The sequence below is a fragment of the Meridianimarinicoccus marinus genome (assembly GCF_040689105.1).
GTDB lineage: Bacteria > Pseudomonadota > Alphaproteobacteria > Rhodobacterales > Rhodobacteraceae > Meridianimarinicoccus > Meridianimarinicoccus marinus.
Genome location: NZ_JBFBVU010000001.1, coordinates 1 through 222675 on the forward strand (window position 1 = coordinate 1; position 222675 = coordinate 222675).

The 222675-nt window shown below is 65.5% G+C and carries 227 protein-coding genes and 1 riboswitch (1 of these 228 only partly in view); of the genes, 142 read left to right on the forward strand and 85 right to left on the reverse strand.

Annotated features, from left to right (window positions below; translation table 11 throughout):
- Positions 1-187 (forward strand): integrase core domain-containing protein (locus tag AB0T83_RS00005; RefSeq protein ID WP_366190462.1); only part of this gene is annotated, 187 nt, incomplete at its 5' end.
- 425 nt (positions 188-612) lie between these two features.
- Positions 613-1524, forward strand: coding sequence for a hypothetical protein (locus AB0T83_RS00010; protein WP_366190464.1), 912 nt, complete (start codon positions 613-615; stop codon positions 1522-1524).
- A gap of 315 nt (positions 1525-1839) precedes the next feature.
- On the opposite strand, the gene AB0T83_RS00015 is transcribed toward AB0T83_RS00010, so the two are convergent.
- Positions 1840-2706, reverse strand: coding sequence for an SMP-30/gluconolactonase/LRE family protein (locus AB0T83_RS00015; RefSeq protein WP_366190466.1), 867 nt, complete (start codon positions 2704-2706; stop codon positions 1840-1842).
- 376 nt (positions 2707-3082) lie between these two features.
- Here AB0T83_RS00015 and AB0T83_RS00020 point away from each other — a divergent pair, with 376 nt between their 5' ends.
- From AB0T83_RS00020 to AB0T83_RS00050, 7 genes are all read left to right on the forward strand, one after another.
- Positions 3083-4114 (forward strand): LacI family DNA-binding transcriptional regulator, encoded by a 1032-nt coding sequence (locus tag AB0T83_RS00020; RefSeq protein ID WP_366190468.1) that lies wholly within the window; start codon positions 3083-3085, stop codon positions 4112-4114.
- A 94-nt stretch (positions 4115-4208) separates the two neighbouring features.
- A complete protein-coding gene (locus tag AB0T83_RS00025) occupies positions 4209-5510 on the forward strand; it encodes an ABC transporter substrate-binding protein (RefSeq protein ID WP_366190470.1) in 1302 nt (433 codons plus the stop codon).
- Positions 5511-5623: 113 nt separating this feature from the next.
- Complete coding sequence (locus AB0T83_RS00030; protein ID WP_366190472.1) at positions 5624-6490, forward strand: carbohydrate ABC transporter permease; 867 nt, start codon at positions 5624-5626, stop codon at positions 6488-6490.
- Positions 6491-6502: 12 nt separating this feature from the next.
- The gene (locus AB0T83_RS00035; RefSeq protein WP_366190474.1) at positions 6503-7333 is read left to right on the forward strand and encodes a carbohydrate ABC transporter permease; all 831 of its coding nucleotides are present in this window, start codon (positions 6503-6505) and stop codon (positions 7331-7333) included.
- An 11-nt stretch (positions 7334-7344) separates the two neighbouring features.
- Positions 7345-8349 carry an ABC transporter ATP-binding protein gene (locus AB0T83_RS00040; RefSeq protein ID WP_366190475.1) on the forward strand — a complete coding sequence of 335 codons (1005 nt, stop codon included), beginning with the start codon at positions 7345-7347 and terminating at the stop codon, positions 8347-8349.
- The gene (locus AB0T83_RS00045; RefSeq protein WP_366190477.1) at positions 8346-9119 is read left to right on the forward strand and encodes an L-iditol 2-dehydrogenase; all 774 of its coding nucleotides are present in this window, start codon (positions 8346-8348) and stop codon (positions 9117-9119) included. The genes AB0T83_RS00040 and AB0T83_RS00045 overlap by 4 nt, the downstream gene beginning before the upstream one ends.
- Positions 9107-10594, forward strand: coding sequence for a mannitol dehydrogenase family protein (locus tag AB0T83_RS00050; RefSeq protein WP_366190479.1), 1488 nt, complete (start codon positions 9107-9109; stop codon positions 10592-10594). Before AB0T83_RS00045 ends, AB0T83_RS00050 begins: the two co-directional genes overlap by 13 nt.
- Before the next feature lie 175 nt (positions 10595-10769).
- Here the strand turns inward: AB0T83_RS00050 and AB0T83_RS00055 are convergent, their stop codons facing one another.
- The 6 genes from AB0T83_RS00055 to regB form a co-directional block, all read right to left on the reverse strand.
- Positions 10770-11903: a BamA/TamA family outer membrane protein gene (locus AB0T83_RS00055; RefSeq protein ID WP_366190481.1), complete on the reverse strand. Its 1134-nt coding sequence runs from the start codon at positions 11901-11903 to the stop codon at positions 10770-10772.
- Between the two features lie 140 nt (positions 11904-12043).
- Positions 12044-13867 (reverse strand): glutamine--fructose-6-phosphate transaminase (isomerizing), encoded by a 1824-nt coding sequence (gene glmS / locus AB0T83_RS00060; protein ID WP_366190483.1) that lies wholly within the window; start codon positions 13865-13867, stop codon positions 12044-12046.
- Between the two features lie 5 nt (positions 13868-13872).
- Positions 13873-15243: a bifunctional UDP-N-acetylglucosamine diphosphorylase/glucosamine-1-phosphate N-acetyltransferase GlmU gene (glmU, locus tag AB0T83_RS00065; RefSeq protein WP_366190484.1), complete on the reverse strand. Its 1371-nt coding sequence runs from the start codon at positions 15241-15243 to the stop codon at positions 13873-13875.
- Positions 15244-15333: 90 nt separating this feature from the next.
- Positions 15334-16269 carry a YihY/virulence factor BrkB family protein gene (locus tag AB0T83_RS00070; protein WP_366190485.1) on the reverse strand — a complete coding sequence of 312 codons (936 nt, stop codon included), beginning with the start codon at positions 16267-16269 and terminating at the stop codon, positions 15334-15336.
- A 78-nt stretch (positions 16270-16347) separates the two neighbouring features.
- Entirely contained in the window at positions 16348-17949 is a 1602-nt protein-coding gene (locus AB0T83_RS00075; protein WP_366190486.1) for a PAS-domain containing protein, read from the reverse strand.
- Between the two features lie 108 nt (positions 17950-18057).
- Positions 18058-19455: a sensor histidine kinase RegB gene (gene regB, locus AB0T83_RS00080; protein ID WP_366190487.1), complete on the reverse strand. Its 1398-nt coding sequence runs from the start codon at positions 19453-19455 to the stop codon at positions 18058-18060.
- A gap of 92 nt (positions 19456-19547) precedes the next feature.
- On the opposite strand from regB, the gene AB0T83_RS00085 reads away from it, so the two are divergent.
- On the forward strand, positions 19548-20177 hold the full coding sequence (locus AB0T83_RS00085) for an SCO family protein (protein ID WP_366190489.1): 630 nt from the start codon (positions 19548-19550) through the stop codon (positions 20175-20177).
- Between the two features lie 62 nt (positions 20178-20239).
- Positions 20240-20794, forward strand: coding sequence for an ActR/PrrA/RegA family redox response regulator transcription factor (locus AB0T83_RS00090; protein ID WP_366190491.1), 555 nt, complete (start codon positions 20240-20242; stop codon positions 20792-20794).
- Here the strand turns inward: AB0T83_RS00090 and AB0T83_RS00095 are convergent.
- The 3 genes from AB0T83_RS00095 to AB0T83_RS00105 form a co-directional block, all read right to left on the reverse strand.
- Positions 20791-21672 (reverse strand): LysR family transcriptional regulator, encoded by an 882-nt coding sequence (locus AB0T83_RS00095; protein ID WP_366190493.1) that lies wholly within the window; start codon positions 21670-21672, stop codon positions 20791-20793. The two genes, AB0T83_RS00090 and AB0T83_RS00095, sit on opposite strands and share 4 nt — an antisense overlap.
- 265 nt (positions 21673-21937) lie before the next feature.
- Positions 21938-22534: an HD domain-containing protein gene (locus tag AB0T83_RS00100; protein WP_366190494.1), complete on the reverse strand. Its 597-nt coding sequence runs from the start codon at positions 22532-22534 to the stop codon at positions 21938-21940.
- A 294-nt stretch (positions 22535-22828) separates the two neighbouring features.
- Positions 22829-24049 (reverse strand): argininosuccinate synthase, encoded by a 1221-nt coding sequence (locus tag AB0T83_RS00105; RefSeq protein ID WP_366190496.1) that lies wholly within the window; start codon positions 24047-24049, stop codon positions 22829-22831.
- Positions 24050-24271: 222 nt separating this feature from the next.
- On the opposite strand from AB0T83_RS00105, the gene AB0T83_RS00110 reads away from it, so the two are divergent.
- Positions 24272-24697: an acyl-CoA thioesterase gene (locus AB0T83_RS00110; protein ID WP_366190498.1), complete on the forward strand. Its 426-nt coding sequence runs from the start codon at positions 24272-24274 to the stop codon at positions 24695-24697.
- Here AB0T83_RS00110 and AB0T83_RS00115 read toward each other — a convergent pair.
- On the reverse strand, positions 24694-25218 hold the full coding sequence (locus AB0T83_RS00115; RefSeq protein ID WP_366190500.1) for a PhnA domain-containing protein: 525 nt from the start codon (positions 25216-25218) through the stop codon (positions 24694-24696). The two genes, AB0T83_RS00110 and AB0T83_RS00115, sit on opposite strands and share 4 nt — an antisense overlap.
- A 169-nt stretch (positions 25219-25387) precedes the next feature.
- On the opposite strand from AB0T83_RS00115, the gene AB0T83_RS00120 reads away from it, so the two are divergent.
- Complete coding sequence (locus AB0T83_RS00120) at positions 25388-25657, forward strand: hypothetical protein (RefSeq protein ID WP_366190501.1); 270 nt, start codon at positions 25388-25390, stop codon at positions 25655-25657.
- Positions 25658-25917: 260 nt separating this feature from the next.
- Here AB0T83_RS00120 and AB0T83_RS00125 read toward each other — a convergent pair whose 3' ends face one another.
- From AB0T83_RS00125 to lepA, 3 genes are all read right to left on the reverse strand, one after another.
- Entirely contained in the window at positions 25918-26094 is a 177-nt protein-coding gene (locus tag AB0T83_RS00125; protein ID WP_366190502.1) for a CTP synthetase, read from the reverse strand.
- A gap of 72 nt (positions 26095-26166) precedes the next feature.
- Positions 26167-27057, reverse strand: coding sequence for a hypothetical protein (locus tag AB0T83_RS00130; protein ID WP_366190504.1), 891 nt, complete (start codon positions 27055-27057; stop codon positions 26167-26169).
- Between the two features lie 18 nt (positions 27058-27075).
- On the reverse strand, positions 27076-28875 hold the full coding sequence (gene lepA / locus AB0T83_RS00135; RefSeq protein ID WP_366190506.1) for a translation elongation factor 4: 1800 nt from the start codon (positions 28873-28875) through the stop codon (positions 27076-27078).
- A gap of 370 nt (positions 28876-29245) precedes the next feature.
- Here lepA and AB0T83_RS00140 point away from each other — a divergent pair, with 370 nt between their 5' ends.
- Complete coding sequence (locus tag AB0T83_RS00140; RefSeq protein ID WP_366190508.1) at positions 29246-30880, forward strand: ORC-CDC6 family AAA ATPase; 1635 nt, start codon at positions 29246-29248, stop codon at positions 30878-30880.
- A 425-nt stretch (positions 30881-31305) separates the two neighbouring features.
- On the opposite strand, the gene AB0T83_RS00145 is transcribed toward AB0T83_RS00140, so the two are convergent.
- Positions 31306-32466, reverse strand: a complete 1161-nt coding sequence (locus AB0T83_RS00145; protein ID WP_366190510.1) for an amidohydrolase family protein — start codon at positions 32464-32466, stop codon at positions 31306-31308.
- Between the two features lie 195 nt (positions 32467-32661).
- Here AB0T83_RS00145 and parA point away from each other — a divergent pair, with 195 nt between their 5' ends.
- The gene (parA, locus tag AB0T83_RS00150) at positions 32662-33300 is read left to right on the forward strand and encodes a ParA family partition ATPase (protein WP_366190512.1); all 639 of its coding nucleotides are present in this window, start codon (positions 32662-32664) and stop codon (positions 33298-33300) included.
- Here the strand turns inward: parA and AB0T83_RS00155 are convergent.
- Positions 33258-33524 (reverse strand): DUF2061 domain-containing protein, encoded by a 267-nt coding sequence (locus tag AB0T83_RS00155; protein ID WP_366190514.1) that lies wholly within the window; start codon positions 33522-33524, stop codon positions 33258-33260. The genes parA and AB0T83_RS00155 overlap by 43 nt on opposite strands.
- A 119-nt stretch (positions 33525-33643) precedes the next feature.
- Here AB0T83_RS00155 and AB0T83_RS00160 point away from each other — a divergent pair, with 119 nt between their 5' ends.
- The 6 genes from AB0T83_RS00160 to AB0T83_RS00185 all read left to right on the forward strand — a co-directional run bounded on the left by AB0T83_RS00160 (position 33644) and on the right by AB0T83_RS00185 (position 38263).
- Positions 33644-34489, forward strand: a complete 846-nt coding sequence (locus tag AB0T83_RS00160) for a transcriptional regulator (RefSeq protein WP_366190516.1) — start codon at positions 33644-33646, stop codon at positions 34487-34489.
- Between the two features lie 68 nt (positions 34490-34557).
- Positions 34558-35166 (forward strand): DNA-3-methyladenine glycosylase I, encoded by a 609-nt coding sequence (locus AB0T83_RS00165; RefSeq protein WP_366190518.1) that lies wholly within the window; start codon positions 34558-34560, stop codon positions 35164-35166.
- 139 nt (positions 35167-35305) lie between these two features.
- Positions 35306-35737 carry a thioredoxin family protein gene (locus AB0T83_RS00170; protein ID WP_366190520.1) on the forward strand — a complete coding sequence of 144 codons (432 nt, stop codon included), beginning with the start codon at positions 35306-35308 and terminating at the stop codon, positions 35735-35737.
- 96 nt (positions 35738-35833) lie between these two features.
- The gene (locus AB0T83_RS00175) at positions 35834-36688 is read left to right on the forward strand and encodes a D-amino-acid transaminase (protein WP_366190522.1); all 855 of its coding nucleotides are present in this window, start codon (positions 35834-35836) and stop codon (positions 36686-36688) included.
- A gap of 49 nt (positions 36689-36737) precedes the next feature.
- Positions 36738-37517, forward strand: a complete 780-nt coding sequence (gene cobM / locus AB0T83_RS00180; protein WP_366190524.1) for a precorrin-4 C(11)-methyltransferase — start codon at positions 36738-36740, stop codon at positions 37515-37517.
- Entirely contained in the window at positions 37517-38263 is a 747-nt protein-coding gene (locus AB0T83_RS00185; protein ID WP_366190526.1) for a DUF4344 domain-containing metallopeptidase, read from the forward strand. The genes cobM and AB0T83_RS00185 overlap by 1 nt, the downstream gene beginning before the upstream one ends.
- A 15-nt stretch (positions 38264-38278) precedes the next feature.
- On the opposite strand, the gene AB0T83_RS00190 is transcribed toward AB0T83_RS00185, so the two are convergent.
- The gene (locus AB0T83_RS00190; protein ID WP_366190528.1) at positions 38279-39475 is read right to left on the reverse strand and encodes a MalY/PatB family protein; all 1197 of its coding nucleotides are present in this window, start codon (positions 39473-39475) and stop codon (positions 38279-38281) included.
- Positions 39476-39573: 98 nt separating this feature from the next.
- Between AB0T83_RS00190 and def (AB0T83_RS00195) the strand changes: the two genes are divergently transcribed.
- The 3 genes from def (AB0T83_RS00195) to fmt all read left to right on the forward strand — a co-directional run bounded on the left by def (AB0T83_RS00195) (position 39574) and on the right by fmt (position 41565).
- Positions 39574-40095, forward strand: a complete 522-nt coding sequence (gene def / locus AB0T83_RS00195) for a peptide deformylase (RefSeq protein WP_366190530.1) — start codon at positions 39574-39576, stop codon at positions 40093-40095.
- A gap of 63 nt (positions 40096-40158) precedes the next feature.
- Positions 40159-40656, forward strand: a complete 498-nt coding sequence (def, locus tag AB0T83_RS00200) for a peptide deformylase (RefSeq protein WP_366190532.1) — start codon at positions 40159-40161, stop codon at positions 40654-40656.
- Between the two features lie 9 nt (positions 40657-40665).
- Entirely contained in the window at positions 40666-41565 is a 900-nt protein-coding gene (gene fmt / locus AB0T83_RS00205) for a methionyl-tRNA formyltransferase (protein WP_366190534.1), read from the forward strand.
- On the opposite strand, the gene AB0T83_RS00210 is transcribed toward fmt, so the two are convergent.
- The 5 genes from AB0T83_RS00210 to ispH are packed head-to-tail and all read right to left on the reverse strand — an operon-like array spanning position 41562 to position 44640.
- On the reverse strand, positions 41562-42188 hold the full coding sequence (locus tag AB0T83_RS00210) for a trimeric intracellular cation channel family protein (protein ID WP_366190536.1): 627 nt from the start codon (positions 42186-42188) through the stop codon (positions 41562-41564). The two genes, fmt and AB0T83_RS00210, sit on opposite strands and share 4 nt — an antisense overlap.
- Positions 42185-42655, reverse strand: a complete 471-nt coding sequence (gene rnhA, locus AB0T83_RS00215; RefSeq protein ID WP_366190538.1) for a ribonuclease HI — start codon at positions 42653-42655, stop codon at positions 42185-42187. Before rnhA ends, AB0T83_RS00210 begins: the two co-directional genes overlap by 4 nt.
- Positions 42648-43244: a class I SAM-dependent DNA methyltransferase gene (locus tag AB0T83_RS00220; protein ID WP_366190540.1), complete on the reverse strand. Its 597-nt coding sequence runs from the start codon at positions 43242-43244 to the stop codon at positions 42648-42650. The genes rnhA and AB0T83_RS00220 overlap by 8 nt, the downstream gene beginning before the upstream one ends.
- Positions 43241-43693, reverse strand: a complete 453-nt coding sequence (locus AB0T83_RS00225; RefSeq protein ID WP_366190541.1) for a DUF3429 domain-containing protein — start codon at positions 43691-43693, stop codon at positions 43241-43243. Before AB0T83_RS00225 ends, AB0T83_RS00220 begins: the two co-directional genes overlap by 4 nt.
- Complete coding sequence (ispH, locus tag AB0T83_RS00230; protein WP_366190543.1) at positions 43690-44640, reverse strand: 4-hydroxy-3-methylbut-2-enyl diphosphate reductase; 951 nt, start codon at positions 44638-44640, stop codon at positions 43690-43692. Before ispH ends, AB0T83_RS00225 begins: the two co-directional genes overlap by 4 nt.
- A gap of 171 nt (positions 44641-44811) precedes the next feature.
- On the opposite strand from ispH, the gene AB0T83_RS00235 reads away from it, so the two are divergent.
- A complete protein-coding gene (locus AB0T83_RS00235) occupies positions 44812-45408 on the forward strand; it encodes a cytochrome P460 family protein (RefSeq protein ID WP_366190545.1) in 597 nt (198 codons plus the stop codon).
- A gap of 67 nt (positions 45409-45475) precedes the next feature.
- Here the strand turns inward: AB0T83_RS00235 and AB0T83_RS00240 are convergent, their stop codons facing one another.
- Positions 45476-46063 (reverse strand): LabA-like NYN domain-containing protein, encoded by a 588-nt coding sequence (locus tag AB0T83_RS00240; RefSeq protein WP_366190547.1) that lies wholly within the window; start codon positions 46061-46063, stop codon positions 45476-45478.
- Between the two features lie 119 nt (positions 46064-46182).
- Between AB0T83_RS00240 and folK the strand changes: the two genes are divergently transcribed.
- The 5 genes from folK to AB0T83_RS00265 all read left to right on the forward strand — a co-directional run bounded on the left by folK (position 46183) and on the right by AB0T83_RS00265 (position 50816).
- Positions 46183-46785 carry a 2-amino-4-hydroxy-6-hydroxymethyldihydropteridine diphosphokinase gene (gene folK / locus AB0T83_RS00245; protein WP_366190549.1) on the forward strand — a complete coding sequence of 201 codons (603 nt, stop codon included), beginning with the start codon at positions 46183-46185 and terminating at the stop codon, positions 46783-46785.
- Positions 46786-46862: 77 nt separating this feature from the next.
- The gene (rpoZ, locus tag AB0T83_RS00250; protein ID WP_193141848.1) at positions 46863-47216 is read left to right on the forward strand and encodes a DNA-directed RNA polymerase subunit omega; all 354 of its coding nucleotides are present in this window, start codon (positions 46863-46865) and stop codon (positions 47214-47216) included.
- Positions 47217-47253: 37 nt separating this feature from the next.
- Positions 47254-49374 (forward strand): RelA/SpoT family protein, encoded by a 2121-nt coding sequence (locus AB0T83_RS00255; RefSeq protein ID WP_366191075.1) that lies wholly within the window; start codon positions 47254-47256, stop codon positions 49372-49374.
- Between the two features lie 33 nt (positions 49375-49407).
- Entirely contained in the window at positions 49408-50016 is a 609-nt protein-coding gene (locus AB0T83_RS00260) for a DUF2062 domain-containing protein (RefSeq protein ID WP_366190551.1), read from the forward strand.
- Between the two features lie 56 nt (positions 50017-50072).
- The gene (locus AB0T83_RS00265; RefSeq protein WP_366190552.1) at positions 50073-50816 is read left to right on the forward strand and encodes a pyridoxine 5'-phosphate synthase; all 744 of its coding nucleotides are present in this window, start codon (positions 50073-50075) and stop codon (positions 50814-50816) included.
- Positions 50817-50862: 46 nt separating this feature from the next.
- Here AB0T83_RS00265 and AB0T83_RS00270 read toward each other — a convergent pair whose 3' ends face one another.
- Positions 50863-51783, reverse strand: coding sequence for a tyrosine recombinase XerC (locus tag AB0T83_RS00270; RefSeq protein WP_366190554.1), 921 nt, complete (start codon positions 51781-51783; stop codon positions 50863-50865).
- Positions 51780-52493, reverse strand: coding sequence for a DUF484 family protein (locus AB0T83_RS00275; protein ID WP_366190556.1), 714 nt, complete (start codon positions 52491-52493; stop codon positions 51780-51782). The genes AB0T83_RS00270 and AB0T83_RS00275 overlap by 4 nt, the downstream gene beginning before the upstream one ends.
- Positions 52494-52647: 154 nt before the next feature.
- Here AB0T83_RS00275 and AB0T83_RS00280 point away from each other — a divergent pair, with 154 nt between their 5' ends.
- The 5 genes from AB0T83_RS00280 to AB0T83_RS00300 all read left to right on the forward strand — a co-directional run bounded on the left by AB0T83_RS00280 (position 52648) and on the right by AB0T83_RS00300 (position 58386).
- The gene (locus AB0T83_RS00280; protein ID WP_366190558.1) at positions 52648-54843 is read left to right on the forward strand and encodes a primosomal protein N'; all 2196 of its coding nucleotides are present in this window, start codon (positions 52648-52650) and stop codon (positions 54841-54843) included.
- Between the two features lie 119 nt (positions 54844-54962).
- Positions 54963-56204 carry an MFS transporter gene (locus tag AB0T83_RS00285; RefSeq protein ID WP_366190559.1) on the forward strand — a complete coding sequence of 414 codons (1242 nt, stop codon included), beginning with the start codon at positions 54963-54965 and terminating at the stop codon, positions 56202-56204.
- An 83-nt stretch (positions 56205-56287) separates the two neighbouring features.
- Entirely contained in the window at positions 56288-56938 is a 651-nt protein-coding gene (gene msrA / locus AB0T83_RS00290) for a peptide-methionine (S)-S-oxide reductase MsrA (RefSeq protein WP_366190560.1), read from the forward strand.
- Entirely contained in the window at positions 56931-57482 is a 552-nt protein-coding gene (locus AB0T83_RS00295; RefSeq protein WP_366190562.1) for a sugar O-acetyltransferase, read from the forward strand. The genes msrA and AB0T83_RS00295 overlap by 8 nt, the downstream gene beginning before the upstream one ends.
- A 31-nt stretch (positions 57483-57513) precedes the next feature.
- A complete protein-coding gene (locus AB0T83_RS00300) occupies positions 57514-58386 on the forward strand; it encodes a 50S ribosomal protein L11 methyltransferase (RefSeq protein ID WP_366190563.1) in 873 nt (290 codons plus the stop codon).
- A 67-nt stretch (positions 58387-58453) separates the two neighbouring features.
- Here AB0T83_RS00300 and AB0T83_RS00305 read toward each other — a convergent pair whose 3' ends face one another.
- On the reverse strand, positions 58454-58660 hold the full coding sequence (locus AB0T83_RS00305; RefSeq protein ID WP_366190565.1) for a DUF1127 domain-containing protein: 207 nt from the start codon (positions 58658-58660) through the stop codon (positions 58454-58456).
- 329 nt (positions 58661-58989) lie between these two features.
- Here AB0T83_RS00305 and ruvC point away from each other — a divergent pair, with 329 nt between their 5' ends.
- The 18 genes from ruvC (at position 58990) to folD (ending at position 76839) form a co-directional block, all read left to right on the forward strand.
- The gene (ruvC, locus tag AB0T83_RS00310; RefSeq protein ID WP_366190566.1) at positions 58990-59496 is read left to right on the forward strand and encodes a crossover junction endodeoxyribonuclease RuvC; all 507 of its coding nucleotides are present in this window, start codon (positions 58990-58992) and stop codon (positions 59494-59496) included.
- Positions 59493-60161: a Holliday junction branch migration protein RuvA gene (gene ruvA, locus AB0T83_RS00315; RefSeq protein WP_366190567.1), complete on the forward strand. Its 669-nt coding sequence runs from the start codon at positions 59493-59495 to the stop codon at positions 60159-60161. The genes ruvC and ruvA overlap by 4 nt, the downstream gene beginning before the upstream one ends.
- A 4-nt stretch (positions 60162-60165) precedes the next feature.
- Positions 60166-61194, forward strand: coding sequence for a Holliday junction branch migration DNA helicase RuvB (ruvB, locus tag AB0T83_RS00320; protein WP_366190569.1), 1029 nt, complete (start codon positions 60166-60168; stop codon positions 61192-61194).
- A 106-nt stretch (positions 61195-61300) separates the two neighbouring features.
- Entirely contained in the window at positions 61301-61927 is a 627-nt protein-coding gene (locus AB0T83_RS00325; RefSeq protein WP_366190571.1) for a hypothetical protein, read from the forward strand.
- Positions 61924-63918 carry a hypothetical protein gene (locus AB0T83_RS00330; RefSeq protein WP_366190573.1) on the forward strand — a complete coding sequence of 665 codons (1995 nt, stop codon included), beginning with the start codon at positions 61924-61926 and terminating at the stop codon, positions 63916-63918. Before AB0T83_RS00325 ends, AB0T83_RS00330 begins: the two co-directional genes overlap by 4 nt.
- Positions 63919-63984: 66 nt before the next feature.
- Complete coding sequence (locus AB0T83_RS00335; RefSeq protein ID WP_366190575.1) at positions 63985-64959, forward strand: cation efflux transmembrane domain-containing protein; 975 nt, start codon at positions 63985-63987, stop codon at positions 64957-64959.
- Positions 64956-65366 (forward strand): tol-pal system-associated acyl-CoA thioesterase, encoded by a 411-nt coding sequence (gene ybgC / locus AB0T83_RS00340; RefSeq protein ID WP_366190577.1) that lies wholly within the window; start codon positions 64956-64958, stop codon positions 65364-65366. The genes AB0T83_RS00335 and ybgC overlap by 4 nt, the downstream gene beginning before the upstream one ends.
- 87 nt (positions 65367-65453) lie before the next feature.
- Complete coding sequence (gene tolQ / locus AB0T83_RS00345; protein WP_193141832.1) at positions 65454-66122, forward strand: protein TolQ; 669 nt, start codon at positions 65454-65456, stop codon at positions 66120-66122.
- 2 nt (positions 66123-66124) lie between these two features.
- Complete coding sequence (tolR, locus tag AB0T83_RS00350; protein WP_366190579.1) at positions 66125-66613, forward strand: protein TolR; 489 nt, start codon at positions 66125-66127, stop codon at positions 66611-66613.
- A 5-nt stretch (positions 66614-66618) separates the two neighbouring features.
- Positions 66619-67638: a cell envelope integrity protein TolA gene (gene tolA / locus AB0T83_RS00355; RefSeq protein ID WP_366190581.1), complete on the forward strand. Its 1020-nt coding sequence runs from the start codon at positions 66619-66621 to the stop codon at positions 67636-67638.
- Positions 67635-68969, forward strand: a complete 1335-nt coding sequence (gene tolB / locus AB0T83_RS00360) for a Tol-Pal system beta propeller repeat protein TolB (RefSeq protein WP_366190583.1) — start codon at positions 67635-67637, stop codon at positions 68967-68969. Before tolA ends, tolB begins: the two co-directional genes overlap by 4 nt.
- A 76-nt stretch (positions 68970-69045) precedes the next feature.
- Positions 69046-69534, forward strand: coding sequence for a peptidoglycan-associated lipoprotein Pal (gene pal / locus AB0T83_RS00365; protein WP_366190585.1), 489 nt, complete (start codon positions 69046-69048; stop codon positions 69532-69534).
- Entirely contained in the window at positions 69531-70343 is an 813-nt protein-coding gene (locus AB0T83_RS00370) for a tetratricopeptide repeat protein (protein ID WP_366190587.1), read from the forward strand. Before pal ends, AB0T83_RS00370 begins: the two co-directional genes overlap by 4 nt.
- Positions 70340-71605: a tRNA lysidine(34) synthetase TilS gene (gene tilS / locus AB0T83_RS00375; RefSeq protein ID WP_366190589.1), complete on the forward strand. Its 1266-nt coding sequence runs from the start codon at positions 70340-70342 to the stop codon at positions 71603-71605. Before AB0T83_RS00370 ends, tilS begins: the two co-directional genes overlap by 4 nt.
- 70 nt (positions 71606-71675) lie before the next feature.
- On the forward strand, positions 71676-73595 hold the full coding sequence (gene ftsH, locus AB0T83_RS00380) for an ATP-dependent zinc metalloprotease FtsH (RefSeq protein ID WP_366190591.1): 1920 nt from the start codon (positions 71676-71678) through the stop codon (positions 73593-73595).
- 206 nt (positions 73596-73801) lie between these two features.
- Complete coding sequence (locus tag AB0T83_RS00385; protein WP_366190593.1) at positions 73802-75478, forward strand: formate--tetrahydrofolate ligase; 1677 nt, start codon at positions 73802-73804, stop codon at positions 75476-75478.
- A 74-nt stretch (positions 75479-75552) separates the two neighbouring features.
- Positions 75553-75855, forward strand: coding sequence for a chorismate mutase (locus tag AB0T83_RS00390; RefSeq protein WP_366190595.1), 303 nt, complete (start codon positions 75553-75555; stop codon positions 75853-75855).
- A gap of 81 nt (positions 75856-75936) precedes the next feature.
- The gene (gene folD, locus AB0T83_RS00395) at positions 75937-76839 is read left to right on the forward strand and encodes a bifunctional methylenetetrahydrofolate dehydrogenase/methenyltetrahydrofolate cyclohydrolase FolD (RefSeq protein ID WP_366190597.1); all 903 of its coding nucleotides are present in this window, start codon (positions 75937-75939) and stop codon (positions 76837-76839) included.
- Positions 76840-76945: 106 nt separating this feature from the next.
- Here the strand turns inward: folD and AB0T83_RS00400 are convergent, their stop codons facing one another.
- Genes AB0T83_RS00400 through AB0T83_RS00410 form a run of 3 tightly spaced genes read right to left on the reverse strand, consistent with a single transcriptional unit; the run spans position 76946 to position 80512 of the window.
- Entirely contained in the window at positions 76946-77383 is a 438-nt protein-coding gene (locus AB0T83_RS00400) for a PaaI family thioesterase (protein ID WP_366190599.1), read from the reverse strand.
- Complete coding sequence (gene pdeM / locus AB0T83_RS00405) at positions 77380-78063, reverse strand: ligase-associated DNA damage response endonuclease PdeM (protein WP_366190600.1); 684 nt, start codon at positions 78061-78063, stop codon at positions 77380-77382. The genes AB0T83_RS00400 and pdeM overlap by 4 nt, the downstream gene beginning before the upstream one ends.
- Positions 78064-78112: 49 nt before the next feature.
- Positions 78113-80512 carry a ligase-associated DNA damage response DEXH box helicase gene (locus AB0T83_RS00410; RefSeq protein ID WP_366190602.1) on the reverse strand — a complete coding sequence of 800 codons (2400 nt, stop codon included), beginning with the start codon at positions 80510-80512 and terminating at the stop codon, positions 78113-78115.
- Between the two features lie 103 nt (positions 80513-80615).
- On the opposite strand from AB0T83_RS00410, the gene AB0T83_RS00415 reads away from it, so the two are divergent.
- Positions 80616-81359: a hypothetical protein gene (locus AB0T83_RS00415; protein WP_366190604.1), complete on the forward strand. Its 744-nt coding sequence runs from the start codon at positions 80616-80618 to the stop codon at positions 81357-81359.
- A gap of 2 nt (positions 81360-81361) precedes the next feature.
- Here AB0T83_RS00415 and AB0T83_RS00420 read toward each other — a convergent pair whose 3' ends face one another.
- From AB0T83_RS00420 to AB0T83_RS00440, 5 genes are all read right to left on the reverse strand, one after another.
- The gene (locus AB0T83_RS00420) at positions 81362-81988 is read right to left on the reverse strand and encodes a 3-oxoacid CoA-transferase subunit B (RefSeq protein WP_366190605.1); all 627 of its coding nucleotides are present in this window, start codon (positions 81986-81988) and stop codon (positions 81362-81364) included.
- On the reverse strand, positions 81988-82692 hold the full coding sequence (locus tag AB0T83_RS00425; RefSeq protein ID WP_366190607.1) for a CoA transferase subunit A: 705 nt from the start codon (positions 82690-82692) through the stop codon (positions 81988-81990). The genes AB0T83_RS00420 and AB0T83_RS00425 overlap by 1 nt, the downstream gene beginning before the upstream one ends.
- 243 nt (positions 82693-82935) lie before the next feature.
- Positions 82936-85662: a type I DNA topoisomerase gene (gene topA, locus AB0T83_RS00430; RefSeq protein WP_366190609.1), complete on the reverse strand. Its 2727-nt coding sequence runs from the start codon at positions 85660-85662 to the stop codon at positions 82936-82938.
- 107 nt (positions 85663-85769) lie between these two features.
- Positions 85770-86927 (reverse strand): DNA-processing protein DprA, encoded by a 1158-nt coding sequence (gene dprA, locus AB0T83_RS00435; RefSeq protein WP_366190611.1) that lies wholly within the window; start codon positions 86925-86927, stop codon positions 85770-85772.
- A gap of 152 nt (positions 86928-87079) precedes the next feature.
- The gene (locus tag AB0T83_RS00440; protein ID WP_366190613.1) at positions 87080-88501 is read right to left on the reverse strand and encodes a TldD/PmbA family protein; all 1422 of its coding nucleotides are present in this window, start codon (positions 88499-88501) and stop codon (positions 87080-87082) included.
- A 176-nt stretch (positions 88502-88677) separates the two neighbouring features.
- Here AB0T83_RS00440 and coxB point away from each other — a divergent pair, with 176 nt between their 5' ends.
- From coxB to AB0T83_RS00505, 13 genes are all read left to right on the forward strand, one after another.
- Positions 88678-89538 (forward strand): cytochrome c oxidase subunit II, encoded by an 861-nt coding sequence (gene coxB, locus AB0T83_RS00445; protein ID WP_366190615.1) that lies wholly within the window; start codon positions 88678-88680, stop codon positions 89536-89538.
- 61 nt (positions 89539-89599) lie between these two features.
- Positions 89600-90541, forward strand: a complete 942-nt coding sequence (gene cyoE / locus AB0T83_RS00450) for a heme o synthase (RefSeq protein ID WP_366190617.1) — start codon at positions 89600-89602, stop codon at positions 90539-90541.
- Positions 90541-90729 (forward strand): cytochrome c oxidase system small membrane protein, encoded by a 189-nt coding sequence (locus tag AB0T83_RS00455; protein ID WP_366190618.1) that lies wholly within the window; start codon positions 90541-90543, stop codon positions 90727-90729. Before cyoE ends, AB0T83_RS00455 begins: the two co-directional genes overlap by 1 nt.
- Positions 90726-91304, forward strand: a complete 579-nt coding sequence (locus AB0T83_RS00460) for a cytochrome c oxidase assembly protein (protein ID WP_366190620.1) — start codon at positions 90726-90728, stop codon at positions 91302-91304. Before AB0T83_RS00455 ends, AB0T83_RS00460 begins: the two co-directional genes overlap by 4 nt.
- 29 nt (positions 91305-91333) lie before the next feature.
- Positions 91334-92134, forward strand: a complete 801-nt coding sequence (locus AB0T83_RS00465) for a cytochrome c oxidase subunit 3 (protein ID WP_366190622.1) — start codon at positions 91334-91336, stop codon at positions 92132-92134.
- A gap of 84 nt (positions 92135-92218) precedes the next feature.
- Positions 92219-92896, forward strand: a complete 678-nt coding sequence (locus AB0T83_RS00470; RefSeq protein ID WP_366190624.1) for an SURF1 family protein — start codon at positions 92219-92221, stop codon at positions 92894-92896.
- Between the two features lie 3 nt (positions 92897-92899).
- A complete protein-coding gene (gene thrC / locus AB0T83_RS00475; protein WP_366190626.1) occupies positions 92900-94291 on the forward strand; it encodes a threonine synthase in 1392 nt (463 codons plus the stop codon).
- Positions 94288-95550 carry a M16 family metallopeptidase gene (locus AB0T83_RS00480; protein WP_366190628.1) on the forward strand — a complete coding sequence of 421 codons (1263 nt, stop codon included), beginning with the start codon at positions 94288-94290 and terminating at the stop codon, positions 95548-95550. Before thrC ends, AB0T83_RS00480 begins: the two co-directional genes overlap by 4 nt.
- Positions 95547-96134 carry a GNAT family N-acetyltransferase gene (locus tag AB0T83_RS00485; RefSeq protein WP_435891127.1) on the forward strand — a complete coding sequence of 196 codons (588 nt, stop codon included), beginning with the start codon at positions 95547-95549 and terminating at the stop codon, positions 96132-96134. Before AB0T83_RS00480 ends, AB0T83_RS00485 begins: the two co-directional genes overlap by 4 nt.
- Positions 96135-96186: 52 nt before the next feature.
- On the forward strand, positions 96187-97020 hold the full coding sequence (locus tag AB0T83_RS00490; protein ID WP_366190629.1) for an MBL fold metallo-hydrolase: 834 nt from the start codon (positions 96187-96189) through the stop codon (positions 97018-97020).
- Complete coding sequence (locus AB0T83_RS00495; RefSeq protein WP_366190631.1) at positions 97013-98434, forward strand: FAD-binding oxidoreductase; 1422 nt, start codon at positions 97013-97015, stop codon at positions 98432-98434. Before AB0T83_RS00490 ends, AB0T83_RS00495 begins: the two co-directional genes overlap by 8 nt.
- A gap of 122 nt (positions 98435-98556) precedes the next feature.
- A complete protein-coding gene (locus AB0T83_RS00500) occupies positions 98557-98682 on the forward strand; it encodes a hypothetical protein (protein ID WP_366190633.1) in 126 nt (41 codons plus the stop codon).
- A gap of 15 nt (positions 98683-98697) precedes the next feature.
- A complete protein-coding gene (locus AB0T83_RS00505; RefSeq protein WP_366190635.1) occupies positions 98698-99423 on the forward strand; it encodes a hypothetical protein in 726 nt (241 codons plus the stop codon).
- 18 nt (positions 99424-99441) lie between these two features.
- On the opposite strand, the gene AB0T83_RS00510 is transcribed toward AB0T83_RS00505, so the two are convergent.
- From AB0T83_RS00510 to AB0T83_RS00580, 15 genes are all read right to left on the reverse strand, one after another.
- Positions 99442-99975, reverse strand: a complete 534-nt coding sequence (locus AB0T83_RS00510; protein ID WP_366190637.1) for an adenine phosphoribosyltransferase — start codon at positions 99973-99975, stop codon at positions 99442-99444.
- 97 nt (positions 99976-100072) lie between these two features.
- On the reverse strand, positions 100073-100951 hold the full coding sequence (locus tag AB0T83_RS00515; protein WP_366190639.1) for an S-methyl-5'-thioadenosine phosphorylase: 879 nt from the start codon (positions 100949-100951) through the stop codon (positions 100073-100075).
- Between the two features lie 71 nt (positions 100952-101022).
- A complete protein-coding gene (locus AB0T83_RS00520; protein ID WP_366190641.1) occupies positions 101023-101628 on the reverse strand; it encodes a flavin reductase family protein in 606 nt (201 codons plus the stop codon).
- A 20-nt stretch (positions 101629-101648) separates the two neighbouring features.
- Complete coding sequence (locus tag AB0T83_RS00525; RefSeq protein WP_366190643.1) at positions 101649-102146, reverse strand: ureidoglycolate lyase; 498 nt, start codon at positions 102144-102146, stop codon at positions 101649-101651.
- Positions 102147-102350: 204 nt separating this feature from the next.
- Positions 102351-103367, reverse strand: a complete 1017-nt coding sequence (locus AB0T83_RS00530; RefSeq protein ID WP_366190645.1) for an aldose epimerase family protein — start codon at positions 103365-103367, stop codon at positions 102351-102353.
- Between the two features lie 27 nt (positions 103368-103394).
- Positions 103395-104003 (reverse strand): 2-dehydro-3-deoxy-6-phosphogalactonate aldolase, encoded by a 609-nt coding sequence (locus tag AB0T83_RS00535; RefSeq protein WP_366190646.1) that lies wholly within the window; start codon positions 104001-104003, stop codon positions 103395-103397.
- Positions 104000-104902 (reverse strand): 2-dehydro-3-deoxygalactonokinase, encoded by a 903-nt coding sequence (locus AB0T83_RS00540; protein ID WP_366190647.1) that lies wholly within the window; start codon positions 104900-104902, stop codon positions 104000-104002. The genes AB0T83_RS00535 and AB0T83_RS00540 overlap by 4 nt, the downstream gene beginning before the upstream one ends.
- Positions 104899-105663, reverse strand: a complete 765-nt coding sequence (locus AB0T83_RS00545) for an SDR family NAD(P)-dependent oxidoreductase (RefSeq protein ID WP_366190649.1) — start codon at positions 105661-105663, stop codon at positions 104899-104901. Before AB0T83_RS00545 ends, AB0T83_RS00540 begins: the two co-directional genes overlap by 4 nt.
- Before the next feature lie 198 nt (positions 105664-105861).
- Positions 105862-106224, reverse strand: a complete 363-nt coding sequence (locus AB0T83_RS00550; protein WP_366190650.1) for an MmcQ/YjbR family DNA-binding protein — start codon at positions 106222-106224, stop codon at positions 105862-105864.
- Positions 106225-106295: 71 nt separating this feature from the next.
- Entirely contained in the window at positions 106296-107300 is a 1005-nt protein-coding gene (locus tag AB0T83_RS00555) for an ester cyclase (protein ID WP_366190652.1), read from the reverse strand.
- A gap of 92 nt (positions 107301-107392) precedes the next feature.
- Positions 107393-107950, reverse strand: a complete 558-nt coding sequence (locus AB0T83_RS00560) for a pyridoxamine 5'-phosphate oxidase family protein (protein ID WP_366190654.1) — start codon at positions 107948-107950, stop codon at positions 107393-107395.
- On the reverse strand, positions 107943-108929 hold the full coding sequence (locus AB0T83_RS00565; protein ID WP_366190656.1) for a lipocalin-like domain-containing protein: 987 nt from the start codon (positions 108927-108929) through the stop codon (positions 107943-107945). Before AB0T83_RS00565 ends, AB0T83_RS00560 begins: the two co-directional genes overlap by 8 nt.
- Positions 108930-109131: 202 nt before the next feature.
- Positions 109132-111549, reverse strand: coding sequence for an FtsX-like permease family protein (locus AB0T83_RS00570; protein ID WP_366190658.1), 2418 nt, complete (start codon positions 111547-111549; stop codon positions 109132-109134).
- The gene (locus AB0T83_RS00575; protein ID WP_366190660.1) at positions 111546-112202 is read right to left on the reverse strand and encodes an ABC transporter ATP-binding protein; all 657 of its coding nucleotides are present in this window, start codon (positions 112200-112202) and stop codon (positions 111546-111548) included. Before AB0T83_RS00575 ends, AB0T83_RS00570 begins: the two co-directional genes overlap by 4 nt.
- A gap of 86 nt (positions 112203-112288) precedes the next feature.
- Positions 112289-112984 (reverse strand): arylesterase, encoded by a 696-nt coding sequence (locus AB0T83_RS00580; protein WP_435891128.1) that lies wholly within the window; start codon positions 112982-112984, stop codon positions 112289-112291.
- On the opposite strand from AB0T83_RS00580, the gene AB0T83_RS00585 reads away from it, so the two are divergent.
- The 3 genes from AB0T83_RS00585 to mnmH all read left to right on the forward strand — a co-directional run bounded on the left by AB0T83_RS00585 (position 112983) and on the right by mnmH (position 117490).
- Positions 112983-113678, forward strand: a complete 696-nt coding sequence (locus AB0T83_RS00585; protein WP_366190664.1) for an ABC transporter ATP-binding protein — start codon at positions 112983-112985, stop codon at positions 113676-113678. The two genes, AB0T83_RS00580 and AB0T83_RS00585, sit on opposite strands and share 2 nt — an antisense overlap.
- Positions 113675-116209: an ABC transporter permease gene (locus AB0T83_RS00590; protein WP_366190666.1), complete on the forward strand. Its 2535-nt coding sequence runs from the start codon at positions 113675-113677 to the stop codon at positions 116207-116209. Before AB0T83_RS00585 ends, AB0T83_RS00590 begins: the two co-directional genes overlap by 4 nt.
- A 210-nt stretch (positions 116210-116419) precedes the next feature.
- Entirely contained in the window at positions 116420-117490 is a 1071-nt protein-coding gene (gene mnmH, locus AB0T83_RS00595) for a tRNA 2-selenouridine(34) synthase MnmH (RefSeq protein WP_366190668.1), read from the forward strand.
- Here the strand turns inward: mnmH and selD are convergent.
- Positions 117471-119678, reverse strand: a complete 2208-nt coding sequence (gene selD, locus AB0T83_RS00600; protein WP_366190670.1) for a selenide, water dikinase SelD — start codon at positions 119676-119678, stop codon at positions 117471-117473. The genes mnmH and selD overlap by 20 nt on opposite strands.
- A 211-nt stretch (positions 119679-119889) precedes the next feature.
- Between selD and AB0T83_RS00605 the strand changes: the two genes are divergently transcribed.
- From AB0T83_RS00605 to AB0T83_RS00620, 4 genes are all read left to right on the forward strand, one after another.
- A complete protein-coding gene (locus AB0T83_RS00605) occupies positions 119890-120348 on the forward strand; it encodes a phasin family protein (protein ID WP_366191078.1) in 459 nt (152 codons plus the stop codon).
- A gap of 64 nt (positions 120349-120412) precedes the next feature.
- The gene (locus AB0T83_RS00610; protein WP_366190671.1) at positions 120413-121684 is read left to right on the forward strand and encodes a DUF3422 family protein; all 1272 of its coding nucleotides are present in this window, start codon (positions 120413-120415) and stop codon (positions 121682-121684) included.
- A gap of 74 nt (positions 121685-121758) precedes the next feature.
- Positions 121759-122922, forward strand: a complete 1164-nt coding sequence (locus AB0T83_RS00615; protein WP_366190673.1) for a M20 aminoacylase family protein — start codon at positions 121759-121761, stop codon at positions 122920-122922.
- Positions 122923-122935: 13 nt separating this feature from the next.
- Positions 122936-123862, forward strand: coding sequence for a sulfotransferase domain-containing protein (locus tag AB0T83_RS00620; RefSeq protein WP_366190675.1), 927 nt, complete (start codon positions 122936-122938; stop codon positions 123860-123862).
- An 8-nt stretch (positions 123863-123870) separates the two neighbouring features.
- Here AB0T83_RS00620 and moaA read toward each other — a convergent pair whose 3' ends face one another.
- Positions 123871-124878, reverse strand: a complete 1008-nt coding sequence (gene moaA / locus AB0T83_RS00625; protein ID WP_366190676.1) for a GTP 3',8-cyclase MoaA — start codon at positions 124876-124878, stop codon at positions 123871-123873.
- Positions 124879-125006: 128 nt separating this feature from the next.
- On the opposite strand from moaA, the gene AB0T83_RS00630 reads away from it, so the two are divergent.
- From AB0T83_RS00630 to AB0T83_RS00640, 3 genes are read left to right on the forward strand one after another with little or no spacing between them, the layout of a single operon-like run.
- Entirely contained in the window at positions 125007-125681 is a 675-nt protein-coding gene (locus AB0T83_RS00630) for an HAD-IA family hydrolase (RefSeq protein ID WP_366190678.1), read from the forward strand.
- 48 nt (positions 125682-125729) lie between these two features.
- Complete coding sequence (locus AB0T83_RS00635) at positions 125730-126950, forward strand: DegT/DnrJ/EryC1/StrS family aminotransferase (RefSeq protein WP_366190680.1); 1221 nt, start codon at positions 125730-125732, stop codon at positions 126948-126950.
- Between the two features lie 8 nt (positions 126951-126958).
- Positions 126959-127444 carry a lysozyme inhibitor LprI family protein gene (locus tag AB0T83_RS00640; RefSeq protein ID WP_366190682.1) on the forward strand — a complete coding sequence of 162 codons (486 nt, stop codon included), beginning with the start codon at positions 126959-126961 and terminating at the stop codon, positions 127442-127444.
- Between the two features lie 6 nt (positions 127445-127450).
- Here the strand turns inward: AB0T83_RS00640 and AB0T83_RS00645 are convergent, their stop codons facing one another.
- Complete coding sequence (locus AB0T83_RS00645; protein WP_366190684.1) at positions 127451-128767, reverse strand: glycoside hydrolase family 108 protein; 1317 nt, start codon at positions 128765-128767, stop codon at positions 127451-127453.
- A 284-nt stretch (positions 128768-129051) separates the two neighbouring features.
- Between AB0T83_RS00645 and AB0T83_RS00650 the strand changes: the two genes are divergently transcribed.
- From AB0T83_RS00650 to AB0T83_RS00755, 22 genes are all read left to right on the forward strand, one after another.
- On the forward strand, positions 129052-129417 hold the full coding sequence (locus AB0T83_RS00650; RefSeq protein ID WP_366190686.1) for an NADH-quinone oxidoreductase subunit A: 366 nt from the start codon (positions 129052-129054) through the stop codon (positions 129415-129417).
- On the forward strand, positions 129408-129941 hold the full coding sequence (locus AB0T83_RS00655; RefSeq protein WP_366190688.1) for a NuoB/complex I 20 kDa subunit family protein: 534 nt from the start codon (positions 129408-129410) through the stop codon (positions 129939-129941). The genes AB0T83_RS00650 and AB0T83_RS00655 overlap by 10 nt, the downstream gene beginning before the upstream one ends.
- Positions 129942-129968: 27 nt before the next feature.
- Complete coding sequence (locus tag AB0T83_RS00660; RefSeq protein ID WP_366190689.1) at positions 129969-130571, forward strand: NADH-quinone oxidoreductase subunit C; 603 nt, start codon at positions 129969-129971, stop codon at positions 130569-130571.
- Positions 130571-130996 (forward strand): thioesterase family protein, encoded by a 426-nt coding sequence (locus tag AB0T83_RS00665; RefSeq protein ID WP_366190691.1) that lies wholly within the window; start codon positions 130571-130573, stop codon positions 130994-130996. The genes AB0T83_RS00660 and AB0T83_RS00665 overlap by 1 nt, the downstream gene beginning before the upstream one ends.
- Positions 130996-131157 (forward strand): hypothetical protein, encoded by a 162-nt coding sequence (locus AB0T83_RS00670; RefSeq protein ID WP_193141770.1) that lies wholly within the window; start codon positions 130996-130998, stop codon positions 131155-131157. The genes AB0T83_RS00665 and AB0T83_RS00670 overlap by 1 nt, the downstream gene beginning before the upstream one ends.
- A 14-nt stretch (positions 131158-131171) precedes the next feature.
- Entirely contained in the window at positions 131172-132383 is a 1212-nt protein-coding gene (locus AB0T83_RS00675) for an NADH-quinone oxidoreductase subunit D (protein ID WP_193141769.1), read from the forward strand.
- A 102-nt stretch (positions 132384-132485) separates the two neighbouring features.
- The gene (gene nuoE / locus AB0T83_RS00680; protein WP_366190693.1) at positions 132486-133505 is read left to right on the forward strand and encodes an NADH-quinone oxidoreductase subunit NuoE; all 1020 of its coding nucleotides are present in this window, start codon (positions 132486-132488) and stop codon (positions 133503-133505) included.
- Entirely contained in the window at positions 133498-133740 is a 243-nt protein-coding gene (locus AB0T83_RS00685) for a DUF5337 domain-containing protein (RefSeq protein ID WP_366190695.1), read from the forward strand. Before nuoE ends, AB0T83_RS00685 begins: the two co-directional genes overlap by 8 nt.
- 10 nt (positions 133741-133750) lie before the next feature.
- Positions 133751-135046, forward strand: a complete 1296-nt coding sequence (nuoF, locus tag AB0T83_RS00690; RefSeq protein ID WP_366190696.1) for an NADH-quinone oxidoreductase subunit NuoF — start codon at positions 133751-133753, stop codon at positions 135044-135046.
- An 88-nt stretch (positions 135047-135134) separates the two neighbouring features.
- A complete protein-coding gene (locus AB0T83_RS00695; RefSeq protein ID WP_366190698.1) occupies positions 135135-135629 on the forward strand; it encodes a DUF3291 domain-containing protein in 495 nt (164 codons plus the stop codon).
- Positions 135630-135633: 4 nt separating this feature from the next.
- Entirely contained in the window at positions 135634-137652 is a 2019-nt protein-coding gene (nuoG, locus tag AB0T83_RS00700; protein ID WP_366190699.1) for an NADH-quinone oxidoreductase subunit NuoG, read from the forward strand.
- A gap of 138 nt (positions 137653-137790) precedes the next feature.
- Positions 137791-138828, forward strand: coding sequence for an NADH-quinone oxidoreductase subunit NuoH (gene nuoH, locus AB0T83_RS00705; protein ID WP_366190701.1), 1038 nt, complete (start codon positions 137791-137793; stop codon positions 138826-138828).
- Between the two features lies 1 nt (position 138829).
- Positions 138830-139324, forward strand: a complete 495-nt coding sequence (nuoI, locus tag AB0T83_RS00710) for an NADH-quinone oxidoreductase subunit NuoI (RefSeq protein ID WP_193141762.1) — start codon at positions 138830-138832, stop codon at positions 139322-139324.
- 20 nt (positions 139325-139344) lie between these two features.
- A complete protein-coding gene (locus AB0T83_RS00715) occupies positions 139345-139959 on the forward strand; it encodes an NADH-quinone oxidoreductase subunit J (protein ID WP_366190703.1) in 615 nt (204 codons plus the stop codon).
- 105 nt (positions 139960-140064) lie between these two features.
- Positions 140065-140370, forward strand: coding sequence for an NADH-quinone oxidoreductase subunit NuoK (gene nuoK, locus AB0T83_RS00720; protein WP_193141760.1), 306 nt, complete (start codon positions 140065-140067; stop codon positions 140368-140370).
- Between the two features lie 4 nt (positions 140371-140374).
- The gene (nuoL, locus tag AB0T83_RS00725) at positions 140375-142522 is read left to right on the forward strand and encodes an NADH-quinone oxidoreductase subunit L (RefSeq protein WP_366190705.1); all 2148 of its coding nucleotides are present in this window, start codon (positions 140375-140377) and stop codon (positions 142520-142522) included.
- A complete protein-coding gene (locus AB0T83_RS00730; protein ID WP_366190706.1) occupies positions 142522-144066 on the forward strand; it encodes an NADH-quinone oxidoreductase subunit M in 1545 nt (514 codons plus the stop codon). The genes nuoL and AB0T83_RS00730 overlap by 1 nt, the downstream gene beginning before the upstream one ends.
- A gap of 9 nt (positions 144067-144075) precedes the next feature.
- On the forward strand, positions 144076-145515 hold the full coding sequence (gene nuoN, locus AB0T83_RS00735) for an NADH-quinone oxidoreductase subunit NuoN (protein WP_366190708.1): 1440 nt from the start codon (positions 144076-144078) through the stop codon (positions 145513-145515).
- A gap of 1 nt (position 145516) precedes the next feature.
- The gene (locus AB0T83_RS00740; RefSeq protein ID WP_366190709.1) at positions 145517-146266 is read left to right on the forward strand and encodes a biotin--[acetyl-CoA-carboxylase] ligase; all 750 of its coding nucleotides are present in this window, start codon (positions 145517-145519) and stop codon (positions 146264-146266) included.
- Between the two features lie 19 nt (positions 146267-146285).
- Positions 146286-147065 carry a type III pantothenate kinase gene (locus AB0T83_RS00745; protein ID WP_366190711.1) on the forward strand — a complete coding sequence of 260 codons (780 nt, stop codon included), beginning with the start codon at positions 146286-146288 and terminating at the stop codon, positions 147063-147065.
- Positions 147062-148732 (forward strand): ribonuclease J, encoded by a 1671-nt coding sequence (locus AB0T83_RS00750; protein WP_366190712.1) that lies wholly within the window; start codon positions 147062-147064, stop codon positions 148730-148732. The genes AB0T83_RS00745 and AB0T83_RS00750 overlap by 4 nt, the downstream gene beginning before the upstream one ends.
- A gap of 46 nt (positions 148733-148778) precedes the next feature.
- On the forward strand, positions 148779-149192 hold the full coding sequence (locus AB0T83_RS00755; RefSeq protein ID WP_366190713.1) for a VOC family protein: 414 nt from the start codon (positions 148779-148781) through the stop codon (positions 149190-149192).
- 101 nt (positions 149193-149293) lie between these two features.
- On the opposite strand, the gene AB0T83_RS00760 is transcribed toward AB0T83_RS00755, so the two are convergent.
- Complete coding sequence (locus AB0T83_RS00760) at positions 149294-150697, reverse strand: DEAD/DEAH box helicase (RefSeq protein WP_366191080.1); 1404 nt, start codon at positions 150695-150697, stop codon at positions 149294-149296.
- 277 nt (positions 150698-150974) lie between these two features.
- On the opposite strand from AB0T83_RS00760, the gene AB0T83_RS00765 reads away from it, so the two are divergent.
- Entirely contained in the window at positions 150975-152090 is a 1116-nt protein-coding gene (locus tag AB0T83_RS00765) for a rhamnan synthesis F family protein (RefSeq protein WP_366190715.1), read from the forward strand.
- A 13-nt stretch (positions 152091-152103) separates the two neighbouring features.
- Here the strand turns inward: AB0T83_RS00765 and AB0T83_RS00770 are convergent, their stop codons facing one another.
- Positions 152104-153711 carry a peptide chain release factor 3 gene (locus AB0T83_RS00770; RefSeq protein WP_366190716.1) on the reverse strand — a complete coding sequence of 536 codons (1608 nt, stop codon included), beginning with the start codon at positions 153709-153711 and terminating at the stop codon, positions 152104-152106.
- 300 nt (positions 153712-154011) lie between these two features.
- On the opposite strand from AB0T83_RS00770, the gene AB0T83_RS00775 reads away from it, so the two are divergent.
- Positions 154012-154635 carry a ParA family protein gene (locus AB0T83_RS00775; RefSeq protein ID WP_366190717.1) on the forward strand — a complete coding sequence of 208 codons (624 nt, stop codon included), beginning with the start codon at positions 154012-154014 and terminating at the stop codon, positions 154633-154635.
- Positions 154636-154739: 104 nt separating this feature from the next.
- Complete coding sequence (locus tag AB0T83_RS00780) at positions 154740-155105, forward strand: SnoaL-like domain-containing protein (protein WP_366190719.1); 366 nt, start codon at positions 154740-154742, stop codon at positions 155103-155105.
- Positions 155106-155157: 52 nt separating this feature from the next.
- Here AB0T83_RS00780 and AB0T83_RS00785 read toward each other — a convergent pair whose 3' ends face one another.
- Together AB0T83_RS00785 and AB0T83_RS00790 are read right to left on the reverse strand one after the other, a co-directional pair.
- Entirely contained in the window at positions 155158-156267 is a 1110-nt protein-coding gene (locus tag AB0T83_RS00785) for a hypothetical protein (protein WP_366190720.1), read from the reverse strand.
- Complete coding sequence (locus AB0T83_RS00790; RefSeq protein WP_366190722.1) at positions 156264-157271, reverse strand: sulfotransferase family protein; 1008 nt, start codon at positions 157269-157271, stop codon at positions 156264-156266. Before AB0T83_RS00790 ends, AB0T83_RS00785 begins: the two co-directional genes overlap by 4 nt.
- A 175-nt stretch (positions 157272-157446) precedes the next feature.
- Here AB0T83_RS00790 and AB0T83_RS00795 point away from each other — a divergent pair, with 175 nt between their 5' ends.
- The 8 genes from AB0T83_RS00795 to AB0T83_RS00830 all read left to right on the forward strand — a co-directional run bounded on the left by AB0T83_RS00795 (position 157447) and on the right by AB0T83_RS00830 (position 166919).
- Positions 157447-159588: a class I SAM-dependent methyltransferase gene (locus tag AB0T83_RS00795; RefSeq protein ID WP_366190723.1), complete on the forward strand. Its 2142-nt coding sequence runs from the start codon at positions 157447-157449 to the stop codon at positions 159586-159588.
- Positions 159585-161807, forward strand: coding sequence for a glycosyltransferase (locus AB0T83_RS00800; protein WP_366190724.1), 2223 nt, complete (start codon positions 159585-159587; stop codon positions 161805-161807). The genes AB0T83_RS00795 and AB0T83_RS00800 overlap by 4 nt, the downstream gene beginning before the upstream one ends.
- A 332-nt stretch (positions 161808-162139) precedes the next feature.
- Positions 162140-162919, forward strand: a complete 780-nt coding sequence (locus AB0T83_RS00805; RefSeq protein ID WP_366190726.1) for an SDR family oxidoreductase — start codon at positions 162140-162142, stop codon at positions 162917-162919.
- 108 nt (positions 162920-163027) lie between these two features.
- Positions 163028-164119: an ABC transporter ATP-binding protein gene (locus AB0T83_RS00810; RefSeq protein WP_366190728.1), complete on the forward strand. Its 1092-nt coding sequence runs from the start codon at positions 163028-163030 to the stop codon at positions 164117-164119.
- A 395-nt stretch (positions 164120-164514) separates the two neighbouring features.
- The gene (locus AB0T83_RS00815; protein ID WP_366190730.1) at positions 164515-164730 is read left to right on the forward strand and encodes a twin-arginine translocase TatA/TatE family subunit; all 216 of its coding nucleotides are present in this window, start codon (positions 164515-164517) and stop codon (positions 164728-164730) included.
- A 31-nt stretch (positions 164731-164761) separates the two neighbouring features.
- Positions 164762-165193, forward strand: coding sequence for a Sec-independent protein translocase protein TatB (tatB, locus tag AB0T83_RS00820; RefSeq protein ID WP_366190732.1), 432 nt, complete (start codon positions 164762-164764; stop codon positions 165191-165193).
- Positions 165190-166080: a twin-arginine translocase subunit TatC gene (gene tatC / locus AB0T83_RS00825; protein WP_366190733.1), complete on the forward strand. Its 891-nt coding sequence runs from the start codon at positions 165190-165192 to the stop codon at positions 166078-166080. Before tatB ends, tatC begins: the two co-directional genes overlap by 4 nt.
- Positions 166077-166919 carry an ATP-binding protein gene (locus AB0T83_RS00830; RefSeq protein WP_366190734.1) on the forward strand — a complete coding sequence of 281 codons (843 nt, stop codon included), beginning with the start codon at positions 166077-166079 and terminating at the stop codon, positions 166917-166919. Before tatC ends, AB0T83_RS00830 begins: the two co-directional genes overlap by 4 nt.
- Before the next feature lie 15 nt (positions 166920-166934).
- Here AB0T83_RS00830 and AB0T83_RS00835 read toward each other — a convergent pair whose 3' ends face one another.
- The 8 genes from AB0T83_RS00835 to radA all read right to left on the reverse strand — a co-directional run bounded on the left by AB0T83_RS00835 (position 166935) and on the right by radA (position 175083).
- Positions 166935-167495, reverse strand: a complete 561-nt coding sequence (locus AB0T83_RS00835) for a manganese efflux pump MntP (RefSeq protein WP_366190735.1) — start codon at positions 167493-167495, stop codon at positions 166935-166937.
- Positions 167496-167500: 5 nt separating this feature from the next.
- A riboswitch (yybP-ykoY riboswitch) is annotated at positions 167501-167663 on the reverse strand.
- Between the two features lie 124 nt (positions 167664-167787).
- Positions 167788-168936 (reverse strand): LysM peptidoglycan-binding domain-containing protein, encoded by a 1149-nt coding sequence (locus AB0T83_RS00840; protein WP_366190736.1) that lies wholly within the window; start codon positions 168934-168936, stop codon positions 167788-167790.
- Between the two features lie 42 nt (positions 168937-168978).
- Positions 168979-169620, reverse strand: coding sequence for a protein-L-isoaspartate(D-aspartate) O-methyltransferase (locus tag AB0T83_RS00845; protein ID WP_366190737.1), 642 nt, complete (start codon positions 169618-169620; stop codon positions 168979-168981).
- Entirely contained in the window at positions 169617-170402 is a 786-nt protein-coding gene (surE, locus tag AB0T83_RS00850; RefSeq protein ID WP_366190738.1) for a 5'/3'-nucleotidase SurE, read from the reverse strand. The genes AB0T83_RS00845 and surE overlap by 4 nt, the downstream gene beginning before the upstream one ends.
- Positions 170403-170525: 123 nt before the next feature.
- Complete coding sequence (locus tag AB0T83_RS00855) at positions 170526-171179, reverse strand: SDR family NAD(P)-dependent oxidoreductase (RefSeq protein ID WP_366190739.1); 654 nt, start codon at positions 171177-171179, stop codon at positions 170526-170528.
- Positions 171180-171512: 333 nt separating this feature from the next.
- Entirely contained in the window at positions 171513-173033 is a 1521-nt protein-coding gene (purF, locus tag AB0T83_RS00860; protein WP_366190740.1) for an amidophosphoribosyltransferase, read from the reverse strand.
- A 107-nt stretch (positions 173034-173140) separates the two neighbouring features.
- The gene (locus AB0T83_RS00865) at positions 173141-173701 is read right to left on the reverse strand and encodes a CvpA family protein (RefSeq protein ID WP_366190741.1); all 561 of its coding nucleotides are present in this window, start codon (positions 173699-173701) and stop codon (positions 173141-173143) included.
- Between the two features lie 20 nt (positions 173702-173721).
- On the reverse strand, positions 173722-175083 hold the full coding sequence (gene radA, locus AB0T83_RS00870) for a DNA repair protein RadA (RefSeq protein WP_366190743.1): 1362 nt from the start codon (positions 175081-175083) through the stop codon (positions 173722-173724).
- Between the two features lie 118 nt (positions 175084-175201).
- Here radA and AB0T83_RS00875 point away from each other — a divergent pair, with 118 nt between their 5' ends.
- On the forward strand, positions 175202-176155 hold the full coding sequence (locus tag AB0T83_RS00875; RefSeq protein ID WP_366190745.1) for a homocysteine S-methyltransferase family protein: 954 nt from the start codon (positions 175202-175204) through the stop codon (positions 176153-176155).
- On the opposite strand, the gene AB0T83_RS00880 is transcribed toward AB0T83_RS00875, so the two are convergent.
- The 4 genes from AB0T83_RS00880 to alr all read right to left on the reverse strand — a co-directional run bounded on the left by AB0T83_RS00880 (position 176152) and on the right by alr (position 179252).
- Entirely contained in the window at positions 176152-176595 is a 444-nt protein-coding gene (locus tag AB0T83_RS00880; protein WP_366190746.1) for a paraquat-inducible protein A, read from the reverse strand. The two genes, AB0T83_RS00875 and AB0T83_RS00880, sit on opposite strands and share 4 nt — an antisense overlap.
- 6 nt (positions 176596-176601) lie before the next feature.
- The gene (locus AB0T83_RS00885) at positions 176602-177348 is read right to left on the reverse strand and encodes an ABC transporter ATP-binding protein (protein WP_366190747.1); all 747 of its coding nucleotides are present in this window, start codon (positions 177346-177348) and stop codon (positions 176602-176604) included.
- Positions 177345-178127, reverse strand: coding sequence for an MlaE family ABC transporter permease (locus tag AB0T83_RS00890; RefSeq protein WP_366190748.1), 783 nt, complete (start codon positions 178125-178127; stop codon positions 177345-177347). The genes AB0T83_RS00885 and AB0T83_RS00890 overlap by 4 nt, the downstream gene beginning before the upstream one ends.
- An 81-nt stretch (positions 178128-178208) precedes the next feature.
- Positions 178209-179252 (reverse strand): alanine racemase, encoded by a 1044-nt coding sequence (alr, locus tag AB0T83_RS00895; RefSeq protein WP_366190749.1) that lies wholly within the window; start codon positions 179250-179252, stop codon positions 178209-178211.
- Between the two features lie 123 nt (positions 179253-179375).
- Between alr and cysS the strand changes: the two genes are divergently transcribed.
- The 3 genes from cysS to AB0T83_RS00910 are packed head-to-tail and all read left to right on the forward strand — an operon-like array spanning position 179376 to position 183391.
- Positions 179376-180920, forward strand: a complete 1545-nt coding sequence (gene cysS / locus AB0T83_RS00900; RefSeq protein ID WP_366190751.1) for a cysteine--tRNA ligase — start codon at positions 179376-179378, stop codon at positions 180918-180920.
- Positions 180917-182605: a citramalate synthase gene (cimA, locus tag AB0T83_RS00905; RefSeq protein WP_366190753.1), complete on the forward strand. Its 1689-nt coding sequence runs from the start codon at positions 180917-180919 to the stop codon at positions 182603-182605. The genes cysS and cimA overlap by 4 nt, the downstream gene beginning before the upstream one ends.
- Before the next feature lie 15 nt (positions 182606-182620).
- Positions 182621-183391: a squalene/phytoene synthase family protein gene (locus AB0T83_RS00910; protein ID WP_366190754.1), complete on the forward strand. Its 771-nt coding sequence runs from the start codon at positions 182621-182623 to the stop codon at positions 183389-183391.
- Positions 183392-183446: 55 nt separating this feature from the next.
- On the opposite strand, the gene AB0T83_RS00915 is transcribed toward AB0T83_RS00910, so the two are convergent.
- Genes AB0T83_RS00915 through cobA form a run of 3 tightly spaced genes read right to left on the reverse strand, consistent with a single transcriptional unit; the run spans position 183447 to position 186831 of the window.
- Complete coding sequence (locus AB0T83_RS00915; protein WP_366190755.1) at positions 183447-184670, reverse strand: MFS transporter; 1224 nt, start codon at positions 184668-184670, stop codon at positions 183447-183449.
- On the reverse strand, positions 184667-185980 hold the full coding sequence (locus tag AB0T83_RS00920; protein WP_366190757.1) for a cobyrinic acid a,c-diamide synthase CobB: 1314 nt from the start codon (positions 185978-185980) through the stop codon (positions 184667-184669). The genes AB0T83_RS00915 and AB0T83_RS00920 overlap by 4 nt, the downstream gene beginning before the upstream one ends.
- Entirely contained in the window at positions 185977-186831 is an 855-nt protein-coding gene (gene cobA / locus AB0T83_RS00925) for a uroporphyrinogen-III C-methyltransferase (protein ID WP_366190759.1), read from the reverse strand. Before cobA ends, AB0T83_RS00920 begins: the two co-directional genes overlap by 4 nt.
- A gap of 108 nt (positions 186832-186939) precedes the next feature.
- Here cobA and AB0T83_RS00930 point away from each other — a divergent pair, with 108 nt between their 5' ends.
- The 5 genes from AB0T83_RS00930 (at position 186940) to AB0T83_RS00950 (ending at position 190789) form a co-directional block, all read left to right on the forward strand.
- Positions 186940-188007, forward strand: a complete 1068-nt coding sequence (locus AB0T83_RS00930; protein ID WP_366190760.1) for a cobalt-precorrin-5B (C(1))-methyltransferase — start codon at positions 186940-186942, stop codon at positions 188005-188007.
- Positions 188004-188762 carry a cobalt-precorrin-6A reductase gene (locus AB0T83_RS00935; RefSeq protein WP_366190761.1) on the forward strand — a complete coding sequence of 253 codons (759 nt, stop codon included), beginning with the start codon at positions 188004-188006 and terminating at the stop codon, positions 188760-188762. Before AB0T83_RS00930 ends, AB0T83_RS00935 begins: the two co-directional genes overlap by 4 nt.
- A complete protein-coding gene (locus AB0T83_RS00940; protein WP_366190762.1) occupies positions 188741-189370 on the forward strand; it encodes a DNA-3-methyladenine glycosylase family protein in 630 nt (209 codons plus the stop codon). The genes AB0T83_RS00935 and AB0T83_RS00940 overlap by 22 nt, the downstream gene beginning before the upstream one ends.
- Entirely contained in the window at positions 189367-190041 is a 675-nt protein-coding gene (locus AB0T83_RS00945) for an alpha/beta hydrolase (RefSeq protein WP_366190764.1), read from the forward strand. Before AB0T83_RS00940 ends, AB0T83_RS00945 begins: the two co-directional genes overlap by 4 nt.
- A 151-nt stretch (positions 190042-190192) precedes the next feature.
- Positions 190193-190789: an HNH endonuclease gene (locus tag AB0T83_RS00950; protein ID WP_366190766.1), complete on the forward strand. Its 597-nt coding sequence runs from the start codon at positions 190193-190195 to the stop codon at positions 190787-190789.
- A 16-nt stretch (positions 190790-190805) separates the two neighbouring features.
- Here AB0T83_RS00950 and AB0T83_RS00955 read toward each other — a convergent pair whose 3' ends face one another.
- Positions 190806-191897: an ABC transporter ATP-binding protein gene (locus AB0T83_RS00955; protein ID WP_366190768.1), complete on the reverse strand. Its 1092-nt coding sequence runs from the start codon at positions 191895-191897 to the stop codon at positions 190806-190808.
- A gap of 118 nt (positions 191898-192015) precedes the next feature.
- On the opposite strand from AB0T83_RS00955, the gene AB0T83_RS00960 reads away from it, so the two are divergent.
- The 7 genes from AB0T83_RS00960 (at position 192016) to AB0T83_RS00990 (ending at position 198590) form a co-directional block, all read left to right on the forward strand.
- On the forward strand, positions 192016-192717 hold the full coding sequence (locus tag AB0T83_RS00960) for a GntR family transcriptional regulator (protein ID WP_366190770.1): 702 nt from the start codon (positions 192016-192018) through the stop codon (positions 192715-192717).
- The gene (locus AB0T83_RS00965; RefSeq protein ID WP_366190771.1) at positions 192714-193622 is read left to right on the forward strand and encodes an alpha/beta hydrolase; all 909 of its coding nucleotides are present in this window, start codon (positions 192714-192716) and stop codon (positions 193620-193622) included. The genes AB0T83_RS00960 and AB0T83_RS00965 overlap by 4 nt, the downstream gene beginning before the upstream one ends.
- A 30-nt stretch (positions 193623-193652) precedes the next feature.
- The gene (locus AB0T83_RS00970; protein ID WP_366190773.1) at positions 193653-194867 is read left to right on the forward strand and encodes an ABC transporter substrate-binding protein; all 1215 of its coding nucleotides are present in this window, start codon (positions 193653-193655) and stop codon (positions 194865-194867) included.
- Between the two features lie 69 nt (positions 194868-194936).
- Complete coding sequence (locus AB0T83_RS00975; RefSeq protein ID WP_366190775.1) at positions 194937-195863, forward strand: carbohydrate ABC transporter permease; 927 nt, start codon at positions 194937-194939, stop codon at positions 195861-195863.
- Positions 195863-196696 carry a carbohydrate ABC transporter permease gene (locus AB0T83_RS00980; protein WP_366190777.1) on the forward strand — a complete coding sequence of 278 codons (834 nt, stop codon included), beginning with the start codon at positions 195863-195865 and terminating at the stop codon, positions 196694-196696. Before AB0T83_RS00975 ends, AB0T83_RS00980 begins: the two co-directional genes overlap by 1 nt.
- A gap of 14 nt (positions 196697-196710) precedes the next feature.
- Entirely contained in the window at positions 196711-197598 is an 888-nt protein-coding gene (locus AB0T83_RS00985; RefSeq protein ID WP_366190779.1) for a sugar phosphate isomerase/epimerase family protein, read from the forward strand.
- The gene (locus tag AB0T83_RS00990) at positions 197595-198590 is read left to right on the forward strand and encodes a Gfo/Idh/MocA family protein (RefSeq protein ID WP_366190781.1); all 996 of its coding nucleotides are present in this window, start codon (positions 197595-197597) and stop codon (positions 198588-198590) included. The genes AB0T83_RS00985 and AB0T83_RS00990 overlap by 4 nt, the downstream gene beginning before the upstream one ends.
- Positions 198591-198634: 44 nt before the next feature.
- Here the strand turns inward: AB0T83_RS00990 and AB0T83_RS00995 are convergent, their stop codons facing one another.
- A complete protein-coding gene (locus tag AB0T83_RS00995) occupies positions 198635-199582 on the reverse strand; it encodes a radical SAM protein (RefSeq protein WP_366190782.1) in 948 nt (315 codons plus the stop codon).
- A gap of 196 nt (positions 199583-199778) precedes the next feature.
- Here AB0T83_RS00995 and zwf point away from each other — a divergent pair, with 196 nt between their 5' ends.
- Genes zwf through pgi form a run of 3 tightly spaced genes read left to right on the forward strand, consistent with a single transcriptional unit; the run spans position 199779 to position 203530 of the window.
- Positions 199779-201233, forward strand: a complete 1455-nt coding sequence (zwf, locus tag AB0T83_RS01000) for a glucose-6-phosphate dehydrogenase (protein ID WP_366190784.1) — start codon at positions 199779-199781, stop codon at positions 201231-201233.
- Entirely contained in the window at positions 201230-201904 is a 675-nt protein-coding gene (gene pgl / locus AB0T83_RS01005; RefSeq protein ID WP_366190786.1) for a 6-phosphogluconolactonase, read from the forward strand. Before zwf ends, pgl begins: the two co-directional genes overlap by 4 nt.
- Positions 201905-201910: 6 nt before the next feature.
- Positions 201911-203530, forward strand: a complete 1620-nt coding sequence (pgi, locus tag AB0T83_RS01010) for a glucose-6-phosphate isomerase (protein ID WP_366190787.1) — start codon at positions 201911-201913, stop codon at positions 203528-203530.
- On the opposite strand, the gene AB0T83_RS01015 is transcribed toward pgi, so the two are convergent.
- Entirely contained in the window at positions 203519-204070 is a 552-nt protein-coding gene (locus AB0T83_RS01015) for a GNAT family N-acetyltransferase (protein WP_366190789.1), read from the reverse strand. The two genes, pgi and AB0T83_RS01015, sit on opposite strands and share 12 nt — an antisense overlap.
- On the reverse strand, positions 204060-204503 hold the full coding sequence (locus tag AB0T83_RS01020; RefSeq protein ID WP_366191082.1) for a cupin domain-containing protein: 444 nt from the start codon (positions 204501-204503) through the stop codon (positions 204060-204062). The genes AB0T83_RS01015 and AB0T83_RS01020 overlap by 11 nt, the downstream gene beginning before the upstream one ends.
- A gap of 201 nt (positions 204504-204704) precedes the next feature.
- On the opposite strand from AB0T83_RS01020, the gene AB0T83_RS01025 reads away from it, so the two are divergent.
- The gene (locus AB0T83_RS01025) at positions 204705-205136 is read left to right on the forward strand and encodes a PRC-barrel domain-containing protein (RefSeq protein WP_366190790.1); all 432 of its coding nucleotides are present in this window, start codon (positions 204705-204707) and stop codon (positions 205134-205136) included.
- A gap of 93 nt (positions 205137-205229) precedes the next feature.
- Here the strand turns inward: AB0T83_RS01025 and eno are convergent, their stop codons facing one another.
- From eno to AB0T83_RS01045, 4 genes are all read right to left on the reverse strand, one after another.
- The gene (eno, locus tag AB0T83_RS01030; protein ID WP_366190791.1) at positions 205230-206504 is read right to left on the reverse strand and encodes a phosphopyruvate hydratase; all 1275 of its coding nucleotides are present in this window, start codon (positions 206502-206504) and stop codon (positions 205230-205232) included.
- 97 nt (positions 206505-206601) lie between these two features.
- Positions 206602-207495, reverse strand: a complete 894-nt coding sequence (locus tag AB0T83_RS01035) for a DMT family transporter (RefSeq protein WP_366190793.1) — start codon at positions 207493-207495, stop codon at positions 206602-206604.
- Between the two features lie 128 nt (positions 207496-207623).
- Positions 207624-208040 (reverse strand): Fur family transcriptional regulator, encoded by a 417-nt coding sequence (locus tag AB0T83_RS01040; RefSeq protein WP_193141703.1) that lies wholly within the window; start codon positions 208038-208040, stop codon positions 207624-207626.
- A 98-nt stretch (positions 208041-208138) separates the two neighbouring features.
- Positions 208139-209584 (reverse strand): protein adenylyltransferase SelO, encoded by a 1446-nt coding sequence (locus tag AB0T83_RS01045; protein WP_366190795.1) that lies wholly within the window; start codon positions 209582-209584, stop codon positions 208139-208141.
- Positions 209585-209753: 169 nt separating this feature from the next.
- On the opposite strand from AB0T83_RS01045, the gene AB0T83_RS01050 reads away from it, so the two are divergent.
- The 8 genes from AB0T83_RS01050 to AB0T83_RS01085 all read left to right on the forward strand — a co-directional run bounded on the left by AB0T83_RS01050 (position 209754) and on the right by AB0T83_RS01085 (position 212885).
- On the forward strand, positions 209754-209882 hold the full coding sequence (locus AB0T83_RS01050; protein WP_366190797.1) for a hypothetical protein: 129 nt from the start codon (positions 209754-209756) through the stop codon (positions 209880-209882).
- A gap of 63 nt (positions 209883-209945) precedes the next feature.
- Positions 209946-210158, forward strand: coding sequence for a hypothetical protein (locus tag AB0T83_RS01055; RefSeq protein ID WP_366190799.1), 213 nt, complete (start codon positions 209946-209948; stop codon positions 210156-210158).
- Positions 210159-210261: 103 nt separating this feature from the next.
- Complete coding sequence (locus AB0T83_RS01060) at positions 210262-210795, forward strand: tripartite tricarboxylate transporter permease (protein WP_366190801.1); 534 nt, start codon at positions 210262-210264, stop codon at positions 210793-210795.
- A gap of 49 nt (positions 210796-210844) precedes the next feature.
- Positions 210845-211018 carry a tripartite tricarboxylate transporter permease gene (locus AB0T83_RS01065; RefSeq protein ID WP_366190803.1) on the forward strand — a complete coding sequence of 58 codons (174 nt, stop codon included), beginning with the start codon at positions 210845-210847 and terminating at the stop codon, positions 211016-211018.
- 313 nt (positions 211019-211331) lie between these two features.
- Complete coding sequence (locus AB0T83_RS01070; protein WP_366190804.1) at positions 211332-211850, forward strand: tripartite tricarboxylate transporter permease; 519 nt, start codon at positions 211332-211334, stop codon at positions 211848-211850.
- A complete protein-coding gene (locus AB0T83_RS01075; RefSeq protein WP_366190805.1) occupies positions 211820-211990 on the forward strand; it encodes a hypothetical protein in 171 nt (56 codons plus the stop codon). Before AB0T83_RS01070 ends, AB0T83_RS01075 begins: the two co-directional genes overlap by 31 nt.
- Positions 211991-212037: 47 nt before the next feature.
- Complete coding sequence (locus tag AB0T83_RS01080) at positions 212038-212370, forward strand: hypothetical protein (protein ID WP_366190807.1); 333 nt, start codon at positions 212038-212040, stop codon at positions 212368-212370.
- A 77-nt stretch (positions 212371-212447) separates the two neighbouring features.
- Positions 212448-212885, forward strand: a complete 438-nt coding sequence (locus AB0T83_RS01085; RefSeq protein WP_366190808.1) for an FCD domain-containing protein — start codon at positions 212448-212450, stop codon at positions 212883-212885.
- 288 nt (positions 212886-213173) lie between these two features.
- Here AB0T83_RS01085 and AB0T83_RS01090 read toward each other — a convergent pair whose 3' ends face one another.
- From AB0T83_RS01090 to mazG, 3 genes are all read right to left on the reverse strand, one after another.
- Positions 213174-214133: a nucleoside hydrolase gene (locus AB0T83_RS01090; RefSeq protein ID WP_366190810.1), complete on the reverse strand. Its 960-nt coding sequence runs from the start codon at positions 214131-214133 to the stop codon at positions 213174-213176.
- An 82-nt stretch (positions 214134-214215) separates the two neighbouring features.
- Positions 214216-215229 (reverse strand): Fe(3+) ABC transporter substrate-binding protein, encoded by a 1014-nt coding sequence (locus AB0T83_RS01095; protein ID WP_366190811.1) that lies wholly within the window; start codon positions 215227-215229, stop codon positions 214216-214218.
- A gap of 151 nt (positions 215230-215380) precedes the next feature.
- Entirely contained in the window at positions 215381-216205 is an 825-nt protein-coding gene (gene mazG / locus AB0T83_RS01100; protein ID WP_366190812.1) for a nucleoside triphosphate pyrophosphohydrolase, read from the reverse strand.
- A 144-nt stretch (positions 216206-216349) separates the two neighbouring features.
- Here mazG and AB0T83_RS01105 point away from each other — a divergent pair, with 144 nt between their 5' ends.
- From AB0T83_RS01105 to AB0T83_RS01120, 4 genes are all read left to right on the forward strand, one after another.
- Positions 216350-216823, forward strand: a complete 474-nt coding sequence (locus tag AB0T83_RS01105; protein WP_366190814.1) for a DUF1499 domain-containing protein — start codon at positions 216350-216352, stop codon at positions 216821-216823.
- Positions 216824-216856: 33 nt separating this feature from the next.
- Positions 216857-217912, forward strand: coding sequence for a peptide chain release factor 1 (prfA, locus tag AB0T83_RS01110; protein WP_366190816.1), 1056 nt, complete (start codon positions 216857-216859; stop codon positions 217910-217912).
- Positions 217909-218739, forward strand: a complete 831-nt coding sequence (prmC, locus tag AB0T83_RS01115) for a peptide chain release factor N(5)-glutamine methyltransferase (RefSeq protein WP_366190818.1) — start codon at positions 217909-217911, stop codon at positions 218737-218739. The genes prfA and prmC overlap by 4 nt, the downstream gene beginning before the upstream one ends.
- A gap of 202 nt (positions 218740-218941) precedes the next feature.
- The gene (locus tag AB0T83_RS01120; RefSeq protein WP_366190820.1) at positions 218942-219661 is read left to right on the forward strand and encodes a DUF4167 domain-containing protein; all 720 of its coding nucleotides are present in this window, start codon (positions 218942-218944) and stop codon (positions 219659-219661) included.
- A 90-nt stretch (positions 219662-219751) separates the two neighbouring features.
- On the opposite strand, the gene rsmA is transcribed toward AB0T83_RS01120, so the two are convergent.
- The 3 genes in view from rsmA to AB0T83_RS01135 are tightly spaced (each overlapping or abutting the next) and all read right to left on the reverse strand, a layout consistent with a single transcriptional unit that may run on beyond the window.
- The gene (gene rsmA / locus AB0T83_RS01125) at positions 219752-220594 is read right to left on the reverse strand and encodes a 16S rRNA (adenine(1518)-N(6)/adenine(1519)-N(6))-dimethyltransferase RsmA (protein ID WP_366190821.1); all 843 of its coding nucleotides are present in this window, start codon (positions 220592-220594) and stop codon (positions 219752-219754) included.
- Positions 220591-221571, reverse strand: coding sequence for a 4-hydroxythreonine-4-phosphate dehydrogenase PdxA (pdxA, locus tag AB0T83_RS01130; protein ID WP_366191084.1), 981 nt, complete (start codon positions 221569-221571; stop codon positions 220591-220593). Before pdxA ends, rsmA begins: the two co-directional genes overlap by 4 nt.
- Positions 221568-222675, reverse strand: the 3' portion of a protein-coding gene (locus AB0T83_RS01135) for a peptidylprolyl isomerase (RefSeq protein ID WP_366190822.1). 89 nt of this gene lie beyond the right edge of the window; 1108 of the gene's 1197 nt are visible here — the last part of the coding sequence; its start codon lies off the right edge, out of view; its stop codon occupies positions 221568-221570. The genes pdxA and AB0T83_RS01135 overlap by 4 nt, the downstream gene beginning before the upstream one ends.

Here is a 222675-nt window from a genome sequence, read left to right on the forward strand (position 1 = left end):
GCTCCCGGGGACTGAGCCCCGACCATGCCATCTCAACGAAACCCTGTTCTCAACGCTGGCCGAAGCCCGCGAGAAGATCGGCGCATGGAAAGAGGACGACGACCGCAACAGACCTCACGCATCCCTCGGCAACCTCACGCCGAAGGCGATTGCAATGAAATCGAGACTGGAAACCAAGGCCGCATGAAGCCAGCAATCAACCGACGGATCCTCCCGAAAGCTGGAGGAAAGTCGGGGCTCAGGTCACCGGGCCTTCTCCTCGCTCGTCGGTCCGGACAACACGCCTGCAGCACGCGCGGCGCACCGACACCGGTCCCGCAGGCTGAAAGACGAACAGACCGGCTTCGTGGCAATTGCCCGGCAGGCAGCACTGTCGCTGCGCTAACCCGAACGATATTCGCGGAAAAGCCGAACGCCGCGTGCGCGGAACTCGGCCGTGTAGCTCGGCGTGTGTGTCTCGTCTGTCATGAGGCGCATCTTTTGAGAGTCTTTCCCTCCGGTAGACCCGGGGCGGTTTGCAACATGTTCCGAACGCAAGTTGCACTATCATTGCTGAGCGCGTGTGGGGCGGGTACGTTGATGGCACAAGGACGGCACGAGTGAGAGGTTAGAATGGAGATGATTCACCACAACCCGAGCATTGCGGAACCACCAGCGCGGCGGTCGCACGAGATGGGCAGCTTTTGGCTTGCCATGGCGCTTGGCCTGGCGCTGCTCTGCGTCGCGCCACCATCACGCGCTCAGGACGGGTCGAACCTGCCACAGGTCCAGCAGGATTTCGAGGAGATCAACAACGGCACCAACCCCACGCTTCTGACGACGCAGGCGGGCATCCAGTACCAGTTCAACAAGATCAACCCGAATCTGGACACCGGGTTGTTCGAGTTCTTCTATACGCAGCCAATCGGCGATGGGAGCAAGGCGCTCAGGTTCACATTCCCCTGGTCCGACAGTGAGTTCAATTCACGTCCGAGGCTGGGCGATGCTGCCAAGGCCTATGCCGAGAACCCCGACATCGGGGCCGAATTCGCTCTGGGCGACATCAGCCTGACCTATATCGATGTCTTCTACCTCACCGAGCGCAATGGCGCGGCGTACACGCTTGAATTCTTTCTCGACACCGCCACGACCGATTTCGCCGGTTACGGGCAGTACGCCATGGAAACCTCAGTCTTCTACGCCTGGTTTCTGAACAACGGCGCGATTTTCGCCCCGGCATGGGTCCAAACCTTCGGCCTGGAAGGTGGCAACGACAACGGCGACAACCTCAATGTCACGACAGTCGACTTCTATTATGTCCCGAAGCTGGCGAACCCGAAGTACTACCTCACCTTCGACCCCGCCGTGATCCACAATTGGGAGACTGATGACACATTCGGGAGCCTGCAGGTGACCGCGGGCATGTTGACGGGGCGCTTCCTGGGCGGGGACAGCCAGATCTTCATCAAGCCCGGGGTGCTTTTCGGCGGCGACGCCCCGGCGGACTGGTCTGTTCAGGTTGGCTTCAAGGTGCTTAACTTTTGACGCTGCCAACCCATTGAATCAGCGCCACCGTGAACCTCGGATGTTCCTTAAGATTGACTTGATCTGAAAGAGAAGCACGGCGCGACGTAACATGGTTCGCAACACCCTGATTGCCTCTGCCTTTGTCCTCGCGGTCTCGGTCGCGGGGGCACCTGCCGACCCTGCCGGGCCCATCGTCGTCACTTATGTCAACATCTTCGACGGGGTTTCCGTACCACCATTGCGTCGCCACCCCGTCAGATGACACGGTCGGGCCCGTGAGTGTGGGGCACCTCGCCACCATTCGGCGCGGTGGCGAGGCGCCTTCCAGCCGTCTTATTCCACGCGATACGCCAGCAGGGTGTTGCTCAGCATCATCGGCACCACCAGAAGCGCGCGATCAGGGATAAACTCCAGATCGGCGCTGCCGCCGTCGAGATCTATAATCTGCTCGGAACTGCCATCCACGCCTACCCGCAGGACCGATCCCGCGATCCAGTCCGATACGATCCAGTTGCCTTTGCCGTCCGGTTCCAGCCCGTCGAGGTTGCCGATCGGCGCGCCGGAGCCAAGGGTTTCCACGGCACCTGTATCAAGATCGACGGTCAACAGATGCCCGCCAATCTCGGTCGTGAAGTCGTTCTGCAGCCCTTGTCCCCAGGCGGCGACAAGAAGCTTTCCGTCATGCATGTTGAGTCCGTTGGGGTTCTGCAGCACGTCGCCTTCGGCCAGGACACTCATTTCACCATCGGCCAGAACATAGATCTTCTGACCGATCATGTCAGAGACGTAGACATTGCCGTTCTCGGCGACCGCGGTGTCGTTCAGAAACTGCGCGTCAGCCGCGGCCCAGGTTCCCGAGACCTGCGAAGATTCGATGTCGATGGCCACCAGGCGATCGATGTCGCTGACCCAAAGCGTGCTGCCATCGCTCACCAGCCCCTTGGGCGCATCCAGCCCGGTGACCCACTGCGCGTCCAGAACCTCGCCCTCGGGGCTGATCCGCGAAATATAGCCCTTGCCGTTCTTTTCGGTCGCGCCGCCCGCGATATTCGACACGTAGAGCACATCCCGGGCGTCATCGTAAAAGGCGCTTTCGGGCGCATCCAATCCCTCCACGGTCCAGACAAGCTCCTGCGCCGATGCCATGGACCCGATCAGGATGCCTGTCGCCGCAACGACCGATGTTGAAAATCTTTGCATTTAGCTTCTCCCTGAATATCGATGGAATTCATTAGCCGCCCCAAATCCTGGCAGGTCAAATCTTTCCCGTTCTTTTCGCCAGATCTGTTCAATCCAGAGCAATCATCGGGCGCTCTGGTTGTGGAATTCTGTAAAATCTTGCGTCAAACGCGCCGCGACGCGCGGATCGTGCGCGCCATGCCGCTTAAATTTCTCAAGCTTTTGAGGAGGGTAGGGGCATGGCTTGACCTTTTGTGCGAAAGCCTTGACCAAGGTGCTTGGGCGAACCTAGTGTCGTATGATAGTTTGCGCGAGATAAGTTTATGTGGCTTGTATACTGCCAGGCCCATCGTGCGATGGGCATTGTTCCTGCGAGCGTAGGTCGAGGGGGAGTCCGGTGAGTGGTCGCAAGATCAAGAACATGGAGGAGTTTGCCGCGGTAAGCGGGATCTCCAGGCCCACGGTGTCGAAATACTTCAACGATCCCGACAGCGTCCGGGTGACGACACGGGCGCGGATCGAGGCAGCGCTGGATCAGTACGACTACCGCCCGAACGTGTTTGCGGTGAATCAGAACCGGCGGCTGACAAAGATCGTGGGCATTGTCGTGCCCTATCTGGCTGACCCGTTCTTCGGCGAGATTGCGCGGAATGTCGAACAATCCTGCATCGCCGCCGGCCTGTCGCCCATCCTGTTCAGTTCCCACGGCGATGCGTCCTACGAAGCGGATATCCTGGACAACCTGCGCGGGCTCAGGCCTGCGGGTGTGTTGCTGGCTCCGTTGGGGCGATCGTCGACCCGGTCCGTTGTCGAAAGCTTCTGCAAGGAAGTTCCCACGGTTCTGTTTGACAGCTATATCGATGAAATTGGGGAAGATTTCGTCGGATCCAACAACGACCAGAGCATTGCGTTGATCGTGGAATACCTGTGCCGCACGGGGGAGCCGCCCTGTCTGTTCGAGATGGCGACCCCGTCCAATCCCAACTCGAACAAGCGCCGCGCGGCCTACATCAAGGCCATGGAAAGCCACGGCCATCCTGTGAATGTGGTCAAGGCGGCCGGTGTGGGATGGGACTTCGAGGCGATCGGGTGCCGCGAAGGGGGGCGGGCCATTGCCGAAGGGCTGTTTTCGACGAACACCATCCTGTGCAGCAACGATCGCCTTGCCATCGGCCTGCTCGCGGCGGCCTACCAGCGCGGGCTGCGCGTTGGTCGCGGGTCCGGGCACGCCCTGAGAATCGCAGGTCACGACGACCATCCGTTCGCGCGCTACACCTGCCCGCCGCTCACCACGGTATCCCAGGACTATAAGGCAATTTCGAGGAAAAGCGTCGCGGCGCTGCTTGAGCGGATCGAGGGCGGAGGAGACGCCGGAGACCGCCGGTCGATCCTGGTGGAGGGCAAGCTGGTCATGCGGGATTCCGCGTGACTCGCCAAAAAAGTTTCCGCGCGTAAAGTTTTTGTTTGACCCGGCGGCGCGATTCGACTTAGGTTGACCTTGCATCCGATCAAGGGAGGACACGATGTATTCCAAGGGTAAACTTGGCACGGCAACCGCCGTCGCCGCCATCATGGCAAGCGGCGCAATCGCTGACACAATCACCATCGCCACGGTCAACAACGGCGACATGATCCGCATGCAGGGTCTGACCGACGACTTCACCGCGAAAACCGGCCACGAGGTCGAATGGGTGACCCTGGACGAAAACACGCTGCGTACCCGTGTTACCCAGGACATCGCCACCAAGGGTGGTCAGTTCGACATCATGACCATCGGCATGTACGAAACGCCGATCTGGGCCGCCAATGGCTGGCTGGTCGCGCTGGACGGGCTGTCGGACGCATATGACGCCGACGACATCCTGCCGGCCATGGCCAACGGCCTGAGCCACGACGGCACGCTTTACGCCGCGCCGTTCTATGGCGAAAGCTCGATGATCATGTACCGCACCGACCTGATGGAAAAAGCGGGTCTGGAAATGCCGGACGCACCGACCTGGGACTTCATCCGGGAAGCCGCGCTGGCCATGACTGACAAGGACAACGAGATCTACGGCGTCTGCATGCGCGGCAAGGCCGGCTGGGGCGAGAACATGGCGTTCCTCACCGCGATGTCGAACGCCTTCGGCGCTCGCTTCGTCGACGAGGACTGGCGTCCCCAGTACGACAGCGAAGCATGGTCCAACACGCTCAACTTCTACATCGACCTGATGACCGAAGCGGGCCCTCCGGGCGCTTCGTCCAACGGGTTCAACGAAAACCTGTCGCTGTTCCAGCAGGGCAAATGCGGCATGTGGATCGACGCCACAGTTGCGGCGTCCTTCGTGACCAATCCTGACGATTCGACCGTGGCCGACAAGGTGGGCTTCGCGCTGGCACCGAACGCCGGCATGGGCAAGAACTCCAACTGGCTCTGGGCCTGGGCGCTTGCCATTCCGGCCGGCACCCAGAACGAAGAGGCCGCGATGGCGTTCATCGAATGGTCGACCTCGAAAGACTACCTGGCACTGGTGGCCGAGAACGAAGGTTGGGCAAACGTGCCTCCGGGCACCCGCGCCTCGCTGTACGAGACCCCCGAGTACCAGGAAGTCCCCTTTGCCAAGATGACCCTGGAATCGATCCTGACGGCTGACCCGAACAACCCGACCATCGACCCGGTTCCCTATGTTGGTGTGCAGTTTGCCGCCATCCCGGAATGGGCAGGTCTGGCAGGTCAGATCGGCCAGGAATTCTCGGCAGCCCTCGCCGGTCAGCAGACCGCCGAAGAAGCCCTTGAGAAGGCACAGGCCATCGCAACCGAAGAGCTGGAAGCCGCAGGCTACTAAGGCGCTTCGGACAAGATCGGGGGGCGGCCTGTCCGCCCCTCAACCCCTTGTACCCGTCCCAGTTTTCATCCGCGTTCAACATGCACCTTGCGTGAGTAGAGAGGTTTTGCGTCATGGCGACCCAGCACTCCCGATCCGCAGCGCGCATGATGTTGGCACCAGCCGTCGTCCTTCTTCTTGGATGGATGCTCGTCCCCCTCATCATGACGCTCTATTTTTCCTTCAAAAACTACCTGCCACTACGCGGAGGCGACCTTGGTTGGGCCGGATTCGACAACTACGTCCGGTTCGTGACCTCGTCAGCCTTCTGGCCCAGTGTCCAGGCAACCCTCATCATCGTCGGCGGCACCCTGCTGATCACCGTGGTTTTCGGTGTGCTGCTGGGAATTCTGCTGAACCAGCCCATGTGGGGCCAGGGTGTCGTGCGCATCCTTGTCATCGCGCCTTTCTTCGTGATGCCCACCGTATCCGCGCTGGTCTGGAAGAACATGTTCATGGATCCGGTCAACGGTCTGTTCGCGCATCTGTGGAAGTTCTTTGGTGCCGAGCCTGTCGTCTGGCTAAGTGACGCTTCCCTGTTCTCGATCATCACCATTGTCAGTTGGCAGTGGCTGCCCTTTGCGACCCTGATCCTTCTGACGGCGATCCAGTCGCTCGACGGCGAACAGCTCGAAGCCTCCGAAATGGACGGGGCCCCGGTTCTCAAGCGCTTCTACTATATCGTGCTGCCGCACCTTGGCCGGGCCATCACCATCGTGATCCTGATCGAAACGATCTTCCTGCTGTCGATCTTCGCCGAGATCTTCGTGACCACCGGCGGTGCCTTCGGCTCCCGGACGCTGACCTACCTGATCTTCCAGCGCGTGCTGGAAAGCCAGAACGTCGGGCTCGGATCCGCAGGGGGTGTCTATGCAATCATTCTGGCCAACATCGTTGCCATCTTCCTGATGCGCATCGTCGGCAAGAACCTGGACACGTGAGGAGATAACATCATGGCACGTGCCGTTACCCAACAACGAAAGCTCATCAATACCACCGCCGCCTGGGCCGTGGGCCTGCTGATCTTCTTCCCGATCCTCTGGACGATCCTGACCAGCTTCAAGACCGAAGCCACGGCCATTGCGGATCCGCCCGTCTTCCTCGCCTTCGACTGGACCCTTGAGAACTACGGGGTGGTGATGGAGCGCTCCAACTACGCGCGCTTCCTGTGGAACTCGATCATCATCGCGGGCGGCTCAACCGTCCTCGGTCTGATCGTCGCCGTCCCGGCGGCCTGGTCGATGGCCTTCGTGCCGTCGCGCAAGACCAAGGACATCTTGCTGTGGATGCTCTCGACCAAGATGCTTCCGGCAGTCGGCGTGCTGTACCCGATCTACCTCATCTTCATCAAGATGGGGCTGCTGGACACCCGGACCGGTCTGATCATCGTGCTGATGCTGATGAACCTGCCGATCATCGTCTGGATGCTCTACACCTACTTCAAGGAGATCCCCGGCGAGATCCTGGAAGCCGGGCGCATGGACGGGGCCGGTCTGAAGGATGAGATCCTGTTCATCCTGACACCGATGGCCATTCCCGGCATCGCCTCGACCATGCTGCTGAACTTCATCCTGGCCTGGAACGAAGCCTTCTGGACGCTGAACCTGACCGCGGCAAAAGCAGCGCCGCTGACAGCCTTCATCGCCAGCTATTCCAGCCCGGAAGGCCTGTTCTTCGCAAAACTCAGCGCGGCCTCGACCATGGCCATCGCGCCGATCCTCATCCTCGGCTGGTTCAGCCAGAAACAACTCGTCAGCGGCCTGACCTTCGGCGCCGTCAAGTAAGGAACTGACCAATGGGACAAATTCAACTGAACCAGGTGACCAAGAGCTTCGGCGACGTACAGGTCATCCCGCCCCTTGACCTGACCATCGAAGACGGCGAGTTCACGGTCTTCGTCGGGCCTTCGGGCTGCGGCAAGTCCACCCTGCTGCGGCTGATCGCGGGGCTGGAGGACATCACCTCGGGCCACATCGCGATCGACGGTGCGGACGCCACCAACCTGCCACCCGCCAAGCGCGGCCTGGCAATGGTCTTCCAATCCTACGCGCTGTATCCGCACATGAGCGTGCGCAAGAACATCGCCTTCCCGATGCGGATGGCGAAGATGCCCGAGGACGAACAGAAACGCCGGATCGAGGCGGCCGCCAAGGCGCTCAACCTGACCGACTATCTGGACCGGCGTCCGGGACAGCTTTCGGGCGGTCAGCGTCAGCGGGTCGCCATCGGCCGGGCCATCGTGCGCGAACCTTCGGCCTTCCTGTTCGACGAACCGCTGTCCAACCTCGATGCGGCCCTGCGGGTCGGTATGCGGCTGGAAATCAGCGAGATGCACGAGCGTCTGAAAGCGACGATGATCTATGTGACCCACGACCAGGTGGAAGCCATGACCATGGCCGACAAGATCGTGGTGCTGCGTGCCGGGTTCATCGAGCAGGTCGGCAGCCCGCTGGAGCTGTACCACAAGCCGCGCAACACCTTCGTTGCAGGCTTCATCGGCTCGCCCAAGATGAACCTCATCGAGGGGCCGGAGGCACAGAAGCACGGCGTGCACACCATCGGCATCCGTCCCGAGCATGTTCAGGTCAGCAAGACCGAAGGCACCTGGAAGGGCACCGTCGGTGTGGCCGAACACCTCGGCTCGGACACCTATATCCACGTCCACGAGACCGGGTTGGGCGATCTGTTCACGGTCCGGATCACCGGCGATATTCCGGTCCGGCACGGCGACACCATCTTCCTGACGCCCGACATGGAGCAACTGCACAAGTTCGACGAGAATGGGCTGCGGTTGCCGTGACACGGCTCGGGGGAAAAAACGCGCTGATCACTGGCGCCGCCCGCGGCATAGGTCTGGCTTTCGCCAAGGCCTATGTCCGCGAGGGCGCCAGGGTCGCCATTGCCGATATCGACATTGACCGTGCACGCACGGCGGCGGAGGAGATCGGCCCGGCAGCCATCGCGGTCGAAATGGACGTGACCCGACAAGACAGCATCGATGCCGCGGTGGCTGCAACCATCGACACGCTGGGCAGTATTGACGTGTTGATCAACAACGCGGCGATCTTCACAGCAGCGCCGATAGTCGACATCACCCGCGAGGACTATGCGCGCGTGTTCGACATCAACGTCTCTGGCGCGCTGTTCACCTTGCAGGCCGTGGCACGCCACATGATCGACCGCGGAAAAGGCGGCAAGATCATCAACATGGCCAGCCAGGCCGGGCGCCGGGGCGAGCCGCTGGTTGCGGTCTATTGCGCCAGCAAGGCGGCGATCATCAGCCTGACCCAATCGGCCGGGCTGAACCTGATCCGCCACGGTATCAACGTCAATGCCATCGCGCCCGGCGTTGTCGATGGCGAACACTGGGACGGGGTGGACGCGTTTTTCGTCAAACACGAAAACAAGGCGCCGGGACAGAAGAAGAAAGAAGTCGGAGACGCGGTTCCCTTCGGGCGCATGGGCACTGCTGACGATCTGACGGGAATGGCGATTTTCCTGGCCAGCGACGAGTCCGACTACATCGTATCGCAATGCTACAACGTGGATGGTGGACAATGGATGAGCTGATCAAACTCTCGAATGAAACGCTGTCCCGGCTGCCGGCCGCGATCTTGCGCCCGCAATATGACCGCAAAAAACTGACGGCGGGCATCGTGCACATCGGCGTTGGCAACTTTCATCGGGCGCATCAGGCCTGGTACCTGCATCGGCTGATGCAGGCGGGCGCCGCCCTGGACTGGGCCATCGTCGGCGCCGGGGTGCGTCCCTATGATGCCGTGATGCGCGAGAAGTTTCTCGCGCAGGATTGCCTGACCACCTTGATCGAACTGGATCCTTCGGGGTCGTCGGCCGAGGTGATCGGCTCGATGATCGATTACCTGCCGATCAGCGAAGGCAACGCGCCGCTGATCGCCCGCATGGTCGACCCAGCGATCCGGATCGTCGCCCTGACCGTGACAGAAGGCGGCTATTACGTCGATCCGGCCACCAGTGCCTTTGACGGTGCGCATCCGGACATGCAGCATGATGCTGCAAATCCCCGGACACCGCACACCGCGTTCGGTGCCGTGATCGAAGCCCTGCGCCAGCGGCGGGACACTGGCATCGGTCCGTTCACCGGGTTGAGCTGCGACAACCTGCTGGCCAATGGCCGCGTCATGCGCCAGACTGTGGTATCGCTGGCCCGCATGTCCGATCCGGCGCTTGCCGATTGGATCGACGCCAATTGCACCTTCCCGAACTCCATGGTCGATTGCATCGTTCCCGCCACCGGCGAGAAAGAGATTGCCCAGGCGCATCGCTTCGGGATCGACGATGCGGTCCCGGTGACCCATGAGAACTTCCGCCAATGGGTGATTGAGGATGATTTCTGCGCGGGCCGTCCCGATTGGGATCAGGCCGGGGCGACGTTCTCCAGCCAGGTTCATGACTATGAAACCATGAAGCTGCGGATCCTGAACGCCGGGCACCAGATCATCGCCAACCCCGGCGAGATCCTGTCGGTGCCGACGATCTCGGGCTGCATGTCGCACCCTTCCATCGCGGCCTATTTCAGGAAGGTTCAGCGCGAGGAAATCGCGCCCCATGTGGCCCCGGTTCCGGGCATGACGCCCGAAGCCTATGTGGACCTGATCGAACGCCGCTTCGGCAACCCCGCCATCGTCGACACGACACGGCGGGTGGCCTTCGACGGCTCGTCGCGCCACACCGGTTTCGTGCTGCCCCTGGTGCGCAAGGGGCTGGCCATCGAAAACTCGATCGAAGGTCTGGCCCTGGTCGAAGCGCTCTGGGCGCGCATGTGCTACGGCACGCGCGAAGATGGCAGTGTGATCGAGCCCAACGATCCCTTCTGGGAGGATCTGGTCCGGGCCGCGCGGGCCGCCAGAGAACATCCGCAGGCCTGGTTGACCCAGCATCATCTCTACGGTGACCTTGCCGCGCAGCTTCCCTTTGCACAGGCCTTCGACCGCTGGCTGCGCCTTATCTGGTCCGACGGCTGCGAAGCGGCTTTGAAAGCCTATTGCGCGGACGGCAAAGACTAGCCCCGAAGCATTCCGTGTCCTCGGCGCAAGGGGCAAACCGGACCGCTCACCCTAAAGCGGGTGAGCGGGGTCAGACATGAGCAGCAGTTACGGCATGCGCGGTGCGCGGTTCCAGGAATTGATCCTGAGGCCGCATTGATCGCGACCGGTGGCTGGACGGAAGCCGCTTGAAGGCTCAGAATGCCTGTCCGACGTAGAAATAGATGTTCTTCTCGTCCAGATCGTTGATCGCGACATCCAGCGAGAGATCCACCGGGAAATCCTTCGACACGCGAAAACGCAACCCCAGACCGCCGGCATAGCGCCGGCCACTGTCGCGGGTCAGGGTCTTTTGGCTGAACTCAAGCGAACTCAGGGTTTCGCCGACGCCTGCGAAGGCCACCCCGCCGAAGCGTTTGGTGAAGTTCTGGCGCAACTCGGCCTGCGCCGTGACCATCTGGTCGCCGTAGTACTGGAACAGCGAAAACCCGCGGATCTGGCTGCCCAGAAGGCAGGAATCGAAGAACGGCGCCTCGTCTTCCACAAGGCAACCGGCGGCGTTGGCGGCCAGAACGGTTTGCGGGCCAAGCGACCAGTAGTGATCCAGCGCCAGCGTAGTTTTCAGATAACTGAAACTGGCGCCGCCGGAGACCTGATTGGTCAGGAAATTGAACTCCGCCAGCCCGCCTTTTGTCGGATACAGGCTGTCGTTGCGGGTGTCCCATTGCGCCACCAGCCCCAGCGAGGCCAGCGTGATGTCGGTCAACTCCTGGATGCCCGGTGGCAGGGTGGCGTCGCCGACCGCATTCACGCGGCTTTCCAGATACTGGAAGCCCAGACCCGCCAACAGTTGCGGCGTGAAGCCATAGCGGTACTCGGCGTTCAAGGCGACGCCGTCCTGATTTACCTCCAGCGGGTCCCCGGCGACGTACAGGTCATAGGTCACATCGGCCGCAGCCAGGTACAGCACGCCGTTGTGCCGCTTTTCATCCAGCGACAGGCTGGCGCCGATGGCGCCCGCGCGGCTGCCGTTGTTCGTGGCCAGGGCCCCGGCGCCGATGAACGAATTGTCCGACTTTTCGTCTTCCTGAAACACGTACCCCGCGCCAAGGATCAGCCCTGTGCCAAAGGTCGGGCTGTTGAGCGGGATCGGCACCACCAGCATCGAGCCCGCACCGAATCCATAGTCCTTTGATGCCGTCGCGGTGTCGGGCGAAGGGGCAGGGGGTTCGGGGAGCGTCGGTTGCTGGGCGTCTTGTGCAAGGGTCGGCACGGCGGCCAGCAAGGCCAGCAGTGCGGTTGCGCACACCAGAGAAAATGGTCTTTTCATCTCACATCCGGTCCCGCGCTGCCCCATGGCCCTTGGCGGCGAACATGCCATGCCACGAGGTCAGCCGCACAATAGTCGCACAGCCACGCCGCGTCACCCCGCCAGTTTGGCAAGCCATCTGAAAGTTTCGACAAACGCGCCTATTCGACGGTGACGGATTTGGCCAGGTTGCGCGGCTGATCCACGTCGGTGCCCTTGGCCACGGCAGTGTGATAGGCCAGCTGCTGCACCGGCAGCGCATAGAGGATGGGCGAGAATACCGGATCGATCTCGGGCATGCGGATCCACTTCCAGACGCCCTCGCGGGCGCTGTCCAGCCCGGCGCTGTCGGACACCAGGATGACCTTGCCCTGGCGCGCCATCACCTCCTGCATGTTCGACACGGTCTTTTCGAAAAGCGCATCGCGCGGCGCCAGAACCACCACCGGCACATTGGGGTCGATCAGGGCGATGGGGCCGTGTTTCAACTCGCCGCTGGCATAGCCCTCGGCGTGGATATAGCTGATTTCCTTCAGCTTCAGCGCGCCTTCCAGCGCGGTGGGATACATCACCCCCCGGCCCAGAAACAGCACATCGCGGGCATCGGCCAGTTCGTTGGCCAGCGCCGCGATCTCGGGCGCCAGGGCCAGCGCCTGGTTCATGGCACCGGGCAGGGCGCGCAGGTTGGCGGCGTGCTGGCGCAATTCCTCGTCTGTCAGGGTGCCGCGTTGCTGCGCGGCTTTCAGCGCCAGCAGGGCCAGCACGGTCAACTGGCAGGTGAAGGCCTTGGTCGATGCGACGCCGATCTCGACCCCGGCCTGGGTCGGCAACACCACGTTGCTTTCGCGGGCAATGGAGCTTTCGGGCACATTGACCACCGAGGCGATCTTGCCGCCGGTGCCCGCGACATAGCGCAGGGCCGCCAGCGTGTCGGCGGTTTCGCCCGATTGCGACACGAAGATCGCCAGAGACTTCTGCGGCAGCGGCGGCTCGCGATAGCGGAACTCGGACGCGATATCGACCTCGACGGGCAGGCGGGCCAGTTTTTCGAACCAGTATTTCGCGGTCAGCCCGGCATAGTAGGCGGTACCGCAGGCCACGATGGTCACCCGGTCCAGGTCCGTGAAATCCAGTTCGCCGGGCAGGGTGATGCCCGCGTCTCCGTCGCCCATGTAGAACCGCAGGGTGTCGCCGATGACCGAGGGCTGCTCGGACATTTCCTTGGCCATATAGTATTTGTGGCCGCCCTTTTCGATCCAGGTGCTGTCCAGTTGAAGGATGCGGGTGTCGCGATGGGCGGGCGCGCCGTCCTGATCGAAGATCTCGGCCCCCTGCCGGGTCATCACTGCCAGATCGCCCTCTTCCAGATAGGTGATCCGGTTGGTCAGCGGCGATAGCGCGATGGCGTCCGAGCCGACGAACATCTCGCCATCCCCGTGCCCCAGTGCCAGCGGAGATCCCCGGCGCGCCGCGATCAGCAGATCCTCTTCGCCCGCGAACAACAGGCACAGGGCAAAGGCGCCCTCCAGTTCGGCGATGGCCCGCTTGGCGGCCTCGATCGGCGGCACTTGTTGGTCCAGCAGCCGCTGTACAACAAGGGCGATGGTTTCGGTGTCGGTGTCGGTGGAAAAGGCATAGCCGTCGCGGGCCAGATCGACGCGCAGCTCGCGAAAGTTCTCGATGATGCCGTTGTGCACCACGGCCACCGGGCCCGCCTGATGCGGATGGGCATTGCCGACGGTAGGCGCGCCATGGGTGGCCCAGCGGGTGTGACCGATGCCCGATTTGCCGGGCAGCGGATCATGCACCAGCAGGTCGGACAATTCGATCAGCTTGCCAGTGGCGCGGCGCCGGTCCAGCGTGCCTCCGGTGCGCACCGTGGCGATCCCGGCGCTGTCATAGCCGCGATATTCCAGCCGTTTCAGGGCCTCGACAAGGATCGGCGCGACTTCATGCTGTCCGAGAACTCCGACAATACCGCACATGATGTTTACTCCGGTTTCGCAGCCGTGAGGGCTGCTTTCTTCTGGCGCAACAGGTCGCGCAGACGGGTGGCAAGGCCGGGTTTGTTGTCCTGCCGGGCGCGGGCGATGGCCAGAGCGCCCTCGGGCACGTCACGAGTGATGACCGACCCCGACCCGGTGTTGGCGCCGTCTCCGATGGTGACCGGCGCCACCAGCATGGTGTTGGAGCCAATGAAAGCCCCGGACCCGATGGTGGTCTTGTGCTTCAGGAAACCGTCATAGTTGCAGGTGATGGTGCCCGCGCCGATGTTGCTGGCCGGCCCGATCTCGGCATCGCCGATATAGGACAGGTGGTTGACCTTCACACCGCGTGCCAGCTCGGCATTCTTGACCTCGACGAAATTACCGACGCGCGCGTCTTCGGCCAGATGTGCGCCGGGACGCAGCCGGGCATAGGGGCCGACAACGGCGCCCGAGGCCACCGTCGCGCCCTCCAGATGCGAAAACGCCCGGATGGTCACGCCCGACGCCAGCGTCACACCGGGGCCGAAGACCACATGGGGTTCGATCACGCAGTCCTGCCCGATCTCGGTGTCTGCCGACAGGAATACTGTCTCGGGCGCGGTCAGGGTCGCGCCCGCGGCCATCACTTCGGCCCGCCGCGCGGCCTGGAATACAGCCTCGGCCCCGGCCAGTTCGGCGCGGGTGTTGATGCCCAGTGTCTCGGCAGGATCGCAGGTGACCGCCCGGCAGGTCAGGCCCCGGTCGTTGGCCAGCCCGACGATGTCGGTCAGATAGTATTCCCCCGAGGCATTGTCGTTGCCCACCTGCGCGATCAGATCGAACAGCAGGGCGGCAGGGGCCATGACAACGCCGGAATTGCACAGGGTCACCGCGCGTTCCTCGGGCGAGGCGTCCTTGAATTCGACGATGCGGCGCACCCGGTCGCCCTCGGTGATCAGGCGGCCATAGCGGCCGGGATCGGGGGTGTCGAAGCCCAGGATCACCACGTCGGCGCCGCTTTGCCGCGCCGCACGCATCCGTTCCAGCGTTTCAGTGCGGATGAAAGGCGTGTCGCCATAGAGCACCGTCACATCGCCATCGAAATCCGCCAGCAGCGGGCGCGCCTGATCGACCGCATGGGCGGTGCCCAACTGTTCGGTCTGGCGCACGGTCCGGGCGGCGGGGGCCAGACGGGCAGTTGCCTCTTCGACCGCCTCGGCACCGTGTCCGGCGACAACGATCAGGCGGGCCGGGTTCAGCGGCGCGGTGCTGCGCAGCGCGTGGCCCAGCAACGGCAGCGATCCCACCTGGTGCAACACCTTGGGCCGGTCCGACAGCATTCTGGAGCCTTTGCCCGCAGCGAGGATCACGAAGGCATGGGAGGACTGGGTCATGGGGCGCTCGTTAACTTGTTCCGGCAAACCTTGTACGTTGCGTCACGATCCGCGCAAGTGGCGGCGCTGTCACGTCTGACTACGAACATTTCAGGTTTGCGGGCTTTCTTGCGGTTCGGGAAGTGCCGTGGGGCTGGGGGACGAGGGAGCGGAAGGATCTTTCTGCGGTGCAGAAACAAGCGATTCCTGCGTTTTCTTCTTTTGCCATGCCGCCAGTTCGGCATTCAGCGCCGCGCCCAGAAGAACGGTCAAAATCGTGATATACAGAAACATGAGCAGCGCGATAACCGCGCCGATGGAGCCATAGACTTCGTTGTAGTTTCCGAAATTTCGCAGGAAATACGAAAAGGCGAGGGTTGCTGTTGCCCAGACCAGCACCGACAGAACCGCGCCGCCGTTGAGCCACTTGACCCGTGCCGCCTGGCTGGTCGGGGCGAAGCGGTACAGCACCCAGATGCCCGAAAAGACCACCGCCAGTGCCACCGCCCATCGCGCGGCATCCAGGGCCAGTCCGGCGAAAGGCCCCAGCGGCAGGAAGGCCAGGACCAGCGGCAGAACCACCATGGCCAGGATCGCAACGATGACCACAAGGATCAGGACCAATGTGATGGTCAGCGCCACGGCATAGGTTCGCAGCCCGCTTCGCATCGGTGTGCCGTACACCGCGTTCAGCGCCTTGATGATGGCGTCGGTGCCCAGCCGTGCCGACCACAGGGCGGTCAGGACAGAGGCCAGCGTGGCCCATCCCAGGGTTGACGATCCCGATGCCGACAGCCGGAGGACCTGGTCCTTGATCAGGTCGAAGGCCGCGCCGGGAATGAAATCCGCCACGATAGAAAGCTGCTGTTCGACAATGGCGGGATTGGCAACCAGACCCAGCAGGGTGACCACGGCGGCGATCCCGGGAAACAGCGAGAGCATCGAAAAGAACGCGCTGCCCGCCGCCACGAGGGTCAGGTTGGCGGCCACGATCCGCTTCTGCATGCCCCTGAGGATCGCCCAGGTCGTTTTCAGTCGCGCAAACATCACGTCACTCCACCAGCACCAATGCGGCAAGCCTAACGGGTTGCACGGGCAAGTGCGAGGTAGCGGCGCGGCTTGTGCTCAGACGGCGGCCTGTCCCGGCGGGCCGGGTTCGCTTTCTGTGGGAACGGCGGGAAGTCTGGCCATGTCCTGAGTGCGGTCGAAGGTCACCAAGGTGGAGCCGCCGGTGATGGGCTGGGCACGACAGGTCAAAGGGGTGCCGTCGCGCAAGATCAACGGGCGCGCGATCTGGCTGCGGTCCCCCGACTGCAGCACCAGTCCACGGATCGCTTCCAGCCCCGCGCCCGAGAGGGATCGGGCGGCCCAGTCGCGGATGGCCTCGCCGATGCCGATTTCCGAAGATGCCGGCGCCAGGCCGTTGTTCCACAGGTCGTCATAGGCCTGGTTGGTCAGTTTCAGCACTCCGGCGGACGAGAAGACCGCCACTGCCGCTTCCAGATGATCCAGCACCGCATGGCTCAGCGCGATCTCGGACCGGTAGCTGCGCGTCATGGACACTTCCGAGGACACATCCTCGAACAGATAAGCAACCGCCCCGTCGGGATGGGGGCGGCCCGACACGCGGTAGGTCTGGCCGCTGGGCAGATGCCAGGTTTCCTCGAAGGTGCCGTCAGCGGCGTCGGCCTCAAGCTGGGCGATCTTCATGCGCCAGCTTTTATAGTCCTTGGGTTCGGGAATGCGCTGACGGTCGCGCAGCGCATCCAGAAATCCATGCAGCGAGGGCTGGCTGGACAGCTGGTCCGGCGGCAAACCGGTCAGATCCACCAGCGCCGGGTTGAACAGCGCCAGCTTGCGCTTCTTGTCGAAGATCGCCAGCCCGATGGGCAGATGCGCGAAGGTCTTGGTCAGGGTCTGGACGAATTCGGTCAGGGCGTTCTCGGCGCGCACCAGCTTGTCGATGGGCAGGGCGAAGAACAGGGTTTCGATCTCGCCGGGCAGCACGATCACGTCGAACCAGGCTTCGGTGTCGGTGGCTGTTGCCAGCGAAATACGGGCAGGCGACAGGTCAACGGTTTCAAGATCCGGGATTGGCACCGAGTCGAAAACATCGGGCGGCGGCCATGCCGACAGTTCCTCGTCACCGGCAACCGCCTGCGCCAGCGTCATGTAACTGCTGTTGGCCCAGATGATCAGCCCGTCGTCGCGCTTCTTCCATGTCGGGATTGGCGAGCGTTCGGCAATGGTGCGCAGGGTGAACAATTCGGCGCGCATGGCAGCCATGCTGTAATGCGCCAACGTCTCCGAGCGGCTGTCGCGCAGCGGGTCATCCAGACGAATGCGCAGGCAATCGTCCACAACCTCGCCGACAAGGCGCAGGCTGTCGGGGTCGTCGGGCACCTCTGCCAACTGGAAGCCGTCGGTCTCGGTCGCCTCGCGCAGGGCGGTTTCAATGCCTTCGAAGCGATGCGAAAACGTCAGAACGAAGCGTCCAAGGTCGTCGGTTTCGACGGGGGTCGAGCGCAGTTGCGTGCGCGCCGCGTCGGTGGCATCCACCAGCAGGCGCCCGCGAAACAGGAACACCACGTCATCGGCCCGCGTGTCCGACAGGAACGGCCGCGGCGGCACCTGCGCGCCGCCGGGCTTGCGCGCCAGCACATAGACAGCGATGCCCGTGACCACGCAGCTTACCGTGCTGGCCAGAAGAGTCGTCAGATTAAGCATTCCGATCCCGCGAGGCGCGTAAATAAGCCTCTCTTTCAGAAAAAGACTGACCACAGCCCATTAACGGAAAGTTAAGCCGTCAATTCAGGTAAGGAAATCACTAAGAAATCACGTTTCTATTCGTTGATTGTGTCCTAAAGCACCCAGTTTCTCGTCCTCGGCCGTCGAGACCTGCTCGCGCGGCCAGCTGACTTCGACAATCGCGCCCGAACGTTCGGGGCGCTCGTTGGACAGCAGGAACGGGTCCGAGCCGTTGTAGAAATCCAGATGTGCGCCGGTGCGTTCCAGAAGCGTCTTGGCGATGAACAGCCCCAGCCCCATGCCTTCGTATTCCGGGCGTTTTGCCTGTTCGGCCTCGGACCGGCGGCGGCGCAGGAACGGATCGCCCAGCCGGCCGATGACATGGGCGGGATAGCCGTCGCCGTCGTCGCTGATCTTCACGCGGATGGTGCGGGCATTCCAGCGGGCGTCGATCCAGACATTGCCATGGGCAAAATCCACCGCGTTCTGGGTCAGGTTGCGCAACCCGTGAATGATCTCGGGCTGGCGCGTGATCGTCGGCTGCTGGCTGTCGCCATCCACATCCGGCGAGGCGGTGAAATGGATCTCTTTGCCGCGCGCCATATGGGGGTCGGCGGCCTCGCGGATGACGGTGTCGATGGGCGCGTATTGCAGGTGCTTGTCATCCTTCCCGGCGCGCCCCATCGACCGCAGGATGTCCCGGCAGCGGTCGGCCTGATCCCGGATCAGTTCGGCGTCGGACTTCAGATCAGGGTCTTCCAGTTCCGACAGCAGTTCCGAGCTGACCAGCTTGATCGTGGCCAGCGGCGTGCCCAGTTCATGCGCCGCCGCCGCGACCACCCCGCCCAGATCGGTCAGCTTCTGTTCCCGCGACAGTGCCATCTGGGTGGCCAGCAGCGCCTCGGACATGGAATGGATCTCTATGCTGATGCGGCGGGCGTAGCCGGCGATGAAGCTCAGCCCGGTGACGATGGCGATCCAGAAACCGAACAGGAAATAGCCCGGCATCTCCATGATCTCGCCCTGCCGCGTTTGCAGTGGCACATGGAACAGCGCCACCAGCGTGATCAGCACCAGCGCCGATCCGCCCAGGATGACCGTCGATTGCAGCCGCAGCACCGAGGCCGAGATCGTCACCGGCGCCAGCACCAGCAGGGCAAACGGGTTGTTCAGTCCGCCGGTCAGATACAGCAGGAAACACAGTTGCGAGATGTCGAACAGCAGCATCGACACCACTTCGCCCTCGGTCAGCCGCTTGTTCTGCGGATAGGCGAACATGGCGACGAAATTGGACAGGACCGAGGCGCTGACCGCCAGGTAGCACAGGCCCAGCGGGATATCGATATCCACCAGGATCTGGGCGAAGGTGATGGTTGCCAGCTGTCCGCAAATGGCGATCCAGCGCAGCACGATCAGGGTGCGCAGACGGATCCAATGGCTGCGAGCCTCGGACTTGAAGGGGTTGAGCGTGCTTTCTGAAGTCATATCTGTTCCGAAGCTGGCCTTGCGCGTTGCCAGAGGTTACGAGGCCGCACCGGCAATGCAAACCGGATTCCGAATGTGAAAGGACCATAGTCATGACCCGGCTCTTCGCCATCCTCGCCTCTGTCCTCGTGGTCGTTCTTCTGGGGGTGGGCGTGGCCTATGTCCTGCTGCCGCGCGCCGATCAGGATCTGTTCGCGCAATGCCGCGAAGGGCAGGTTGCCGGCGGCGATATCGGCGGTCCCTTCGAGCTGCTGGACAAGGACGGCCAGACCGTGACCGACGCCGATGTCATCACCGGGCCGTCGCTTCTGTACTTCGGCTATACCTTCTGCCCGGACGTCTGCCCGCTGGACAATTCCCGCAATGTCGAGGCCGTGGACATCCTGGACGAACGCGGCATCGCGGTGACGCCGATCTTCATTTCGATTGATCCGGAGCGCGACACCCCCGAAGTGGTCGGCGAATTCGCTTTCAACCTGCACGACCGGATGATTGGCCTGACCGGCAGCCCGGAACAGGTCAAGGCGGCCAGCCAAGCGTACAAGACTTACTACAAGGCGCACAGTGACAAGGATGATCCGTATTACCTGGTCGATCACACCACCATGACCTACCTGGTGTTCCCCGAACACGGTTTTGTCGATTTCTTCCGCCGCGATGTCTCGCCACAGCAGATGGCGGACCGCGTCGCCTGCTTCGTGGATGCAACAGGCGGCATGTGAGTAAATTGACGTTCCGAAACCAAGGCGCTAGACCAAATTGACCTACAGATCGGGAGAGGCTCATGTCGGAAACGCAGCTGCGTGAAATCGGTGAAGACAATTCGCTGTTGTTGGTGGATGATGACGAGCCGTTTCTGCGGCGCCTGTTGCGGGCCATGGAAAAGCGCGGATTCACCGCCGAAGGTGCCAGTTCGGTCGCCGCCGGCAAGGCCATCGCCACCGCCCGCCCGCCCGCCTATGCAGTGGTCGATCTGCGGCTGGAAGACGGCAACGGTCTGGATGTGGTCGAGGTGCTGCGCGAAAAGCGTCCCGATTGCCGGGTCGTGGTTCTGACCGGCTATGGCGCCATCGCCACGGCGGTGGCCGCGGTCAAGATCGGCGCCACCGACTATCTGTCGAAACCGGCCGATGCCAATGACATCATGAACGCGCTACTGGCGCCGCAGGATGAACTGCCGCCGCCGCCGGAAAACCCGATGTCAGCGGACCGCGTGCGCTGGGAACATATCCAGCGGGTCTATGAGCTGTGCGACCGCAACGTGTCGGAAACCGCGCGGCGCCTGAACATGCACCGCCGCACCTTGCAGCGGATTCTTGCCAAGCGCAGCCCGCGCTAGAACCCCTTGGCCTGGCGCCTGAGCCAGGCCATCACCTGCTGCACCTTGGGCGGCACCGGCCCGTTGCGGGTCACCAGGTAATACCCAAGACCGGCGCTGTCGCCCTGTTCCAGCGCCACCAGCTTGCCGCTCTCGATTTCCCGCTCGACCAGGCTTTGCGCCTGGATCGACAGGCCATAGCCTTCGCGCACGGCGGCATGAACCAGGGCGGTGCTTTGCAGGTCGCGATAGGGGATCTCGTCGAAATCCAGACCCAGCGCCAGCCCCCAGACCTGAAGTTCCGGCGCCACCGAGGGGAAGAACCAACTGTGCTGCCGCGGGTCGCCCAGATCGACCAGCGTCTGCGCGCCTTGCGTATAGGCCGGGCTGGCCACCACCACGAAGGGTGATTCCAGCAGGCGCGAGGTGACCAGCCCCGGCCAGTCGCCCCGTCCAAAGCGGACCGCAAGGTCGATCTCGTCCCGCCGCAGATCGCTGACCTGGGCGCTGGGATGCAGGATCAGGTCGATCTCGGGATAGGCGGACCAGAAGCCGCCCAGCCGCGGCATGAGCCAGCTTTCCGCAAACGACGGCGTCAGGGTCACATGGACCGGGCGGTCGCCTTCGGCCCGCCGCAGCCGCGTGACGGCACTTGCCAGGGTGCCGAAGGCTTCGGACAGATCCCCGGCCAGATCCTGCCCCGCCGAGGTCAGCGCCATGCCCTGGCCCTGACGCAGCACAAGCTGGGTCCGGAATTCGGCCTCCAGCGCGCGCACATGCTGGGCGATGGCGGCATGGGTCACGTTCAATTCGCGCGCGGCGCCCGAGAAACTGCCGTGGCGGGCCGTGGCCTCGAAGGCGCGCAGGGCCGACAGCGACGGGATGTCTTTCCAGTTCATGCCGTTTGTTAGCTCAACTTACATCTGAAAAACAATTGAGATTTCAGGAATCGCGCAGATGAGGGCATAGAGGGCCCATACACAAGGAACGGAGATGTTCGATGTTAGGCATACTCGCACACAGCCTGCGCACGGCAACGCGCAATCCCGGCGCACAGGATCCGGACGAACTGCGCCGCAGGGCGCATAGCGACGAAGCCCGTCGGCTCGATTTTGAGATCCTCTGGTACAGCCGCCCGCTGGGCCGGAACCCGGCGCAGAACGCTCAGAGACGCGACAGAAGCGCCGAGTGACGGGCGGTATAGGCCGCACGGGTCTCGATCGGCGGGCGCAGGCAGACCTCCAGCCCGTCGATCAGATCGGGTGGAGGCGGACGGAAAAATTTCGCCGCCTCGGCCTCGGAAAACCCGGCGATCCGCGTGGCCTCCAGCCAGGCTGAAACCCGGTCCGCGCGCTTGATTTGCTTCTTCACCGAGATCGGCAAGTCCGCTGGCAGGCCAAAGCGGGTGTGAATGGCGGCGGTCAGCCGCGCCTCCATCGCGCCGTAACCGGGTCCGACGGCGGATTTCACCGGCGAGATCATATCCCCGATCACGTATTCCGAAGCGTCGTGCAACAACGCCGCCAACCGCCACTTCACCGGCGCCTTGGGCGCGATGCGGCCAAAAATCTCCTCAACCAGCAGCGAATGCTCGGCCACCGAATAGGGGTAGTCGCCGACCGTCTGGCCATTCCAGCGCGCCACGAAGGCCAGCCCGTGGGCGATGTCCTCGACCTCGATATCGATCGGGGTCGGGTCGAGCAGATCCAGACGGCGGCCGGAGAGCATGCGTTGCCAGGCACGGGGCGGAGCTTTGGGCATCGGGTGATCCTGTGTTGCCCGTCTGTTCTCGCCGGTTCCGCGGCGCGGCGCAAGGCGCGCGCCTGAAATTCCGGGCAGAATCCGGCAATGCTCTTGAAAGACGGCTGTGGCTCCGCCCGTTCGCGACTGAAACGCTCCCCGTTTGGCGGGAAAACGCGCCACTGGCGCCTTTTCTGATCCGCCTCACCGTTTGCGGGACGGCGCTCACTTTTTCTTGTCGAAAATACTCCCGCCGGAGGCATCCGGTGCTGACCAGAGGCGCCCCGGCGGGAATGGGGGCACGGCCCCCGGCAATCAGCCTTTGCGGTTGCGCGTGGCCAGCAGGCGCAGGCGCAGAGCGTTGAGCTTGATGAAGCCCGCCGCGTCCTTCTGATCGTAGGCACCGGCATCGTCCTCGAAGGTCACATGCGCCTCGGAATAGAGCGACTGATCCGACCAGCGACCCACGCAGGTGGCGGAGCCCTTGTAGAGCTTCAGACGTACGGTGCCCGACACATGCTCCTGGCTCTTGTCGATGGCGGCTTGCAGCATCTCGCGCTCGGGCGCGAACCAGAAGCCGTTGTAGATCAGCTCGGCATAGCGCGGCATCAATTCGTCTTTCAGATGCGCAGCACCTCGGTCGAGGGTAATCTGTTCGATGCCGCGATGGGCTTCCAGCAGCAGCGTGCCGCCCGGGGTCTCGTAGATGCCGCGCGACTTCATGCCGACGAAGCGGCCTTCTACAAGATCAAGGCGTCCACAGCCGTGCTTGCCGCCCAGCTCGTTCAGTTTGGTCAGCACCGTGGCGGGCGACATCGCGGTGCCGTCGATGGCCACCGCGTCGCCCTTTTCGAACGTGATTTCAACGTATTCCGGGGTGTCAGGCGCATCCTCCGGGCTGGTGGTGCGCTGGTAGACATAGTCGGGCGCCTCGACGGCGGGATCTTCCAGAACCTTGCCCTCCGACGACGTGTGCAGCAGGTTGGCATCGACCGAGAAGGGCGCCTCGCCCCGCTTGTCCTTGGCCACCGGGATCTGATGTGCCTCGGCGAATTCCAGCAGCTTGGTGCGCGACGACAGATCCCATTCCCGCCAGGGGGCGATGACCTTGATGTCGGGGTTCAGGGCGTAGGCGGACAGCTCGAACCGGACCTGATCGTTGCCCTTGCCGGTGGCGCCGTGGGCGACGGCATCGGCGCCGGTGGCCTCGGCGATCTCGATCAGGCGCTTGGAAATCAGCGGCCGCGCGATCGAGGTGCCCAGCAGATACAGCCCTTCGTAGACCGCGTTGGCGCGGAACATCGGGAAGACGAAATCGCGGACGAATTCCTCGCGCAGGTCTTCGATATAGATGTTTTCGGGTTTGATCCCAAGCAGTTCGGCCTTCTTGCGGGCCGGGTCCAGTTCCTCGCCCTGTCCGAGATCGGCGGTGAAGGTGACCACCTCGCAGCCGTATTCGGTTTGCAGCCATTTGAGGATGATCGAGGTGTCGAGGCCGCCGGAATAGGCCAGAACAACTTTCTTGGGCGCGGACATGGGGGAGACTCCGAAATGACGAATTCGGCGCGGTTTACTCTGGTTTAGGGGGCGGGGCAAGGCGGCGCTACGGCGGCCAAGAGGCGGGGTCTGGAAAGCGTCTGGAAAAGGTATGGCAGCTGTATGGCTGGGCGCGGGGTTGGCGCGGGGCCGCCGCTGCCGCTAGGCTGGGTCGGGGCGTCCGGGATCCGGGGCGCACGATTGGCAAGGACAGGGGGGCCGATGGCACGGCTGGAGCTTTTTCGCGGCGTGGTGCATCCGTGGCATCACGATCATTTCGGACATATGAACGTGCGCCACTATGCGCCGTTCTTCGACGATGCCACCTATCACATCTGGACCTGCATGGGGCTGTCCTATGCCGAGATGATGGCCGAGCACGGGGTGCATTGCGTCACCGCCCAGGCCACCACCGGCTTCGTCAAGGAGCTGGTGGCCGGCGATCTGATCCTGATCGACGGGGCGGTGTCGCGGCTGGGCACGCGCAGTTGCGGGTTTCACCTGCGGATGTTGCATGCCGAAACCGGGGTGTTGCACGCCACCTATGATCTGGTCGAGGTGTTTTTCGACCCCGTGACGCGCGCCTCGGCGCCGATGCCCGAGGCGGTGCGCGACCGGCTGGAGCAATTCCTGCAAGACGCCGATTAACGTTTCTTCACGAATTGGGTCAGGATCACGATGCGCTGGCCGTCGACCCGGCCCTCGATGTGGTCGGGATTGTCCTGAACCAGCGAGATCCGGGGCACGGCGGTGCCGCGCTTGGCGGTGAAGCCCGCGCCCTTGACCGGCAGATCCTTGATCAGCACCACGGTGTCGCCGGTGGCCAGCGGCACGCCGTTGCTGTCGCGATGCTGCGGCACGTCGATGTGGCGGCCGGCCTCGGCCCAGGCGCGGGTGTCGTCGTCGAGCCAGAGCTGGTTCAGCGCGTCCTGCGCCCAGGGTTCGGCCTTGAGCCGGTCCAGCATCCGCCAGGCCAGCACCTGGACCGCCGGGTCGTCGGACCACATGGCGGTGGGCAGGGCGCGCCAATGGGCCGGGTCCGGCGCGTCGGTGCCGGTGATCTGGGCAAGGCAGGGGGCGCAGAGGGCGACCGCCTGGAACGGCGTGCCCTCGGGGCCGGGCACATGCGGGGTCAGATCGGTGTCGGCGGAACAAAGCGGGCAGGGCATGGGCGGGTCCTTTCGGGGCCGGGGATACCGGGGCCGTGCCGCGCTGGGCCGGGAAAGGCAAGGGCGCTGTGTCGGGCCGGGACAATTGGACCGGCGCCGGTTTGACCGGCATCAACGCGGGCCGGGCGCCAGGCTGGTACACTGGGAGACGGAGGAAGAGGAGGCTGCCATGATTTCCCTCGACGACATCGAAGACATGACCTGTTTGACCCGCGACGAGATCGACGCGCTGGCCGAGCACGATCACACCGACATCCTGACCGCCGCGCTGGAGGGCGAATACGCCATGCACCACCACGGCGGGCCGCAGGGGGTGAAGCAGAAGATCACCGAGGATGTGCAGGCCGCGCTGAAGGCGGGCGACACGGATCACGCACGGGCGCTGATGGCGACCCTGCGGCATTTCCTGTACCACCACCCGGACGCGGCGGAGGCTTAAGCGATCCCGCCGGGGCGCATCTGGCAGAGGCCGGGTGCCTCCGGCGGGAGTATTTTCGACAAGAGTGAGCGCCGTCCCGCAAACGCTCCGGGGGAGCGTTTGAGGCGCGAACGGGCGGAGCCCCAGACGTCTTGCAGACTGTGGTGCGAGGCGTGTGCCGGTTGCGTGCATACCCGCTGAACGGCCCTGTTGCAGGCCGCAACGGACGGGTGCCGGGCGGGATTGCCGCCGTACCAGGGGCGACCGCATTCCAGGGGGTCTCAGGACAGGGCGCGGGCCACGACGATACTGGCGGGGATGGCGGCAAGAAAGCCGAGTCCGGCGGCGATCAGGATCGGGGTCAGCGTGTCATAGCCCAGCACAAGGGCAACGACGATGACCGTGCCCGCAAGGGTGGCGCCGATGACGATGTGCAGAAGCAGGGCGAGGCGGAACATGGGGGGTCCCCGGGTTTGAGTCGTCTGCAAGCATATGGATGTTTGAATGGTGTGGGGTTGATGTGGATCAAACTATTCTTCGTTGTTTTTCCTTGAAAATGTGGGTGAAAACGATGTGCCGAACGTACTGATAGGAAGGAAGTACGGACTTTCGCGCGTATCAAGGCGTGTTCTCTGGTTTCCCCCGCGGTTGCTTGGGGCATCAAAGTCAAATACAAACCGGTACTCTTGTTCTGCCTCGAACTTTCTATCTTTAACAAATTCGGCGTTGCGTAGAAGGCTAACTATCATTTCGCGGTTTAAATCTGTCCTATTCTTAACCTCAATTTTTCGATCTCTATATTCGACAGGGTTGTTGGAGCAAGTAACCCTAATAGCGGATGATTGTCCGAGCGACAAAAGGTTGAGTGACCTTTCGTCAAATTGCAAGAGACTCATGTGTTGGTTGATGTGCCTACACATCCAGCCTGCAAATTCGTCGCGCTTTTTCAATTCAATGGACCAACTTGAGTTATAGTCTTCGAAGAGATGAGCACTTGGATCGTCTACCCAGCTCATGCAGAGAATCATAGAATTGTGCCTGCTGAAGTGGAATTTCAGCAAGCCCGTTGCCGTGAAATCGTTGCCATTTTCTTCGGAAATATGTAGTTGATCAATGTAAACGGACAACGTTCCCCTAATCCCATAGTCACCAAGGTCAACGGTGATGGTGGTTCCTACGATTGCTTGTGTGCTTAGTTGGCCGAAGGGTGGAGAGTTGATTGCACCAAGGGAAATTTCACTCAGCCATTTGATGTCCGCCCGAACGCCCGTATGAAAGTCTATAACCCACTCATGTGTTCCTTCCTTTGGGTCACGGAGTTCAGGCCGCTCGATTTTTCGATACTCGTGTAACGTACCAAGTCGAAGCTTGCCGGAAATCGAAGGAAGGTGATCAGCGTCACAAAATTTCTTTAGCCACATGCTTTTACCCAAAAGTGCTCACTCATCCATCTTCAACGCCGAAATGAACGCCTGCTGCGGGATCTCCACTTTCCCGAACTGGCGCATCTTCTTCTTGCCCGCCTTCTGCTTGTCCAGCAGCTTGCGCTTCCGCGTCGCGTCGCCGCCGTAGCATTTGGCGGTCACGTCCTTGCGCATGGCGGACAGGGTCTCGCGGGCGATGACGCGGCCGCCGATGGCGGCCTGGATCGGGATCTTGAACATGTGGCGGGGGATCAGCTCTTTGAGCTTTTCGCACATGGCGCGGCCCCGGGTCTCGGCGCGGTCGCGGTGGACCATCATCGACAGGGCGTCGACGGGCTCGTCGTTCACCAGCACTTGCATCTTGACGAGGGTGTCCTGGCGGTAGCCTTCCAGCTGGTAGTCGAAGGAGGCATAGCCCTTGGTCACCGATTTCAGGCGGTCGTAGAAGTCGAAGACCACCTCGTTCAGGGGCAGGTCATAGACCGCCATGGCGCGGGAGCCGGCATAGGTCAGGTCCAGCTGGATGCCGCGCCGGTCCTGGCACAGCTTCAGCACATCGCCGAGGTATTCGTCGGGCACCAGGATGGTGGCCTTGATGCGCGGCTCCTCGATGTGGTCGATGGTGGCCGGGTCGGGCATGTCGGCGGGGTTGTGCAACTCGCTCATCGCGCCGTCGCGGGTGTAGATGTGGTAGACCACCGAGGGCGCGGTGGTGATCAGCTCGATGTCATATTCACGCTCGATCCGGTCGCGGATGACCTCGAGGTGCAACAGGCCGAGGAAGCCGCAGCGGAAGCCGAAGCCGAGGGCGGCGGAGGTCTCCATCTCGTAGCTGAAGGAGGCGTCGTTCAGGGCCAGTTTCTCGATCGCGGTGCGCAGGTCCTCGAATTCCGAGCTGTCCACCGGGAACAGGCCGCAGAAGACCACCGGTTGCGCCGGTTTGAAGCCGGGCAGCGGGGTGGCGCATTGCTTCTTCTCGTGGGTGATGGTGTCGCCGACGCGGGTGTCGCGCACCTGCTTGATCGAGGCGGTCAGGAAGCCGATCTCGCCCGGACCCAGTTCGGCGATGTTCTGCATGGCCGGCTTGAAGACGCCCAGCCGGTCAATGCCATAGGTGCCCCCGGTGCGCATCATGCGGATGCGGTCGCCCTTCCTGATCACGCCGTCGATGACCCGGATGATGACAACAACGCCGAGGTAGGCGTCGTAATAGCTGTCCACCAGCATCGCCTTCAGCGGCGCGTCGCGGTCGCCCTTGGGGGCGGGCAGGCGCTGGACGATGGCCTCCAGAACGTCGGGGATGCCGAGGCCGGTCTTGGCCGAGATTTCCACCGCGTCATGGGCCTCGATCCCGATGACATCCTCGATCTGCTCGCGCACGCGGTCGGGTTCGGCCGCCGGCAGGTCGACCTTGTTGAGCACCGGCACGATCTCGTGATCCGCCTCGATCGCCTGATAGACATTGGCCAGCGTCTGCGCCTCGACCCCTTGCGAGGCATCCACCACCAGCAGCGAGCCTTCGACGGCCCGCATCGAGCGGCTGACCTCATAGCCGAAATCCACATGGCCCGGCGTGTCGATCAGGTTCAGAACATAGGTCTGGCCGTCCTGTGCGGGGTATTCGATGCGCACGGTGTTGGCCTTGATGGTGATGCCGCGCTCGCGCTCGATATCCATGCTGTCGAGAAGCTGCTCCTGCATGTCGCGTTCGGCCACCGTGCCGGTCATCTGGATGAGCCGGTCGGCAAGGGTCGATTTGCCGTGGTCGATATGGGCCACGATGGAGAAGTTGCGGATCTTTGAAAGCTCGGTCATCGGCGTCGGGTCAGTCCTGAGAGGGGGTGCGGAGGCTGCAGCCGCAAATCTGCCCTGACATAGCCGATCTGGCGGGAGATTCCAGAGGGAACAGGTTGTGGGGCGTGAGGGGGGGGTGGGGGCGTCCGGCTCGAAGCCGACCATGATTCCAGGCACAGTGAACGACCGCTTGCAGCCCTTTGCTGTCCTGTGTGCGTGCCGCAGCGAATGCTGGTAGGCGAGTCAACCACATATCGGGCACCTCAGTCGCCAACTCAAACGGTATTTGTGTCCGCAATGGCAGATGCGCAGAGCACAGGAGATTGCCCTGCCAGAAGGACTTGTTCATAGTGCAGAAATCATAGGGTCAATATAATATTGGAGTACGTCCTTGAAACAGGATTTCGATTCAGACATCGCTTTGAGAACGCTTATTAGGCTCAAGGGGCGTGCGGAACGTCTAGCCCCAGACCAAGTTGTAGAATCTTTTTCTTCAGTTGGCCCACTGCAAGATTTGCTTGCGACAGAGGATCATCAGGTGATCTTCGGCAGACGTGGCACCGGGAAAACGCATGCGTTGCGTTTCCTATACTCTACTCAGCTTGATGAAGGAGATTGTGCGCTTTTTGTTGATATGAGAAGCCTCGGGTCTGACGGATCAATGTATTCCGACCCTTCCTTGCCCGTCACGGATAGAACAACCCGCCTTCTCTTGGATACTCTGGCGTTTATACAAGATGGAATTCTGGATTATTTGCTTTCTACGCCCGAAGTCAATCTTACGCTAGTTGACAGCAAACTAGAGGCATTCAACAACGCGTGTGCCCAGGTTCGTGTTACTGGCGAAACAACTGCGACCTATGAGGATAAGTCGGAGAACACGACATCATCCTCGATCAATCTAGCTGCCAAACTCAAAGGCCTGATGCCCGGCGGCGATGCTTCAGTAAATAGATCTTCAGGCGGAATGAAGACTGACTCCGTGAAACTTCAGAAAACTGGAGTAGAAAGGCTTGCAGTCAGATTTCCTAATCTAAGTAGTGCGTTGCGTGATCTATGCAATGCAATTCCAGCGAACAGAATCTGGGTGATCTTAGACGAGTGGAGTTCCCTTCCTCAAGAAGTTCAACCTTTTCTTGCGGACATGCTTCGACGGGCATTTTTCACAATACCTAACATCACAGTGAAGATCGGCGCGATAGAACATCGCACGAAGTTCCTTCTAGAATCGGGCGCCGACAATTCCATCGGCTTGGAGCCGACGGCTGACGTTCGCAATAACGTGCGGCTCGATGAGTTTTTGCTCTTTGACAACGACAAGGACCGAAGCGTCGCCTTTTTTAAGGAGTTTCTTTTCAAACACGTCCTTAGCTACTGCCGGGAAAAGGGTTGGGCGGAACCCAAAGATTCAAATGAATTATATCGCGCGGCATTCAATCAAAAAACCTCATTTGAGGAATTTGTAAAATCCTGCGAGGGTGTGCCGCGCGACGCTCTGCACATTGTCTCTTCGTGTGCCCAGATGGCATATGGGAAAAGGATAGATATCCCCATTGTTCGAACCGCTGGCCATAAATACTATCAAGATGACAAAAGCTCCCAAGTCGATGCGAACCCTGCACTTCGAGACCTTTTGCAATTCATCGTTGACAAGTCGATCAGGCAAAAAAAGACAAACGCATTTCTCCTTGAGGCTGGAAGCAAGGATAGAAATGTAGACCTTTTGTTCGATAGACGCCTAATCCACCTCAGGCAGAAGAACGTTTCATCACGTGATCGTGCAGGGACTAGATACTACCACTACAAGATAGACTACGGATGCTATGTCGACTTGATTGCGACCAACTTAATGCCTCAAGAAGTGGCTTTCGACCGCGAGAATAAATTGGAAGATATAGTTTCAATGGTTGAGGTTCCTGGAGAAGATGATGGCCGCTCTTACCGAAGGTCCATCTTGGAAATCCAAGAGTTTTATGAATCCCATCCTGAACACTTGGCGCCGGAAATTTCTTGGAGAACGGAATAAGGTTTGGCATGTTCGTCAACTTAGAGCCGGATGCGTCGGGAAAAAATATCGGTAGCAGCAAAATATCTGGTGTCGAATAAGGCCGTAGTGGGTCCTGGTCCGATACATCGCATCTTGGACATCCATCCCAAGCGCATCCCCCAATCCCCAAAGGCGGCACCTGTCCGAGGTGAGGGCGAAGCCCCCGGCTGGCGGCGGGTGGGGGCTGCCCGGCGGGGCCGCCGGGCGTGACGGTTGCGGATGCGGCCTTGAACTTCGGGCTGCCGTTTTTTCAGCGGGGTATCGACCACACCGGGGTGTAACGGGTCCATCTGTCTCGATTCCGTCCTCGGTCGGGCCCGTCGCGAAGTCATGGTGATCTTGCGACAGATCGCCGGCCTCCCATGAGGTCGGCGGCGGCACGGACCGCCAAGCCCTCGACCGCCTTACTCCGCCGCCATCCCGCGATGCACCTCGGCGCCCAGGAACCGCGTGGCGGCCTCTCCTGTCAGAAAGCTGATGCGGCCGGCGCAGATTGTGGCCTCGACCTGCCGGGTGTCGGCGTTGACGACGGTCAGATCGGCGCGTTTGCCGGGCGCAATGATGCCGCGGTCGGGCAGGCGCAGGATCTCGGCCGGGGTTTTCGAGATCAGCGCCCAGGCGCGCTCCAGTGGCAGCCGCCCGCTGTCGGCCAGGTGAAACGCCGCCTGCGCCAGCGCCGCCGGGTGACGCCCGCCCGCCAGCGCCGAGCACAACCCCGCATCCAGCAGGTCGGCCACCGGCGGCGTCCGGCGTGCGGGGTCCGGGAACAGCAGCCCCGCGGCGTCGGCCACCACCGGATCGCCCACGGCGCGGGCGGCGGCGGCCACGCGGGCAGTACCCGGCGCGTAACAGACCCGCGCGCCGATCATCGAGTAATGCTCGCGCGTCTCGGCGCTGTCGTCGCCGCTGGAGCCATAGATCACCCCCAGCCGGTCGAAGGCCTCGGCCAGCCGGCACAGGTGGCGCGGCATCGCGGGGGCATGGGTCAGCGCCCGGTCCAGCGCGGCGGAGAGATCAGCGACGGGCAGGGCACGGGTCCAGGCCAGTTGCGCGAAGGCCTCGGGTCGGGAAAGGCGCATCTCGGCGGCCTCCTCGGCGGTGTTGGAGAAGCTGACCTGACGCACTCCGATGGTGCGGGCCAGATCCAGCAGCGCAGCCTCGGCGGGCACCATCAGGCGGTCGGCGGCCAGATGCAGGTGCAGATCGGTGCGCAGGCGGCCGCGCCGGGCCGCAAGGGTGCGGGCGAAGGCGGCGGTGGCCTTGGGGCTTTGGCAGGGCCCTTCCCATGACCAGGGCAGGGTGACGCAGCGGGTGGTGATCCCGCAGGCGGCGCTGTCGCGGTCGATCTGCTCGGGGTCGGGGCCGCTGGTGGCCGATGGGCCGGGCCCCAGCAGGCCTTGCAGATCCACGATCCCCGGCAGCAGGTAGAAGCCGCGCATGTCCACCGCCGGGAACGGCCCCTTGGCAAAGCGGCCACCGGACAGGGCGATGGAGCGGGGGGCGAGCACGCCGTCGCGCAGGCTGAGACCTCCGGTCAGGCGCAAGGGGGGCAGTGGGGCGGACATCCCGGTTCCTTCGTTGCGGTCTGATGGGGATAAGTGCCCAATGTGTCCGCGGTATGACAGCGCGGCGCTGAAAACATGACATGTCGCGGGGCGCAGGCGGGGCGCGGCTTCCGTCAGGGTAGACCTGTGCGGTTTCTGTCCCTAAGCATTGAGGAAAGGCCCGCGCAGACAGGGCCGGGGATCAGGGGGGCTGGCATGACAGGAACGGTCATTACGGTGGCGCAGCAGAAGGGCGGGTCGGGCAAGACCACGCTGGCGGCCAATCTGGCCATTGCGCTGGTGGGGCGCGGGCACAGCGTGGCGGTGATCGACACCGATCCGCAGGGCTCGCTGGGGCGCTGGTTCATGACCCGGCGCGAGGCGCGGGGCGGTGAAGCCGGGCTGGACTTCGGCACCGCCAGTGCCTGGGGCGTCGGCTATGAGGCCGAGAAGATGCGCGACCGCAACGATTTCGTCATCATCGACACGCCGCCCAAGATCGACAGCGACCTGCGCCCGGCGCTGCGCGAAAGCGATCTGGTGCTGGTGCCGGTGGCGACCAGCCATGTGGACCTGTGGGCCACCGAAAGCATTCTGGAACTGGCCGAACGGGTGGACCGCCCGGTGATGCTGGTGCTGAACCGCGCCGCCGCAAGGGCACGGCTGACGGCGGAAGTCTCGGAGGAGTTGAGCGCCCTGTCGGCGCCGCGCGCCGAAACCGCCATCGCCAACCGCGTGATCTTTGCCGAGGTTCTGGGCGAAGGCACCGGGGTGACCGAGAAGGCGGCCTCGGGTCCCGCCGCGCAGGAAATTCAGGCGCTTCTGGACGAGATCGGGGCAATGTTGCAAGGCTGAGACCCGGACTCCAGTCGCCCCTGCCTGCGGCCCCAGCGCACCCGCGCCCACAGCCGTTCGTGCAGCACGTAGCACACCGCGCCGACCCCGGCGCCGATCAGCGCGATGGTGCCGCCGGCCGAGACCGAGCCGGTGATGGCCAAACCGATCAGGGTCATGGTCAGCAGGCCAAGTCCTTGCCATGTCAGGGTTTTCGCCAGGGTGCGCAGGGGGGTGTCGGACACAGGGAACCTCTTGACGCCAAAGACAGGGCCAGAGTAGCGCGGGACAGGGCCGTGGGGAATTCTTGCGGATGTCTGCAAAATCCTCAAGATGGTGACAGAAATCACCAAGGTTGAGGAAAATGGACAAACGCGACCGCGCCGCCCTGTTCCGCACCCGCCTGCAAGAGGCCATGGCGCGCGACGGTCTGAACCGCTCGTCGCTGGCGCGGGCGGTCTCGGCGGATCGGTCCACCATCGGGCAATTGTTGCAGGCGGGGGAGGCGCGCTTGCCCTCGGGCGCGCTGCTGGCCGATCTGGCGGCGGTGCTGCGGGTCAGTTGCGACTGGCTGCTGGGGCTGAGTGATCATCCCGAACGCCCCGGCGATCTGCTGGATGCGGCGATGGCGATGACCGGGGCGGAACGCTCGGTCGCGGACGATCAGATCATGGCGTGGCATCGCGAGGCGCGCGGCTTCAAGATCCGCCATGTGCCCGCCACCCTGCCGGACATGCTCAAGACCGAAGCCGTGCTGCGCTGGGAATACGACACCCAGATGGGCAAGACCCCGGACCAGGCCGTGCGGATCGCCTCGGAATTCCTGACCTGGGCCGAGGAGACCGGCTCGGACTATGAAATCGCGCTCCCCGAGCACGAGTTGCGCAGCCTTGCCAGCGGCACCGGTTATTATTCGGGGCTGGCGCCGGGTCTGCGCCGGGATCTGCTGACGCATATGGCGGACCGCTGCGACACGCTGTATCCGTCGCTGCGGGTGTATCTCTTCGACGCCCGCCGGGTGTTCAGCGCCCCGATGACCATCTTCGGTCCCGGACTGGCGGTTATATATGTAGGCCGGTTCTATCTGGCGTTCCGCGAGCGGGACCGGATGCGCAGCCTGACCCGGCATTTTGACTGGCTGGTGCGCGAGGCGGTGGTGGAGGCGCATGGTTTCGCTGCGGTGGCACGGAAGATGTCGGCAGAGATCTGAAGCCGCTTGCAGTGGGTCGCGTGGCACCGCAGGATGCATCCGATCCCGATAGTTCTGCGCGAGGTGTCATGCCCCAGACCGTTTCCGGCCCCGATGGCCATCCCCGCTGCGGCTGGTGCGGCACGGTGGCCGAATTTTTCCCCTATCATGACCGGGAATGGGGCTTTCCGGTGGAAGACGACCGGCGGCTGTTCGAAAAGCTGTGCCTTGAGAGCTTCCAGTCCGGGCTGAGCTGGCGCACCATCCTGAACAAGCGCGAGAATTTCCGCGCCGCTTTCGACGGGTTCGACTTTCACCAGATGGCCGACTATGGCCCCGCCGAGGTCGCGCGTCTGATGGGCGACGCGGGCATCATCCGCCATCGCGGCAAGATCGAGGCGGTCATCATCAATGCCGCCCGCGCCTGCGAGATGGAGGCGACCGAAGGCAGCCTTGCCGCCTTTTTCTGGCGGTTCGAACCGCCCCGCGCCGAGGTCTGGCCGCCGCAAACGGTGACCACATGTCCGGCGTCGGTGGCGCTGTCGAAGGCACTGAAGGCGCGGGGCTGGAAGTTCGTCGGCCCGACCACCGCCTTTGCCTTCATGCAGGCGATGGGGCTGGTCAACGATCATCTGGAAACATGCGTGACGCGGGCCGAGGTGACGGCGGCCCGGGACCGTTTCGCGTCACCCGTTTAAGTTGAAGGTCGAAACAGGGTCCGAACCCGGCCCAGCCCCGCCGGGACTATTCCAATGGATAGCCCAACAATACCTAAGCGCGATTGAACGGGGCGTACCAATTCGCATCTACGTAAGAGATTGACCCAAGGACAATTTCATGCCGGATTTGATGCACCTGACCTGTCTGAGTTGCAGCCATTTGAACAGGCTGTCCGCTTCCGCACTTGGACGTGCCCCCACCTGTATCCTGTGCGGTGATCCGCTGATGCCCGACGGCGTGCGCGAGGTCGATCTGAGCACGCTGGAGCGTGCCGTGCGCCGCGACACCCTGCCGATCGTGGTGGATTTCTGGGCGCCATGGTGCCGCCCCTGCGCGACGATGCAGACACAATTCGCCTCGGCCGCGCAGGCGGTGCAGGGGCGGGCCCGGATGGTGCGGCTGAACACCGAGACCAGCCCGGCCTCGGAATGGCGGTTTCGCATCGAGGGTCTGCCGACGATGGTCGCCTTCTGTCGGGGTGGCGAGGTGGCCCGCCACGTGGGCGTGGAGCCGTCCGAGCGGATCGCGGCCTGGGTCGGGGCGCTGTGACCGCGCAGCGGCCGCTTCGCGCTCTGCAAGGGCTGGACGCTGTGGCGCTGCCACGGTAACCCGACGCAACGGCCCACACAGATCCCGGAGGACCCCATGAGTCGCATCGTCTATGTCAACGGCGAATACCTGCCCGAAGAAGACGCGAAGATCTCGGTTTTCGACCGCGGGTTCCTGTTCGCAGATGGGGTGTATGAAGTCACCTCGGTGCTCAATGGCAAGCTGGTGGATTTCGATGGTCATGCCAAGCGGCTGCAACGCTCGCTGGACGAGTTGGACATGCCCAATCCGGTCACGTTCGAGGAACTGCTGGAAATCAATCGCGAGTTGATCGCCCGCAACGGTCTGGAAGAGGGCGGCGTGTACCTGCAAATCACCCGTGGGGCAGCAGATCGCGATTTCGCCTATCCCGCCAACCCGAAGCCCACCATCGTGCTGTTCACCCTGGTGATGAACATCTCGGGCTCGCCCAAGGCCGAAACCGGCCTGAAGGTGATCTCGATCGAGGATCAGCGCTGGGGCCGCCGCGACATCAAAACGGTGCAGCTTCTGTACCCGTCGATGGGCAAGATGATGGCCAAGGCCGCCGGGGCGGATGATGCCTGGATGGTGGAAGAGGGCGTGGTGACCGAGGGCACCTCGAACAACGCCTATATCGTCACCAGGGACGGCAAGATCGTCACCCGGCAACTGTCCAACGCCATCCTGCACGGGATCACCCGCGCTGCCGTTCTGCGCATGGCTGAAGAGGCGCAGATGGTGGTCGAGGAACGCCCCTTCACCATCGAGGAAGCCCAGAACGCCGCCGAAGCCTTCATCACCTCGGCCACGACCTTCGTGACCCCGGTGGTCGAGATCGACGGTGCCACGCTGGGCGATGGCGCGCCGGGGCCGATCGCGAAGCGCCTGCGCGAGATCTACATGGACGAAGCGCGCGCCAAGGCGATCTGAGCGCCGCGTCCGCCGTCCGCGCAGGCCCTTTGGCCGGGAGAACTGACAGATGACCGTCTATTTCATTGGCGCGGGGCCGGGCGACCCGGAGCTGCTGACGCTGAAGGCGCAACGCCTGATCGCCGCCTGCCCGGTGTGCCTCTACGCAGGCTCTCTGGTGCCGGCCGAGGTTGTGGCCAATGCCCCAGAAGGGGCGCGGGTTCTGGACACCGCACCGATGACGCTGGACGACACCCATGCCGAGATCGTCGTGGCCCACGCCAAGGGGCAGGACGTGGCGCGGGTGCATTCCGGCGACCCGTCGCTTTACGGCGCGATTGCCGAGCAGATCCGGCGCCTGCGCGCCGATGGTATCGACTATCAGGTGATCCCCGGCGTGCCTGCCTATGCTGCGGCGGCTGCGGCGCTGGGGCAGGAGTTGACGGTGCCGGAAGTGGCGCAATCCATCGTTCTGACGCGGGTGTCGATGAAATCCACCTCGATGCCCCCGCGCGAGACGCTGGAAAACTTCGCCCGCACCGGCGCGACGCTGGCGATCCATCTGGGCGTGCGCGCCCTGCGTGAGATCGAACGGGTGCTGACGCCGCACTATGGGGCCGATTGCCCGGTGGTGGTGGCCTATCGCGTCGGCTGGCCGGACCAGATGTTCATTCGCGGCACGCTGGCGGACATCCAGCAGAAGGTGCGCGCCGAGAAGATCACCCGCACCGCGCTGATCCTGGTCGGCCCGGTTCTGGGCGAGGTTTCCGACTTCAAGGACAGCGCCCTTTATGATCCCGATGTGCCGCATGTGCTGAGGCCACGGGTGCGGACGCCGGGAGCGGCCTGATGCGGGCCGCGCTGGCAGCGGCGGCACTGGCCTCGGCGGCGGTTGGCCCAATGCCGGCGCCGGCGGATTCGGATGATTCGGCCGTTGCGGCCTTCGTCGAGGCCAATCTCATCAGCATCTTCTATCACGAGATCGGCCATGCCCTGATCGACCAGCTGGCGCTGCCGATCTTCGGGCAGGAAGAAGACGCGGCGGATGTGTTCTCGATCCTGATGATCGACGCGCTGTTCGAGGAGGACAGCGCGCAGGCCATCGCCTATGACGCGGCGCTGGGGTTTCTGGCCGAGGCGGAACTGCGCGATGCGACGGGCGACGAGATCGCCTGGTGGGACGTGCACGGGGTGGATGAACAGCGGTTCTACACCACCACCTGCCTGTTCTACGGCGCCAACCCCGAGGTGCGCGATGATCTGGCCCGCGATCTGGCGCTGCCGGAAGAACGCGCCGACTACTGCGTGGAGGAATTCGACCTTGCCGCCGAAAGCTGGGGTATCGCACTGGAGGAAATCGCCGACGGACCGGGACAACTGTTGCTTTATGTCGAAGACGGCAGCGAGGGCTGGATGGCGGAAGTCATCGGCGCAGAAGTGGAAGAGTTCAACGCGCTGTTCGGCCTGAAGCGCGACATCGACGTCTGGGTCATGGTCTGCGAGGAAGCCAACGCCTTCTACGATCCCGACACAACCGAATTGATCTTCTGTGTCGAATTCATCCCGCATCTGGAGGCGCTGGCCGGACATCTGTGACGCTCGGCGCAGCATTCATTGCAAATCGTCAAAGGCTGCCTGAAGGCGCGCGACCGCCTCAACCACCCGCGCACGTTGAGTGCCGATGTTGAAGCGCAGGTAGCTTTCCCCGCCGGTGCCGAAAGTGGTGCCCTTGTTGGCCGCGATACGGGCCTGCTTGAAGACCCGGCCGGTGTAGTCGTCATGCGTCATGCCGGTGCCCGAGAAATCCACCCACGAGAGGTAGGTGGCCTGCATCGGCATCGACACCAGCCCCGGAATGGCATTGACGCCAGTATCGAAGATGCGGCGGTTTTCATCCAGATAGGGCACCAGCGCATCGACCCATTCCGCGCCCTCGGGGCTGTAGGCCGCCGTGATCATGTGGAGCCCGAAAGCGTTGGGCGACAGGCTGAGCCCGCGCTGACGGGCATGAAACTCGGCCCGCAGCTTGGGGTTGGCGATGATGACATTGCCGGTTTCGGCAGCGGCGGTGTTGAAGGTCTTGGAGGCTGCGGTCAGCATCACTGTGCGATCCAGAAGCTCGGGCGCGGCCAGCGGGAAGGCGACATGCTCGGCGCCGGGGAACACCAGATCGTGGTGGATCTCGTCCGAGATCACCAGAAGGTCGTGTTTCTCGGCAAAGGCGGCCACCTGCCGCAACTCGTCCCGCGTCCAGACGCGACCGCCGGGATTGTGCGGCGAACACAGGATCAGCATCTTTTCGCAGCCGGTCAGAAGGGATTCGTAGGCGTCGAAATCCATGACGTACTGGCCGTTGTCCAGGGCCAGCGGGCATTCGGTGACCTGGCGGCCGGCCGAGGCGATAATGCGGGCAAAGGCGTGGTAGACCGGGGTGAACAGGATCACCGCATCGCCCGGATCGCTCCAGACCTCGACGCATAGGCCGACCCCGTTGCACACGCCGTGGGCGGTCATGATCGACGCCGGGTCGATAGTCCAGCCGTGACGATTTTCCATCCACCAGCAGATCGCGGCGCGATATGCGCTGTCGTCGGTGAAATATCCATAGACGCCATGGTCGGCCATGCGCCGCACCGCCGCCTGGATCGGGTCGGCAGAGGCGAAATCCATATCCGCCACCCACATCGCCAGCCCGTCGTCGGCGGAGACGCCATAGGCGCCCTCCATCGCGTCCCACTTCGAGCAATGGGTGCCGCGGCGGTCGATGAGCGTGTCAAAACGCGGGTCGAAGGCATTGTCGTCTGGCATGGGATCCTCGGCGTTCGGGTGATGCGCGCAGGCTAGGGATCTGCCGCGCGGGCGCAAGGGCGATTGCACGCCGGGGCACCTTGTCCTAAATGAGCGTCATGACCATCAAGCCGATCCTGATCCACCCCGACCCGCGCCTTAAAAAGCTGGCCGCCCCCGTGGCCGACCTGTCGGACGAGTTGCGCCAGCTGGCCGACGACATGCTGGAAACCATGTATGACGCGCCGGGCATCGGTCTGGCCGCGCCGCAGATCGGCCAGTTGACACGGCTGATCGTGATGGATTGCGTCAAGGAAGAAGGTGCCGCACCGCAGCCCACGGTGATGTTCAACCCCGAGGTCCTGGCGGCCTCGGACGAGCTGAACACCTATGAGGAAGGCTGCTTGTCGATCCCCGAGCAATTCGCCGATGTAACGCGGCCCGCCGAGGTCACCGTGCGCTGGATCGACCGCGACGGGGCCGAGCAGACCCGCGATTTCGGCGGGCTGTGGGCGACCTGCGTGCAGCACGAGATCGACCATCTGGATGGCAAGCTGTTCATCGACTATCTCAAGCCGCTGAAACGGCAGTTGATCACCCGCAAGATGGTCAAGCTGAAGCGGGAACGCGCCCGGCTGTGACGCTGCGCGCGCGGCCCGCGTCGGGCCGTGAGTATTTTTGACAAGAAAAAAGGGAAGGGGCGCATGGCTGTCAGACCGTTCGTGATGTGGCCGGACAAGCGGTTGCGCACCCCCTGTGCCGATGTGCCCGAGGTGACCGACGCGGTGCGCGCGATCTGGGCCGACATGGTGGAGACCATGGACGCCATGCCCGGGGTCGGGCTGGCGGCCTGCCAGATCGGGGTGATGCAGCGGCTGGCGGTGGTGGATGCCTCGGAGGCGCGTGGGCAGGCGGTGTGCATGGCCAACCCCGAAGTGCTGCATGCCAGCGTCGACCCGCGCCAGCATGACGAGGCCAGTCCCAATCTGCCCGGTTTCTGGGCGACGATTTCACGGCCGCGCGCGGTGACGGTGCGGTTTCTGAATGCCGAAGGCGGGATTGAGGAGCGCGATTTCGTGGGGCTCTGGGCCACCTCGGTCCAGCATCAGATCGATCACCTGGCGGGGCGGATGTATTTCGACCGGCTGAGCCGGACCAAACGGTCCATGCTGTTGAAACGGGCCGGCAAGCGCGCCGGATAGGAGACTGGGATGCGGGTGATCTTCATGGGAACGCCGGAGTTCTCGGTGCCGGTGCTGGAGGCGCTGGTGGCCGCCGGGCACGAGGTCGCCGCCGTCTATTGCCAGCCGCCGCGCCCGGCGGGCCGGGGCAAGAAGGATCGCCCCACGCCGGTTCATGCGCGGGCCCTGGAGATGGGGGTGGAGGTGCGCCACCCGGTCAGCCTGAGGGCGGGCGAGGCGCAGGCGGAGTTTGCCGCGCTGAACGCCGATGTGGCGGTCGTGGTGGCCTACGGGCTGATCCTGCCGCAGGCGGTGCTGGGCGCGCCGCGGTTGGGTTGCCTGAACATCCATGCCTCGCTGCTGCCGCGCTGGCGCGGGGCGGCGCCGATCCACCGGGCGATCCTGTCCGGGGATGCGGAAACCGGCATCTGCATCATGCAGATGGACGCGGGGCTGGACACTGGCGCCGTGCTGCTGCGCGAAGCCACCCCCATCGGCGCCGAAGAAACCACGGTGGATCTGCATGATCGACTTTCGGAGATGGGGGCGCGGCTGATCGTCGAGGCCTTGGACCGTCTGCCGGATCTGGTGCCCGAACCGCAGCCCGACACGGGTGTCACCTATGCCGCCAAGATCGACAAGGCCGAGGCGCGGATCGACTGGCACCGTCCGGCGACGGAGGTGGATCGGCGGATCCGGGGGCTGTCGCCCTTTCCCGGTGCCTGGTGCGAGGTCGCGGGCGCGCGGGTAAAGTTGTTGCGCAGCCGGGTTGTCGCGGGCCACGGCGCGCCGGGGCAGGTTCTGTCCGGCTTCACCGTGGCTTGCGGGAGCGGGGCCATCGAGGTTTTGGAAGCGCAACGGCAGGGCAAGCGGGCCATGAGCGCCGATGAGTTCCTGCGCGGCGCGCCCCTGCCAGAGGCGTTGACCTAGGGTCCCTTGGGCGGACGCGGCTTGTAGGCCGGCAGGCGCCAGCCGAAGGCGATGGACCCGGCCCGCAGTGCGAAGGTCACCACGGTGCAGGCCACCAGCGGCGCCCAGCCGGTGCCGCCCAGTTCCACGGTGACCACCGAGGCCAGCGCGCCTGCGAAGGCGGCGGTGACGTAGAGCTCTCCGGCCTTCAGGACCAGCGGCACCTCGTTGCAGACCACGTCGCGCAGCAGCCCGCCCATGCAGCCGGTGGTGATGCCCATCAACAGCAGGATCAGCGTGGGCTGGCCGGTGGCCTTGGCCGCCGCGATGCCGGCCGACACCGCCACCGACAGGGCCAGCGCATCCAGCCAGATCAGCACCTTGTAGCGGCTTTCCAGCAGATGGGCTGTGAAGAACACCAGCACCGCCGCCGCGCTGGCCACGAGGATCGGCTTGGGCGAGGAAATCCAGAACACCGGGTCGCGGCCGATCAGCAGGTCGCGCACGGTGCCGCCGCCCACCGCCGTCAGGCAGGCGATGAACAGGAACCCCACGATGTCGAGTTGCGCCCGGCTGGCCACCAGCGCGCCGGTCAGGGCAAACACCGCCACCGAGGCCAGGTCAAGCAGCGCCGGCGGCGTCACGTCCGCGCCTTCCGGGCCGGTTTGTAGGGGGCCATGCCGGCACGGGCCAATTCATCGGCGCGCTCGTTCTCGGGATGCCCGGCATGGCCCTTGACCCATTCCCATGTCACGTCGTGGCGGCTGCGGGCCTCGTCGAGACGGCGCCAGAGGTCTTCGTTCTTCACCGGCTTGCGGGTCGAGGTCTTCCAGCCGTTCTTCTTCCAGCCGACCATCCACTGGGTGATGCCGCCCTTCACATAAGCGCTGTCGGTGATCACGGTGACCTTCGACGGGCGCGACAGGGCTTCCAGCGCGTGGATCGCAGCCAGAAGCTCCATCCGGTTGTTGGTGGTGTCGGCCTCGCCGCCGGAGAGTTCCCGCTCGCGCACCACGGTGTCGTCGTCGCGGGCGATCAGCAGCGCGCCCCAGCCGCCGGGGCCGGGATTGCCGGAACAGGCGCCGTCGGTATAGGCGAAGATCTCAGGCATGGGCGGTCACCATGATCCAGGGGGCGACGGTGCCATCGAGGCCTTCGTCGGCGCCATGGGCGATCTCGGACGGGGCAAATCCTGCGTCTGTCAGCAAGCCGGTCAATTCGGTCTCCGTCACATAGGTATAGCGCCGGCCAAGCCGGTCGCGGGTCGTGGTGGTACCGGTTTTCATGGCAACAAGAAAGGGGCCTTGGGGCGGCAGGGCGGCGTGGATCGCGGATAAGTGGCGGGGCAGATCGGCGCGCGGGGCGTGCAACAGACTGAAATGCGCCCAGACCGCGTCGAACCGGCCCAGGTCGGGCACCTTGTCGAAATCGCCTTGCAGCACGTCGAGCCCGTGCCGGTCCAGTGCCACCCGCGCCATGCCTTCGGAAGGATCCAGCGCCACCACGTCGAACCCCCGGTCCCGCATCTGGGCAGAGGCGGTGCCGACGCCGCAGCCCAGATCCAGAATGCGCCCGCCCGGCGCAACCCCGTCCAGAAAGGCATCGAGGCGCGGATAGGGTTTATCCCAGCAAAAGCGCGTGCCGTAGTCTTCGGCCTTGTCGTCATACACCGCCAGTGTTTCCGGGTCGGGTCCGGTCAAAACAGCAGGCCCAGCGTCAGGCAAGCCAGCACCAGCGCGGTCAGCAGGTTGCGCAAGCTGGTCCACCAGTCCGGCGTCAGCCCCCAGCGGGCATACAGGTGATCCAGCCCCAGCAGGCCAAGATATCCCGCGATCAGGAACCATGTGGCGCGTTCGGCCCCGCCGCCGACGAAGAAGAACGCCCAGAGCGCGGGCAAGGTGCTGAGACCATATCCCAGCGTTGCAGTGCCGCCTTGCGCACGGGTGGCAAACCCCCACAGCACGCCCGACATGAACGACAGGATGATGGTGCCATAGAACACCAGCACGTATTGGCCGACAAAGCGCGAGCCCAGTGCGGACTGGCCCCAGTCGAACAGCGCCGGGAAGATCTCGGTCAGCGCGCCCCAGGCAAAAGGCAGCACCCCGGCCAGCCCAAGGATCAGGGCAGAGCGTGGGATGGCACTCATGCAGGTTCCCGCAGCACGCGCGGCACCTTGAATTCCACATCCTCGCGTGCGGTTTCCACCTGCTCGACAGTGACGTCGAACCGGTCGCGGAAAGCGTCGATGACCTCGGTCACCAGTTCCTCGGGGGCCGAAGCCCCGGCGGTGATCGCCAGCGTGCGGATTCCGTCCAGCGCGCGCCAGTCGATGTCGCCGCCGCGCTGCACCAGCTGCGCATAGGCACAGCCCGCGCGCGCCCCCACATCCACCAGCCGTTTCGAGTTGGAAGAATTCGGTGCGCCCACCACCAGCAACGCATCGGCGCGCGGAGCGGCGGCCTTCACCGCTTCCTGCCGGTTGGTGGTGGCATAACAGATGTCTTCCTTGTGCGGCCCGACGATGGCCGGGAAGCGGGCGCGCAGGGCGGCGATGATGTCGACGGTGTCATCCACCGACAGGGTGGTCTGGGTCACGAAGGCCAGTTGCGCCGGATCGCGCGGGGTCACATGCGCCACCTGTTCGACGTTTTCCACCAGCAGCACCTCGCCCTCGGGCAGTTGCCCCATGGTGCCGATGGTCTCGGGGTGGCCGGCGTGGCCGATCATGATGATCTGAAGCCCGGTCTCGGCGTGGCGGGCGGCTTCGATATGGACCTTGCTGACCAAGGGGCAGGTGGCATCCACATAGATCATCTCGCGCTTGGCGGCGGCAGCGGGCACCGATTTCGGCACGCCATGGGCCGAGAAGATCACCGGGCGGTCGTCGGGGCAGTCGTCCAGTTCTTCCACGAACACCGCGCCTTTGGCGCGCAGCCCGTCGACCACGTATTTGTTGTGCACGATCTCGTGGCGTACATAGACCGGGGCACCCCATTTCTCCAACGCCATTTCGACGATCTTGATGGCGCGGTCGACGCCCGCGCAGAACCCGCGCGGTGCGGCCAGAAGGATGGTCAGGGGGGGCTTGGTCATCGCGGGCTCCGTTTTCCATCCATTTAGGCTTGTGCGACGCGCGCGTCCAGCACGACAGGTGCCGGGGCGGCGCGCGCGCGGGCCGCGGGGCAACAGGTTGTGAACCGGCGTGACTTGCGGAAACGGCCGCATGGGCAGAGCCTTGACCAGAGGGAAAGTGGAGGATGACCAATGAAGACGACCAGAGTGATGATAGGGGCGGGGTTGGCGGTGCTGGGGCTTGCCGGCAGCGCCTTGGCGCAGGACTGCGATCCGGGGAAATCCGGCTATGACCTGACCGGCGAGGAAGCGGCGGCGGTCTATGACTGCATCGCCGGGGCGCTGAAGGCGGGGTATGACAGCGGCCCGAAACGCTGGATCCCGGCCGAGTTCGTGGCCGACTATCGCGACTGGACCGCTGCGTCGGCCTTTCCGGCCGCGCCCGGCGTTCACAGCGAACGGTTCCTTGTGACTTATGTCAACGATGTCGGGGCCGAAGCCTATATGCGATACGCCGAGGATCCGGTGATCCCGGCGGGTACGGTGATTGCCAAGGAAAGCTTCGCGGTCAGCGAGGCGGGCAAGGTCACGCCCGGGCCGCTGTTCCTGATGCAGAAGGTCGAGGCTGGAACCTCGCCCGAAACGCTGGACTGGTACTATATGGCTGTAGCGCCTTCCGGGGCGCCCATGGCGCTTGACGTGATGACCGCCTGCAACGAATGCCACCTGGGCTATGACTTCCAGGGCGGGCTTGGATATCCGGTCGAGGAGGCACGCATTTCCAACTGACCGGCGGTGCCGCGAAACGACAAACGCCCGGCGCGGATGCCGGGCGTTTTCTGATTGGCAAGCCGGATCAGGCGTCTTCGGCTTCCGACGTTTCCTGAAAGCCGGTTTCGCGCGGCTCGCGCGGTTCCCGCGGGGGGCGGCCGATCACGTCCTTCAGCTCGTCCAACTCGATGAAATTGTCGGCCTGGCGGCGCAGGTCGTCCGAGATCATCGGCGGCTGCGAGCGGATCGTCGACACCACCGACACCCGCACACCCTTGCGCTGAAGCGCCTCGATCAGAGGCCGGAAATCGCCGTCGCCGGAAAACAGAACGATGTGATCCACATGGGGGGCCAGTTCCAGGGCATCGACGGTCAGTTCGATGTCCATGTTGCCCTTGACCTTCCGGCGGCCCATCGAGTCGGTGTACTCCTTGGCGGGCTTGGTCACCATGGAGAATCCGTTGTAGTGCAGCCAGTCCACCAGCGGGCGGATCGGCGAATATTCGTCGTTTTCCAGAAGCGCGGTATAGTAGAAAGCTCTCAGAAGCTTCCCCCGGCGCATGAATTCCTGGCGCAGCAGCTTGTAGTCGATGTCGAAGCCCAAGGACTTGGCGGCTGCATACAGATTCGACCCATCAATGAACAAGGCAAGCCGTTCATCGCGATAGAACATAATAGTTCCTTCCCAAATTGATGCAGGACGGCAGATGCTGGTCGCCTGCCCGCATTTTCTATAGTGACTTCGATTCAGAAACAGGTGTCCGAAGGCACCCTCCGAACAGGTAGCGAAAAATGGTAGCGCCGCAAGCCGAACTTCACAATAGCGTCACAAATATCTTCATCGCCCTCGGAGCCAACCTGCCGTCGAACGCGGGGTCCCCGCGGCAGACCCTGCAAGCGGCGCTGCGGGAAATTGAAAGTGGATTCACGGAATTAGAGGCGCTAAGTGATTGTTATCAAACTCCGTGCTTCCCCGCTGGGGCCGGGCCGGACTATGTGAACGCTGTCGCAAAAGTGAAGTCTCGTTTGAGCGCGAACTCGCTCATGGCGCGATTGCACGCGGTTGAAACCCGCTATGGGCGAACCCGCCTTGAACGTTGGGGCGCCCGCGGCATCGATCTTGATCTACTTGCATATGGCGACAGCATCCTACCGGATCGCGCCACCTATGATTACTGGTCCGGCCTGTCGCCGGACTTGCAGGCCCGGGCCGCCCCGGACCGGCTGGTTCTGCCGCATCCGCGCCTTCAGGACCGTGGCTTCGTGCTGGTGCCCATGCACGATATTGCCCCCGACTGGCAACACCCGGTTCTGGGGCGCAGCGTGGCCCGAATGCTGGCCGATCTGGGCCCGCAGGGCAGGGCCGGGATCACGCCAATCGGCTGGACAGGCTGACTGTCCCTTTGCGCTTGCAACCCCTTGCGATCTTGCATAGGTTACAGGCTTGCCGAAATGCCCCCGAGGAGATTCCGATGGCTCGCGTCACTGTCGAAGACTGCGTTGACAAAGTTCCCAACCGGTTCGAACTGGTCATGCTCGCCGCGCATCGCGCCCGCGAAATCGCCAGCGGTGCACCGCTGACCGTCGATCGGGACAACGACAAGAACCCGGTCGTCAGCCTGCGCGAAATCGCCGAGGAAACCCAAAACACCGACGACCTGCGTGAGCGGATGATCGAAAGCCATCAGACCCAGATCGAGGTCGATGAGCCGGAAGACGATCAGATGTCGCTGCTGATGGGGGTCGAGGCCGACAAACCCGCCGAAGAAGACATGTCGGAAGAAAAACTTCTGCGTGCGCTGATGCAAGCGCAGGAAAACGGCTGACACTCACAACAGGACACCGCGCGTCGTGCAGGAAAGTCTGATCCCGGTCGACGATCTTGTCGCGCGCGTCAAGGAATACAACCCCCGGACGGATGCCGCCAAGCTGCGTCTGGCCTATGAATATGCGCGCAAGGTGCACGAAGGGCAGTTCCGCCGCTCGGGCGAGCCCTACATCGTGCATCCGGTCGCCGTCGCCGACATGCTAGCCCGCCAGCATCTGGACGACAGCACCATCATCACCGCGATCCTGCACGACACCGTGGAGGACACCGAGGCCACCCATGGCGACATTTCCAAGATGTTCGGTGAAGAAATCGCCGGTCTGGTCGATGGCGTCACCAAGCTGACCAACCTGCAGCTCAGTTCCACCGAGACCAAGCAGGCCGAGAACTTCCGCAAGCTGTTCATGGCCACCTCCAAGGATCTGCGCGTGGTTCTGGTCAAGATGTTCGACCGCCTGCACAACATGCGCACCATCAAGTCGCTGCCGCTGGAAAAGCAGGCGCGCAAATCGCGCGAGACCATGGACATCTATGCGCCGCTGGCCGGGCGCATGGGGATGCAGGGGATGCGGGACGAGCTTGAGGATCTGGCCTTCCAGGTGCTCAACCCCGAACAGCGCACCGCCATCATCCGCCGCTTCCTGAAGCTGCGCGAAAAGGCCGGCAATGTCATCGAGAAGATCTACGAAGACATGGTCGCCGAACTGACCGACAACGGCATCGAGGCCGAGGTCATCGGCCGCGCCAAGAAACCCTATTCGATCTGGCGCAAGATGGAGCAGAAGGAAATCGGCTTCTCGCGCCTGTCCGACATCTATGGTTTCCGCGTCATCACCAGCAACGAGATGGATTGCTACCGGGTGCTGGGCGCGATCCACCACCGCTGGCGCGCGGTGCCGAGCCGGTTCAAGGACTACATCAGCCAGCCCAAGCAGAACGGCTATCGCAGCCTGCACACCACCGTGCTGGGCCGCGACGGCAAGCGCGTCGAGGTGCAGATCCGCACCCGCGCGATGCACGATGTGGCCGAGGCCGGGGTCGCCGCCCATTGGGCCTACAAGGACGGTCAGCGCGCCGAGAACCCCTTTGCCGTGGATCCGCAGTCGTGGATCGCGCAACTGGCCGAACATTTCGAAGCCTCCGCCGACGATGACGAGTTCTTCGAGGCGGTGAAGCTGGAGATGTACCCCGACAAGGTGTTCTGCTTCACGCCCAAGGGCGATGTGGTGAAACTGCCGCGCGGGGCGACGCCCTTGGATTTCGCCTTTGCCATCCACACCCGCATCGGCTCGGCCTGTGTGGGCGCCAAGGTCGATGGCCAGCGGGTGCCGCTGTGGACGCAGTTGCGCAACGGCCAGTCGATCGAGATCATCACCGCCGAGGGCCAGAGCCCGCAAGCCACCTGGATCGACATCGCCGTCACCGGCAAGGCCAAATCCGCGATCCGCCGGGCGCTGCGCGCCGAGAACCGGTCACGCTTTGTCAAGCTGGGCCGCGAACTGGCCCGCGTGGCCTTCGAACAGGTCGACAAGCGGGTGACCGAAAAGGCCCTGACCACCGCCGCGCAGCGGCTGGGACTGGGCCGCGACTCCGAAGAACTTCTGGCGCGTCTGGGCAGCGGCGAGATCGTCGCCCGCCGCGTCGTCGAGATCCTCTATCCCGAGTTGAGCGAATATCGCGGCGACGAGATCGAGACCCGGCGCGCGGTCATCGGCCTGAGCCCCGACCAGAACTGGGATCGCGGCCCCTGCTGCCAGCCGGTGCCGGGCGAACGCATCGTCGGCATCACCCGGCCGGGCCGGGGCGTCGTCGTACATGCCATTGATTGCCCCTGTCTGGTGGAATTCGAGGACGAGATGGATCGCTGGATCGACCTGCGCTGGCACAGCGGTCCCCATGCGGCGGTGCACCCGTCGGCCTTCGACATCACGCTCAGCAATGATGCCGGGGTTCTGGGGCGGATCTGCACCTTGATCGGGGAACAGAAAGCCAACATCTCGAATCTCGTTTTCGTGGACCGAAAGCCGGACTACTATCGGATGCGGATGGAGGTGGAACTCAGCGACACCGAACATCTGCACAGGGTCATGACCGCGCTGGAAGCCGAAAGCAACGTCGCGGCCATCACCCGGTATCGCGCAGGGATCGATGCGTGACCGTCTGAGACGATTGGGGAGTGCCGTCTGTTGGTGTTCAAACGGCGGAACAAGCGAAGCATCTGGCGAATAGCCCAGGATTCGGTCTATCCCCGCGGGGGGTGGAGCCGGGCCATCAGCTATATCTCGCACCGGTTGCGCCGCCTTCCCGATCCGCCCGCCCGCATCGCGCGCGGCATCGCCGCCGGGGTCTTCGTCACCTTCACGCCGTTCTTCGGCCTGCATATGTTCATTGCCGCCGGGCTGGCCTATCTGCTGCGCGCCAATGTTCTGGCGGCGCTGCTGTCCACCTTCGTGGGCAACCCGCTGACCTTTCCGCTGATCGCCGCCCTGTCGATCGAGACCGGAGAGTTGATCTTCGGGTCCGAAACCCGGGTGCCGCTGCCACAGGTGCTGAAGACCTTCTCGCGGGCGTTCTCCGAACTGTGGACCAACCTGCGCCTATCGGTCACCGGCGGCGAGCCGCATTGGGACCGGCTGATGCTGTTCTTCGAAGGCGTGTTCCTGCCCTATCTGGTCGGCGGGCTGATCCCCGGTCTGGTCGCCGCACTGCTGGCCTATTTCCTGTCCCGCCCGGTGATCGCGGCCTATCAGAAGCGTCGCGCGCGTCGTGTCTATGGCGTGCCGCGCCGGCAACTCTAGTCTTTCAGAGGCGGTCGATTTCCCGCAAAAGGAACACGACCCAGAGGGAGGATCCCATGTCCCGGACCCCATTGCGCCTTGGCGTGAACATCGACCATGTGGCCACCGTGCGGAACGCGCGCGGTAGTGCCTATCCCGATCCGCTGCGGGCAGCACTTCTGGCGGAAGCGGCGGGCGCGGATGGCATCACCGCGCATCTGCGCGAGGATCGCCGGCATATCTCGGATGCCGACATCGCGGCACTGGCCGATCGCCTGACCGTGCCGCTGAACTTCGAGATGGCCGCGACCGTCGAAATGCAGGCCATCGCGCTGCGCCACAAGCCGCACGCGGTCTGCATTGTGCCCGAGAAGCGCGAGGAACGCACCACCGAGGGCGGGCTGGACGTGCGGCGCGAAGAGGCGCGGCTGGCCGCGTATATCGCGCCGCTGCGCGCTGCGGGCAGCCGGGTGTCGATCTTCATCGCCGCCGACGCGGCCCAGATCGAGGCCGCGCAGCGGATCGGTGCCGAGGTCATCGAGTTGCACACCGGCGCCTATTGCGATTTTCATGCCGAAGGCCGGATCGCCGAACGCGACGCGGAACTGGCCCGGCTGACCGAAATGGCGACCTATGCCAAGGCGCTAGGGCTTGAGGTTCACGCCGGTCACGGGCTGACCTATGACACCGTGCAGCCCATTGCGGCGCTGCCCGAAGTGATGGAGTTGAACATCGGCCATTTCCTGATCGGAGAGGCCATCTTCCTGGGGCTGGAACCGGCCATTCGCGAGATGCGCCGCCTGATGGACGCGGCACGCTGACCGAACGCGGCTAGGGGGCGGTACCGTTTTCCGGCCTCGGTGCCCTTCAGGCGCGCGGATGCGACTTTCGGTAAACATCCATCAGGCGCGCAGAATTGACCGCCGTATAGGCCTCGGTGGTGTTCAGCGAGGCATGGCCCAGCAGTTCCTGAATGGTGCGCAGGTCGCCGCCCCGGTTCAGCAGATGCGTCGCGAAGGAATGGCGCAATGCATGCGGGGTGGCGGTGCTGGGCAGGCCCAGTTGCTGCCGCGCCGCGCGCACCGCTTTCTGGATGGTCCCGGCAGACAGCGCGCCGCCGCGCACGCCCCGGAACAGCGGTCCGTCGGCGGTCAGATCCTGGGGGCAGAGCCTGCGGTAATGTTCCACCGCCTGACGCGCCACCGGCAGGACCGGCACCTGCCGTTCCTTGCGGCCCTTGCCGACCACACGCAGCATCTCGGGCAGGGGGGCATCGCGGCCGGTCAGCGACAGGGCCTCGGAGATGCGCAGCCCGCAGCCATAGAGCAACGTCACCACTGCCACATCACGGGCCGCGGCCCAGTCCTGTGGGGCCTGCAATTCCACCTGCGAGATCAGCGATTTGGCCGCATCCTCGACCAATGGGCGCGGCAGCTTGCGGCGGTGGCGGGGGGATCGGGTGGACAGCACGTTCGACGGATCGAACCCGTCCCGCTCCGCCCACCAGCCAAAGAAGCTTTTGACCGCTGACAGGGCGCGGGCCAGCGACCGGGCCGACAGGCCACGGGCGCGTTCATGGGCCATCCAGGCCCGCATGGCGGTCAGATCGGTGCCGCGCAGGGTGGCGGGGCTGGCGGCGGCGCCGTGATAGCTTCCCATGAAGGCGGCAAAGCCCAGCAGATCGCCCTGATAGGCGGTGATCGTCGCCGGCGAGGCGTCATCCAGCGCGCGCAGGCTGTCCAGCCATGTCGCGATGAGATCCGAAACGCCGGCGCTGATCAGGCTCACCCCAGCCAGCCCCGGACCAGACGTCCGCAGATCCGCGCGAACAGTTCCAGAAGGTCGGTGGCCTGTCCCGGTGCAAAATGCTCGGGCTCCTGCGCGCCCAGCACCAGCAGGCCCGGCACCCGGTCGGGGCCGAGATCCAGCCAGACCAGCGCTTCGGAGCGGATGTCGGCAGCAGCCGTGCCATAGACCGACACCGAACCCTGCGCCACCTGCCGCAGGATCACCGGGCGGTTGCGCATCCGGCGGCCCTCGGTCACGAACCCGTCCAGATAGCCCGGCGGCAGCAGGCTGAGCGTGCCGGTCAGCGGGTTGAGATCGCTGTCGGGGGTGCGATCCTCGCTCTCCAGCGCCAGCCGCACCGCGCGCAGGCGCAGGGTTCCGGCGACGGTGGTGTCCAGCGTGCCAAGGAAGGCATCGAAGTCCAGCGGCTCGATCATGGCAAGGATGGCGCGGTGCACCTGCGCCGTGGTGGCCACATTGTCATAGGCGGCGGTGATCACCGACTGGTGGGTCTGCTCCAGCCGCGCCAGCCGGTCTTCCAGCCGCGAGATGGCCATGCCGCGCATGTCCACCACATTGCCGCCACGGGCCTGATCCTCGGCCCGCAGCAGGGCCTGCAGGATATGGGGGTCGTTCAGGACGCGTTCGGGATCGGCCACGATAAGGTCGCGCAGCGCCGTATCGGCGCTGGCCTGGGGGTCGGTGCTCATGTGTCTGCCTCGTCTTGTTTTGCAGCAAGGTAGCACATCCCGGAATCCCCTGTCCCGCCTTTTCCCTGTCCGGGATTCGGCATTGGTCCCTGTCGGGCACAGTCGCGCCAATGTGGGCTTTCCGCGCCGTGCGGGCGGGGCTAAGGAATGGTGCATGACGCGGCAAGACATCTTTCCCCCCGGCGCGCTGGTTTCGGTGCTGACGACCCAGCCGCTGGACCGGTTTCTGGACTACAAGGCGCCCGAGGGCGGCTGCAGTGTGGGCGATTTCGTCGAGGTGCCGCTGGGGCCGCGCCGGGTTCTGGGCGTGGTCTGGGGGCCGGGGCAGGGCGGCTATGACCTGGCCAAGGTACGCCCGATCTTCGGACGGCTCGACGTGGCGCCGATGACCGAAGACATGCAGACCTTCCTGACGCGGGCCGGCGACTATACCCTGACACCGATGCACGCGATGCTGTCGCTGGCCACCCGCGCGCCGGGGCTGGGACATTCCGAAAGCCGCCGCAAGGTCTACCGGCTTGGCCATGGCGAACCGGACCGGATGACCGATGCCCGCGCGCGGGTGCTGGACGCGATGGAGGATTTCGGCGGGGCCGCGCTGACCCAGAGCGAGATTGCACAGGCCGCAGGCGTCAGCGGCTCGGTCATCAAGGGGCTGGTGAAACAGGGCGTTCTGGAAGAAACCGAAACCCCGCGCGACCTGCCCTATCCGGTGCTGGACCCGGCCCGCCCGGGCAAGCCGCTGACCGGCGATCAGGCCGATGCCGCGGCGCGGCTTTCGGTCGGGCTGGCCGAGGCCGACTATGGCACGACGCTGCTGCAAGGGGTCACCGGCTCGGGCAAGACCGAGGTCTATCTGGAAGCGGTCGCCGCCTGTCTGAAAGCCGGGCGGCAGGCGCTGGTGCTGCTGCCCGAGATCGCGCTGACGGCCGAATTCCTGACCCGCGTCGAGGAACGCTTCGGCGCCAGGCCTGCCGAATGGCATTCCGGCATCACCCAGACCGAGCGGCGGCGCTGCTGGAAGATGGTCGGGCAGGGCGGTGCGCAACTGGTTGTGGGCGCGCGCTCGGCCCTGTTCTTGCCGTTCCGCGATCTGGGGCTGATCGTGGTCGATGAGGAACACGACACGTCTTACAAGCAAGAGGACGGCGCGATCTATTCGGCCCGCGACATGGCGGTGCTGCGGGCGGCGATCTGTGGGGCGCGGGTGGTGCTGGCCTCGGCCACGCCGTCGCTGGAAAGCTGGGTCAATGCCGAGACCGGGAAATACGACAAGCTGGTACTGACCGCCCGCTACGGCGCCGCCGTGCTGCCCGAGATGGCGGCGATCGACATGCGGGCCGAGGATCTGGCGCCCTCCACATGGCTGTCGCCCAGCCTGCGGCAGGCGGTGCAGGCGCGGCTGGCGGCCGGGGAACAGGCGCTGCTGTTCCTGAACCGGCGCGGCTATGCCCCGGTGACCCTGTGCCGGGCCTGCGGCCAGCAGATCGGATGCGAACATTGCGACGCGCGCATGGTCGAACACCGCTTCCAGAAACGGCTGATCTGCCATCAATGCGGTGAAAGCCGCCCGCTGCCTGACGCCTGCCCGTCGTGCAAGGTCGAGGGCAAGCTGGCGGCGGTGGGTCCGGGGGTCGAGCGGGTGGCCGAAGAGGCCATTGCGGCCTTTCCCGAGGCTCGTGTGGCGGTGCTGTCGTCGGATCTCTATGGCTCGGCGCGGGCGCTGAAGGAACAGATCGGTGCCATCGCGGCGGGCGAGGCCGATGTCATCATCGGCACCCAGTTGGTGGCCAAGGGGCACAATTTCCCGCTGCTGACACTGGTCGGGGTGATCGACGCCGACCTTGGCCTTCAGGGCTCGGACTTGCGGGCGGCGGAGCGGACGTTCCAGTTGATCCGGCAGGTGGCGGGCCGGGCTGGGCGCGCCGACCGGCCGGGACAGGCGCTGTTGCAGACCTTCCAGCCCGAGCATCCGGTCATCAAGGCGATCCTGTCGGGGGCCGACGAGTCGTTCTGGCGGGCCGAGGCGGCGGAACGCCGGGCGCTGTCCATGCCGCCCTTTGGGCGCATGGCCGGGATCGTGATCTCGGGGCCCGATCTGGCGCAGGTGTTCGACCTGGGCAATGCGCTGGCCCGGCAGAACGGACCGCTGGCGGCCATCGGGGCGGAACTGTATGGGCCGGCACCCGCGCCCATAGCGCGGATTCGCGGGCGGCACCGGGTGCGGCTGCTGGTCAAGGCGGCGCGCAGTGCGCCTTTGCAGGCAGCGGTGGCGCAATGGGCCGGGCAGTTTCCGTTGCGGGGCGATCTGCGGCTGCGCATCGATATCGACCCGCAGAGCTTCCTGTGAGGGCAGGACGCCTCCGGCGGGGGAGTATTTTCGCCAAGAAAAAGGCGCGGAAGCGCCCGACGCGGGGGCGGCGCGCCAAAACACTCGCCTGGAGCCGGGTTTCGGCGTAGGAGGCGGCCATGCGTTTGACCATTGTCCCCCTGTCCGAAGCGCATCGCTTGCCGCGCTGGCGGCGGCCGACCGCGCTGTTGATCCTGATGGCCTTTGCCATGCCGCTGGCCTTTGCCACCTGGAGCGCGCTGCTGAACAATTTCGTGGTCGAGGTGGCGGATTTCGACGGCGCCGATATCGGCTGGCTGCACACGGTGCGGGAGATCCCCGGGTTCCTGGCCATCGGGGTGATTGCCCTGATCCTGGTGATCCGCGAGCAGGTGCTGGGCGTCGTCTCGCTGGCGGTGCTGGGGCTGGCAACGGCGGTGACCGCCTGGTTTCCCAGCCTTGGCGGGATCCTGAGCGTGACCCTGCTGAGTTCCTTCGGATTTCACTATTTCGAGACGGTGAACCAGTCGCTGCAACTGCAATGGCTGCCCAAGGCGCGGGCGCCGCAGGTATTGGGCTGGTTGCTGGCGGTGGGCTCGGCGGCGTCGCTGGGGGCTTACGGGTTGGTGGTGCTGACCTGGAAGGCCTTCGCGCTGGACTATGCCACGGTCTATCTGGTCTCGGGCGGGCTGACCTTCGGGATCGCGGTGTTCTGCCTGCTGGCCTTTCCGCAGTTCGAGACCCCGCATCCGCAGCTCAAGCAGGTGGTGCTGCGCAAGCGGTATTGGCTGTATTACGCCTTGCAGTTCATGTCCGGGGCGCGGCGGCAGATCTTCGTGGTCTTCGCCGCCTTCATGATGGTGGAGCGCTTTGGCTTCGAAGTGCATGAGGTCACGGCGCTGTTCCTGATCAACTTCGTGGCCAACATGCTGTTCGCGCCGCTGATGGGCCGTGCCGTCGGACGGTTCGGCGAGCGCAACGCGCTGGTCTTCGAATATGTCGGGCTGATCGTCGTGTTCCTGGCCTATGGCGGCATCTATCTGTTCGGCTGGGGCGTGGTGCTGGCGGCAGCGCTGTATGTGATCGACCATCTGTTCTTCGCTCTGGCCTTCGCGTTGAAGACCTATTTCCAGAAGATCGCCGATCCGGGGGATATCGCGCCCACGGCGGCGGTGGCCTTCACCATCAACCATATCGCGGCGGTGTTCCTACCGGCGCTGCTGGGCTACCTGTGGCTGGCCTCGCCCGGTGCCGTGTTCGTCTGCGCGGCGGGGATCGCGGTGATCTCGCTGGCACTGGCGCTGATGATCCCGCGTCATCCCGCGCCGGGCAATGAAACCGTCTTTTCGTGGTGGCGCGGGGCGGCGCAGGCGGCAGAATGAACGCACACGCCCCTGTGACCGGCGCCTGCTTGGCGGCTGGGGCCGGGCATCCTATCCTTCAGGCTGATCCAAGGGAGGTCGCGATGATGAACCTGTTCCGCAAGAAGTCCGAGATGGTCAGCGCCGAGGCGGCATTGCCGGGGCGCGCCGCGCCGATCCCCACGGCGCAGACCCATTTCCTGTCCGGCATCCCGCTGAAGGCGCCGGTGCCCGAAGGCATGGCCGAGGCGATGTTCGGCATGGGGTGTTTCTGGGGTGTCGAGCGTCTGTTCTGGCAGACCGAAGGCGTCTGGCTGACCATGGTCGGCTATGCGGCGGGCCACACTCCGAACCCGACCTACCAGGAAGTGTGCAGCGGCCAGACCGGCCACAACGAGGTCGTGCGGCTGATCTTCGATCCCGCCGTGGTCAGCTATGAGGCGCTGCTGCAAGTGTTCTGGGAGGGTCATGATCCGACGCAGGGCATGCGGCAGGGCAACGACACGGGCACCCAGTATCGCTCGGGCATCTACACCTATGGGGCGGCCCAGCAAGCGGCGGCGACGGCCAGCCGCGAAGCGGTGGCGCCACGATTTGCCAAGGCCGGATACGGGGCCGTCACCACCGAAATCCTGACAGCGCCCGCGTTCTATTATGCCGAGGAGTATCACCAGCAATATCTGGCCAAGAACCCCGGCGGCTATTGCGGTCTGGGCGGCACCGGCGTCACCTGTCCGATCGGCACCGGTGTCTGACGCAGCGCCGCTGGCGCGGGTCGCGGATGGCGACTGGTACGACGCTCTGACGGAGGCGTTCGAAGCGTTGCGCCAGGACGCGCGCCGGGCCTGTCATCAGCACGCCACCCTGCCGCCGGACGAACGCGGGGCGATGGCACCGCTGCTGCGTGGCCTGTTCGCCGCGGTCGGAGAGCAGGTCTTCATCGAAGCCCCGTTCCATTGCGCCTACGGGCGCAACATCCATCTGGCCGATCAGGTCTACATGAACGCTGGCTGCACCATTCTGGACAGCGCGTCGGTCCGCATCGGCACCGGCACCATGCTGGGACCGGGGGTGCAGATCTACTGCGCCGAGCATCACCCCGACCCTAACCGCCGCCGGGACGGAATCGAACGGGCCTTGCCCGTCACACTGGGGAAAGACGTCTGGATCTGTGGCGGCGTCACCCTGCTGCCCGGCGTGACCGTGGGGGACGGCGCCGTCGTTGGCGCAGGGTCCGTTGTCAACCGCGATGTGGCGCCCGGCCAGCGGGTTGCAGGGGTGCCGGCCCGCCCGCTATAGCCCCTCTGACCCCAACGCACCGGAGCGCCCCATGACCACCTATTCCGCCCTGACCACCCTGAAGGGCCGCGATGCTGCCCAGGCCTTGGGAGAAATGCTGGAAGACGTCGATCCCATTCCCACCGGCGTCGGCGTGTTCGAGATGGAAGACGGCTCGGGCCTGTGGGAGGTCGGCGCCTATTTCCTGGAGGCCCCCGACGATGTGGCGCTGGCGCTGGCGGCGGCGGCTTTCGGGGCCAGACCCTTCACCGTCTCGGAAGTGCCGGAAACCGATTGGGTGGCCAAGGTGAAGCGCGAACTGGCACCGGTCGAGGCCGGGCGCTTTTTCGTCTACGGCTCGCATGATGCCGACAAGCTGCCCGTGGGCCGGATCGGCCTGCTGATCGAGGCCGCCATGGCCTTCGGCACCGGCCATCATGGCACCACGCTGGGCTGTCTCAAGGCGCTGGACCGGCTGCTGGAGCAGGGCGTGACCTGCCAGAAGGTTGCCGATATCGGCTGTGGCACCGCCGTTCTGGGCATGGCCGCGGCGCGGGTCTGGCCGATCACGGTGCTGGCCTCGGACATCGACGAAGTGGCGGTCGAAGTGGCGGCGGCGAATGTGGCGTCGAACGGGCTGGAAGGCCGGGTGCTCTGCGTCGAGGCCGCCGGCTTCGATCATCCCGATCTGGCCGGGCAGGCGCCTTTCGATCTGGTCTTTGCCAATATCCTGATGGGCCCCCTGCTGGCGCTGGCGCCGGACATGGGGGGCGCCGTGGCGGCGGGGGGTCATGCGATCCTGTCAGGGATCCTGAACGCGCAGGCCGATGCAGTGATCGAGGCCTATGAGGATGCGGGCTTTGCCCTGATCCAGCGCGACGTGGAAGGCGACTGGACGACCCTGACCCTGCAACGCGCCGCCTGAGGCAAAGAAAAAGGCCGCGAGGATCTATCCCGCGGCCCGTCTCCGGCAATGATGTTGGTGCCGCCGGTCACACATTTACGGTTTTCCGCGCGACCTTTTCGATATCGGCGTAGGTCAGGCCCACATCGGCCAGTTCACGCGCCGACAGTTTCATCAGGGCATTGCGGGTCTGGCGCGTTTGAGTCCAGGCCCGGAAACGGGTCAGCAGTTGTGCCGGCAGGGAAAAGACCGAACCGGTAGCTTGCGGCAGGGCGTGGGCGTGTACGTAGGCCATGACAGACCATCCTTCTAGAGTTTTCAAAGTGGTGAGGAATTCATCGTTCTCGAGTCGCCAGATAGGAAAACTTTCGCACCCCGGCAACTGGCGCAGCGCGCATGTCCGTCATGCAGAAATGGCAAGGGTGTTTCTGGTGCCAAGAGCATTGAAAACTGGACTTAATTCCAGGTCTCGGAATGTCGTTTTCAGGCCCCGATTCCGGCCAGGATGTCGGTTTCAGACCGCGCCGGAAAATTTACCTGGCGTCGAAACCCACGGGCAATCCATTTTACAGATGTTCTTGTTTCGTGCTATGCGTGCCAAAATAACAACGGGCAGGCAGGCAGATGCGCATTCTGGGGATCGATCCGGGGCTGAGGCGACTCGGCTGGGGCGTGATCGACGTTGACGGAACCAAGATCCGCCATGCGGCCAACGGCACGCTGGTATCGGGCAACGGCAGTCTGGCCGAACGCCTGCTGCGCCTGCATATCGAGCTGACCGATATCCTGTTGTGCTATGCACCGACCCATGCGGCGGTTGAACAGACCTTCGTCAACCGCGATCCGGTGGGCACGCTGAAGCTGGGGCAGGCGCGGGGGATCGCCCTTCTGGTTCCGGCGCAAGCCGGGTTGCCGATCGGCGAATACGCCCCCAACGCGGTGAAAAAGGCGGTGGTCGGTGTTGGGCACGCCCACAAGGACCAGATCGGCGCGATGATCCGGCTGCATTTCCCCGGCGTGGAACCCGAAGGTCCCGATGCCGCCGATGCGCTGGCCATCGCGCTGTGTCACGCCCATCACCTGCAATCGGCGGGCCGGCTTGAGGCCGCGCTGCGCAGGGCCTCCGCATGATCGGGCGGCTGTCGGGACAACTGGCCTATCGCGGCAGCGATCACGTGATGATCGACGTCGGCGGGGTGGGCTACCTGGTCTATTGCTCTGATCGCACGCTGGCGACGCTTCCGGCGCGCGGGGCTTTCGTGTCGCTCTATACCGATCTTCTGGTACGCGAGGATCTGCTGCAGCTTTTCGGCTTCGAAAGCCTTGTGGAAAAGGAATGGTACCGCCTGCTGCTGACCGTGCAGGGGGTGGGCGCCAAGGCGGCGCTGGCCATCCTCGGCACGCTGGGCCCGGACGGGGTCAGCCGGGCCATTGCCCTTGGCGATGCGGCGGCGGTCAAGGCCGCTCAAGGCGTCGGCCCGAAAATTGCGCAACGGGTGGTGAACGAGTTGAAGGACAAGGCGCCTTCGGTGATGGCGATGAGCGGCGCGGGCACCCAGCCCGCCACCGCGCCCTCCACGGCAGACACGGCAGTGCTGGAAACCCCCGCGCCCGCAGCCCCCGCGCCGTCCATCGACGCTTCTGCGCAGGCCGACGCACTCTCGGCGCTGACCAACCTCGGCTATGGCCCGTCCGAAGCCGCCTCTGCCGTGGCCCAGGCCAGTGGCGAGACGCCCGAGGCCGATACCACCGCCTTGATCCGCGCCGCCCTGCGCCTGCTGGCCCCGAAGGAGTGATCGCGTGACCCAGACTCCGGATCCCACCCTGCGTCCCGAACCCCGGCCCGAAGATGCCGACCGCGCCCTGCGCCCGCAATCGCTGGACGAATTCACAGGCCAGGCTGAGGCGCGCGCCAACCTGCATGTCTTCATCCAGTCCGCCCGCCAGCGCGGCGAGGCGATGGATCACACCCTGTTCTACGGCCCGCCCGGCCTCGGCAAGACCACGCTGGCCCAGATCATCGCCCGCGAGCTGGGGGTGAACTTCCGCATGACCTCGGGCCCGGTGCTGGCCAAGGCCGGCGATCTGGCCGCCATCCTGACCAACCTCGAAAGCCGCGATGTCCTTTTCATCGACGAGATCCACCGGCTCAACCCGGCGGTGGAAGAGGTGCTCTACCCGGCGCTGGAGGACTTCGAACTGGATCTGGTGATCGGCGAAGGCCCCGCCGCCCGCACCGTCCGGATCGAGCTTCAGCCCTTCACCCTGGTCGGCGCCACCACCCGGCTCGGGTTGCTGACGACCCCGCTGCGCGACCGCTTCGGCATCCCCACGCGGCTGCAATTCTACACCGAAGACGAATTGCACCAGATCGTCACCCGTGGCGCCCGCCTGCTGGGCATCCCCTCGGATCCCGAAGGCGCGCGCGAGATCGCCCGCCGCGCCCGTGGCACCCCGCGCATCGCCGGACGGCTGCTGCGCCGGGTGGTAGATTTCGCGCTGGTTGAAGGCGACGGCCGCCTCAGCCGGGCCATCGCCGACCTAGCCCTGACCCGCCTTGGCGTGGACCACCTGGGTCTGGATGGCGCCGACCGACGCTACCTGACCCTGATTGCCGAGCACTATGGCGGTGGTCCCGTGGGCATCGAAACCATGGCCGCCGCCCTGTCCGAAAGCCGCGACGCGCTGGAGGAGGTGATCGAGCCCTACCTGCTGCAACAGGGCCTGATCCAGCGCACGCCGCGCGGTCGCATGCTGGCCCGCCGGGCCTGGCAGCACCTGGGCCTGCAGGCCCCGCGCGACCCCGATCAGGGCCTGCTGGAACTCTGACGCGCGCCCTGCGCCACTTTTTCTTGTCGAAAATACTCCCGCCGGAGGCACGAAATCTGACGGCATCCCGCTTGCCAGACCGCGCTTGCCTTCGCATAACGCGGCCATGACACCGCAAGCCCTGACCGCCCTGTTCACCCGCTCCGACGACAGTTTCGCCTTCGCCCGCTGGGGGCGCCCCATCGCGCCGGTGATCTTCGGCGTGACCGAAGAGACCCTGCCGGTGCTGAAAGGCGCGCTTGAGGCCGTGGTCGCCCTGGCCGATCACAAGCTGGCCGAGACCGATCCCGAGCTTGGCGCCAACCTGATGATCTTCTTCTTCCGCGACTGGGCGGAACTGACCGAGACACCCAACCTCGACAAGATGATCCCCGACCTCGGCCCGCTGGTCGACCGCCTGCAACAGGCCGGGGCCAACCAGTACCGCATCTTCCGCTTCGACACGGACGGCGCGATCAAGGCGTGTTTCGTCTTCCTACGCATGGATGCGGAGCTTTCGGCGGTGCCGGCGGAGACCCTGGCGCTCAGCCAGGTGGTGCAATCGATGCTGCTGTGGTCCGACACCGCGTTCCGGCAAATGTCGCCGCTGGCGGTGGTGCCCGACACCGGCCACACCATCCTGCGCCCCGAGATCGGCGCCCTGCTGCGCGCCGCCTATGACCCGGTGCTGCCCGCCAGCGCCCAGGACCCCAGCCACGCCCTGCGCCTGTTTGCAAGGATGCAGACCCGATGAAACGCACCTTGGCGGAATTCGGAGAGCTATGGCCCGCAGAACAGAAACTGCGGGAGGAGGTGCACACCGGGCATCTGGTGATCATCTCGGACACTCTGCCGCCCGAGGATGCCCCGCACGCCGTGCGCATCCGCGCCAGCTTCATTGCCTATCTTGCCTTGGGGGGCTGCGAGGACTGCCATCCCAGTCCCCGCGGATTGCGACTCTTCGGGGCTTTCATTGAAGGGGATGACCCAACGCCCGAGGCCGAGACGCCCGGCATGGATTTGTCTGGCTGTGCTTTGGCCGGTGACCTTTGGTTGATTGCTTGTCGCATTCCCGACGTAGTCGTGCTGCGAGGGTCCTCTGTGCAATCCCTTGGCTTGAACCGCTGCCACCTCGCGAATGGATTACAAGCTGATCGCCTCCATGCAACGGGCTCTGTTTTCCTTCGCTATTTGATCTCAAAAGACGAGGTCTTTGTTTCCGGCGCTACGCTCGGAGGTGATTTGAATTGTAAGGGCGCGCAGTTTCAAGCTGGGAAAACTGGTGACGCACTAGCCGCAGATCGTCTTCAAGTTGCAGGCAGTTTCTTCTTCAAAGGCGCAACAGCCAACGGGGAAGTCCGCTTACTAGGTGCCAAGGTGGGTGGAAATTTGGATTGCGGGGGCGCCAAACTAAGAGCCGGCAAGTCAGGCGACGCACTTTCGGCCGATGGCCTTGACGCCCGGGGCGATGTTATTTTGCGTGGCGCGAATATCAAGGGAACAGTTCGTCTTTTGGGAGCGGAGTTAGGTGGGGATTTGGACTCATTTGGCGGGCGGTTCGTTGCCGGGAACAACGGGACCACGTTGTTCGCGGACCGGATGGCTGCCAAGGGCAGCGCTTTTCTGCAAAGCGCGAATAGCAAAGGCGAATTGCGCTTTGATGGGGCCAAGCTCGGAGGGGATCTAAACTGCACCGAAGGGCAATTCACGGCGCGGGACCGCGGGACTGCACTGGTCGCTGATGGGTTGGAAGTCAAAGGCTGTGTATTTCTAACGAGAGTGACGAGTACGGGTACGCTAAAATTTGCCGGGGCGGCGCTGGGCGGGGATTTGGACTGCACGGGCGGAAAATTCACTGCGGGGGGAGGCAGGGCAGCGCTTTTCGCGCAAGCGTTGGAGGCCGAGGGCGGCTTTATCTTGCGGGGCGATGGGATAGTTGCCGAGAGCCTTGTTCTGACGAATGCTCGTGTCTCTGCGGTTATTGATGATCTGCACTGCTGGCCAGCGGCGGGGCATCTGGCTTTTGACGGGTTTCGCTATGATGCGATTTACTCCACGGCGCTTTCAGCCAAGGAGCGACTGGAGTGGCTGAGCCGCCAATGTCGCGAAGGGGAACCCTTCAAACCCCAACCCTATGAACAGCTTGCAAAAGTGTTTCGTGACATGGGCCATCAGGACGATGCGCGCACCGTTCTGATCGAAAGGGAGCGGTTGCAGCGTTTGGATCGGCGCCAGCGGGTTGGTCGGCTCAAGCGGATTGTCTTGACGGTAGGTGACGGGCTGTTGGCTGGAACGACGGGCTATGGTCGCGCGCCGTTCCGGGCCATGCTCTGGTTGTTGGGGTTTCTGGGGCTGGGTTGGTTTCTGTTTCAGACGGCTGTGGACCAAGACGCCATCAAGCCCAACAACGCCGTCGTGCTGCGCAGTGCCGAGTGGGCTGCCTGCAGTCAAGACTATCTGGCCGGTCCCGAGATGCCGCAATTGCGATGGCGCAGCCATGATGCCAGCCAATTGGCGTGTTTTGAGCGTCAGCCAGAGGCCGCGGCCTATCCCAAGTTCAGCGCGTTCTGGTATTCGATGGACACGCTGTTTCCGCTTGTGGATCTGGAGATGCAGACTCACTGGATTCCGGATGAACGGGAAGCAGACTGGGCACGATGGTATCTCTGGCTCCACATCATCGCGGGCTGGGGCTTGTCGCTGTTGGCAGTGGCCGGGTTCTCGGGGCTGATCAAGTCTGATTGAGCGGTCGCAGATTGCCAGTCCGGCCCGCGCCCCGTAGCCTGCGCTGAATTTTGGGGAGCACACACCATGCAGGCAGATGCCGCCGCCTTTCGGCTGGAACAGCGCGCCTTGCGGGTTGGCAAATGGGCCAACCTCGGCATGGCCATCGCAGGCGTGCTGGCGGCCTGGCTGTCGAACTCGCAGGCGCTGCTGGTGGACGGGCTGTTCTCGATGGTCGGGTTCCTGTCGGCCATCGTGGCGATCCGGATCAGCAGCAACACCCGGCGCGGGGCCGATGACAATCGGCCCATGGGCTATGCGGTGGACGAATCCATCTACCAGACCTTCCGCTCGCTTCTGCTGCTGGGGCTGGTGATGTTCGGCATCACCAGTGCCGCCATGAACATCGCCCGCTACGCCGCCGGGGCCGAGATGCCGCCGCTGAACTTCAATGTGATCGTCGTCTATTTCGTGGGGATCTGCGCCACCTGCCTGGCATTGGCCCTGATCCACTACCGGGCCTGGGTCCGCAGTGGACGCATCAGCGACATTCTGCGGCTGGAGATGCTGGCGGCGCGCTATGACGGATTCATCACCCTGGCCGCCGGGGCCGGGCTGTCGCTGGGGCCGTATCTGTCCACCACACCGCTGGCCTGGATGGCGCCGATCATGGATTCGCTGGTGGTCATCTTCCTGTGCGGCATCTCGATCAGCATGTACTGGCGCGAATTCCGCGGCGGGCTGGCTGAACTGGCGGGGGTGACCGCCGCGCCGGATGTTCTGGCCTCCGCCGAAACAGCCATCATCCCGGCGCTGGCGTCGCTGGGGATGAACATCCGCGAGATCTCGCTGATCAAGCAGGGCCGGCGCTTCCAGATGATCCTGTACGTGCGGCCCGCCCGGCCGGTCACGGGCCGACGGGTTGACGCGGCCACCCATGCGGTCAAAAAGGCGCTGTACCCGGTGCTGGGGCGCGTCGATTGCGTTCTGGTGCCCACCGAAGAGGGCCGCGACCTGTCGCTGGCCCAGATCCGTCCCGACCCGACCGAGGCCCCCGCGTGACCCAGACCGCCGACCAGATCCAGATCCGCGTCTACTATGAAGACACCGACCTTGCGGGCATCGTCTATTACGCCAACTACCTGAAATTCATCGAACGCGGCCGGACCGAGTTCCTGCGCACGCGCGGTGTCGATCAGGGGGCCTACAAGGCCCAGACCGGCGTCGTCTTCGCCGCCCGGCGGGTCGAGGCCGACTATCTGGCGCCCGCCGTGTTCGACGATCTGCTGACCGTGGAAACCCGTCTGTCGGCCATCAGGGGCGCGCGCATCTTCATGACCCAGACCGTGCTGCGCGACGGCGATACGCTGTTTCGGGCGCAGGTCACCCTTGCGGCGATGACCGAGGACGGCAAGCCCACCCGTGTTCCGGCGGATCTTTGCGCGCGGCTTGACCGGGTGCTTGAATAACGCGCTTGTCATAGCCAAGTCTGCCCGGTTCGAGTAGACTGGCGCAACCCGACCGGCCGCAGAGCCGCGCGAATACAGGCAGAATTCATGGACCCGATCGACTTCACGCTCTGGGCGCTGTTCGCCCGCGCCACCCTGACGGTAAAGCTCGTCATGCTGCTGCTGCTGGCCGCTTCGGTCTACAGTTGGGCCATCATCATCCAGAAGCATCTCGCGTTCCGCAGCGCCAAGCGCGCCGCGAAGAAATTCGACCGCGCCTTCTGGTCGGGCGAGCCGCTGGACGGGCTTTATTCCGACGTTGCCGACAAGCCGCGCAACGCCCCCGAGCGGATCTTCGTGGCCGGCATGACGGAATGGCAGCGCAGCTACAAGACCGATGGCGCGATGATCCCCGGCGCCTCGATGCGCATCGACCGCAACATGGATGTGGCCATCGCGCGGGAGGCCGAGCGTCTGAACGCGGGTCTGCCGTTTCTGGCCACCGTGGGATCGACCGCGCCCTTCATCGGGCTGTTCGGCACGGTCTGGGGCATCATGCACAGTTTCGAACAGATCGCGGTCAGCCAGTCCACCAATCTTGCGGTGGTGGCGCCGGGCATCTCCGAGGCGCTGCTGGCCACCGGTATCGGCCTGTTGGCGGCCATCCCGGCGGTGATCTTCTACAACAAGCTGACGTCCGAAAGTGCGCGGCTGGTGGGCGGCTACGAGGTGTTCGCCGATGAATTTGCCACGCTTCTGTCGCGCGAGAGTGCCTGAGCATGGGCGCCCAGCTTCTTGATGACGGCGGCCCCAGCGCCCGCAAGGGCCGGCGCCGCCGGGCGCGCTCTGCCGCGCCGATGTCCGAAATCAACGTCACGCCCTTCGTCGATGTCATGCTGGTGCTGCTCATCATCTTCATGGTGGCCGCGCCGCTGATGACCGTGGGCGTGCCGATCAAGCTGCCCGAAACCGCCGCAACCCCGCTGCCGGCGCAGGACGAGGAACCGCTGACCATCACCATCGCCTCCGATGGCCGCCTGATGATCCAGACCACCCAGACCCCGGCCGATCAGCTGATCCCCAAGCTGCGCGCCATCGCCGCCGAACGCAGCGATGACCAGATCTATCTGCGCGCCGATGGCGCCATCGACTATGGCGTTGTCATGCAGGTCATGGGCGCGCTGAACGCCGCCGGGTTCGGCAAGATCGGGCTGGTGACGGACCCCGGCGGGCCCTTGCTGGACGGCACCTCTGCGGACGCCCCGTAGGGCCGATGCAGACCGGTCTCAAATTCTCGCTGGGCGGGCATGGGGCGCTGATCCTCGTGGCGCTGGTGGGCTGGCCCTTTGCCGGACAGACCCCGCCCGAGCCGCTGGGCGCGGTGGATGTGACCCTGATCGATGCCGCGACGCTCAGCCCCGGCGCGCTGGTGGACACCCCGGCGCCGTTCGAGGCTGCTTCGGCCCCCGAGATCGCCGCGGCGCCTGCCGCCGATGCGCTGCCCGAAACGCCCGCGCCGTCCGATCCCGTTCCGGAGCCGGAGCCGCTGCCCGAGGCCGAACCGCTGCCCGATCTGCCCGCACCGCCGCCGGTGGACCGGGTCGCCCCGGTGCCACAGCCGCAATTGCCCGAGGATCTGCCGGAAGCGCCCGAGCGGCAGGAGGCGGTGGAAGCCGTGCCCGAACCCGCCCCCGAGGCCGTGGAGGCCGAGGAGCAGGAGGCCACCGCCCCCGAGGCCGCCGCCCCCGAGATCGTGACCGAGGCCACGGAAACCGCACTGGCGCCGGTCACCGTGCAGGTGCCACGCCGCCGCCCGCCGCAGCCGGACCCGCAGCCCGATCCCGCGCCCGTCGAACCTGCGCCCGCCGACCCCGCCCCCGAACAGCCCGCCGCCCAAGACCCCGTCGCCGCCGCCCTGGCCGAGGCTCTGGGCACGCCGGAAACCGAGGCCGAGACCCCTACGGCCCCCGCCGCTTCCGGCCCGCCGCTGACGCAAGGCGAGCGGGAAGGACTGCGCGTGGCCGTCGGTCAATGCTGGAACTTTTCCTCGCTGGGCACCGATGCGGCCAAGGTCACGGTGGTGGTCGCGATGGAGATGGGGCTTGACGGACGCCCCTCGAACCTGCGGATGGTGTCATACGAGGGGGGCGGAGACACGGCGGCCCAGCAGGCCTATGAAACCGCGCGCCGCGCGATCCTGCGCTGCCAGCCGTTCGACCTGCCGCCCGAGAAGTACGACCAGTGGCAAACCATCGAGATGACCTTCAACCCCGAAAGGATGCGCCGCAAATGACCCGGACCCGTGTTCTGGCCGTTCTGGCCACCACCCTTCTGGCCCTGTTCTCCGCTCCGCTCCATGCCCAGACCGGGCAGGGGCCGCTCAGGATCGAGATCACTGAAGGCGTGATCGAACCCCTGCCCATCGCCATCGCGCCCTTCGTGGTCGAAGGCAACGCCGCCCCGCAACTGGCGCGCGACATCACCGCCGTGGTGGCCTCGGATCTGGAGGGCAGCGGGCTGTTCCGTCCGATTTCCGAAACCGCCTTCATCTCGCAGGTGACCAATTTCAACACGCCGGTGCAATACGCCGACTGGAAGGCGATCAACGCGCAGGGTCTGGTGACCGGGGCGGTGACCGTGCAGGGCGACCGGATCACGGTGAAATTCCGCCTGTTCGACACGTTCTCCGAGGCCCCCTTGGGCGAGGGGTTGCAATTCACCGGCACCGCCAACGCCTGGCGACGGCTGGGCCACAAGGTTGCCGATCAGGTCTATTCGCGGATCACCGGCGAGGGCGGCTATTTCGACAGCCGCGTGGTCTTCGTCTCCGAAACCGGCCCAAAGAACGCCCGCCAGAAGCGGCTGGCGGTGATGGATTACGATGGCGAGAACCAGGGCTTCCTGACCGACAGCCAGACGCTGGTGCTGGCGCCGCGGATCTCGGCGGATGGCTCGGAAGTTCTCTATACCTCCTACGCCACCGGGTTCCCGCAGGTGACGCGGCTGGACACGCGGACGCTGGAAAGCCGCCCGCTGGAAGGCCAGCCCGAGGGCATGACCTTCTCGCCGCGCTACGCACCGGACGGCAAAAGCGTGCTGTTCTCGATGGCCGTAGGCGGCAACACGGATATTTACTCCCTGCCTCTCAACGGCGGAGAACGCCAACGTCTGACCACCGCCCCGTCGATCGAGACCGCGCCCAGCTATTCGCCGGACGGGTCGCAGATCGTCTTTGAATCCGACCGTTCCGGCAGCCCGCAACTGTACGTCATGCCGGCAGGCGGTGGAGAGCCGCGGCGGATTTCCTTCGGGCAGGGCCGCTATGGCACGCCGGTATGGTCGCCGCGCGGCGATCTGATCGCCTTCACCAAGCAGAACCGGGGCCGGTTCCACATCGGCGTGATGCGGGTGGACGGGTCCGAGGAACGGCTGCTGACCGCCTCGTTCCTGGACGAAGGCCCGACCTGGGCGCCCAATGGCCGCGTGGTGATGTTTACTCGCGAGACCGCCGGGGCGGGGGGCGAGCCGTCGCTCTATTCCGTCGATATCACCGGGCGCAACCTGCGGCGGGTCAAGACCCCCGGCGCGGCCTCGGACCCGGCCTGGTCGCCGCTTCTTGATTAACCTGCGCATTTGCATCCGCACCGCGCGCTGCTAGCCTGCCCGCCAAACGTCACCGCTTGATTTCAGGACCTGTCCCATGACCCGATTTGCCCGACTGCTTCCCCTTTGCGCGCTGGTGGCGCTGGCCGCCTGTTCCGATCCGTTCGGCGGTACGGGCACCGGGCAGACCGCCGCGCCGGGCAGTGCCGCTGACCCAAGTTCGGTGGCCTATTTCCAGCAGACCGTGGGCGACCGCGTGCTGTTCCAGGTCGATCAGGCGGTGCTGACCGACAGCGCCCGCGCCACGGTGAACCAGCAGGCCAAATGGCTGACCGCCAACGGCGCCTATACCGCCGTGGTCGAGGGCCATGCGGATGAACAGGGCACGCGGGAATACAACCTTGCCCTGGGCGCCCGCCGCGCCACCGCCGTGCGCGACCAGCTGGTCGAAGCCGGGGTCGCGCCGGGCCGCATCCGGACCCTGACCTATGGCAAGGAACGCCCGCTGGAGATCTGCTCGGAAGAGGCCTGCTATGAGAAAAACCGCCGCGCCGTCACGGTGCTGACCGCCGGGGGCACCTCATGATCCGCGCCTTCGCGCTGGCGCTGATCCTCTGGCCCGGTGCACTGCTGGCGCAGGATCGGGCCGCCACGCTGGCCGACATCCGCCAGCATCTGACCGTGCTGAAGGTCGAGATCGACGGCCTGCGGCGCGAATTGTCCACCACCGGCACCGCCATGGGCGGCAGCGGGCTGGGGCAGGGGCCGCTGGCCCGATTGGACGCGATCGAGGCCGAGTTGCAGCGTCTGACCGCCCAAAGCGAGGAAATGGTGCATCGCATCGACCGCATCGTGCAGGATGGCACCAACCGCATCGGCGATCTGGAGTTTCGCCTGACCGAACTGGAAGGCGGCGATCTGGGCGCCCTGGGCCAGACCCCGCCGCTGGGCGGCGAACTGCCCCTGCCCAACGATCCGGTGCCGCCGCCCGCCGAGGTTGAACTGGCGGTGGGCGAGCAGGCCGATTTCGACGCCGCGCTGAAACTGGCAAAGGAAGGCACGCCCGCCGATGCCTATGAAGCGCTGAACCGGTTCGTCGACACCTATCCGCGCAGCCCGCTGGCCGCCGAGGCGCAACTGTTCCGGGGCGACGCGCTGGCGGCCCTTGGCAATCCCACGCAAGCGGGCCGCGCCTACTTGGAAAGCTACACGCTGGCCGAGTTGGAAAACCCCGGCCTTGCCGCCGAGGCGCTGTTCAAGCTGGGCGACACGCTGGCCGGGTTGGGCCAGACCCCTGAAGCCTGCATCACCCTGGGCCAGGTCGTGGCCGGGTTTCCGGGCACCACGGCGGCCACGCAGGCCGAATCGCGGTTGAGCGGCCTGAGCTGCTCGTGACCCCTGCGGCGCGGCTGGCGGCGGCGCTGGCGGCGCTGCCGCAGGGCGCGCCGCAAAGGATCGGCGTGGCGGTCTCGGGCGGCGGCGATTCCATGGCGCTGTTGCATCTGCTGGCTGACTGGGCGCGCGGGAACGCCTGTGATCTGGCGGTGGTCACCGTGGATCACGGGTTGCGCCCGGAAGCCGCCGACGAGGCCGCGCTGGTGCAGCAGGCCGCGCGAAACTTGAACCTTCCGCATGACATCCTGCGCTGGACCGATGCGGACGGCGACAGCGGCAATCTGGCGGCGCGGGCCCGCACCGCGCGGCTGGACCTGATCGCCGGCTGGGCGCGGCAGCGCGGCATCGCGCAGGTGGCGCTGGCCCACACCCGCGACGATCAGGCGGAAACCGTGCTGCTGCGGCTGGCGCGCGGCTCGGGCGTCGATGGGCTGTCGGCGATGGCGCCAAACCGTCCCGATGCGGCGCGCGGTGTCACCTGGTTGCGCCCGCTGTTGCAGGTCCGGCGGGCCGAGTTGCGGGATGAACTGACCCGGCGCGATCAGTCCTGGGCGGAAGATCCCAGCAATGCCGACCGTCGCTTCGACCGGGTGCGCGCACGGGCGCTGCTGGCCGACCCGCCGCTGCCGGGGCTGGAGGTCGACCGGTTGGCCGAAACCGCCACCCGCATGGCCGCCGCCCGCGCGGTTCTGGCGGATCTGGCCGTTACAGCCGCCGCCCGGTTGGCCGGATCCGAGGCCGGGGTGCTGCATCTTGACGCCGCCGGGCTGGCGGATCTGCCTGACGAGACCCGCTGGCGGCTGCTGTCCGGGGCGCTGTGCACCATTGCAGGCACCGCCTACCGCCCCCGCCTGTCGGCGCTGCAACAGGCCGATGCACAGGCGGCGGCGGGCAAGGTCGCGGCCCTGCACGGCTGTCTTCTGGTGCCGGCGCGCGGGCGGCTGTGGATCACCCGCGAACCCTCGGCTTTGCCCCCCGAACCGCTGCCGGTCAGCCTGTGGGATGGCCGCTGGAAGATCGAGGGCGCTTTCGACCCGGAGATCATCGTCGCGCCGCTGGGCGAACCCGGCCTTGCGCGCTTCCCGCAATGGCGCGAAATGGGGCTTCCCTTCGCGGTGGCGCAGGCGCTTCCGGGCCTGTGGTGGGACGGCGATCTGCTGGCCGCGCCGGCGGTTCCGGGGGCCCAAACAGGGGCGCCGCAATGGCGCGCCACGGCCCAATCAAGGTTAACCGCGTTCGCCGCAGTGCTGAAACCTGATTGAACTGGCGCGTGGGTTCCTTATCTTAAGGGGAAGACTTGCGGCCATTGCCGCATCCACAAAGGAGATCCCCTTGGGAAACGCTCGTAATATCGCCTTCTGGGTGGTGCTGTTCCTGCTGATTCTTGCGCTGTTCAACCTGTTCTCGGGTGGCCAGTCGACGATGTCGTCGCGGTCGATCAGCTATTCCGACTTCGTGCAGGCTGTCGAAAACAAAGAGGTCAGCTCTGTCACCCTGGATGGCGAGAAGGTTCTGTTCCGCGGCAATGACGGGCAGGACTATGTCACGATCGTGCCCCAGGGCAGCCAGGTCGCCGACATGCTGATCGTCAACGAGGTCGCCGTCAGCGCGCGCCCGCAGGAGCAGTCGGGCTTCACAACCCTGCTGATGACCTTCCTGCCATTCCTGCTGCTGATCGGCGTCTGGATCTACTTCATGAACCGGATGCAGGGCGGTGGACGCGGTGGCGCCATGGGCTTTGGCAAATCCAAGGCCAAGCTGCTGACCGAAAAGCACGGGCGTGTCACATTCGACGACGTGGCGGGCATCGACGAGGCCAAGGAAGAACTGGAAGAAATCGTCGAATTCCTGCGCAATCCGCAGAAATTTTCCCGTCTGGGCGGCAAAATCCCGAAAGGCGCCCTGCTGGTCGGCCCTCCGGGCACCGGTAAGACGCTGCTGGCACGCGCCATCGCGGGCGAAGCGGGCGTGCCCTTCTTCACCATTTCGGGCTCGGATTTCGTGGAAATGTTCGTCGGTGTCGGCGCCTCACGCGTTCGTGACATGTTCGAACAGGCCAAGAAAAACGCCCCCTGCATCGTCTTCATCGACGAGATCGACGCCGTGGGCCGGTCCCGTGGCGTGGGCTATGGCGGCGGCAACGACGAGCGCGAACAGACCCTGAACCAGTTGCTGGTCGAAATGGACGGCTTCGAGGCCAACGAGGGCATCATCATCGTCGCGGCCACCAACCGTCCCGACGTGCTGGACCCGGCGCTGCTGCGTCCTGGCCGCTTCGACCGTCAGGTGCAGGTACCCAATCCCGACATCAAGGGCCGCGAGAAAATTCTGGGTGTGCACGCCCGCAAGGTGCCGCTGGGCCCCGACGTGGATCTGCGCATCATCGCGCGCGGCACGCCGGGCTTCTCGGGTGCCGATCTGGCCAACCTCGTGAACGAATCAGCCCTGATGGCGGCGCGCGTCGGACGGCGCTTCGTGACCATGGAGGATTTCGAAAGCGCCAAGGACAAGGTGATGATGGGGGCCGAGCGCCGATCCATGGTCATGAGCGAGGACGAAAAGAAGCTGACGGCCTATCACGAGGCCGGGCACGCGGTGGTGGGGCTGTATGTTCCGCAGCATGATCCGATCCACAAGGCGACGATCATCCCGCGCGGCCGGGCGCTGGGTCTGGTGATGTCGCTGCCGGAACGCGATCAGCTGAGCGTCACCTACACCAAGTACAAGTCCAAGATCGCCATGGCGATGGGCGGCAAGGTGGCCGAGGAGCTGATCTTCGGGAAGGAAAACGTGACCTCGGGCGCGGCATCGGACATTCAGCAGGTGTCGCGCATCGCGCGGGCCATGGTGACCCAGTTCGGCTTCTCGGACGACCTGGGCAATATCGATTATGCCAACGAACAGGAAAGCTTCCTGGGACCGTACCAGGGCCAGTCGAACGTCTCGCCGGAAACACAGCGGCGCATCGACGAGGAAGTGCGCAAGCTGGTGGACGAAGGCTATGAGGTGGCCAAGCGCATCCTGACAGAGCATGCCGAAGAGCATCATCGTCTGGCCGAGGCGCTGCTGGAATACGAGACCCTGACCGGGTCGGAGATCACCAAGGCGATGGCAGGCGAGCCGCTGAACCGGGGCGAGGATGACGACAACACGCCTTCGGGCAATGCGCCGTCGATTACCGCCATTCCCAAGACCAAACCGCGCAACAAGCCCGGCGGCGAGAACGGGATGGAGCCTGAACCTTCGAGCTGATCCCCACCGGACCCGACAATTCGACCCCTCGCTGCCCCACCGGGCCGCGGGGGGTCTTTTTTTGCGCCGGTACGGCGCGGTACGGGCAAATCTGGCGCATCCCATTTTCGCCATGTCGGAAATGCGCCTCCCCGCCGGGGTCAGGCGCAGTATGGCTGGAGGCAGGGGCGCGCCAGCGCCGGGAAGATCAGGGCGGAGAACAGGACATGGGTTTCAAGACCGACATCGAAATCGCACGGGAAGCCAGCAAGAAACCCATTCAACAGATCGGGGCGGGGCTGGGCATTCCCGAAGACAGTCTGATCCCCTTCGGCCATGACAAGGCCAAGGTGGCGGCTGAGTTCATCGCCGGAGTACAGGATCGCCCCAACGGCAAGCTGATCCTCGTCACCGCCATCAACCCGACGCCGGCGGGCGAGGGCAAGACCACCACCACCGTGGGGCTGGGCGACGGGCTGAACGCCATCGGCAAGAACGCGGCGATCTGCATTCGCGAGGCCTCGCTGGGGCCGTGTTTCGGGATGAAGGGCGGGGCCGCGGGCGGCGGCTATGCACAGGTGGTGCCGATGGAGGACATGAACCTGCATTTCACCGGCGATTTCCACGCCATCACCTCGGCCCACAACCTGCTGTCGGCGATGATCGACAATCACATCTACTGGGGCAACAAGCTGGAGATCGACGAGCGGCGGGTGGTCTGGCGCCGGGTCATGGACATGAACGACCGGGCGCTACGGGACATCGTCACCTCGCTGGGCGGGGTGTCCAACGGCTTTCCGCGCCAGACCGGGTTCGACATCACCGTCGCCTCCGAGGTGATGGCGATCCTGTGCCTATCCAACGATCTGGACGATCTGCAGCGGCGGCTGGGCGATATCATCGTCGCCTATACCCGCGACCGCGCGCCGATCTACTGCCGCGACATCAAGGCCGACGGTGCGATGACGGTGCTGTTGCAGCAGGCAATGCAGCCGAACCTCGTGCAGACGCTGGAAAACAACCCGGCCTTCGTCCACGGTGGCCCCTTTGCCAATATCGCCCATGGCTGCAATTCGGTCGTGGCCACCACCACGGCGCTGAAACTGGCCGATTACGTGGTCACCGAGGCCGGGTTCGGCGCCGATCTAGGGGCCGAGAAGTTCATGAACATCAAGTGCCGCAAGGCCGGGCTGGCGCCCGACTGCGTGGTGCTGGTGGCCACGGTGCGGGCGATGAAGATGAACGGCGGCGTGGCCAAAGTGGATCTGGGGGCCGAGAATGTCGACGCGGTCAAGGCGGGCTGCGCCAACCTGGGCCGTCACATCGGCAATCTGAAATCCTTCGGCGTGCCGGTGGTGGTGGCGATCAACCATTTCACCGGCGATACCGAGGCCGAGGTGCAGGCGGTGCTGGATTACGTCCGCACGCAGGGCTCCGAGGCGCATGTGTGCAGGCATTGGGCCGAAGGGTCGGCCGGGATCACCGGGCTGGCCACACGGGTGGCCCAGATCGCCGACAGTGGCGTGTCGCAGTTCTCGCCGCTTTATCCCGACGACATGCGGCTGTTCCAGAAGATCGAAACCATCGCCAAGCGCATCTATCGCGCCGACGAGGTTCTGGCCGACAAGAAGATCCGCGACCAGCTGCGCGCCTGGGAAGAGGCCGGGTTCGGAAACCTGCCGGTGTGCATGGCCAAGACCCAGTACAGTTTCTCGACCGACCCGAACCTGCGCGGTGCGCCCACCGGCCATTCGCTGCCGGTGCGCGAGGTGCGCCTGTCCGCCGGGGCCGGGTTCATCGTGGTGATCTGCGGCGAAATCATGACCATGCCGGGCCTGCCCAGCGTGCCAAGCGCCGAGGCCATCATGCTGAACGATGCCGGCCAGATCGACGGGCTGTTCTGAGCGATTTGGCCGGTGGTGCGTCTGGAAACGGCGTTGTAGAAGCGGGCAGAAGCCAGTTTCGGAGCGCCGCCGCCATGCAAGACCCAGCCGACTGCCAGACCATGACCGAGCTGCGGGTGGTCATCGACGGGCTGGACCGCGAGCTTGTGCGGCTGCTGGCGCGGCGGCAGGCCTGCATCGACCGCGCCATCGCCCTGAAACCCGCCGAAGGGTTGCCCGCCCGCATCCCCGACCGGGTCGAGGATGTGGTGGCCAAGGTGCGGGCCGAGGCCACGCGCAACGGCGTCGATCCCGACCTGCTGGAGACGCTCTGGCGGCAGTTGATCGACTGGTCGATTGCCCGCGAGGCACGCGTTTTGGGCGATGACGGCGGCTGAGAGTGTACGGGCGCCGGGCGGCCCCGGCGCGTTTTGACGAGGGCCGGACGGGGTTCGGCGGTGACGAGAGAAGGACATCGCATGGCAGCGACGATCATCGACGGCAAGGCTTTCGCGGCCAGGGTCAGGGGCCAGGTGGCCGAGCATGTGGCGCGGCTGAAAGAGGTGCACGGTCTGACCCCCGGTCTGGCCGTCGTGCTGGTGGGGGAGGACCCTGCAAGCCAGGTCTATGTGCGCTCCAAGGGCAAACAGACGGTCGAGGTCGGGATGGCCTCATTCGAGCACAAACTGCCGGCGGAGACCGATCAGGAGACCCTGATGGCGCTGGTGGAGCAGTTGAACTCCGACCCTTCGGTGCATGGCATCCTGGTGCAACTGCCTCTGCCGGATCATCTGGACGAGGAGGCGGTGCTCAACGCCATCAACCCGGCCAAGGATGTGGACGGGTTTCATATCTCGAACGTCGGGCTGCTGGGCACCGGGCAGAAGGCCATGGTGCCCTGCACGCCGCTGGGCTGCCTGATGATGCTGCGCGAACATCATGGATCGCTGTCGGGGATGGATGCGGTGGTGATCGGGCGGTCGAACATCGTCGGCAAGCCGATGGCGCAACTGCTGCTGGGCGACAGTTGCACGGTGACCATCGCGCATTCGCGCACGAAGGATCTGCCCGAAGTGGTGCGCCGCGCCGACATCGTGGTGGCCGCCGTGGGCCGCCCCGAGATGGTGCCGGGCGACTGGATCAAGCCCGGCGCCAGCGTGATCGACGTCGGCATCAACCGCGTGCCCGCCCCGGAGAAGGGCGACGGCAAGACGCGGCTGGTGGGCGATTGCCAGTTCGACAGCTGCGCCGAGATTGCCGGAGCGATCACCCCGGTGCCGGGCGGGGTCGGACCGATGACCATCGCCTGCCTGCTGGCCAACACCCTGACCGCGACCTGCCGGGCCGCCGGTCTGCCCGAGCCGGAGGGGCTGACCGCCTGAGCCTGTGGCGGCGGTGGTCGGCTTTGGTCTGGCAGCTGGGTCTCTGGTGCGGGGAGGGTGCCTCCGGCGGGAGTATTTTTGCCAAGAAAAATTGCAGGTCAGTTCGTCAGGCTACAGGCACTGGGATCATGGTGCCTTGCAGCAGAGCAATTTCGATCTTGCTGCCGTCGTCCTGAAGGGCGGCGACACTGGCCTGCACCACGATCAGGAGGCGGCCCGGGCGGATGACCCTGCCGGTGGCGACCATCGCCGTGCCGCGCGCCGGGGCGAGCAGGTTGATCTTCATCTCGACCGTCAGCACCTCGCTGCCCTCGGGCAACGTGGAAAGGGCAGCATAGCCCGCCGCGCTGTCGCCAAGCGCGAAGGTCAGCCCGGCATGGCCGTGCCCGTGCTGTTGCAGGGCCGTCGGCAGGATCGGTGCGGTGATTTCGCAGTGGCCGGGGGCAAGGCCGGTCAGCCGTGCACCGAAGCTGTGCATCAGGGTCTGGCGGTCAAAGCTGGCGCGGATTGCCTGTTCGACCGCTGCGGGCAGGGCTGTGGTCATGCGGGGCAGGACTTCTGTTTGCGGCGCGGCATGGGGACCGCGTGGGCGGATTTGCCGGTCAGGATGGCGCGGGCCTCAGGGCCCATCAGCCGGTCCAGTTCCGGCGCGGTGCTGGGCAAGCCGCCGGTGTAGGTGCCGAAGGCCGGCAGGATGATCCGGGCGCTGTCGACCAGAAAGCAGGGGCGCGAGACCGAGGTGCCGCGCAGGCCCAGCCGCGCCTTGGGGTGGTAATGGCCCGAGACCTCGCCGCTGGCCGGGGTGGCGATATGGCGGAAGCTGAGGGGGCCGAGGCTGGTTTCCGCGCGATGGGTGCCGGGCAGCTCCAGCGGCCCGGGGTCATGGTTGCCCTCGACCCAGGTCCAGTCGCGCCCGGCGATCAGGCGGGTGAGCCAGAGGGTGAGATCTTCTTCCAGATCCCGCGCCGCAGTGCGGTCGTCGAAACTGTCGCCCAGGCAGATCACCCGGCGGGCGCCGGTGCGGTCCAGTTCTGTCTCCAGCCGTGCCAGCGTGTCGTGGCTTTCGTAGGGCGGCAACATCGAGCCGCCGCGCCGCGCGATGCGGTCGGATTTGCCAAGGTGCAGGTCCGACACCACCAGCAGGTGTTCAGCGGGCCACCAGAGCGCACCGGAGGGGCGGGCGCGCAGGGCCGCGCCGTGGAAGGAGAAGTGATGATCGTTCATGCTTCGTTCTGGCATCGGTGCAGGGTCCTGCGCAAGAGATTCGGTGGCCTCATGCCAGCCCCGCCGCGCTCAGCAATTCGTCAGCCGCGCTGGCCAGCAGCCGGTCCTGCGCGGCACCTTGCACCGGCACCTTGCCAACCTCCAGCAGCAGGGGAGCGGCCAACGGGGTGATCCGGTCCAGCACGCGATGGTCGATACGGCCACGGGTACGGGCGATCATCTCTTCGATGCGGCCGAAGTCGACCAGCCCGCGCAGCGCCTCTTCGCGGGTGATTTGCATCAATAGGTGGTCGGGGTCGTATTTTTGCAGGGTATCGTACAGGATATCGGACGAAAACGTCGCCTGCCGGCCCGATTTGCGCTGACCCATGGTCTGGCGGTCGATCAGGCCCGAGATTACCGCGCTGGCCTTGAAGGTGCGTTTCATCACCGCGTTTCCCGCCAGCCATGTCTCGAAACCGGCGCGCAGGTTGTCGCCCTGAAACAGCGGCGCCGGGTCGGTCAGCGGATCCAGCCCCCAGATCAACACCGCGTAGTCGCTGGCGACGAAGCCCATGGGGGCGAGGCCCATGGCCTCCATCCGGCCGGTCAGCAGCAGGCCCAGCGTCTGCATGGCATTGCGCCCGGCAAAGCCGTAGACGCAAGTGTGGGCTCGGCCGTCGTGGGGGAAGCTTTCGATCAGCAGGCGGTCGGCTTCGGGCAGGGCCGAGACCTGCCGTTGCAGGGCCAGCCAGGCGGCGGTGTGGGCGGGCAATTCGGGCCAGTCGGCCTGTTGGAACATGGACAGGATGCGGGCGGAAAGCTGGGTCGAGGTGGCGAATTTGGTGCCCGAGAAGACCGCCAGTTTCGGCTTGCGCCCATCGCCACGGCTGACCTCGACCACCATTTCACGCAGCCCTTCGTAGCGCACGGTGCGCCCGCCGATCAGGAAGGTGTCGCCGGGGGTGAGGGTGGCGGCGAAAGCCTCTTCGACCTCGCCCAGTGGCGGGCCGCCGCGGCTGTGCCGGAAGCGTACCTTCAGGGTGTCGCTGTCCTGAATGGTGCCGATGTTCATGCGGACCTGGCGGGCGGCGCGGGGGTCACGCAGCTGCCAACGGCCATCGGGGCGTTGTTGCAGGCGCTGCCAGCGGTCATAGGCGCGCAGGGCGTAGCCGCCGGTGGCGCAGAACGCCAGACAGGCGTCGAACTCGGGCCGGGTCAGATCGGCATAGGGACCGGCGCGGGTGACTTCCGCATACAGGGTTTCGGAGTCGAAGGGGCCCGCGCAGGCCACGATCAGGATCTGCTGGCAAAGCACATCGCGGGGGCCGCGTCCGCGCGGGTCGCCGTCCAGATCATGGTCGCGCACGGCGGCCAGTGCGGCCTGGCATTCCACCACCTCGAACCGGTTGGCGGGCACCAGCCGCGCCTTCGATGGCGCGTTGCAGCGATGGTTGGCCCGTCCGATGCGCTGCACCAGTCGCTTGACGTTCTTGGGGGCGCCGATCTGGATCACCAGATCCACGTCCCCCCAGTCGATCCCCAGATCGAGAGAGCCGGTGCAGACAATGGCCCGCAGCGCGCCGGCGGCCATGGCGGCTTCGACCTTCTGGCGCTGTTCGCGGGCCAGCGAGCCGTGGTGGATGCCGATCGGCAGGCCGTCGTCATTGGCCAGCCACAGGTGGTGAAAGAAGATCTCGGCCTGCGCGCGGGTATTGTGGAAGATCAGCGTCGTCTTGTGCGCCTTCACCGCCGCCAGCACCTGCGGGATGGCATAGCGCCCGCCGCCACCCGCCCAGGGCGGGGCCTCGGGCAGATCCAGCATGGCGATGTCCGGATCGGGGCCGGGATCGGCGGTCAGGATCTCACAGGGTTGCGGGTGCGCGGCCAGAAAGCGACCGATGGCGGCGGGATCCTCGACCGTGGCCGACAGGCCAACGCGGCGCAGGTCCGGGCAGAGGCCTTGCAGCCGGGCCAGACCCAGCATCAACTGATCGCCGCGTTTTGATTCGGCCAGCGCGTGGATCTCGTCCACGATCACCCGTTGCAGCCCGTTGAAAATGCGCGGGGCGTCCTCGTAGGACAGCATCACCGCAAGGCTTTCCGGTGTGGTCAGCAGGATATGCGGCGGGTCGGCGCGCTGCCGCCTTTTCTGCGTGGCGGTGGTGTCGCCGGTGCGATCCTCGACCCGGATCGGCAGGACGGCCTCGGTGATCGGCGTGGTCAGGTTGCGCTTGATGTCGGCGGCTAAGGCCTTGAGCGGCGAGACATAGAGCGTGTGCAGACCGGGGCGCGGGGCCTCGGTCAGCTCGGCCAGCGTGGGCAAGAACCCGGCCAGCGTCTTGCCGCCGCCGGTGGGGGCGACCAGCAGGAGCGCGGGCTTTGCCGCCTGCGCCAGCATCTCGGCCTGATGCGGATGCAGCGCCCAGCCGCGTTTACCAAACCATGACGTTAATGGGGCGGGCAGCATGTCCGGCGCCTTTTGGTAAGACAGTCACAACCCTTGCACCCTAACCCTGAGACCGGGTGATGCGCGAGATGCGGCGGGGGCCGACGCGCAGAAAGGTGTGACGATGTTCGGTATCAGGGGACCAATGGGCCGGCGCGTGCCGCTGCCGCTGGTGGTGGATGTGGATGGCGCGCTGCTGCAACGGGGGCTGTGTCACAGCATTCTGCGCACCACCCTGCGCCGCGCGCCTTGGATGACGCGGCGCCACTGGCACGGGCGGCGCACCGATCTGACGGCGATCACTCTGGCCGAGGCGCTGCCCAATCTTGAAGTGCCGGTCTCGCTGAACCGGGATCTGCTGTCGCAGATCGCTGTCCATCACCGGCTGGGGGGGATCACCTACCTGATGGGGCAGGCGCAGGCCGGGATGCTGGCAGCACTGGGCGATTTCCTCGGGATCGAGGCGCAAGTGCTGGGATCGGATGCCGACATGCCGCTGGACCGGATCCGGCAGGCACACTTGCTGCCCACGCTGTTCGGATCGAAAGGCTTCATCCTGATTGGCGGGCGGCGCAGCGGGGAGGCGCTGTGCCTTGCCGCGCGCGAATGCTGGTTGGTGGACGGGACACCGGGCATGAAACGCCGGCTGCGCACCCACGGCGGGCGGATGACCGTCTTGCCGCCGCCGTTGTGGCTGCCACTGCGGGTGCCCATGGCCCGGATCTGCGGGATCGGCATGGCTGGCGGCGGGCCGAGCCTTGGGCAACTGGCGTCGCGCGCTGTCTGGATGCGCGAAACGGAAAAGACGCGCCCGGCAGGGGGCGCGCCCGAAACGCAGAAGCAGGCGGATGCCCGCCGCCGGGCCTGAGGTCAGTTGACGAGCGTGGCCTCGGTCGCGGCGCGCATCTCGTCCTCGGTGACGCCGTCGGCCAGTTCGACGATCTTCAGACCGCCTTCGACCACGTCCAGAACGCCCAGGTTGGTGATGATGCGATCCACCACGCCGCGTCCGGTCAGCGGCAGGGTGCATTCTTTCAGCACCTTGCTGTCGCCATGCTTGTTGGTGTGATCCATCACCACCACCACGCGGCCGACCCCGGCCACCAGATCCATGGCGCCGCCCATGCCCTTGACCAGCTTGCCCGGGATCATCCAGTTCGCCAGATCGCCGTTCTCGGCCACCTCCATGGCGCCCAGGATGGCCGCCGCGATCTTGCCGCCGCGGATCATCCCGAAAGAGGTCGCGCTGTCGAAATACGAGGTGCGCGCCAGCTCGGTGATGGTCTGCTTGCCGGCGTTGATCAGGTCCGGGTCTTCCTCGCCCTCAAACGGGAACGGCCCCATGCCCAGCATGCCGTTTTCGGACTGCAGGGTGATGTCCTTGTCGCCCACATAGTTGGCCACCAGCGTCGGGATCCCGATGCCGAGGTTCACATACATGCCGTCTTCAAGCTCTTGCGCCGCGCGCGCGGCCATCTGGTTGCGATCCCAAGGCATTACGCTTCCTCCCGCTTGCGCGTGGTGCGCTGTTCGATCCGCTTTTCATGCTCGCCCTGGATGACCCGGTGCACGTAGATGCCCGGCAGGTGGATGTGGTCGGGATCGAGCGAACCGCGTGGCACGATCTCTTCCACCTCTGCCACGCAGATCTTGCCGCACATGGCCGCTGGCGGGTTGAAGTTGCGCGCGGTCTTGCGGAAAATCAGGTTGCCGGTGTCATCGGCCTTCCACGCCTTGACGATGGACAGGTCCGCGAAGATGCCTTCTTCAAGGATATAATCCTCGCCGCCCCAGCTTTTCACTTCCTTGCCGTCGGCAATGACGGTGCCGACGCCGGTCTTGGTGTAGAACCCCGGAATGCCGCAGCCGCCGGCCCGCATGCGCTCGGCCAGTGTGCCTTGCGGGTTGAATTCCAGCTCCAACTCGCCCGACAGATACTGGCGCATGAATTCCGCGTTTTCGCCGACGTAGGAGCTCATCATCTTGCGGATCTGCTTGGTGTCCAGCAGCTTGCCCAGCCCGAATCCGTCCACGCCGCAGTTGTTGCTGGCAATGGTCAGATCCTTCACGCCGCTGTCGACGATGGCGTCGATCAGAAGTTCCGGGATGCCGCAAAGGCCAAAGCCTCCGGCGGCGATGAGCATGCCGTCCGACAGCAGCCCATCCAGCGCCTCAGACGCCGAGTCATAGACTTTCTTCATGGAAAAAACGTCCCTTCCACCTTCAGTTCCCAATCGTTGTGACGTTCCGCTTGGGGCGTGTCAACGCAATGCTGCGCCGCGGCGGGCTTGCCGCGCAATTTTATTAGCGCATCGGACGTTGGCAGAGGGGCGGGGCGTAAAAGCGCGCCGTTCACCTTGTGAAGGCGGATAGGGGTGCGTCCCTGCCGGACGTTACCGCCGGCAGGGACGCATCGCGACAGGGGGTCCGCCGTGGGGACGCGTTCACCCTTCGTCGGTGTTGGAGGTGGCTGCTGCCTTCTTGGCGGTCTTCTTCGCCGCCGGTTTTTTCTTCGCGGCGGCCTTCTTCTTGGGTGCTGCCCGCTTCCGGCCCCCGGATTTCGCGGCCTTGGCCGAAATCAGTTCCAGCGCCTGATCCATGGTGATGGCGTCGGGTTCGATGCTTTCGGGCAGGGTGGCGTTGACCTTGCCCCATTTGACATAGGGCCCATAGCGCCCCTTCATCACCGCCACCGGACCGCCGTCCGGATGCTCGCCCAGTTCCTTCAACGGCTTGGTGGCCGCCGGTTTGCCGCGCTTGGGTTTCGAGGCCAGAACCTCCACCGCGCGGTTCATGCCGATGGTGAAGACCTCCTCCACATCGTCGAGGTTGGCGTTGGTACCGCCCTTGTGCGAGATGGTTTCGGCGTGTTTCAGGTATGGGCCATAACGCCCGATATTGGACCAGATCGTCACCCCATCTTCGGGATGCGGGCCGATCTCGCGCGGCAGCGACAGAAGCTTCACCCCCTGTTCCAGCGTCAGGTCTTCGGGCGACCAGCCCTTGGGCACTGACTGGCGGGGCGGCTTGGGTTGTTCCTCGGTCACTGGGCCGCGCTGGACGTAGGGGCCGAAGCGGCCCTTGAAGACCCGGATCTCATCGCCGTCATCGGTGCCCAGCAGCTTGCCTTCGGGCGGGATGGCGCGTTCGGCTTCTTCGCCTTCCAGCGGCGGGCCGAAGGGGCGGGTGTAGCGGCATTCGGGGTAGTTCGAACAGCCGATGAAGGCGCCGCCCGAGCGCGCTGTGCGCATCGACAGGCGACCGGCGCCGCAGTTGGGGCACAGGCGCGGGTCGGTGCCGTCTTCCTTGGGGGGGAAGAGATGCGGCTCCAGCACCTCGTTGATCTTTTCCAGCACCTCGGTGATGCGCAATTCGGAGGTTTCCGCGATGGCGGCCGAGAAATCGCGCCAGAACTGATCCAGCACTTCCTTGTAGGCCCGTTCGCCCGCCGACACGTCATCAAGCTGCGATTCCAGGTCGGCGGTGAAGTCGTAGCCAACGTATTTGCGGAAGTAATTCATCAGGAAGGCCGTCACCAACCGGCCCTTGTCCTCGGGGATCAGGCGGTTGCGATCCTTGGTGACATAGCCACGGTCCTGAATGGTGGTGACGATCGAGGCATAGGTCGAGGGCCGCCCGATGCCCAGTTCTTCCATGCGCTTGACCAGCGTTGCCTCGGTATAGCGCGGCGGCGGCTGGGTGAAATGCTGCTGGCCCAGAACCGCGCCGTTTTCGGACAGAACCGCGCTCTTGGCGCGGCGCGGGCCGTCGGGGGCTTCGGTCACAGCGTCGCCGCTGCCGGTGGCCTTATCGAAATCGGCGATCAGGGCGGCGGAGGACAGCTTCATGGCGTCGCCCTGGGCCACTTGCGGCAGGCGCTTGTCGTCATCGTCGGCCACATCGTCGCGGCCCTCTTCATAGACCTTGATGAACCCGTCGAACAGAACGACCTGGCCGGTGGCGCGCAGCATCACCTGGCCATCGTCGCTGCCGATGTCCACGGTGGTCCGTTCCATCCGGGCGGCGGCCATCTGGCTGGCCAGCGTGCGTTTCCAGATCAGGTCGTACAGGCGGCGCTGGTCGGTGTCGGTGACGCGCAGAGTGCCGGCGTCGCGGGTCATGTCGGTGGGCCGGATACACTCGTGCGCTTCCTGCGCGTTCTTGGCCTTGTTCTTGTACATGCGCGGCGACTTGGGCAGGTAGTTCTCGCCGTAGCGATCCTTGATCGCGTCACGCGCCGCCATCACCGCCTCGGGGGCCATGTCGATGCCATCGGTCCGCATGTAGGTGATGTAACCCGCTTCATACAGGCGCTGCGCAAGGCTCATGGTCTGGCGCGCGCCGAAGCCGAACTTGCGGCTGGCTTCCTGTTGCAGGGTCGAGGTCATGAACGGGGCCGAGGGGTTGCGGTTGGCCGGTTTGGCCTCCACCGACTGCACCGACAGGCTGCGCGAGGTCACCGCGTGCACCGCCAGTTCGGCGGCCTCGGCGGTGGCCAGATCAAACTTGTCCAGCTTCTTGCCGCCCAGAACCGTCAGACGCGCCTCAAGGCTCTGGCCGCGCGGAGTTTCCAGGACGGCGCGCACCGACCAGTATTCCTGAGGCTTGAAGGCTTCGATCTCCATCTCGCGCTCGACGATCAGGCGCAGGCAGACCGATTGCACCCGGCCGGCGGATTTTGCGCCGGGCAGCTTGCGCCACAACACCGGCGACAGGTTGAAGCCCACCAGATAGTCCAGCGCGCGGCGGGCCAGATAAGCCTCGACCAGCGGTGCATCCACGTCGCGCGGGTTCTTCATCGCCTCGGTGACGGCAGATTTTGTGATCGCGTTGAAGACCACGCGGCTGACGGCAGTGGTTTTCTTGATCGCCTTGCGCTTGGTCAGGGCCTCTTGCAGGTGCCAGCTGATGGCCTCGCCCTCGCGGTCGGGGTCGGTCGCGAGGATCAGCGTGTCGTCGTCCTTCAGGGCGTCGGCGATGGCCTTGACGTGCTTGCGCGAGTCGCTTCCGATCTCCCAGATCATCTCGAAATCGTTGTCGGTATCGACCGAGCCATCCTTGGGCGGCAGGTCGCGCACATGGCCGTACGAGGCCAGAACGGTGAAGTCATCGCCCAGATATTTGTTGATTGTCTTGGCTTTGGCAGGGGACTCGACGACAACGACCGGCATACGCGGGGGCTCCAAACTGGGGCAGACTCAAAGGTTGACCGCTAGATGTGGGCTAGGGTGCAGGGTTGTCAATGAGGCGGATATGGGACAGTTGGCCCGCCCGACCCTCAACAGCGCGAGATCAGGCCCCCGGCGTGACGCTGGATCTTGCCGGCAATTTCCAGGTCCAGCACCGCGCCCGCAAGGGCACCGGGGGCCAGGTTCAGGTCACGCACCAGTTGATCCTCGGCGGTGGGAACTGGGCCAAGGCGGTTCAGCAGAGCCGACTGAACGTCGTGAAGGATCGGTCGCGGCTCGGCGTCGGGACCGGGCAGCGGCAAGGCGTCCTGCACGGGCCGGGGCGCCACCGGCGTGTTGGCGGCGGGCGTGCAGCCTTCCAGGGCTTCGATCACATCTTCGGCAGATCGGACCAGTGCGGCGCCATCGCGCAACAGCATGTTACAGCCCGAGGCGCGCCCGTCCATCGGGTGGCCCGGCACCGCCATCACCTCGCGCCCCTGATCGGCGGCATTGCGCGCGCTCAGCAGGCTGCCCGACCGCGCGGCGGCCTCGACCACGATGGTGCCCAGCGACAAGCCGGTAATGATCCGGTTGCGCCGGGGGAAATGCCGCGACTGCGGCGTGGTGCCGATGGGTTGTTCCGATACCAGAAGCCCGGCTTTGGCGATGCGATCCTGCAGGCGTTGGTTTTCGCGCGGATAGGCGACGTCCAGCCCGCCGCCTAGAACGGCGATGGTGCCGGTTTCCAGCGCGGCCTCATGCGCGGCGGTGTCGATCCCGCGCGCCAGGCCAGAGACCACGGCGAACCCGTGCGCGCCAAGGTCCAGCGCCAGTTTGCGCGCCATCCGCTCCCCCAGCGAGGAGGCGTTGCGGGCGCCGACGATGGCGACCATCGGGTCGCGGAACAGCTCGCAGCGGCCCTTGACCCAGATCACCGGGGGCGGGTCCGGGATAACGGACAGGGTTTGCGGATAGTCGTCTTCGCCAAAGCAGATCAGGCGCGCGCCCATGCGGGCCCCGTCGCGGTATTCGGCGCGCACCAGCGCGTCCGAGGCTGGCTGGTACTTGCGCACCCCGGCCTTGGCGGCAAGGTCCGGCAGCCGGTCCAGCACCTGCTGGGCAGAGCCATGTTCCTGCATGAGGCGAAAGAAAGTGTGCACCCCGACCCCCCGGGATCGAAAAAGGCGGAGCCACGACAACCTGTCTTCTTCCAACTTTGGTGGGGTGAGGGGTGTGGTTGTGGAAGAAAACAGCTCTTGCGTCATCGCGGCTCCACCCAAGGGGTACGTTCATACATGGGGCCGCAGAGTTAACGTGGGGTGAAGAAAGCCGCGAAAATACAGATCTAAATGGGCTTACTGACCATCGGAGCCGAAAGCTGGGTCAGGAAAACCCGACCCGGCGCGCCCCGCCACCCTCAGGCGGCCGAGCCGCCCACGGTCAAACCGCCGATGTGCACGGTCGGCTGACCGACGCCCACGGGCACCCATTGCCCGGCCTTGCCACAGGTGCCGATGCCGGGATCCAGTTGCAGATCGTTGCCGATCGCCCGGATCTGTTTCAGGGCCGTGGCACCATCGCCGATCAGCGTGGCACCCTTGACCGGCGCCCCGACCTTGCCGTCCTGCACGCGATAGGCTTCGGTGCAGGAAAACACGAACTTGCCGTTGGTGATGTCCACCTGGCCGCCACCGAAGCCCACCGCATAGATGCCATCTTTCAGACAGGCCAGAATGTCGGCAGGGGCGGCGTCTCCGGCCTCCATGATCGTGTTGGTCATGCGCGGCATCGGCGGGCAGGCGTGGCTTTGGCGGCGACCGTTGCCGGTGGGGGCGACGCCCATCAGCCGGGCATTCTGGCGATCCTGCATCAGGCCCACAAGAATGCCATCCTCGATCAGCACGGTGCACGACGAGGGCGTGCCCTCGTCATCGAAGCTGATCGAGCCGCGGCGGTCGGGCAGGGTGCCGTCATCGACGACTGTCACGCCGGGGGCGGCGATGCGCTGGCCCATCAGCCCGGCGAAGGCCGAGCTTTTCTTGCGGTTGAAATCGCCTTCCAGACCGTGGCCGATGGCCTCGTGCAGCAGGATCCCGGGCCAGCCCGGTCCCAGCACCACATCCATGATGCCCGCGGGCGCAGGTTCGGCAGACAGGTTCACGCGGGCGATGCGCAGCGCCTCGTCGATGGCGCCCTGCCAATGGGCCGGTTCCGTCAGCAGCGCCAGCGCGCTGCGGCCCCCGGCGCCATGGCTGCCGGTTTCGCGCCGACCGTTGTCTTCCAGAATGACCGAGACGCTGAGCCGGGTCATCGGGCGGGTGTCGCTCAGCAGCGCGCCGTCGGGGCGCAGGATCACCACCTCCTGCAGGCTGGCGGCGAGGGTGGCGGAGACCTGAACCACGCGCGGATCGGCATCGCGGGCATAGGCGTCGATCTCGCGCAGGGTGGCCAGTTTGGCGGCAAAGCCGGTTTCGGTCAGCGGATCGGCATCGGTATAGAGCCGCCTGTTGGTGCGTGCGGGGCCATCGGCCAGCGTGCCGCCGCCCGCGCCGATGGCCAGCCGCGCGGTGTCGACCGCGCGCGCAAGCGCGGCTTCCGAGATCTCGGTGGAATGGGCATAGGCGGCGGTTTCGCCCTGCACGGCGCGCAGGCCAAACCCTTCCGAGGCATCGTAACTTGCGGTGCGCAGCCGACCGTCGTCGAAGCTCAGCACTTCGGACCGGCTGCGTTCAAGGAACAACTCGCCATCATCGGCGCCGCGCGTGGCCGCCTGCACATGCCGCAGGGCGGCATCCTGGTCCAGCAGCAGTCCGAAGGGTTCAAAATTTCCGGTTTTCATATCTGAGCATTCCTGTATTTGATCCCGATCAAGATGTCGGAAATGACGCACTGCCCGAGACTTGTTCGCTGTATGCAAATATGGTTTTTGGATGCGTCACAGCAATGGGTGATTGCGGCAGGGAGGGCCGGGCGATCATGAACAGCCTCTCTGTGCGAAATCAACAGGAAGAGAACATGCTTAACTCTTTGCCAAAATTTGGCTTTATTTCTGGTGCCTTCGCCGCGTTTGGCGCCACGGCCGCGCAGGCGCAGGACGTTCTGGGCGATCTGCCGACGATCGGGAAACCGGCGCCGGGCGGGATCGGATTTCAGGACGCCGCGACGGAACTGGCCCGCGAACTGCAATGGCTGGACGGGTTTTTGCTGATCATCATCACCGCCATCGTGATCTTCGTGACCGCGCTGCTGGTCTATGTGATGGTGCGCTACAATTCGAAATCCAACCCCGAACCGGCGGGCTTTACCCACAATTCGCCGCTGGAAGTGGCCTGGACCATCGTGCCGATCCTGATTCTGGTCTTCATCGGCGCCTTCTCGCTGCCGATCCTGTTCAAACAGCAGGAAATTCCGGAAGCCGACATCACCATCAAGGTCACCGGCTACCAGTGGTACTGGGGTTATGAATACGTCGATGACGGGTTCGGATTCGATTCGCTGCTGCTGGCGAAGGAAGATCTGGCCGAATACGGCTATGCCGAGGATGAGTATCTGCTGGCCACCGACACCGCCGTGGTGGTTCCGGTCGGCAAGACCATCGTCATGCAGGTCACCGGTGCCGACGTGATCCACTCGTGGGCGATGCCCGCTTTCGGCGTCAAGCAGGACGCGGTTCCGGGTCGTCTGGCCGAACTGTGGTTCTCGGTCGAGAAGGAAGGCGTCTACTTCGGCCAGTGTTCCGAGCTTTGCGGCAAGGATCACGCCTATATGCCGATCACCGTCAAGGCTGTCAGCGAAGAGGCCTATACCGCCTGGCTGGAAGGCGCGAAGGAAGAATTCGCAGGCCTGCCCGCGACCTACAACGTGGCCGCGCGCTGAGCCGACCCCTGACTTCAACGGTCTGTCCGGGCAGCGGTCCGGGCAGGTATCGGAGACCTGAATGACCGACGCGACGACCTCTCTGTCCTCCACCCAGACCGGCGAAGCCGGTTTTGGCGACTATGTGGCGCTGTTGAAGCCCCGGGTGATGACCCTGGTGGTGTTCACGGCGTTCGTGGGTCTGGTGGTGGCGCCGGGGCAGATGCACCCGATGGTCGCCTTCACCGCGATCCTGTTCATTGCCTTGGGCGGCGGTGCCTCGGGCGCGCTGAACATGTGGTGGGATGCCGACATCGACCGCGTGATGCGCCGGACCCGCAACCGCCCGATCCCGTCGGGCAAGGTGCGCGAGGACGAGGCACTGGCCGTTGGTCTGGCGCTGTCGGGGATCTCGGTGGTGATGCTGGGGCTGGCCGCCAACCCGTTCGCCGGCCTGTTCCTGGCCTTCACCATCTTCTTCTACGTGGTCATCTACACCATGTGGCTGAAACGCTGGACCCCGCAGAACATCGTCATCGGCGGTGCCGCAGGGGCTTTCCCGCCGATGATCGGCTGGGCTGCAGCCACCGGCGGGATCGCCGTCGAAAGCGTGCTGATGTTCGCGCTGATCTTCATGTGGACGCCGCCGCATTTCTGGGCGCTCGCGCTGTTCATGAAGTCCGACTACAAGGATGCCGGGGTGCCGATGCTGACGGTGACCCATGGCCGCCCGGCCACGCGCCGCCACATTCTGGTTTATACCGTGCTGCTGGTGCCGGTGGCACTGGGGCTGGCGCTCACCTCGATTGGCGGGCCGGTGTATCTGGCCACCGCGCTGGTGATGAATGCCGCCTTCGTCAAGGGCGCCATCGGCATCGCGCGCCGGACCGAAGCGCAGGCCGAGGCTGACAGCTACAAGGTCGAGAAATCCTTCTTCCGCCTGTCGCTCTACTATCTTTTCGCGCATTTCGGCGCCCTGCTGGTGGATGCCACCCTGGCCCGCGCCGGATGGGAGGTGTTCTGATGGCTTTGGGCAGGGAACATGAACTGCACACCCGCCGTCGCGGACGCAATCTGGGCCTTGGCCTGACGCTGCTGGCCTTCGTTGCGGTGGTCTTCGGCCTGACGCTGGCCAAGATCGGTGGTGGCGGAGGGATGCAGGCCTTTGACCATGCGCCGCGCTCCGAACTGGTGCCGGAGACCGGGAAATGAGCCTGCAAGGCACGCAAAAGACCGTCGCCCTGACCGTGGGCGTGGTGGTCCTGATGGGCAGCCTGGCCTGGGCCTCGGTGCCCTTCTACGACTGGTTCTGCCGGGTCACCGGCTTTGGCGGCACCACCGGCGTGGCCGAGACCGGGGCCGATGCGGTGCTGGACCGGACCATCACCGTGCGGTTCGACGCCTCAAAGGAACGCGACATGCCGTGGGAGTTCAAGCCCGTGGCCCGCGAGATGACCCTGAAGATCGGCGAAACCGGTCTGGCTTTCTACGAGGCCTATAATCCTACCGACCGCCCGGTCGCGGGCACGGCCTCGTACAATGTCGCGCCTTATGCGGCGGGCGGCTTCTTCACCAAGATCGACTGCTTCTGCTTCGAAATGCAGGTGCTGGAGCCGGGCGAGCGGGTGCAAATGCCCGTCACCTTCTACGTCGACCCGGACATCGTGACGGATCGGGACGCGAAATACGTTCACACCATCACGCTTTCCTATACCTTCTACGAAACCGATTTGCCCGAGGACGTGCAGGCGCGTCTTGACGGCCCCGCCTCGTCAACCGTCAATTGAAGACCCGGACCGGAAAGACAGAGTTCAAAATGGCCCACGAAAAGAACCACGACTACCACATTCTGCAACCTTCGATCTGGCCGTTCGTGGCCGCAGCCGGTGCCTTCATGATGCTGACGGGCGCGGTGCTGTGGATGCACGGCATGGGCCCCTGGCTGTTCCTGATCGGCTTCGTCACCGTGCTGTACACCATGTTCGGCTGGTGGTCGGACACCGTGACCGAGAACGGTGTCGGCGATCACACCCCGGTGGTGCGCATCGGCCTGCGCTACGGCTTCATTCTGTTCATCATGTCCGAAGTGATGTTCTTCGCGGCATGGTTCTGGAGCTTCTTCAAGCACGCGCTGTACCCGATGGGCCCCGACAGCCCGGCGATCGACGGCGTCTGGCCGCCGGCGGGGATCGAGACCTTCGACCCCTGGCACCTGCCGCTGATCAACACGCTGATCCTGCTGTGCTCGGGCTGTGCCGCCACCTGGGCGCACCACGCGCTGGTGCATGAAGACAACCGCAAGGACATCAAGTCGGGCCTGATCCTGGCCATTGTGCTGGGCGCGCTGTTCACGGTGTTCCAGATCTACGAATACAGCCACGCGGCCTTCGGCTTCTCGGGCAACATCTATGGCGCCAACTTCTTCATGGCGACCGGCTTCCACGGGATGCACGTCATCATCGGCACGATCTTCCTGTTCGTCTGCCTGATGCGCGTCTATCGCGGCCATTTCACCCCGGAAAACCATGTCGGTTTCGAAGCCGCTGCCTGGTACTGGCACTTCGTCGATGTGGTCTGGCTGTTCCTGTTCGCCGCAGTCTACATCTGGGGCGGTTGAACCCCCTCGTGACATTCGCCTAAAGCGGGGCGCGGGCCGGTGGGTTCGCGCCCCGTCCCGTTTCCCGGTCCCGGAGTTTGCCCGATGCGACGACTGATCCTGCCCCTGATCTTCGGCCTGGCCGGCGCTGCCGTGCTGGTCGGGCTGGGCGTCTGGCAGGTGCAGCGGCTGGGCTGGAAGCAGGGGGTGCTGGCCGAGATCGAGGCGCGCATCGGGGCCGCCCCGGTGGCGCTGCCTGCGCAGCCCGAGGAAACCCGCGACAAGTATCTGCCGGTGACCGCCACCGGCGTGATCGGCCCGGACGAGATCCTCGTGCAATCCTCGATGAAACTGGTGGGGCCTGGGTTCCGCGTCATCGCGCCGTTCGAGACCGGGGGCCGCCGGATCCTGCTGGATCGCGGCTTCATCCGCCTGACCGACCGCGACCGGCTGCGCCCGGCGGTCACCGCCACGATCACCGGCAACCTGCACTGGCCCGATGAGATCGACGGCTTCACCCCCGACCCGGACATCCCCGGCAGCATGTGGTTCGCCCGCGAGATCGCCACCATGGCCGCCCATCTGAACACCGAACCGGTGTTGCTGGTCAGCCGCACCAGCGATGAAGACCCGGTTGCCGTGACCCCCTTGCCGGTGACCGCCACCGGCATCCCCAACAACCACTTGCAATACGCCATAACCTGGTTCCTGCTGGCCGCCGTCTGGATCGCCATGACCGCGTTTTTCGTGACCAGCCAGCGCCGCCGCACCAAGAAGGACTGACCGATGCAGTATGTCTCTACCCGGGGGAAGGCCCCGATCCTCAGCTTCGAAGAGGCCATGCTGACCGGGCTGGCGCGCGACGGCGGTCTGTACGTCCCCGAAACCATCCCGACCTTCACCGCTGACGAGATCGCGGCGATGGCCGGCCAGCCGTATGAGGAAATCGCCTTCCGGGTGATGAAACCCTATCTGGGCGAAAGCTTCACCGACGACGAGTTCCGCCAGATCATCGCGAAAGCCTACGACGGCTTCGGCCATGACGCCCGCGCGCCGCTGGTGCAGCTTGGCCCCGACCATTTCCTGCTGGAGCTGTTCCACGGTCCGACGCTGGCCTTCAAGGATTTCGCCATGCAGATGATCGGCCAGTTGTTCGAAGTGGCCCTTGGCCGCCGGGGCGAGCGGGTGACGATCATCGGCGCGACGTCGGGCGACACCGGCTCGGCCGCCATCGAGGCGTTCCGGGGGCTGGATGCGGTCGACGTGGTGATCCTGTTCCCGCAAGGCCGCGTGTCCGAGGTGCAGCGCCGCCAGATGACCACGCCGTCGGAAAGCAACGTCCATGCCATCGCCGTCGAGGGCGATTTCGACGATTGCCAGGCCCGCGTGAAGGACATGTTCAACGATTTCGACTTCCGCGACCGGGTGAAACTGGCCGGGGTGAACTCGATCAACTGGGCGCGGGTGCTGGCGCAGGTCGTCTATTACTTCTCGTCGGCGACCTCGCTGGGCGCGCCGCACCGCAAGGTCAGCTTCACCGTGCCCACCGGCAATTTCGGCGATATCTTCGCGGGCTTTGTGGCGCAGAAGATGGGCCTGCCCATCGACCGGCTGGTGATTGCCACCAACCAGAACGACATCCTGCACCGCACGCTGCAATCCGGCGCCTACACCAAGGAAGCCGTGGTGCCCTCGATCAGCCCGTCGATGGACATCCAGGTGTCGTCGAATTTCGAACGGGTGCTGTTCGATGCCTATGGCCGCGATGGCGAGGCCGTGGCCCAGCAAATGGCCGATCTGGGGCAGGGCGGCGCATTCCGCGTCAGCCAGGGCGCGCTGGAGTTCCTGCGCGAGCATTTCGACAGCGGCCGCGCCTCGGAAGACGAAACCACCGCCACCATCGCCCGCAGCTTTGCCCACACCGGCGAGGTGCTGTGTCCGCACAGCGCGGTGGGCGTGAAAGTGGCCGAAGAGGCGCTGCAGCCGGGGGTGCCGATGATCACCCTGGCCACCGCGCATCCGGCGAAATTTCCGGCGGCGGTCGAGGCCGCCTGCGGCGTCAGCCCGGCACTTCCCAAGCGCATGGCGGACCTGTATGAGCGTCCGGAACGCGTGACCGATTGTGCCAATGATCTGGCCGCGCTTGAAGCCTTGATTGAGGAGAAGATTTCCGCGTGACTGTCCAGATCCATCGTTTGCCCAACGGGCTTCGTATCGTCACCGAACGGATGCCGGGGCTGAAGTCGGCCTCTCTGGGGCTGTGGATCGCCGCCGGCGGCCGCCACGAGCGCCCCGAACAGAATGGCATCGCGCATTTCCTCGAACACATGGCGTTCAAGGGCACCAGGACCCGCAGCCCGCTGCAGATCGCCGAGGCGATCGAGGATGTGGGCGGCTACATCAACGCCTATACCTCGCGCGAGATGACCGCCTATTACGCCCGCATCCTTGAAGAAGACGTGATGCTGGCGCTGGACGTGATTTCGGACATCGTGCTGAACCCGGTGTTCGATCCCGCCGAGATCGAGGTCGAGCGCGGCGTCATCCTGCAGGAGATCGGGCAGGCACTGGACACCCCCGACGACATCGTTTTCGACTGGCTTCAGGAAGCCGCCTATCCCGACCAGCCGCTGGGCCGCACGATCCTTGGCGAAACCTCCCATGTGGAAGGCTTCTCGCGCGAGGATCTGTTTGGCTTCGTGGGCGAACGTTACGGGCCGGGGCAGATGATCCTGTCGGCGGCCGGGGCGGTGGACCACGACGCGATCGTGCGCGAAGCCGAACGCCTGTTCGGCCATCTGTCGCCGGTCCTGTCCGGCACCCCCGAACCGGCCCGATTCGCCTATGGCGAGAAACGACAGGACAAGGCGCTGGAACAGGTGCATTTCACCCTGGCGCTGGAAGGCCCCAGTTATCGCGAGGATGAGATCTATACCGCGCAGGTCTTTGCCACGGCGCTTGGCGGCGGCATGTCCTCGCGGCTGTTCCAGGAAGTGCGCGAGAAACGCGGGCTGTGCTATTCGATCTTCGCGCAGGCCTCGGCCTATGCCGACACCGGCATGACCACGATCTATGCGGGCACCAGCGAAGGCGACGTGGGCGCATTGGCCGAACTGACCATCGACGAATTGCGCAAGGCCGCCGACGGGCTGCGCCCGGACGAGGTCAACCGCGCCCGCGCCCAGATGAAGGCCGGCCTGCTGATGGGGCTGGAAAGCCCGTCGTCGCGCGCCGAACGGCTGGCACGGCTGGTGTCGATCTGGGACCGGGTGCCCGATCTTGAGGAAACCGTCGCCCTGATCGACGGGGTCAATGCCGACAAGCTGCGCGACTATGGCAGCCGCCTGGTGTCGCAGGCCCCGGTGGCGCAGGCGCTGTACGGCCCGGTGGGCAACGCGCCGCGCCTGGATGATCTCAGGGCCCGGCTGGCCGCATGATCCGGCTGGCGCGGCGTCAGGTTCAGATCGAATCCGAACGGATGCGTCTGCGGCCTCCGGCGATGGCCGATTTCGTCGAATGGTGCGAGTTGCGCCGCCAAAGCGCCGCCTACCTGAAACCTTGGGAGCCGACCTGGTCCGCCGACCATCTGACCAAGCGCGGCTTTTCCAACCGCATCCACTGGGTGCAGCGCAGCATTTCGAACGGCACCGCGCTGCCGCTGTTCCTGACCGAGCGTGACAGCGGCGCGCTTCTGGGCGCGCTAACCCTGGACAACATCCGCCGTGGCCCGGCGCAGGCCGGCACGCTGGGCTACTGGATCGCCGAGAGATTCGCCAGACAGGGCTACATGCGCGAGGCGATCCGCGCCGTCACCCATCACGCTTTCACCCAGATGGACCTGAGCCGGATCGAAGCCGCCTGCCTGCCGGAAAACGCCGCCTCGCGCCGGGTGCTGGAGGTTTCTGGCTTCAAGTACGAGGGCGTCGCGCAAAGCTATCTGCAGATCAACGGGCGCTGGCGCAACCATGTGCTCTACGCCAATCTGCGCGGCGACCGGCGGGGGCGCTCCTCGGCGACGTGACGTCAGGGCTATTCGTGCTACCCTTGGCTCGAACAGCCCGGAGGTCGCCGCCATGCCCCTGATCCGTCTCGCCCTTGTCCTGATCCTGTTGCTCGCCAACCCGCTGCAGGCGCAGGATCGCCGCCCCAGCCATTGCATCTCGCTGGTGCAGAACCTGCCGGGCGGGGTCTACCTGCATCGCGCGGCCTTTACCGATCCGCTGCCCGACTACACGGTGCGCCTGCGCTATGTTGCGCACGCCAGTTTCCTGATCCGGGCGCAGGGCGGGGTGACGGCGGTCACCGACTATACCGGCTTTCTGGGCAGCACCGATTTCGTGCCCGATGTGGCGACCATGAACCGCGCCCACAGTTCCCATTGGACGGCGCTGCCCGATCCGCGCATTCCGCATGTCCTGCCGGGCTGGAACCCTGATGGCGGGCCGGCCGATCATCATCTGGATCTGGGCGAGATGCTGGTCCGCTCGGTGTCCACTGACATCCGGTCGTGGTCGGGCGGGGTGGAAAGCGGCGAGGACGGCAATTCCATCTTCGTGTTCGAAGTCGCGGGCCTGTGCATCGGCCATCTTGGCCATCTGCATCACGTACCCACCGACGAACAATTCGCGGCACTGGGACGGCTGGACGTGGTGATGGCGCCGGTGGATGGCGGCATGACGCTGGATCTGCCCCGCATGATCGAGGTGCTGACGCGGCTGCGGGCGTCGATCGTGATCCCGATGCATTGGTTCGGCGACGGCACCCTGTCGGTGTTCCTGTCCGGCATGTCGGGGGTCTTCGACATCGAACGGGTGGGCGGGCCCGAGCTGGAAGTCTCGTTGCGCAGCCTGCCGCGAAGGCCTACCGTCATGGTCCTGCAACCGGCGTATTTGAGTGACGATGACTGACATTTCCCCCGCAGCCCGGCAACTGCTGGACAGGTTGAACCGGACACTGCCAAAGGCGGCCTTCCGTCCGCTGGGCCCCGCCTATCTGGAAGAACCCCGCGGCCTGTACACCGGCCATGCCTGCGCGGTGGTCGCGCCCGACACGGTCGAGGGCGTGGCCGAGGTGGTGCGCGCGGCCTCTGACCTGTCGGTGCCTGTGGTGCCCTATGGTGGCGGCACCGGTCTGGTTGGCGGGCAGGTGATGGCCGATGGCCCGGCGCCGCTGCTGCTCTCGCTGGAACGGATGACGGCGATCCGGTCTCTGGACGTACCCTCGGGCGTGCTGGTGGCCGAGGCAGGCGCAATCCTGCAGGACGTTCAGGACGCGGCGCGCGACGCCGGCCTGCTGTTCCCCCTCAGCCTTGCCGCGCAGGGGTCCTGCCGGATCGGCGGCAATCTGGCCACCAATGCGGGCGGGGTGAACGTGCTGCGCTATGGCAATGCCCGCGACCTGTGTCTGGGGCTTGAGGCGGTGCTGCCGGACGGGTCGATCTGGCACGGGCTGAAGGCGCTGCGCAAGGACAACACCGGCTATGACCTGCGCAACCTCCTGATCGGATCGGAAGGCACGCTGGGGGTCATCACCGCGGCCTCGCTGCGGCTGTTTCCGCGGCCCCGCGCCGAGGCCACGGCGATCTTCGCGGTGCCCGATCCGCTGGCCGCGCTGAAGGTGCTGGCCCTGGCCCGCGCCGAAGTGGGCGAGTCGATCAGCGCCTTCGAACTGATGTCCCATGAAGGGTTGGATTTTCTGACCGAAACCATGCCGCAGGTGCGCCAGCCTTTCGACGTGCCGCCCGAATGGTCGGTGCTGGTCGAGCTTGGCTTCACCGGCCCCGGCGATCCCGAAGAGGCGCTGGCCACGATCTTCGAGGCCGCCTTCGAGCGCGATCTGGTCAGCGATGGCCGTATCGCCCTGTCCGACGGCCAGCGGGCCGAGTTCTGGACCCTGCGCGAAAGCATCCCCGAGGCCAACAAGAAGATCGGCGCGATCTCGTCGCACGACGTGTCGGTGCCGCTTTCGGCGCTGCCCGATTTCATCGCACGGGGCAACAAGGTCATCGCGGGGCTGGGACCGTTCCGGGTCAACTGCTTCGGCCATCTGGGCGACGGCAACCTGCATTACAACGTGTTCCCGCCCAAGGGCCACGCGCGCGGCGAATTCGACGACCGCAAGGGCGCCATCATGCGCGCGGTCCATGATCTGGTGCACGAATGCGACGGCTCGGTCAGTGCCGAACATGGCATCGGGCGTCTGAAAGTGGAGGATCTGCAACGCTATGGAGACTCGGCGCGGCTGGCGGCCCTGCGGGCGATCAAGCGGGCGCTGGACCCGCGCGGCATCATGAACCCGGGCGCGGTTCTGGCGGCGGAATAGCGCGCCAACCCGGCCGACGTTCGGGTTTTCCACATGGGCGCCTGCGTTTCCCTAGGGGAAACCATACTCGGCAGCGTCGTCTCCTCATGTTAAAATTCTCCCCAATATGGGAGGAAAAAATCATGAAAGTTGCCGTGACCATTATCCTGCTGAGTTTCGCACTGGTGAAGATTTCACCGCCCGCGCAGGCTCAGGTCAATTGCCCCGGCACCCACAAGCCCTGTGGCAACGTCTGCTGCCCGAGATAGCGAAGGAGCGATCCCATGCTGAAACGCATCCTGCAAATCGGCGGGGCGCTGGTTCTGGCCATTGTCATCGCATTCGGCTTGAACAAGGCCACCGCCGTCACCATCGACGACATTACTAGTTTCTATGAACTGGGTGGCGCCCGTGCCCATCCCGGCGTGCAAGGCGGGGATATCTACGCGGTGTCGCCTGACGGGTTGATCGAGGAAAAAATCTGCGCGCTGGAGCTTCAGGAAGACTTCGTCGTGCGCCAGAAAATCGCGGCCGAGTTCACCAACTCGATCGGAGAGGCCATTCCTTTCATCGTCGAACTGGCGAAAATCGGGTCTGGCGGTCAGGACATCGATACCGGTGCTGTCATTCACCACCGGATGAAGTTCGCCGGCGAGTTCACTAAGCTTCTGGAGGACGCCCCGATTGGCACCAATGCCGCCTGCGAGAAGAAAATGGTTCAGCGGATGAATGCCCGCTACCTGATCTGCATGGTCCGCAGCTCGCTCATACCCACGGGCAACAGCGTGTTCAGTGCCTATCGGTTCGACAGCTTGCAGATCTGGATCCCGGATGTGACCTTCGAGAAATACGGTAGCTCGAAAAGCGGGGCCGCTGTTCAGAACGCGTCCAAAACCTGTCCGCAAGCCACGTCGATCCCTTGGGATGTGGCCTTCCGCAAGTCGCTTAGGATCGTCAAACCCGAAGTTGCACGGGGCCCGGCTGTGACGTCGGGGGACGAGGGCGCCTAGGCCACCCGCCGCCGGCGCTCAGTCGCCGGCGTAGCTGCACAGGGCATGCACCGGCATGCCCATCTGCTCAAGCCGGGCGCGGCCGCCCAGGTCGGGAAGGTCCACCACGAAGGCGCAGCCGATGATGTTGCCGCCCAGCCGTTCCACCAGCTTGATCCCGGCCTCGGCAGTGCCGCCGGTGGCCAGAAGATCATCGACGATCAGCACGGACTGGCCCGCGGCGATGGCATCATCGTGGATCTCGACCGTGGCGCTGCCGTATTCCAGCGTATAATCCTCGGACAGGGTTGCGGCTGGCAACTTGCCCTTCTTGCGCACAGGCACGAACCCGGCCGAAAGCTGATGCGCCACCGCACCGCCCAGGATGAAACCGCGCGCTTCCAGACCCACCACCAGGTCGATCTGCTGGCCGGCATAGGGCGACAGCAACTGATCGACCGCCATGCGAAAGCCGCGCGGATGGCCGAACAGGGTGGTCACGTCGCGAAACATGATCCCTTCATGCGGGAAGTCGGGAATGGTGCGGATGTAGTCTTGCACGGTCGCGGTCATCGCCAAATCCTCAGCTTCATCGGCGCCCAGGCAACAGCACCCCGGACGGGATAAGGGGGCGCACCCCCTGCGCCAACCGTTGGCAAGGTCGCAGGCCTCATGCGCCCAGCACCCGGCCCGCCACCGCGTCCAGCTTGGCCAGCAGCGCCGGGTCGCGCTTGTCCGGCGCGGTCATCACCGCGAAATCCAGCGCCCGGTCGCAGCCATGTGGGCAGGGCGCACGCTCCGCGCCCAGCAGGCCGGGCAGGGCGGCCACAAGGTTGCGGGCCTTCTGGGAATTGCCGGTCAGGGTGGCGATGATCTCGGTGATTTCCACGGCGCCATGATCGGGGTGCCAGCTGTCGAAATCGGTGATCATCGCCACCGAGGCGTAACACAGCTCGGCCTCGCGGGCGAGCTTGGCCTCGGGCATGTTGGTCATGCCGATCACGTCGCAGCCCCAGGCCTCGCGGTACATCCGGCTTTCGGCCAAGGTCGAGAACTGCGGCCCCTCCATGGCCAGATAGGTGCCGCCCCGGTGCACGGTCACGCCCTGCGCCTCGGCTGCCGTGGCGCAGGCTGCGCCCAGCCGCAGGCAAGTGGGATGGGCGACCGAGACATGGGCCACGCAGCCGGTGCCGAAGAAGGACTTTTCGCGCGCGAAGGTGCGATCGATGAACTGGTCGACAATGACGAAATCCCCCGGTGCCATCTCCTCGCGGAACGAGCCGCAGGCCGAGACCGAGATCACGTCGGTGACCCCCAGCCGCTTCAGCGCATCGATATTGGCGCGGTAGGGCACGGTGGACGGCGAATGCACATGGCCGCGCCCGTGACGCGGCAGGAAGGCCATCTTCACCCCGTCCAGTCTGCCGGTCAGGATCTGGTCCGAGGGTGTCCCCCAGGGGCTGTCCACCGCTTGCCAGCGCGCGTCCTCCAGCCCGTCGATCTCGTAGACGCCCGAGCCGCCGATCACACCGATTACCGTTTCACTCATCCTGACGGGTTCCTTCTGACTGTTTGGGGCGAACTATGGCACCGGGGCCGGGTGCGGGCAATCACCGCGCCTCAGTCGTCGGGGCGGGCCAGTTCGAAAACCGCGCCGATGGCGGCATAGTCGCGATAGCCCATCCGTGCCAGCGGTGTATAGCGGGTCACATCGAAACGTCCGTCGACGAGGCAATCGTCGCGCAGATGCACGCCCGTGACCTCGCCGAAGACGGTGAAATTGGCCTTGCCGGGCAGTTGCAGGATCTGGATCAGGCGGCACTCCAGGCTGGCGGGTGCTTCGGCGACGCGTGGACAATCGATGGTGGCGCAGGCCGCTTTTTCCACCCCCGCCACAAAGAATTCATCCTCCCCGCGCGCCAGCGCCGCTGAACTGGCGTTCATCACGCCACGCATCGCGTATTCCACGATATTGACGCAGAACACCCCGGTGTCGCGGATGTTGCCGACGCTGTCCTTGGTGCCGTCCCGGTCGGGTTTTTCCGAGGTCGAGGCGAACATGATCTGGGGCGGGACATAGGCCACCGCGTTGAAGAAGGAATAAGGCGCAAGATTGTCCTGGCCCGTGCCGTCGCGCGTCGACACCCAGGCGATGGGGCGCGGCGTCACGATGGCGTTGAACGGGTTGTGCGGCAGCCCATGGCCGTCAGCGGGGATATAGAACATCTGTGTGCCTCTCGCGCGCGCTAGCCGCGTGTCACCAGAACCCGCGGGTTCAGCGACACCTCTTCCAGGTTGCGGCCGGGCCCGATGCGGTCGACCACCGCGAACAGTCCCGGCCCGGACAGCGGCGTCAGCACTCCGTGCCAGACACCGCGATGGAAATTCACCCCCTGTCCCGGTTCGGTCAGGAAGGCGCGAACCCCCTCAGGCCCGTTCGGGCCATCCTCGGCCACGGTCACCAGAAACGGATCCGGTGACATGGGCAGGAACGCCTGGCTGCCCTCGGGATGCCGCTCTACCAGGTCCAGCGCGTAGGGCATGTTGCGCGGCACCGCCTTGAACAGGCTGATCCCGGCGCGCCCCTCCGCGCCGAAGTCCAGAAGCGCCAGATCGTGGTAGCGGCCACAGAGACCCCGGTTGATCCATCGATCCGGTGCCCCGCTGGCCTTCAGCACATCGCCGTAGCGCGCAAACCCGCCCCGCGTCAGCGGTTCGGCGGTGATCCGGTGCGGCCCGCTCACCGGCCCGGCCCGCTGTATCCCGCCGTCCCCGATATGAACAAAAGTGATCGCATGAGGAAAACCTTGCGTCGGGGAACCCACAGGCGCAAGCCCTTGCGGCAACCCGGTGCGGACCCAGACGCCGCAATGCGACAAAGGGGCAGACCCCAGCCCTTTTTCTTGTCAAAAATACTCAAACCCTTTCGGCAGCCAGATGCCCCGCGCTCAGGTCTGCGCGAACCGCCACCGCGTTATTTGCGCATAGGTCTCGCCGGGACGCAGCACCGTCGAGGGAAAGGCCGCGTGGCTTGGCGCGTCGGGCCAACCCTGGGCTTCGATGGCCAGCGCGCAATAGGCCGCGTAGGCCTCGCCGTGATGTCCCACAGCCCCCCCGGTTTGGATGCCATTGGCGTCATAGATCTGAACGCCGGGTTCGGTGGTTTCCAACTCCAGCCGCACGCTGGTTCCACCGGTCAGGGTCAGAACCCTTTGCGGCGCGCGGCGCGCGTCGGACAGGCAGAAGTTCAGATCCAGTTTGGCATCGCGCCCCGGTGCCAGGGTGCGCTCCTGCCGGAAATCATAGGGCGTGCTCGCGACCGACCGCACTTCTCCGGTGGCAAGGTCGCCGGGGCCGGGAACACAATAACGCGCCGCGTCGATGGTCAGGCGGTGCCCTGCATAGGTCGCGGTCCCGTCCAGATTCCAGTAGCTGTGGTTGGCGAAGTTGACCCAGGTGGGGGCATCAGTGGTCATGGTGACCTGCATCTCCAGCGTTCCGGGTTCCGTCAGCGCATAGCGTGCCGTGACCGTCCGGTTGCCGGGAAACCCGCCGTCGCCGTCGGGCAGGGTCAGGGTCAGCGCGACGTGGGTTTCGGACCGCTCCGCAACGGTCCAGATCTTGCGATGGGTACCCGCCGTGCCCGCATGGCAGGTGTGCTGGCCATCCTGATTGCGTTCGAACCGGTAAGCCTGTCCGTCCAGGTCGGCGACGCCCTCCGAGATCCGGTTGACCACCGGCCCGATCAACCCGCCGGCGCTGGCCATGGGGCCCTCATAGGCCGCCAGATCCTCGGTGCCGATGGTCAGGCTGTGGGGGACCCCGGCCAGCCGCACATCCTGCACGATGGCGCCGAGGGTCAGGATCGCCACGCCCAGAGTGCCATCGCTCATGGTGATCTTCTGAACGGTCTCGCCGCTGGAATGCGTGCCGAACGGGGCGACGCCGGGGGCTGTCGGGGTCATCATGGGTCTCCTGCCCGGATGCGGGCCTCAGGCGCGGGCGGTGCCGTCCCAGGCATCGACCAGTTCGGCGGCCAGGGCGGCCACATCGGCGGCGCTGCGGCCGGGTTTGTAAAGCCCGGTGCCGATGCCGAACCCATCCGCACCCGCGGCCCGCCAGGTGGCGAATTCGGCCGGGCCGACGCCGCCCACGGCGAACACCGGGGCATCGGCGGGCAGCACCGCGCGCAGGGCCGCCAGGCCGTCCGTGCCCAGTTTGAAGGCCGGGAAGATCTTCAGCCCGTCGGCGCCAGCCTTCAGGGCCGCGAAACACTCGGTGGCGGTGAACACGCCGGGATAGCTGTCCATCCCCAGCGCCTTGCTTTCGGCAATCACGACCGGGTCGCAGTTCGGCGACACGATCATCCGGCCCCCGGCATCGCGCACTGCATGCACGGCGGCGGTGTCCAGCACCGTGCCGGCGCCGATCTGCGCCTGCGCGCCGAAGCGGTCGGCCATCGCGCCGATGCTGGTCAGCGCGTCGGGCGAGTTCAGCGGCACCTCGATCCGGTCGATCCCGGCGGCGATCAGCGCCTCGGTGACGGACAGGGCTTCGGGCGGGGTGATTCCGCGCAGGATGGCAATCAGGGGGCGGCTCATGTGGGGGTCTCCGATGCAAGTTTGCGCGCGGCCATCAGGCCGGCGCGGGTCATGGGGTCGGCGGCGGCCTGGATCGGGGCTAGCCCCTGCTGCGTCAGCCCGGCCAGATAGGGGGCGGCGATGGCCTGGGCCCCGATCACGGCGACCTGCTGGCCCAGCCAATAGGGGCGCGCGGCGGCCAGTTCCGCGCCGATCAGATAGCCCGACAGGCGGGCGCGGGCGGTTTCGGGGCGCTGGTCGTGCAGCAGTGCCTCGGCGCGCAGGCCGAACAGCCGGGCGGCCATGCGTTCGGGGCGCGACTGGGCCTCGTCCAGCGCCTCGGCGAAAGCCTCGTTGTCCCAGCCGTCGCTGCCCACCGAATGGCGCAGGACCGAAGCCGTGCCCAGAAGCGAGAACATCTCTCCGGTCATGAAGGTCTGGAAGCTGACCACTTCGCCGGCCGAGACATGGGCCCATTTGGTATGCGTGCCGGGCAGGCAGATCACCCCGTCGAAGTTGGGGTTCAGCGCCACGAACCCGGCGATCTGGGTTTCCTCGCCGCGCATCACGTCGGCGGGATTGTCCTGCCGCAATCCGGCGACGATGCGCACGTCAAGGCGCGGGTCGGTGACCGGGGCTTTCATCGGGGCGGCGGCCACCGGCAGACAGGGCACCGTGGCATAGGGCGCTTCGATCCAGCCCTGCCGCGCACCGACCATGCCGCAGGCGATGACCTGCATCGAGGCCGCGCCGAGCCACGGTTCAACCAACTCCAGCAGCGCTGGTTCGAACTCATCGCGGGCCAGCTTGCCCATGCCCTTGATCGATTTGGCTTCGGCGACGACGTCGGTTCCGGCCATGGCCCAGGCCCGCAGGTGCGAGGTGCCCCAGTCAGCGGCGATCCAGTCGATCGGGCTCATCCGCTGACCACCACGCCGGCGTCCACCGCCATGCATTGTCCGGTCATCGCACGGCTGGCCGAGGAGGCCAGGAAAAGCACGGGCTCTATCATGTCTTGAGGCTCCAGTGGGTGTGGCAGGCACTGCCGTTTCAGATGTGCTGCGACGCTGGCTTCATCGGCCCACATCTCCAGCTGTTTCTCGGTAAAGACCCAGCCCGGCGCCAGCGCATTGACCCGCACGCCCTGCGGGCCGAATTCGCGGGCCAGCGACCGCGTCATCGCGGTGATCGCGCCATTGGCGGTGGCATAGCCCACAAAGCCTGCGGCCCCCATCATGTAGCTGGTCGAGGACATGTTCACGATGGCTCCGCCGCCCGCGGCAATCATCCCCGGCAGCACATGCTGGCAGGCGAAGAAATAGGATTTCAGGTTGATGGCCTGGGTCCGGTCCCAGAAGGCTTCGTCCACTTCCAGCGCCTTGTGGCGCAGGTCGTTGGCGGCGTTGTTGACCAGCACCGTGATCGGGCCGTTTTCGGCTGCGGCCCTGTCCATGCAGGTCTTCAGGCGCGCGGTATCGGTGACGTCGCAGGCGGCGAAGCCGGGGCGGATGCCGTGCTTGGCTTCCATCGCGGCGCAGAAGTCCGAGGCGTCCGAACGTTGTACGAAGAACACCCTGGCGCCCTGCGCCAGAAAGCCGTCGGTCAGCGCCGCGCCGATGCCCGAGCCACCGCCGGTCAGGAACACCGAGGCGCCGCGAATGTCGTCGAATGTCGTGCTCATGCGATCCCGGCCCTGATCATGTCGCATCCCCATTGCCGCGGGCCAAATGCGCGGTCCGGACAGGGAAATGCGGTTTCAGGTCGTACATAGGGATGTGATAGAGGCCCGAACCCGGTACGTCCAGCCGCCGAGGCGGGTTTTTGTTAGCGCTAGTATCCAGCGTGACAATCAGGATGGCTTGCAGGGGCGATGTCGCGGTCAACCGCTGCTGGTTCGCGGCGGCAGGTCCTTCTGCACGCGCTTGGACAGGCGGGCGCGGATCAGGTCGTAGGACAGGGTGATCCGGTGGCGCAACTCGTCCGGCGGGCAGTCCTCGGGCAGGCGCACCCAGCTTTTGTGGAAATAGGGCGCACGCGTCCCGACGCCCGCTTCGATCAGCATGGCGGCGGTTTCAACATCGGCGCATTTTACCGAAACGCCGGGGTCGACCGCACCTAGGCAGGCGAACATCTTGTCCCCGACTTTCCACGCGTCGTGACCTCCGCCCCAGGGATCCGAGCATTCCGCGCCCGGAAATCCGGCGCAAATGGCATTGACGGTTTGGCGAAAGCTGTCGGTCATGGCGCGTCCACAATGATGATACCAGCGTTTCACAGCACGGACACGAACGCAAACCGCCGCCCCTGACCGGGTCAGCCGGTTTCCCGGGCCTCGGGGCGCGGGGCCAGAAGCTGGGTCCAGATCGCAATGTCGTCGATCAGCGTCCATTCGCGCCGCACCCCGTCTGGCCCGAATTCCACCTGCGTCAGCCCCATGACATAGGCATAGGCACCGCTGGGCGCGCCGAAGCGTCCGAACCCGTCGTGACGCCCATAGAGCGACCATCGCACCGCCGCCGTGGCCGCACCCCGGGCCGGGGCATGGCCCATGCGGTGATCGATGCGGAAACTGGCCGATGGAAAGGCGCTGCGCAACCCGGTCCAGAAGCCTTCGACGTTGTCCCGGCCAATCGCCGGGCGTCCGCCGGGATAAGTGGCGTCGCAGCCCTCGGCATAGTGGTCGGAGATGCAGGACATCTCTCCGCCCAGCACCCGGTCCAGGATTTCGGCCAGCCCGTCCGCCTCTGGCCCGGCAGGGCCGCGGTCGCCATAGGCGGGTTCCGGGTCGGTTTCCGGGGTCAGGGGCGCGGGCAGGCCGGCGGGGGCTGCCAGCAGCTGCGCCTCTAGCCAGCCGCGCGGATCGCCCGCCCCGATCTGGCGCAACAGGGCCGCGGTGTCGCGGATCATCCAGGCATCGCGGATCCCGTCTTCGGTCTGCCAGCATTCGGCCAGCACCCGCATCTGCACCGGCCTGCCCGTGGCGGCACCCCAGACACCGGCACCACCATGGCTGGCCTGAAGAGTGGCGCGCGTGGCCACGGCCCTGCCGCCGGATTCGGCACCGGGGCCGGCACGGGTATCGACAGAAATCGCGTCCTCGCCCAGAACCGCGCAGCCGGTCAGCGTCGCCCGCAGCGCCATGGCATCGGCCATCACCGCCTGCGGACCGCGCAGCACCCGGTCGGGCAGGCGGATCACGGAGTGGGGGTGGAAGGCTGCATCCGCCAGGGTCACATCGGTGCGGCTGGCATAGGCCGACAGCCAAGCGAAAGGCGGTGGGGCAGCGGGGCGGGTCAGGCGGGCAACAGGTGCAGACATGGGGAACAACAGGCTCGCATCAGGACAGGAAAAATCAGCACGCATTTGAACTAAACGCCGCGAGGTTAATGTTCCCTGAAACCCGGTGGCCTTCAGGGGGCGATCCACTGTCCTTCCCAGCCGTCGCGGTCGCGCCAGCGGGCACGGGCATGAAGGTCGCGCCCCAGGTGCAGGGCGTCGATGCTGGTCACCTGGCAGCGCAGGACGGCGAACCGGTCGGGCCCGGCGGGCGGGCGCAGGCGCTCGGGCGCGGGCAGGGGCGTTCCCGAGGCAGCGGCACCACCGTAGACCCGCCGCACCTGGGGCGGAAGGCGGGTCCAGACCCGCGTGACCTCGGCGCCCGCGGCGACGGTGACCTGACAACTCAGGCGCACCTGAAGCTGATCGGACGGATCCCACAACAGCAGCGTCGCGCGAGGATCGGTGCGGATCTCGGCCACCTTCGCGGACCTGAGGTCTGTGTGAACCTCCAGAACGCGCGCGGGCGCATCGACCGCCCGAAGCACCACCATGCGCGCGGCGGCCCCCTCCGCTGATGTCGTGGCCAGCGCCAAAAGCCGGGCCGGGGTATCGCGGGCCGACGGCCCGTCTTCCAGCTTTTGCCAGAACCAACGGTGAAAGGCGTCGAGGTCGGTCCAAGGGTCACTCATAGCCGGTCATCTCAAGATAGCCCTGTCCGGAGTGGCTGCCGCGCACCGTCACCGGCCCCTCCCAATAGGGCACATTGGTGTCCATCCAGCTTTGCGGGTTCAGTGGCGCGGTGTGCAGGTCATAGCCCTTGTCCGGCCACTGGATGCGCCAGCGCACCGGGATCTCGCGCCCGGCGACCTGCGCCGTGCCCTCGGGGGTCAGCGTGATCGCCCCGTCGGGGATGTGCCGCGCCGTGCCGTCGGGCAGGATGTGCGTGGCGGGCACGAAATCCGCCGCGTCGGCATCGCGCAGGCGGTAGACCATCAGCTTGCTGCCATCCTCCAGATGCAGCGAGAACCAGTCCCAGCCGGTTTGTGACGGCGCCAGAGGCTGCGAGGACCATTCCCGATCCAGCCAGGCGGTGCCGGTCACGTTGACGGGGCCCTCGGGCAGATCGAGGGTGCCGGTGACGCGGTAATGTGGCTGCGAGTAATAATAGCTCGCCTGTCCACGCGGCGATTTGACGGAGAATCCACCCTCGCCATGGGGCACCAGCGGACCTTCGGCGGTCAGCGCCAGGTCATAGGCGAAGGCCTCGCCGCGTGCCTGCATCTGCAGGCTGTCCAGCGCATCTGCGCTGTCGTCCGCGCCGGTCATGGCCCAGTCGTTGATCCAGGCGTGAAACGGCCGGGCGGTGACCCCGGCCTGGCCGATCCCGCCGCGTGCGAATCGTTGGGCGGTGAAGTGGCGGTCGGCCTCGGTCAGACCGGCGTGCGCGAACCAGATCTGCGAGGACGACCAGCCTTCCCCCGGATCCGGCGACAGGGAGGCGCGAAACAGCGTCCATTGCGCCCCGATGGCCCGGCCCCCGGCGTCCTCGAGATTGGCCGTCACGTACCACCATTCGATGCGAAAGCCGGGATGGGCGCCATGGTCGCGCGGGAAGGAGAGGGCCACGCCGGGGGCGGGCAGAAGGAAGCCGTCGGCGTCACTGCCCATGCCGGCGAACCCCTGCGCGGCGGCGGGCAGAGGGGCGAAGGGGACGAGGGTCAGACATGCACAAAGGAACGCGCGGATGGCGCGCGGTGTGACAGTGAGTATTTCTGACAAGAAAAAGTGAAAGCCCGTGCCGAAGGGAGGGCGGCACGGCGGCCGGTGGCGGGCGGCTCGGGGTCCGGTGGCTGTGCGTATGTGCGGCCGGTCAGCGGTCACTGAAAAATCCCTTCATGAGGTCCGCCGGCGGTTGGGTGGCGAGCCGCCGGGCCGGGTAGGCGGCGGCTGCGATGGCGGCGAGGATGGCCAGCGCCGTCAGCCTGGCCCAGTCGCCGGGAAAGATCGTCATGGGCAGGCGCCAGCCGAAGGCGCCGACGTTGACCACGGCCAGCAGCACCCAGGCCAGGCACAGCCCGACCGGGATCGCGAGGACGGCGGTCATGGTGGCGAGCAGGGCGCTGCGCAACAGCTCCAGCGCGCCGATGTGCCGGCGTTGCAGGCCAAGGGCCCAGACCGGTGCGACCTGCGGCAGGCGCAGTGCCGACAGGGTCAGAAGGCTGGTCAGCATGGCCAGCGCGGCCACGCCGAGCGTGAGCAGGTTCAGGGCGCGGGTGATCGCGAAGGTGCGTTCGAAGACCGCGTGGCCGGAGGTCGTGAGCGCGGATTGGTCAAGGATCTGCGCCGCCGGAAGATCGAATTCGCTGCGTAGGCGGGCCGAGAAGGCCGGCACGTCTTCGGGGGGCATCCGCAGTGCGAAGCGGATGACCGGCACCTCGGGAAACTGGCGTTGGAACGCGGACAGCCCGATCAGCGCCTCGGCAGACGGGTTGCCGTAGTCGGGATAGATCCCCAGCACCGTGTAGGGCGTGCCCGCGATCCGCACCACGTCGCCCAGGGCCACCTGCTGCCGGTAGTGCAATTGCTCGTTGATGAAGGCGCCGGTGCCTGCCGCGAGACCCTCCCAGGCCTCGGGTGTGGTGTCGAGCAGGGGCCAGTTCTGACGCCATGTGTGCGCGGAGCCAAGGGCCTGCACGGCGCCGGGACGGTCGTTGATCCTTGTGTCGTGGAACACCCGCGGCAGGACCTCTTGCGCGGCGCTGTCCAGCACCGGGCGCAGGCGCGCGGCCATCTCGGGCGTGCCGGTGTTGACATAGACTTCGGCCACCAGCCGCTGGTTCAGCCAGTCGGTGAAGGCCAGCCGGAAGCTGCCAACCATGGTCGAGACGCCGATGTTGGCCGCCAGCGCCAGCAGCAGGGCCATCAGGGCCAGCGACAGGCCCGGCAGTTGCTGGCGGCTGTCGGCCCAGAACCATTGCGCCAGCGGCCGGCGGGCGGCACTGCCCGCGCGGGCCAGCGCTGTGGCAAGCAGCGGGGGCAGCAGAAAGGCGGCCCCCAACAGCAGTGCGCCCAGCAGCGCGAAGCCGGTTGCAAGCCCGCCGCCAAACGCTGCCAGCCCGCCAGCCACGGCGATGAGGCCCGCAGCCAGCACGGCCTGCCGCCGCAGGGCGCGGGTCGACGCCAGCCGCCAGGCGCGGGGCTGGGCACTGGTCAGGATCGGCAGGCGCAACAGGCGCGTCAGGCTTTGGGTGGCGGCGATGGCGGTGCCCAGCCCGGCCATGGCGAACCCGGCGGCGATCCAGCCCGGCCGCAGGCTGAGCGTGCCGCTGGCGGGCGCGCCGTAAAGCCCCCGCAGGGTGGCCGCCACATCCGGCAGCAAAGCGGCGGCGATCAGGTAGCCCAGGATCACCCCGAGGGATCCGGCGACCACGGCAAACAGCGTCAGTTCGGCGGCCATCAGAACGATCAGGGTGCGCGCGGACAGCCCCAGCGCACGCAGGGTGCGCACCATGGGGCGCCGCTGCTCAAAGGCCAGACCGACGGCGCCATGGGCGATGAACAGGCCCACGGTGAAGCTGAGCAATCCGAAGGCCGTCAGGTTCAGGTGGAAGGCGCCGGTCAGCCCGGCGATTTCGGCACGGCGGTCGGGCTGACTGCGGGTCAGCTGTGGCGCCAGATCGGTCAGCGGCGGCAGATGAGCGGGCGGGGCGGTGACCTCGACCATACGCGACAGGGTGTCGGGCTGATCCAGTAGGCGAGCCACGGTGCCGATGTCGCCCACCAGAAGACCGGGGGCGAGGTCGGACGCGGGCAACAGCGCTTGCGCGACGGTCTGATCCAGACGGGCCAGCGTCTCGGGCGCGCCGAAGAACTGGCCGGGCGGGCCGATGAAGGCGGCCAGACCCTCGGTGCCGTCGGTGTTCTGGGCGTCGGCCTCTGGCAGGACCGTGGCGGAGAGCGGATCGAGGCCCAGAAGCGTCACCGTCTGGCCGCCGATCCGGGCCGTGCCTTCGATCACCGGGGCCAGCGGATAGCCCGCCCTGCGCAGCGTCACATAGGTGTCCAGGCGCACCGGTGCCCCATCGCTGCGGGTCCAGACCGGGCGGTCCTGCTGGCCCAGCATCGCGGCGGCGCGGTCATAGCTGGCGCGCGCCTCGGCATTGATCGCCTGCACCCCGGTCCAGAGCGCGGTGGCCAGCGCCAGACCCAGAAGCAGCGTCAGGGCTTGCCCCGGATGCCGCCGCCAATGCGACAGCAGCGCCAGCAAACCCGCCCGCCCGCCGGTCATCCGATTGTCCCGTGGCTCAGGTGTGCGCGCCGGATCAGCCGCGCCGCCAGCGCCTGCGAATGGGTGACCATCAGCAGCGCGGCGCCGCTGTCGCGCGACAGGTCCAGAAACAGTTGCAGCACCGCCTCGCTGCTGTCCTCGTCCAGATTGCCGGTGGGTTCATCGGCGAGGATCAGCGCCGGGCGCGCCGCGAGGGTCCGGCCGATGGCGACGCGCTGTTGCTGGCCACCCGACAGTTGCTCGGGGTAGCGATCCAGCAGCGGGGCCAGCCCCAGCCGCGCGGCGATCCGGTCCTGCCAGTCGCGGTCTTCGCGGCCCGCCAGACGGGCATGAAAGCTCAGGTTCTGGCCACAGGTGAGTGAGGGGATCAGGTTGAACTGCTGGAACACCAGCCCCACCGTGTCGCGGCGCAGGGCGGCCAGGGCGCGGTCGCGCAGGGTGGTGATCTCGGTGCCATTGATCCGCACCTGCCCGGCATCGGGCCGGTCCAGCCCCGCGATCAGGGTCAGCAGGGTACTTTTCCCGCTGCCGCTTTCACCGGTCAGGGCCAGCGTCTCGCCCGTGTCCAGCGCCAGCGACACGCCGTCCAGCACGGTCACCGGGTCGGGATCGCCGGGGAAGGATTTGCGCAAGTCGCGGATGTCGAGAAGCATGGCGGGGCAATGTCCTGCTAAAGCCGTCGTGGCACATGGAACCTAGCGCATTGGTGCGGCGCGGACAGGGGCCTCGGGGACGCGGGTCAGTGCTGGGCGCGCGCCACCAGCCGGGCGACCTCGGGTCCGATGGCCTCGACGATCACCCGGACGCCGTCGGCATTGGGATGCAGACGGTCCGCCTGCATGTAGCGCGCCATGGCCTGTGGATCATCGGCCTGAAGCACCTTCAGCGGCGCCAGCATGTCGGGCACCAGAAGCGTATCGTACCGCATCGCCAGATCGGGATACATGCCATCGAAGGCGGCCTTGTAGCCGGGGCCATAGTTGCCGGGGGCCTCCATTCCGATGATCAGGACCGGCAAGCCGCGGCTGCGCGCCTCGGACAAGATGCCCTCAAGATTTGTACGGCTGGCAATCGGATCGATGCCGCGCAGCAAATCGTTGCCGCCAAGTGCCACGATCAGCGCATCCACCTCCGAGGTCAGGGTCCAGCCGATGCGGGCCAGCCCGCCGGCGGTGGTATCGCCCGATACCCCGGCGTTCTGAACTTCTGCCGCGACCCCGTTTTCGGCCAGCCAGTCCTGCAATTGCGGCACCAGCCCATCCTCGACCGGCAGGCCGTACCCCTGGGTCAGGCTGTCGCCCAGGGCGGCCACCACGACCGGCTCTGCCGCCGCTGCCAAGGGGGCCAATGCAAGGGCAAGCGCGCCCAAGAACTTGCGTCCACGGCTGCGCGCGCCATATGCCAAGAGACGACCCTTGCCCCGGAGCCGCCCCATGACCGAACCCGTCCTGTCGCTGCGCGACGCCAAACTGACCCTGCAGGGCAACGCGGGGCCGGTAGATATCCTGCGCGGCATCACCCTGAAGGTGGCGCGGGGGGAAACACTGGGGTTGGTGGGGCCGTCGGGATCTGGCAAGTCGTCGCTCCTCATGCTCATGGGCGGGCTGGAAAGCGCCACCGGCGGATCGGTTCAGGCACTGGGTCAGGATCTGACGGCGCTGAACGAGGACCAGCTGGCCCGCTTCCGCAGGGGTCATATGGGGGTGGTGTTCCAATCCTTCCACCTGATCCCTACCATGACCGCGCTGGAAAATGTTGCAACACCGCTGGAACTGGCTGGCCACAAGGATGCCTTCGAGCGCGCTGCGGCCGAGTTGGAGGCCGTCGGGCTGGGCGCCCGCATGGATCACTATCCCGCGCAAATGTCGGGGGGTGAGCAGCAGCGCGTGGCCCTGGCTCGCGCCGCCGCCCCGCGTCCCGAAATTCTGCTGGCGGATGAGCCCACGGGCAATCTGGACGGCACCAACGGCGCGGCGATCATGGACTTGCTGTTCGGCCTGCGCGACCGCCACGGCGCGACGCTGGTTCTGGTCACCCATGCGCCGGAGCTGGCCGGTCGCTGCGACCGCGTTGTGCATTTGCGCGATGGCCGCATCGAAAGCGAAGATGCGTTGAGGGCCGCAGAATGACCCTGGCCGTCGCCAGCCGCATCGCCCGGCGCGAATTGCGCGGCGGGTTGCGCGGCTTTGCCGTGTTCCTGCTGTGCCTGATGCTGGGGGTCACCGCCATCGCCGCCGTCGGCATGGTGCGCAGCGCCATTCAGGAGGGTCTGCGCTCGGAAGGCGCGGTGATCCTGGGCGGCGATGCCGAGATGACCTTCACCTACCGCCCGGCCTTCCCTGAGGAACGCCGCTGGATGGAGGCGCGCGCCCTGCGCCTGTCCGAGGTCTATGACTTCCGGTCCATGGCGGTGGTCGAACGGGGTGACGTGACCGAACGCGGGCTGACACAGGTGAAAGCGGTGGACGACGCCTATCCACTGGTCGGTAATGTGACACTGTCGCCTGACATGCCGCTGGTCACGGCGCTGGAGGGCGCAGCGGGGCTTCCCGGCGCAGTCATGCAACAGGTGCTGATCGACCGGCTGGGTCTGACCCCCGGCGACCGGTTCATACTGGGTGTGCAGGAATTCGTGCTGATGGCAGCGCTGGAGGTCGAACCCGATGCCTCCTCAGCCGGATTCGCCCTGGGGCCGCGCACCATCGTGCGGCGCGCCGCGCTCGAGGCCTCGGGGCTGTTGGGCGACGGCACCCTCTATGAAACCCGCTACCGTCTGGACCTGCCCGAGGGCGCCGATCTGGCCGGTCTGCAAGCCGCCGCCGAAACCGCCTTCCGCGACAGCGGTGTGCGCTGGCGCGATGCCCGCAACGGCGCGCCCGGCGTGGCCGAGTTCGTCAACCGGATCAGTGCCTTTCTCGTGCTGGTCGGGCTGGCGGGTCTGGCGGTGGGCGGGGTCGGGATCTCGGCCTCGGTACGCGCCTATCTGGCCTCCAAGACCGGGGTGATCGCGACCCTGAAAACCCTCGGCGCGGATCGCGGGACGATCTTTGCCACCTATCTTCTGCAGGTCGGGCTGGTCACGGCGGTGGGCGTTGCCGCCGGGGTCGTGCTGGGCGCCGCCCTGCCACTGGCGCTGGCGCCGATAATCGAGGCGCGCCTGCCGGTGCCGGTGGCCTTCGGGCTCAGTCTGCGGCCGCTGGCCGAAGCGGCGCTCTACGGCACGCTCACGGCGCTTGTCTTCGCGCTGTGGCCGCTGGCGCGCAGCGAAGAGGTTCGGGCGGCGGCGCTGTTCCGCGATGGCTCCGGTCCCGGCGCGCGGCAGCCGCGATTGCGCTACCTGCTGGTCATCGCCGGTCTGTTGCTGGCCCTTGTCGGGCTGGCCACCGCGCTGTCGGACGTGCCGCGCCTGGCGCTTTGGACGGCGGGCGCCATCCTTGCGGCACTGCTGGTGCTGGCCCTGACGGCCTGGGGACTGCGCCGGGGCGCGCGCTGGCTGGCCAAGCGGCAGGCGCTGCGCCACCATCGCACCCTGCGCACCGCGCTGGGCGCCATCGGCGGCGCGGGCGAGGATGCCACCGCCGTGGTGCTGTCGCTGGGACTGGGACTGACCGTGCTGGCCGCAGTGGGCCAGATCGACAGCAACCTGCGCGGCGCCATCCAGCGCGACCTGCCCGAGATCGCGCCCAGCTATTTCTTCGTGGACATCCAGCCCGACCAGATGGCGGGCTTTCTCGACCGCCTGAACACGGATCCCGCCGTCAACCGCGTCGACAGCGCCCCGATGCTGCGCGGCGTCGTCACCCGCATCAACGGCCAGCCCGCGCGCGAGGTTGCCGGGGATCACTGGGTGCTGCGCGGCGACCGGGGCGTGACCTATTCGCAAGAGGTGCCGCGCAACACCTCGGTGGTGGCCGGAGAGTGGTGGCCGGCGGACTATGACGGCCCGCCGCTGGCAAGTGTGGCGGCGGAAGAGGCCGGGGAGTTGGGCCTGTCGCTGGGCGACCGGCTAACGGTGAACATCCTGGGCCGCGACATCGAGGCCGAGATCACCAGCTTCCGCGAGGTGGACTTCTCCAACGCCGGGATCGGCTTCGTGTTGTCGCTGAACCCCGCCGCCCTCAGCGGCGCCCCGCACACCCATATTGCCACGGTCTACGCCGAGGCCGAGGCCGAAGCCGCCATCCTGCGCGACCTCGCCAGCGCCTATCCCAACATCACCGCCATCCGGGTGCGCGATGCCATCGACAATGTCGCGCGCGTGTTGCGCAGCCTTGCGGCGGCCACCTCCTATGGCGCCGGGGCTACGCTGCTGACCGGATTCGTGGTGCTGATCGGCGCGGCCGCCGCCGGGGTGCGCGGCCGGATCTACGAAGCCGCGATCCTGAAAACCCTCGGCGCCACCCGGCCGCAGATCCTGTTGGGCTTCACCCTGCGCGCGCTGCTGCTTGGTACTGCCGCCGGGGCCGTGGCGCTTGTCGCAGGCGCCACCGCGGCCTGGGCGGTCATGGTCTTCGTCATGGACAGTGCGTTCCAGCTTGATCCGGGTAACGCGCTGGCCATCGTGCTGGGCGGCATCGGGGTCACCCTGCTGGCCGGGATCAGCTTTTCCTGGCCGCCCCTGGCCGCCCGCCCCGCGCGGGTGCTGCGGGCCATGGGCTAGCGACAGGCGCCGCGCCGCTGCAACGCAGGGCGCGGCCCCTCTTTCCCGTCACGCGTGCCGCCCGACGGGCCAGTCCCGGCTCTTTTTCTTGGCAAAAATACTCAAACGCGCCGCGCAGCGGCGCCCGGCCCGCCGCCTTGCGGCCCATAGGCCAAATGGCGGCGGGCGCATCCGCTTCCCATGTCGCGGTGGCCTGTGCTAGGCGCAGGTATGGCTTTTCTCCTCACCGACCTCCGCGATTTGCCCAGGGCCGGCTTCGACGATCTGATCGACGCGCGCGCGCCGTCCGAATTTGCCGAGGATCATCTGCCCGGCGCCCTCAGCCTGCCGGTGCTGAGTGACGAGGAACGCGCCCGCGTCGGCACCATGTATGTGCAGCAAAGCCGTTTCGGCGCCCGCAAGATGGGCGCGGCCCTGGTCATCCGCAATATCGCCGCGCATCTGGAAGGCCCGCTTGCCAACCGCGAGGGCGGTTGGCGGCCCCTGGTCTACTGCTGGCGTGGCGGCCAACGGTCGGGCACCTTCGGCTGGCTGCTGAAAGAGATCGGCTGGCGTGCCGAAACACTGGAGGGCGGTTATCGCAGCTATCGCCGGCTGGTGGTGCGCGCGCTGTATGACCAGCCGATTGCGCCGCCATTGGTGATGCTGGACGGCATGACCTGCACCGCCAAGACCGAGGTGCTGCGGCTTCTGGCGCAGGCCGGCTGGCAGGTTCTGGATCTGGAGGGGCTGGCCAGGCATCGCGGCTCAATCTTCGGCGGACGGGCCGATCCGCAGCCCGGCCAGAAGGCCTTCGAGGGCGCCATCGCGCAGGCGCTGTCCGGGTTCGATCCGGCGCGCCCGGTGGTGGTGGAGGCCGAAAGCTCCAAGGTGGGCAACCTGATCGTGCCGCCGCAGGTCTGGTCGGCCATGTGCGCGGCCCCGCGTGTGCGGCTGGCAGCGCCCTTGGCGGCACGGGCCGAATTCTTCCTTGCCGCCTATGCCGATCTGCTGGCCGATCCGGTGCGGTTTTCCGCCACCATTGGCAAGCTGCGGCGGTTGCACGGGGCCGCGCAGGTCGCGGCCTGGCAAGGACAGGTGGCGGAGGGCGCCTTCGGTGAGGTTGCCGCCGGGCTGATGGCGCAGCACTATGATCCACGCTACCGGCGGTCATCTGCGCGTCACGACCCCGCGGTGACGGCCGGCGTGGATCTGGAGGCTCTGACCCCTGAGGCCCTGACTGACGCCTTGCCGCGCATCGCGGCGGCGCTGGAAAAGGCGGTCACCGGGCCGCGCGGATAATCCCTGCGGGGGCGTTCTCAACCATTCCGATCTTCCGGGCCATATGGCCCTTGGCCTGCAACTGGTTCACCGCGCCCTCTGCCGCCTCCGCAGGCACGGCGGCCAGAAAGCCACCGCAGGTCTGCGGGTCGAACAGAAGGGCTGTGCGCGTGTTGTCTTCGAAGCCTTCCATCGACGGCAAGGCGTGGTCCCGATTGGCCGCGAACAGCGATGAGCGCAAGCCGCTGGCGGCCAGCGCTTCGGCCCCTGCGTAGATCGCAAAAGCGGTCGGGTTAAAGGTCATCCCGACCCCCGAGGCCTGCGCCATCGCCAGTGCGTGACCGGCCAGCCCGAAACCTGTCACATCGGTCATCGCATGGGCCAGCGGTGCCAGCAGCGCCGCTGCATCCGCCTGCGACCGGACCAGCGTGGCATAGAGCGCGGCCATATCCGCGCCCGCGGCCAGCCCGCGCATCTCGGCGGCCAGCAGGGTGCCGGACCCCAGCGCGCGGGTCAGGATCAGCGCATCACCGGATCGCGCGCCGGACAGCTCGATCGGCGGGCGGTCGCAGATTCCGGTGACCGTGAACCCCAGGCTCAACTCGGCGCCCTGCGTGGTGTGGCCTCCGGCCAGATCGGCCCCGGCGGCGCGGAAAATGGCGCTGGCGGCCTCGGTGATCTCGGACAGGGTACGGGCCTGCATCTCGTCCCGCATGGCGGGCAGGGTCAGGCTGGCCAGTGCCACCTGCGGTGCCGCGCCCATGGCCCAGATGTCGCCAAGCGCGTGGAGCGCGGTGATCTGCGCCATGCGCCAGGGATCGGGCAGCACCGCGCGCAGGTGATCTGTGGTCAGCACCTGGAACCGGCCCGCGCCCAGATCGAGGATCGCCGCATCATCGCCGGGGCGCGAGGCCAGATCCTTGCGCCCGGTCTCGGGCAGGCGGGCCAAAGCCCCGGCCAGTGTCGCCGGTCCGACCTTGGCCCCGCAGCCGCCACAGAGCGGCGGGCGCGATGTCACCGCCTCGCGTACCCCGGCGGCGGTGACGCGGGGCAGGGGCGGGGTTTCCATCGCAGGCAGGGTGCGAAACTTCTCCATGAAGTCCTGATCGATCTTGTTCTTCAGCCGCCACAGCCATTGTGCGGCCAGCGTCACCGGGCCTTTCTCGACCAGCGCGGCCTTGCCGCCCAGCGAGATCAGCTTGAGGTAGTCGCGTTGCGGGTCATAGGGGCGGCGGCGCGACTGTCCGGTCAGATCGGCCTTGAGGTTGTGGTACAGGATCGGCGCCTCGCGCACCGCAAACACCCCGGCCTTGGGGCGCGGCGCGTGGGTCAGATGGGCGCAATCGCCCACTGCGTAGATCCGCGGATCGGACAGGCTGTGCAGGTCGGGGCCAACGTTGATGAAGCCCTCGGTCAGTTCCAGCCCGGTCCCGGCAATCCACGGATGCGGCCGGGTGCCGGCGGTGCCGACGCAGAAATCGAAGGGGATCGGTGCGCCGTCGGCCAGATGCAGCGCGCCCTCGGTCACATGGGTGATGCGGCTGTGGTCGCGCAGGGCGATCCCGGCGTCGATCAGCCGGTCCAGCAACAGCGTCTGGGCCTTGGGCCGCAGAAGCGCCAGCGGCGCGGCGGCCTCGACCAGCGTAACCTCGGGCGCGGCAACCCCGGCGGCGCGCAGGCGGTGTGCCATCGCCAGCGCAAGCTCGACCCCGGCCACCCCGGCACCGATGATCGCCACGCGGGCGGGCGTGCCTTTGGTCTCGACCTGCTGCACGAACTCCGCCCAGCGGCGCGCGAAGGGCCCCAGCGGCTTGGCCGGCACGCAATGGTCAGAAAACCCCGGCAGCACCGGCATGTCCGAGGTGATGCCCACATCCACCGAGGCCAGATCATAGCCCACCGGTGCCCGCCCGGCGACATGGACCTCTTGCGCGTCCCGATCGATGCCCGTGGCCGCGTCGAGGATCAGCCGCGCCCCGGCAAACCGCGCCAGCCGCACCAGGTCGATGTCCAGATCGGCGCGGTCGTAATGCCCGGCCACATGTCCCGGCAGCATCCCCGAATAGGGCGCGGTCGGGCCGGGGTTGATCAGGGTCAGCCGCACGCCCGCCACCGGCGCCATGCCCCATTTGCGCAACAGCAGCGCATGGGTATGGCCGCCTCCGACCAAAACAAGGTCGCGGGTCAGGGGCAGCGGCGGTGTCATCATCGGGCAGTCTCCAGCGCCGGTCGCGGGATGTGGCCGGTCCGCCCCAGCGGATACGCCAATTCGCGACCCGGCAACAGGCGGCGCGCGCCAGAGTGATTCTGTCGCACCATGGGCCTTCCTCTGCCTTGGCGGCAGGAAGCTGTTTATGCTTCACTGCGGGACGGAACCTGGTTCCGGAATGCCCGTGGAAGAATGGGGGAAAACCGACGTGATGAAGAATCCATACGATTTCAGCCAGATGTTCAAGATGTTCGATCCGAACGACGTGCAGAAGTACTTCGATCCGAACCGCATGTTCTCGGCATTCGAACCGGCGAAAAGCCCGGCCTTTGACATGTCTGGCGTGTTCGACATGAACCGCAAGAACTTCGAAGCCATGGTTGACGCCAACAAGGCCGCCGCCGCCGCCTACAAGGATCTGCTGGAAAAGCAGATGGAGGTCTTCGGCCAGATGACCAGTGCCGCGCGCGAGCATACGGCCTGGATGGATGAGACCACTGGACCGGATGCAATTTCGAAGCGGACCGAAGCCTATGGACAGGCCGTGGAAAAGGCGCTGGTGCTGATGCGCAAGCTGGCAGACAGCGCGCGCGATGCCAATGAAGAGGCCTATACTCAGCTGAAAGGTCAGGTCGACGAGGCCATGACCGAGTTGAAGAAACCCAAGTGATCCTGACGGGCGGCGCCTTCGGGGGCCGCCCCTGCTATTGCCGCCGAGGCCAGAGAACCCCGACATGAAAGATCATGAGCTGCGCTATGCGCTCTCGAACGAGTTGCACGCGCGCCCGTTCCCGTCGCTGAAAGCGCCCAGCCGCGCGCTGTTTCTGGCGTTCAAGCGGCCCGACAATGCCGCGGCACGGGATCGCGAGGCCGACCGCGCGCATCTGCTGGATCTTCTGGATCGCTTCGGGGCCCAGCATCCGCAGCCCGACGCCACCCATTATTTCGGCGCCATCGGCCTGCACATGTTGAAATGGGAAAGCCATACCGAGTTCGTCTCCTACACGCTGTTCTCGGACGGGCTGGCCGCGGTGCCCTTCACCGGGCAGGACTTCCACCTGTTTCCCTCCGACTGGCTGGAGAAAATCCCCGGCGTGCGGGTGACCTCGGCCCTGGTGCGGGTCGAAACCCTGACCCCCGAGACCGATCTGGAAGGCAAGCTGGCGGAGTGGTTCGTCAGCGACAGCGTCGCCTGCAGCCATGTGGTCGACGATGCCGCCATCGTGGCCAGCGACTTCCGCATCGACACGCAGGGCCATATCCGCATGGCGCTGTTCGCCCGGCCCGGAACCGGGCCAAGCCGGATTGGCCGCATCGTCCAGCGCCTGTGCGAGATCGAGACCTACAAGTCGATGTCGATGCTGGGCCTGGCGATGGCGCGCGAGTTGAACCAGAAGATGAACACGGTCGAGACCGACCTGTCCGATCTGATCGCGGACATGAGCAACGAGGGCCGGCCCTCGGAAAGCACGCTGCATTCGCTGCTGAAAAGCTCGGCTGATCTGGAAAACCTGTCGGCGCGGGCCAGTTTCCGCTTCGGTGCAACACGGGCCTACGAGGCCCTTGTGGCCCAGCGCATCCAGGCCCTGCGCGAAGAGCGCCGGGAAGGGCGCCAGACGCTGGGCGAATTCATGATGCGCCGCTTCGATCCGGCCATGCGCACGGTGCATTCCTGCGAAGCGCGGCTGAACCGGATGACCGAGCGCGCCACCCGAGCGGGCGAGTTGCTGCGCACCCGTGTCGATGTGGAACGCTCGGCCCAGAACCAGAAGCTGCTGGAAAGCATGGACCAGCGCGCCGATGTGCAGTTGCGGCTGCAACAGACGGTCGAGGGGCTGTCGGTGGTGGCGATCAGCTATTACGCGATAAACCTTGCGCTCTACATGGTCGGGCCGCTGGGCTATGGGCTGGGGCTGTCCAAGACCTGGCTGGCCGCCCTGGTGACACCGCCGGTGATTGCGGCGGTCTGGTACGCGGTCGAGCGGATCAAGAAACGCTTTCACTAGCGTCACCCCGCGCGCCCACTGGCAACCGGGGCGCGGCGGGCCTAGATTGATCCTGACCAAGGGGGCCTGCCGTCATGCCGATCAAGAACCGTTTCTCGGAAATGCTGGACGAGATCGCCAACATCCGCCGCGACATCCATGCCCATCCCGAACTGATGTTCGACACCCATCGCACCGGCGCGCTGGTGGCCGAACAGTTGCGCGCCTTCGGCTGCGACACGGTCGACGAGGGGATCGCCCGGACCGGGGTGGTGGGCGTCATCAAGGGCCGCAGCGATACGCGCGGGCGGGTTGTCGGGCTGCGTGCCGACATGGATGCGCTGCCGATCCAGGAAACCACCGGGGTGGACTATGCTTCGACCGTGCCGGGCGCCATGCATGCCTGCGGCCATGACGGCCATACCGCCATGCTGCTGGGGGCGGCGAAATACCTGGCCGAGACCCGCAATTTCGACGGCACCGTGGTGGTGATCTTCCAGCCCGCCGAAGAGGGCGGCGGCGGCGGCCGGGTGATGGTCGAGGAAGGCGTGATGGACCGCTACGGCATCGACGAGGTCTACGGCATGCACAACTGGCCCGGCCAGCCCGTGGGCAGTTTCGCGATCCGGCCGGGGCCGTTCTTTGCCTCGACCGATGAATTCAACATCCGGGTGCAGGGCAGGGGCGGCCATGCGGCCAAGCCCCATGACACCGTGGATCCCATCGTCACCGCCAGCCAGATCGTGATGGCGCTGCAGGCCGTCATCAGCCGCAACACCGATCCGGTGCATCAGGCGGTGCTGTCGGTGACCAGCATCGAGTCGTCCTCGAAGGCGCATAACGTGATCCCGCAGTACGTCGATCTGCGCGGCACCGTGCGCACGCTGGATGCGGGCGTGCGGGCGCAAGTGCGCGACCGGCTGGTCGCCGTGGCCGAAGGCATTGCCGCCGCCGCCGGTGCGCGGGCCGAGGTCGCCTATGTCGAAGGCTACCCGGTGATGGTCAACGCCGCGCGCGAGACCGAATTCGCGGCGGACGCGGCGCGCCGGGTCTCGGGCGATTGCGCCGAGGCGCCGCTGGTCATGGGCGGCGAGGATTTCGCCTATATGCTGCAGGCCCGTCCCGGCGCCTATGTGCTGGTGGGCAATGGCGATACGGCGGCGGTGCACCACCCGGACTACAACTTCAACGACGAGGTGATCCCGGCGGGCTGTTCATGGTGGGCGGAACTGGCGGAATCGCGGCTGCCGCTGGCCTAGATCGGAGATCGCGATGCCGCCGCCCAATCTGCCCCGGCGCACGCGCGTCTATCAGAACCACCATCTGGACAGCACCCGCTGGGACAGGATCGACCGGCGCGTCGGCGACATCATCATCACCACGCCCTACAAATGCGGCACCACATGGACGCAGACCATTGTACTGCACCTGATCTTTCAGGATCTGCAGCCCCGGGAACTGGGGGAATTTTCGCCATGGGTCGATTTTCGACCGCCGCCGATTGACGATCTTGTCGCGAAACTGGCGGCCCAGATCCACCGGCGCTGCCTGAAATCGCATTTGCCGGCGGATGGCACCGCCTTCGACGCCAAAGCGCAATACCTGGTGATCGGGCGCGACCCGCGCGATGTGTACATGTCGTTCTGGAACCACTACTCCAACTACACCGACATGGCGCTGAAACAGCTTGCCGAGGGCGAGAACCTTGTGGGCGCGCCGCTGCCGCCTTGCGATGGCGACGTCCGTCAAGGCTTTCGAGACTGGATCAGCCGGGGCTGGTTTGCCTGGGAAAACGAAGGCTATCCGTTCTGGGGCAACATGGCCCATATCCGGTCATGGTGGGCTTACCGCAACTTGCCCAACATCCGCTTCGTGCATTACAACGACCTGTTGGCCGATACCGCCGCCCAGATTGCCGGGATCGCCGCCTATCTCAACATTTCCTGCACCGACGAGATGTGCCGCGACATCGCCGACGCCGTCAGCTTCAAATCCATGCGCCGCGCTGCCGAGCAGGTCCCGACCGGGAACGAGGCCGTGTTCAAGGATGGCGCGCGCACCTTCATCAACAAGGGCACCAACGGGCGCTGGAAGGGCGTGCTGAGCGAGGAGAACCTGATGCTCTACGATCAGGTTGCGGCGCGCGAACTGCCGCCCGATTGCCGGGCCTGGCTGGAAGGGCGCGCAGCGGCGGTCTGAGGCTGGGCTCAGCCGCCGGTGTGGCTCATGTGCCGGGTCATCTGGCCAGCGACCTGCTGCCGCGAATAGTCGAAGTCGTGTCCCTTGGGCTTGCGCGCGATGGCGGCGCGGATGGCGGCGCGCAGGGGCGCGTCATCCTTGGGATGGTTGCGCAGCGGCTTGCGCAGGTCGGCCCAGTCTTCCTGCCCCAGACACATGTACAATTCGCCGGTGCAGGTCAGCCGCACGCGGTTGCAGCTTTCGCAGAAATTATGGGTCAGCGGGGTGATGAAGCCGATCTTCTGGCCGGTCTGCTCCATGCGCACATAGCGGGCCGGGCCGCCGGTGCGCTCGGCCAGATCGGTCAACGGGCTGCGGGTGGCCAGTTGCGCCCGCACGTCGTCCAGCGACCAGTATTGACCGATGCGATCCTCGCCGCCCAGATCGCCCATCGGCATGACCTCGATGAAGGTCAGGTCCATGTCGCGGGCGGCACACCAGTCCACGAGGGCGAACAATTCGTCCTCGTTGAAGCCTTTCAGCGCAACCGTATTGATCTTGATCCGCAGACCGGCCTTCTGGGCCGCGTCGATGCCGCGCAAGACCTGGGGCAGGCGGCCCCAGCGGGTGACGCGGGCGAATTTGTCTTCGTCCAGCGTGTCGAGCGAGACATTGATCCGCTTGATGCCGCAGGCCGCCAGATCGGCGGCATGGCGTTCCAGTTGCGAGCCGTTGGTGGTCAGCGTCAGCTCGTCCAGCGCGCCGCTGTCCAGATGGCGCGAGATCGCCTGGAAGAAGGTCAGGATATCGCGTCGGACCAGCGGCTCACCCCCGGTGATGCGCAGCTTGCGCACGCCCAGGCCGATGAAGGCGGTGCACATGCGATCCAGTTCCTCCAGCGTCAGAAGCTCTTTCTTCGGCAGGAAGGTCATGTTTTCCGCCATGCAATAGACACAGCGGAAGTCGCAGCGGTCGGTGACCGAGACCCGAAGGTATGAAATCGGGCGGGCGAATGGATCTATCAGCGGAGCTGTCATGCCAAAGAGGTATTTCCGATGGCCGTCCTGAGCAAGTCCCCTGTGCGATATCGTGAAGATTGGCGGAGGGCTGTTTTCATCGGCGGTGACTCGCGGTATCGCACGCGGGACCAACGAAGGAGTTGCCGATGCCGACCGTGGTTTTCGATCTGGATGGCACGCTTGCCGATACATCGGGCGATCTGATCGCGGCCGCCAACGTGGTGTTCCGCGGCCGGGGCCTCGGCGATCTGCTCAACCCAAAGGCCGATCAATCCACCGCCTTTCGCGGTGGCCGGGCGATGCTGTCGCTGGGGTTCGGCAGGGCCGGGCCGGGCTATGGCGCGGACGATATCAAGGCTGGCTACCCGATCCTGCTGGAGGCCTACGGGGCGGCCATCGACACGCACAGTTGCCTGTATCCCGGCGCGCTCGAGGCTGTGACCCGGCTGCGCAGTGCAGGCTATCGCACCGCCATCTGCACCAACAAGCCCGAGGGGCTGGCGCGGCAATTGGTGGATCGCCTTGGCGTGGCCGATCTGTTCGACGCGCTGGTGGGGGCCGACACCTACCCGGTGCGCAAGCCCGACCCGCTGCCGTTTCGCGAATCGGTGCGGCTGGCCGGGGGCGATCCGGCGCGCGCGGTGCTGATCGGCGATACCGAGACCGACCGCGAAACCGCGCGGGCGGCGGGCATCCCCTGCATTCTGGTGACCTTCGGCCCGGACGGGATGGGCGTGTCCGATCTGGCACCCGAGGCGCTGCTGAACGGCTATGGCGATCTGGAAACGGTGCTGGCACCGCTTCTGCCCGCCCCCGCGTGAGCGCGGCCAACCCTTGACCGGCCCAGCTGCATGCGCGAGCGTTCTGCCATGACAGAAACTTTCACCGGCAATTTCACCCAGCAGACCCCGATCCCCGAGGCCGCGCAACAGGCGGCGCTGCGGGTCATGCAATCGGGGCGGCTGCACCGCTATAACCTTGTGGGCGCGGAACCGGGCGAGGCGGGGCTGCTCGAACAGGAATACGCTGCCTGGCAGGGCGCGCGCTTCTGCCTGGCGGTGGCTTCGGGCGGGACGGCGCTGGCGCTGGCGCTGCGGGCCGTGGGGGTGCAGTCGGGCGAGGCGGTGTTGACCAACGCCTTCACCCTGGCACCGGTGCCGGGTGCCGTGGCCGCTGTCGGTGCCTGCCCGGTTTTCGTCGAGGTGACCGAGGATCTGGTGATCGATCTGGACGATCTGGCTGCCAAGATCGGGCAGGCGCGGGTGCTGCTGCTGTCGCATATGCGCGGCCATCTGTGCGACATGGACCGGCTGATGCGGATCTGCGATGCCGCCGGGGTCACGGTGATCGAGGATTGTGCCCACACCATGGGGGCGCGCTGGAACGGTGTGCGTTCGGGTCAGCACGGACGGGTGGCCTGTTTCTCAACCCAGACCTACAAGCACATGAACTCGGGCGAGGGCGGGTTGCTGACCAGCGCTGATGCCGCACTGATGGCGCGCGCCACGATCCTGTCGGGGGCCTATATGTTCTTTGATCGGCACCCGGCTGGACCTTCGCGCGATGCCTATCCCGACAATCCGGCCGAGATTCCCAACATGTCGTGCCGCATGGACCACCTGCGGGCGGCACTGCTGCGCCCGCAACTGGCCACGCTGGATGACAATTGCGCCGCGTGGACCGCGCGCTATCGCCGGGTCGAAGACGGCTTGCGGAACACCCCCGGCCTGACCCTGATCTCCCGCCCCGAGGCCGAGGCCTATGTCGGTTCGTCGATCCAGTTCCGCCTGCCGGACTGGCCGCCCGAGGCCATCGCGGCGGTCCTGTCGCGCTGCAAGACGCGGGGGGTGGAGTTGAAATGGTTCGGCGCCCCGCAACCCACAGGCTTCACGTCGCGCTATGAGCACTGGCGCTATGCCGATCCCGCCCCGCAACCGGCGACGAATCGGATATTGGCGGGACTTCTGGACATGCGCCTGCCCCTGACCTTCAGCCTTGACGACTGCTCCCTGATTGCCCGCATCATCCGGGACGAGGTGACGGCTGCGCAAACCATTGCCCGCCCGCACTTTGAACCCACAGCTCCGTGAGGTCGCCCATGCGCACACCCCTTGCCCTTGCCGCCCTTCTGGCCGGTCTGTCCGTCCCGGCCCATGCTGATGCCGTGGGCGACCTGCGCGCCTGCGTCGAGGCCAGTGATTTGCGCAGCGATCAGCAGGACTGTGTCGAAACAGTCTATGCGGCCTGTTCCGAGGCCAGCGGCGATACCTCCACCGCCGGCGAAGTTGAATGTCTGGGAGAAGAGATCGAGGCTTGGGAAGTGCTTCTGAACGCCTATTGGCCCGACGTGCAGGCGCAGGCCGAAGCGCAGGATGCACAGGATGCCGGGGCCGAGGGCGGCTACAGCGCGCGCCTGCTGGAGGCGCAGCGGGCCTGGGTCGCCTATCGCGAGGCCGAATGCGCGTGGCAGTATCAGCGCTACATCTCGGGCACGATCCGCAGCCTCATCGGCGCCGATTGCATGCTGGGGATGACCGCAGACCGGGTTCTGGATTTCCGGGAATGGCTGGCCGACGCGCCGTGACGCGACTTAGCCGTTCTTGGCCATTTCCAATGCCGTGGCGCGGGTTTCCGTGGTGCGCCGGGTCCAGCCCTTCTTGAAGGTCTCCCAGGTGTCCAGACTGCGATAATGCTCCATCCGACCGTCGCTGAAGGCGTTGATGATATGCTCGGGCTCCAGCGTCTGGGCGGCGCCCACGGTGATCGGGCCGATCTGGCCGTCCTGTTCCACATGCACCAGCTTCTGCAGCAGCTTGGCCGACCGCCGAACCCCTGCATTTACGCCAAAATCGAAGGCCACCAGATCCACGCCGGCGGGCAGGCTGTCACAGCTCAGCGCGTTCCAGTAATTGGCGCGATAGATCTCACCGGCTTCTTCGCGGGTCAGATTGCGCACGTCGTCCCTGGTGACCGGCTGCCCGCGCCATGCGGCAAGCGTCTTGTGGGTGATGCCCATGTTGGTGGCGCCGCCCGGATCCTTGGGATGATCGGAATAGCCGCCTTCATGCATGAAGATGATTTCCAGACATTTCCCGAACTGCCGCGCGTCCTTGGCCTTGGGGCCACCAGCGGCGGCCGCCGCCATGACGGGGGCCGGGTTTGCCACGGCGGCCATGCGCTGGATCAGATCGGACGTCTGCCTGTTCTGCGCATCCACCATTGCCTGCGTCGCCCGCACATTGTCCTTCTGGATCTGTGCCACGGTGTTTTGGGCCTGCGCCGCGTTGATGTCCTTTTTCTGGGACCCGTTCGAGGATCCCAGCCAGAAGCTGATGACGGTGGCAAAGCCCGCCGTCAGCGCGCCCACGGCGATGTTGAGGATCTGCAGGATCAACTGCCCAGCGCCTTCGGTGGCATTGGCGGTGCCGCTCTTCACCAGGAACACCAGCGAGATCAGGGTCACGAAGAACCCCACGACCACCACCGTCGACACCAGCACCGGCCCCCAGGCCAGGTAGCTGCCCGACTTGTTCAGGTCCACCATGGTCGCGCGCGCGTCCTGCTTGTCGTCCAGACGCTTTTCCAGTTCGTCCAGTTCCCCGGCGCGCTGCTCGGACGCCGCCTGGATATCCAGACGCAGCTTTTCAAGCTGGGCCTGGCGCAGTTTCTCCTGCGCCTCCTGCTCTGCCTTGTCGGCGGCGGCTTCGATCTCGGCCAGACGCAGGCGCAGCTCGCCCGACAATTGCGGATCCTCGGCGCGCAGGGCGGCTTCCTGCGGATCATCGGTGTTCAGCACCTCCCGCACGACCGTCTCGACCAGATCCTGGGTTTCGGGTTTGGAACCCCGCGTCAGGCGCTTGGCCAGTCCGGGAAGCATGTTGACGGCAATTCCGATTAGCGGGCTCATGGGACCTCCGGGGCAGCCTGTTAACCATCTTGGGTGTCACATCCTAGCCGAGTCAACGTCGGGTGTTGCGGGCTTGCTCTTGGCTGCGCACGGCGAGTCGCGACGACATATCCTTGCAAGGTCCTGCGTCATTACGGCGCTAAGCGCAAAGCGCGAAGGTCAAGTCATTGATGAATAACATTTTTAAATGGATCGCCATTTGCGTGGCGAGTTGACCGCCCCGATGGGGGGGAGTAAGTCGAAGGCCACAACGGTTAAAAAAGCTGCGCGGGAGGCAATCCAATATGGAAGAACTGCTTCGAGAGTACCTGCCCATCCTTGTTTTTCTGGGCATCGCCGTGGCTCTTGGTCTGGTCCTGATCCTTGCCGCCGCTCTGCTGGCGGTTAAGAATCCCGATCCCGAGAAGGTCAGCGCTTATGAATGCGGCTTCAACGCCTTCGATGACGCGCGCATGAAATTCGACGTCCGCTTCTACCTGGTCTCGATCCTGTTCATCATCTTCGACCTCGAAGTGGCGTTCCTGTTCCCCTGGGCGGTGGCCTTCAAGGACATCTCGATGCTGGGGTTCTGGTCCATGATGGCGTTCCTCGCGGTTCTGACCATCGGCTTTGCCTATGAATGGAAGAAAGGGGCGCTCGAATGGGAGTGAGCACCGCAGCCAACACCGCCGGTCCCGACCGCGAAGTGGCCACGCAAGCGCTGAACAAGGAACTGCAGGACAAGGGTTTCCTGCTGACCTCGACCGAGGACATCATCAACTGGGCGCGCACCGGCTCGCTGCACTGGATGACCTTCGGGCTGGCCTGTTGCGCCGTCGAGATGATGCACACCGCCATGCCGCGCTATGACATGGAGCGGTTTGGCACGGCCCCACGCGCCTCGCCGCGCCAGTCCGACCTGATGATCGTCGCCGGCACGCTGACCAACAAGATGGCGCCCGCCCTGCGCAAGGTCTATGACCAGATGCCCGAGCCGCGCTACGTGGTCTCCATGGGCTCCTGCGCCAATGGCGGCGGCTATTATCACTACAGCTATTCCGTCGTGCGTGGCTGCGACCGCGTGGTGCCGGTGGATGTCTATGTGCCGGGCTGCCCGCCCACGGCCGAGGCACTGCTTTATGGCATCCTGCAGTTGCAGCGGAAGATCCGCCGCACCGGCACCCTTATCCGCTAACCGCGCATCGCCCAGAGGACCAAGGACATGACCGAACAGCTTCAGGAACTGGCGGCGCATATCGAGCTGGCACGCCCCGATTGCGTGGTCAGCACCGAGATCGCCTTCGACGAACTGACCGTGACCGTGACCCCGGCCTCGCTGCTGGCCTTCTGTGATTACCTGAAAACCGACCAGACCTGCCGCTTCTCGACCCTCGTGGACATCACCGCCGTGGATTATCCCGCGCGCGACAAGCGGTTCGACGTGGTCTACCACTTCCTGTCGATGTACCAGAATCAGCGGATCCGCGTACGGTTCGCCGTGCGCGAGGATCAGATGGTGCCCTCGCTGGTGTCGGTCTATCCGGCTGCCAACTGGTTCGAGCGTGAAGTTTTCGACATGTTCGGGCTGATCTTTTCCGGCCATCCCGACATGCGCCGCCTGCTGACCGACTACGGGTTCCGCGGCCATCCGCTGCGCAAGGACTTTCCGACCACCGGATACACCGAAGTGCGCTACGACGAAGAGAAAAAGCGCGTGGTCTACGAGCCGGTGAACCTGGTGCAGGAATACCGCCAGTTCGACTTCATGTCGCCCTGGGAAGGGGCCGAATACATCCTTCCCGGCGACGAGAAGAAAGGCGCCTGATGAAGCCCGGTCTCCAGATAGGCGCCCGCGCCAGCTTCAGCCGGGTGATCCGCCCGGAAGAGGTGGTGCCGCGGCTGTTCCCCGATGCGCGGGTCATGGATGACATGCCCGAAGTGCTGTCCAGCGCCTATATGATCGGCCTGTTCGAATGGGCCTGCGTCGAACAGCTGGCGCCGTTCTACGAAGACGGCGAATGCTCGCTGGGCACCGCCTTCGATCTGACCCATTGCGCGCCGACCCCGCCGGGGCTGACGGTCACGGTGGACACCGAGGTGCAGTCGATCGACGGCAATTTCATCTGGTTCAAGGTGCGCGGCCACGATGGTCACGACCTGATCGGCGAAGGCCGCCACCTGCGCGGCCTGATCGGGAAAGAGCGGTTCGAAAAACGCGTCGCCGCCAAGCGTCTGGAGGAGGGTGCCTGATGCAGATGCTCTGGTTCCTGGTGCTGAGCGCGCTGACCATCGTGCCGCTGTTCAAACTGTTGCCCCATTACCGGGTGAACCCGTATTGGGCGCTGACGGCGCTGATCCCCTTCGGGCTGATCGTGCTGCTTTGGGTGATGGCCGCCCGGGCCGAAGACTAGGAGAGGGCGAGGACATGGACGGAACGAATTTCGACGACGCCCAGACAGGCGAACAGAAGATCCGCAACTTCAACATCAACTTCGGGCCGCAACACCCGGCGGCCCACGGCGTGCTGCGCCTGGTGCTGGAACTGGACGGCGAGATCGTCGAGCGTTGCGATCCGCACATCGGCCTGCTGCATCGCGGCACCGAAAAGCTGATGGAAAGCCGCACCTACCTGCAGAACCTGCCGTATTTCGACCGCCTCGACTATGTGGCGCCGATGAACCAGGAACATGCCTGGTGCCTGGCCATCGAGAAACTGACCGGCACCGTGGTTCCGCGTCGCGGCTCGCTGATCCGGGTGCTTTACTCCGAGATAGGCCGCATCCTGAACCACCTGCTGAACGTGACCACGCAAGCCATGGACGTGGGCGCGCTGACACCGCCGCTCTGGGGCTTCGAGGAACGTGAGAAGCTCATGGTGTTCTACGAGCGGGCCTGCGGCGCCCGCCTGCACGCGGCCTATTTCCGCCCCGGCGGCGTGCATCAGGATCTGCCGCCCGAGCTGATCGAGGATATCGACACCTGGGCCGATGAATTCCCGCGCGTGCTGGATGACATCGACGGGCTGCTGACCGAGAACCGCATCTTCAAACAGCGCAACGCCGACATCTGCATTGTGACCGAACAGGACATTCTCGACTGGGGGTTCTCGGGCGTCATGGTGCGCGGCTCGGGCCTGCCCTGGGATCTGCGCCGCAGCCAGCCCTATGAATGCTACGACGAGTTCGATTTCCAGATCGCCATCGGCAAGAACGGCGATTGCTACGACCGCTACCTTGTCCGCATGGCCGAGATGCGTGAAAGCCTGAAGATCATCAAGCAGGCCTGCGAAAAGCTGCGCAACGAGCCCGGCGAGGTCATGGCCCGTGGCAAGCTGGCGCCGCCGAAACGCGGCGACATGAAGACCTCGATGGAAGCACTGATCCATCACTTCAAGCTCTACACCGAAGGCTTCCACGTGCCCGAGGGCGAGGTCTACGCCGCCGTCGAGGCGCCCAAGGGCGAATTCGGCGTCTATCTTGTCGCCGATGGCACCAACAAGCCCTACCGCTCCAAGATCCGGGCGCCGGGGTTCCTGCATTTGCAGGCTATGGACTACATGGCCAGCGGCCACCAGCTGGCCGATGTGGCCGCCATCATCGGCTCGCTCGACGTGGTGTTCGGGGAGATTGACCGCTGATGCGCGCCGTCCTGCCCCTTTTTCGTGGCCAAAATACTCCCGCCGGAGGCGTCCCACGCGGCCGCGCAGCCTCCCGCCCGATCCTGAAGGACCGCGTCTGACATGCTTCGTCGTCTCCATCCCGACCAGCCCGACAGTTTCGCCTTCACCCCGGCCAACCAGGCCTGGGCTGAAGCGCAGATCACGAAGTTTCCCGAGGGCCGTCAGGCCTCGGCGATCATTCCGCTTCTGTGGCGCGCGCAGGAACAGGAAGGCTGGCTGACCCGCCCAGCGATCGAACATGTGGCCGACCTGCTGGGCATGGCCCATATCCGGGCGCTGGAAGTCGCGACTTTCTACTTCATGTTCCAGTTGCAGCCGGTCGGCTCTGTGGCGCATGTGCAGATCTGCGGCACCCTGTCGTGCATGATCTGCGGCGCCGAGGATCTGATCGCCGTTTGCAAAGACAAGATCGCCCCCAACGCCCATGAACTGTCCGACGACGGAAAGCTCAGCTGGGAAGAGGTCGAATGCCTCGGTTCTTGCGCCAACGCGCCGATGGCCCAAATCGGCAAGGATTACTACGAAGACCTGACCGCCGAGAGCTTCGCCGCGCTGCTGGACGACCTGCGTGCAGGCAAGGTGCCGACGCCGGGTCCGCAAAATGGCCGCTATGCGTCGGAACCGCTCAAGGGCCTGACCTCGCTGACCGCACACGAGGCAGACAAGCTGCCGGCCAATGCGTCTGTCGCGCTGGCCACGGACATCGGCGACACGGTGAAACGCATCGACGGCACCGAGGTGCCCCTGCGCGCCCCCTGGACCGACCGCGAATTCAAGCTGCCCACCCCCAGCGCCCCGATCCCGGCGCCCGCCGCCGATCCACAGGTCGGCGACAAACCGGCGCTGCTGACCGGCGCACGCGACACCGGCGCGGATGATCTGAAGAAAATCAAGGGCATCGGCCCGAAACTGGAAGAGGCGCTGAACGAGATCGGCGTCTATCATTTCGACCAGATCGCCGGCTGGACCGAGGCCGAGGTTGCCTGGGTGGACGAGAACCTGATTGCCTTCAAGGGCCGTGTCTCGCGCGATGATTGGGTCGCGCAGGCGAAAGAACTGATCAAGGACGCGGATGGCTGACAGGGACCACGACAGCGACCGGCATCTGGCCCGCCAATCGCGCCTCGTGGCGCTGGTGATCGCGGGCACCATGCTGCTCTGGATGGGCGCTCAACTGCTGGGACCGATCCTGGGACTGCCGGATCGCTATGTGTTCCTGTTCGATTTCGCGGCAATGGCGGGGCTCGTCTGGGCGCTCGTCGTGACGACACAGATCTGGCGTGCGCGCCGGGCCGCCCGAAGCGGCGGGAAGTAAGGAGACGGCAATGCTGAAAGATGAAGATCGCATCTTTACCAATCTCTACGGCATGCATGACCGCAGCCTGAAGGGCGCGCAGGCGCGGGGCCATTGGGATGGCACCGCAGGCATCCTTGAAAAGGGCCGCGACTGGATCGTCGACCAGATGAAATCCTCGGGCCTGCGCGGACGCGGAGGCGCGGGCTTCCCGACCGGGCTGAAGTGGTCCTTCATGCCCAAGGAAAGCGATGGCCGCCCGCATTACCTTGTGGTCAATGCCGATGAATCGGAACCCGGCACCTGCAAGGATCGCGAGATCATGCGCCACGATCCGCACACGCTGGTCGAAGGCTGCCTGATCGCCTCGTTCGCCATGGGTGCCCATGCGGCCTATATCTATATTCGCGGCGAATACATCCGCGAACGCGAAGCCCTGCAGATGGCCATCGACGAGGCCTATGACGCGGGCCTTCTGGGCAAGAACGCGGCGGGGTCGGGCTGGGATTTCGACCTGTATCTCTCGCACGGGGCCGGGGCCTATATCTGCGGCGAGGAAACGGCGCTGATCGAAAGCCTTGAAGGCAAGAAGGGCATGCCCCGGATGAAGCCGCCGTTCCCGGCGGGCGCGGGTCTTTACGGCTGCCCAACCACGGTGAACAACGTCGAATCCATCGCCGTCGTGCCGACCATCCTGCGCCGCGGGCCAGAATGGTTCGCAGGCTTTGGTCGCCCGAACAACGCGGGCACCAAGCTTTATGCAATCTCGGGCCATGTGAACAATCCCTGCGTCGTCGAAGAGGCCATGTCGATCCCCTTCGAAGAACTGATCGAGAAGCATTGCGGCGGCATTCGCGGCGGCTGGGACAATCTTCTGGCGGTGATCCCCGGTGGATCTTCGGTGCCCTGCGTGCGCGGCGAGAACATGCGCGACGCGATCATGGATTTCGACGCGCTGAAGGAAAAGGGCTCCAGCCTTGGCACCGCAGCGGTGATCGTGATGGACAAGCAGACCGACATCATCAAGGCGATCTGGCGTCTGGCCAAGTTCTACAAGCACGAAAGCTGCGGCCAGTGCACGCCCTGCCGCGAAGGCACCGGATGGATGATGCGGGTGATGGAACGTCTGGTGAGAGGCGAGGCCGAGATCGAAGAGATCGACATGCTGTTCGAGGTGACCAAACAGGTCGAAGGCCACACGATCTGCGCCCTTGGCGACGCGGCGGCCTGGCCGATCCAGGGCCTGATCCGCAATTTCCGCGACGAGATCGAAGATCGCATCAAGGCGCAGAAATCCGGCCGTCTCAGTGCCGTGGCGGCCGAGTGATCCGCGCAGCCCTCATATCGCCTGCGGCCCTGCCGCTTGTCCGCGTCCCGTTTCGGGGCGCGCGGCCCGTGTGGTGCGGGGGCCTGTCATGACGCAGCAGCATCTTGCCGAGCTGAACATCGGGCGTCTTCTGGCGCCCACCGATGATCCGCGCGTGGCCGATTTCATGGCTGCGCTGGACCGGGTCAATGGTTTGGGCAAACGCTCGCCGGGATTTGTCTGGATGATGGAAGGTTCGGGCGAACCGGGCACCGGCAACACCGAGACCAGCATCGGCGACGACCCGCAGTTCGTGACCAACCTGACGGTCTGGCAGGACGCGCCCAGCCTTGAGCATTTCGTGTTCAACACGGTGCATCGGCAGTTCTATGAACGCCGCGCTGAATGGTTCGAGATCCTCGGACAACAGCATTTCGTCATGTGGTGGGTGCCCGCGGGGCATCGCCCGACACTGGAAGAGGCTCTGGCTCGGCTGGAGCACAAGGAAACCCATGGGGACAGCGACCACGCGTTCGGCTGGTCCCATCTGAAAGACGCCAAGCTGTGGAAATCCCGCGGCTGTGCGCCCATCGCAGCGGAGTAAGCGGATGAGTGACCTGCGCAAGATCATCATCGACGACCGGGAGGTCGAGGTCGATCCGGCCATGACCCTGATCCAGGCGTGTGAGCAGGCCGGCATCGAAGTGCCGCGCTTCTGCTATCACGAGCGTCTGTCGATCGCGGGCAACTGCCGCATGTGCCTGGTCGAGGTCGTGGGCGGCCCGCCCAAACCCGCGGCCTCCTGCGCGATGCAGGTCAAGGACCTGCGTCCTGGGCCGGAAGGGGCGCCGCCTGTGGTGAAAACCAACTCCCCGATGGTCAAGAAGGCCCGCGAAGGGGTGATGGAGTTCCTGCTCATCAACCACCCGCTGGATTGCCCGATCTGCGACCAGGGCGGCGAATGCGATCTTCAGGATCAGGCCATGGCTTACGGCGTGGATTTCTCGCGGTTCCGCGAGCCCAAGCGCGCGACCACGGATCTGGATCTTGGCCCGCTGGTCGAAACCCATATGACCCGCTGCATCTCCTGCACCCGCTGCGTGCGCTTCACCACCGAGGTGGCGGGCATCAGCCAGATGGGCCAGACCGGGCGCGGCGAGGATTCCGAGATCACCTCGTATCTGGGCGAGACGCTGGATTCGAACCTTCAGGGCAACATCATCGACCTGTGCCCGGTGGGCGCTCTGGTGTCGAAGCCCTACGCCTTTACCGCCCGTCCGTGGGAATTGACCAAAACCGAAAGCATCGACGTGATGGATGCGCTTGGCAGCAACATACGCGTCGATACCAAGGGCCGCGAAGTGATGCGCTTCCTGCCGCGCAACCATGACGGCGTGAACGAGGAATGGCTGAGCGACAAGTCGCGCTTCGTCTGGGACGGGCTGCGCCGCCAGCGCCTGGACACGCCGTACATTCGTGAAAACGGCAAGCTGCGCAAAGCCGGCTGGGATGAAGCCCTGACCGCCGTGGCCACCGCGATGAAGGGCAAGAAGGTTACGGGCCTTGTGGGTGATCTGGCCCCGGTCGAAGCGGTCTTTGCGCTCAAGCAACTGATCGAAGGGCAGGGCGGCACCGTCGAATGCCGCACCGATGGCGCGCGTCTGCCCGCCGACAACCGGTCGGCCTATGTGGGAACCGCCCGGATCGAGGATATCGATACGGCCAAGGCGATCATGCTGATCGGCACCAACCCGCGCGACGAAGCGCCGGTGCTGAACGCGCGCATCCGCAAGGCGTGGCTGGCCGGGGCCAAGATCGGCGTGATCGGGGAAGCCGCCGATCTGACTTATGAGTATTTCCATCTGGGCGCGGGCCGCGACGGTCTGATGGGCCTGATGGAAGAGGATCACACCGGCGCCATTGGCAAGGACACCGTGGTCATCATCGGGCAGGGCGCGCTGCGCGAGGCCGATGGTGCTGCCGTACTGGCACAGGCAATGAAATTCGCCGAAACCACCGAGTCGAAATTCCTGGTGCTGCACACCGCCGCCGCCCGCGTCGGTGCGATGGATGTGGGTGCTGTGACCGAGGGCGGTCTGCTGGCCGCCATCGACGGGGCCGAGGTGATCTACAATCTGGGCGCCGATGAGGTCGACATAGATGCCGGACCCTTCGTGATCTACCAGGGCAGCCATGGCGACCGGGGCGCGCATCGCGCCGACGTGATCCTGCCGGGGGCCGCCTGGACCGAGGAATCGGGCCTGTTCGTGAACACCGAGGGCCGCCCGCAACTGGCCGCCCGCGCCAGCTTCCCGCCGGGACAGGCGAAAGAGAACTGGGCAATCCTGCGTGCCCTGTCGGCGCAACTGGGCGCGACGCTTCCCTATGACAGCCTGACCCAACTGCGCCAGCAACTGGTCAAGGACGTGCCGCATCTGAAGAAGATCGACACCGTGCCGGAAAACGACTGGGTTCTGCCCGAACTGGATACCCCTGCATCGGCCGATTTCCGCAATGCGATCAAGGATCACTACCTGACCAACCCGATCGCCCGCGCCTCGGCCCTGATGGCCGAACTCAGCGCGGCGGCCAAGGCGCGGGGCGCGTCGTCCCTCGCGGCGGAGTGACCCGGATGCCGCGTTTCGAACTCCCGCGACATACTCGCACAAGCGCCCCTGTGGCGGCTGGCTTTGAGGTCGCAAAAGCTGTTTACCACGAGGCATCCGCGTGCCGCGCCGCTGCCCTGACCCCGGAGGTGACCACCGATGGATGACTTCTTTTCGACCAACGCCGGGATTGCGGTGATCATCGTGGCCCAGTGCCTTGCGGTGCTTGGCTTCGTGATGATTTCGCTGCTGTTTCTTGTCTATGGCGACCGCAAGATCTGGGCCGCCGTGCAGATGCGCCGCGGGCCCAACGTGGTGGGCGCTTTCGGCCTGCTGCAGACCGTGGCCGATGCCCTGAAATACGTGGTCAAGGAAATCGTCGTGCCCGCCGGGGCCGACCGCACCGTGTTCATGCTGGCACCGATGACCAGCTTCGTGCTGGCGATGCTGGCCTGGGCCGTCATCCCTTTCACCGACAATTGGGTGCTGGCTGATCTGAATGTGGCGATCCTGTTCGTCTTCGCGGTGTCCTCGCTTGAGGTTTACGGCGTGATCATGGGCGGCTGGGCCTCGAACTCGAAGTACCCGTTCCTTGGCTCGCTGCGCTCGGCCGCGCAGATGATTTCCTACGAGGTGTCGATCGGCCTGATCATCATCGGGGTGATCATCTCGACCGGCTCGATGAACTTCGGGGATATCGTAGCGGCGCAGGACGGCAGCTTCGGCTTCTTCAACTGGTACTGGCTGCCGCATCTGCCCATGGCGGTGATCTTCTTCATCTCGTGCCTTGCAGAAACCAACCGCCCGCCCTTCGACCTTCCGGAAGCGGAATCCGAACTGGTGGCGGGTTATCAGGTGGAATACTCCTCGACCCCGTTCCTGCTGTTCATGGCCGGCGAATACATCGCCATCTTCCTGATGTGCGCCCTGAACTCGCTGCTGTTCTTCGGCGGCTGGCTGTCGCCGATTCCGGGGCTGCCCGACGGGGCACTGTGGATGGTCGGCAAGATGGCGATCTTCTTCTTCCTCTTCGCCATGGTGAAAGCCATCGTGCCGCGCTATCGCTACGACCAGCTGATGCGCCTGGGCTGGAAAGTGTTCCTGCCGCTGTCGCTGGGCTGGGTCGTCGTGGTGGCGTTCTTCGCGAAATTCGAACTTTTCGGCGGCGCCTATGCCCGCTGGGTTGTGGGAGGCTGAGATGTCGTCAATCGACTGGACCCGCGCCGGCAAGTATTTCCTGCTCAAGGATTTCCTTGTGGGCATGAAGCTGGGGCTGAAGTACTTCTTCGCGCCCAAGGCCACCCTGAACTATCCGCACGAAAAAGGCCCGCTGTCGCCCCGGTTCCGTGGCGAGCACGCGCTGCGCCGCTATCCCAACGGGGAAGAACGCTGCATCGCTTGCAAGCTGTGCGAAGCCATCTGCCCGGCGCAGGCCATCACCATCGACGCCGAACCGCGCGAGGACGGCTCGCGCCGGACCACGCGCTATGACATCGACATGACCAAATGCATCTACTGCGGCTTCTGTCAGGAAGCCTGCCCGGTGGATGCCATCGTCGAAGGCCCGAACTTCGAGTTCGCCACAGAAACCCGCGAAGAGCTGTACTACGACAAGGACAAGCTGCTCGCCAACGGCGAACGCTGGGAGGCCGAGATTGCGCGCAATCTCGAACTCGATGCGCCTTATCGCTGAGCCGAAGGAAGGATCCGACCATGACCGTCGCTGATATCGCATTCTACGGCTTCGCCCTGTCCGTCATCACCGGCGGGCTGTTCACCGTCATTTCGAAAAACCCGGTGCATTCGGTGCTGTGGCTGATCCTCGCCTTCCTCAGCGCGGCGGGGCTGTTCGTCCTGCTGGGCGCGGAATTCGTCGCCATGCTTCTGATCATCGTCTACGTCGGCGCAGTGGCCGTGCTGTTCCTGTTCGTGGTGATGATGCTGGACGTGGACTTCGCCGAGCTGAAGGCCGAAATGGCGAAATACATGCCGCTGGCGCTGCTGATCGGGGTGGTGATCCTGATGCAACTGGCGCTGGCCTTCGGGGTCTGGGACACGGCGGACCAGGCGCAAGCGCTGCGCGCCAACGTCGCCCCGGCGATCGAGGACATGCACAACACCGAAGCCCTGGGCCTGCTGATCTACGACAAGTATTTCCTGCTGTTCCAACTGGCGGGTCTGATCCTGCTGGTTGCCATGGTCGGCGCCATCATGCTGACCCTGCGCCATCGCCCGAACATCAAGCGCCAGGACGTTCTGGCCCAGATGTACCGCGACCCGGCCAAGGCGCTGGAGCTGAAGGACATGAAACCGGGGCAGGGGCTGTAACGCCACTGCCTGCCGCCTGACACCCGGCGGACCGAACAACTGCGGCCCCGGAGCGACCGGGACCGGACAAGACCAACTGTCGGGCAACGACCCGGAGGGACACGGATGATCGGACTTGAACATTACCTGACGGTGGCGGCAACGCTGTTTGTCATCGGCATCTTCGGGCTCTTCCTGAACCGGAAGAACGTCATCATCATCCTGATGTCGGTGGAACTGATGCTGCTGGCCGTGAACATCAACCTCGTGGCCTTCTCCAGCTATCTGGGCGACCTGACCGGACAGATCTTCACGCTGTTCGTTCTGACCGTGGCCGCGGCCGAGGCCGCCATCGGCCTTGCCATTCTGGTCTGCTTCTTCCGAAACCGCGGCACCATCGCCGTGGAAGACGTCAACAATATGAAAGGCTGAGCAGATGGAACAGGTCATCGTCTTCCTTCCCCTGCTCGGGGCACTCATTTCCGGCTTCGGCTGGCGCATCGTGGGCGAAAAGAACGCCATGCGCATCGCCACCGGCCTGCTGATCTATGCCTGCTTCTCGTCCTGGGCTGCCTTCCTGGCGCCCACCGGCATGACCAAGCATATCGAGGTGCTACGCTGGATTTCCTCCGGCACGCTCGACACTTATTGGGGTCTGCGGGTCGACCGGCTGACCACCATCATGCTGATCGTGGTGACCAGCGTGTCGACGCTCGTCCACGTCTACAGTTTCGGCTACATGGATCACGACCCGCAGTGGAAAGAGGGCGAGGTCTACAAGCCGCGCTTCTTCGCCTATCTGTCGTTCTTCACCTTCGCCATGCTGATGCTGGTGACCAGCGACAACCTGGTCCAGATGTTCTTTGGCTGGGAAGGGGTGGGCGTCGCCTCGTACCTGCTGATCGGGTTCTACTACCGCAAGCCCTCGGCAAATGCCGCCGCGATCAAGGCCTTCGTGGTCAACCGCGTCGGCGACTTCGGCTTTGCCCTCGGCATCTTCGCGCTGTTCTTCCTGACCGACAGCGTGCAGCTTGACGTGATCTTCGCCGCCGCCCCGGAACTGGCGCAGACCCAGATCAGTTTCCTGTGGCGCGACTGGAATGCCGCCGAACTGACCGCCTTCCTGCTGTTCATCGGCGCGATGGGCAAATCGGCGCAACTGTTCCTGCACACCTGGCTGCCTGATGCGATGGAAGGCCCGACCCCGGTGTCGGCCCTGATCCACGCCGCCACCATGGTGACGGCAGGGGTCTTCCTTGTCTGCCGCATGTCGCCGCTGATGGAATTCGCCCCGGCGACGCTCAGCTTCATCACCTTCATCGGCGCTTCGACCGCCTTCTTCGCGGCGACCGTGGGTTTGGTGCAGAATGACATCAAGCGCGTGATCGCCTATTCGACCTGTTCGCAACTGGGCTACATGTTTGTGGCGGCGGGCGTCGGTGCCTATTCGGCGGCCATGTTCCACCTGTTCACTCATGCGTTCTTCAAGGCGATGCTGTTCCTTGGCGCGGGGTCGGTCATCCACGCGATGCATCACGAGCAGGACATGCGCAACTATGGCGCGCTGCGCAAGAAGATCCCCTATACCTTCTGGGCGATGATGATCGGCACGCTGGCCATCACCGGCGTCGGCATTCCGCTGACTTACATCGGCTTTGCCGGCTTCCTGTCGAAGGATGCGATCATCGAGAGCGCCTGGGCCGGGACCAACCCGATGGCCGGCTATGCCTTCTGGATGCTGGTGGCCGCTGCGGCGATGACCAGCTTCTACTCCTGGCGCCTGATCTTCATGACTTTCTTTGGCGAGGCGCGCGGCGACAGCCATACCCATGCCCATGCCCATGAAAGCCCCAAGGTGATGACCGTGCCGCTGGGCATCCTGGCCATCGGCGCGATCTTCGCCGGCATGGTCTGGTACAAGCCCTTCTTCGGCGATCACCACGCGGTGGAATCCTGGTTCGGCATTCCCCATGCCGAGGCCGTGGTTGCCGCCGATCATGGCGCCGCTCCGGTGGAGGCTGCCGCGACAACCGACGGCCACGCGCCTGCTGCCGACAGCCACGCCGCGACCGATGGCCATGGGGCCGAGGCTGCACATGATGGCGTGGTCGCCGCATCGGCAGCCCCCCTGCAATATGGCGCCATCTACATGGGCCCGGACAACCACGTGATCGACGACGCCCACCACGCCCCGGCCTGGGTCAAGGTATCGCCCTTCATCGCCATGTTGCTGGGCTTTGCGCTGAGCTGGTTGATGTACATCCGCCGGACCGATCTGCCAGGCAAGCTGGCGGCCACCAATTGGCCGCTCTACAACTTCCTGCTGAACAAGTGGTACTTCGACGAGATCTACAACTTCGTCTTCGTCCGTCCGACCTTTGCCCTTGGCCGCTTCCTGTGGAAGCGCGGGGACGGGGCTACCATCGACGGCGGCATCAACGGGCTGGCCATGGGGATCATCCCCTTCTTCACCCGCCTCGCGGGGCGGGCCCAGACCGGCTATTTGTTCACCTATGCCTTTGCCATGGTGCTGGGCGTTGCGGTGCTGATTACGCTTATGAGCCTCACCGGGGGGGCTGAGTAATGGATAACCTGCTTTCGATTGTCACCTTCCTTCCGGCGGTTGCGGCGCTCATCCTCGCGGTGTTCCTGCGCGGCGATGATCCGGATGCGCAGCGCAACGCCAAATGGGTGGCGCTGGCGGCGACAGGGCTGACCTTCCTGCTCTCGCTGTTCCTGCTCAGCGGCTTCAACCCCGCCGATCCCGGCTTCCAGTTCGTCGAAGAGCACGACTGGATCCTCGGCATGAAGTACAAGATGGGCGTGGACGGCATCTCGGTGCTGTTCGTGCTGCTGACCACCTTCCTGATGCCGCTGACCATCGGCGCCTGCTGGACGGTGGAGAAGCGCGTCAAGGAATACATGATCGCCTTCCTGGTGCTGGAAACCCTGATGCTGGGCGTCTTCTGCGCACTGGATCTGGTGCTGTTCTACCTGTTCTTCGAAGCAGGCCTGATCCCGATGTTCCTGATCATCGGCATCTGGGGCGGGGCCAACCGGATCTACGCCAGCTTCAAGTTCTTCCTCTACACCTTCCTTGGGTCGGTGCTGATGCTGGTCGCCATGATCGCCATGGCGCTGGACGCGGGCACCACCGATATTCCCAGTTTGCTCAACCACCAGTTCGGGTCGGAAAGCTTCAACCTGCTGGGCATCCATGTGCTGGGCGGCATGCAGACGCTGTTGTGGATCGCCTTCTTCGCTTCCTTCGCGGTGAAGATGCCCATGTGGCCGGTGCACACCTGGTTGCCGGACGCGCACGTGCAGGCGCCCACCGCAGGCTCGGTGGTGCTGGCCGCGATTCTGCTGAAGATGGGCGGCTACGGCTTCCTGCGGTTCTCGCTGCCGATGTTCCCGGTGGCCTCGGACATCATGGCGCCGCTGGTGCTGTGGATGTCGGCCATCGCCATTGTCTACACCTCGCTGGTGGCGCTGGTGCAGGAGGACATGAAGAAGCTGATCGCCTATTCCTCGGTCGCGCACATGGGCTATGTCACCGCGGGCATCTTCTCGGCCAACCAGCAGGGCATCGACGGCGCCATCTTCCAGATGATCAGCCACGGCTTCATCTCGGGCGCCCTGTTCCTGTGCGTCGGCGTGATCTATGACCGGATGCACACCCGCGAAATCAGCGCCTATGGCGGTCTGGTGAACCGGATGCCGGCCTATGCGCTGATCTTCATGCTGTTCACAATGGCCAACGTCGGCCTGCCGGGCACCTCGGGCTTCGTGGGCGAATTCCTGACGCTGGTGGGCATCTTCCAGGCCAACACCTGGGTGGCCGCCGTGGCCACCTCGGGGGTGATCCTGTCGGCGGGCTATGCCCTGTGGCTGTACCGCCGGGTGGTCTTTGGCGAGTTGATCAAGGAAAGCCTGAAGTCCATCACCGACATGGATCGCCGCGAGCGGGTGATCTTCGTCCCGCTGGTCGCCATGACCCTGCTGCTGGGCGTCTATCCCAGCCTCGTGACCGACATCATCGGCCCTTCGGTCGAGAACCTCGTGTCGAACTATCAGACAGCCGTCCTGGAGCGCGTCGACGCCACCCAGGTCGCCACGCATCACTGAGGACGCATCATGATCGGTTCCGACCTCTCTATCATCCTTCCGGAAATCGTCCTGTCGGTCTATGCCATGGCCGCGCTTCTGGCCGGAGCCTACGGCGGCAAGGACAAGCTGGCGCCGATGCTGGTCTGGCTGACCAGCGGGCTGTTCGTGCTGCTGGCCGTCTGGATCGGCCTTGGCACCGCGACCACGCAGGAGGCCTTCGGCGGGCTGTTCATCGACGACGCCTTCGCGCGGTTCTCGAAAACGGTGATCCTGCTGGCCGCTGCCGCCGTTCTGGTGATGAGCGAGAAATACATGGCCAAGCGCGACCTGCTGCGCTTTGAATACCCGCTGCTGATCGCCCTGGCGACGGTGGGCATGATGATGATGGTCTCCGCCGGGGACCTGATGTCGCTTTACATGGGGCTGGAGCTGCAGTCGCTGGCGCTCTACGTCGTCGCCTCGCTGCGCCGCGACAGTGTGAAATCCACCGAAGCCGGCCTGAAGTATTTCGTGCTGGGCGCGCTCAGCTCGGGCCTGCTGCTGTATGGTGCCTCGCTGACCTATGGCTATGCCGGCACCACCGATTTCTCGGGCATCATCCAGACCGCCAACCAGGGCGAGATGTCGCTGGGTCTGCTCTTCGGGCTGGTGTTCCTGATGTCGGGGCTGGCGTTCAAAGTCTCGGCAGCACCCTTCCACATGTGGACGCCGGATGTCTACGAAGGCTCGCCGACGCCGGTCACGGCCTTCTTCGCCACCGCGCCCAAGGTGGCGGCGATGGGGCTGTTTGCCCGTGTGGTGCATGATGCCTTCGGCAATGCCATCGGCGACTGGCAACAGGTCATCGCGCTGCTGTCGGTGGTGTCGATGTTCCTGGGCTCGGTCGCGGCCATCGGCCAGACCAACATCAAGCGCCTGATGGCCTATTCCTCGATCGCGCACATGGGGTATGCGCTGATGGGGCTGGCCTCGGGCACGGTCTTCGGCGTGCAGGCGATGCTGATCTACATGGCCATCTATGTAACCATGAACATCGGCACCTTCGCCTTCATCATGTCGATGAGCCGCAACGGCCTGCCGGTGACCGATATCAACTCGTTGAACGATTTCTCGAACCGCGAGCCGCTGAAGGCGCTGGCGATGCTGGTGCTGCTGTTCTCGCTGGCCGGGGTGCCGCCGCTGGTGGGCTTCTTCGGCAAGTACTATGTGCTGATGGCCGCGCTGGAAGGTGGGCTGGGCTGGCTGGCCGTGGCCGGTGTCATCGCCTCGGTGATCGGCGCGTTCTACTACCTGCGCATCGTCTATTACATGTACTTCGGCGACGCGCAGGAACCGCTGGACAAGAGCAGCTCGCCGGTGCTGACCGTGTTCCTCGTCGGCTCTGCCGCTGCCATGGTTCTGGGTGTCATCAACCTGTTCGGTGTCGAAACGCTGGCCGCTTCGGCCGCCGCCGCACTGGTTCAATAGCATGGCCCCATGGCCCGATGGGGTAGGCCGCCGGGTTCTGGCAGAGGTGGACAGCACCAATGCCGAAGCCGCCCGGCTGGCCCCCGATCTTTCCGGCCCGACATGGGTTCTCGGCCTGCGGCAAACCGCAGGCCGTGGCCGTCGCGGGCGCGCGTGGCAAAGTGCCGAGGGCAACTTCGCCGCAACGCTGGTGATGCGCGTGCCGGACGGTCCGGCCTTCGCCGCCCAACGGTCTTTCGTGGCCGCCCTTGCCTTGCAGGACGCGCTGGCCGAGGCCACCCGCCGCCCCGAGGCCATCCGCCTGAAATGGCCCAACGATGTGCTGCTGAACGGCGCCAAGGTGGCCGGGATTCTGCTGGAATCCTCGGGGCAGGGCGGAACACCGGGCCCGCTGTGCGTAGGCATCGGCGTGAACCTGGCGCAGGAACCGGATGCCGGAACGCTGGAGCCTGACGCCTTGGCGCCGACCTCGGTTCTGTCGGCCACGGGCATCCGCATCACCCCGGAAGAGTTCCTCGACCTGCTGGCCCCGGCCTTCGCCACCTGGGAGACGCGGTTGACCACCTATGGGTTCGATCCCCTGCGGCGCGCCTTCCTGGACCATGCGGCCAAGCTGGGTGAAGTCATCACCGCCCGCACCGCGAAGGACAGCCTAACCGGGACCTTCACCGATATCGATGCGGATGGCGCACTGGTGCTGACCGGCGCCAAGGGCCGGGTGGTCCTGCCCGCTGCCGACATCTTTTTCTGATCCCAGCGCGGAGGGCGCCATGCTTCTGGCCATCGACTGCGGCAATACCAACACCGTATTTTCCCTGTGGAACGGCGAAAGCTTCGTTTCGACCTGGCGCATGGCCACCAACCCCACGCGCACCGCGGATGAATATTTCGTCTGGTTGTCCTCGCTGATGTCCTCGCAGCGGCTGACGGCCAGCGTGTCCGAAGTCATCATCTCGACCACCGTGCCGCGTGTGGTGTTCAACCTGCGGGTGCTGAGCTCGCGCTATTTCGACTGCCGGCCGCTGGTGGTGGGCCGCCCCGACTGCCTGTTGCCGGTCGATGTGCGCGTGGATGCGGGCACCAAGGTTGGCCCGGACCGGCTGGTCAACACCGTGGGCGCTTTCGATCTGTATGGCGGAGACCTTGTTGTGGTGGACTTCGGCACGGCCACCACCTTCGACGTGGTGGACATGGATGGCGCCTATATCGGCGGGGTGATCTCGCCGGGGGTAAACCTCAGCCTGGAAGCCCTGCATCAGGCCGCCGCCGCCCTGCCGCATATCGACGTGACCATGCCGGGGCAGGTGATCGGCAAGAATACGGTGGACTGCATGCAGTCAGGTGTGTTCTGGGGGTACATAGGTCTGGTCAAGGAAATCATCGCCCGCATCCGGGCGGAACACGGCCGACCCATGAAAGTGATCGGCACCGGAGGGCTTGCCCCATTGTTCCAGCAGGGCGACGTGCTATTTGACGAGTTCGACGAGAGCCTCACGATGCATGGGCTCACGGTGATTAGCAATTACAATAAGGAGTTCGCTGGCCAATGAGCGCGGACCGCTTGATCTACCTGCCCCTTGGTGGGGCCGGCGAGATCGGAATGAACTGTTATGTGTATGGGTACGGCCCCAAGGGCAAGGAACGCTTTATCCTTGTCGATCTGGGCGTGACCTTTCCCGACATGGATGGCTCGCCCGGAGTCGATCTGATCTTTCCCGATATCAGTTGGCTGGCCGAACGGGCCAACCGGCTGGACGCCATTTTCATCACCCACGCGCATGAGGATCACGTCGGCGCGGTGGGGCATCTGTGGTCGAAGCTGAAGGCGCCGATCTATTGCCGCCCCTTCACCGCCAATATTGCCAAGCGCAAGATGGAGGAGCAGGGCCAACCCGAGAACCTGGTCCGCATCGTGCAGCCCTGGCCCGAGACCGTGAAGGCGGGCCCGTTCAGCGTGTCCTTCCTGCCGATGTCGCATTCGATCCCCGAAACCTCGGCGCTGGTGATCGATAGCCCGAAGGGGCGGATCGTGCACACCGGCGACTTCAAGCTCGACAAGACCCCGCTGGTGGGCGAAGCCTTCGATCCCGAGCTTTGGGCCGAAGTGGCCAAGCCCGGCGTGCGGGCGCTGGTCTGCGACAGTACCAACGTGATGAGCCCGCACGCGGGCCGCTCCGAAGCGACGCTGCCCGAGGAAATCACCAAGCTGATCGCCTCGGCGCCAGGCATGGTGGTGGCCACGACCTTCGCATCCAACGTGGCGCGGGTGAAAACCCTGGCCGAGGCCGGGCGGGCCGCGGGCCGGTCGGTGGTTCTGCTGGGACGGGCCATGCGACGCATGGTGTCGGCGGCGCAGGAAACCGGGGTTCTGCACGATTTTCCCAAGACCGTTCTGGTCGAGGAAGCGGGCAACATCCCGCGCGAAGGCCTGATGCTGATCGTCACCGGCAGCCAGGGCGAACGCCGGGCGGCCTCGGCGCAACTGGCGCGGGGCAAGTACCTCGGGATGTCGATGAAGGACGGGGACATGTTCCTGTTCTCGTCGAAAACCATCCCCGGCAACGAACGCGGCGTGCTGCGCATCATCAACGCCTTCAGCGAGAAGGGCGTCGACGTCGTGGACGACAGCACCGGCCAGTACCATGTGTCGGGCCATGCCAACCGCCCCGACCTGAAGGAAATGCACGCGCTGATGAAGCCGCAGTTCCTGATCCCCATGCATGGCGAACACCGGCATCTGCGCGAGCATGTGAAGCTGGGTCTGGAAACCGGGCTGAAAGGCGTCCTGGCGCCCAATGGCACCATGGTGGATCTGGCGGGCAACGAGCCCAAAGTGGTCGAATACGTCGAAACCGGCCGCACCTATCTGGACGGCACCGTGCAGATCGGCGCGCTGGATGGCGTCGTGCGTGATCGGATCCGGCTGGCGCTGAACGGCCATGTCACCGTGACCCTGATCCTCGACGAAAACGACGAACCGTTGGGCGAGCCGTGGTGCGAGATCATGGGCCTGCCGAAACAGGGCCGCTCGGGGACACCGCTGACCGAGGTTCTGGAACACGATCTGGATCAGGTGATGGGCCGGGCCGATGATTCGATCCTGACCGATGACGACAAGCTGACCGAGGTCCTGCGCCGCGGTGCCCGCAACTCGGCCAACGCCGAGATCGGCCGCAAGCCCGAAGTGACCGTGGTCATCAGCCGTCTGGTTGATTGATCGCAAACGATTGACCCGAGGCAGGGCCGCGCCCTAGCCTTGGGTCATGCTGCGCCCCACTTCCATTCTGGAAACTGTCCTATATGTCGACCTGCTGGACCGGGCTGAAGCCTTTTACCTTGAGGTCATCGGTTTGGAGCTGCTGCACAGCGATCCGCGAATGCGGGCGCTGGATGTGAACGGACGCGGGGTGCTGCTGCTGTTCCAGCGCGGCGCAACAACGAAGGACGTGGATACCCCTTTCGGCAAGATTCCCGCCCACGACGGGCAGGGGCCGGGGCATATGGCCTTCGCCATCGGGGCCGAGGATCTGGATCTTTGGCGGGACCGGCTGGCAGAAGAGGGCATCGCGGTCGAAAGCGAGGTCGCCTGGCCGCGCGGCGGGCGCAGCCTGTATTTCCGGGATCCGGATGGCCACTGCATCGAATTGGCCACGCCGGGGCTGTGGCAGGGGTACTGAGGCATCGGGCCCGGGACCCGCGCCCCAAAACGGATCGGGGGCGGCCAACCTGTTCGGATTGACCGCCCCCAAAAATTCATACCGCTCGGTTTGCGGGTCAATCAGCTGGCGCGGCGTTCCTCGAAGCTCAGCGCGATGAAGCTGGGCAGGTGGTCGCCCATGCCTACGATCTTGCTGTCCTCGCGGTCGTCGTAGCGATCCTTGCGGTTGCGGCCGCCACGGGTCCGGCGCGGGCGGTCTTCGCGGGCGGGCTTTTCCGATTTCGCGGGCTTCTCGCGGGTTTCGGTGGCTTCCACCACCGGGGTCTCGACCTCTTCGACGCGCGGTTCGCGCCGCTTGCGCTTGGGCGGCTCGGGCAGGTCCGGGCTGTCGATGCGCGGGATAGGCTTGGCGATCAGCTTCTCGATGGCGTCGAGATTCTTCTCGTCCGCCGGGGCGCAGATCATCATCGCCTTGCCATCGCGTCCGGCGCGGCCGGTGCGTCCGATGCGGTGGACATAGTCCTCGGCATGGGAGGGCACGTCGTAGTTGAACACATGGCTCACCGCCGGCACGTCCAGACCGCGCGCGGCCACATCCGAGGCCACGAGGAACCGAAGGTTGCCATCGCGGAAGCCCTGCAATGTCGCGGTGCGCTGCGACTGCTCCAGATCGCCATGAATGGCGGCAGCATCATAGCCGTGCTTTTTCAGCGACTTGGCCACGATATCCACATCGACCTTGCGGTTGCAGAAGACGATGGCATTGCTGCATTTTTCGCCTTCGGCATCGATCATCGAGCGCAACATGTCGCGCTTTTCCTTGTGGGCCCGGTCGCGGCGGCTGGGCTTGAACATCGCCACGCCCTGTTCGATGGTCTCGGAGGCGGTGGCCTGACGGGCCACTTCGATGCGTTCCGGGTTCGACAGGAAGGTGTTGGTGATCCGCTCGATCTCGGGCGCCATGGTGGCCGAGAAGAACAGGGTCTGCCGGGTGAAGGGCGTCAGCGAGAAGATGCGTTCGATATCGGGGATGAACCCCATGTCGAGCATCCGGTCGGCCTCGTCCACCACCATGATCTCGATCCCGGTCAGCAGCAGCTTGCCGCGTTCGAAATGATCCAGAAGACGGCCCGGCGTGGCGATCAGGACGTCAACGCCCTTGTCGATCAGCGTGTCCTGTTCCTTGAACGACACGCCGCCGATCAGCAGCGCCTTGGTCAACTTCAGGTGGGTTGAATAGGTGTCGAAGTTCTCGGCCACCTGGGCGGCCAGTTCCCGCGTGGGGGCCAGCACAAGGCTGCGCGGCATGCGCGCCCGGGCCCGGCCGCGCGCCAGCATCGAGATCATCGGCAGCACGAAGGCCGCGGTCTTGCCGGTGCCGGTCTGGGCGATGCCCAGCACGTCGCGCCGCTCTAGCGCGGGCGGAATGGCGCCGGCCTGAATGGGGGTGGGGGTCTCGTATCCGGCCTCGGCGATTGCCTTGAGCACCTTCGGCCCCAGGCTGAGGTCTGTGAATTTCGTCATATGCATCCCAGGGGCGGCATCGGGCCACCCGTTTTTTGTATAGGACGCGATGTTCCGGGCGCCCCAGCAAGCAAGGTTAAAGGCGCCCCTAGGACGCCATGCCGCGTGGTACCTCAATTCAGGCGAGGGGTCAACTTTATGCATATATCAGGGAAAATGTGCGGCTTTGCGGGCGCAGGCGGCGCCGACGACCCGCCGCGCAGACCCGCCAATGCTTGTTCCGCGCCGCCCGAGCCCGTACATCTTTTCCCGTATTCCAAACCGGGGCGCCGCGCAGATGGGTCAGACAAGCAAGCTGGGGCGCGAGGTGCAACGGCTGCGGCGGCAGCTGCGCGACGGCGGCCGGATCCTGCAAACCGCGCTGCTGCGTCCGCTCTGGCCGGTTCTGGCGCGGCGGCTGGTGCGGGTGCTTCCCGGCAAGCAGGCCCGCACGGACCGGATCGCGCTGGTTTTGATCTATCAGCCGGGTGGCCTGCCGGCGTCGCTGTCCGAAACTCTCGATGCGCTGGCCCGGCACGATTATGCGCTGTTCTTCGTGGTGAATGGGGCGCTGCCCGACAGTGATCTGGCGGCCTTGCGGGACCGTGGGTTCGCGGTGATGACGCGGCCCAACATCGGCTATGATTTCGGCGGCTACCGGGACGGGATCGCCTATTTGCGGGTCAGCGGCGCGCTGCCCGCGCAATTGCTGGTGATGAACGACACGCTGTGGCTGCCGGCCATGGATGGGCCCGATACGCTGGCGGCCTTTGCCCAAATGGACGCGCCCTATGCCGCCCTGTGCAACTTCCCCTATCGCCCCGGTCGCGGACGGGATCCGGCCCTGACAGGCCAGACCCATGCGGCCTCATTCCTGTTCCGGGTCTCGCGCGAGGTGCTGGACAGCGCGGCCTTCGCGCGGTTCTGGTCGGGCTATACGCTGAGCGCGGCAAAGGCGCAGGTGTTGGAACGGGGCGAGGTCGGCTTCAGCAAGGCCATGTCCGAGGCCGGCTTCCCGCCGCGCTGCCTGCTGGATCACGACGCCATCGCAACGCGCATTCCGGCCCTGCCGCGCCCCGATCTGGAGGATTTCCTGCGCCGCCTGCCGGTTCTGAACGCCCGCCTGCGCCCGGCCCATGACGAGATGATGCAGAGACTTGCGGCGGGCAGGGTTGCGGACGACGACCTGCGCGGCTTTGCCCGAACGCTGGTGGCGGAACTGAATCCCTGGGACAGCCACGCCTATTACGGCCTGTTCCGCGGGGAGGTGAATTTCATCAAGAAGGCCAATTTGAAGCATCCGGCGAACGCCCGGCGGCTTCTGGACATGTCTACCGCCGATGGGCTGGCCCTGCGCCCTTTTGTTCGCGACGAGCTTGAAACAATCGCGACACGCGCGCAGCCGGGCGGCTGAGCGCCGCCCGGCCTCAGACCATCATTTCCTTGGTCGCGCTGAGGGTCAGATCGGGATAGTCCCGCTCGATACGGTCGATGTCCCATTGCAGGCGGGTCAGATACACGTGGTCGCCGTCGTTGTCGGTGGCCATATGCCCCTTGTTGGTCGAGATGAACTTGTCCAGCGCCGCCTGCGGCCCCGACACCCAGCGGGCCGAGGTGAACTGTGAGCTTTCAAAGCGCACGGGCAGCCCGTATTCCAGCTCGATCCGGCTGGCCAGAACCTCGAACTGCAACGCGCCCACAACGCCGACGATGAAGCCCGAGCCGATCATCGGCTTGAAGATCTTGGCGGCCCCTTCCTCGGCGAATTGCATCAGCGCCTTGTCCAGATGCTTGGCCTTCAAAGGGTCCAGCGCGCGCACCGATTGCAGCAGTTCCGGCGCGAAGGACGGGATGCCGGTGACGCGCAGCGCCTCGCCCTCGGTCAGCGTATCGCCGATGCGCAGCTGGCCGTGGTTCGGGATGCCGATGATGTCGCCGGCCCAGGCCTCTTCGGCCAACTCCCGGTCGGACGCCAGAAACATCACCGGGTTGGAAATCGCCATGGGCTTCTTGCTGCGCACATGGGTCAGCTTCATGCCGCGCCGGAAATGGCCCGAAGCCATGCGCAGGAAGGCCACCCGGTCGCGGTGCTTGGGGTCCATGTTGGCCTGCACCTTGAAGACAAAGCCGGTGACCTTCTTCTCGTCGGGCGAGATCTGGCGCGGCTGCGCGGACTGCGGCTGCGGCTCGGGGCCATAGTTGGCGATCCCGTCCATCAGTTCCTTGACCCCGAAAGAGTTGATCGCCGAGCCGAACCAGATCGGCGACATGGTGCCATCCATGATCGCCTGCGGATCGAGGCGCGGCAGCAACTCGCGCGCCATCTCGACCTCCTCGCGCAACTGCTCCAGCTGACCTGCCGGGATGTGCTGCTCCAGCAGCGGATCGTCCAGCCCGTTGATCTCGATGCTCTCGGCCACCTTGTTGCGGTCGGCGCGATCCATTAGTTCCAGCCGGTCGTTGATCAGATCGTAGCAGCCCAGGAAATCCCGGCCCATGCCGATCGGCCAGCTGGCGGGCGTTACGTCGATGGCCAGATTTTCCTGGATCTCGTCGACGATATCAAAGGTGTCGCGGCTTTCGCGGTCCATCTTGTTGCAGAAGGTCAGGATCGGCAGGTCGCGCAACCGGCAGACCTCGAACAGCTTGCGGGTCTGGCTTTCCACGCCCTTGGCGCCATCGATCACCATAATCGCCGCATCCACCGCCGTCAGGGTGCGATAGGTGTCCTCGGAAAAATCCGAGTGGCCCGGCGTGTCCACGAGGTTGAACCGATAGGTCTTGAAATCAAAGGACATGGCCGAGGCCGAGACCGAAATGCCCCGATCCTGCTCCATCTTCATGAAGTCCGACCGGGTGCGCCGCGCCTCGCCCTTGGCGCGCACCTGACCGGCCATCTGGATGGCGCCGCCATAGAGCAGGAATTTCTCGGTCAGCGTGGTTTTCCCCGCGTCCGGATGCGAAATGATCGCGAAGGTACGGCGCCGCGCCACTTCGGGCGGCAGGTCTGGGGCATTTTGAGATCGGTCCAACATGGGCGCGATATAGCGAGGCTCGCAGGGCGGGGCAATCAGCAGCGGTTGTCCGCGCCACGAAAATCGCCGCCACCGTCTGCTGGGCTCTGAAGCGGGGATTGGATCCACGGCAGGGGCGCGCGTCAAACCGGGAGCAGGGCACATTCCTTCCCTAGATTTTTCTTGTTGAAAATACTCAAGAAACCGCGCAGCGATGCCCCGCACCAACCACCTTCGCTGCGGTCCAAACTTCGCGAGCCGTTGCGCTGCACAACGGCCTGCGTCTACGATCCCGCACGCGGAGCAGGGGGGAGCGACCGGATGAAGACGGTGTTGATCGCCAATCGAAAGGGCGGCTGCGGCAAGACGACGGTGGCGATCACCCTGTCCGCGGCGCTGGCCAATGGCGGTGCGCGGGTGGCGCTTGCGGATGCCGATCCGCAGAAATCGGCCACTCGGTGGCTGAAGCGCCGCCCGCCCGAGGCCGCCCCGGTCACCCGCCTGAACTGGAGTGCTGCGAAATCCTTCGGAACCTCTCCGAAAAAGACCGACTGGCTGATCGTTGATGCCCCCGGCGCCATGCAGGGCGACGGGGCGCAGGCGTTGGTGGCGCAAGCCCATATGGTGCTGATCCCAGTGCAGCCCTCGCTGTTTGACGCCGACAGCACGCGGCGGTTTCTCAACAAGCTGGCCGAGACCAAGCGCATCCGGAACGGCAAAGTTCGAATCAGCCTGGTGGCGATGCGTCTGCGCCCCAGAACCCGCGCGGCGGCCCGGCTTGAGACGTTCTTCCAGACCCTTGGGGTGACCCCGCTGGCCGGCATCGGCGAACGGGCCGCCTATGGCGATCTGGCCGAAGCCGGGCTGAGCATCTTTGACATGCCGCAGGCCCCCTACAAGCCCTTGCAAGCGCAATGGCAGCCCCTTCTGGACGCGCTGGGATAGCCTGCGCCGGGACTTTCACGCAAACGTGAGTCTAAAATCTTGAAATTGTCACGACCCAACGTCATGCTGAGGAACACATCATGAACATCAGGGAGGGATTGCAGATGGATATGAATGACGTCGCCACGGAACTTGTGGCCGGCTGCCGCGAGGGTCGCGCAGCCGAAAACCTGGACAAGCTTTACGCTCCCGATGCGGTTTCGGTCGAGGCCGTGGACAATGGCAACGGCCGCGAATCCGTCGGGGTCGAGGCGATCCGCGGCAAGCACGCCTGGTGGGGCGAGAACTTCGAGGTGCACAGCGGTTCGGTCAGCGATCCCATGCCGCACGGTGACAACAAGTTCGCCGTGATCTTCGAAATGGATGCCACCATGAAAGCCACCGGAGAGCGCAGCCAGATGAAGGAAGTGGGCGTCTACACTGTGACCGACGGCAAGATCTCGCACGAAGAGTTCTTTTACGGCAGTTGATCGGACCCGGTCGGGCGGGCCTGTCGGATGGCCGCCCGGTCGGGATCTGCCATCACAAGCCCAGCTTGCGTTTCAGGCGGCTCAGGGCGGATTTCTTCTTTTTCTTCTTTACGGGCACCGGCTCGGTCGGGGCGGATTTCATCGTGGCGCGCAGGGCCTCCCCGCCGTCGAACGGGTTCGGGAAGGCGGCCTGCAGGTCTGGCGACACGCGATAGGCCGTGCGATGCTGCGGCGGAATTTCCACGCCATCCGCATAGAGCCCCAAGCCCCAGGGGCCTGACAACTCGGGCCGCGCCTGATCCGCCGCCAGTCGGTTGGCATAGTCCTGCGACAGGGCATCCAGCACCTCGATCTCGGCGCACCATTCGGCCGATTGTGCGTCGTAAAGCCCGCGCACGTAGCTGCCCTTCTTCAGAAACCCCGAGAAATGGATGAAATCCAGCGGCTCGCCATCCACCAGCACCCCGCCGTCCTCGCCGCGGGTGAGCTTTCGCTGGAAGGTGTTCCAGCGGGCGACATTGTAGGTCGGGCGGCGCAGCACCCGGACACTGTCGAAGTATCCTGGCACCAGATCGATCCACTTCTGATCGGTGAACAGGTGCCGAGGCTCGTCGATCAAGCAGTAATTGCGCAAGCGGTGCCGCCACCAGCGTGCGAACTGCCGCCCCTCCTCGTCGTTGCGCACCCCGAAGAAGCCCAGGTTGAACGACCCGACCTTGAGTTGGTTCAGCTCGAAGAACACCCAGGAGTCGTTGTCATGGGGCAGGCAGGCGTGCGGCGTCAGGGTGATCGAGTTCTCTGACAGGCTTTGCAGGATCTCGGTGCAGGGAGAATGCACTTCGCAATCCGGATCGAAGAACAGCACGCCGTCGCAATCCTCGCGTTCCAGCAGGGCATGCAGGACGAAGGGTTTGGCCGCCGTCGCCATCTCCATCACGGTGTGCTGAAAGATCCATTTTTCCAGGTCAGGGATCTGCGGGCGCAGGTCTTCCAGGGTCCAGGATTCGTCAAACCCCTCTTGGGTGGCGTCGAACCCGTCGGGCGCGGCATCGGTCAGGCAAAAGACCAGCCGCGCCTGCGGCATGTGTTTGCGCACCGATTGCGCCAGAATGCGGGCGTTCGGGAAATAGTTCAGGGCGCAGGTGGTAAAGACATAGATCACCAGTCGGTCACCTTCTCGACGAAGTCGCGGTATTTCTTCTTGCGCATGAAATAGAGGCTGAACGGCGGCTTGGAGATTTTCGCGGCCACGGCCTTGGCGCCTTTCTGAACCGAGATGTCACCGGCCGGCGACTTGTAGATCTCGGACAATTGCACATCCGCCATACCGGCCCTTGTTTTCAGGCCGGAGGGATCATGCACCAGCGCCGAGGCGATATCTTCGCGCGGGTGCCCCTGTGCGGTGGCCCAGTCGGCATCCTCCAGCCTTTGCCAGATCTCCAGCACCGGCGCGATCAGGCTGCTGTCGCACACCGGCAGCACCGGGTCCTTTTTCGACAGAGCCGTGTGATCGATGGTCGTGGTCGCCGTATCTGCCCCCAGCGACAGGCCCAGCCCGTCTTCGGCCACCTGCAGCGGATTGATCCCGGCAAGGATGTGATGATGACCCAGAACCACGCAATCGTCTGGATACGCGGCCAGAAGATCCAGCAGGTGCTGGTTGTGTTCGATCCACAGCTTAAGGGCCAGATCGGGATCGTGATAGAATCGCCGCGCGATGTTGTCGGTGTTGTGGCTGCGCGCCATCCACAGCGCGGACCGGCGGTTCAGCGATTGCGAGGTCGCCACCGGGTGCCGGTACACGATCAGGAATTTAAGACCGGGAACCTCGGCCCGCCATTGGCGCATGAACCGGCACATGCGCGGATCCTTGACCGCCCAGACCGGCTCTTTGGCGTCGCGCGCCGCGCAATAGTCGCGCACCCATTGCGCTTCGTCCGGCGTGAACGCGATCGGGCCGTCGGGAATACGCGCCCAATCCGCATCCTTTCTGGCAAGAATGCCATCGTGAAACCGAACCACAGGCCAGCTTTCGAAATGGCCGAAGCGATTGAATTCATTTGCCCCGATCAGGTCCTCGCCCAGCGACAAGCCGCAATTGGCCAGTTGTTGCGCGACCGATGAGGTTCCGCTTCGGTGAAATCCGGCGACGATCAGTCCTGTCATGAAATCTCGGGATGCCTTTGTTGGAATGTGGGGGCCGAGCAGGCAGATTTCCCAACAAGTTACCCACTTTCCCAAAAACGGTAAACACGATACTCAGCACAGAAGGGGATTGCGAGCGGATGCCGCAGTGCGATCGCTGGCCTTATCGGGCAAGATATTGAAAACGTGTTGAAACATGACGATCGGATGTGCCGTGGACAAACTGGACACCACGCAGGATTTGCAGGGTGCGGGAAAAACGCCCACACTGGCCTATTCCTGTGTAGTGGATCGAAATCCGGTGATCGAGCGTTCGGCGCTGATCTGGGTCACTTGCCTTCTGGACATCGAGACGGTCGCGCCCGAGAAGATTTTCGTTCACACGGTCGAGACCGATCTCGACGTTTTGCCGCAACTCGCCGCGCGCGGAGTCAATATCGTGCCGGTGCCGCGGTTCGGTGACGGCAAATACTGCAACAAGTTGGTTCAGCCGCTCAGTCCCGCGAATTTCGACGCCGACATTCTCGTGATGAATGATTGCGACATTGCGGCGACGGGACGGTTCGGCACGGCGCTTTCGGCCGAAGCGGCAATGGCCGGGCAGGTCAGCGGGCGCTTTGCCCTTGGCAAGACCGCCGATTTCCCCAATCCGCCGCTGGCCAAGATCCGCACCCTGATGGAGGCCTTCAAGGCCGCCCCGCCCGAGGCGCTGGCGCATGATTCGCTGTTTTATCACCCGCTGCCGCTGGGGTATTTCAATGGCGGGCTCTATGCCCTACCGGTGTCTCTGTGCGCCGAATTCGGCGCGGCCTGGCAAGACTGGGCGCTGCGCCTGCTGGGCGATCCGCGCACGGCAAAGATCCTGGAACGGCACGCCCATCACGTGGATCAGATTTCCTTTTATCTGGCGCTGCGCGATCTGAAACTGCATCCCCATTGCCTGGACGAGCGGTTCAATTTCCCGACCCATTTCCCGCATCCGGAAAGCCGGAACGCGAGCATCGAGCCGGCGCTGGCGATCCATTTCCACAACAATCTCGACGACAGGGGGCTGCTGGGTCTCAGTGGTATCCGGGCAATCGACCGGGATGTGATACGGGTGAACGACCGGCTGTCCGCGTTGGGGCTGGAAACCGACTGGAATCCGGGGGAGGACAAGCGCTTCCGCTCGTGGCGGTCGCTGGAGGCAGGGGTTTCGATGACCACAAAGAACGCGCCACTTCTGAAATCGCTGCTGCAGGCAGCGGGGATCGAAACCGCCGAAAGCGTGACGGATGTCTGTTGCGGATCGGGGGCGCACTTGGTGGGCCTTTCGCCGCGCGGCTATCGCGGCTTCGACCGTCGGGCCCGGATGGCAGAGGCCGCTACGCAACGTTTGCCCGAGGCCAGTTTTACCACGGGCGCAGCCGATGCGCCCGGGGATCTGGTGCTGTGTCTCGACTTCGCCGAATACGTGGCCGGGTTCGACGCACCGGATCAGTCGGTGCGGATGCTGGCGGAACTGACCGGCGACAAGCTGTTGCTATTGGGCGAACCGCGATCCTCGGCTCAAGGCGATCTGGTGCGCCTTTTGCGAGGCACCGGGGACTTCCCTGAAATTCTGCGTCTGGGCCAGTTCGCGGGCCGGCCGGTGTATCTGGCGCTGAAGCGCTCCGATGCCTCAGACCTTGAATTGCTGGACATGGCGCAACCTGAAGCGGCACGCCTGCTGCAGTATCTCTACGCGGGCAAGGCGATGATCCCGGCCCGGTTCGGGGCTGAACTTGAGGTTCTGTCGCGGATGCCGACCTGTCTGGATGCCGCGCGCATCGCGGTTCTGGGCGGCGACCCGACCGGGTCCTTCGCCACTGCCCTGGCCTTGCGCGGCGTGGAAATCGTGGCCGAAAGCAGCCTTGCCTTGACCGCAGAAGGGGCCGCACCCACGCGGGGCGGTGACAAGCCCAGGCCGGTCGATGTCCTGATCGGTTTCGCCGGATTTGACGAAGACGGTCGTAGCGACGCGGCCTTGCGACAGATCGCGCGCAATCTGGTGCCCGGTGGACGGGGGATCGTTGCGGCGGCGACCGCGAAACGTTCCGATGCATTGGTGCCGGGCAGCGAGGGGGCCGAGACCGGCGCGCAGGTGATCCGCCTGCTGGAAAAGCAGAACCTTGTCCTGACCCATCAGGCGCGGGTGCCCACGCCCTTCGGCACCGAATTGGACGGGCTGGTGATCGAGGTGGTGAAGCCCCGCGTGGGCATCGTCGGCACGCGCAAGAAGTTCCGCACGCCGAAGTTCCTGCGCGACTTCGAACGCAACCTGCGCCATCGGATCAAGGGAAAGAAACCCAAGTCATGACGGACACCCCGCTTCCCGTCACGGTTCGGTTCGAGATCACGCAGGGGGGCGGCGATCTCTATCTGGCTACCGTCAGCATCACCGCCCTGCGCCGGTTTCTGACAGGAAATCTGACGCGGATCGAGGTCGTGATCCCCGATCCCGACTTGCGGGAGGATGCGCAGAAGAACTGGCCTCTGGTCCAGGACCCGCTGGTGCGTCTGGTCGCGGCAACGTCCTCCGATGCCGATGCCGAAGGGATCACCCTGGTGGGGGCGCCCATCGTGATGCTGACCCGCCCGGTGACGCTGGATGCGGGGTTCGTGATCGAGGCGGGCGGGCGCCGTCTGACCTGTGACGTAGCGGGCGCGGCGCGGGGGGAGACCCCGGACGGGGTGCACTCCCTGCCACGTCTGCTGGGCCCGTCCGGTCAGATTCAGCCGGGGCAATTCCCCGACCTCGACGCGCAGGAAATTGCCGATCTCAGCGCCGAAATCCGGCATTTGCACCACAACGGGTATTTCTGGGACTACCGGTATCGCAACAATCCCGATCTGGGCAGCGGCGTCGGATCGCGGGGCGTGTTCCAGGGCATCAAGCGCGAGCTTCTGAACCGCAACGTGGTGGCGCCGGGCCTGTCGGTGGTGGATATCGGCTGCGGCGACCTGGAGGTCGTCCGGGCGCTGAACTTCAACCGCTATATCGGGGTGGACGAGGCACCGCGCGCGCTTGAACTGGGCCGTCAGAAGCGCCCGGACTGGGAATTCCGGCAGGCACCGCTGGATGTCTCGGGCGGGCCGGTGGCCGAGGCTGCCCTGTGTTTCGAGGTTCTGATCCATGCGCCCTCGGCGCAGGCCGCGGACAGGCTGATCGACACGCTGGCCCGCGCCGCCAGCAAGCGGATCGTGATCTCGGGCTACGACCACCCGGTGCCGCAAAGCCCCATCGTCTATTTCCACGCCCCGCTGAAGGACATGCTGTGGGCGCTGGAGGGCTGGCAGCCGCCGGTGCTGATCGCCCGCTATGAAAACCTGTCGGTCTATGCGGTAGATCGTGAGGGCAGCGACCTGCCGCCGCCGGTCGCTTTCGAACCCCGTGACCTGGAACCCTTCACATGGGACATGCTGGGGACGCTGGGGCACAAGCTGGACGGGTTGACCGCGCAGATGTCCCGGCTGACGCAAGAGGTGTCCGGGCCCGCGCCGGAACAGCCGCAGCCTGACCCCGGGGCGGAGGCCCCGAAAGCCCCGGTCATCGCCAAGGGCGCGCCGCTGATTTCGGTCGTGGTGACCTGCTACAACGAGGCCGCGCATATCGATGCGCTGGCCACCGCGCTGCGGGCGCAGACCGAGACCGGTTTCGAGGTGCATTTCCTTGACGACGGCTCGCAGGATGGCACCGTCGATATTCTGCAAGCCCATGCCGCGCAGGATCAGCGGCTGGTGATCACGCAGGATGGCCGCAACCTTGGCCCTTCGGCGCGGCGCAACGAAGGCATGGCGGCGGCGCGGGGGCGGTACCTCTATTTCGCCGATGGCGACGATCTGGTGGAACCCCAGGCCCTGGACCGGCTGTTGTCGCTGATGCTGGGTACCGATGCCGAGGTGTCGCGCGGCGCGCATCTGTTCTGCACGCCCGAGGGCAAGCAGCAGCTCAACCAGATGGATCAATATCATCAGCCCGAGGCCTATGGGATCGGCTACGCACAAATGCCCAGCCTGGTGTTTCTCTACACCGTCTGGAACACGCTGATCGACCGACACCTTCTGGTGCGCCACGACCTGCGCTTCGACAGTGCGCTGCGGCTGGGCGAGGACCGGCTGTTCCTGCAACAGGTGTTCGCGGCGGCGCGCGGCATCTCGCTGACCAAGGATGCCACCTATCGCTGGATCCGCCAGACCGAGGGCGGCACGCATCTGTCGTTCTCGCGCTCGGTCGAGGAACGGTTGGCCTCGGTGGCGGCCTATCTGGACGGGGTCGCGGCCCTGAAGGGCGCGGGCCCGCGCCATCTGGCCTATGCCCATGCGGCGATGTTCTGGGAAATCTACACCCGGTTGATCGAAACCGGAGAACTGGACACCCTGACGCCCGAGGCACGTCAAAGCCTTGCCGGGATCGCCGGGAAACTGGATTTCCCCGAAGACCTGCTGGGCGACCGTTGCATCAAGGGCTGGGCCGAACGCCGCGAGCCCCGCGCGCGGGAAGTCTTTCGACAGTTGCGGCGCAACGGCGGGTTCTGACGGCGGTTAGTGCAGCCGCCGCCCGCGCCAGCCCGGCGGCCCGAACGCCGTCAACAGGCCCAGACCCGCGCCGGGCAGGGGCATCGCCGTCGATCCGCCGCCGGGCAAGTCCCAACCGCCGAAAGACTTCCCGTGCCCGAGGTGAGCCGCGTCCGGACAGGGGGGTCCACGTCATGGCGGTTTCCCAGTCACGCGCGTCCCTGAAGCTCGTCTCACGTCGCTTGGTCTCTATTCCCGCCAATGCTGCGGCCGGGCTGCTGACCTCAGGTGTGTGTTGCGCCGCCGCGCAGGGCTGCTACCTGTAGGGCTATACCTTGAAGGAGTGCGACATCATGGATCTGGGAATTGCGGGCAAGCGGGCACTGGTCACGGCAAGTTCGAAAGGGCTGGGGCGCGGCTGTGCCGAGGCGCTGGCCGCGGCAGGTGTGAACCTGGTGCTGAACGCGCGCGGCGCCGAGGCGCTGGACGCCACGGCGGCCGCGATCCGCGCGGCCCATGGCGTCGAGGTCATCGCGGTGGCCGCAGACATCACCAATGAGGCGGGCCGCGCCGAGGTTCTGGACGCCGCCGGGCAGATCGACATCCTGGTGACCAACGCCGGGGGTCCGCCGCCGGGCCTGTGGTCGGACTGGAGCCGCGACGATTTCATCGCCGCCGTGGATGCCAACATGCTGGCGCCGATCGCACTGATGCAGGCCGCCTTGCCGGGCATGATCGACCGGGGATGGGGCCGGGTGGTCAACATCACCTCCGGCTCGGTCAAGGCGCCGATCCCGCAGCTGGGCCTGTCCAATACCGCGCGCGCCGGGCTGACCGGATTCGTGGCAGGCACGGCGCGGCAGGTGGCCCAGCACGGGGTGACGATCAACAACATGCTGCCGGGCATCCACGCCACCGACCGCGCACAATCTCTGGACAGCGGGGTCAGCAAGGCCGAAGGCATCGACATGGAGGCCGCCCGCAAGAAGCGCGAGGCCACAATCCCGGCGCGCAGGTATGGCACCGCCGGCGAATTCGGCGCCATGTGCGCCTTCCTGTGCTCGCAGCACTCCGGGTTCATCGTCGGCCAGAACATCGTGCTGGACGGCGGCGCGATCAACACCACCATCTGACGGCATCCCCGGGCCAGCCCCGTGGCGCAGCAGCGCGGCGGGGTTGCGAAGGCGGGGGCGGGGTGCTAGCCGAAAGGCTGTTGAGGGTTTTGATCGGATTTCGCCTCCATGACAGCTGTGCATCAAAGGCTTGAAGCCGAGGGGCTGTATCGCCGGTTCGCGGGCCGCGCGGTGGTCAATGATGTCTCGCTGAGCATCGACGCCGGAGAAATCCTGTGCCTTCTGGGGCCGTCGGGATGCGGCAAATCCACCACCCTGCGGATGCTGGCCGGTGTCGAGACGCCCGAACGCGGGGTGATCCGCGTTGACGGGGTCGAGGTCGAGGGGCCGCTGGTCTCGGTGCCGCCCGAGGGGCGGTCGGTCGGGCTGATGTTTCAGGATTTTGCGCTGTTTCCGCATCTGTCGGTGGCCGACAACGTGGCCTTCGGACTGCGCGGCGGCAAGGCGGGCAAGCGCGCGCGCGTCCGTGAACTTCTGGACCGGGTGCATCTGGCGCAGCATATCGACAGCTATCCGCACGAGTTGTCGGGCGGCGAGCAGCAGCGCGTGGCGCTGGCCCGCGCGCTGGCGCCCCGGCCGCTGGTGATGCTGATGGACGAGCCGTTCTCCGGGCTGGACAACCGGCTGCGCGACGGCATCCGCGACGAGACCCTGGCGCTGCTGAAGGAAGAAGGCACGGCGGTGGTCATGGTGACCCATGAGCCGGAAGAGGCGATGCGCATGGCCGACCGCATCGCGCTGATGCGCGATGGCCGTATCGTGCAGCAGGGTGCGCCCTACAACCTGTACAACGCACCGGTGGACAAAGCTGCGGCGGCGTTCTTTTCCGACGTCAACGTGATCCGGGGCACGGTCACGGGCGGGTTGACCCGCACCGCGTTCGGCGAGTTTCTGGCCCCCGGACACGCCGACGGCTCGAAGGTTGAGATCATCATCCGCCCGCAGCATCTGAAGCTGGATTTCGACCGCAACGGGCAGGGACCGGCGCCGACACCGGTCAACGGCGTGCCGGCGCGCGGATCGGTGGTGCGGGCGCGCTATCTGGGGCGCGAAAGCCTTGTGGAATTCGAGATGGAATTCGACGGCACCCATCTGTCGGCGGTGGTGCCGGGGGTGTTCCTGCCCAACGCTGGCACACCGCTGTGGCTGATGATGCGCCGTGACCGCTGTCACGTCTTTCCGGCGCAGGTGGTGACCTGACCCGAAAGGGGGCGCTCCCGCCCTCTGCCCCGGCAAAGCCGGGGCGCCGGTTGGGCCCGGCGCGGCTGCGCCGCGCGGGTGTGATCCGGGGGCAGGGGGTGGCCGTGGATGGCGGCTGTCATGACAGTGCTGAGAGGCGTTTCAGGGGCAGGTCTGCCCTGAAAGCGCCGGTCCAAGGGTAAGGGCCGCCAGTGCCGCCTCAAGGCCAAGCCGCGCGTTGCGCGGGCGCCTGCGGCGCGCCTTGACCCGGCTCTGCCGTCCGCGCCCTGCGACATCGTGATGGGAAAAGCCCCTGCCGGGGGTTTTGGGGCTTTGATCCCGTGCCTATCTTATTTAGACACGATCCATCACAAGAAGGGCGCCCGAAACGACCGGGTGCCAAGGGAGACTAACAAATGCTGAACAATATCGGCCTGCCCGGCCTGCTGCTGATTGCCGTCGTGGTTCTGGTCCTGTTCGGACGCGGCAAGATCTCGTCCCTGATGGGCGAGGTTGGCAAGGGCATCACCGCCTTCAAGCGCGGCGTGAAGGATGGCTCGGAAGAGATCGAGAACGCGGATGACACCGTGGCCCGCGACATCACCCCCGAGGCGGAAAAAGACAAGGTCTGAGGGCCGGTGGCCCGGGCGGGACGTGTGACGCATGTTTGACATCGGCTGGACCGAGCTTCTGGTCATCGGGATCGTGGCGCTGATCGTCGTGGGCCCCAAGGATCTGCCGATCCTGTTTCGCCGCATGGGCGAGTTCACCGGCAAGGCCAAGGCCATGGCGCGCGAGTTTTCCCGCGCAATGGATGACGCCGCCGATCAGGCCGGGGTCAAGGATATCCAGGCCAGCCTGAAGGCCGCGGCCAATCCCAAGCAGTTCGGACTGGACACGATCAACAAGGCGGCCAAGGATCTGGAGCTTCCCGACGACCCGCTGGCGGACAAGCCGGCCGGGAAAGCGTCTGGCGCGAAGACTCCCGCCAAGACCGGGACGCCCAAGACGCCGACCGCTGACACCGCGAAGCACCCAGAAGAGGCACCTTCGGTTGCCGCGGCCGACGAGACGACGGACACCAATCCCGCATGACAGACGACCAGATCGAAGACACCTCGGCCCCGCTGATCGAACATCTCGCGGAGCTGCGCACGCGGCTGATCCGCTCGGTCATCGCCTTTCTCGTGGGCATGGTGCTGTGCTTCACCGTGGCCGAACCGCTGCTTGAGTTCCTGTCCGAACCCATCGCCGATGTGCTGCGTGCACGGGGCGAGGATCCCCGGCTGATCTTCACCGCCCCGCAGGAGAAGTTCTTCGTCCTGATCCGGATCTCGCTGATTGGCGGATTCGCCCTGTCGTTCCCGGTGATCGCGCATCAGTTGTGGCGCTTCGTGGCGCCGGGCCTGTACCGGTCCGAAAAGGACGCCTTCCTGCCGTTCATGATCGCCTCGCCGGCGCTGTTCCTGCTGGGCGCGGCCTTTGCGCATTACGTGGTCACCCCGCTGGCGATGAACTTCTTCATCGGGTTTTCCGACGCCATCCCGGCGTTGGCCAATCTGGTGGCGGGGCAGGGCGATTTCTCGGCCCCCGACCCGAACGAGGAACTGAAAACCGTCTTCCTGGGCTCGGTGCGCGAAAGCCTCGACCTGTCGCTGAAGTTCATCTTCGCCTTTGGGCTGTGCTTCCAGTTGCCTGTGCTGCTGACGCTGATGGGCAAGGCCGGGCTGGTCTCGGCACGCGGTCTGAAGGACATGCGCAAATACGCGGTGGTGGGCATTCTGGTGCTGGCCGCGCTGGTGACGCCGCCCGATGTCATCACGCAGGTGATCCTGTTCACCGTGGTCTACGGGCTGTACGAGGTCTCGATCCAGCTGGTCAAACGCGTCGAGAAACGCCGCGAGGCGGATCTGCGGGCGCAGGGCCTGTGGGACGATGAAGACGATGCCGACGCGGCTGCGGAAGACGGCGCCCGGTCATGAGCAAGAAAAACGCGCTGACCCGCATTGCCGCCGCGCTGGAGCGGATGAGCCCGCCGCCGGGGGCCGTGCCCAACCTGTCCGCCGAGGCCTTCGTCTGGCATGTGGCGCCGGACCGTCTGGTGCCGGTCGACAAGGTCGCCCGCGTGGCGCTGCCGCTGCTGCAGGGCATCGACCGGTCGCGCGACACGCTGCTGGCCAACACCCTGCAGTTTGCCCGTGGCCTGCCCGCCAACAACGCGCTGCTCTGGGGCGCGCGGGGGATGGGGAAATCCTCGCTGGTCAAGGCGGTCCATGCCGAGGTGCGGACCCGGGGCCATGACCTGAAGATCGTCGAGGTCCAGCGCGAGGATCTGCCCAGCATCACGCGGCTGATGGCGATCCTGCGCGGCTCGGACGCGCGTTTCGTGCTGTTCTGCGATGACCTGTCGTTCAGCCATGACGACGAGCATTACAAGAGCCTGAAAGCGGTGCTGGATGGCGGGATCGAGGGGCGGCCGTCCAACGTGGTGTTCTATGCCACCTCGAACCGGCGGCACCTGATGCCGCGCGACATGATCGAGAACGAACGCTCGTCGGCAATCAATCCCAGCGAGGCGACCGAGGAAAAGGTGTCGCTGTCGGACCGTTTCGGCCTGTGGCTGGGGTTCCACCCGTGCAGTCAGGACGAATACCTGTCGATGATCCGGGGCTATTGCGATGCCTTCGGGATCGAAGTGTCCGACGAAACGCTGCGCGCCGAGGCCATCGAATGGCAAGCGACGCGCGGCGCCCGTTCGGGCCGGGTGGCCTGGCAATTCGTCACCGATCTGGCGGGACGCAAGGGCGTGGCGCTCGCCTGAACTGGGGGCGACGGCTCAGGCCGCGCCCGTCAGATGCTGCCACAGGATCGTCGCGCCGATGGCAAACAGGGCGACCCCGCCCAGGGTTTCGGCGATGCGTCCGAAACGCGCGCCGATCAACCGGCCCAGCAGCACCCCCGTCGAACTCATCACCATGGTGGTCGCGCCGATCGCAAGGGCGATCCAAAGGATGTTCACCTGCAGAAACGACAGCGAGACCCCGACCGCCATCGCGTCGATCGAGGTACCCATCGCGGTCACGACCGTGGCCCAGACCGACCGGTTTCGCGGGGTGTGTTCGGTGTCGCGCCAGGCTTGCAGTGCCATGTGCCCGCCGACTCCGGCCAGCAGGATGAAGGCGATCCAGTGATCGATCACAGCGATGTGCCGGGCCGCAGCCATGCCCGCCGCCCAGCCGATCAGCGGGGTGAGTGCCTCGACAACCCCAAAGATCACGCCGGTCCGCAGGGTCATGGCGAAACTGGGACGCGGCCCGGATGTGCCCTGTCCCAGCGCGGCGACGAAAGCATCCATGGACATGGAGACGGCAAGCACGCCGATGGCAGTCGGGGACATGTGACGGTTCCTCGGGGCTGATCCGGGCGTTGGATGGACTCCGCCCGCAGAGCCATTACGCCACGGTCTCGCGAAATCCCATGGACCAGACGCGCCACGCAGAATCCCTGCGAGCATGTTGACGCGCCTCCGCCGTTGTGGCGGACGCTACTCCCCGATGCCGGACGTATCGCGCGGGAATCGGAAAATGTCAAGCATTAACAATAGTTTAGAATGAAACGCATTCGCAGTCGCGAGAGTTTGCGGGCACGGCGGGTCTCAGGCGCGGTACCCCGCCGGGCGGTGTCGGGGGTCAGTTGGACAGATACGGTACCGGATCGACGCTTTCAAAACCCTTGCGGACCTCGAAATGCAGGAACGGAGTTTCGCCGTCGCGGACCTTGGCGATCTTCTGGCCGCGGGTCACGCGGGTGCCCTTTTCCACCACGATGTCATCGACATTGGCATAGACCGTCAGCAGGTTGCTGTCGTGGCGCAGCACCAGGATCGGCACCTCGTCGGTGTCGCGGGTGATGGCGGCGACGGTGCCCGCGTCGGCGGCCCGCACCGAGGCGCCGGCGGCGGTTCCGAAATCCAGCCCTTCGTTCTTGCCCGGTGCATAGCCCCGGATGATCCGGCCGGTCACCGGTTGCAGAAGCGCTGCGGTGTCCGAGGCCGAGGTCTGCTGCTGGGCTGCCGGGGCCGGGGTGCTGTCCACACTGCTGGTGGCAATCGTCCCGCTGGCCACCGGGGCCAGGTCCTTCTCGGGTTGCGGGGTCGCGGCACTGGGCGGCACCGGGGTCGGGCTGCCGCTGCCGGGGGTGGCCACCGCATTGGCCTCGGGCTGCGGCGCCGGGCCGGTGGCGGGCGGGATCAGCAGGATCTGCCCGACGCGCACCGTCATATTGGAATCCAGCCCGTTCCAGTTCGACAGCGCCTGCGCCGACACGTTGTAGCTGCGGGCGATCGAGAAGGCGGTTTCGCCGGTGACCACCGTATGGCGGCGCGGTTCCGGCCCGGCGGCGGTGATCGAGGAGCTTTGAGCGGCGGGCTTGCCCTCGGCCCGGTCCAGTGCGGAACCGGCCAGCGTGGCCACATCGACGCTGCCCGAGGCGCTTTCGGGAACACGGCTGGTCAGGATCACGATCTCGCCCGGATCCAGTTCGGCATCCTCGGGCAGGCCGTTCTTGCGCGCCAGCGCGGTGGCATCCAGTCCCAACCGCTGGGCGATTGTCCTGACGGTGTCGCCATTGCGGGCCACGGCCACCTGATAGCCGGGATAGGAAATCACGCCGCGGGCATCGGGCGCCGGGCGTGGGGCGGTGGGCGTCGTCGCCGATCCGTTGTTCAGAACATCGCCGGCGCCGGGCACCGACAGGGTGCTGCAGGCGCCAAGACCTGTGCACAGCAGCAGCGTGGCGGTCAGTCGGGTGAAGTGTCGGGCCGTGGTGACCTTGATCATGCTCGTATCCTCTGGAACCGCCCCGTTCTGGTGCGGGCGCGTTCAGTCTTCCCCAAGTCCTTCGACCAGCGGCACAAAGCGCACCGGGCCAAGTTCGTCATACTCAAGACCCTCGGGGGTGCGGGTGACCTTGATCAGCGTCTGCACCGCGTCGGACTGCCCCACGGGCACCACCATGATACCGCCCTCGCGCAATTGCGCCAAGAGCGGGCCGGGCGGATCCTCGGCGGCGGCTGTCACCAGGATGCGGTCGAAGGGTGCTTGCGCGGGCAAGCCATGCGATCCATCGCCAAGGAACACCGTGATGTTGGCCAGATCCAGGTCGCGAAACCGGGCCTTGGCGGCCTCGGCCAGGTGGCGATGCCGCTCGACCGAATAGACCCGCCGCGCCAGACGCGCCAGCACGGCGGCCTGATAGCCCGAGCCTGTGCCGATCTCCAGCACCGTGTCGCGTGGCCCCACCTTCAGAGCCTGGGTCATGATCGCCACCACCGAAGGCTGCGAGATCGTCTGCCCGCAGGGGATCGGCAGCGGCATGTCCTCATAGGCGCGATGGGCAAAGGTGCCGCGCAGGAAGACCGAGCGGTCGGTGCGCTCCATCGCGGTCAGCACGCGCGGATCGGTCACCCCCTTGCTGCGCAGGGTGTAGATGAATTGCAGGATGCGCTCGTCCGCGCCGGTCATTCCAGTCGATCCCTCAATACGCCCAGCGTGTCATGGGCGGTCAGATCGGCGCGCAGCGGCGTGACCGAGATATGGCCGGCCATATTGGCCGATACATCTGTGCCTGCGCCGGTTTCAACCGCCTGGGCACCGCCCTTGGCCCAGAGGAACCGGCGGCCCGAGGGCGCCTGATGCGGCTCGACCGAGAACCTTGTGTCGGGGCGGAAACCCTGTGCGCTGACCTTCAGACCCTTGACCCCGGCGGCGGGCAAGGGCGGGAAGTTGACGTTGTAGAACAACCGGTAGGCGGCGTCGTCCCACAGGCCGTTGTCCAGCAGCGCCCGCACGGTGGCGGCGCCATGCTGTGCGGAGGCATCGAACGGATCGTCCAGGTCCGCGTTTCCGGGGCCATAGAATTGCGACAGGGCGACGGCGGGCAACCCTTGCAGGGCCGCTTCCATGGCGGCGCCGATGGTGCCGGAATACAGCACATTCTCGCCCGCGTTGTTGCCCCGGTTCACGCCCGACAGCACCAGCTCCGGCCCGGCCCCGGCCATCACGTCGTAGATGCCCGCCAGCACGCAATCGGCGGGCGAGCCTTCGGCGGCGAACCGGCGCGGCCCCATCTGCGCGATCATCGTGGGATGGGTGTAGGAAATCTTGTGCCCGACCCCGGACTGTTCGAAGGCCGGCGCCACCACCCAGACCTCGCCCTGCGGTCCGGCGATTTCGGCGGCAATGGCTTCCAGCACTTGCAGGCCGGGGGCGTTGATGCCGTCATCATTTGTGACAAGGATACGCATGCAGAGACTCCAGGAACCGGGCGCGTCGGGACACGCACCCTGTGCTTAGGGGATGGCCGCTGCCGGGTAAAGCCGCCTCGCGCCCGGGCCGGTCCGGCCGGGCGCAGGCGTGGTCACGCGGCCTCAGATTTCAGCCAGAATATCCATCGCTGCCTGCGCGGGCGGCGTCAGCCCGGCACGATCCTCGCCGGGGAAAAACCGAGCGCGGGTCGCGGTGGCCAGCGGTGGCGGCGTCAGGATGCACACATGCGGGCCGGTCTTCGGGGTCTCGGCAGCCCAGGACTGCGCCAGCGCCATCTGCGCGGCCTTGGTGGCGCCGTAAGCTCCGAAAAACTTCTGCCCGGCGCGCGGATCGTCGAAGAACAGCGCCTTGCCGGTCTCGCCCAGAAGCGGGCTGACATAGCAGATCAGGCGGCGGGTGGCATCGACATTGACGGCGAGACTGCGATCCCAGTCCTTGGTGGTGATGAAATGCGCCGGGCTCAGCGGTGCGGCGTGCAGGGCGGTGTGCACCCAGATGTCCAGCCCGCCCCAGCGGTCGTGGATGGACCGGCACAGATGCTGCATGGCGCCGTCATTGGTCACATCCAGCGGCGCCAGGGTCGCGGCGCCCCCTGCATCCTTGATCTTGTCGTCCAGCTCTTCCAGCCCGCCCACGGTGCGGGCCACGGCGATGACGTGATGACCGCGCTTGGCCAGTTCCAGGGCAAGGGCGGCGCCCAGCCCCCGCGAGGCGCCGGTGACCAGCACCGGCTTGAGATCACTGTGGTGTTCCATGCCCCCCATTTGCCCCCGCCGCCGGGCAAGCGCAAGACCAACCACATGTCGCAGCCCGCCGAAGCCCGGGTCAAGGCGCGCCGCAGGCGCCCGATCGAAGATCGGCCTGGCCTTGAGGCGGGCGCAGGGGGACGATCCTCGGGCAGGCTCTGCAGGGGCACATGGGCCCCTCAGAGCCTCTCAGCGGAAGTATCCGACGTCGACATCCCCGCGCATCGCGTGCTGTGAGGAACCGACCGCGCGGCGCAGCCGCGCCCGGCCCAACCGGCGGAGATGCCTTGCATCGACAAAGGGCGGGAGCCCCCCCTTCGCCGTTTGCGCAACCGTTCGGGACTACTCGGCGGCCTTCAGTTCAAAGCCCTTGGCGATCATGTCCGCCGGGCGGACCGGGTAGTCGCCCGAGAAACAGGCGTCGCAATACTGCGGGCAGGCGTTGTCGCGGCCCGTAGCCTCGCCGACGGCGCGATAAAGCCCGTCCAGCGAGATGAACTTCAGGCTGTCCACCTGCAGGTGCTGGGTCATTTCCTCTTCGCTCATGGTCGCCGCCAGCAGCTTTTCGCGCTGCGGCGTGTCCACGCCGTAGAAACAGGGCCATGCGGTGGGCGGCGAGGCGATGCGGAAATGCACCTCGGCGGCGCCGGCATCCAGGATCATTTCCTTGATCTTGCGCGAGGTCGTGCCGCGCACCACCGAATCATCGACCAGGATCACCCGCTTGCCCGCGATCAGGGCGCGGTTGACGTTCAGCTTCAGACGCACCCCCATGTTGCGGATCTGTTCGGTCGGTTCGATGAAGGTGCGGCCCATGTACTGGTTGCGGATGATCCCCATGGCGAAGGGGATGCCGCTTTCCTGGCTGTAGCCGATGGCCGCCGGCGTGCCGCTGTCGGGCACCGCGCAGACCAGATCGGCATCGACCGGGTTTTCGCGGGCCAGTTCCACGCCGATCTGGCGGCGGGTCTCATAGACCGACTGGCCGCCGATGATCGAATCGGGACGCGAGAAATAGACGTGTTCGAAGACACAGAACTTCGACGGGCGTTTGCGGAACGGGAAATGGCTTTCCACCCCGTCCTCGGCGGTGATGACCACCATCTCGCCGGGGGCAATCTCGCGCACCAGTTCAGCGCCGATGATGTCCAGCGCGCAGGTTTCCGATGACAGCACCCAGCCATCACCGACCTTGCCCAGCACCAAGGGCCGCACGCCCATGGGATCGCGCACACCGATCAGCTTGGTGCGGGTCATCGCCACGACCGAGAACGCGCCTTCGACCCGGCGCAGGGCATCTTCCATGCGTTCGGGGATGTTGCGCTGCAGCGAGCGCGCCATCAGGTGGATGATGCATTCGCTGTCCGACGACGACTGGAAGATCGAACCGCGCTCGATCAACTCCTTGCGCAGGGCATCGGCGTTGGTGATGTTGCCGTTATGGGCAATCGCCGCGCCGCCCATGGAAAATTCGCCGAAGAACGGCTGCACGTCGCGGATCGCCGCGCCCTTGGAACCCGCCGTCGAATAGCGCACATGGCCGATGGCCAGCGGCCCCGGCAGGGTTTCCATCAGCGAGGCCTTGGTGAAATTGTCGCGCACATAGCCGAAGCGGCGGGCGCTGTTGAAGCCCTCTACCGGGTGATGGCAGACGATGCCGCCGGCTTCCTGTCCGCGATGCTGCAGGGCGTGCAGCCCCAGCGCCACGAAATTCGCCGCGTCGGCCAGACCGACCACGCCGAACACACCGCATTCTTCCCGCAGCTTGTCGTCATCGACCGGGTCGAACGGGTGGGCAGGAAAGTCGATATCACGGGACGCGGGCAGATGCCCTTCGGTCCCGGTCGAGGGTTCGTCACGCATCTCGGCGCTGGCTCCGATTCCGTTGAACAATGGGCGTCGTTTAAACCGATTGCTGCCGGGTGTCACGAAAGGATCACAGAGTTGACCGTTCGCAAGATGCCCGAATATCACGCATCCACGCCGCAGCTTCCCACAAGCTGTTCATAGCGCATCAGAATCCAGCCCGGCGCGTCCTCGGGAATCATTCCGTCCACGTCCTCGCGCATGCCCGAAAAGACCCGCGCGGTGCGGCTGTCGTCGACCATGGGGATTTCCTGCGCGACGACCACGCGGTCGTAGACCACAAGGGCCACCGCCACCAGAAGGATGCCGCGCAGGGCGCCGAAGACAAACCCCGCCGCCTGGTCCAGCCCGCCCAGGGCCGAACGCTGGACGACGGTGGAAAACAGCGGCGTGAACAGCGACACAACCACCAGAGCCAGGGCGAAGACCGCGGCGAAGGCGGCGATGATCGACAGTTCGCACGAGCTGCGCAGGAAGTCTCCCACATAGGGGATTTCCTTGATCAGCGGTTCGGCCTGCCCGGCGAACAGGAAGGCCACGATCGCGGCGGCAACCCAACCGGCGATCGCCATGGCTTCGCGCACGAAGCCGCGGGAATAGGCCAGAATGGCAGAGACGATGATAACGGCGGCCACGACCCCGTCGACAATGGTGAACCCGTCCATACCGTTACTCCCTCTTGCCGTTATCCGGCTCCGAAAACATCGCCGACGAACCCGGTCAGATCCGCCATCGGGCGCAGCGCGACGCCGCTGTCCGCCAGCCGCTTGCCGCCACCCGGCACGATAGCCTTGGAAAAACCAAGTTTCAGGGCCTCTTTCAACCTGTTTTCGGTCTGTGTCACCGGACGTATGGCCCCAGAGAGACTGATTTCCCCGAAAACCACGGTTTCAGGCGGCAATGCCACATCCTCGCGCGCCGACAGAAGCGCGGCGGCAACGGCCAGATCGGCAGCGGGTTCCGCCACGCGCAGCCCGCCGGCCACGTTCAGATAGACGTCCAGCCCGGCAAAAGGGATGCCGCAACGGGATTCGAGCACCGCCAGAATCATCGCCAGACGGCCGCCGTCCCAGCCCACCACCGATCGGCGCGGGGTGCCATGCGGCGCGGGCGCGATCAGCGCCTGGAACTCGCACAGGACCGGCCGCGTGCCTTCGATCCCGGCAAAGACCGCCGAGCCTGCCGCCGGTTCGCCGCGATCCTGCAGGAACAGCGCCGAGGGGTTGGGCACCTGTGCCAGCCCCTTGCCGGTCATCTCGAAGACGCCGATCTCGTCAGCCGGGCCGAAGCGGTTCTTCACGGCGCGCAGGATCCGGAACTGATGGCCGCGCTCGCCCTCGAAATACAGCACGGTGTCCACCATGTGCTCGACCACGCGCGGCCCGGCGATCTGGCCGTCCTTGGTGACATGGCCGACCAGAATCACCGCCACCCCGTGGCGTTTGGCAAAACTGGTCAGTTCGTGCGCCGCCGCCCGAACCTGGCTGACCGAGCCGGGGGCGCTGTCGACGGTGTCCAGCCACATGGTCTGGATCGAATCGACGATCACCAGATCGGGCTTCTCGGCCTCCAGTGTGGTCAGGATATCGCGCAGCCCGGTCTCGGCGGCCAGACGCACATTCGCCTTGTCCAGACCCAGACGGCGGGCGCGCATCCGCACCTGGGCGGTGGCCTCCTCGCCCGAGACATAGACGCAGGACAGGCCGCGCCGTGCGAAGGCCGCCGCCGCCTGCAGCAGCAGCGTCGATTTGCCGATGCCCGGATCGCCGCCCACCAGCGTGGCCGAGGCCGGGACCAGCCCGCCGCCCAGCACCCGGTCCAGTTCCGCGACTTGCGACTGGGTGCGCGGCGGCGGCGCTTCCTCGGTGTCCAGATCGACCAGCGGCACGCTGCGACCGCGCTTGCCGCCCAGCCCCTTTCCGGGACCGGTGGACAGCGGCTTTTCCTCGACGATGGAATTCCACGCCCCGCAGCCATCGCAACGCCCGGACCATTTGCTGAAACTCGCCCCGCAGTCGGAGCAGTGAAAGGAAAGGGATTTCGCCATGAACAGGGTTTGGCCCAGTCCCGCGCCCGCGTCCAGAGCGAAGGATGGCCGAGGCGCACAGGGTGACGGGGCCGGGCGAATGTGCAAGGCTGGCCACAGACAAACCGGAGGCAAGAGAATGTCCAGATCCAGAGGCCTGCCCCGTCGCGCCGACGGTGGCATCTACCTGACCGAAGGCGGCACCGAAACCGAGATCATGTACCGGCACGGCTTCGAACTGCCCGAATTTTCCATGCTCCCGCTGCTCGACAATCCCAAAGCCATGGGCGTGCTGTCCGGCATGTACCGCGCCTTGCTGGACGTGGCCGCCGCGCACAAGACGGCGGTGTACCTGACCGGTCTGGACTATCGCGCCAGCCCGGATTGGGGAACGAAACTGGGCTATTCTTCGGAAGCCTTGGCCGATGCCAATCTCGCCTGCATCGCGTTTCTGCGCGAGGTTTCAGCCCCTTACGCCGACGGCCTGCCCGACATCCGCATCGGCGGTATCGTTGGGCCGCGCGGCGACGCCTATTCCCTGAACGCGGAGATCACCGACGCCAGCGCCGAGGACTACCATTCGGTGCAAATGGCCACGCTGAAGCGGGCGGGCGTGGACATGGCCTGTGCGATGACCTTCAACAGCGTGCCCGAAGCCGTGGGCGCGGCGCGAGCCGCCGCCGCGCAAGATGTGCCGCTGTGCATGATGCTGACACTGGACAGCACCGCGCGCCTGAAATCCGGGCCCAGCCTGGGCGAGGCGATCCCGGCCATTGATGCGGCCACCGACAATTCGATCGATTTCTACGCCATCAATTGCTCGCACCCGCTGGAGTTCGAACCGGCACTGGATGGCGGCGACTGGATCCAGCGCCTGCGCGGTTTGCGGCCCAATGCCTCGAAAATGGAAAAGATCGCCCTGTGCAAGCTGAACCATCTGGAGGAGGGGGATCCGGTGGATCTGGGCGAACGGATGGGCGATCTGGCGCGGCGGTATCCGCAAATGGATGTCTGGGGCGGCTGTTGCGGCACCTGGGAAAAGCACCTCGACCAGATTGCCGGACAGGTGCTGGCGGTGCGCGCGGCGGGTTAGCGGGCTTTCGGGGTCATCCAGCTTGTGACCAGCGACAGGCCGACACAGCCGGTGAACAGCCACAACCCCCAGGCGGTCTCGATCCGGCCGACGCCGACGCCCTTGGCCACCACCACATACAGCGCGATCAGGAACACATCCGCCATCGCCAACCGGCTGAGCTGTTTGACCAGCGGCAGGGCGCGGCGCGACAGGTAGCCCCACTGGATGCCCGCCAGGGTCAGGATCTTCAGGTAGGGCGCCACCATGGCCAATGCCGCCACCAGCGCCGCCAGCGCCGGATCGGTCCCCCACAGCGCCCGGATGCCGGACAGGATCGACACCTCGGACATGCCGAAGAACGGCAGCAGCCCGGCCCGCAACAGCGGCGCGGCCCAGGCCACGGGAAAGGCGATCAGAAGCACCAGATTGAGCGCGGCCAGAAGGCGGGTCAGGGGCATGGGCGGCTAGCGCACGGCCTCGATCGGCCCCTCGGCGGAGCCGTTGATGAACTGCTGAATGTAGGGGTCGCCGGTGGTGTCCAGATCGCTCACAGGACCGGACCACTGGATCACCCCGTCGTGCAGCATCGCCACCTTGTCGGCAATCGCCCGGACCGAGGTCATGTCGTGGGTGATGGTCATCGCAGTGGCGCCCATTTCCACCACGATTTCACGGATCAGGTCGTTGATGACGCCCGACATGATCGGGTCGAGCCCGGTGGTGGGTTCGTCGAAAAAGATGATCTGCGGTTCGGCGGCGATGGCGCGGGCCAGGCCCACGCGTTTTTGCATGCCCCCCGACAATTCGGCGGGAAACTGATCGGCGACGCTGGAGCGCAGGCCGACACGACGCAGCTTCTCGATGGCGATCTCGCGGGCTTCTTCGCGGGGTTTCTTCAGGCGGCCGCGCAGCAGGCGGAAGGCCACGTTTTCCCAGACATGCATGGAATCGAACAGCGCGCCGCCTTGAAACAGCATGCCGAAATGCGACAGGAACTCGTCCCGGTCGGCACGGGTGATATCCTCGCCATCGACACGGATCACGCCCTTGTCGGGCCGGACCAGCCCCAGCACGCATTTCAACGCCACCGATTTGCCGGTGCCCGAGCCGCCGATGATGACCATGCTCTCGCCCTTGGGCACCTCAAGCGTGACCCCGCGCAGCACGGCGTTGTCGCCAAAGGATTTATGGACGTTTTCAAGCTGGATCATGACGAGAAGAACGCCTCGGTCAGAAGGTAATTGGAGGCCAGGATCAGCACCGAGGCCGACACCACGGCGGCCTTTGTGGCCTTGCCCACGCCCTGCGCGCCCCGGCTGGAGTTCATGCCGTAGTAGCAGCCCATCAGCGCGATGATGAAGCCGAAGACAGCACCTTTCACCAGGCCCGAGCCGATGTCCCAGAATTCCAGGAAGTTGACGGTGTTCTTGAGGTAGTTGATCTCGTTGAAGCCCAGCCGCGTGGTGCCAACCAGATAGCCGCCGAAGATTCCGATGGCATCGCCCACCGCCACCAGCAGCGGCACCGTCAGTGTGGCGGCCAGCACGCGCGGGGCGGTCAGGTATTTCATCGGGTTGGTGGACAGGGTCACCAGCGCGTCGATCTGTTCGGTCACCTTCATGGTGCCGATCTCGGCGGCGATGGAGGAGGCGACGCGGGCGGCGACCATCAGGCTGCCCAGAACCGGGCCAAGTTCGCGCACCATGCCGATGGCGACGATCTGCGGCACCACCGCCTCGGCCGAGAACCGGGCCGAGCCGTCGAAGATCTGCAGCGCCAGGGCTGCCCCGGTAAAGACGGCGGTCAGCCCCACCACCGGCAGGCTGAGCCAGCCGATGGCGATCACCGCGGTCCAGAACTCGCGCGGGTAGAAGGGCGGCGTCACAATATGGCGCAGGGTCTGGGCGACAAAGATCGACACCCGCCCAAGGCTGGCCACGGCGGCCAGCGTGCTGCGTCCGATCCCGGCAACGGGGGCCAGTGCGTTCATGATGGTGTACCTTGCCCGAATGCAGTGCCGCACGCCGGAACCGGCCCCAGGGGGCCGTGTGGGCCCCGGCAGGGGCGCGGCTCAGAAACGGTTGTAGCGCCGGTCATAGCGGGCTCCCAGCGAGGTCAGGATTTCATAGCCGATGGTGCCTGCGGCGTCGGCCAGGGCATCGACGCCCTGATAGGGGCCGAGGATTTCCAGCGTTTCGGGGTCTTCGTCAAGATCAGTGACATCGATGGTCAGCAGATCCATCGACACCCGACCCACCAGCGGGCAGGGCGTGGCGCCCGCGAACAGCGTTGCCTTGCCCGACAGCGACCGCAGCAGCCCGTCGGCATAGCCCGCGGCAATCGTCGCGATGCGCGACGGGCGCGAGGCAATCCACGCATTGCCGTAGCCCACGGTTTCGCCCAAGGCGACATCGCGGCACTGGATCACCGGGATGGCCAGTTGCACCGCCGGGACCGCCGCCGAGAACGGCGCGCCGCCATACAGGCCAATGCCGGGGCGGGTCAGGTCAAAGTGATAGTCCGGCCCCAGCAGGATGCCGCCGGTGGCCGACAGCGACCGGCGCAGGCCCAGCCCGTCGGTCATCGCCCGGAAGCCGGCCAGTTGCTGGGCATTCATCGGATGCTCGGGCTCGTCTGCGCAGGCCAGATGCGACATCACCAGCCACGGCCCACGCTCCAGCAAGCGGGTCTTCTGGCTGTCCCATTCGGCGGGTTCCATCCCCAGCCGGTTCATGCCGCTGTCCAGTTGCACGCCGAAGCGCGCGTCGGGCAGGGCGTCCAGATGGCGGTCCACCTGGGCGGTGCTGTTCAGCATCGGGATCAGGTCGTGGGCACGGATCAGGTCGGTGTCGCCGTCCATATGCCCGGAGAACACCGCGATTGCGGGCACCTCGCCCACGGTCTGGCGCACCCGCGCGCCCTCGGCGGCGGTGGCCACGAAAAAGGTCCGCGCCCCGGTGGCGGCCAGACGGGCGGCCACGCGCTCGGCCCCAAGGCCATAGCCATCGGCCTTGACCACGGCGGCGGTTTCGGTGTCCGGTCCGGTCCTTGCATCCAGCGCCCGCCAGTTGTCGGCCACGGCGTCGAGGTTGATTGTCAGGTTTGCTTGAGCCATGGGGCCGTTTGTGGCAGCGCCTGTGAAAAGGTCAAGGTGGCGCGAATGCCTCGCGTCTTTTCTTTCGCGCCCGGCTCCGGTAATCCCGCACGGTAACTCGCGCCACCAGCCCGCCGGAAGCCCATGGTCCAGATCAGCCTATACAACACCAAGTCGCGCCAGCAGGAGCCTTTCGTTCCGCAAGATCCCGAAGATGTGCGCATGTATGTCTGCGGGCCGACGGTCTATGACCGCGCGCATCTGGGCAACGCCCGTCCGGTGGTGGTCTTCGACGTGCTGTTCCGGCTGCTGCGCCAGGAGTACGGCGCCGATCACGTGACCTATGTGCGCAATTTCACCGACGTGGACGACAAGATCAACGCCCGCGCCGCCGAAACCGGCCGGTCGATCACAGAGATCACCGACGAGACCATCGGCTGGTTCCTTGAGGACATGGGTGCTTTGGGGGCGCTGGAGCCGACCCATGCGCCGCGCGCCACCCACTATATTGGCCAGATGATCGCCATGTGTGCTGAGCTGATCGCCAGGGGCCACGCCTATGCGGCTGAGGGCCATGTGCTGTTCGCCGTGGAAAGCTATGCCGATTACGGCGCGCTGTCGGGCCGCTCGGTCGACGACATGATCGCCGGGGCGCGGGTCGAGGTCGCCCCCTACAAGCGCAATCCGATGGATTTCGTGCTGTGGAAGCCGTCAACCGAAGATCTGCCGGGCTGGGACAGCCCCTGGGGCCGGGGTCGTCCGGGCTGGCATATCGAATGCTCGGCCATGGCGCAGGAACTGCTGGGCGCCACCTTCGACATTCACGGCGGCGGCAACGATCTGCAATTCCCGCACCACGAGAACGAGATTGCCCAAAGCCGCTGCGCCCATCCCGAGGGCGAATTCGCCCGTGTCTGGATGCACAACGAGATGCTGCAGGTCGAGGGCAAGAAAATGTCCAAGTCGCTGGGCAATTTCTTCACCGTGCGCGACCTGCTGGATCAGGGCGTGCCGGGCGAGGTGATCCGCTTTGTCTTCCTGTCCACTCATTATCGCAAACCGATGGACTGGACCGCGAAGAAAGCCGAAGAGGCCGAACGCACCCTGCGCAAATGGTATGCTCAGGCAGCAGAGGCCGAAAGCGGCGCACAGGATGCCGAGCTTCTGGCCGCACTGGCCGACGATCTGAACACCCATGGTGCGCTGACCGCCCTGCATCGCCTGTCGGGCGATGGCCACGGGGGCGCGTTGCGGGCGGGGCTTCAGCTTCTGGGCCTGATGTCGGATGCGGTGCCCGATTGGGCGCTGCGCAAACCGGTCGACGGTGAACTAACAAGTCGAATAGAGAAACTTTTGGCCATTCGAGCCGCCGCAAAACGGGAAAAGAACTACGCAAAGTCAGACGCTATTCGTGGCCTTATGCAGATCGCGGGTATCTCTGTGATGGATGGAAAGGAGCCAAATTGGGAATTTGACTACAACAATAGTGTATTTGGGTGGATGGCGGTATCAGCTCCCGCATTTGATGGGAAAACAAAAGTCACAATTGAAGAGCTTGTAGAACTTGCATCGGCCCGGGATGTAAAAATTGACCGCGACGCTGACGGTAGGTGGAAACAAGTCACTTCACGCGGTTCAAAAGAGGTTGATTTTGAGATACTTGAATTCGCAGAAAGGGAAGCCGAATGACCGGCACGATTACCCACCGCGAATGGACCGCGCCGCGCGAACGGCTGTACCTGTTTGACACCACCCTGCGCGATGGTCAGCAGACCCAGGGCGTGCAGTTCCAGACCCCCGAGAAGATCCGCATTGCCAAGGCGCTGGACGATCTGGGCATTGACTATATCGAGGGCGGCTGGCCCGGTGCGAACCCCACCGACAGCGAGTTCTTCGCCGCTCCGCCGCAGACCCGCGCCACGCTGACCGCCTTTGGCATGACCAAGCGGGCGGGGCGCTCGGCCGAGAATGACGAGGTTCTGGCCGGGGTTCTGAACGCCAATACTCCGGCGGTCTGTCTTGTGGGCAAGACCCATGATTTCCACGTCACCACAGCGCTTGGCATCGAGCTGGAGGACAACCTCGACAACATCAGCCGCTCGATCGCGCATATCGTGGCGCAGGGCCGCGAGGCGCTGTTCGATGCCGAGCATTTCTTCGACGGCTACAAGTCCAACCCGGAATACGCGCTGAACTGCCTGCGCGCGGCCTATGAGGCCGGGGCGCGCTGGATCGTGCTGTGCGACACCAACGGCGGCTCGCTGCCCGGCGAAGTGGGGCGGATCACCGGGCTGGTCATCGACGCGGGCATTCCCGGCAACCGGCTGGGCATTCACACCCATGACGACACCGGCAACGCGGTGGCCAATTCGCTGGCGGCCATCGACGCCGGCGCGCGGCAGGTGCAGGGCACGCTGAACGGGCTGGGCGAGCGTTGCGGCAATGCCAATCTGGTGTCGCTGATCCCGACCTTGCTGATGAAGGAACCCTATTGCTCGCGGTTTGACACCGGGGTGAGCCTTGACGGGCTGAAGAGCCTGACGCGGGTGTCACGGCTGCTGGATGACATCCTGAACCGGGTGCCGCAGAAATCCGCGCCCTATGTCGGGGCGTCGGCCTTTGCCCACAAGGCCGGGCTGCATGCCTCGGCCATCCTGAAAGACCCCACCACCTATGAACATGTCGAGCCGGGCACCGTCGGCAACGCCCGCGTGATCCCGATGTCGAACCAGGCGGGACAGTCGAACCTGCGCCGCCGTCTGGCCGAGGCCGGGTTCGAGGTGGCGCCGGGAAATCCGGCCCTGGGACGGATCCTCGACCGGATCAAAGAGCAGGAATCAGCGGGCTATTCCTATGACACCGCGCAGGCCAGTTTCGAACTGATCGCCCGGCAGGAACTGGGCGGCGTGACGGATTTCTTCAGCGTCGACTGGTACCGCGTGGTGATCGCGCGGCGACTGACGGGCAGCGGGGTCGAGCATTCTTCGGAAGCCTCGGTTCAGGTGCGGGTCGGGGATGCGGCGCTGCGCCTGCATGCCTTCGGCAGCGACAGCCTTGGCCGCGACAGCGGGCCGGTCAGCGCGCTGTATTCGGCGCTGGTGCAGGGGCTGTCGCCCTATCGCTCGTCGATCGAGGACATGCGGCTGGTCGATTTCCGCGTGCGCATCATCGGCGCGGGCACCGAGGCGGTGACCCGCGTCATCATCGACAGCGTGGATCGCAGCGGCAACAGCTGGTCCACGGTGGGGGTTTCGGCCAACATCATCGACGCGTCCTTCGATGCGCTGCTGGATGCGATCAACTGGAAACTGGCCCATGACGGGGCCGGGGTGGCGGCAGGGTCGACAGCGGTGCCGGATGCCGCGCCGGTCTGATCGGCAGGGCCGGGGGTGAGCCTGCAAGCCTGCGCCAATCTGCTGGAACGGGGCGATCCCGACCGGTTCCGCGCGGTTCTGGCCGCCCCCGTGGCGGCGCGCCCGGTGCTGCTCCCGCTCTATGCCTTCAACCTCGAGGTTGCCCGCGCGCCCTGGGTCAGCGCCGAGGTGATGATCGGCGAGATGCGCCTGCAATGGTGGCGCGACCTTCTGGATGAAATCGTGGCGGGCGGCACCGTGCGCAAGCATGAGGTCGCGACACCCCTGAGCGGCGTGCTGGATGCAGACGGGGCAAAGGTTTTGATCCCGCTGGTCGAGGCGCGGCGGCTGGACCTGCAGCGCGCACCGTTTGCAGATTGTTCGGGTTTTGACCAGTATTTGCAGGACACCTCGGGCGCACTGTTCTGGGCCGCGGGTCGGGCGCTGGGCGCGCAAGCCGTGGCGGAGCCGGTGTTCCGCGATGCCGGGCAGGCGGCGGGGCTGGCGGCCTGGCTGCTGGCGGTGCCCGAGCTGGAAGCCCGGGGCCGCGTGCCGTTGGTCGACGGACGGGCCGAGGCCGTGCAGGCGCTGGCCCGCGATGGGTTGGACTGGCTGGCCCGCGCGCGGCAGGGATTTGGTGCTGTGGATCGTCTGGCCCGGTCCGCGCTGCTCAGCGGGTGGCGCGCATCGGCGGTGTTAAGCCGGGCGGCGTCAGAACCGGGCCGGGTTGCGGATGGCCGGCTTGCGGAAAGCGAAGCGGCGCGGCGGTTGGCCCTGCTGCGTGCCTCGGTAACGCGGCGAATTTAGCGCCCTGCGCACCCCCGGCCTGTCTTGGCAAGATCCTTGCAGCGCGCGTGCGGTGTCAGTCCTGCGGTCTGAGGGTCAGCCAGATCAGCGCACCGCCGGCCAGGGTCAGGAACGGTACCATGGCCAGGTTGACCGCGCTCCATCCAGCCTCGGGCGTGCCGCCCGAGCAGTTCATCAGCCCGCCCGAGGCCAGCGAGGCCAGCACCACGCCGCCGAAGACCAGCGCGTCGTTCATGCCCTGCACCCGCCCGCGTTCATGCGGCTCATGGGCGCCGGCCAGCATGGTGGTGGCACCGATGAAGCCGAAGTTCCAGCCGAGGCCGAGCAGGACCAGTGCCAGGAAGAAATTCTCCAGCTCGACCCCTTGCAGGGCGACCACACCCGCGATGCCAAGGATCACGAGGCCAAGGGCAACAATGCGCGTGGCGCCGAAGCGTGCGATCAGGTGGCCGGTGAAGAAGGACGGCGCGAACATGGCCAGCACGTGGCCGGTGACGATGTCGGCGGCGTTGCCTTCGGTGAAACCGCAGCCCACCACCGCCAGCGGGGTCGAGGTCATCACCAGGTTCATCAGTGCGTATGACACCATTGCGCAGATGATCGCCACCGCGATGGTCGGTTGCGACAGAAGCTCCAGCCAGCTGCGCGCCGGGGCATCGGTGGCGCGGCGCGGCGGCGCCTTGGGAATGTCCAGCAGGAAGAACAGCGCCATGCCGACAAGGTTCAGGCCGATCACCAGCGCATAGGTGCCCACGAAGGGGATCGCCGTGGCGTCGGTCGAGACCTTCACCAGTTGCGGACCCAGCACCGCCGACAGCAGACCGCCGGCCATGACATAGCTGATGGCCTTGGGCCGGAACGCCTCGCTGGCGGTATCGGCGGCAGCAAAACGGAAAAACCCCTGCGCCGACATGTAGATGCCGGTCATGTACGAGCCCAGCAGGAACAGCGCGAAAGAGCCCTTCGACAGGGCCAGAACGCAGATCAGCGCCCCGATCATGCCGCCCATGGCGCCGATCAGAAACCCGGTGCGGCGCCCCATCCGCTGCATCAGCGGGCTCAGCCAGGGCGCCGTGGTCATCGAGCCGAAGACGATGAGCGAGATCGGCAGTGTTGCGAGGCAAGCGTTGGGGGCCAGCATCTGGCCCGCCAGCCCGCCGATCACGAAGATCATCGGCATCTGGCTGCCAAGGATGGCCTGTGCGGCCACCAGAACCGCCACGTTGCGCTTGGCGCGGCGGTCAGTATCGGGGATGCCGATGGGGATATCTGTGCTCATGTGCCGGGGATTACACCTTGCGCCGGGGCGGGAAAAGCCCGGTCGATCAGATGGGCGAAGGAGCCGCAGACCGTGCCCTGCACCAGCCCCATGTCGGGCAGGGGCGTGCCTTCGGCATCGCTGGCCGTGAACAGCGGTGTGCCTTCTGCCCTCACGGTCGTGGCGTAGTGAAACTCGTGGGCGGCCCAGGCACCGGACATCGGCCCATGGGTGGCCTGCACATGGCGATACCCAAGGTGCAGCTTGCGGTGGGCAAAACTGGTTTCAAGCCGCAGCAGCCCGGCCATCTGGTGGCGTTGTCCGTCTGCGTCGATCAGCCCGTCGCCCAGCACCATATAGCCGCCGCATTCGCCATAGACCGGCGTGCCCGCCTGTGCAGCAGTCCTGAGACTGGACAGGAAGCGCGAATTGGCCGCCAGACGGCCCGCGTGCAGTTCGGGATAGCCGCCGGGCAGGTAAAGGAACCCCGCCTCGGGGACACGATCGTCAGCCAGTGGGGAGAACGGGCGAATTTCGGCGCCTTGCGCGCGCCAGTCGGCCAGAAGATGCGGATAGGCAAAGGCAAAGGCCACATCCTGCGCCACCGCAATGGTCTGCGCAGGCGGTGCGAGGCGGTGCGCGGGGAATGCAGACGGCAACGGTGCGGACAGGGCCGCAAGCGCTTCAAGGTCGCAATGGCTGGCCACCGTGTCGGCGGCGTGGTCGAGGAAGCACTCCAGATCACCGTGTTCCGCCGCCTGCACCAGCCCCAGGTGGCGCGAGGGGGTTTCCAGCCCCGGCACCCTTGGCAGCGCGCCCAGCACCGGCAGGCCGAGGGGCGTCAAGGCGCGGCGCAACTGGACCTCATGACGGGGGCTGCCGACGCGGTTCAGGAGGACACCGGCCACCTGCACTCGGGGATCATGGCCCGCGAAGCCGGCCACCAGCGGCGCCACCGATTGTGCCATGCGGCCCGCATCGACGATCAACACAACAGGTAGGCCAAGATGCCGCGCCAGATCGGCACAGGCGCCGCGCCCATCTGGGGGCGCACCGTCGAACAAGCCCATCGCCCCTTCGATCAGCAACAACCCCGGCCCGGCGGCCAGCGCCCGCAGGCGTGCAGGCGTCATCGCCCAGGCATCCAGGTTCACGCAAGGCTGGCCCGTGGCGGCCTCGTGAAAGCGGGGGTCGATGTAATCGGGGCCGGATTTGGCGCTGCGCACCGGGCGGCCCTGCCGCGACAGTGCCCGCAACAGGCCCAGCGTCACCGTGGTCTTGCCCGCTCCCGAGGAGGGGGCGGCCAGGATCAGGCCGGTGCCGCCGGTCACGACATCTCGGCCGGGCGTCCGCGTCCCAAGGGATCCAGATTGCGGGGGGCTTCGCCCGCGGCCAGCGCCTGCCAGTCCAGCACCTGCCGCATCAGCACCGACCGTCCGATGCAGATGACCGCAGGCGGGGTCATATCGGTGGCGGTAATATCGTCGGCGGCGGTCTGCAGGGTGGTTTCCAGCACCCGCTGGTCGGGCAGGCTGGCGGCGGTGATCACCGCGACGGGCTCGTCCGGCGCGCGTCCGCCCGCTATCAGTTCCTCGGCGATGGCGCGGATGTGCTTCATGCCCATGTAGATCACGATGACCTGCGCCGCTTTCGCCAGCGATGGCCAATCGACCGAGCCGGGGGCCAGCCCCTGCCGGTCGTGGCCGGTCACGAAGGCCACGGTCTGGTTCACGTCACGATGGGTCACCGGGATGCCCGCATAGGCCATCCCGCCGATCCCGGCGGTGATGCCCGGCACGATGCGCACCGGTATCTGGTGCTGGATCAGAGTCTGCGCCTCTTCCCCGCCGCGCCCGAAGACGAAAGGGTCGCCGCCTTTCAGCCGCAGCACGCGTTTGCCCGCGCGGGCCAGTTCGACCAGTTGCAGCGAGATGTCACGCTGCTGGGCCGAGGGTTTGCCGCCGCGCTTGCCGGCATAGATCCGCTCGGCCTCGGGCCGTGCCCATGTCAGGATCTCGGGGTTCATCAGCGCGTCGTAGACGATCACATCGGCCTGACGCAGCGCGTTCAGCGCATGCAGGGTCATCAGGCCCGGATCGCCCGGACCGGTGCCGCACAGCCAGACCCAGCCGGGCTGAAGCTCGGGCCAGGGGCCATCGGGAAATTGAAGCGAGTCGGTCATGGCCTGCTTATGCCGTCCCTTGCGCCGCTGGGAAAGTCCGTCGCGGCCCCGGTGTTGCGAAACGCTGTCGATTGCGCGCGGGCCTGCCTTTCTTGTAGGCACGTTGGCATGACCGACCGCACGCCTCCCGCGCTGCGCCGTGGCTGGACCACGGGCGCCTGCGCCACCGCCGCCACCCTGGGCGCGCTGGAGCGGCTGTGGGGTGGGGCGTTTCCGCCGACGGTGCGGATCGTGCTGCCCAAGGGCGAGACCCCGCTGTTCGACCTGCAGGACTGCGCCACGGGGCCGGATTGGGCGGAATGCGGGGTCAAGAAGGACGCGGGCGATGATCCGGACGTGACTCATGGTGCGGTGATCCGCGTGCGGGTGCGGGCGCTGGAACCGGGGGCGGGGGTGGTGTTTCGTGCGGGCGCGGGGGTTGGCGTGATCACAAGGCCCGGCTTGCCGGTCGCGGTGGGCGAGCCTGCCATCAACCCGGTGCCCCGGACCATGATGCAGGGCGTGGTGGCCGAACAGGCCGCGCGCTCTGGCCAGCGCGGGGATGTGGAACTGACCGTTTCGATCCCCGGCGGGGCAGAACTGGCGCAAAAGACATGGAACCCGCGGCTGGGGATCAAGGGCGGGCTGTCGGTGCTGGGCACCACGGGCATCGTGCGGCCGTTTTCCTGCGCGGCCTGGATCGCCTCGATCCATCGCGGCATCGACGTGGCGCGGGCCTCTGGGCTGACCCATGTGGCGGGCTGCACCGGGGCCACCAGCGAGGCTGCGGTACAGCGCCTGTACGGTCTGCCGGATCACGCCATGCTGGACATGGGCGACTTCACGGGCGGGTTGCTGAAGTACCTCGCGCGGCACCCGGTGGCGCGCGTCACAATCGGCGGCGGCATCGGCAAGCTGACCAAGCTGGGACAGGGCGCGCGCGACCTGCATTCGGGCCGCAGCCAGGTGGATTTCGCAACTTTGAACGACTGGGCGCTTCAGGCCAGGCTGGCAGATGTGTCCAAGGCCAATACCGCCCTGCAGGCGCTGGAGATTGCCGGGCCGGAGCTGGCGCAGGTCGTGGCCGACCGGGCGCTGGCCACAGTGCGCGGGTTGCTGCGCGACGCACCGGTGCAGGCGGATGTTGTGGTGATCGACCGCAAGGGCACGATCCTGGGCCGGGCCGGGGCGGCATGAGCCTGCGCTTGCTGTTGCTGGCCGGCAGCGCCGAGGCGCGGCAGGTAGCCAAGGCATTGGGCAGAATGCCCGAGGTCGCGGCGACCGCCTCGCTGGCCGGAACCACGGCGCGGCCTGCGGATCTGGGGCTGCCGACTCGGGTCGGCGGGTTTGGCGGCGATGTGGGGTTTGCCGACTATCTGGCGCGGCACCGGGTGCAGGCGGTACTGGATGCCACCCATCCTTTCGCACAGAGGATCGCGTCCCGCACTGCGCGGCTGTGCCGCCAGCACGACATCGCCCACGCCCGGCTGTTGCGCCCCGCATGGCAGGCCGGGCCGGGGGATCGCTGGACCGAAGTTGCCACCGAGGCCGAGGTCGCCGCGCAGGTGCCCGAGGGCGCGCGGGTGTTCATGGCCACGGGGCCCGAGCATCTGGACGCCTATACCGGGATGGACCGGCACCACGTGATCTGCCGCCGCATCGATCCCGCCCCCGCGCCATTCCCCTGGCCAAGGGGCGACTTCGTCGTGGGCCGTCCGCCCTTCACCCGCGACAGCGAGATCGCGCTTTTCCGCAGGTTCCGGGTCGACCTGCTGGTGACCAAGAACGCAGGAGGGGCAGCGGGCCGGGCCAAGCTGGAAGCGGCCCGCGCATTGGGTCTGCCGGTCGTCATGGTCGCGCGCCCGCCGCAGCCCGAGGGCTGGGTGCTGACCTCGGTGGACGGGGCGCTGGACTGGATCAGGGAGCAGACATGGACGAACGCATCATCATGACGCCCGCCTGCGTGGCCGAAGGCGCCGCGTATCTTGTCGGGATCGAGCCGCGCTTTGCCGCCGCGCTGGCCCTGACCGGTCCGCTGCCGCTGCGCCGCCGCAAGGATGGGTTCGAGGCGCTGCTGGGCGCCATCGTCAGCCAGCAGGTCTCGGTCGCGGCGGCGGATGCGATCTGGGGCCGGTTGAAGGCGGCGCGATTGACCGGGCCGCGCAAGATCCTCTGGGCCAGCGAGGAAGACTTGCGCGCCTGCGGGCTGTCGCGCCAGAAGATCCGCTATGCCAGGGCGCTGGCCGAGGCGCGCATCCGCTATGCCGCCCTGCGCGACTGCCCCTGTGACGAGGTGATCGCCACGCTGGTCGAGGTGCCGGGCATCGGCCGCTGGACCGCCGAGATCTACGCCATGTTCTCGCTGGGCCGGGCCGATGTCTTCGCACCGGGCGACCTGGCGCTGCAGGAAAGCGCGCGCCTGCTGTTCGATCTGGGAGATCGTCCCAGCGAAAAGGCCCTGCGCGAGATGGCCGCGCCCTGGGCGCCATGGCGGTCGGTTGCCGCCCGGCTTCTGTGGGCCTACTACCGGGTGGCAAAGGATCGCGAGGGGATCAGATGACACGGGTATTGGAATTTGGCCGCAAGGATGCGGCATCGGGCACGGCCGATTCGATCGTGGTGTTCCTGCACGGCTACGGTGCCGACGGAAACGATCTGCTGGGCCTGTCCGAGCCGCTGGCGCCGCATCTGCCCAACACCGTGTTCGTGGCGCCCAACGCGCCCGAGGTCTGCCCGATGAACCCGGCGGGCTTTCAGTGGTTCCCGATCCCGTGGATCGACGGTTCCAGCGAGGAAGCGGCGATGCAGGGCATGGGTCGGGCCGTCGAGGATCTGAACGCCTTTCTCGACCAGGTGCTGGTCGACGAAGGCCTGCCTGCCAGCCGCATGATCCTTGTGGGCTTCTCGCAGGGCACGATGATGAGCCTGTACGTGGCGCCGCGTCGGGACGCGGCGGTGGCCGGCGTGGTGGGCTTTTCCGGCCGGTTGGTCGAGCCCGAGACGCTGGCCGAAGAGGTGGTCAATCGCCCGCCGGTGCTGCTGCTGCACGGCGATCAGGACGACGTGGTGCCGCCGCAATCCCTGCCCGCAGCCGCCAATGCGCTGACTGCGGCCGGATTCGAGGTCTATGCTCATGTGATGAAAGGCACCGGCCATGGCATTTCGCCCGATGGTCTGGGGGTGTCGCTGTCCTTCATCCGCAAGCAGCTGGGTCTGGAACTGCCCGAATAGGCGTCACATTCGCGTTACAGCGGCCTTGTATCCCGATTGCGGCAACTACTGCATCTAGCGGGGGTTGCCGGATGGCAAACGCCATATATAGTCATGGTGCCGGAGGGGCGTTGGCGCCGCCCTGTCGGTCAGGCTAGGGATCAGCGCACAGATGAACGTGGAATTCAGGACCAACTTCGTTCGGGAACCCCAGAACCTCAAGCACCACCCGGCGCTTGTGCTGAACGCGGACTACCGTCCGCTGTCCTATTACCCGCTGTCGCTGTGGCCCTGGCAAGAGGCGGTGAAGGCGGCCTATCTGGATCGCGTCGACATCATCGCCGAATACGACACGGTGGTCCGAAGCCCCACGACCGAGATCAAGATCCCTTCGGTTGTTGTCCTCAGAGACTTCGTCAAACCTCAAAAGCGCGTGGCCTTCACGCGCTTTAATTTGTTTCTGAGGGATGAATTTTCCTGCCAGTACTGCGGCGACAAGGGCGACTTGACCTTCGATCATGTGATCCCGCGCGCCCGTGGTGGCATCACAAGCTGGGAAAACGTGGTTGCAGCCTGCGGGCGGTGCAACCTGCGCAAAGGATCCAAGACCCTGAAACAAGTGGGGTTTTCCTTGCGCAAGCCGGTGCGCGTCCCGACCGCGATGGAATTGCGCAACCAGGGCCGGAAGTTCCCCCCGAACCATCTACATCACACCTGGATGGATTTCCTGTACTGGGATGCCGAATTGGACACCGAACTGGACGGCTGATCCGAAAGGGCAGGGGTCAGGAAACGGGGACAGGCTCGGTCATGAGCCGCGCGCCGGTGGTGCCATCGAAATAGTGCAGATCCGCCGGATCATAGCCCAATGATATCCGCTGATGCGGCGCCAGCGGGATATGCGGGTCCAGCCGGGCGGTCAGTTCGTGCCCGTCCAGCTGGCAGATCGCCAGCGTGTCCGAGCCCAGCGGTTCGTAAACATCCACCGTCGGCGCGATCCGTCCCGCGCCGGCTTCGGCCCATGTGAAATGTTCGGGCCGCAAGCCCACGTCGATCCGGTCGCCGTCGCGCGCTGCCACAGCGCCCAGGTCCAGGGCGGTCTCGCCAAAGCGCAGTTTCGGACGGTCGCCGCTGCGATCCACCGCGCCGGAAAAGATGTTCATCTGGGGCGAGCCGATGAATTCACCGACAAAGCGGCAGTTGGGCCGGGCATAGAGCTCCATCGGCGGACCTTCCTGCACGATGTGGCCTCCTTTCAGAACGACGACCCGGTCCGACAGGGTCATGGCCTCGGTCTGATCGTGGGTCACATAGATCATGGTGGTGCCCAGCATCGCGTGCAACCGTTTGATCTGGGTGCGCATTTCCACCCGAAGCTTGGCGTCCAGATTGGACAGGGGTTCGTCGAACAGGAACACCGAAGGTTCGCGCACGATGGCGCGGCCCATGGCGACGCGCTGGCGCTGACCGCCGGACAACTGGCCCGGCTTGCGGTCGAGATAATCGTCGATCTTCAGGATGCGGGCAGCCTCGGTCACGCGGGTGGCGATGTCGCCGGGCTTCCAGCCGCGCATCTTCAGGCCGAAGCCGATGTTGTCGCGAATCGTCATGTGCGGGTAGAGCGCGTAATCCTGAAAGACCATGGCCACGTCGCGGCCCTTGGGCTCGATCTCGTTCACGATGCGGCCGCCGATTCGCAGGATGCCGCCCGAGATTTCCTCAAGCCCAGCGATCATCCGCAACATGGTGGACTTGCCGCAACCGGACGGGCCTACGAAGGCAACGAATTCGCCATCGTTTACAGACAGGTCGACGCCGTGAATGGCGCGGACAGAGCCGTAGTCCTTCACGATCCCTTCCAGCCGGATATCCGCCATGTCCTGTCTCCTTCCGGGTGCAGGCCAACTGCAACCTTGCGTTATCGATAATAAGGATGTTATCGATAATGAGATGCGCGAACAAGCCCGTTGACCGGGCGACGGGGGCACTCAGGCCATGGCCATCGAAAGCATTGACACGTCTTCCATCCCGACGATGGTGCCGCGCCAGTCCAGCCGCCGCAGCCATGCCCTGTTCGTGGCGCTGCAAAAGGACATCGTGCTGGGTGATCTGGCGCCCGAAAAGGCCCTGACCGAACTGGATCTGGCGCAGCGGTTCCAATGCAGCCAAAGCACGGTGCGCGAGGCGCTGATGCAATTGCACGAGGAGGGGCTGGTGATCCGTCAGCCCAATCGCGGCACCCATGTGGCGCCCTGCAACGCCGACGATGCCGCCGCACTGCTGCGGATCCGGCACGAGGTGGAGTGCAGCACGCTGGATCGCGTTGTCGCGCGCACCCAGGATGCGCTGCTGGCCGATCTGCGCGGCCTGCTGAATGCCATGCGCAACGCCGCGCGCGATGCGGATGAATACCTTCTGTCGGTCTATGACCGGGCCTTTCACCTGCGTCTGTTCGAGGCCGCCGATCTGCCGCTGGTGACGCCGATCCTGACCCGCTGTCTGATCCACAACCATCGCTACAAGATCCAGCGGTCCCAGCCCAATCGTGCGCTGGACGAAACCGCCGAACGCCACGTGCCGATCATCGAGGCGCTGGCGGCACGGGATGAAGCCGCGCTGCGCCCGTTGCTGTCGCACCATATCCTGACGATCGTGGATTTCGGACCCGATCTGACCCTGCAGGGAGTGTCCACATGACCCAGCCCAGCCCTTCGATGCGGCGCGTGCTCGACCGTCTGGCCCGCGAGGATGCGGACCTGGGCGATCCGACCCAGATGGCGCCGCAACACGGACGCACGATGGCGGCCCTGTGCAATCTGCGCTGGAACGATCCGCTGCCGACGGTGGCCGAGGCGCGCAATGTGCTCCATGCGGGCCTGCCGGCGCGCTGGGTGGTGCCGGACAATGACAAGGGCACCCATGCGCTGCTGCATGTGCATGGCGGCGGATGGGCGTTCTGCTCGCCCACCACGCATGAAGGTGCGGCGCGGCGTCTGGCGCAGGCCTGTGCCTGCCCGGTTCTGACCGTGGACTACCGGCTGGCCCCGGAAAACCCCTATCCGGCGGGCCTTGAGGATGTGCTGGCGGCATGGCGGGGGCGTGACGGCGCGCGGGATTGGGGCATTTGCGGCGACAGCGCGGGGGCCAACTTGGCCCTGGCCGCGATGCTGCGCCTGATCGACGAAGCGGAAGATCTGCCCGTCGCGGCCTTGCTGTTCTACGGTGTCTACGGCGCGGAGTTCGACACCGAAAGCTATCTCGCGCATAGCGACGGGCCGGGTCTGACGCGGGACAAGATGCGGCGCTACTGGGACTGGTACGCCGATGCCGACGCCCGCGCCGATCCCTGTGTTGCCCCGCTGCGGGCAAGCATTGCGCAATTGGCCGCGCTGCCGCCGCTTTACCTCAATGCCGCCGAGATTGACCCGCTTCTGTCAGACACCGAACAATTGGTTGCCCGCCTGCGCGGGCTGGGCCGGGACGATCCCTATGACCGGATCGACGGCGTCGTGCACGGCTTCATGCAGATGGGGCAGGCGCTGCCCGAAGCGCGGGGTGCTTTCGACCGCGCCGGACAGATCTTTCAGGACATCACCGCCTGAGGAGGGCGGACCACCAAGGGAGGACTTCGAATGAAACTCACGAAAACACTGGGGTTTGCCTCGGCACTGGCGCTGGTTGCCGGTCTGGCGCAGGCCGACAGCACGGTTCGGTTCTGGTATCACTTCGACAATGCCGACAACCCGATGGACGCGCTGATCGCGGCCTTCGAAGAAGCCAACCCCGGCATCAAGATCGAAGCCGACAACGTGCCGTGGAACAGCTATTACGACCAGTTGTACACAGCGATCATCGGCGGCAACGCGCCCGATGCGGCCATGGTCAAGGCCTTCGCCCAGCCCCGGCTGGTGGAAATGGGTGCGCTGGCGCCAATCGACGACGAACTGGCGGGCTGGGACGGGCGGGACCAGCTTCTGGACAACCTGCTGGAACTGGCCAAGGGTCCGGATGGCAAGCAGTACTACCTGCCGGTGCAATACGTGGTGCTGTACCTCTACTACCGCCCCGACATGTTCGAGGAACTGGGTCTGGCCGTGCCCACCACCTGCGAGGAATTCCGCGATGCGGCCAAGGCGCTGACCCGCGACACCGACGGCGATGGCCAGATCGACGTCTATGGTTTCGGGCTTCGCGGCGCCAAGGGCGGGCACGACCATTGGGCCAGCTTCACGCTGGGCCGCGAGGGCGTCAGCCTGACTGAAGGGCTTACATCTGACGCGGGGGTGGCCGGCACGCAATTCGTGGCCGACCTGTTCCAGACCGACGAGGCCTTCCCGCCATCCGCGCCCAACGACGGCTTCCAGGAGATCATCGGCGGCTTCAAGGCCGGCAAGACGGCCATGACGATCCATCACATCGGCTCGGCCAACGGTATGGTCGAAGCCCTGGGCGACAAGGTGTCGGCCGCGCCGGTGCCGGAATGCGGCGGTGGCCGCTGGACCGCCTTCGGGGACGAAAGCACTGCCATTCTGGCCAACGCGGAAGACAAAGAGGCCGCGTGGAAGTGGATCAGCTTCCTGTCTTCGGCGGGCAACAACACCATGTTCAACGCGGCCACTGGGCAGCTTCCCGTGGTCAAGGCCGACAGTGAAAGCTGGTCGCTGCATCCGCAGCGCTTTGTGAAGGCCACCGTCGACAGCTTGCCGTTCGCGCAGATGCTGCCCAACAGTTCGGCCACTGCGGACTTCGTGAACACGGTCTGGCCGACCTCGATGCAGCGGGTGCTGACCGGGGACATCACGGCCGCCGAGATGAATGCCGAGATCGAGACGCTTTTCGCAAACTAGGGTCCTCCCCTGGCCGGGGCGCCTGACGCGCCCCGGCCGCTTGCCCTCCTTTCCTGAACCCCGCAGGCTATGACCGACGCATCCTTGCCCCCAGTGCAGACCACCGAAGCCCCGCCCGCGCGGGCGCTGTCGCGGCGCGTTTTGCCCTATGCCATGCTGTCGCCGGCGGTGATCGTCACCCTGGCGATCGTGTTCTTTCCGATGGTGCAGACCGCCTGGATGAGCCTGCACGACTATGTCCTGTTCCGCCCCAACGACTTTGAATGGGTGGGCTTGGGCAACTTCAAGGCCGCCCTTCAGGACGAGGTGTTCTGGATCTCGCTGCGCCACACCATCATCTGGATGGCCACCACCATACCGGCGCAATTGCTGCTGGGGCTGGTCACCGCGCTGCTGCTGAACCAGCAGTTCCCGTGGCGGCCCGTCGCGCGCGCGCTGATCATCATTCCCTGGGCGCTGCCCTCGGTGGTGATCGCGCTGATGTGGGTCTGGATCTATGACAGCAATTACGGCGTCGCCAACGAATTCCTGCTGCGGCTTGGCCTGATCCAGCGCGCCATCCCCTGGCTGGCCGATCCCGATACCGCGCTGGCGGCGATCATCCTGACCCTGACCTGGCAGGGCTTTCCCTTCTTTGCGGTGATGATCCTGGCCGGGCTGCAATCGATCCCACGCAGCTATTACGAGGCGGCGTCCATCGATGGCGCCAGCACCTGGAACCAGTTTCGCTACATCACCCTGCCGGGCATCTCGGGGGTGATGATGACCGCCGTGCTGCTGCGGATGATCTGGGTTGCCAACAGTTTCGACGTGATCTTCGTGATGACCGGCGGCGGGCCGGGCTATGCCACCTATACGCTGCCGCTCTATGCCTTCGTGAAGGCGCGCACCAATCTGGACTTCGGCTATGGCTCGGCCATCGCGGTGCTGTTCACCCTGCTGCTGATGGTGGTTGTGGTGTTCTACCTGAAGCGGACCGGAAAGGCGGTGTCCTGATGGCGCTGCACAAACCGTCGCTGCGCAAGCGCCTGCTGACCGTCGACCTGCCGATGCTGGCGATCCTGGCCTTCACGCTGGGCCCGTACCTTTGGATGTTCCTGACCTCGATCAGCCGCGAAAGCACGCTGTTCACCGAAGGCCCGTCGATCTGGAACGCCACCCTCGAGAACTACACCCGCCTGTTCAATACGGTGGGCTTCGGCGACAACCTGCTGGACAGCCTGATCGTGGCCAGCGGCACCGTGCTGGTCGGCCTGTCGCTGAGCGTCACCGCCGCTTACGCCTTTTCGCGGTTCAACTTTCCGGGCAAGCGGCTGCTGATGCTGCAGTTCCTGCTGATCAACATGTTCCCGCTGGTGCTGCTGATCCTGCCGCTGTTCGTGCTGATGCGGGTGCTGGGCCTGCTGGACACGCATCTGGCGCTGATCATCGCCAATTCCACCATCGCGATCCCGTTCTCGATCTGGATGATGGTCAGCTACATGAACGGCATCCCGCGGTCGTTGGACGAAGCCGCGATGACCGATGGCTGTACGCGGATGCAGGCGCTGGTGCGGGTGGTGCTGCCGCTGTGCCTGCCGGGGATCATCGCCACCGGCATCTACATCTTCATCACCTCGTGGAACGAATACCTTTATGCGCTGACGCTGGGCGGGCGAAATGTGCGCACCATCACTGTCGCGGTGCAGACCCTGATCGGTGAATACGAAGTGCAATGGGGTTTGCTGACCGCAGGCGGCATCGTCGGGGCCATGCCCGCCACGGTGCTGTTCCTGCTGGTACAGAAACGCCTGATCTCGGGGCTGACGCAGGGCGCGGTCAAGGGCTAGGAAAGGACAAGGGTTTGGACAATCCCATCGGCATCATCTCCATGCAGTTCACGCGCCCGTTCACCGGCAGCGATCTGCACTATTTCAAGACTGCGGCGGGGCTTGGCTTCGACTTCATCGAACTGCTGGTGCCCGAGCCGGAAGACGCGCTGCCCCTGGCCGATGTGAAGGCCGCTGCAGCCGAGGCCGGTGTGTTCCTTGTGCTGGCCGCGCGGGTGACGCCGCAACGCTCCATCGCTTCGGAGGATCCGGCGCAGCGGCAGGGCGGGCTGGACTACCTGAAACGCTGTGTCGATGTGGCGGCGGAACTGGACGTGTCCATCGTCGGCGGGCCGCTTTACGGCGAACCGATGGTCTTTGCCGGTCGGCCCCCGGTGCCACGCAGTGATGCCGAGATTGTCGCCCGTGCCGCCCGCACGGTTGAAGGACTGGCGCTGGTGGCGCCGATGGCCCGCGCCGCCGGGATCACCTTCGCGGTCGAGGCGCTGAACCGGTTCGAGACCGACATCCTGTCCACCACCCGGCAAGCGGTGGAAGTGGTGGAAGCGGTGAACGATCCAGGGCTGGGGGTGCTGCTGGACACCTTCCATATGAACATCGAGGATCGCTCGATCCCGGACGCGATCCGGCTGGCCGGGGATCGCATCGTGCATTTTCAGGCCAACGAGAACCATCGCGGCCATCCCGGCACCGGCCACATGGACTGGCCCGCCATCATGCGGGCGCTGCACCAGGTGGACTATGCCGGGCCGATCTCGCTGGAGCCGTTCCGCCGCGCCGACGACCGGGTCGCCCTGCCCATCGCCCATTGGCGCGCCCCGCGCGAGGATGAAGGCGCCAAACTGCGCGCCGGGCTGGGGGTGATCCGACATGCGCTGACACTGGCAGGGGTGGACCAATGATCAACATCGGCTGGATCGGGTGCGGGCGTCATGCGCGGCAGATGCTGCTGCCGCAACTGGGGCGCAACGACATTCGCATTGCTGCTCTTTGTGACCAGGACTCGGCGGCGTTGGGCCGCACGGCCATGGAATACGGGGTCACCGCCTGTCACAGCGATTTCCGCGACCTGATTGCCACGCCCGGTCTGGATGCCATCGGCATGGCGGTCGGCCCCGACCTGCATCAGGCCGCCGCCATCGCCGCGCTGGAGGTCGGACTGCCGGTGTTCATGGAAAAGCCGCCCGCGGCCACCGCCGCAGGTGCCCGCGCCGTCGCCTGCGCCGCCGAGGCGGCCGGCAAACCGGTGATCGTGGGCTTCATGAAACGCTATTCCACCGGCAACCGCATCGCCCGCAACGTCTTGTTGGGCGGTGAATTCGGCGCAATCCTGGGCCTTGGCGGCACCTATATGACCGCGCCCACCTATTTCGAGGGCGCGCCGGACTACAGCGGTTTCTACCTGCATCACTGCGTCCACTACATGGATCTGATCCCGTGGTTCACCGGCGAAGACTTTGGCGACATGCAGGTGCGCAGCGTCTCTCCGCTGCCCGGAAAACTGCTGCTGCATCTGAACTTCACCACCGACGCCGGGGTGATCGGCAATGTGGTGATGGGCACGGTCCAGTCGCGCGGCACCCCGATGGAGGAACTGCGGATCATGGGCGACCACGCCCGCCTGCATGTGGACAACATCATCAATGTCGCCCTCTACCGCGATCCGCCCTTCAAGGCCGACGATCCCGACGCCACCCTGAACCCGGCCTGCGATACTCTGTCATGGACCCCGAATTTCACGGCGGCGGCGAACGAGGATCACAAGGGCTATGCCGCTTTGCTGCGCGATGCCGCGGCGGTTCTACGCGGCGAGGCGCGCGATGTGCCGGAGATTGCGGACGGCGTGCGCGCGATGGAGCGTCTTGAGCGCATGGTGGCCCAGATCGACGCCTGAGCCGTTTGTTGCGGCTGGGGGCCTGAGGTGCGACCGACTCGGGGTCAGGCCGAACAACTGGCGCCGCCCAGAACGCAGAACTTGGCGCAATGGGGGTGGTTCAACTGAACTGGCCGTTCGGCCTCTTCCAGGGTGCGGCCCAATTCGAACTCCGGGTCATAGGCCAGCAGCGTGCAGGCCAGCACCGTGGCATGGTCCGACCCCTTGCGGCGCACCACCATCCGGCTTGAGGCGCACATCACGTCGTCGGGACTTTTGCCAAGGATGTCCCAGCAATCGGTGGTTATCTCGGGCACATCGACGCTGGCGTCCATCTCGGGAAACAGGATCAGACGGCCGGGGTCAGCGGCGTCGATGTCGAAGCCATGGGCGGTGAACAGCCGGGCAAAGCCGTCCCGCGCTTCGGATTCGGCCTCGCCCCACAGGGTGCGGCCCGCCACGTCCATCGCGATGCCCTGATCGCGCAGCCAGATCATGCCCTCAAGCGTCTTGTCGAAACTGCCCGCGCCGCGTTCCTCGTCATGCCGCTCGGGCGACCAGTGGTCGAGCGAGATGCGCAGGGTCAGCCTGTCGCCATATGCCTCTTGCAGCCGCGACAGACCCGCCTGAACGGCCGGGCGCATCATCGGGCGCATGGCGTTGGTCAGGATCAGCACCGCGAATCCCCGCGCCAGCGCATCCTCGGCCATGGCGATCATCTGCGGGTTCATGAAGGGCTCGCCGCCGGTAAAGCCGATCTCGCGCACCGGCCAGCCGCGCGCGGCGATCTGGTCCAGGTAGTCCGCGACCTCTTCGGCGGTCAGATAGACCAGCTGGTCATTGGTGGGCGAGCTGTCGATGTAGCAGTTCACGCATTCGATGTTGCACAGGGTGCCGGTGTTGAACCACAGCGTTTGCGGATCGCGCAGCGCCACAGAGGCGCGGGTTTCGCCCTTCGCGGTAACGAAGGGGTCGGAAAACTTCCCCGGTGCTTGCGCTGCTACGTCTTTCATTCACACTCCCCACGACTTTTTCGAATGACCGTTGTATTGCTGTGTCAGTCTTATGGGAAGCGCGGCAGCGATAGAGTGACACGCTTGTGATAATCTGAACTTCTGTTAGTTAACCGCTCGAATGGATATGTTTGCGCTATCAGGGCGCAAATGCTCTGCTGCCCGACGTGGGCTTTCCAGGGAAGGAAAGGGTACCATGGTTTCTCGCACGATACCGGTCGACAGCTTCGACCTTGTGATTTTCGGCGCCACGGGCGATCTGGCCCGCCGCAAGATCCTGCCCGGCCTGTTTCGCCGCTTCGCCTCGGGACAGATGCCCGAGGACGCCAAGCTGATCGGTGCCGCCCGATCCGAAATGGATGTGACCGCCTATCGACAGGTGGTGCGCGAGGCATTGCTGGAGTTCGCCGATGTGGAATCCAAACCCGACGATGTGATCGAGGGTTTCCTGCGGCATCTGGAATTCGTCACCGTCGATGCCACCGGCGATGACGGCTGGTCGGAACTGCGCAGTCTGTTGCGCGCCGGCGTGGTGCGGGCCTTTTATTTCTCGGTGGCGCCATCGCTGTTCGGGGACATTGCGGAACGGCTGAAAACCAAGGGCCTGGCCGATGAGGACAGCCGCATCGTGGTGGAAAAGCCCTTTGGCCGTGACCTGAAGTCCGCCAAGGCGCTGAACGCCTCGCTGGCAACCTATTTCGACGAAAGCCAGATCTACCGGATCGACCATTACCTGGGCAAGGAAACGGTGCAGAACCTGATGGCGGTGCGCTTTGCCAACATCCTGTTCGAGCCGCTGTGGAACGCCCAGTTCATCGATCACGTGCAGATCACGGTGGCCGAAACCGTCGGTGTCGGCGGACGCGGCAGCTATTATGACAAGTCCGGTGCCATGCGCGACATGGTGCAGAACCACCTGATGCAGCTTTTGTGCCTGATCGCGATGGAGCCGCCGTCGCGGTTCGAGCCCGACGCGGTGCGGGACGAGAAACTGAAGGTGATCAGGGCGCTTGACCCGGTGCCGCCCTCGGACGTGGTGCGCGGCCAGTATCGCGCCGGCAAGGATCTGACCGGCTATCTGGAAGATGTGGAGGATCCGGACAGCATCACCGAAAGCTTCGTGGCGATGAAGGTGCAGATCTCGAACTGGCGCTGGCAGGGGACGCCGTTCTACATGCGCACGGGCAAACGCCTGCGCAACCGCACTTCGGAAATCGTCATCCGGTTCAAGGAAACCCCGCATTCGATCTTTGGGCCGAACAGTGGCAGTGCCGCCAACGAGATGTCGATCCGCCTGCAGCCCAACGAAGGCATCGACCTGCGCCTGACCATCAAGGAACCGGGGCCGGGTGGCATGCGCCTGGTGGATGTGCCGCTCGACATGACGTTCTCGGAAATCCTCGGCGTCAAGCTGAAGGACATTCCCGACGCTTACGAGCGGCTGATCATGGATGTGATTCGCGGCAACCAGACCCTGTTCATGCGCGGCGACGAGGTCGAGGCCGCCTGGGCCTGGTCCGATCCGATCATTGAAACCTGGGAGAATGGCGATCAGCAGCCCGACGGCTATGATTCCGGCAGCGCTGGCCCTGAAAGCGCACTGGAACTGATCCACCGCGACGGGCGCAGATGGAGGGAGTTGAGGGGATGAACCTGAAAGACTATCCCGACCGGGAATTTCTGATGATCGAACTGGCCCAGAAGCTGGCCGGAGATCTGAACACCGCGCTGATGACCCATGACACCGTGACCTTCGCGGTGCCCGGCGGCACTACGCCGGGTCCGGTCTTCGATGCGCTCAGCGCCGTCGATCTGGACTGGAGCCGGGTGCAGGTGCTGCTGACCGACGAACGCTGGGTGCCGGAAACCTCGGACCGGTCGAACGCACGACTGATCCGCGAACGGCTGTTGCAGGACAAGGCGGCAAAGGCCCGGTTCATCGGCTATTACGACGGCAGCGACCTGTCCGACGCCGGTGTCGCCAAGGCGGCGGAGCGCATCGCGCCGCTGCTGCCGATCTCGGTGCTGCTGCTGGGCATGGGGGCGGACATGCACACGGCCTCGCTGTTTCCGGGCTCGGACCAGCTTGCCGCCGCGCTGGAGGATGACGCGCCCGCGCTGATGGCGGTCACCGCCCCCGGCGCGCCCGAACCGCGCGTCACCCTGACCGCGCAGGCGCTGAAATCGGCCTTGGCTGTCCATATCCTGATCACGGGGCGCGACAAACGTGACGCGCTGGAACAGGCCGTGGCACTTGATGATCCGATGCAGGCGCCGGTATCTGTCGTACTTGGGGCCGCATCGGTCCATTGGGCGGAGTAACACGTCATGTCGCATAACTGGAACGCATTGGCACAGCATCGTGCCGCAACCGAAACCCGGCCGATCCTGTCGCTGTTCGACGGCAATGGCCGGGCGGCAGAGTATTCGGTCCGGCTGGGCAACCTGCTGTTCGACTATTCCAAGACCAACATAGACGCCACCGCGCGCGGCCTGCTGCTGGAGCTGGCGCAGGAGGCCGAGATCGAGGCCCGCCGCGACGCCATGTTCGCCGGTGCGAAGATCAACGAGACCGAGGGCCGCGCGGTGCTGCACACGGCGCTGCGCAATCTCGACGGCGCGCTGGTGGTCGATGGCGCCGACGTCATGCCCGAGATCCGCACCACGCTGGCCCGGATGGAGGCCTTTGCCGAAGACGTGCGCAACGGCGTGCTGCTGGGGCAGGGCGGGCCGATCACCGATGTGGTCAACATCGGCATCGGCGGCTCGGACCTGGGACCGGCCATGGCGGCCATTGCGCTCAGCCCGTTTTCCGACGGTCCGCGGCTGCACTTCGTGTCGAACGTGGATGGTGCCCAGATCACCGAAACGCTGGCCGGGCTGAACCCGGGCACCACGCTGGTGATCGTCGCCTCCAAGACCTTCACCACCATCGAGACCATGACCAACGCCGAAACCGCGCGCCGCTGGATGGCCGAAACGGTCAGCGACCCGGCGGCGCAGTTCTGCGCGGTCTCGACCTCGGCCGAGCGTACCGCCGCCTTCGGCATCCCGCCCGAGCGGGTGTTCGGCTTCGCCGACTGGGTCGGTGGGCGCTATTCCATGTGGGGGCCGGTGGGTCTGGCCTTGATGCTGGGCATCGGCCCGACGAACTTCCGCCGCTTTCTGGCCGGCGGGGCGGCGATGGACACCCATTTCCGCGAGGCGCCGCTGAACGCCAACATGCCGGTGCTGCTGGCGCTGGTGGGTCTGTGGCACCACCAGATCTGCGGCCACGGCAGCCGTGCCGTGCTGCCCTACGATCAGCGCCTGTCGCGCCTGCCGGCCTATCTTCAGCAGCTTGAAATGGAGAGCAACGGCAAGCGCGTCAGCATGGACGGGCAGGATCTGACGCGGGTCTCGGGGCCGGTGGTCTGGGGCGAGCCGGGCACCAATGGCCAGCACGCCTTCTACCAGTTGATCCACCAGGGCACCGCTGTGGTGCCTTGCGAGTTCATCCTGGGCGCGCGCGGGCATGAGCCCGACCTGGCGCATCACCAGACCCTGCTGGTGGCCAACTGCCTGGCCCAGTCCGAAGCCCTGCTGCGGGGCCGGACGCTGGAGGAAGCCCGCGCCATGATGGCCGCCGCCGGCCTGCAAGGCGCCGAGTTGGACCGGCAGGCCCGGCACCGGGTATTCCCGGGCAACCGGCCTTCGACGACGCTGATCTACCCGCAGCTCACGCCCGAGGTGCTGGGCCAGATCATCGCGCTCTATGAACATCGGGTGTTCGTCGAAGGGGTGATCCTGGGGATCAACAGCTTCGACCAATGGGGTGTGGAGCTGGGCAAGGAACTGGCCAACGCCCTGCAACCGGTGCTGGAAGGCCATGCCACCACTGAAGGCAAGGACGGCTCCACCACGCAGCTTGTCGAGTATGTGCGCGGGGCCAGAGGCTCAGCCCAATGACTTGCGCATGATGGGCCGCGTCGGAGACCGGCGCGCGACCTCGGCAAAGCCGGCGCTGCGATAGGCGCCGGCGAACCCCGTCCAGCCATAGACCGGCGGGTATTTCTCTTTCCCGTCGATGGGGTAGCCCTCGATCGCCGGGGCACCGCGTTCAGCCGCGAAAGTGCAGGCGGCCTGCAGCAGGTGCACGGACAGCCCCTGCCGCCGGTAGGGCGGCTTGACCAGAAAGCACGACACACTCCACACCGGCAGATCGTCCACCGGCTGCAAGATCCGCGAGGCCTTGAGCCGGGGAAACTCTGCCCGAGGCGCGACCGAAATCCAGCCCACAGGGTCGGTGCCGTCCAGGGCCAGCAGACCCGGCACCGTGCCGCTGTCGAACAGGGCGCGCATGGCGTCCCGATTGCCGTCGCCCTTGTCGGCTTCAAACTCCTTTCGGGCCACCCGCCACAACCGGCACCAGCAGCCGCCACAGCCGCCCTTGGGGCCCATGACGGTCTCGAACCCGGCCCAATCGGCGGGGGTGATCTCAATCGCCATCAGGAACCTCGCGCGGAATGTCGAAGCCCGCAGGCGCCAGTTCGAAACCGGCGAAATCGAACCCCGGCGAAACGGTGCATCCCACCAGCGTCCAGTCGCCCCGGCTTTCCGCTGCCTGCCACCAGTGCGGCGGCACGATCCCCTGCGGCCTGTGCCCGGCCTCCAGATCAGGGCCCAGCGTCTGCGCGGTGGCGGGGCCAGCCTCGGTTTCGGCCATGTGGAGGGTCAGCGGCGCGCCCGCGTAGTGGTGCCAGATCTCCGTCGCATCCACCCGGTGCCAATGGCTGCGCTCGCCCGCTTTCAGAAGAAAATAGATGGCCGTGCCTGTGGGCCGCTGACCCGGTCCGCAAGCCGCGCGCCAGGTTTCGGCATACCATCCGCCCTCGGGGTGCGGCGCGAGGTTCAGTGCGGCGATGATCTGGTCGGCGGTCATCCGGTCCATGCGAAATTTCCCCTTGTTTGCCGGGCACATCATGGCCCTGCCGCCCGCTCCCTTTGCTGCCAATGTTGCAGCCTCGCCTTCCCCTTGGTCAAGGATCACGCCTGCGGCCCCTTGAAAACAAACCACAATTTTTTTGGAACCTTTTGCAGGGGTCTCCCGTTGTGAGGCTGTACAAAGCGAAAGGAGTACACGATGAAAAAGTTTACCGTTTCCGCCCTGGCCCTTGCTGCTTTTGCCCTGCCGGCCGTTGCCGACACCAATTCGACCATGGAGATCGACCCGTCGACGATCATCATCGCCGATGACATCACCGGAGGCGACATCTACACCGACCTGTCGGATGTGCCGTGGAAAGACGATGGCCCGATCGAGGCCGCAGTCGACAGCTGGAAGGCCATTGGCGAGATCGAGGATATCGTTCTGAACTCCAGTGGCCAGATGGTCGGCATCGTCGCCGATGTGGGCGGCTTCCTGGGCATCGGCGACAAGCATGTGCTGCTGCCGATGGAGAACGTGCGCATCGTTCCGCTGGCGGACGGAGATGACGACTATGCGCTGGTGACGCGCCACACCGAAGACTCGCTGATGGGTCTGCCCGAAGTTGAAAAGGGCTGGTTCGAATAACCGCCCGTCCCCTGCCTGACTGCCAACCTGCCATACCCGTACATGCAAAAGGGGGCCCTTGCGGCCCCCTTCGTCGTGCCAAGTCGGCAGCGATTATTTCAGGATCGAGCGCCCGGCGTATTCGGCGGTTTCGCCCAGCATCTCTTCGATGCGGATCAGCTGGTTGTATTTCGCCAGCCGGTCCGAGCGCGACAGCGAGCCGGTCTTGATCTGGCCGCAGTTGGTGGCAACCGCCAGATCGGCAATGGTGGCATCCTCGGTCTCGCCCGAGCGGTGCGACATCACGTTGGTATAGCGCGCGCGATGGGCCATCTCGACGGCCTTCAGCGTTTCGGTCAGCGAGCCGATCTGGTTCACCTTCACCAGCATCGAGTTGGCCACGCCCTGCTTGATGCCGTCGGCCAGACGCGCCGGGTTGGTCACGAACAGGTCGTCGCCCACCAGTTGCACCTTGTCGCCGATGGCGTCGGTCAGAGCCTTCCAGCCGTCCCAGTCATCCTCGGCCATGCCGTCCTCGATCGAGATGATCGGGTAGTTGGCGCAGAGATCTGCCAGATAGGCGACGTTGTCTTCCGAGGTGAGAACCTTGCCCTCGCCCTTCATGTCGTATTTGCCATCGCGGTAGTATTCCGTCGAGGCGCAGTCGAGCGCGAGGTAAATGTCCTCGGCGGGCTTGTAGCCGGCCTTTTCGATCGACCGCAGGATGAAGTCCAGCGCCTCGGTGGTCGACGACAGCCCCGGTGCGAAGCCGCCCTCGTCGCCGATGCCGGTGTTGTAGCCCGCGCCTGACAGTTCCTTTTTCAGGGTGTGGAACACTTCCGAACCCATGCGCACCGCGTCGCGGATGTTGGTCGCGCTGACCGGCATGATCATGAATTCCTGGATGTCGATCGGGTTGTCGGCATGTTCGCCACCGTTGATGATGTTCATCATCGGCACCGGCAGGACCCGGGCCGAGGTGCCGCCGACATAGCGATACAGCGGCTGGCCGGTGTAATCCGCGGCGGCCTTGGCAGCGGCCAGCGACACGCCGAGGATGGCATTGGCGCCCAGACGGCCCTTGTTGGGGGTGCCGTCCAGTTCGATCATGGTGCCGTCGATGGCGACCTGCTCGGTTGCATCCATGCCCACCAGGCTTTCGGCAATCTCGCCGTTGACGGCGGCGACGGCGTCCAGAACGCCCTTGCCGGAATAGCGGGACTTGTCGCCGTCGCGCTTTTCCACGGCCTCATGGGCGCCGGTCGAGGCCCCCGAGGGCACGGCGGCACGGCCGAGGGTGCCGTCCTCCAGGATCACGTCCACTTCCACGGTCGGGTTGCCCCGGCTGTCCAGGATTTCGCGGCCGACGATGTCGATGATGATGCTCATGAAGACGGTTCCTTCGCTGTGCGCAAGTTGATCTGCGCGTTGTTTACCCTGCTGCCCCTGCCGGGGGAAGCGTCAGTTGTGGGGCATGTTAGCGCAATCAAGAAGTCATGGCTGCCAAAGCCCTCTGCGCGGCCCGGCGGCGCATCTGTTCGCGCATCAGGGTGTACAGCCCCGACCCGATGATTACGGCCGAGCCGATCAGTGTCCACAGGTCGGGCCGTTCGCCGAACACCAGCATCCCGATGATGACGGCAAAGATCAGGCGGGCATAGCGAAACGGGGTCACAACCGCCACATCGCCCACCCGCATCGCCAGCGTGATGGCGTAATAGGCGGCCACACCACAGCCCAGGGCCCCGCCCAGCATCAGCCAATGATCCGGCGTCGGCCAGTGCGGAGCCCCGGACACCGGGACCAGCACCAGACCGGCGACACCGGCGGCGGCAAACCCCCAGCAGGACAGCACCGGCGAGGACAGATGCGCCGGGGCCGCGCGCGTGGCCAGATCCCGCGCCGCAAGGCAGAACACTGCGCCAACGGCCAGCAGCGAGGCCGGTTCGAACCCGGCCAGACCGGGGCGGACCACCATCAGCACCCCGGCAAATCCCACAAGGATCGCCAGCCAGCGCCGCCAGCCAACCTCGGCGCCCATGAACAGCGCGGCCCCCAGCGCCACCGCCAGCGGTGTGGCCTGCAGGATCGCCGAGGCCGTGGCCAGCGGGATCAGCACGATGGCATTGACGAACATCACCGTGCCGATCATCTCTCCGACGTTGCGCAGGATCATCAGCGGATGCCGGATTTCCGGCGGCAGCAGGCGCTCGCCGCGCAGTTTGGCCCAGGTGCCGAAGATCAGCGCGCCCGCGAATCCCAGCAGGATCAGGATCTGGCTGACCGGCAGCCCGTCCGCCATCGATTTGACGAACATGTCCTCAAGCGCGAAGCCCGCCATCGAGGCGACCATCAGCACGATGCCGCGGATGTTTTCCATTGCCGTCACTTGTTGTCAGGAACGGCGCCGTCGCGGGCCCTGCCGCGCGCGCACCGAATGCCCTTCCGACATCGCCCAAAGGCGGCGGCGCTGCAAGCGGACAGGTTCGGGCGGCGGCGGCGGACCGCTCAGCCGGGGCGCTTCTTGGGCACGCCGTACAACTCCAGCCGGTGGCCTTTCAACTCATAGCCCAGCTTGGCGGCGATGCGTTCCTGAAGTTCTTCGATCTCGGCGTCGACGAATTCGATGACCTCGCCCGAATTCATGTCGATCAGGTGATCGTGGTGATCGCGGTCGGCACTTTCATAGCGCGCCCGGCCATCGCCGAATTCATGCTTTTCAAGGATGCCGGCCTCTTCGAACAGTTTCACCGTGCGATAGACCGTGGCAATCGAGATGCGCGGATCGACCGCCGATGCGCGGGTGTAGAGTTCCTCTACATCCGGGTGATCCGAGGTCCGTTCCAGAACCATGGCAATGGTCCGGCGCTGCTCGGTCATGCGCAGGCCTTTTTCTTCGCAGCGGGCTGTGATGGTGTCGGTCATCGCGTCGTCTCGTGGCTTCGATGGGCACTGGCTTACGGGATTTGTGCCGCCGTCTCCACCTCTAAACCTGCGGCACCGGCGCTCACGCAAGGGCGGGTTCAGGTGCCGCAGAAGGTCTGGCGCACTTCTTCGTCCGGTTCGGGCGGGCGGGTGAAATTTTCCGGCGCCGGGGCGAAGGGGGCGGTGACAGTTTCCAGCAGGGCACGGAAGGGGGCGAGGTCGCCCTCGACAGCACGGGAGATCATCGACTCGATCAGATGGTTGCGCGGAATGACCTGCGGGTTGGCGGCGGCCATCGCTGCCGCATCGGCACCGCCCTGTTGTGCCAGCCGGGCGGCATAGCGCAGCTGCCACGGGGCCAGCGGGGCCGGGTCGGCAAAGGCCCGATCCGCGGTGCCGGTGGCCAGCCCGGCGAAGGTGTTGGTGAAATCCGCGCGCCCGGTTTCCATCGCGGACAGCAGGTCGTTGATCAGATGACTGTCGGCCTCGGCCAGATCCTCGTCATCGGGATCGGCGGTCAGCCCCAGCTTGGCGCGAAAGACCGCCAGCCATTCCAGCGCGAAGACCTCCGGGAAACGGTGCACGGCCTTGGTGGCGATCTCGACCGCGCGATCCTGATCCGGGTCGATCAGCGGCAGCAGGCAGGTGGCCAGCTGCGCGATGTTCCACACCGCGATGTCGGGCTGGCGGTTGTAGGCATAGCGGCCGAACTGGTCGATGGAGCTGAACACCTTGCCGGCCTCGAACCGGTCCATGAAGGCGCAGGGGCCATAGTCGATGGTCTCGCCCGAGATCGTCATGTTGTCGGTGTTCATCACCCCGTGGATGAACCCCACGCCCAGCCATTTCGCGATCAGACGGGCCTGCGCGTCGATCACCGCGTTCAGCAGGTCCAGCGCGGTGTCGGCCTGCGGGTAGTGGCGGGTGCGGGCATGGTCGGCCAGCAGGCGCACGGCGTCTTCATCGCAACGGGCGGCGAAATACTGGAAGGTGCCGACCCGGATATGGCTGGCGGCGACGCGGGTCAGCACCGCGCCCGGCATCGCACCGCCTTCGCGAAACACCCGGTCGCCGGTGGTGACGGCGGCCAGCGCGCGGGTGCTGGGGATGCCCATGGCGTGCATTGCCTCCGAGACCACGTATTCGCGCAGCACCGGGCCAAGCCACGCGCGGCCATCGCCCATGCGTGAGAACGGCGTGCGGCCCGAGCCCTTGAGCTGGATGTCGCGGCGGTTCCCGCTGCCGTCCAGAACCTCGCCCAGCAGCAGCGCGCGGCCATCGCCCAGTTGCGGCGACCAGCCGCCGAACTGATGCCCGGCATAGGCCTGCGCCAGCGGCACGGCCCCCTCGGGCACCGCGTTGCCGGCGAGAACCGCAAGACCCGGCTCGCTGGCCAGAGCCTCGGCTTCGATCCCCAGGTCCGCCGCAAGACCGGCATTGATCACGATGAGGCCGGGGCGGGTCACCGGATCGGCCGTTTGCCGGACGTAGAATCGATCCGGCAGGCGGGCATAGCTGTTGTCGAAGGGGATCTGGAGCGTCATGGCGAACCTTTATGTGATAAGGTAGATATAGGTTCCGCCGCTCCGGGATGCCATGCGCCTATGCCGAGACCTTCGTCGCCGCTCAGAAAGAAGTCCTGATCAGCTATGGCACCCCGCATCCTGGCAACATCGACGATGTCTCGGGGTTCATGTGCTCCATGCAGGGGGCATGCAGACCCAGAAAATGGTGTTGTTCGTCGGCGGCGAACTGGTCGCCCAAGTGGTGGCCGACGCCGGGGACGTGGCCGCTCTGAACCCGGCCGTAGCCCGGTCGCAGATCAATGCGGGCGACGTTTGACCGATCGTTGTGCTGGCCGACACGCGCATGGCCGGCTTGCCGGACGTGACGATCCCCAAGGAGATGAGCATCGACGTGAGCGTCTCGACAGTGCGCGGATTTGTTGTTCCCAAGGATACGCCTGATGTGGGTGCCGAGCAGATCAAGGCCGCCCTGCTGAATTCGATGAACCCGTCTGTCTGTCAGGGGTTCCTGGACTCGGTGGGTCTGGACAGCAATCCTGTCGTCGGCTCGCAGGAGTGGGGGCGCCGAATACCACCATGCTCACCGAGATGATTTCGGCTCTGAAAAAGCTGGATTCCATCGAGTGAACTGACCAACAGGCGCGGCGGGTTCCTCCGCGCGCCGCGCCGTTCCTTTCTTCCACAAAGGCAAAACGGTGCGACAGGCCCCCGAACCCACCGTGCTACGCCGCGAAATTTCCCGATCTGCGTTCCTTCTGGGAACCTTCGCGGTCAGCAACTGGGCGTTCTGGCTGTCCACCCAGTTCGACCGGGTTCCGCCGATCCTGAAACGGGGGATGCAGCCGTCCGACATTCCGCAGCTTGTCATCCGGCTGATCATCTTTCTAGGGATCTGGTTGCTGTTTCGCGAAACCAGCCTCGCGCCGGAGCGGCTGACAATGAGGGTGCAGATGACCACGGGGCCGTTGATTGGCTGTGTCCTGATTGCCGAGATCGACCTGATCCCGGGGCTTGAGCTTTTCGCGGTATCACTGGCGGCTCGGTGGGGCGAACGCCGCTTCTGGACGGTGGCCTTGTGGGCGCTTCCCGGCCTTGCCGTCACCACCGGTCAGGATGGCTATCCTCTGGCGCAACAGGGCGAGGCAGGCCGTGCGCTGGGCATGGCGGCGGTGTGTTCGACCATCGGCGGGATCCTCTCGGTGGTCTGCTTGATGGCCGCGCGCCGCTGATGTCCCGTTCGCCAGTAATTGTGCCCCGCCGGAGCATTTCGCGCTGACCGTGTTCGGCCTGTCAGCGCTGGCATCGATCCGGGATGGCGCGCCGGTCAAGAATATCCTGTCGGGAGCCTTCGGCGAGCTGGCGGCCACCGTTGGCATCGATTTTCTGACCTCGGTCGAGCGGTTCACGTTCGGCATGAACAAACCCAGCGGAGGGATTCCCTTCGTGCCCTAGATCATCGGTGTCTTCGGCATTTCGGAACTTCTGGTTCAGGCCAACAACCTGCAAATGAACCGCCAGGCGGTCGTCACCGAGAAATCATACTGCCCAGCCGCAAGGACTGTTCCCGCTTCTGGAAGATATTCCTGCGGTCGTCCGGCATTGGCACCTTCATCGGCGTTCTTCCCGCAGAAGAGCAACGGTCGCTTCCATGATCGGCTACAATGAAGCCAAGCGCTGGTCCAGGTGGCCGGAGGAATTCGGCCACGGGTTGCTCGACGGCATCGCGGGGACCGAGGCGGTGTGATACTCGGCAACCGGCAGCGCGATGGTGCCCACGCTGGCGCTGGAGATCCCCGGCAGCCCGACCGCGGTGGCGATCCTGCCGGGTCCGATGGTGCATGTCCTGCCTCCGGCACCGACCATGTTGACCGAGCAGGCCGATTTTGCCTTCGCGATCTTCTGGTCGATGATGCTGGTCAACGTGATCTTCTTCTTCATCGGCCTGATCCAGGACGCCATGCTTGAAACCCGACAGGGTCAGTCCGTGCTGATGCTGGACGAAAATTGGCTGCTGATCGTGACCCGCCCCGTCTCTCTTTTCTTTCTTGTTCTTGTGGCTCTGACCCTGTTCGGCCCGATGGTCTGGAGACATCTTTCCAAACAATGCTCGCCGCTCGAGTCGACCGGAGAACAACAAGGATCAGGATATACTCCGTCCGCATCCATGTCTGGACCCGGAGGTGCACCACCGCTGCGCCCGCCGGTCATTTCCGCACCAGTGCCAGCGATGGCTTGTGGAAAAAGGGCGATGCGATGTCGTCCTTCCGGTTCCACCAGCGGCTGACCTGCGAGATCGAGACCGACGTTGGCACCATCGGCATCGGTTACGCCGCCCTGGCGCCGATCGTGGTGAAACAGGCGATCGACAAATGGTTTGCCCCCATGGTGATCGGCGAGGATCGGTTCGACGTTGCCTGCCTCTGAGAAAAGATATGCCTCCGCGCGCATGCCTGGGGCGCAAGGGCATCGGCATGTCCGCTGTCCCGGCGGTGGACTTTGCGATCCGGGAGTTGATGGTCAAGCTGACCGGCAGGCCAGTGTTCAAGCTGCCGGGCGGCCGCACGGAGGAAATGATTCTGGTCTGTTATTCCAAGCCGTACGCGCGTCCGATCGAGCGCGCCGCCAACAAGATTCGCGCGTCTGATCGACCTGTTGAAACCGCTGGACCCGATGGTCCTGAACTGGGGAAGTTGTGTGAGCCGTGGCTGGCTGGAAACCCTGAAGGGAAAGGTTGGCATGCGCCCCCCGAAAAATCCTTGCCGAAGAAGCGGCGGGCAATCTGCGCGAGTCCATCTTGCTGGTAAGCTCTCCCCCGGCACCGCAATCCCAGAGCGGGACCTGGCCGAGGTCCTGGGGCACGCCCTTGCACGAAGCGCTTTGATTGCTGGGAGTCGAAGGGCTGGTCGAATATTCGTCCAGCCGCCGGCCGCATGTGGCCGACCCGTCGCTGCACGAACTGAGCGAGTACATCTCGGTTCTGCGGGCGCTGGAGGTGCGGGCGGGTGAAGCCGCCTGCCGCGAGGCCACCCTGGTCGAGATCGCCGACATCGTCTGCCCTGGCGCGTGTAAGGTCGAAGGCTCGGACAGTGTGAAGCCGCTCGAATTCTTCCGGCTGGACAGGCAGTTTCACGTCGCCATCGTTGAAGCCAGCCGCAACGAACAGCGGGTCGAAACCCATCGGCAATACAACGCCGGCTTTGTCGCGCGCTTCCTGTCCTCGCAACAGGTTAACCGCCGCAACAACAAGCTGGCCCAGCACTCCCGGATTTCGGACGGGCCGCAGGAACGCTATCCCCCTGCTACGGGCTGTGCGTTGTGAGACCGTCTGACAAACACGTTTTAGACCCTCGCCCGCACCCGCGGCGCGGACGGCGACAACGACTCCGGGGACTGAACATGAAACCGAAGATCGGCATGAATCGTGGTGATCCCAGTAGCGTCGTCCCGGAACTCGTCGCCCGGCGATTGACGTCTCAAAGGGTGGCCGAGGCTGCCGACATCCGTCCGAAATCCAGGTGGCCACCGTCACCGAAGCCGGCGGTGCCGCGGGCCGCATCGCCACGCCGGTCCGTGGCCCGCCCGGCTGCGACCGCCCGTCACGTCATGGCTAGAGCCGCGCGATGCGGTCCGTCAGCAGCTTGAAGAATCCGTCGGCATCCACCTCGCCGATGAACATGGCGTTGGGTGCACGGTCGGTGACGCGCCACCAGTCCGCCACGGTCATGCCGCGCGTCAGCGCGCTTTCGGTTTCGATCTCGACGTTGATGAAACGGCCCGAGAAAAGTTCGGGCCGGATCAGCCAGGCGATGACGCAGGGATCATGCAGGGGCGCGCCGGGGCTGTCGTATTTCTCCATGTCGAACCGTTCGAAGAAATCGGTCCATTCGGCCACCGCGCGGCCCACCGGGGTGCCCATGTCGCGAAAGGCCGCCACGCGCGGCTCGGTGGTCAGCGCCTTGTGGGTCACATCCAGCGGCATCACCGTCAGCTTGACGCCCGAGGCAAAGACGATCTTCGCCGCCTCGGGATCGACGTAAATGTTGAATTCGGCTGCCGGGGTGATGTTGCCGACCTCGAAATAGGCGCCGCCCATCAGCACGATCTCGGCGATGCGCGGGGCGATGTCGGGGGCTTTCTGCAGCGCCATGGCGATGTTGGTGAGCGGGCCGAGCGGGCACAGCGTGACGCTGCCCGAGGGCTCGTTCCGCAGGGTCTCGACGATGAAATCCACCGCTGGCATGGGTTGCAACGGCATCACCGGGTCGGGCAGGGCCGGGCCGTTCAGGCCGGTGTCGCCATGGACATGCTCTGCCGTGCGCAGGGGTCGTTCGAGCGGGCCCTCGGCCCCGGCAAAGACCTTCACATCGCTGCGCCCGGCCAGTTCGCAGACAATGCGGGCGTTCTTCGTCGTCAGCGCCAGCGGCACGTTGCCGGCCACCGTGGTGATGCCCAGCAGGTCGATCTCTTCGGGCGAGGCCAGCGCCAGCAGGATGGCGACGGCGTCGTCCTGTCCGGGGTCGGTGTCGATGATGATCTTGCGCGGGGTGGGGGCGTGGGCTGTGGTCATGGACGCAGTCTTGGCAGGTCATGCGAAAAAGAAAAGCCCCGGCGGTGGGGACGCCGGGGCACATCGCGGGTCAGGTCCGCGATCAGCCGTCGAAATCGACGGTTTCGGTCAGGCGCAGGGCGGCCGGGCGCAGCTTGGCCAGATCCATCAGGTTCACGTCATCGGCGGTGAAGCTGCCCCACGAGGACACCAGATCCGAGGACGGGACATTCGGGTCCACCGGGTATTCGTTGTTGATCTCGGAATAGAGTTCCTGACCTCCGGTCGAGGACAGGAATTCCATCAGCTTGATGGCGTTCTCGCGGTTCGGCGCGGATTTGGTCATCGCCATGCCCGAGACGTTCACATGGGTGCCGCCGTCCTCGAACGTGGGGAAGACGATGCGCACGCTGTCGGCCCATGCCTTCTGTTCGTCGTCCTTCAGCATCAGGCCCATGTAATAGGTGTTTCCGATGGCAATGTCGCATTCGCCGGCCCAGATCGCCTTGACCTGCGCCCGGTCGTTGCCCTGGGGCTTGCGGGCGAGGTTGGATTTGACCCCTTCCAGCCATTCGGTGGCCCCGTCTTCGCCGTGGTGCGCCAGCACCGCCGCCGTCAGTGCGACGTTATAGGCGTTGGTGCCCGAGCGGGTGCAGATGCGGCCTTCCCATTTGTCCGAGGCCAGGTCTTCATAGGTGGTCACCTCGCCATCGGAGACGCGATCCTTCGAGGCATAGACCACGCGCGCGCGGCTGGTCAGGCCGAACCACTGGTTTCCGGGATCGCGGAACAGTGCCGGGATCTGGGCCTCCAGCGTGGCGTTCTCCACCGGCTGGGTGACGCCTTCTTCCACCAGTTGCGACAGGCGCGAGATGTCGGTGGTCAGCACCAGATCGGCGGGGGAGCGGTCACCCTCGGACTTCAGGCGCTCGACCAGACCCTTGCTGAGGAACACCGAATTGACGGTGATGCCGGTTTGTTCGGTGAAGGCGTCGAACAGCGGTTCCACCAGTTCGGGCTGACGGTAGGAATACACGTTGACCTCGTCCGCGAGGGCGGGAACGGCGGCGAGGACCAGAAAGGTGGCGCTCAGGCCATGGTTCAGGCGGGTCAGCATCGGGAAACTCCGGTTTTTAGCTTGACTGTTTTTGTCGTGTTTGCCGGAGATAAATCGAAACTCGCCGGATCGGTCAAGACCTGATCCGGGTAGCTGACAAAAAAAGTCGGAATGTCGCGCCGGGGGCGGGCCCGGGGCCGCGCCGGGGGGGTCAGTCTTGACGCACGGATTTTTCAGCGGCCTTGGTGGCGTTCCAGATGGCGTCCATTTCCTCCAGCGAGGAGTCCTCGGGACCACGGCCCTGCGCGGCCAGCGTCGCCTCGATGGCTTCGAACCGGCGGGTGAATTTGGCGTTGGCGGCCCGCAAGGCGGTTTCGGTGTCCACGCCCAGATGCCGGCCCAGATTGATGACAACGAACAGCAGATCGCCGAATTCCTCAGCGATCTCGGCGGTGCCAAGGGTGTCTCGGGCCTCGACCAACTCGCGGCTTTCCTCGGCCAGCTTGTCCAGCACCATGCTGGTGTCGGGCCAGTCAAAGCCGACGCGCGCGGCGCGGTTCTGCAGCTTCTGCGCCCGCATCGCCGCCGGCAGTCCAAGGGCCACATCGGCCAGCACACCGGCACGTTGCCGGGCCGCCCGTTCGCGCGCCTTCTGGGTTTCCCAGTCGAGCGTCTGTTGTTCGGCCGACTTGTCGCGGCTTTCGTCGCCGAACACATGCGGGTGGCGGTCGACCATCTTGTCCGAGATGCCGTTGGCGATGGCGTCGAAATCGAAATGCCCAGCTTCGGCGCCGATCTCGGCGTGATAGACCACCTGCAACAGCAGATCGCCCAATTCGCCCTTCAACTCGCCCATGTCGCCGCGTTCGATGGCGTCGGCGACCTCATAGGCTTCCTCGATGGTATAGGGGGCGATGGTGTCGAAGGTCTGCTCGATGTCCCAGGGGCAGCCGTTGTCGGGGTCGCGCAGGCGGCGCATGATTTCCAGCAGGCGGGGCATGCCGCCCTTGGGGTCATGGATCAGGTCGTCGGTCATCAAGGTCTCCTCGGCAAGGGTTGACGCAGATGGGCAGAGCGGCGCGGGCTTGTCCAGCCGGTCGGGCCGGACCGGGCCGCCACGGCGGGGTTGTGTGGCGCGGCGCATGAGCTAACTGTCCCGCAGGATCAGGAAGGCAGGCAGATGCGCATGATGGTTTGGATAGCAATCGGATTGGTGACGCTGATCGCGGCAGGGATGCTCTATGTCCGGCTGGCGCCGTCGGATCCGGCGGTCTGGCATGTGGACCCGCTGATGGTAACGCGGCCGCAGGACAAGGCGCATGTTCTGTATCGTCCGGGCGATGGCGATGAGCCGGGGATGGTGGTGGACCTGACGCCCGCGCAGGCAATATCGGCTCTGAAAGAGGTGGCCCTGCAGACGCCGCGCGTGAACGTTCTGGCCGAAAGCCCGGACCACGTGACCTTTGTGGCCCGCTCGGCGCTCTGGGGGTTTCCCGACTATATCTCGGTGCGAGCGGTGCCCGACGGCGCGGGCGTGCGGCTGGTTGTCTTTGCACGGCAACGGTTCGGGCGCGACGATCAGGGGGTCAACGAAGCGCGAGTGACGGACTGGATGCAGGACTTGCAGGCCCGTCTGGGACCCAATCCCTCTTGACCCGATGGCGCGGGTCGGACAGATGCCTCAGGCATGGTACCTGAAGACAAGCTAGAGCAGATCGCGGCCCGGTTCGAATACCTCGAAGCCAGAATGGCCGACGGCACGGCGGGCGAGGATATCGCCGCGCTGGCCAAGGAGTATTCGGACCTGCGCCCGGTGGTGACCCAGATCCACCGCTATCGACAGTTGCGCGCGGACATCGCCGAGGCGCAGTCGATGCTGGACGATCCCGAGCTGAAGGATCTGGCCGAGGACGAACTGCCCGAGCTGACCGCGCAATTGCCCGAGGTCGAACACGCGCTGCAACTGGCGCTGCTGCCCAAGGATGCCGCCGACGAACGCGCCGCCCTGATCGAGATCCGCCCCGGCACCGGCGGTGACGAGGCGGCGCTGTTTGCCGGCGATCTGCTGCGCATGTACCAGCGCTATGCCGAGGGGCGGGGCTGGCGCTTTGAAATCCTCGAAGAAACCGGCACCGAGCTGGGCGGCATTTCCAAGGTTGTCGCCCGCATCGACGGCGCCGGGGTGTTTGCCCGGATGAAATACGAAAGCGGCGTACACCGGGTGCAGCGGGTGCCAACCACCGAATCCGGGGGTCGGGTGCATACCTCGGCAGCGACCGTGGCGGTGCTGCCGGAGGCCGAGGATGTGGACATCCACATCGATCCGGGCGACCTGCGCATCGACACCATGCGTGCCAGCGGCGCCGGCGGCCAGCATGTGAACACCACCGATTCGGCGGTACGGATCACCCATGTCCCCACCGGCATTGTCGTCACCAGTTCCGAGAAATCGCAGCATCAGAACCGCGCCATTGCCATGCAGGTGCTGAAGACGCGGCTTTACGATGAAGAACGTCAGCGGCTGGCCGATGAACGCGCGGCGGATCGCAAGGGGCAGGTGGGCTCCGGCGACCGGTCCGAACGCATTCGCACCTACAATTTTCCGCAAGGGCGGGTCAGCGATCATCGCATCAATCTGACGCTCTACAAGCTGGATCAGGTGCTGGCGGGCGATCTGGATGACTTCATCGACGCGCTGATCTCTGACGCGCAGGCCGCGCAACTGGCGGATCTGCAGTCATGACCGGCGCCCAGGCGCTGCAGGCCGCTCTGCCGCGCCTGACGGCGGCGGGGATCGCGGCCCCGATGGGCGACGCCCGCCGCCTACTGGCCCATGCGCTGCAGGTGCCGCCGGGCCGTCTGACCCTGGTGCTCCACGATCCGTTGCCCGAGGCGGCGCAGGCCCGTTTCGAGGCCGCCATTGCCGCACGCGCGACCCGCCAGCCTGTGTCACAGATCACCGGCACGCGGGCCTTCTTCGGACGCGACTTCCACGTCACCCCGGATGTTCTGGATCCGCGCCCCGAGACCGAGGCGCTGGTGCTGGCCGCCCTGGACCGGCCCGCCGCGCGCCTGCTGGATCTTGGCACCGGCAGCGGCTGCATCCTGCTGACCCTGCTGGCCGAATGGCCCGAGGCAACGGGGCTGGGCATCGATAGCTCCGCAGCCGCGCTGGCGGTGGCGGGGCGCAATGCCCGTGCGCTGGACGTGCAGGACCGCGCGGAGTTGCGCACGGGCGACTGGCTGACCGGCTTGGCAGGCCCTTTCGACCTGATCGTGTCGAACCCGCCCTATATCACCGAATCCGACCACGCGACCCTGTCTCCGGAAGTGCGCGACTGGGAACCGCGCGGCGCACTGACGCCGGGCGGCGACGGGCTGGACGCCTATCGCCGCATCCTGCCGGGGGTGCCCGCACTGCTCGCCGAAGGCGGGCGTGTTCTGCTTGAAATCGGTGTGGGGCAGGACGATGACGTGGGCCGGATCGCGCGGGCCGCCGGATTTGCCCGCATCGCCTGTCTGCCGGATCTCGATGGCCGGGGCCGCGTCATGGCCCTGTCGTGCGGCTGAGCGGGCCACACGGTTCACCTTGCAGCAATTTTTGCTTGTCATGCTCCGCCGTGCATGGTTTACACCGGGATGTCGGACGCTTGGAGCGCCAAAGAAGGCTGTTCCCCCGACGCTAAGCCAGAAAATGGACAGCGCCGTATCGAGACCGGGCAGAATTGCCGCGCCGCGCTGAAGGCAGAAACTAAGGCCGAGAAAACTACGTATGAGATCTTCCAAGTCACGATCGCGGTCGAAGTCGAACCGCAACCGGTCGTCGGTCGGCAATATTGTCAACCGCGTGTTCGACAGTTCTGGCCCCGAGGGCAAGGTCCGTGGTACGCCGCAACAGATCATCGAAAAATACAACCAACTTGCACGTGATGCGCAGTTGAGCAACGATCGTGTTGCCACCGAGAACTTCCAGCAGCACGCCGAGCATTATACCCGCCTTATGGGCGAGGCGCTGCGCGACGCCGAGGCCAAGCGCGAGCAGCAAGAACAGCAGAACCGCGACCGCCAACAGCGCGACCGGGACGAGCCGCGCCACAACCCGCAGCCCACGCAGGGCGAAAACCGTGGCGAGGATACCGGCGACAGGCCCCGCGACGACGCCGCGCAGGACAACGGCAGCAATGGCAACAACGGCAACAGCAATGCCGCCGCCGCGGAGCCGCAGAACACCAGCAGCAACGAAGTGCTCGATCTGGCGCCGGCGGGCAGCGAGGACAGCGGTCTGGTCGAAACGCCCGAAAGCGCTCCGGCCAAGCCCAAGCCGAAGCCCCGGCGCGCCCGCAAGCCCAAGGTCAAGGAACCGAAGGACGCCGCCCCAAGCGAGGCGGCGCCCAGCGATGCCGCGCCCAAGGGTGGCGCTGCCAACGATGCCGGAGACGGCACTTCGGCCCCGGCAGTCGAGACCGACGCGCCGACGAAAGTTGCCGAATAGGCCCAGGGTTCCGGGCAAAGCGTACACGACCTGTTCAAGGCCATGCAGTCCACTGCGTGGCCTTTCTTGTGCGCGTCGGGCATCGGGCGGTCAGGTGCCGTGCAATTGCCGGGCCAGCGCGCAGAACCCTTCCAGTGAAATCTCCTCGGCCCGCGCCGTGGGTTCCAGTCCGGCGGCGCGCAGCTGGTCCTCGATGTCCGGGGCCAGTCCCTTCAGGGCCGCGCGCAGCATCTTGCGGCGCTGGTTGAAGGCCATGGCCACCACATGCGACAGGGTCTTCGGGTTGGCCTCGAACCGGGGCGCGTCCAGACGGGTCAGATGAACCACCGCCGAGCTGACTTTGGGCGGCGGCGTGAAGGCCTGCGGCGGCAGGTCCAGCACGATTTTCGCGTCACAGCGCCATTGCGCCAGCAGCGCCAGACGCCCATAGGCTTTCGAGCCGGGCCTGGCCACGATGCGCTGCGCCACCTCGCGCTGGAACATCAGGGTCAGGCTGTCCCAGAACGGCGGCCAGCTGTCCGGGGTCAGCCAGCGCACCAGCAATTCGGTGCCCACGTTATAGGGCAGGTTGGCGGCGACCCGTACCGGGCCGGTCAGATGGCCGGTCAGATCCACCTCCAGCGCGTCGCCCTCGATGATCTCAAGCCGCCCGGGGTAGGCATCGGCGATTTCGTGCAGGGCGGGCAGGCAGCGGCGGTCCTTTTCGACAGCGACGACCTTGCGCGCGCCCTCGGCCAGCAGGCCCCGGGTCAGCCCGCCGGGGCCAGGGCCGATCTCCAGCACGTCGCAACCGGTCAGGTCGCCGGCCTTGCGGGCAATCTTGGCGGTCAGGTTCAGATCCAGCAGGAAGTTCTGGCCCAGCGACTTGCGTGCGCTCAGCCCGTGGCTGGCGATGACCTCGCGCAGGGGCGGCAGGCTGTCGATGGCGGTCATGCGTCGGCCTGGGCGCGAAAGCGGGCCATGCGGTCGGCCTGCAGCAGCGCCTCGATCAGGCTGGTCGGGTCGGCCTGCCCCTGGCCCGCGATGTCGAAGGCCGTGCCATGATCGGGCGAGGTGCGGATGAAGGGCAGCCCGAGGGTGACATTAACGCCGGTGTCGAAGCCGATGGTCTTGATCGGGATCAACGCCTGATCGTGGTACATGGCCACCGCCACGTCATAGTTCCGCCGGGCGGCGGCGTGAAACATCGTATCGGCCGAGGCCGGACCCTTCAGGTCCAGCCCCTCGGCGCGCAGCGCCTCCAGTACCGGGGTGATGAGCTCGATCTCTTCGCGGCCCATGGCGCCACCTTCGCCCGCGTGCGGGTTCAGCCCCGCCACCGCGATGCGCGGTGCCTCGATGCCGAAATCGCTTTGCAGGGCGCGATGGGTCAGCCGCAGGGTGTCGCGCAGAAGGTCCGGCGTCAGGGCGCGGGGCACGTCGCTCAGGGCGATGTGGATGGTGGCGGGCACCACGCGCAGCCCCTCGCAGGCCAGCATCATGACGACCCGCTCCACCCCGGCCAGCGCGGCCAGGTATTCGGTGTGGCCGGGATAGGCGAACCCGGCGCCATCCTTCAGCGCCTTCTTGTGAATCGGCGCGGTGCAAAGCGCCGCCGCACTGCCGCGCTGCACCAGATCCACGCCGCGCGCGATCACCTCGATCACCTGTGCGGCGTTGGCGGGCGAGGGTACGCCGGGATGGGCATGTTCGGGAAAGCGATGGGTCAGCACCGGCAGCGCGCGCTTGCAGGCGGTCAGGGCCTCCATCGGATCGGCGATCTCGGTCACCGGCGTGCCCGAGGGCAGATGCCGGGGATCGCCGATGTAGAAGAACGGCAGCCGGGTGCGCAGCGCATCCCAGGCCTTGGCCGCGATCTCGGGACCGATCCCCGCCGGTTCGCCACAGGTCAGCGCCACCGGCAGCATTATTGCACGATCTCGATGAAGGCGTCGGCGCGCAGTTCTTCCAGGTAGCTTTCGCCATAACTGTCCAGACGCCGCGCCAGCAGTTGCAGTTGCACGTCCTCGCGGCTCAGATCCTCGTTCGGGATGCCGGTGCGCGCGCACAGCATCACGAAGCCACTGCCCAGCGGTGCCATTTCGCCGTCGTCCAGAAGATCCAGCGCGCGGGTGATGTCGCCCGGTACCTTGGCGCGGGCCTCGGTGGTGCGCTGCACCTGCTCGGGCGGGCCGCCGAAATAGACCCCGTAAAGATCCTCGCAGCGGTCGACCTCGGGCCGGATGCGGGCGATCTCGGCGGTGGGGCTGGTGCCGATGGGCAGGGCGACCCGGATGAAGTCCAGCGTCACATTGCCGGTTAGCGACGGGCGCGCGTCCTGCAGGGCGCGGAACTGGAACAGCACCAACCCGCCATTGGTCAGCAGCGGTTCGGTGACTTCGCCGGGCTGCATGGACAGGAACAGCGGTGCGATCTGCGGCGGCAGTTCCGACAGCGGCCGCCAGGCCAACTCGCCGCCATTGACCCGCGACGGCGAGATCGAATACTGCCGCGCCGCGTTCGAGAACTGCGAGAAGCTGGTCATCTTCTGAAAGACTTCGGCGCGCTCTTCGTTGATCTCGGCCACCTGCGTGTTCATTGGCAGGATGATCTCGGCCAGCCTGACCTGGGTCGAGCGGTCGCCAGTGCCAAGCGCCATAGCGCGGTCGACCTCTTCCTCGGTCGGGCGGGCGCGGCTGGCGAAACGTTCGCGCACCACGTCGCCCCAGGCCAGCAGAGACCGGACATAGTCGCGGAAGGTCTGCTCCTGAATGCCCACATCGGCAATCGCGGCGATGAATTCTTCCTTGCTGACATTGGCGCGGCCGGCGAAATTCTCCATCGCGAATTCCAGTTCATCCGTGGTCGGCAGGATTCCGGCGGTGGCCGCGGCGTCCAGCTTCAGGCGATCCTCGATCAGCGAGTCCAGCGCGGTGTCGCGATCCGCCTCCAGGATGCTGAGCACGTTCAGAAACAACTCGCGCTGCTCGACCTCGAACCGGGTGACGACGCCATCGTTGACCCGCGCCACCGTG

Excerpts from the sequence above, each read along its gene's own strand:
- AB0T83_RS00750 (WP_366190712.1), top strand. The coding sequence starts at position 147,062 with ATGAGCGCGGACCGCTTGATCTACCTGCCCCTTGGTGGGGCCGGCGAG.
- surE (WP_366190738.1), bottom strand. The coding sequence starts at position 170,402 with ATGCGTATCCTTGTCACAAATGATGACGGCATCAACGCCCCCGGCCTG.
- AB0T83_RS00815 (WP_366190730.1), top strand. The coding sequence starts at position 164,515 with ATGCTGAACAATATCGGCCTGCCCGGCCTGCTGCTGATTGCCGTCGTG.
- nuoK (WP_193141760.1), top strand. The coding sequence starts at position 140,065 with ATGATCGGACTTGAACATTACCTGACGGTGGCGGCAACGCTGTTTGTC.
- cimA (WP_366190753.1), top strand. The coding sequence starts at position 180,917 with ATGACCGGCACGATTACCCACCGCGAATGGACCGCGCCGCGCGAACGG.
- dprA (WP_366190611.1), bottom strand. The coding sequence starts at position 86,927 with ATGACGCAAGAGCTGTTTTCTTCCACAACCACACCCCTCACCCCACCA.
- AB0T83_RS00160 (WP_366190516.1), top strand. The coding sequence starts at position 33,644 with ATGGACAAACGCGACCGCGCCGCCCTGTTCCGCACCCGCCTGCAAGAG.
- AB0T83_RS00615 (WP_366190673.1), top strand. The coding sequence starts at position 121,759 with ATGCCGATCAAGAACCGTTTCTCGGAAATGCTGGACGAGATCGCCAAC.
- AB0T83_RS00855 (WP_366190739.1), bottom strand. The coding sequence starts at position 171,179 with ATGGAACACCACAGTGATCTCAAGCCGGTGCTGGTCACCGGCGCCTCG.
- AB0T83_RS00500 (WP_366190633.1), top strand. The coding sequence starts at position 98,557 with ATGAAAGTTGCCGTGACCATTATCCTGCTGAGTTTCGCACTGGTGAAG.
- AB0T83_RS00095 (WP_366190493.1), bottom strand. The coding sequence starts at position 21,672 with ATGAACTGGAAAGACATCCCGTCGCTGTCGGCCCTGCGCGCCTTCGAG.
- AB0T83_RS00780 (WP_366190719.1), top strand. The coding sequence starts at position 154,740 with ATGGATATGAATGACGTCGCCACGGAACTTGTGGCCGGCTGCCGCGAG.
- AB0T83_RS00740 (WP_366190709.1), top strand. The coding sequence starts at position 145,517 with ATGGCCCCATGGCCCGATGGGGTAGGCCGCCGGGTTCTGGCAGAGGTG.
- AB0T83_RS00455 (WP_366190618.1), top strand. The coding sequence starts at position 90,541 with ATGGCTTTGGGCAGGGAACATGAACTGCACACCCGCCGTCGCGGACGC.
- AB0T83_RS00420 (WP_366190605.1), bottom strand. The coding sequence starts at position 81,988 with ATGCCTTGGGATCGCAACCAGATGGCCGCGCGCGCGGCGCAAGAGCTT.
- AB0T83_RS00570 (WP_366190658.1), bottom strand. The coding sequence starts at position 111,549 with ATGACCGGCGGGCGGGCGGGTTTGCTGGCGCTGCTGTCGCATTGGCGG.
- AB0T83_RS00470 (WP_366190624.1), top strand. The coding sequence starts at position 92,219 with ATGCGACGACTGATCCTGCCCCTGATCTTCGGCCTGGCCGGCGCTGCC.
- AB0T83_RS00130 (WP_366190504.1), bottom strand. The coding sequence starts at position 27,057 with ATGTGGCTAAAGAAATTTTGTGACGCTGATCACCTTCCTTCGATTTCC.
- moaA (WP_366190676.1), bottom strand. The coding sequence starts at position 124,878 with ATGACAGCTCCGCTGATAGATCCATTCGCCCGCCCGATTTCATACCTT.
- AB0T83_RS00610 (WP_366190671.1), top strand. The coding sequence starts at position 120,413 with ATGAAAGATCATGAGCTGCGCTATGCGCTCTCGAACGAGTTGCACGCG.
- cysS (WP_366190751.1), top strand. The coding sequence starts at position 179,376 with ATGGTCCAGATCAGCCTATACAACACCAAGTCGCGCCAGCAGGAGCCT.
- AB0T83_RS01090 (WP_366190810.1), bottom strand. The coding sequence starts at position 214,133 with ATGACCACAGCCCACGCCCCCACCCCGCGCAAGATCATCATCGACACC.
- AB0T83_RS00050 (WP_366190479.1), top strand. The coding sequence starts at position 9,107 with ATGGATGAGCTGATCAAACTCTCGAATGAAACGCTGTCCCGGCTGCCG.
- AB0T83_RS00580 (WP_435891128.1), bottom strand. The coding sequence starts at position 112,984 with ATGGGGCGGCTCCGGGGCAAGGGTCGTCTCTTGGCATATGGCGCGCGC.
- nuoG (WP_366190699.1), top strand. The coding sequence starts at position 135,634 with ATGAGTGACCTGCGCAAGATCATCATCGACGACCGGGAGGTCGAGGTC.
- AB0T83_RS00695 (WP_366190698.1), top strand. The coding sequence starts at position 135,135 with ATGACGCAGCAGCATCTTGCCGAGCTGAACATCGGGCGTCTTCTGGCG.
- mazG (WP_366190812.1), bottom strand. The coding sequence starts at position 216,205 with ATGACCGACGACCTGATCCATGACCCCAAGGGCGGCATGCCCCGCCTG.
- purF (WP_366190740.1), bottom strand. The coding sequence starts at position 173,033 with ATGCGTGACGAACCCTCGACCGGGACCGAAGGGCATCTGCCCGCGTCC.
- AB0T83_RS00630 (WP_366190678.1), top strand. The coding sequence starts at position 125,007 with ATGCCGACCGTGGTTTTCGATCTGGATGGCACGCTTGCCGATACATCG.
- AB0T83_RS00385 (WP_366190593.1), top strand. The coding sequence starts at position 73,802 with ATGGGTTTCAAGACCGACATCGAAATCGCACGGGAAGCCAGCAAGAAA.
- AB0T83_RS00590 (WP_366190666.1), top strand. The coding sequence starts at position 113,675 with ATGACCCTGGCCGTCGCCAGCCGCATCGCCCGGCGCGAATTGCGCGGC.
- AB0T83_RS00945 (WP_366190764.1), top strand. The coding sequence starts at position 189,367 with ATGACACGGGTATTGGAATTTGGCCGCAAGGATGCGGCATCGGGCACG.
- AB0T83_RS00540 (WP_366190647.1), bottom strand. The coding sequence starts at position 104,902 with ATGAGCCCGATCGACTGGATCGCCGCTGACTGGGGCACCTCGCACCTG.
- AB0T83_RS01025 (WP_366190790.1), top strand. The coding sequence starts at position 204,705 with ATGAAAAAGTTTACCGTTTCCGCCCTGGCCCTTGCTGCTTTTGCCCTG.
- glmS (WP_366190483.1), bottom strand. The coding sequence starts at position 13,867 with ATGTGCGGTATTGTCGGAGTTCTCGGACAGCATGAAGTCGCGCCGATC.
- AB0T83_RS00640 (WP_366190682.1), top strand. The coding sequence starts at position 126,959 with ATGCGCACACCCCTTGCCCTTGCCGCCCTTCTGGCCGGTCTGTCCGTC.
- AB0T83_RS00830 (WP_366190734.1), top strand. The coding sequence starts at position 166,077 with ATGAGCAAGAAAAACGCGCTGACCCGCATTGCCGCCGCGCTGGAGCGG.
- AB0T83_RS01120 (WP_366190820.1), top strand. The coding sequence starts at position 218,942 with ATGAGATCTTCCAAGTCACGATCGCGGTCGAAGTCGAACCGCAACCGG.
- AB0T83_RS01055 (WP_366190799.1), top strand. The coding sequence starts at position 209,946 with ATGAGCATCGACGTGAGCGTCTCGACAGTGCGCGGATTTGTTGTTCCC.
- AB0T83_RS00185 (WP_366190526.1), top strand. The coding sequence starts at position 37,517 with ATGCGGGCCGCGCTGGCAGCGGCGGCACTGGCCTCGGCGGCGGTTGGC.
- AB0T83_RS00285 (WP_366190559.1), top strand. The coding sequence starts at position 54,963 with ATGCGTTTGACCATTGTCCCCCTGTCCGAAGCGCATCGCTTGCCGCGC.
- AB0T83_RS00145 (WP_366190510.1), bottom strand. The coding sequence starts at position 32,466 with ATGTCCGCCCCACTGCCCCCCTTGCGCCTGACCGGAGGTCTCAGCCTG.
- AB0T83_RS00530 (WP_366190645.1), bottom strand. The coding sequence starts at position 103,367 with ATGACCCCGACAGCCCCCGGCGTCGCCCCGTTCGGCACGCATTCCAGC.
- AB0T83_RS00120 (WP_366190501.1), top strand. The coding sequence starts at position 25,388 with ATGATTTCCCTCGACGACATCGAAGACATGACCTGTTTGACCCGCGAC.
- AB0T83_RS00805 (WP_366190726.1), top strand. The coding sequence starts at position 162,140 with ATGGATCTGGGAATTGCGGGCAAGCGGGCACTGGTCACGGCAAGTTCG.
- AB0T83_RS00280 (WP_366190558.1), top strand. The coding sequence starts at position 52,648 with ATGACGCGGCAAGACATCTTTCCCCCCGGCGCGCTGGTTTCGGTGCTG.
- AB0T83_RS00990 (WP_366190781.1), top strand. The coding sequence starts at position 197,595 with ATGATCAACATCGGCTGGATCGGGTGCGGGCGTCATGCGCGGCAGATG.
- AB0T83_RS00960 (WP_366190770.1), top strand. The coding sequence starts at position 192,016 with ATGGCCATCGAAAGCATTGACACGTCTTCCATCCCGACGATGGTGCCG.
- AB0T83_RS00370 (WP_366190587.1), top strand. The coding sequence starts at position 69,531 with ATGATCCGCGCCTTCGCGCTGGCGCTGATCCTCTGGCCCGGTGCACTG.
- mnmH (WP_366190668.1), top strand. The coding sequence starts at position 116,420 with ATGGCTTTTCTCCTCACCGACCTCCGCGATTTGCCCAGGGCCGGCTTC.
- AB0T83_RS00085 (WP_366190489.1), top strand. The coding sequence starts at position 19,548 with ATGACCCGGCTCTTCGCCATCCTCGCCTCTGTCCTCGTGGTCGTTCTT.
- folK (WP_366190549.1), top strand. The coding sequence starts at position 46,183 with ATGGTAGCGCCGCAAGCCGAACTTCACAATAGCGTCACAAATATCTTC.
- AB0T83_RS01095 (WP_366190811.1), bottom strand. The coding sequence starts at position 215,229 with ATGCTGACCCGCCTGAACCATGGCCTGAGCGCCACCTTTCTGGTCCTC.
- AB0T83_RS01035 (WP_366190793.1), bottom strand. The coding sequence starts at position 207,495 with ATGGAAAACATCCGCGGCATCGTGCTGATGGTCGCCTCGATGGCGGGC.
- AB0T83_RS00075 (WP_366190486.1), bottom strand. The coding sequence starts at position 17,949 with ATGCTTAATCTGACGACTCTTCTGGCCAGCACGGTAAGCTGCGTGGTC.
- AB0T83_RS00400 (WP_366190599.1), bottom strand. The coding sequence starts at position 77,383 with ATGACCACAGCCCTGCCCGCAGCGGTCGAACAGGCAATCCGCGCCAGC.
- AB0T83_RS00915 (WP_366190755.1), bottom strand. The coding sequence starts at position 184,670 with ATGAGCACAGATATCCCCATCGGCATCCCCGATACTGACCGCCGCGCC.
- AB0T83_RS00410 (WP_366190602.1), bottom strand. The coding sequence starts at position 80,512 with ATGCTGCCCGCCCCATTAACGTCATGGTTTGGTAAACGCGGCTGGGCG.
- AB0T83_RS00890 (WP_366190748.1), bottom strand. The coding sequence starts at position 178,127 with ATGAACGCACTGGCCCCCGTTGCCGGGATCGGACGCAGCACGCTGGCC.
- AB0T83_RS00505 (WP_366190635.1), top strand. The coding sequence starts at position 98,698 with ATGCTGAAACGCATCCTGCAAATCGGCGGGGCGCTGGTTCTGGCCATT.
- radA (WP_366190743.1), bottom strand. The coding sequence starts at position 175,083 with ATGGCGAAATCCCTTTCCTTTCACTGCTCCGACTGCGGGGCGAGTTTC.
- def (WP_366190530.1), top strand. The coding sequence starts at position 39,574 with ATGACCATCAAGCCGATCCTGATCCACCCCGACCCGCGCCTTAAAAAG.
- nuoF (WP_366190696.1), top strand. The coding sequence starts at position 133,751 with ATGCTGAAAGATGAAGATCGCATCTTTACCAATCTCTACGGCATGCAT.
- AB0T83_RS00390 (WP_366190595.1), top strand. The coding sequence starts at position 75,553 with ATGCAAGACCCAGCCGACTGCCAGACCATGACCGAGCTGCGGGTGGTC.
- selD (WP_366190670.1), bottom strand. The coding sequence starts at position 119,678 with ATGATGACACCGCCGCTGCCCCTGACCCGCGACCTTGTTTTGGTCGGA.
- AB0T83_RS00665 (WP_366190691.1), top strand. The coding sequence starts at position 130,571 with ATGAAGCCCGGTCTCCAGATAGGCGCCCGCGCCAGCTTCAGCCGGGTG.
- AB0T83_RS00975 (WP_366190775.1), top strand. The coding sequence starts at position 194,937 with ATGACCGACGCATCCTTGCCCCCAGTGCAGACCACCGAAGCCCCGCCC.
- AB0T83_RS01020 (WP_366191082.1), bottom strand. The coding sequence starts at position 204,503 with ATGACCGCCGACCAGATCATCGCCGCACTGAACCTCGCGCCGCACCCC.
- AB0T83_RS00460 (WP_366190620.1), top strand. The coding sequence starts at position 90,726 with ATGAGCCTGCAAGGCACGCAAAAGACCGTCGCCCTGACCGTGGGCGTG.
- nuoE (WP_366190693.1), top strand. The coding sequence starts at position 132,486 with ATGCTTCGTCGTCTCCATCCCGACCAGCCCGACAGTTTCGCCTTCACC.
- nuoH (WP_366190701.1), top strand. The coding sequence starts at position 137,791 with ATGGATGACTTCTTTTCGACCAACGCCGGGATTGCGGTGATCATCGTG.
- AB0T83_RS01075 (WP_366190805.1), top strand. The coding sequence starts at position 211,820 with ATGTCGTCCTTCCGGTTCCACCAGCGGCTGACCTGCGAGATCGAGACC.
- parA (WP_366190512.1), top strand. The coding sequence starts at position 32,662 with ATGACAGGAACGGTCATTACGGTGGCGCAGCAGAAGGGCGGGTCGGGC.
- AB0T83_RS00190 (WP_366190528.1), bottom strand. The coding sequence starts at position 39,475 with ATGCCAGACGACAATGCCTTCGACCCGCGTTTTGACACGCTCATCGAC.
- AB0T83_RS00755 (WP_366190713.1), top strand. The coding sequence starts at position 148,779 with ATGCTGCGCCCCACTTCCATTCTGGAAACTGTCCTATATGTCGACCTG.
- AB0T83_RS00425 (WP_366190607.1), bottom strand. The coding sequence starts at position 82,692 with ATGAAGAAAGTCTATGACTCGGCGTCTGAGGCGCTGGATGGGCTGCTG.
- AB0T83_RS00550 (WP_366190650.1), bottom strand. The coding sequence starts at position 106,224 with ATGACCGACAGCTTTCGCCAAACCGTCAATGCCATTTGCGCCGGATTT.
- AB0T83_RS00490 (WP_366190629.1), top strand. The coding sequence starts at position 96,187 with ATGCCCCTGATCCGTCTCGCCCTTGTCCTGATCCTGTTGCTCGCCAAC.
- AB0T83_RS00560 (WP_366190654.1), bottom strand. The coding sequence starts at position 107,950 with ATGAGTGACCCTTGGACCGACCTCGACGCCTTTCACCGTTGGTTCTGG.
- AB0T83_RS00325 (WP_366190571.1), top strand. The coding sequence starts at position 61,301 with ATGACACCGCAAGCCCTGACCGCCCTGTTCACCCGCTCCGACGACAGT.
- AB0T83_RS00125 (WP_366190502.1), bottom strand. The coding sequence starts at position 26,094 with ATGTTCCGCCTCGCCCTGCTTCTGCACATCGTCATCGGCGCCACCCTT.
- AB0T83_RS00840 (WP_366190736.1), bottom strand. The coding sequence starts at position 168,936 with ATGATCAAGGTCACCACGGCCCGACACTTCACCCGACTGACCGCCACG.
- AB0T83_RS00010 (WP_366190464.1), top strand. The coding sequence starts at position 613 with ATGGAGATGATTCACCACAACCCGAGCATTGCGGAACCACCAGCGCGG.
- AB0T83_RS00770 (WP_366190716.1), bottom strand. The coding sequence starts at position 153,711 with ATGTTGGACCGATCTCAAAATGCCCCAGACCTGCCGCCCGAAGTGGCG.
- thrC (WP_366190626.1), top strand. The coding sequence starts at position 92,900 with ATGCAGTATGTCTCTACCCGGGGGAAGGCCCCGATCCTCAGCTTCGAA.
- AB0T83_RS00025 (WP_366190470.1), top strand. The coding sequence starts at position 4,209 with ATGTATTCCAAGGGTAAACTTGGCACGGCAACCGCCGTCGCCGCCATC.
- tatC (WP_366190733.1), top strand. The coding sequence starts at position 165,190 with ATGACAGACGACCAGATCGAAGACACCTCGGCCCCGCTGATCGAACAT.
- cyoE (WP_366190617.1), top strand. The coding sequence starts at position 89,600 with ATGACCGACGCGACGACCTCTCTGTCCTCCACCCAGACCGGCGAAGCC.
- def (WP_366190532.1), top strand. The coding sequence starts at position 40,159 with ATGGCTGTCAGACCGTTCGTGATGTGGCCGGACAAGCGGTTGCGCACC.
- ruvA (WP_366190567.1), top strand. The coding sequence starts at position 59,493 with ATGATCGGGCGGCTGTCGGGACAACTGGCCTATCGCGGCAGCGATCAC.
- rpoZ (WP_193141848.1), top strand. The coding sequence starts at position 46,863 with ATGGCTCGCGTCACTGTCGAAGACTGCGTTGACAAAGTTCCCAACCGG.
- AB0T83_RS00415 (WP_366190604.1), top strand. The coding sequence starts at position 80,616 with ATGTTCGGTATCAGGGGACCAATGGGCCGGCGCGTGCCGCTGCCGCTG.
- AB0T83_RS00515 (WP_366190639.1), bottom strand. The coding sequence starts at position 100,951 with ATGAGTGAAACGGTAATCGGTGTGATCGGCGGCTCGGGCGTCTACGAG.
- AB0T83_RS00715 (WP_366190703.1), top strand. The coding sequence starts at position 139,345 with ATGACCGTCGCTGATATCGCATTCTACGGCTTCGCCCTGTCCGTCATC.
- AB0T83_RS00535 (WP_366190646.1), bottom strand. The coding sequence starts at position 104,003 with ATGAGCCGCCCCCTGATTGCCATCCTGCGCGGAATCACCCCGCCCGAA.
- AB0T83_RS00950 (WP_366190766.1), top strand. The coding sequence starts at position 190,193 with ATGAACGTGGAATTCAGGACCAACTTCGTTCGGGAACCCCAGAACCTC.
- AB0T83_RS00100 (WP_366190494.1), bottom strand. The coding sequence starts at position 22,534 with ATGCCCAAAGCTCCGCCCCGTGCCTGGCAACGCATGCTCTCCGGCCGC.
- pgi (WP_366190787.1), top strand. The coding sequence starts at position 201,911 with ATGTCGCATAACTGGAACGCATTGGCACAGCATCGTGCCGCAACCGAA.
- pdeM (WP_366190600.1), bottom strand. The coding sequence starts at position 78,063 with ATGAACGATCATCACTTCTCCTTCCACGGCGCGGCCCTGCGCGCCCGC.
- AB0T83_RS00165 (WP_366190518.1), top strand. The coding sequence starts at position 34,558 with ATGCCCCAGACCGTTTCCGGCCCCGATGGCCATCCCCGCTGCGGCTGG.
- nuoL (WP_366190705.1), top strand. The coding sequence starts at position 140,375 with ATGGAACAGGTCATCGTCTTCCTTCCCCTGCTCGGGGCACTCATTTCC.
- glmU (WP_366190484.1), bottom strand. The coding sequence starts at position 15,243 with ATGACCCAGTCCTCCCATGCCTTCGTGATCCTCGCTGCGGGCAAAGGC.
- AB0T83_RS01045 (WP_366190795.1), bottom strand. The coding sequence starts at position 209,584 with ATGACGCTCCAGATCCCCTTCGACAACAGCTATGCCCGCCTGCCGGAT.
- AB0T83_RS00995 (WP_366190782.1), bottom strand. The coding sequence starts at position 199,582 with ATGAAAGACGTAGCAGCGCAAGCACCGGGGAAGTTTTCCGACCCCTTC.
- AB0T83_RS00845 (WP_366190737.1), bottom strand. The coding sequence starts at position 169,620 with ATGACCGGCGCGGACGAGCGCATCCTGCAATTCATCTACACCCTGCGC.
- AB0T83_RS00545 (WP_366190649.1), bottom strand. The coding sequence starts at position 105,663 with ATGAGCACGACATTCGACGACATTCGCGGCGCCTCGGTGTTCCTGACC.
- tolR (WP_366190579.1), top strand. The coding sequence starts at position 66,125 with ATGGGCGCCCAGCTTCTTGATGACGGCGGCCCCAGCGCCCGCAAGGGC.
- pgl (WP_366190786.1), top strand. The coding sequence starts at position 201,230 with ATGAACCTGAAAGACTATCCCGACCGGGAATTTCTGATGATCGAACTG.
- AB0T83_RS00030 (WP_366190472.1), top strand. The coding sequence starts at position 5,624 with ATGGCGACCCAGCACTCCCGATCCGCAGCGCGCATGATGTTGGCACCA.
- tolA (WP_366190581.1), top strand. The coding sequence starts at position 66,619 with ATGCAGACCGGTCTCAAATTCTCGCTGGGCGGGCATGGGGCGCTGATC.
- AB0T83_RS00650 (WP_366190686.1), top strand. The coding sequence starts at position 129,052 with ATGGAAGAACTGCTTCGAGAGTACCTGCCCATCCTTGTTTTTCTGGGC.
- AB0T83_RS00730 (WP_366190706.1), top strand. The coding sequence starts at position 142,522 with ATGGATAACCTGCTTTCGATTGTCACCTTCCTTCCGGCGGTTGCGGCG.
- AB0T83_RS00225 (WP_366190541.1), bottom strand. The coding sequence starts at position 43,693 with ATGAGTGCCATCCCACGCTCTGCCCTGATCCTTGGGCTGGCCGGGGTG.
- alr (WP_366190749.1), bottom strand. The coding sequence starts at position 179,252 with ATGGCTCAAGCAAACCTGACAATCAACCTCGACGCCGTGGCCGACAAC.
- AB0T83_RS00620 (WP_366190675.1), top strand. The coding sequence starts at position 122,936 with ATGCCGCCGCCCAATCTGCCCCGGCGCACGCGCGTCTATCAGAACCAC.
- AB0T83_RS00880 (WP_366190746.1), bottom strand. The coding sequence starts at position 176,595 with ATGCCCCTGACCCGCCTTCTGGCCGCGCTCAATCTGGTGCTTCTGATC.
- AB0T83_RS00070 (WP_366190485.1), bottom strand. The coding sequence starts at position 16,269 with ATGTTTGCGCGACTGAAAACGACCTGGGCGATCCTCAGGGGCATGCAG.
- AB0T83_RS00040 (WP_366190475.1), top strand. The coding sequence starts at position 7,345 with ATGGGACAAATTCAACTGAACCAGGTGACCAAGAGCTTCGGCGACGTA.
- AB0T83_RS00675 (WP_193141769.1), top strand. The coding sequence starts at position 131,172 with ATGGACGGAACGAATTTCGACGACGCCCAGACAGGCGAACAGAAGATC.
- cobA (WP_366190759.1), bottom strand. The coding sequence starts at position 186,831 with ATGACCGACTCGCTTCAATTTCCCGATGGCCCCTGGCCCGAGCTTCAG.
- msrA (WP_366190560.1), top strand. The coding sequence starts at position 56,288 with ATGATGAACCTGTTCCGCAAGAAGTCCGAGATGGTCAGCGCCGAGGCG.
- tolB (WP_366190583.1), top strand. The coding sequence starts at position 67,635 with ATGACCCGGACCCGTGTTCTGGCCGTTCTGGCCACCACCCTTCTGGCC.
- AB0T83_RS00090 (WP_366190491.1), top strand. The coding sequence starts at position 20,240 with ATGTCGGAAACGCAGCTGCGTGAAATCGGTGAAGACAATTCGCTGTTG.
- AB0T83_RS00305 (WP_366190565.1), bottom strand. The coding sequence starts at position 58,660 with ATGGCCTACGTACACGCCCACGCCCTGCCGCAAGCTACCGGTTCGGTC.
- AB0T83_RS00015 (WP_366190466.1), bottom strand. The coding sequence starts at position 2,706 with ATGCAAAGATTTTCAACATCGGTCGTTGCGGCGACAGGCATCCTGATC.
- AB0T83_RS00660 (WP_366190689.1), top strand. The coding sequence starts at position 129,969 with ATGACCGAACAGCTTCAGGAACTGGCGGCGCATATCGAGCTGGCACGC.
- AB0T83_RS00335 (WP_366190575.1), top strand. The coding sequence starts at position 63,985 with ATGCAGGCAGATGCCGCCGCCTTTCGGCTGGAACAGCGCGCCTTGCGG.
- AB0T83_RS01050 (WP_366190797.1), top strand. The coding sequence starts at position 209,754 with ATGCAGACCCAGAAAATGGTGTTGTTCGTCGGCGGCGAACTGGTCGCC.
- prmC (WP_366190818.1), top strand. The coding sequence starts at position 217,909 with ATGACCGGCGCCCAGGCGCTGCAGGCCGCTCTGCCGCGCCTGACGGCG.
- AB0T83_RS00235 (WP_366190545.1), top strand. The coding sequence starts at position 44,812 with ATGAAGACGACCAGAGTGATGATAGGGGCGGGGTTGGCGGTGCTGGGG.
- AB0T83_RS00835 (WP_366190735.1), bottom strand. The coding sequence starts at position 167,495 with ATGTCCCCGACTGCCATCGGCGTGCTTGCCGTCTCCATGTCCATGGAT.
- AB0T83_RS00655 (WP_366190688.1), top strand. The coding sequence starts at position 129,408 with ATGGGAGTGAGCACCGCAGCCAACACCGCCGGTCCCGACCGCGAAGTG.
- AB0T83_RS00565 (WP_366190656.1), bottom strand. The coding sequence starts at position 108,929 with ATGGGCAGTGACGCCGACGGCTTCCTTCTGCCCGCCCCCGGCGTGGCC.
- AB0T83_RS00105 (WP_366190496.1), bottom strand. The coding sequence starts at position 24,049 with ATGTCCGCGCCCAAGAAAGTTGTTCTGGCCTATTCCGGCGGCCTCGAC.
- pal (WP_366190585.1), top strand. The coding sequence starts at position 69,046 with ATGACCCGATTTGCCCGACTGCTTCCCCTTTGCGCGCTGGTGGCGCTG.
- AB0T83_RS00585 (WP_366190664.1), top strand. The coding sequence starts at position 112,983 with ATGACCGAACCCGTCCTGTCGCTGCGCGACGCCAAACTGACCCTGCAG.
- AB0T83_RS00555 (WP_366190652.1), bottom strand. The coding sequence starts at position 107,300 with ATGTCTGCACCTGTTGCCCGCCTGACCCGCCCCGCTGCCCCACCGCCT.
- AB0T83_RS00760 (WP_366191080.1), bottom strand. The coding sequence starts at position 150,697 with ATGACGAAATTCACAGACCTCAGCCTGGGGCCGAAGGTGCTCAAGGCA.
- AB0T83_RS00300 (WP_366190563.1), top strand. The coding sequence starts at position 57,514 with ATGACCACCTATTCCGCCCTGACCACCCTGAAGGGCCGCGATGCTGCC.
- AB0T83_RS00685 (WP_366190695.1), top strand. The coding sequence starts at position 133,498 with ATGGCTGACAGGGACCACGACAGCGACCGGCATCTGGCCCGCCAATCG.
- AB0T83_RS00520 (WP_366190641.1), bottom strand. The coding sequence starts at position 101,628 with ATGTTCTATATCCCCGCTGACGGCCATGGGCTGCCGCACAACCCGTTC.
- AB0T83_RS00605 (WP_366191078.1), top strand. The coding sequence starts at position 119,890 with ATGAAGAATCCATACGATTTCAGCCAGATGTTCAAGATGTTCGATCCG.
- AB0T83_RS00495 (WP_366190631.1), top strand. The coding sequence starts at position 97,013 with ATGACTGACATTTCCCCCGCAGCCCGGCAACTGCTGGACAGGTTGAAC.
- AB0T83_RS00775 (WP_366190717.1), top strand. The coding sequence starts at position 154,012 with ATGAAGACGGTGTTGATCGCCAATCGAAAGGGCGGCTGCGGCAAGACG.
- AB0T83_RS00955 (WP_366190768.1), bottom strand. The coding sequence starts at position 191,897 with ATGGCGGATATCCGGCTGGAAGGGATCGTGAAGGACTACGGCTCTGTC.
- regB (WP_366190487.1), bottom strand. The coding sequence starts at position 19,455 with ATGACTTCAGAAAGCACGCTCAACCCCTTCAAGTCCGAGGCTCGCAGC.
- rsmA (WP_366190821.1), bottom strand. The coding sequence starts at position 220,594 with ATGACCGCCATCGACAGCCTGCCGCCCCTGCGCGAGGTCATCGCCAGC.
- topA (WP_366190609.1), bottom strand. The coding sequence starts at position 85,662 with ATGCCGGTCGTTGTCGTCGAGTCCCCTGCCAAAGCCAAGACAATCAAC.
- AB0T83_RS00935 (WP_366190761.1), top strand. The coding sequence starts at position 188,004 with ATGAGCCTGCGCTTGCTGTTGCTGGCCGGCAGCGCCGAGGCGCGGCAG.
- AB0T83_RS00810 (WP_366190728.1), top strand. The coding sequence starts at position 163,028 with ATGACAGCTGTGCATCAAAGGCTTGAAGCCGAGGGGCTGTATCGCCGG.
- fmt (WP_366190534.1), top strand. The coding sequence starts at position 40,666 with ATGCGGGTGATCTTCATGGGAACGCCGGAGTTCTCGGTGCCGGTGCTG.
- AB0T83_RS00110 (WP_366190498.1), top strand. The coding sequence starts at position 24,272 with ATGGCACGGCTGGAGCTTTTTCGCGGCGTGGTGCATCCGTGGCATCAC.
- AB0T83_RS00175 (WP_366190522.1), top strand. The coding sequence starts at position 35,834 with ATGAGTCGCATCGTCTATGTCAACGGCGAATACCTGCCCGAAGAAGAC.
- coxB (WP_366190615.1), top strand. The coding sequence starts at position 88,678 with ATGCTTAACTCTTTGCCAAAATTTGGCTTTATTTCTGGTGCCTTCGCC.
- AB0T83_RS00930 (WP_366190760.1), top strand. The coding sequence starts at position 186,940 with ATGACCGACCGCACGCCTCCCGCGCTGCGCCGTGGCTGGACCACGGGC.
- AB0T83_RS00575 (WP_366190660.1), bottom strand. The coding sequence starts at position 112,202 with ATGCTTCTCGACATCCGCGACTTGCGCAAATCCTTCCCCGGCGATCCC.
- prfA (WP_366190816.1), top strand. The coding sequence starts at position 216,857 with ATGGTACCTGAAGACAAGCTAGAGCAGATCGCGGCCCGGTTCGAATAC.
- AB0T83_RS00800 (WP_366190724.1), top strand. The coding sequence starts at position 159,585 with ATGACGGACACCCCGCTTCCCGTCACGGTTCGGTTCGAGATCACGCAG.
- AB0T83_RS00330 (WP_366190573.1), top strand. The coding sequence starts at position 61,924 with ATGAAACGCACCTTGGCGGAATTCGGAGAGCTATGGCCCGCAGAACAG.
- AB0T83_RS01080 (WP_366190807.1), top strand. The coding sequence starts at position 212,038 with ATGTCCGCTGTCCCGGCGGTGGACTTTGCGATCCGGGAGTTGATGGTC.
- AB0T83_RS00965 (WP_366190771.1), top strand. The coding sequence starts at position 192,714 with ATGACCCAGCCCAGCCCTTCGATGCGGCGCGTGCTCGACCGTCTGGCC.
- AB0T83_RS00765 (WP_366190715.1), top strand. The coding sequence starts at position 150,975 with ATGGGTCAGACAAGCAAGCTGGGGCGCGAGGTGCAACGGCTGCGGCGG.
- AB0T83_RS00670 (WP_193141770.1), top strand. The coding sequence starts at position 130,996 with ATGCAGATGCTCTGGTTCCTGGTGCTGAGCGCGCTGACCATCGTGCCG.
- AB0T83_RS01070 (WP_366190804.1), top strand. The coding sequence starts at position 211,332 with ATGGTGCCCACGCTGGCGCTGGAGATCCCCGGCAGCCCGACCGCGGTG.
- AB0T83_RS00970 (WP_366190773.1), top strand. The coding sequence starts at position 193,653 with ATGAAACTCACGAAAACACTGGGGTTTGCCTCGGCACTGGCGCTGGTT.
- cobM (WP_366190524.1), top strand. The coding sequence starts at position 36,738 with ATGACCGTCTATTTCATTGGCGCGGGGCCGGGCGACCCGGAGCTGCTG.
- AB0T83_RS00115 (WP_366190500.1), bottom strand. The coding sequence starts at position 25,218 with ATGCCCTGCCCGCTTTGTTCCGCCGACACCGATCTGACCCCGCATGTG.
- AB0T83_RS00635 (WP_366190680.1), top strand. The coding sequence starts at position 125,730 with ATGACAGAAACTTTCACCGGCAATTTCACCCAGCAGACCCCGATCCCC.
- AB0T83_RS00885 (WP_366190747.1), bottom strand. The coding sequence starts at position 177,348 with ATGATCCAGCTTGAAAACGTCCATAAATCCTTTGGCGACAACGCCGTG.
- tolQ (WP_193141832.1), top strand. The coding sequence starts at position 65,454 with ATGGACCCGATCGACTTCACGCTCTGGGCGCTGTTCGCCCGCGCCACC.
- nuoI (WP_193141762.1), top strand. The coding sequence starts at position 138,830 with ATGTCGTCAATCGACTGGACCCGCGCCGGCAAGTATTTCCTGCTCAAG.
- AB0T83_RS00035 (WP_366190474.1), top strand. The coding sequence starts at position 6,503 with ATGGCACGTGCCGTTACCCAACAACGAAAGCTCATCAATACCACCGCC.
- AB0T83_RS00510 (WP_366190637.1), bottom strand. The coding sequence starts at position 99,975 with ATGACCGCGACCGTGCAAGACTACATCCGCACCATTCCCGACTTCCCG.
- zwf (WP_366190784.1), top strand. The coding sequence starts at position 199,779 with ATGGTTTCTCGCACGATACCGGTCGACAGCTTCGACCTTGTGATTTTC.
- AB0T83_RS00865 (WP_366190741.1), bottom strand. The coding sequence starts at position 173,701 with ATGGACGGGTTCACCATTGTCGACGGGGTCGTGGCCGCCGTTATCATC.
- AB0T83_RS00745 (WP_366190711.1), top strand. The coding sequence starts at position 146,286 with ATGCTTCTGGCCATCGACTGCGGCAATACCAACACCGTATTTTCCCTG.
- tatB (WP_366190732.1), top strand. The coding sequence starts at position 164,762 with ATGTTTGACATCGGCTGGACCGAGCTTCTGGTCATCGGGATCGTGGCG.
- AB0T83_RS00795 (WP_366190723.1), top strand. The coding sequence starts at position 157,447 with ATGACGATCGGATGTGCCGTGGACAAACTGGACACCACGCAGGATTTG.
- AB0T83_RS01040 (WP_193141703.1), bottom strand. The coding sequence starts at position 208,040 with ATGACCGACACCATCACAGCCCGCTGCGAAGAAAAAGGCCTGCGCATG.
- AB0T83_RS00790 (WP_366190722.1), bottom strand. The coding sequence starts at position 157,271 with ATGACAGGACTGATCGTCGCCGGATTTCACCGAAGCGGAACCTCATCG.
- AB0T83_RS00465 (WP_366190622.1), top strand. The coding sequence starts at position 91,334 with ATGGCCCACGAAAAGAACCACGACTACCACATTCTGCAACCTTCGATC.
- AB0T83_RS00645 (WP_366190684.1), bottom strand. The coding sequence starts at position 128,767 with ATGAGCCCGCTAATCGGAATTGCCGTCAACATGCTTCCCGGACTGGCC.
- ispH (WP_366190543.1), bottom strand. The coding sequence starts at position 44,640 with ATGACCAAGCCCCCCCTGACCATCCTTCTGGCCGCACCGCGCGGGTTC.
- AB0T83_RS01105 (WP_366190814.1), top strand. The coding sequence starts at position 216,350 with ATGCGCATGATGGTTTGGATAGCAATCGGATTGGTGACGCTGATCGCG.
- AB0T83_RS00170 (WP_366190520.1), top strand. The coding sequence starts at position 35,306 with ATGCCGGATTTGATGCACCTGACCTGTCTGAGTTGCAGCCATTTGAAC.
- AB0T83_RS00485 (WP_435891127.1), top strand. The coding sequence starts at position 95,547 with ATGATCCGGCTGGCGCGGCGTCAGGTTCAGATCGAATCCGAACGGATG.
- AB0T83_RS00440 (WP_366190613.1), bottom strand. The coding sequence starts at position 88,501 with ATGAAAACCGGAAATTTTGAACCCTTCGGACTGCTGCTGGACCAGGAT.
- AB0T83_RS00980 (WP_366190777.1), top strand. The coding sequence starts at position 195,863 with ATGGCGCTGCACAAACCGTCGCTGCGCAAGCGCCTGCTGACCGTCGAC.
- AB0T83_RS00875 (WP_366190745.1), top strand. The coding sequence starts at position 175,202 with ATGTCCAGATCCAGAGGCCTGCCCCGTCGCGCCGACGGTGGCATCTAC.
- ruvC (WP_366190566.1), top strand. The coding sequence starts at position 58,990 with ATGCGCATTCTGGGGATCGATCCGGGGCTGAGGCGACTCGGCTGGGGC.
- AB0T83_RS00055 (WP_366190481.1), bottom strand. The coding sequence starts at position 11,903 with ATGAAAAGACCATTTTCTCTGGTGTGCGCAACCGCACTGCTGGCCTTG.
- lepA (WP_366190506.1), bottom strand. The coding sequence starts at position 28,875 with ATGACCGAGCTTTCAAAGATCCGCAACTTCTCCATCGTGGCCCATATC.
- rnhA (WP_366190538.1), bottom strand. The coding sequence starts at position 42,655 with ATGCCTGAGATCTTCGCCTATACCGACGGCGCCTGTTCCGGCAATCCC.
- AB0T83_RS00275 (WP_366190556.1), bottom strand. The coding sequence starts at position 52,493 with ATGAGCACCGACCCCCAGGCCAGCGCCGATACGGCGCTGCGCGACCTT.
- AB0T83_RS00940 (WP_366190762.1), top strand. The coding sequence starts at position 188,741 with ATGGACGAACGCATCATCATGACGCCCGCCTGCGTGGCCGAAGGCGCC.
- AB0T83_RS00265 (WP_366190552.1), top strand. The coding sequence starts at position 50,073 with ATGTCCCGGACCCCATTGCGCCTTGGCGTGAACATCGACCATGTGGCC.
- eno (WP_366190791.1), bottom strand. The coding sequence starts at position 206,504 with ATGAGCATCATCATCGACATCGTCGGCCGCGAAATCCTGGACAGCCGG.
- AB0T83_RS01015 (WP_366190789.1), bottom strand. The coding sequence starts at position 204,070 with ATGGCGATTGAGATCACCCCCGCCGATTGGGCCGGGTTCGAGACCGTC.
- AB0T83_RS00240 (WP_366190547.1), bottom strand. The coding sequence starts at position 46,063 with ATGTTCTATCGCGATGAACGGCTTGCCTTGTTCATTGATGGGTCGAAT.
- nuoN (WP_366190708.1), top strand. The coding sequence starts at position 144,076 with ATGATCGGTTCCGACCTCTCTATCATCCTTCCGGAAATCGTCCTGTCG.
- folD (WP_366190597.1), top strand. The coding sequence starts at position 75,937 with ATGGCAGCGACGATCATCGACGGCAAGGCTTTCGCGGCCAGGGTCAGG.